This window comes from Chitinophaga sp. 180180018-3 (assembly GCF_037893185.1).
Classification (GTDB): Bacteria; Bacteroidota; Bacteroidia; order Chitinophagales; family Chitinophagaceae; genus Chitinophaga.
Genome location: NZ_CP140772.1, coordinates 6,400,596 through 6,631,281 on the forward strand (window position 1 = coordinate 6,400,596; position 230,686 = coordinate 6,631,281).

At 46.4% G+C, this 230,686-nt stretch carries 188 protein-coding genes, 2 tRNA genes and 1 pseudogene (2 of these 191 only partly in view); 80 read left to right on the forward strand and 111 right to left on the reverse strand.

The genetic code is table 11. From position 1 onward, the window contains the following. The 3 genes from UNH61_RS25055 to UNH61_RS25065 all read right to left on the reverse strand — a co-directional run. Nucleotides 1-231, reverse strand: the 5' end (the start) of a protein-coding gene (locus UNH61_RS25055; RefSeq protein WP_326994756.1) for a response regulator transcription factor. It extends 492 nt beyond the left edge of the window; 231 of the gene's 723 nt are visible here — the first part of the coding sequence; its start codon is at nt 229-231; its stop codon lies off the left edge, out of view. Between the two features lie 368 nt (nt 232-599). Beyond that, the gene (locus UNH61_RS25060; RefSeq protein WP_326994757.1) at nt 600-1,559 is read right to left on the reverse strand and encodes a D-2-hydroxyacid dehydrogenase; all 960 of its coding nucleotides are present in this window, start codon (nt 1,557-1,559) and stop codon (nt 600-602) included. A 335-nt stretch (nt 1,560-1,894) separates the two neighbouring features. Further along, nucleotides 1,895-4,273, reverse strand: coding sequence for a thiamine pyrophosphate-dependent enzyme (locus UNH61_RS25065; protein ID WP_326994758.1), 2,379 nt, complete (start codon nt 4,271-4,273; stop codon nt 1,895-1,897). Between the two features lie 224 nt (nt 4,274-4,497). On the opposite strand from UNH61_RS25065, the gene UNH61_RS25070 reads away from it, so the two are divergent. Continuing rightward, nucleotides 4,498-4,902, forward strand: a complete 405-nt coding sequence (locus UNH61_RS25070; RefSeq protein WP_326994759.1) for a DUF1573 domain-containing protein — start codon at nt 4,498-4,500, stop codon at nt 4,900-4,902. A gap of 105 nt (nt 4,903-5,007) precedes the next feature. Then, nucleotides 5,008-6,207: a pyridoxal phosphate-dependent aminotransferase gene (locus tag UNH61_RS25075; RefSeq protein WP_326994760.1), complete on the forward strand. Its 1,200-nt coding sequence runs from the start codon at nt 5,008-5,010 to the stop codon at nt 6,205-6,207. A gap of 727 nt (nt 6,208-6,934) precedes the next feature. On the opposite strand, the gene carA is transcribed toward UNH61_RS25075, so the two are convergent. The 36 genes and pseudogenes from carA to fusA form a co-directional block, all read right to left on the reverse strand. Continuing rightward, nucleotides 6,935-8,047: a glutamine-hydrolyzing carbamoyl-phosphate synthase small subunit gene (gene carA, locus UNH61_RS25080; RefSeq protein WP_326994761.1), complete on the reverse strand. Its 1,113-nt coding sequence runs from the start codon at nt 8,045-8,047 to the stop codon at nt 6,935-6,937. A 134-nt stretch (nt 8,048-8,181) separates the two neighbouring features. Beyond that, nucleotides 8,182-9,006 carry a hypothetical protein gene (locus UNH61_RS25085; RefSeq protein WP_326994762.1) on the reverse strand — a complete coding sequence of 275 codons (825 nt, stop codon included), beginning with the start codon at nt 9,004-9,006 and terminating at the stop codon, nt 8,182-8,184. A 249-nt stretch (nt 9,007-9,255) separates the two neighbouring features. Then, a pseudogene (gene rplQ / locus UNH61_RS25090) lies at nt 9,256-9,618 on the reverse strand (50S ribosomal protein L17); the annotation flags it as partial. A 140-nt stretch (nt 9,619-9,758) separates the two neighbouring features. Beyond that, a complete protein-coding gene (locus UNH61_RS25095; protein ID WP_326994763.1) occupies nt 9,759-10,754 on the reverse strand; it encodes a DNA-directed RNA polymerase subunit alpha in 996 nt (331 codons plus the stop codon). A gap of 68 nt (nt 10,755-10,822) precedes the next feature. Next, a complete protein-coding gene (gene rpsD / locus UNH61_RS25100) occupies nt 10,823-11,428 on the reverse strand; it encodes a 30S ribosomal protein S4 (protein ID WP_326994764.1) in 606 nt (201 codons plus the stop codon). A 152-nt stretch (nt 11,429-11,580) separates the two neighbouring features. Beyond that, nucleotides 11,581-11,982 (reverse strand): 30S ribosomal protein S11, encoded by a 402-nt coding sequence (gene rpsK, locus UNH61_RS25105; RefSeq protein ID WP_079470752.1) that lies wholly within the window; start codon nt 11,980-11,982, stop codon nt 11,581-11,583. A gap of 109 nt (nt 11,983-12,091) precedes the next feature. Further along, nucleotides 12,092-12,472: a 30S ribosomal protein S13 gene (gene rpsM / locus UNH61_RS25110; protein ID WP_326994765.1), complete on the reverse strand. Its 381-nt coding sequence runs from the start codon at nt 12,470-12,472 to the stop codon at nt 12,092-12,094. Nucleotides 12,473-12,530: 58 nt separating this feature from the next. Beyond that, a complete protein-coding gene (rpmJ, locus tag UNH61_RS25115; RefSeq protein ID WP_326994766.1) occupies nt 12,531-12,647 on the reverse strand; it encodes a 50S ribosomal protein L36 in 117 nt (38 codons plus the stop codon). A 68-nt stretch (nt 12,648-12,715) separates the two neighbouring features. Beyond that, the gene (gene infA, locus UNH61_RS25120; RefSeq protein ID WP_012789309.1) at nt 12,716-12,934 is read right to left on the reverse strand and encodes a translation initiation factor IF-1; all 219 of its coding nucleotides are present in this window, start codon (nt 12,932-12,934) and stop codon (nt 12,716-12,718) included. Between the two features lie 147 nt (nt 12,935-13,081). Further along, nucleotides 13,082-13,882: a type I methionyl aminopeptidase gene (gene map / locus UNH61_RS25125; protein ID WP_326994767.1), complete on the reverse strand. Its 801-nt coding sequence runs from the start codon at nt 13,880-13,882 to the stop codon at nt 13,082-13,084. A gap of 114 nt (nt 13,883-13,996) precedes the next feature. Further along, nucleotides 13,997-15,337 carry a preprotein translocase subunit SecY gene (gene secY, locus UNH61_RS25130; protein ID WP_326994768.1) on the reverse strand — a complete coding sequence of 447 codons (1,341 nt, stop codon included), beginning with the start codon at nt 15,335-15,337 and terminating at the stop codon, nt 13,997-13,999. Nucleotides 15,338-15,415: 78 nt separating this feature from the next. Next, nucleotides 15,416-15,862: a 50S ribosomal protein L15 gene (rplO, locus tag UNH61_RS25135; RefSeq protein WP_326994769.1), complete on the reverse strand. Its 447-nt coding sequence runs from the start codon at nt 15,860-15,862 to the stop codon at nt 15,416-15,418. Nucleotides 15,863-15,984: 122 nt separating this feature from the next. Continuing rightward, a complete protein-coding gene (gene rpmD / locus UNH61_RS25140) occupies nt 15,985-16,170 on the reverse strand; it encodes a 50S ribosomal protein L30 (RefSeq protein WP_326994770.1) in 186 nt (61 codons plus the stop codon). Nucleotides 16,171-16,263: 93 nt separating this feature from the next. After that, entirely contained in the window at nt 16,264-16,782 is a 519-nt protein-coding gene (gene rpsE / locus UNH61_RS25145) for a 30S ribosomal protein S5 (RefSeq protein WP_326994771.1), read from the reverse strand. A 51-nt stretch (nt 16,783-16,833) separates the two neighbouring features. Further along, the gene (gene rplR / locus UNH61_RS25150) at nt 16,834-17,187 is read right to left on the reverse strand and encodes a 50S ribosomal protein L18 (protein ID WP_326994772.1); all 354 of its coding nucleotides are present in this window, start codon (nt 17,185-17,187) and stop codon (nt 16,834-16,836) included. An 89-nt stretch (nt 17,188-17,276) separates the two neighbouring features. Further along, nucleotides 17,277-17,831, reverse strand: coding sequence for a 50S ribosomal protein L6 (rplF, locus tag UNH61_RS25155; RefSeq protein ID WP_326994773.1), 555 nt, complete (start codon nt 17,829-17,831; stop codon nt 17,277-17,279). Nucleotides 17,832-17,959: 128 nt separating this feature from the next. Then, nucleotides 17,960-18,358 (reverse strand): 30S ribosomal protein S8, encoded by a 399-nt coding sequence (rpsH, locus tag UNH61_RS25160; RefSeq protein ID WP_326994774.1) that lies wholly within the window; start codon nt 18,356-18,358, stop codon nt 17,960-17,962. A 99-nt stretch (nt 18,359-18,457) separates the two neighbouring features. After that, nucleotides 18,458-18,727 carry a 30S ribosomal protein S14 gene (rpsN, locus tag UNH61_RS25165; RefSeq protein ID WP_326994775.1) on the reverse strand — a complete coding sequence of 90 codons (270 nt, stop codon included), beginning with the start codon at nt 18,725-18,727 and terminating at the stop codon, nt 18,458-18,460. A gap of 20 nt (nt 18,728-18,747) precedes the next feature. Next, a complete protein-coding gene (gene rplE / locus UNH61_RS25170; protein WP_326994776.1) occupies nt 18,748-19,323 on the reverse strand; it encodes a 50S ribosomal protein L5 in 576 nt (191 codons plus the stop codon). Beyond that, entirely contained in the window at nt 19,323-19,661 is a 339-nt protein-coding gene (rplX, locus tag UNH61_RS25175) for a 50S ribosomal protein L24 (protein ID WP_326994777.1), read from the reverse strand. Before rplX ends, rplE begins: the two co-directional genes overlap by 1 nt. A 160-nt stretch (nt 19,662-19,821) precedes the next feature. Then, entirely contained in the window at nt 19,822-20,190 is a 369-nt protein-coding gene (rplN, locus tag UNH61_RS25180) for a 50S ribosomal protein L14 (RefSeq protein ID WP_326994778.1), read from the reverse strand. Nucleotides 20,191-20,265: 75 nt separating this feature from the next. Further along, a complete protein-coding gene (gene rpsQ, locus UNH61_RS25185; RefSeq protein ID WP_326994779.1) occupies nt 20,266-20,526 on the reverse strand; it encodes a 30S ribosomal protein S17 in 261 nt (86 codons plus the stop codon). Nucleotides 20,527-20,614: 88 nt separating this feature from the next. Beyond that, on the reverse strand, nt 20,615-20,815 hold the full coding sequence (gene rpmC / locus UNH61_RS25190) for a 50S ribosomal protein L29 (protein ID WP_326994780.1): 201 nt from the start codon (nt 20,813-20,815) through the stop codon (nt 20,615-20,617). Between the two features lie 65 nt (nt 20,816-20,880). Next, nucleotides 20,881-21,300, reverse strand: a complete 420-nt coding sequence (gene rplP, locus UNH61_RS25195) for a 50S ribosomal protein L16 (protein WP_142685977.1) — start codon at nt 21,298-21,300, stop codon at nt 20,881-20,883. A 55-nt stretch (nt 21,301-21,355) separates the two neighbouring features. Continuing rightward, the gene (gene rpsC / locus UNH61_RS25200; RefSeq protein WP_326994781.1) at nt 21,356-22,135 is read right to left on the reverse strand and encodes a 30S ribosomal protein S3; all 780 of its coding nucleotides are present in this window, start codon (nt 22,133-22,135) and stop codon (nt 21,356-21,358) included. 54 nt (nt 22,136-22,189) lie between these two features. Then, nucleotides 22,190-22,537, reverse strand: coding sequence for a 50S ribosomal protein L22 (rplV, locus tag UNH61_RS25205; protein ID WP_326994782.1), 348 nt, complete (start codon nt 22,535-22,537; stop codon nt 22,190-22,192). A gap of 90 nt (nt 22,538-22,627) precedes the next feature. Continuing rightward, nucleotides 22,628-22,894 (reverse strand): 30S ribosomal protein S19, encoded by a 267-nt coding sequence (gene rpsS, locus UNH61_RS25210; RefSeq protein ID WP_116976875.1) that lies wholly within the window; start codon nt 22,892-22,894, stop codon nt 22,628-22,630. Nucleotides 22,895-22,962: 68 nt separating this feature from the next. Further along, nucleotides 22,963-23,796, reverse strand: a complete 834-nt coding sequence (gene rplB / locus UNH61_RS25215; protein ID WP_326994783.1) for a 50S ribosomal protein L2 — start codon at nt 23,794-23,796, stop codon at nt 22,963-22,965. Between the two features lie 86 nt (nt 23,797-23,882). Next, the gene (rplW, locus tag UNH61_RS25220) at nt 23,883-24,182 is read right to left on the reverse strand and encodes a 50S ribosomal protein L23 (protein WP_326994784.1); all 300 of its coding nucleotides are present in this window, start codon (nt 24,180-24,182) and stop codon (nt 23,883-23,885) included. A 66-nt stretch (nt 24,183-24,248) separates the two neighbouring features. After that, a complete protein-coding gene (rplD, locus tag UNH61_RS25225; RefSeq protein WP_326994785.1) occupies nt 24,249-24,887 on the reverse strand; it encodes a 50S ribosomal protein L4 in 639 nt (212 codons plus the stop codon). Between the two features lies 1 nt (nt 24,888). Then, nucleotides 24,889-25,506 (reverse strand): 50S ribosomal protein L3, encoded by a 618-nt coding sequence (gene rplC, locus UNH61_RS25230; protein WP_326994786.1) that lies wholly within the window; start codon nt 25,504-25,506, stop codon nt 24,889-24,891. 192 nt (nt 25,507-25,698) lie between these two features. After that, complete coding sequence (gene rpsJ, locus UNH61_RS25235) at nt 25,699-26,004, reverse strand: 30S ribosomal protein S10 (RefSeq protein ID WP_012789286.1); 306 nt, start codon at nt 26,002-26,004, stop codon at nt 25,699-25,701. A gap of 2,848 nt (nt 26,005-28,852) precedes the next feature. Further along, nucleotides 28,853-29,452 (reverse strand): hypothetical protein, encoded by a 600-nt coding sequence (locus tag UNH61_RS25240; RefSeq protein ID WP_326994787.1) that lies wholly within the window; start codon nt 29,450-29,452, stop codon nt 28,853-28,855. Between the two features lie 373 nt (nt 29,453-29,825). Further along, complete coding sequence (locus UNH61_RS25245; protein ID WP_326994788.1) at nt 29,826-30,641, reverse strand: polysaccharide deacetylase family protein; 816 nt, start codon at nt 30,639-30,641, stop codon at nt 29,826-29,828. A 6-nt stretch (nt 30,642-30,647) separates the two neighbouring features. Beyond that, complete coding sequence (locus UNH61_RS25250) at nt 30,648-31,430, reverse strand: glycosyltransferase (RefSeq protein ID WP_326994789.1); 783 nt, start codon at nt 31,428-31,430, stop codon at nt 30,648-30,650. A 287-nt stretch (nt 31,431-31,717) separates the two neighbouring features. Continuing rightward, the gene (fusA, locus tag UNH61_RS25255) at nt 31,718-33,862 is read right to left on the reverse strand and encodes an elongation factor G (RefSeq protein WP_326994790.1); all 2,145 of its coding nucleotides are present in this window, start codon (nt 33,860-33,862) and stop codon (nt 31,718-31,720) included. Nucleotides 33,863-34,565: 703 nt separating this feature from the next. Between fusA and UNH61_RS25260 the strand changes: the two genes are divergently transcribed. Genes UNH61_RS25260 through UNH61_RS25275 form a run of 4 tightly spaced genes read left to right on the forward strand, consistent with a single transcriptional unit; the run spans nt 34,566 to nt 40,042 of the window. After that, nucleotides 34,566-35,075 (forward strand): T9SS type A sorting domain-containing protein, encoded by a 510-nt coding sequence (locus UNH61_RS25260; protein WP_326994792.1) that lies wholly within the window; start codon nt 34,566-34,568, stop codon nt 35,073-35,075. 25 nt (nt 35,076-35,100) lie between these two features. Then, nucleotides 35,101-36,276: a type IX secretion system outer membrane channel protein PorV gene (gene porV, locus UNH61_RS25265; protein ID WP_326994793.1), complete on the forward strand. Its 1,176-nt coding sequence runs from the start codon at nt 35,101-35,103 to the stop codon at nt 36,274-36,276. A gap of 50 nt (nt 36,277-36,326) precedes the next feature. Next, nucleotides 36,327-36,755, forward strand: coding sequence for a hypothetical protein (locus tag UNH61_RS25270; RefSeq protein WP_326994794.1), 429 nt, complete (start codon nt 36,327-36,329; stop codon nt 36,753-36,755). Between the two features lie 11 nt (nt 36,756-36,766). Further along, a complete protein-coding gene (locus UNH61_RS25275; protein WP_326994795.1) occupies nt 36,767-40,042 on the forward strand; it encodes a hypothetical protein in 3,276 nt (1,091 codons plus the stop codon). A gap of 191 nt (nt 40,043-40,233) precedes the next feature. On the opposite strand, the gene rpsG is transcribed toward UNH61_RS25275, so the two are convergent. The 3 genes from rpsG to UNH61_RS25290 all read right to left on the reverse strand — a co-directional run bounded on the left by rpsG (nt 40,234) and on the right by UNH61_RS25290 (nt 42,540). Beyond that, nucleotides 40,234-40,701: a 30S ribosomal protein S7 gene (rpsG, locus tag UNH61_RS25280; RefSeq protein WP_326994796.1), complete on the reverse strand. Its 468-nt coding sequence runs from the start codon at nt 40,699-40,701 to the stop codon at nt 40,234-40,236. A 30-nt stretch (nt 40,702-40,731) separates the two neighbouring features. Continuing rightward, nucleotides 40,732-41,112, reverse strand: a complete 381-nt coding sequence (gene rpsL / locus UNH61_RS25285) for a 30S ribosomal protein S12 (RefSeq protein ID WP_012789278.1) — start codon at nt 41,110-41,112, stop codon at nt 40,732-40,734. A 330-nt stretch (nt 41,113-41,442) separates the two neighbouring features. Next, nucleotides 41,443-42,540, reverse strand: coding sequence for a branched-chain amino acid aminotransferase (locus tag UNH61_RS25290; protein WP_326994797.1), 1,098 nt, complete (start codon nt 42,538-42,540; stop codon nt 41,443-41,445). A 132-nt stretch (nt 42,541-42,672) separates the two neighbouring features. Here UNH61_RS25290 and UNH61_RS25295 point away from each other — a divergent pair, with 132 nt between their 5' ends. The 4 genes from UNH61_RS25295 to UNH61_RS25310 are packed head-to-tail and all read left to right on the forward strand — an operon-like array spanning nt 42,673 to nt 44,847. Then, nucleotides 42,673-43,170, forward strand: a complete 498-nt coding sequence (locus UNH61_RS25295; RefSeq protein WP_326994798.1) for a hypothetical protein — start codon at nt 42,673-42,675, stop codon at nt 43,168-43,170. 31 nt (nt 43,171-43,201) lie between these two features. Further along, on the forward strand, nt 43,202-43,783 hold the full coding sequence (gene rdgB / locus UNH61_RS25300) for an RdgB/HAM1 family non-canonical purine NTP pyrophosphatase (RefSeq protein ID WP_326994799.1): 582 nt from the start codon (nt 43,202-43,204) through the stop codon (nt 43,781-43,783). A gap of 20 nt (nt 43,784-43,803) precedes the next feature. Then, nucleotides 43,804-44,244, forward strand: coding sequence for a thioesterase family protein (locus tag UNH61_RS25305; protein WP_326994800.1), 441 nt, complete (start codon nt 43,804-43,806; stop codon nt 44,242-44,244). A 12-nt stretch (nt 44,245-44,256) separates the two neighbouring features. Further along, nucleotides 44,257-44,847: a nitroreductase gene (locus UNH61_RS25310; RefSeq protein ID WP_326994801.1), complete on the forward strand. Its 591-nt coding sequence runs from the start codon at nt 44,257-44,259 to the stop codon at nt 44,845-44,847. 23 nt (nt 44,848-44,870) lie between these two features. Here the strand turns inward: UNH61_RS25310 and UNH61_RS25315 are convergent, their stop codons facing one another. After that, nucleotides 44,871-46,445, reverse strand: a complete 1,575-nt coding sequence (locus UNH61_RS25315; RefSeq protein ID WP_326994802.1) for a glycerol-3-phosphate dehydrogenase/oxidase — start codon at nt 46,443-46,445, stop codon at nt 44,871-44,873. 170 nt (nt 46,446-46,615) lie between these two features. Here UNH61_RS25315 and UNH61_RS25320 point away from each other — a divergent pair, with 170 nt between their 5' ends. Both UNH61_RS25320 and UNH61_RS25325 read left to right on the forward strand, forming a co-directional pair. Then, nucleotides 46,616-49,132 carry a mechanosensitive ion channel domain-containing protein gene (locus UNH61_RS25320; protein WP_326994803.1) on the forward strand — a complete coding sequence of 839 codons (2,517 nt, stop codon included), beginning with the start codon at nt 46,616-46,618 and terminating at the stop codon, nt 49,130-49,132. Nucleotides 49,133-49,208: 76 nt separating this feature from the next. Beyond that, nucleotides 49,209-49,282: transfer RNA gene (locus tag UNH61_RS25325), tRNA-Met, on the forward strand. A gap of 259 nt (nt 49,283-49,541) precedes the next feature. On the opposite strand, the gene UNH61_RS25330 is transcribed toward UNH61_RS25325, so the two are convergent. Next, the gene (locus UNH61_RS25330; protein ID WP_326994804.1) at nt 49,542-49,880 is read right to left on the reverse strand and encodes a hypothetical protein; all 339 of its coding nucleotides are present in this window, start codon (nt 49,878-49,880) and stop codon (nt 49,542-49,544) included. Between the two features lie 120 nt (nt 49,881-50,000). Next, complete coding sequence (locus UNH61_RS25335; RefSeq protein WP_326994805.1) at nt 50,001-51,254, reverse strand: WG repeat-containing protein; 1,254 nt, start codon at nt 51,252-51,254, stop codon at nt 50,001-50,003. Nucleotides 51,255-51,466: 212 nt separating this feature from the next. Between UNH61_RS25335 and UNH61_RS25340 the strand changes: the two genes are divergently transcribed. After that, nucleotides 51,467-51,997, forward strand: coding sequence for a hypothetical protein (locus tag UNH61_RS25340; protein WP_326994806.1), 531 nt, complete (start codon nt 51,467-51,469; stop codon nt 51,995-51,997). A 393-nt stretch (nt 51,998-52,390) separates the two neighbouring features. Then, nucleotides 52,391-53,290, forward strand: a complete 900-nt coding sequence (locus UNH61_RS25345; protein WP_326996171.1) for a hypothetical protein — start codon at nt 52,391-52,393, stop codon at nt 53,288-53,290. A gap of 247 nt (nt 53,291-53,537) precedes the next feature. On the opposite strand, the gene UNH61_RS25350 is transcribed toward UNH61_RS25345, so the two are convergent. The 5 genes from UNH61_RS25350 to UNH61_RS25370 form a co-directional block, all read right to left on the reverse strand. Further along, complete coding sequence (locus tag UNH61_RS25350) at nt 53,538-54,875, reverse strand: hypothetical protein (protein ID WP_326994807.1); 1,338 nt, start codon at nt 54,873-54,875, stop codon at nt 53,538-53,540. 7 nt (nt 54,876-54,882) lie between these two features. Further along, on the reverse strand, nt 54,883-56,091 hold the full coding sequence (locus UNH61_RS25355; RefSeq protein WP_326994808.1) for a DUF4998 domain-containing protein: 1,209 nt from the start codon (nt 56,089-56,091) through the stop codon (nt 54,883-54,885). Between the two features lie 28 nt (nt 56,092-56,119). Beyond that, on the reverse strand, nt 56,120-57,289 hold the full coding sequence (locus tag UNH61_RS25360; protein ID WP_326994809.1) for a DUF5000 domain-containing lipoprotein: 1,170 nt from the start codon (nt 57,287-57,289) through the stop codon (nt 56,120-56,122). A gap of 48 nt (nt 57,290-57,337) precedes the next feature. Next, entirely contained in the window at nt 57,338-59,239 is a 1,902-nt protein-coding gene (locus tag UNH61_RS25365; RefSeq protein WP_326994810.1) for a RagB/SusD family nutrient uptake outer membrane protein, read from the reverse strand. Between the two features lie 61 nt (nt 59,240-59,300). Then, nucleotides 59,301-62,444 carry a TonB-dependent receptor gene (locus tag UNH61_RS25370; RefSeq protein ID WP_326994811.1) on the reverse strand — a complete coding sequence of 1,048 codons (3,144 nt, stop codon included), beginning with the start codon at nt 62,442-62,444 and terminating at the stop codon, nt 59,301-59,303. A gap of 278 nt (nt 62,445-62,722) precedes the next feature. Here UNH61_RS25370 and UNH61_RS25375 point away from each other — a divergent pair, with 278 nt between their 5' ends. From UNH61_RS25375 to UNH61_RS25385, 3 genes are all read left to right on the forward strand, one after another. Further along, nucleotides 62,723-63,457, forward strand: a complete 735-nt coding sequence (locus UNH61_RS25375; RefSeq protein WP_326994812.1) for a GntR family transcriptional regulator — start codon at nt 62,723-62,725, stop codon at nt 63,455-63,457. A 98-nt stretch (nt 63,458-63,555) separates the two neighbouring features. Continuing rightward, on the forward strand, nt 63,556-65,352 hold the full coding sequence (locus UNH61_RS25380; protein ID WP_326994813.1) for a class I mannose-6-phosphate isomerase: 1,797 nt from the start codon (nt 63,556-63,558) through the stop codon (nt 65,350-65,352). Between the two features lie 41 nt (nt 65,353-65,393). Beyond that, nucleotides 65,394-66,776 (forward strand): sugar porter family MFS transporter, encoded by a 1,383-nt coding sequence (locus UNH61_RS25385; RefSeq protein WP_326994814.1) that lies wholly within the window; start codon nt 65,394-65,396, stop codon nt 66,774-66,776. A 13-nt stretch (nt 66,777-66,789) separates the two neighbouring features. On the opposite strand, the gene UNH61_RS25390 is transcribed toward UNH61_RS25385, so the two are convergent. The 3 genes from UNH61_RS25390 to UNH61_RS25400 form a co-directional block, all read right to left on the reverse strand. Further along, the gene (locus UNH61_RS25390) at nt 66,790-67,239 is read right to left on the reverse strand and encodes an SRPBCC family protein (RefSeq protein ID WP_326994815.1); all 450 of its coding nucleotides are present in this window, start codon (nt 67,237-67,239) and stop codon (nt 66,790-66,792) included. 167 nt (nt 67,240-67,406) lie between these two features. After that, complete coding sequence (locus tag UNH61_RS25395) at nt 67,407-67,775, reverse strand: DUF1304 domain-containing protein (RefSeq protein ID WP_326994816.1); 369 nt, start codon at nt 67,773-67,775, stop codon at nt 67,407-67,409. Between the two features lie 45 nt (nt 67,776-67,820). Then, the gene (locus UNH61_RS25400; RefSeq protein WP_326994817.1) at nt 67,821-71,864 is read right to left on the reverse strand and encodes a two-component regulator propeller domain-containing protein; all 4,044 of its coding nucleotides are present in this window, start codon (nt 71,862-71,864) and stop codon (nt 67,821-67,823) included. Between the two features lie 241 nt (nt 71,865-72,105). Between UNH61_RS25400 and UNH61_RS25405 the strand changes: the two genes are divergently transcribed. From UNH61_RS25405 to UNH61_RS25470, 14 genes are all read left to right on the forward strand, one after another. Continuing rightward, a complete protein-coding gene (locus UNH61_RS25405) occupies nt 72,106-72,516 on the forward strand; it encodes a carboxypeptidase-like regulatory domain-containing protein (RefSeq protein ID WP_326994818.1) in 411 nt (136 codons plus the stop codon). A gap of 3 nt (nt 72,517-72,519) precedes the next feature. Continuing rightward, on the forward strand, nt 72,520-75,114 hold the full coding sequence (locus tag UNH61_RS25410) for a SusC/RagA family TonB-linked outer membrane protein (RefSeq protein WP_326996172.1): 2,595 nt from the start codon (nt 72,520-72,522) through the stop codon (nt 75,112-75,114). 21 nt (nt 75,115-75,135) lie between these two features. Continuing rightward, complete coding sequence (locus UNH61_RS25415) at nt 75,136-76,596, forward strand: RagB/SusD family nutrient uptake outer membrane protein (protein WP_326994819.1); 1,461 nt, start codon at nt 75,136-75,138, stop codon at nt 76,594-76,596. A 48-nt stretch (nt 76,597-76,644) separates the two neighbouring features. Beyond that, complete coding sequence (locus UNH61_RS25420; RefSeq protein ID WP_326994820.1) at nt 76,645-78,720, forward strand: DNRLRE domain-containing protein; 2,076 nt, start codon at nt 76,645-76,647, stop codon at nt 78,718-78,720. Nucleotides 78,721-78,846: 126 nt separating this feature from the next. Beyond that, nucleotides 78,847-80,904 (forward strand): glycoside hydrolase family 2 TIM barrel-domain containing protein, encoded by a 2,058-nt coding sequence (locus tag UNH61_RS25425; RefSeq protein ID WP_326994821.1) that lies wholly within the window; start codon nt 78,847-78,849, stop codon nt 80,902-80,904. Between the two features lie 36 nt (nt 80,905-80,940). Then, entirely contained in the window at nt 80,941-81,759 is an 819-nt protein-coding gene (locus UNH61_RS25430) for a glycoside hydrolase family 16 protein (RefSeq protein ID WP_326994822.1), read from the forward strand. Nucleotides 81,760-81,868: 109 nt separating this feature from the next. Next, a complete protein-coding gene (locus UNH61_RS25435) occupies nt 81,869-82,492 on the forward strand; it encodes a Crp/Fnr family transcriptional regulator (protein WP_326994823.1) in 624 nt (207 codons plus the stop codon). A 60-nt stretch (nt 82,493-82,552) separates the two neighbouring features. Continuing rightward, a complete protein-coding gene (locus UNH61_RS25440) occupies nt 82,553-83,344 on the forward strand; it encodes a sulfite exporter TauE/SafE family protein (RefSeq protein ID WP_326994824.1) in 792 nt (263 codons plus the stop codon). A gap of 101 nt (nt 83,345-83,445) precedes the next feature. Next, nucleotides 83,446-84,852, forward strand: a complete 1,407-nt coding sequence (locus UNH61_RS25445; RefSeq protein WP_326994825.1) for an MBL fold metallo-hydrolase — start codon at nt 83,446-83,448, stop codon at nt 84,850-84,852. 164 nt (nt 84,853-85,016) lie between these two features. Then, complete coding sequence (locus UNH61_RS25450) at nt 85,017-85,580, forward strand: YeeE/YedE thiosulfate transporter family protein (RefSeq protein ID WP_326994826.1); 564 nt, start codon at nt 85,017-85,019, stop codon at nt 85,578-85,580. Nucleotides 85,581-85,591: 11 nt separating this feature from the next. Continuing rightward, nucleotides 85,592-86,080, forward strand: a complete 489-nt coding sequence (locus tag UNH61_RS25455; RefSeq protein WP_326994827.1) for a DUF6691 family protein — start codon at nt 85,592-85,594, stop codon at nt 86,078-86,080. 136 nt (nt 86,081-86,216) lie between these two features. Next, complete coding sequence (locus tag UNH61_RS25460) at nt 86,217-87,011, forward strand: helix-turn-helix domain-containing protein (RefSeq protein ID WP_326994828.1); 795 nt, start codon at nt 86,217-86,219, stop codon at nt 87,009-87,011. A 95-nt stretch (nt 87,012-87,106) separates the two neighbouring features. After that, nucleotides 87,107-87,964 carry a class I SAM-dependent methyltransferase gene (locus UNH61_RS25465; protein ID WP_326994829.1) on the forward strand — a complete coding sequence of 286 codons (858 nt, stop codon included), beginning with the start codon at nt 87,107-87,109 and terminating at the stop codon, nt 87,962-87,964. Between the two features lie 206 nt (nt 87,965-88,170). Then, nucleotides 88,171-90,552 carry an FtsX-like permease family protein gene (locus UNH61_RS25470; RefSeq protein ID WP_326994830.1) on the forward strand — a complete coding sequence of 794 codons (2,382 nt, stop codon included), beginning with the start codon at nt 88,171-88,173 and terminating at the stop codon, nt 90,550-90,552. A gap of 87 nt (nt 90,553-90,639) precedes the next feature. Here UNH61_RS25470 and UNH61_RS25475 read toward each other — a convergent pair whose 3' ends face one another. The 6 genes from UNH61_RS25475 to lpdA form a co-directional block, all read right to left on the reverse strand. After that, nucleotides 90,640-92,172, reverse strand: coding sequence for a TlpA disulfide reductase family protein (locus tag UNH61_RS25475; protein WP_326994831.1), 1,533 nt, complete (start codon nt 92,170-92,172; stop codon nt 90,640-90,642). Between the two features lie 10 nt (nt 92,173-92,182). Next, nucleotides 92,183-93,709: a RagB/SusD family nutrient uptake outer membrane protein gene (locus UNH61_RS25480; RefSeq protein WP_326994832.1), complete on the reverse strand. Its 1,527-nt coding sequence runs from the start codon at nt 93,707-93,709 to the stop codon at nt 92,183-92,185. Nucleotides 93,710-93,721: 12 nt separating this feature from the next. Beyond that, nucleotides 93,722-97,198: a SusC/RagA family TonB-linked outer membrane protein gene (locus UNH61_RS25485; protein WP_326994833.1), complete on the reverse strand. Its 3,477-nt coding sequence runs from the start codon at nt 97,196-97,198 to the stop codon at nt 93,722-93,724. A 343-nt stretch (nt 97,199-97,541) separates the two neighbouring features. Then, nucleotides 97,542-98,675, reverse strand: a complete 1,134-nt coding sequence (locus UNH61_RS25490; protein WP_326994834.1) for a FecR domain-containing protein — start codon at nt 98,673-98,675, stop codon at nt 97,542-97,544. Between the two features lie 61 nt (nt 98,676-98,736). Continuing rightward, entirely contained in the window at nt 98,737-99,315 is a 579-nt protein-coding gene (locus tag UNH61_RS25495; protein ID WP_326994835.1) for a sigma-70 family RNA polymerase sigma factor, read from the reverse strand. 56 nt (nt 99,316-99,371) lie between these two features. Further along, entirely contained in the window at nt 99,372-100,778 is a 1,407-nt protein-coding gene (gene lpdA / locus UNH61_RS25500; protein WP_326994836.1) for a dihydrolipoyl dehydrogenase, read from the reverse strand. Between the two features lie 219 nt (nt 100,779-100,997). Here lpdA and UNH61_RS25505 point away from each other — a divergent pair, with 219 nt between their 5' ends. The 6 genes from UNH61_RS25505 (at nt 100,998) to UNH61_RS25530 (ending at nt 107,437) form a co-directional block, all read left to right on the forward strand. Then, nucleotides 100,998-101,300 (forward strand): hypothetical protein, encoded by a 303-nt coding sequence (locus UNH61_RS25505; protein WP_326994837.1) that lies wholly within the window; start codon nt 100,998-101,000, stop codon nt 101,298-101,300. A gap of 39 nt (nt 101,301-101,339) precedes the next feature. Next, on the forward strand, nt 101,340-102,047 hold the full coding sequence (locus tag UNH61_RS25510) for an ABC transporter ATP-binding protein (RefSeq protein ID WP_326994838.1): 708 nt from the start codon (nt 101,340-101,342) through the stop codon (nt 102,045-102,047). Between the two features lie 3 nt (nt 102,048-102,050). Continuing rightward, complete coding sequence (locus UNH61_RS25515; RefSeq protein ID WP_326994839.1) at nt 102,051-103,472, forward strand: DUF3526 domain-containing protein; 1,422 nt, start codon at nt 102,051-102,053, stop codon at nt 103,470-103,472. Then, on the forward strand, nt 103,456-104,904 hold the full coding sequence (locus tag UNH61_RS25520) for a DUF3526 domain-containing protein (RefSeq protein WP_326994840.1): 1,449 nt from the start codon (nt 103,456-103,458) through the stop codon (nt 104,902-104,904). Before UNH61_RS25515 ends, UNH61_RS25520 begins: the two co-directional genes overlap by 17 nt. 15 nt (nt 104,905-104,919) lie before the next feature. Continuing rightward, nucleotides 104,920-107,019: a TonB-dependent siderophore receptor gene (locus tag UNH61_RS25525; RefSeq protein ID WP_326994841.1), complete on the forward strand. Its 2,100-nt coding sequence runs from the start codon at nt 104,920-104,922 to the stop codon at nt 107,017-107,019. 232 nt (nt 107,020-107,251) lie between these two features. Then, nucleotides 107,252-107,437, forward strand: a complete 186-nt coding sequence (locus tag UNH61_RS25530) for a pinensin family lanthipeptide (protein WP_326994842.1) — start codon at nt 107,252-107,254, stop codon at nt 107,435-107,437. A 78-nt stretch (nt 107,438-107,515) separates the two neighbouring features. On the opposite strand, the gene UNH61_RS25535 is transcribed toward UNH61_RS25530, so the two are convergent. From UNH61_RS25535 to UNH61_RS25555, 5 genes are all read right to left on the reverse strand, one after another. Continuing rightward, a complete protein-coding gene (locus UNH61_RS25535; protein ID WP_326994843.1) occupies nt 107,516-108,700 on the reverse strand; it encodes a peptide-N-glycosidase F-related protein in 1,185 nt (394 codons plus the stop codon). A gap of 408 nt (nt 108,701-109,108) precedes the next feature. After that, nucleotides 109,109-111,013, reverse strand: coding sequence for a lanthionine synthetase LanC family protein (locus UNH61_RS25540; protein WP_326994844.1), 1,905 nt, complete (start codon nt 111,011-111,013; stop codon nt 109,109-109,111). After that, on the reverse strand, nt 110,988-111,851 hold the full coding sequence (locus UNH61_RS25545; RefSeq protein ID WP_326994845.1) for a thiopeptide-type bacteriocin biosynthesis protein: 864 nt from the start codon (nt 111,849-111,851) through the stop codon (nt 110,988-110,990). Before UNH61_RS25545 ends, UNH61_RS25540 begins: the two co-directional genes overlap by 26 nt. A gap of 3 nt (nt 111,852-111,854) precedes the next feature. After that, nucleotides 111,855-114,509 (reverse strand): lantibiotic dehydratase, encoded by a 2,655-nt coding sequence (locus UNH61_RS25550; protein ID WP_326994846.1) that lies wholly within the window; start codon nt 114,507-114,509, stop codon nt 111,855-111,857. Nucleotides 114,510-114,533: 24 nt separating this feature from the next. Next, entirely contained in the window at nt 114,534-116,744 is a 2,211-nt protein-coding gene (locus UNH61_RS25555) for a peptidase domain-containing ABC transporter (RefSeq protein ID WP_326994848.1), read from the reverse strand. A gap of 266 nt (nt 116,745-117,010) precedes the next feature. Between UNH61_RS25555 and UNH61_RS25560 the strand changes: the two genes are divergently transcribed. From UNH61_RS25560 to UNH61_RS25580, 5 genes are all read left to right on the forward strand, one after another. Further along, entirely contained in the window at nt 117,011-117,574 is a 564-nt protein-coding gene (locus UNH61_RS25560; protein WP_326994849.1) for a sigma-70 family RNA polymerase sigma factor, read from the forward strand. 119 nt (nt 117,575-117,693) lie between these two features. Continuing rightward, the gene (locus tag UNH61_RS25565; RefSeq protein ID WP_326994850.1) at nt 117,694-118,899 is read left to right on the forward strand and encodes a FecR domain-containing protein; all 1,206 of its coding nucleotides are present in this window, start codon (nt 117,694-117,696) and stop codon (nt 118,897-118,899) included. Between the two features lie 277 nt (nt 118,900-119,176). Continuing rightward, entirely contained in the window at nt 119,177-122,506 is a 3,330-nt protein-coding gene (locus UNH61_RS25570) for a TonB-dependent receptor (protein ID WP_326994851.1), read from the forward strand. 18 nt (nt 122,507-122,524) lie between these two features. After that, the gene (locus UNH61_RS25575) at nt 122,525-124,102 is read left to right on the forward strand and encodes a RagB/SusD family nutrient uptake outer membrane protein (protein ID WP_326994852.1); all 1,578 of its coding nucleotides are present in this window, start codon (nt 122,525-122,527) and stop codon (nt 124,100-124,102) included. Nucleotides 124,103-124,285: 183 nt separating this feature from the next. Then, nucleotides 124,286-125,794 (forward strand): glycoside hydrolase 43 family protein, encoded by a 1,509-nt coding sequence (locus UNH61_RS25580; protein ID WP_326994853.1) that lies wholly within the window; start codon nt 124,286-124,288, stop codon nt 125,792-125,794. A gap of 9 nt (nt 125,795-125,803) precedes the next feature. On the opposite strand, the gene UNH61_RS25585 is transcribed toward UNH61_RS25580, so the two are convergent. Next, a complete protein-coding gene (locus tag UNH61_RS25585; protein WP_326994854.1) occupies nt 125,804-126,553 on the reverse strand; it encodes an AAA family ATPase in 750 nt (249 codons plus the stop codon). A 9-nt stretch (nt 126,554-126,562) separates the two neighbouring features. Between UNH61_RS25585 and UNH61_RS25590 the strand changes: the two genes are divergently transcribed. Both UNH61_RS25590 and UNH61_RS25595 read left to right on the forward strand, forming a co-directional pair. Then, nucleotides 126,563-126,823, forward strand: a complete 261-nt coding sequence (locus UNH61_RS25590) for a hypothetical protein (RefSeq protein WP_326994855.1) — start codon at nt 126,563-126,565, stop codon at nt 126,821-126,823. Nucleotides 126,824-127,004: 181 nt separating this feature from the next. Further along, nucleotides 127,005-129,467, forward strand: a complete 2,463-nt coding sequence (locus tag UNH61_RS25595; RefSeq protein ID WP_326994856.1) for a bifunctional YncE family protein/alkaline phosphatase family protein — start codon at nt 127,005-127,007, stop codon at nt 129,465-129,467. 111 nt (nt 129,468-129,578) lie between these two features. On the opposite strand, the gene UNH61_RS25600 is transcribed toward UNH61_RS25595, so the two are convergent. The 13 genes from UNH61_RS25600 to UNH61_RS25660 form a co-directional block, all read right to left on the reverse strand. Further along, nucleotides 129,579-131,006 (reverse strand): SusD/RagB family nutrient-binding outer membrane lipoprotein, encoded by a 1,428-nt coding sequence (locus UNH61_RS25600; protein WP_326994857.1) that lies wholly within the window; start codon nt 131,004-131,006, stop codon nt 129,579-129,581. A gap of 11 nt (nt 131,007-131,017) precedes the next feature. Next, nucleotides 131,018-131,956, reverse strand: a complete 939-nt coding sequence (locus tag UNH61_RS25605; RefSeq protein WP_326994858.1) for a hypothetical protein — start codon at nt 131,954-131,956, stop codon at nt 131,018-131,020. Between the two features lie 19 nt (nt 131,957-131,975). Next, nucleotides 131,976-134,213, reverse strand: coding sequence for a SusC/RagA family TonB-linked outer membrane protein (locus UNH61_RS25610; RefSeq protein WP_326994859.1), 2,238 nt, complete (start codon nt 134,211-134,213; stop codon nt 131,976-131,978). A 181-nt stretch (nt 134,214-134,394) separates the two neighbouring features. Beyond that, a complete protein-coding gene (locus UNH61_RS25615; RefSeq protein ID WP_326994860.1) occupies nt 134,395-136,071 on the reverse strand; it encodes a phospholipase D-like domain-containing protein in 1,677 nt (558 codons plus the stop codon). Between the two features lie 393 nt (nt 136,072-136,464). After that, entirely contained in the window at nt 136,465-137,040 is a 576-nt protein-coding gene (locus UNH61_RS25620; RefSeq protein WP_326994861.1) for a sigma-70 family RNA polymerase sigma factor, read from the reverse strand. A gap of 467 nt (nt 137,041-137,507) precedes the next feature. Next, nucleotides 137,508-138,464 carry a hypothetical protein gene (locus UNH61_RS25625; RefSeq protein ID WP_326994862.1) on the reverse strand — a complete coding sequence of 319 codons (957 nt, stop codon included), beginning with the start codon at nt 138,462-138,464 and terminating at the stop codon, nt 137,508-137,510. Further along, nucleotides 138,461-141,448, reverse strand: a complete 2,988-nt coding sequence (locus UNH61_RS25630; protein WP_326994863.1) for a hypothetical protein — start codon at nt 141,446-141,448, stop codon at nt 138,461-138,463. The genes UNH61_RS25625 and UNH61_RS25630 overlap by 4 nt, the downstream gene beginning before the upstream one ends. Before the next feature lie 12 nt (nt 141,449-141,460). Further along, a complete protein-coding gene (locus UNH61_RS25635; RefSeq protein ID WP_326994864.1) occupies nt 141,461-141,943 on the reverse strand; it encodes a DUF4280 domain-containing protein in 483 nt (160 codons plus the stop codon). Next, on the reverse strand, nt 141,936-142,904 hold the full coding sequence (locus UNH61_RS25640) for a hypothetical protein (protein ID WP_326994865.1): 969 nt from the start codon (nt 142,902-142,904) through the stop codon (nt 141,936-141,938). Before UNH61_RS25640 ends, UNH61_RS25635 begins: the two co-directional genes overlap by 8 nt. Before the next feature lie 6 nt (nt 142,905-142,910). Beyond that, nucleotides 142,911-143,390 carry a hypothetical protein gene (locus UNH61_RS25645; RefSeq protein WP_326994866.1) on the reverse strand — a complete coding sequence of 160 codons (480 nt, stop codon included), beginning with the start codon at nt 143,388-143,390 and terminating at the stop codon, nt 142,911-142,913. Between the two features lies 1 nt (nt 143,391). After that, nucleotides 143,392-144,876 (reverse strand): hypothetical protein, encoded by a 1,485-nt coding sequence (locus UNH61_RS25650; protein WP_326994867.1) that lies wholly within the window; start codon nt 144,874-144,876, stop codon nt 143,392-143,394. A gap of 22 nt (nt 144,877-144,898) precedes the next feature. Further along, nucleotides 144,899-146,677, reverse strand: a complete 1,779-nt coding sequence (vgrG, locus tag UNH61_RS25655) for a type VI secretion system tip protein VgrG (protein WP_326994868.1) — start codon at nt 146,675-146,677, stop codon at nt 144,899-144,901. Nucleotides 146,678-146,946: 269 nt separating this feature from the next. Further along, the gene (locus UNH61_RS25660; protein ID WP_326994869.1) at nt 146,947-149,412 is read right to left on the reverse strand and encodes a DUF2339 domain-containing protein; all 2,466 of its coding nucleotides are present in this window, start codon (nt 149,410-149,412) and stop codon (nt 146,947-146,949) included. A 187-nt stretch (nt 149,413-149,599) separates the two neighbouring features. Between UNH61_RS25660 and UNH61_RS25665 the strand changes: the two genes are divergently transcribed. Then, on the forward strand, nt 149,600-150,499 hold the full coding sequence (locus UNH61_RS25665; protein WP_326994870.1) for a glycerophosphodiester phosphodiesterase family protein: 900 nt from the start codon (nt 149,600-149,602) through the stop codon (nt 150,497-150,499). A gap of 55 nt (nt 150,500-150,554) precedes the next feature. On the opposite strand, the gene UNH61_RS25670 is transcribed toward UNH61_RS25665, so the two are convergent. Then, nucleotides 150,555-151,421 (reverse strand): TraB/GumN family protein, encoded by an 867-nt coding sequence (locus tag UNH61_RS25670; protein WP_326994871.1) that lies wholly within the window; start codon nt 151,419-151,421, stop codon nt 150,555-150,557. A gap of 24 nt (nt 151,422-151,445) precedes the next feature. Then, entirely contained in the window at nt 151,446-152,558 is a 1,113-nt protein-coding gene (locus tag UNH61_RS25675; protein WP_326994872.1) for a suppressor of fused domain protein, read from the reverse strand. 96 nt (nt 152,559-152,654) lie between these two features. On the opposite strand from UNH61_RS25675, the gene UNH61_RS25680 reads away from it, so the two are divergent. Beyond that, nucleotides 152,655-153,419 carry an NIPSNAP family protein gene (locus tag UNH61_RS25680; protein ID WP_326994873.1) on the forward strand — a complete coding sequence of 255 codons (765 nt, stop codon included), beginning with the start codon at nt 152,655-152,657 and terminating at the stop codon, nt 153,417-153,419. Nucleotides 153,420-153,422: 3 nt separating this feature from the next. Here UNH61_RS25680 and UNH61_RS25685 read toward each other — a convergent pair whose 3' ends face one another. Then, the gene (locus tag UNH61_RS25685; RefSeq protein ID WP_326994874.1) at nt 153,423-154,328 is read right to left on the reverse strand and encodes a LysR family transcriptional regulator; all 906 of its coding nucleotides are present in this window, start codon (nt 154,326-154,328) and stop codon (nt 153,423-153,425) included. A gap of 106 nt (nt 154,329-154,434) precedes the next feature. Between UNH61_RS25685 and UNH61_RS25690 the strand changes: the two genes are divergently transcribed. The 6 genes from UNH61_RS25690 (at nt 154,435) to UNH61_RS25715 (ending at nt 162,790) form a co-directional block, all read left to right on the forward strand. Continuing rightward, nucleotides 154,435-155,229, forward strand: coding sequence for an SDR family oxidoreductase (locus UNH61_RS25690; protein WP_326994875.1), 795 nt, complete (start codon nt 154,435-154,437; stop codon nt 155,227-155,229). A gap of 87 nt (nt 155,230-155,316) precedes the next feature. After that, nucleotides 155,317-156,597, forward strand: coding sequence for a serine hydrolase domain-containing protein (locus tag UNH61_RS25695; RefSeq protein WP_326994876.1), 1,281 nt, complete (start codon nt 155,317-155,319; stop codon nt 156,595-156,597). 292 nt (nt 156,598-156,889) lie between these two features. Beyond that, nucleotides 156,890-156,961 (forward strand) — tRNA-Met (locus UNH61_RS25700). 153 nt (nt 156,962-157,114) lie between these two features. Beyond that, nucleotides 157,115-157,534: an inner membrane protein YiaA gene (gene yiaA / locus UNH61_RS25705; protein ID WP_326994877.1), complete on the forward strand. Its 420-nt coding sequence runs from the start codon at nt 157,115-157,117 to the stop codon at nt 157,532-157,534. Between the two features lie 631 nt (nt 157,535-158,165). Further along, nucleotides 158,166-161,138: a TonB-dependent receptor gene (locus UNH61_RS25710; RefSeq protein WP_326994878.1), complete on the forward strand. Its 2,973-nt coding sequence runs from the start codon at nt 158,166-158,168 to the stop codon at nt 161,136-161,138. Between the two features lie 20 nt (nt 161,139-161,158). Continuing rightward, a complete protein-coding gene (locus UNH61_RS25715; protein WP_326994879.1) occupies nt 161,159-162,790 on the forward strand; it encodes a RagB/SusD family nutrient uptake outer membrane protein in 1,632 nt (543 codons plus the stop codon). 98 nt (nt 162,791-162,888) lie between these two features. On the opposite strand, the gene UNH61_RS25720 is transcribed toward UNH61_RS25715, so the two are convergent. Further along, on the reverse strand, nt 162,889-164,172 hold the full coding sequence (locus tag UNH61_RS25720; protein ID WP_326994880.1) for a hypothetical protein: 1,284 nt from the start codon (nt 164,170-164,172) through the stop codon (nt 162,889-162,891). A gap of 137 nt (nt 164,173-164,309) precedes the next feature. Beyond that, the gene (locus UNH61_RS25725; RefSeq protein ID WP_326994881.1) at nt 164,310-166,439 is read right to left on the reverse strand and encodes a thiamine pyrophosphate-dependent enzyme; all 2,130 of its coding nucleotides are present in this window, start codon (nt 166,437-166,439) and stop codon (nt 164,310-164,312) included. A gap of 79 nt (nt 166,440-166,518) precedes the next feature. On the opposite strand from UNH61_RS25725, the gene UNH61_RS25730 reads away from it, so the two are divergent. Then, nucleotides 166,519-166,953, forward strand: a complete 435-nt coding sequence (locus tag UNH61_RS25730) for a MarR family winged helix-turn-helix transcriptional regulator (RefSeq protein ID WP_326994882.1) — start codon at nt 166,519-166,521, stop codon at nt 166,951-166,953. A 41-nt stretch (nt 166,954-166,994) separates the two neighbouring features. Here the strand turns inward: UNH61_RS25730 and UNH61_RS25735 are convergent, their stop codons facing one another. The 4 genes from UNH61_RS25735 to UNH61_RS25750 form a co-directional block, all read right to left on the reverse strand. After that, nucleotides 166,995-167,606, reverse strand: a complete 612-nt coding sequence (locus UNH61_RS25735; RefSeq protein WP_326994883.1) for a fumarylacetoacetate hydrolase family protein — start codon at nt 167,604-167,606, stop codon at nt 166,995-166,997. 54 nt (nt 167,607-167,660) lie between these two features. Beyond that, complete coding sequence (gene pth / locus UNH61_RS25740) at nt 167,661-168,242, reverse strand: aminoacyl-tRNA hydrolase (RefSeq protein ID WP_326994884.1); 582 nt, start codon at nt 168,240-168,242, stop codon at nt 167,661-167,663. A gap of 83 nt (nt 168,243-168,325) precedes the next feature. After that, nucleotides 168,326-168,916: a 50S ribosomal protein L25 gene (locus UNH61_RS25745; protein ID WP_326994885.1), complete on the reverse strand. Its 591-nt coding sequence runs from the start codon at nt 168,914-168,916 to the stop codon at nt 168,326-168,328. 37 nt (nt 168,917-168,953) lie between these two features. After that, the gene (locus tag UNH61_RS25750) at nt 168,954-169,922 is read right to left on the reverse strand and encodes a ribose-phosphate pyrophosphokinase (protein ID WP_326994886.1); all 969 of its coding nucleotides are present in this window, start codon (nt 169,920-169,922) and stop codon (nt 168,954-168,956) included. A 263-nt stretch (nt 169,923-170,185) separates the two neighbouring features. On the opposite strand from UNH61_RS25750, the gene radC reads away from it, so the two are divergent. Both radC and UNH61_RS25760 read left to right on the forward strand, forming a co-directional pair. Continuing rightward, complete coding sequence (radC, locus tag UNH61_RS25755; RefSeq protein WP_326994887.1) at nt 170,186-170,893, forward strand: DNA repair protein RadC; 708 nt, start codon at nt 170,186-170,188, stop codon at nt 170,891-170,893. A gap of 46 nt (nt 170,894-170,939) precedes the next feature. Next, on the forward strand, nt 170,940-171,899 hold the full coding sequence (locus UNH61_RS25760) for a Gfo/Idh/MocA family oxidoreductase (protein ID WP_326994888.1): 960 nt from the start codon (nt 170,940-170,942) through the stop codon (nt 171,897-171,899). 90 nt (nt 171,900-171,989) lie between these two features. Here UNH61_RS25760 and UNH61_RS25765 read toward each other — a convergent pair whose 3' ends face one another. The 4 genes from UNH61_RS25765 to UNH61_RS25780 all read right to left on the reverse strand — a co-directional run bounded on the left by UNH61_RS25765 (nt 171,990) and on the right by UNH61_RS25780 (nt 176,482). After that, the gene (locus UNH61_RS25765; protein ID WP_326994889.1) at nt 171,990-172,670 is read right to left on the reverse strand and encodes a 2-C-methyl-D-erythritol 4-phosphate cytidylyltransferase; all 681 of its coding nucleotides are present in this window, start codon (nt 172,668-172,670) and stop codon (nt 171,990-171,992) included. 125 nt (nt 172,671-172,795) lie between these two features. Next, nucleotides 172,796-173,845, reverse strand: a complete 1,050-nt coding sequence (gene queA / locus UNH61_RS25770; RefSeq protein WP_326994890.1) for a tRNA preQ1(34) S-adenosylmethionine ribosyltransferase-isomerase QueA — start codon at nt 173,843-173,845, stop codon at nt 172,796-172,798. A gap of 100 nt (nt 173,846-173,945) precedes the next feature. Beyond that, on the reverse strand, nt 173,946-175,691 hold the full coding sequence (locus tag UNH61_RS25775) for an ABC transporter ATP-binding protein (protein ID WP_326994891.1): 1,746 nt from the start codon (nt 175,689-175,691) through the stop codon (nt 173,946-173,948). A 20-nt stretch (nt 175,692-175,711) separates the two neighbouring features. Beyond that, entirely contained in the window at nt 175,712-176,482 is a 771-nt protein-coding gene (locus tag UNH61_RS25780; protein WP_326994893.1) for an AMP nucleosidase, read from the reverse strand. Between the two features lie 92 nt (nt 176,483-176,574). Here UNH61_RS25780 and UNH61_RS25785 point away from each other — a divergent pair, with 92 nt between their 5' ends. Beyond that, a complete protein-coding gene (locus tag UNH61_RS25785) occupies nt 176,575-177,027 on the forward strand; it encodes a type I restriction enzyme HsdR N-terminal domain-containing protein (RefSeq protein ID WP_326994894.1) in 453 nt (150 codons plus the stop codon). A 95-nt stretch (nt 177,028-177,122) separates the two neighbouring features. Here UNH61_RS25785 and UNH61_RS25790 read toward each other — a convergent pair whose 3' ends face one another. The 4 genes from UNH61_RS25790 to UNH61_RS25805 all read right to left on the reverse strand — a co-directional run bounded on the left by UNH61_RS25790 (nt 177,123) and on the right by UNH61_RS25805 (nt 180,295). Then, nucleotides 177,123-178,541, reverse strand: a complete 1,419-nt coding sequence (locus tag UNH61_RS25790) for a Glu/Leu/Phe/Val dehydrogenase (RefSeq protein ID WP_326994895.1) — start codon at nt 178,539-178,541, stop codon at nt 177,123-177,125. 47 nt (nt 178,542-178,588) lie between these two features. Then, the gene (locus UNH61_RS25795) at nt 178,589-178,828 is read right to left on the reverse strand and encodes a CcmD family protein (RefSeq protein WP_326994896.1); all 240 of its coding nucleotides are present in this window, start codon (nt 178,826-178,828) and stop codon (nt 178,589-178,591) included. Next, nucleotides 178,825-179,487, reverse strand: coding sequence for a cytochrome c biogenesis protein CcsA (gene ccsA, locus UNH61_RS25800; RefSeq protein ID WP_326994897.1), 663 nt, complete (start codon nt 179,485-179,487; stop codon nt 178,825-178,827). Before ccsA ends, UNH61_RS25795 begins: the two co-directional genes overlap by 4 nt. Nucleotides 179,488-179,632: 145 nt before the next feature. Continuing rightward, on the reverse strand, nt 179,633-180,295 hold the full coding sequence (locus UNH61_RS25805; RefSeq protein ID WP_326994898.1) for a heme exporter protein CcmB: 663 nt from the start codon (nt 180,293-180,295) through the stop codon (nt 179,633-179,635). Nucleotides 180,296-180,414: 119 nt separating this feature from the next. Here UNH61_RS25805 and accC point away from each other — a divergent pair, with 119 nt between their 5' ends. Both accC and UNH61_RS25815 read left to right on the forward strand, forming a co-directional pair. Further along, nucleotides 180,415-181,905, forward strand: coding sequence for an acetyl-CoA carboxylase biotin carboxylase subunit (accC, locus tag UNH61_RS25810; protein ID WP_326994899.1), 1,491 nt, complete (start codon nt 180,415-180,417; stop codon nt 181,903-181,905). 77 nt (nt 181,906-181,982) lie between these two features. After that, the gene (locus tag UNH61_RS25815) at nt 181,983-182,465 is read left to right on the forward strand and encodes a GtrA family protein (RefSeq protein ID WP_326994900.1); all 483 of its coding nucleotides are present in this window, start codon (nt 181,983-181,985) and stop codon (nt 182,463-182,465) included. A gap of 21 nt (nt 182,466-182,486) precedes the next feature. Here the strand turns inward: UNH61_RS25815 and UNH61_RS25820 are convergent, their stop codons facing one another. Next, nucleotides 182,487-183,053 (reverse strand): thymidine kinase, encoded by a 567-nt coding sequence (locus tag UNH61_RS25820; protein ID WP_326994901.1) that lies wholly within the window; start codon nt 183,051-183,053, stop codon nt 182,487-182,489. A gap of 90 nt (nt 183,054-183,143) precedes the next feature. Between UNH61_RS25820 and UNH61_RS25825 the strand changes: the two genes are divergently transcribed. Further along, a complete protein-coding gene (locus tag UNH61_RS25825) occupies nt 183,144-184,067 on the forward strand; it encodes a hypothetical protein (protein WP_326994902.1) in 924 nt (307 codons plus the stop codon). Here UNH61_RS25825 and UNH61_RS25830 read toward each other — a convergent pair. Further along, the gene (locus UNH61_RS25830; protein ID WP_326994903.1) at nt 184,037-185,299 is read right to left on the reverse strand and encodes a glycosyltransferase N-terminal domain-containing protein; all 1,263 of its coding nucleotides are present in this window, start codon (nt 185,297-185,299) and stop codon (nt 184,037-184,039) included. The two genes, UNH61_RS25825 and UNH61_RS25830, sit on opposite strands and share 31 nt — an antisense overlap. A gap of 109 nt (nt 185,300-185,408) precedes the next feature. Between UNH61_RS25830 and UNH61_RS25835 the strand changes: the two genes are divergently transcribed. From UNH61_RS25835 to tyrS, 7 genes are all read left to right on the forward strand, one after another. Beyond that, nucleotides 185,409-186,548, forward strand: a complete 1,140-nt coding sequence (locus UNH61_RS25835; protein WP_326994904.1) for a DegT/DnrJ/EryC1/StrS family aminotransferase — start codon at nt 185,409-185,411, stop codon at nt 186,546-186,548. Next, on the forward strand, nt 186,545-187,858 hold the full coding sequence (locus UNH61_RS25840; protein WP_326994905.1) for a UDP-glucose/GDP-mannose dehydrogenase family protein: 1,314 nt from the start codon (nt 186,545-186,547) through the stop codon (nt 187,856-187,858). The genes UNH61_RS25835 and UNH61_RS25840 overlap by 4 nt, the downstream gene beginning before the upstream one ends. Nucleotides 187,859-187,877: 19 nt before the next feature. Next, nucleotides 187,878-188,822, forward strand: coding sequence for a UDP-glucuronic acid decarboxylase family protein (locus UNH61_RS25845; protein WP_326994906.1), 945 nt, complete (start codon nt 187,878-187,880; stop codon nt 188,820-188,822). A 15-nt stretch (nt 188,823-188,837) separates the two neighbouring features. Then, complete coding sequence (rfbB, locus tag UNH61_RS25850; protein ID WP_326994907.1) at nt 188,838-189,893, forward strand: dTDP-glucose 4,6-dehydratase; 1,056 nt, start codon at nt 188,838-188,840, stop codon at nt 189,891-189,893. A 47-nt stretch (nt 189,894-189,940) separates the two neighbouring features. Continuing rightward, nucleotides 189,941-190,501: a dTDP-4-dehydrorhamnose 3,5-epimerase gene (gene rfbC / locus UNH61_RS25855; RefSeq protein ID WP_326994908.1), complete on the forward strand. Its 561-nt coding sequence runs from the start codon at nt 189,941-189,943 to the stop codon at nt 190,499-190,501. Nucleotides 190,502-190,509: 8 nt separating this feature from the next. Continuing rightward, nucleotides 190,510-191,376, forward strand: a complete 867-nt coding sequence (gene rfbD, locus UNH61_RS25860; protein WP_326994909.1) for a dTDP-4-dehydrorhamnose reductase — start codon at nt 190,510-190,512, stop codon at nt 191,374-191,376. Nucleotides 191,377-191,574: 198 nt separating this feature from the next. After that, nucleotides 191,575-192,858, forward strand: coding sequence for a tyrosine--tRNA ligase (gene tyrS / locus UNH61_RS25865; protein WP_326994910.1), 1,284 nt, complete (start codon nt 191,575-191,577; stop codon nt 192,856-192,858). Nucleotides 192,859-192,978: 120 nt separating this feature from the next. On the opposite strand, the gene UNH61_RS25870 is transcribed toward tyrS, so the two are convergent. Then, nucleotides 192,979-194,250, reverse strand: coding sequence for an amidohydrolase family protein (locus UNH61_RS25870; RefSeq protein WP_326994911.1), 1,272 nt, complete (start codon nt 194,248-194,250; stop codon nt 192,979-192,981). A 21-nt stretch (nt 194,251-194,271) separates the two neighbouring features. After that, nucleotides 194,272-197,319 carry an amidohydrolase family protein gene (locus UNH61_RS25875; protein WP_326994912.1) on the reverse strand — a complete coding sequence of 1,016 codons (3,048 nt, stop codon included), beginning with the start codon at nt 197,317-197,319 and terminating at the stop codon, nt 194,272-194,274. Between the two features lie 204 nt (nt 197,320-197,523). On the opposite strand from UNH61_RS25875, the gene UNH61_RS25880 reads away from it, so the two are divergent. From UNH61_RS25880 to UNH61_RS25895, 4 genes are all read left to right on the forward strand, one after another. Beyond that, nucleotides 197,524-197,958, forward strand: a complete 435-nt coding sequence (locus UNH61_RS25880) for a hypothetical protein (RefSeq protein WP_326994913.1) — start codon at nt 197,524-197,526, stop codon at nt 197,956-197,958. 61 nt (nt 197,959-198,019) lie between these two features. Further along, entirely contained in the window at nt 198,020-199,351 is a 1,332-nt protein-coding gene (locus tag UNH61_RS25885) for a DUF4147 domain-containing protein (RefSeq protein WP_326994914.1), read from the forward strand. Nucleotides 199,352-199,434: 83 nt separating this feature from the next. After that, a complete protein-coding gene (gene uxuA, locus UNH61_RS25890) occupies nt 199,435-200,610 on the forward strand; it encodes a mannonate dehydratase (protein WP_326994915.1) in 1,176 nt (391 codons plus the stop codon). Between the two features lie 287 nt (nt 200,611-200,897). Then, on the forward strand, nt 200,898-201,371 hold the full coding sequence (locus UNH61_RS25895) for a MarR family transcriptional regulator (protein ID WP_326994916.1): 474 nt from the start codon (nt 200,898-200,900) through the stop codon (nt 201,369-201,371). On the opposite strand, the gene UNH61_RS25900 is transcribed toward UNH61_RS25895, so the two are convergent. Further along, the gene (locus tag UNH61_RS25900; RefSeq protein ID WP_326994917.1) at nt 201,372-202,319 is read right to left on the reverse strand and encodes a hypothetical protein; all 948 of its coding nucleotides are present in this window, start codon (nt 202,317-202,319) and stop codon (nt 201,372-201,374) included. It abuts the gene before it with no gap. Between the two features lie 162 nt (nt 202,320-202,481). On the opposite strand from UNH61_RS25900, the gene UNH61_RS25905 reads away from it, so the two are divergent. Further along, nucleotides 202,482-203,777: a hypothetical protein gene (locus tag UNH61_RS25905; RefSeq protein WP_326994918.1), complete on the forward strand. Its 1,296-nt coding sequence runs from the start codon at nt 202,482-202,484 to the stop codon at nt 203,775-203,777. On the opposite strand, the gene UNH61_RS25910 is transcribed toward UNH61_RS25905, so the two are convergent. Together UNH61_RS25910 and UNH61_RS25915 are read right to left on the reverse strand one after the other, a co-directional pair. Continuing rightward, nucleotides 203,778-204,014: a hypothetical protein gene (locus UNH61_RS25910; protein WP_326994919.1), complete on the reverse strand. Its 237-nt coding sequence runs from the start codon at nt 204,012-204,014 to the stop codon at nt 203,778-203,780. Nucleotides 204,015-204,117: 103 nt separating this feature from the next. After that, nucleotides 204,118-205,275 carry an alginate lyase family protein gene (locus UNH61_RS25915; protein WP_326994920.1) on the reverse strand — a complete coding sequence of 386 codons (1,158 nt, stop codon included), beginning with the start codon at nt 205,273-205,275 and terminating at the stop codon, nt 204,118-204,120. 261 nt (nt 205,276-205,536) lie between these two features. On the opposite strand from UNH61_RS25915, the gene UNH61_RS25920 reads away from it, so the two are divergent. Both UNH61_RS25920 and UNH61_RS25925 read left to right on the forward strand, forming a co-directional pair. After that, nucleotides 205,537-206,415 carry a helix-turn-helix transcriptional regulator gene (locus UNH61_RS25920; RefSeq protein WP_326994921.1) on the forward strand — a complete coding sequence of 293 codons (879 nt, stop codon included), beginning with the start codon at nt 205,537-205,539 and terminating at the stop codon, nt 206,413-206,415. A gap of 112 nt (nt 206,416-206,527) precedes the next feature. After that, a complete protein-coding gene (locus UNH61_RS25925) occupies nt 206,528-207,193 on the forward strand; it encodes a hypothetical protein (protein WP_326994922.1) in 666 nt (221 codons plus the stop codon). A gap of 11 nt (nt 207,194-207,204) precedes the next feature. Here UNH61_RS25925 and UNH61_RS25930 read toward each other — a convergent pair whose 3' ends face one another. From UNH61_RS25930 to UNH61_RS25945, 4 genes are all read right to left on the reverse strand, one after another. Beyond that, nucleotides 207,205-207,678, reverse strand: a complete 474-nt coding sequence (locus tag UNH61_RS25930; RefSeq protein ID WP_326994923.1) for a response regulator transcription factor — start codon at nt 207,676-207,678, stop codon at nt 207,205-207,207. An 808-nt stretch (nt 207,679-208,486) separates the two neighbouring features. Continuing rightward, nucleotides 208,487-209,830 (reverse strand): alpha-L-fucosidase, encoded by a 1,344-nt coding sequence (locus tag UNH61_RS25935; protein WP_326994924.1) that lies wholly within the window; start codon nt 209,828-209,830, stop codon nt 208,487-208,489. A 40-nt stretch (nt 209,831-209,870) separates the two neighbouring features. Further along, nucleotides 209,871-212,030: an alpha-galactosidase gene (locus UNH61_RS25940; RefSeq protein WP_326994925.1), complete on the reverse strand. Its 2,160-nt coding sequence runs from the start codon at nt 212,028-212,030 to the stop codon at nt 209,871-209,873. A gap of 22 nt (nt 212,031-212,052) precedes the next feature. After that, nucleotides 212,053-213,852 carry an alpha-L-fucosidase gene (locus tag UNH61_RS25945; protein ID WP_326994926.1) on the reverse strand — a complete coding sequence of 600 codons (1,800 nt, stop codon included), beginning with the start codon at nt 213,850-213,852 and terminating at the stop codon, nt 212,053-212,055. Nucleotides 213,853-214,580: 728 nt separating this feature from the next. Here UNH61_RS25945 and UNH61_RS25950 point away from each other — a divergent pair. The 7 genes from UNH61_RS25950 (at nt 214,581) to UNH61_RS25980 (ending at nt 223,515) form a co-directional block, all read left to right on the forward strand. Next, the gene (locus UNH61_RS25950) at nt 214,581-215,153 is read left to right on the forward strand and encodes a TetR/AcrR family transcriptional regulator (protein ID WP_326994927.1); all 573 of its coding nucleotides are present in this window, start codon (nt 214,581-214,583) and stop codon (nt 215,151-215,153) included. A 36-nt stretch (nt 215,154-215,189) separates the two neighbouring features. Next, nucleotides 215,190-215,636 carry a universal stress protein gene (locus UNH61_RS25955; protein ID WP_326994928.1) on the forward strand — a complete coding sequence of 149 codons (447 nt, stop codon included), beginning with the start codon at nt 215,190-215,192 and terminating at the stop codon, nt 215,634-215,636. A 213-nt stretch (nt 215,637-215,849) separates the two neighbouring features. Continuing rightward, complete coding sequence (locus UNH61_RS25960) at nt 215,850-217,496, forward strand: hypothetical protein (RefSeq protein WP_326994929.1); 1,647 nt, start codon at nt 215,850-215,852, stop codon at nt 217,494-217,496. Between the two features lie 33 nt (nt 217,497-217,529). After that, nucleotides 217,530-218,444: a hypothetical protein gene (locus tag UNH61_RS25965; protein ID WP_326994930.1), complete on the forward strand. Its 915-nt coding sequence runs from the start codon at nt 217,530-217,532 to the stop codon at nt 218,442-218,444. Next, entirely contained in the window at nt 218,434-220,068 is a 1,635-nt protein-coding gene (locus tag UNH61_RS25970) for a T9SS type A sorting domain-containing protein (RefSeq protein WP_326994931.1), read from the forward strand. The genes UNH61_RS25965 and UNH61_RS25970 overlap by 11 nt, the downstream gene beginning before the upstream one ends. Nucleotides 220,069-220,171: 103 nt before the next feature. Next, entirely contained in the window at nt 220,172-222,751 is a 2,580-nt protein-coding gene (locus UNH61_RS25975) for a phosphatidylglycerol lysyltransferase domain-containing protein (RefSeq protein WP_326994932.1), read from the forward strand. 122 nt (nt 222,752-222,873) lie between these two features. Beyond that, the gene (locus tag UNH61_RS25980; RefSeq protein WP_326994933.1) at nt 222,874-223,515 is read left to right on the forward strand and encodes an AcvB/VirJ family lysyl-phosphatidylglycerol hydrolase; all 642 of its coding nucleotides are present in this window, start codon (nt 222,874-222,876) and stop codon (nt 223,513-223,515) included. 8 nt (nt 223,516-223,523) lie between these two features. Here the strand turns inward: UNH61_RS25980 and UNH61_RS25985 are convergent, their stop codons facing one another. The 5 genes from UNH61_RS25985 to UNH61_RS26005 all read right to left on the reverse strand — a co-directional run. Next, the gene (locus tag UNH61_RS25985) at nt 223,524-224,207 is read right to left on the reverse strand and encodes a LytTR family DNA-binding domain-containing protein (RefSeq protein WP_326994934.1); all 684 of its coding nucleotides are present in this window, start codon (nt 224,205-224,207) and stop codon (nt 223,524-223,526) included. A 416-nt stretch (nt 224,208-224,623) separates the two neighbouring features. Then, a complete protein-coding gene (locus tag UNH61_RS25990; protein ID WP_326994935.1) occupies nt 224,624-224,899 on the reverse strand; it encodes an HTH domain-containing protein in 276 nt (91 codons plus the stop codon). A gap of 221 nt (nt 224,900-225,120) precedes the next feature. Next, nucleotides 225,121-226,479, reverse strand: a complete 1,359-nt coding sequence (locus UNH61_RS25995; protein ID WP_326994936.1) for a redoxin domain-containing protein — start codon at nt 226,477-226,479, stop codon at nt 225,121-225,123. A 201-nt stretch (nt 226,480-226,680) separates the two neighbouring features. After that, nucleotides 226,681-228,864, reverse strand: a complete 2,184-nt coding sequence (locus UNH61_RS26000; protein WP_326994937.1) for a DUF5916 domain-containing protein — start codon at nt 228,862-228,864, stop codon at nt 226,681-226,683. 203 nt (nt 228,865-229,067) lie between these two features. Further along, a protein-coding gene (locus UNH61_RS26005) for a family 20 glycosylhydrolase (RefSeq protein ID WP_326994938.1) crosses the window boundary here: on the reverse strand, nt 229,068-230,686 show its 3' portion. Its footprint extends 991 nt past the window's final position; only the last 1,619 of its 2,610 coding nucleotides appear in the window; the start codon falls outside the window, past its right edge; it ends in the stop codon at nt 229,068-229,070.

Below are 230,686 nucleotides of genomic sequence, written 5' to 3' on the forward strand. Positions count from 1 at the left end.
AATGGGTATATTAACATCCATTGACCTGATGTCCTCTGCTAACGCGAATCCATCCTTTTTAGGCATGACTACATCCAGCAGACAAAGATCAAAAACGTGTTTCTGGAATTTCTCCCAGCCCTCTTCCCCGTTCTCACAAAGGTGAACCATGTATCCAGCCCTTTCAAGCTGCCGTTTTACCACTTTAGCGAAAAAAATATCGTCCTCTACCAGAAGAATGCTTGATTGCATATGTGTTGGTTTTTAGCAACAAAATCAGATTTCAGTTGAAGTGTACCTTTTTTAAAAGCGTTCCGGGTACGTTTATCCAAATTTAAATAACATAACCATACTATAGCCATTCATCCTCATTCAGTTCCAGAGAGGCATTCATTTCAGCCATTCTATGTTGTGGTATACCCCTTAGATGGTTAATTTCTGTTTGGGTCCTTCGATATTAAAAACAGGAGATTTATTCGGGCGGGGGATAAGAAAGGGAGATTTCTTTTAAAAATTAATAATGAGGAATGAATAGTGAAGAATTAATGGGGAGATAGTAGCGAAAGGGATCTTTTCGTTTACCATCTCCCCATTAATTCTTCACTATTCATTCCTCATTATTAGTTAACCCTGTTCCTCGGCTTCCCTTCCAGGAATGCCGCTAAGTTTTCTACAGCTGCTTTCATCAGCCTTTTCCTGGCAGCTTGTGTAGCCCAGGCAATATGGGGTGTAATAATAGTATTGGGAGCATTGATCAACGGATTATCGGGGGCCGGAGGCTCTGTGGATAATACATCCAGCGCCGCTCCGGCAATCACTCCTTTTTGCAGGGCTGCTGCCAGATCGGCTTCTTTTATGAGTGGCCCGCGACTGGTATTGATCAGGAAAGCCGTTTTTTTCATGGTAGCGAGCAACGCACTATTTACGAATTCCCGGTTTTCGGCATTCAACGGGCAATGAAGCGATACTACGTCTGCTTCCCGGAAACAGGTGGCCAGGTCTACGAACGCCACACCTTCCATACGATCCCGCTCGGGATGTTTATGGCTGGCGATAACGTTCATACCAAAAGCCTGGGCAATACGCGCTACTGACCGTCCTATTTGTCCGAATCCTACTATGCCCATAGTACCTCCATCGAGTTCTGTTAATGTAGTTTTCCAGTAGCTAAAATCAGCTGAGGCGTTCCACTCTCCTGCTCTCACGCTCTCCGCATGTAAGCCGGTGTGATGGCAGAGTTCCAGGATCAGCGCAAAAGTCAGCTGAGCAACAGCGGCCGTACTGTAGGCAGGTACATTGGTAACCGGAATTTGTTTTTTCGCTGCTGCAGCAATATCCACCACATTATACCCTGTGGCAGTTACGCCAATATACTCCAGGTGTTGTAACTGTTCGATAGCTGCTGCATTCACCACAGCTTTGTTTGTGAGTATAATATGAGCATCTTTTGCACGTGCTGCTACATCCGCTTCCGGTGTACGTTCGTAAACAGTAACATTACCCAATGCCTGTAATGCGCTCCAGTCGAGGTCTCCGGGGTTGAGTGTATAACCGTCAAGTACTACGATATTTTTCTTCATAATTACTTACCTGTTTCAGTATTTTCAGATAATATGGAACCCGTCATTATTTTATCTCACAAAATATAAAATAAATCCACTTCCGGGTAGCTCTTCTATCTCATTATACTCACATGAAATAATCATTAACTCCGATACCTCGCCGTTGTTGATCAAAAAAAAGACTACACCTTTGCACCGCCATAATAGGAGCACAATACTGAGCCTTACAACTGCTTAACATTAACTAAGAAGCCATCACGCAGCAGATCTATGCTAGCATGATGGCTTCGCCAATTAATAACAACGCCGGTCCCCTGCTCAGGAACCGGCGTTTAATTTATTTCAGATAATGGTTATTCTTCCATCATCTCCATTACTTCACGTACAATATCTTCCGCATTGGGTTTGGAAAAATAATCGCCGTCAGAGCCATAAGCCGGGCGATGTGCCTGTGCGCTTAATGTTCTTGGTGTCACATCCAGCCAGCGGTAGCCTCCCTGTTCCTCTATCACCTGCTGGAACATGTAGGCTGTGCCCCCTCCCGGTACATCCTCGTCTACGAAAAGTATGCGGTTGGTTTTCTTCAGCGATTGTACAATGCTATGATGAATATCAAAAGGCAAAAGGGTTTGCACGTCTATCAGTTCGCAGGAAACGCCCACTTCCTGAAGTGTGGCAATTGCTTCTTCGGCAATGCGCGTAGTAGAACCATAGGTAACAATGGTTACATCGGTTCCTTCATGCAATACTTCCGGAATGCCCAATGGCACCGTATATGCTTCCAGGTTAGCCGGTAGTTTTTCCTTCAGGCGGTAACCATTCAGGGATTCAATAACGAGTGCCGGTTCATTGGCCAGTAAGAGCGTGTTATACATACCTGCTGCCTGCACCATGTTACGGGGCACGCATACATACATACCACGAAGCGCATTCACGATCATTCCCATCGGAGAACCACTGTGCCAGATACCTTCCAGCCGGTGTCCGCGGGTACGCACAATCAGCGGGCAATGCATGATGCCTTTTGTACGATACTGCAGGGAAGCCACATCGTCGCTCAGCGGCTGCAAACCGTAGAGGATATAATCAAGATACTGGATCTCGGCTATCGGGCGTAATCCGCGCAATGCCAGACCTATGCCCTGTCCCATGATAGTCAGTTCCCTTATACCGGTATCGCTTATACGATCTTTTCCGTGTTTCTGTTGTAATCCGGCAAAGCCCTGATTCACATCCCCAATCTTGCCCACATCTTCTCCAAAAGCAAATACACGGGGATTGTTGGTGAACAGCTGATCAAAATATTTATTAATGATTTCATAGCCGTTGACGGTAATACTGTCGGCCTCATAAATGGCCGGTACTACCGGTACATTCAGCGCAGAATTTACGCCAGTGGCGTAGAGATACGTATTGTAATTCTCTTTTTCTTCCTGCAAATAGCTATCGTAAAACTGTTGCAACGCCTGCACAGCAGCATCCTGACGCAACGCTCTGTGCTTCAGCAGGATGGTGGCAGCGGCTTTTAATATATCACGGCGAAGTGGTTCGCGATTGTTCTGTACATCACGAACAGCCATGTTGATCATATTGGTATCAGCACCTTCCAGCGCAGCAACCGGTGTAGCAACCGCAATAAAGCGTTGTACATGATCCCTGATGGGAGCAATGTACTTTTCCCAGGCAGTTTTCCGGGCTTCCTGTGCCTTTACTTTAGCAGCAGCCTCAATTGCTTTCAAAGTATCCTCATCACTTAATGCGTTTTCTATAATCCAGGAACGCATTTTAGTGTTACAGTCAAATTCCTTTTCCCAGGCCAGGCGCTCCTTACTTTTATAGCGTTCGTGAGAACCGCTGGTAGAGTGCCCCTGTGGCTGTGTAATCTCTTCCACATGGAAAAGCGCGGGGATATGCGTTTCACGCATCTTGCGGATAGCAGCTTCAAACACCTCACACATGCCGGCATAATCCCATCCTTTTACATTATAGATATCGAACCCGTTAGTGCCATCCGCTTTGCGGAAACCTTCCAGGGCAATGCTGATAGAGTTTTTAGTAGTCTGGTATTTACGGGGAACCGAGATACCATATCCATCATCCCATACAAATACAGCCAGTGGTACCTGCAGCACACCAGCAGCATTCATGGTTTCCCAGAAATGTCCTTCCGACGTAGAGGCGTCACCGATAGTAGCAAAACAGATCTCGTTACCATTGTTAGACAGTCCTTTATATGAATGTAAAGTTTCAACTTCACGAAATACTTTAGAGGCATACGCCAGTCCCAGCGCGCGAGGCATCTGGGCAGCAGTTGGCGCCATGTCGGCCGCCGAATTCTTCATTTCCACCAGGTTCAGCCAGTTGCCGTCTTTATCAAGATTAGGCGTAGCAAAATGCGAATTCATCTGACGCCCGCCGGAGAAAGGATCATTATTCTGATCCGGATCAGCATACAACTGCGAGAAGTATTGTTCTGCCGTGGCCATTCCTGTGGCAAAGGCTATGGTTTGGTCGCGATAGTAACCGGAACGAAAGTCCCCTGGCTGAAAGTATTTCGACATTGCAATCTGCGCCACTTCCTTACCATCTCCAAAAATGCCAAATTTTGCCTTACCTGTAAGCACTTCCCTACGGGCCAGCAGACTAACTTCCCTGCTTTCGCAGGCCAACCTGTAATCATTTAATACTTCCTTGCGGAATTCTTCGAATGATAACCGGCTTTCTAAATTCATAGCTAGTTCGTTATTTTCTATCATGCCTGGTTGTTAAAACACAAAAGTAAGGTTAATTATACAGTTCAAAAATGTTGTAAATCTACCATTTAAAATAATCTGATTTTTTTTAATAGGAATTTAATAAATTGTAAGTATTGTAATACTTTTTGGCCGTAAATTTGTTCTTGCCATAAAAGATATTAATTTTTTTTAACCGGTAGCTTTAAAACCATCATATGAAAATGAAAAAATTTATCTTATCCCTGTTTGCGAGCATGCTGTTGACAACAGCTTTGTGGGCTCAAAGTGCAGCAACTCAGAATGCAGCTGACACCAAAGTAAAATTTGCCAAAGAAACTATAGACTTCGGAAAAACTGAATTGAACAAACCTGTTAGTGTTGACTTCGAATTCACTAATATTTCCAAAGAGCCGGTGCTGATCGAAACTGCCCGTGCAAGTTGCGGTTGCACTACTCCCAAATGGACACAGGAACCAATTCTGCCTGGTAAGAAAGGTAAAGTAACCGCGAGCTACAGCGCTAACGGTTTGGGTCAGCAGAATAAAACCATCTGGGTTAAGTTCAGAGGAGTAGATCAGGATAAGGAACTGCACCTGACAGGTACAGTTAGTTCCAACAACAAGTAATAGTCTCCTTTAAACATAATTAAGACCTTACAGCCAATGGCTGTAAGGTTTTTTTGTTGCTCATACTATCCCCTATCTTTGCAAACCAAGAATCAAAACAATTTTATGCCTACCATTAGCCAGAGAGGTGAGCAGATGCCACCTTCTCCCATCAGAAAGCTTGTACCATTCGCTGAAGAGGCCAAGAAAAGAGGGGTGAAAGTATATCATCTCAACATTGGACAGCCGGATATAGAAACGCCCAAACCCGTACTGGACGCCGTGCGCCATTCAGAGTTCAAGATCCTGGAATACAGCCACAGCGCAGGAAACGAGAGCTATCGTCGTAAACTGGTTTCTTATTACGACCGGTTCAATATTTCCGTAAACCATAACCAGATCATTGTAACTACCGGGGGATCCGAAGCCATCATATTTGGGTTTATGGCCTGCCTGGATCCGGGAGATGAAGTAATTGTGCCGGAGCCCTTTTATGCCAATTACAATGGCTTTGCTGTGGAAGCAGAAATAAAGATCAAAACCATTACTTCCAGCATAGAAACGGGGTTTGCCCTGCCGGCGATGACCGATTTTGAAAAAGCGATCACTCCCCGTACTAAGGCGATACTGATCTGTAATCCCAATAACCCTACCGGCTATCTGTATAGTCAGGAAGAAATGGAAATATTAAAACAACTGTGTCTTAAATACAACCTTTTCCTGTTCTCTGACGAGGCCTACCGTGAATTCTGCTATACAGGGCAGCATTTTTCCGCGATGAACCTGGAGGGGCTGGAAAACAATGTGATCCTGATGGATACCATTTCCAAGAGATATAGTGCCTGTGGTGGTCGTATCGGAGCATTTGTTACCAAAAACCAACAGGTGCTGGATGCAGTGATGAAGTTCGCTCAGGCCCGTCTGAGCCCTCCCTCCTTCGCGCAGATCGCCGGAGAAGCGGCTATAGACCTTCCAATGAACTATTTCGATGGTATCAAGGCCGAGTATCTGAGCCGCCGTGATGTGCTGGTAGAGATGCTGAACAAGATTCCGGGCGTGTTTTGTCCGAATCCGGGAGGCGCTTTTTATGCAATGGCCCGGTTACCAATCGATGATGCCGACAAATTTTGTCAGTGGATATTGGAATCGTTCTCCCACGAGGGGCAAACTGTAATGATGGCGCCGGGAACCGGTTTTTATGCTACGCCGGGACTAGGCAAAAATGAAGTACGGTTCGCCTATGTGCTGAATACAACAAACATCCGTCATGCGATGGTCTGCCTCGAAAAAGCATTGGAAGCTTATCCGGGTAAAACTTCCAAATAATTTTTTTCCAATAGGGAAAATGAAAAAGGTTATATTTATATTATAAATAAATATATGTTTATATTTTCCATCAAAAACACAAAATTTTAACATTGGATACTTGCAAAAGTCAATTTATTTTTTGTACATTTGATGAAGAAACAACAAAACAAGAAATATAAATCAAATTATAAATTATTTACAAATGCGATAGTCGGCAAAATCTAAACTTGTTTAAGAAAAAATTAACCTGCTTTATTTCTTAATAAGTTTAATTGGTCCGAACTTTGACTTATCAATTACAGGAAGATTTATCAGTCTTCTGTAAAACTCAAAGATTTACTAAAACGTTTTAGCAAAATATCGTATTTTTGTATCAGTTTTTCATAACGTGGAATTTATAAAGGCAAACGGCTCTGATCACAGAGCCGTATTTTTTTGCCCTAATCTGTCCATTTCTTCCTATAAACAGTCAAATTTTCAGTTGGGGCATAAATATTCTTAAAATATTCGCGTTCCGGTTTACCTTTTTTCTATAATATTGTTATGTAATAAAACGGGCGGATTTACCTCCTTGGTAACATTCGTTTGTTTTCATAACGTGGAATTTTAAAATGCAACGGTCCTGATTCCTCAGGACCGTCTTTTTTGTACCAGACTACCAGCCATAAAAACGAATCACCGAAGCGATTTTAATATTATACGCTTCGGTGATTCGTTTTTATGGCTAATAGCTACAGGCTAACAGCTATTTTTTGTATTCTTTGATCATGGTGAAAAAGTCATCGAACAGATAACGGCTATCGAACGGACCAGGTGTCGATTCCGGGTGATATTGCACACTGAATGCTGGTTTATTCTTAATCCGGATACCTTCCACTGTATGATCGTTCAGGTTGACATGCGTTACCTCTATATGCTCACTGGCTGCGATGGCTTTAGCATCAACCGCAAAACCGTGGTTTTGAGTGGTGATCTCACAAAGACCGGTTCTCAGATTCTTAACCGGGTGATTCAATCCGCGGTGGCCGTGGTGCATTTTATAGGTAGGGATGCCATTGGCAAGAGCCAACAACTGATGTCCGAGGCAGATACCGAACATTGGTTTCTCTGCCGCCAGGATTTGTTTTACCGTTTCCACAGCATACGTCAGCGGAGCCGGATCGCCAGGGCCATTGGAGATGAAATACGCATGTGGTTTGAACTCCTCACATACTTCAAACTTAGTATCTGTCGGGAAAACCTGCAGGTAAGCGCCTTTTTCAGAGAGGCATTTCAGCATGTTTCTTTTCACCCCGTTATCCAATACCGCGATACGGATCTCTGCATTAGGATCCCCTATGTTGTATACTTCAGAAGTGGTCACTTCTTTGCACAGGGCAAGCCCTTCCATAGATGGCACCTTAGCTAATTCAGCTTTCAACTGATGAATATCCAGAATTTCGGAAGAAATGATACAATTCATTGCTCCTTTACTGCGGATATGAGAAACGAGTGCGCGAGTGTCGACATCATAGATAGCTACCAGGTTGTTGTCGGTCAGGAACTGCTCCAGTGACTCGTCCGCCATTTTCCTGGAGTAGTTGTAAGCGATATTCTTAGCAATCAAACCGTTGATTTTCACACTGCCACTTTCCACATCCGTTTTTCTGGTTCCATAGTTACCGATGTAGCAGTTGTTCATAATCAACACCTGACCTTTATAGGAAGGGTCTGTAAACACTTCCTGGTAACCCGTCATACCGGTATTGAACGCCAATTCGCCGGAGGCAGTGCCGATTTTTCCAAAAGCTTTTCCCTGAAAAACCGTACCGTCTTCTAATAGCAGTATGGCAGGTTGGATGGTTCTAGTCTGAGGCATTTCTGGTATCTGTCTTGTTTTATATTTCAAAAAAAACCTTCAAGGGTCTGCGCGCCCTGAAGGTTCGGATAAAAAACCGTGCAAAGGTATGAAATGCAACAGTTAATTACAGATTTTTTTTGCCAGAAGATATGTTACTTAATTTTTACAGATTTAAGTATCCGTTGGGCAACCTGATGCCCGACGGGGTCATCGTCCCGATAACTAATAAAGATTTGCCACCGGTGCCGTTCTTTGGTCATTACCAGATTGCAGAACGATAACTTTATACTCCCTCTGTACAGGTAATTGCCTTCCTCCAGCATCCCCTGGATTCCGGAAATCAACACTGGTACGGCTTTGCAATTGATATCGGCAGCCGTTTCCCGGAGCTGTAAATTAATATGTGCCGCTGCAATGGCTTCTTCCAGTGTATTAGCCACGTTCGGCTGAAAACTATGCATATTCACTGTAATCTGGATTCCGCTACCATCCTCATTCTTATAGGTTTTTGCATATTCTGTGACCTTTGCATCTTCCGGATCAAGGGGTTGATCGTGTATCCATAGTTTCACCGGCGTATTTATTTCCAATGCCTGCCGGCCAATGGTAACGTGTTGCCAGTTACGGTAGAGATAACTGGCGGGCACCCGGGGATACATTAGGGTATATACTGCTTTCTTCCCGAACAAGGTTCCGGTAACGGCGATCAGTACGGCGAAAACAGCCAGAAACCATATTACTTTCCGCCTGCTGGCAGGCCGGATTGACTTTTTCAGTCGCCCGGTGAATGTTTCCGGGATATTTTTTGGGGAGAATCCTACTTCCCGGATATACTCTTCAAAAGAGACCATAGGATGTAGTTTTCTCCATTCGGCAAAAGCCAGAGGCAACTTCTTTCCACAGGCATCACAAAAGGTCAGGTATTCAGATTTCATCGGGTTGGGATGCCCACAGGTATCACAGCGCAGGTATTTCATAAGTAAGGTGATTGCACTGTAATATTACGAAATTTATACATTTATAAACGCATAAAAAAGGACAAAGCCGGGCTTTGTCCTTTTTCTTGTATCGTTAATGAAGAATTACTCAGCAGATTTTTCTTCAGTGGCATCAGCTGCTTTAGTTTCAGTAGCGTCAGCTTTGGTTTCGGTAGCATCAGCTTTTTTCTTAGCACCACCAGCACGACGGGTTTTCTTAGCTGCAGCTTTTTCTGTTGTTTTACCGTAAACTTCGTTGAAGTCTACCAGTTCAATCAGTGCAACTTCAGCGTTATCGCCCACACGTTTGCCCAGTTTAATGATACGGGTGTAACCACCAGGACGGGTAGCAATTTTTTCGCTGATTGTACCAAACAGTTCCTTGATAGCTTCTTTGTCCTGCAGATAGCTGAACACGATCCTACGGTTGTGAGTAGAATCAGTTTTACCCCTGGTCAGCAGCGGCTCAACATACACGCGCAGGGATTTAGCCTTTGCCAGTGTAGTGGTGATACGTTTGTGGCTGATCAGTTCGCAAGCCAGATTAGACATCAGGGCTTTACGGTGGGAAGCAGTTCTGCTTAATTTGTTTAATTTAACTCCGTGACGCATGACATTTGTATTTTATCCCTTACACCGTGTCAGGAATTGTAAGGTACTTTTTAAAGAAAAATTAAGCGTTAAGAATCTGGAATCTGGGGCTGAAGCGTTGCTTAGCCAGTTCTCCACACTCAGTGCTCAATTCATTAATTCTATTCTTCTTCCAGTTTCAGCTTAGACAGATCCATACCGAAGTGCAGACCTCTTTCGCCTAATACCTGTTCAATTTCGCTCAGTGATTTCTGGCCGAAGTTTCTGAACTTCATCAGTTCTTCCTGTTCGTATTGTACCAGTTCGCTGAGTGAATTGATTTTTGCTGCTTTCAGACAGTTGAATGCACGTACACTCAGATCGAGATCTTCCAGCGGTGTTTTCAGTATCTTACGCAGCTGCAGTGTTTGTTCATCTACCACATCTTCTTTCTCAGCGTCTTTAGTATCAAAACTGATATTTTCATCAGTGATGATCATCAGGTGCTGAATGAGGATACGGGAAGCTTGCTTAACTGCTTCTTCCGGGTGGATAGTACCATCAGTGACAACCTCCATAACGAGTTTCTCATAGTCAGTTTTCTGTTCCACACGGGTGTTTTCTATACTGTACTTTACGTTTTTGATAGGCGTAAAGATAGAGTCGATAGCAATGTAGCCAAATACTGCATCTTTGGGTTTATTTTCCTCAGCCGGAACGTAACCACGGCCTTTACCGATGGTCAGTTCGATATCCAGCTTGGCAGAAGGATCCAGGGTACAGATCAACAGGTCTGGGTTCATGATCTGGAAAGCACTGGTGGCTTTTTCAATCATATCAGCACGGAACTCTGTTTTACCCTTGATGGACAGCGTAATCTTTTCGTTCGCTACATCATTTTCAGAGATCCTTTTGAAACGAACCTGTTTCAGGTTCAGGATGATCTCAGTAACGTCTTCAGTAACACCTTTCAGTGTAGCAAACTCGTGATCAGCTCCTTCAATTTTAATACCCACAATGGCATAGCCCTCCAAAGAAGACAACAGTACGCGACGTAACGCATTACCGACAGTCACAGCATAACCTGGTTCTAATGGACGGAATTCGAATTGAGCTTCAAAGTCAGTAGACTTCTGCAAAACGATCTTATCAGGTTTCTGGAAATTTAAAATTGCCATTGATATGATAGATTTATTTGTTAAATATGAAGTTAGTCCATGACCAACTGGCCATGGACTATTATTTATTACTTAGAGTACAATTCTACAATCAGTTGTTCCTTGATATTTTCAGGAACGCTCTCTCTCTCAGGATAAGCAATGAATACGCCTTTCATTTCTTTCTCGTTCCAGTCTAACCAGCTGAACTTAGGATTTTTTCCACGGATAACGCTGGTGAGGGCTGAATTGTTTGCAGCTTTATTTTTCAGGCTGATTACATCACCTGGTTTCAGCTGGAAAGAAGGAGTATTTACCACAATACCGTTAACGGTGATGTGTTTGTGAGAAACCAGCTGACGGGCAGCAGGACGGGAAGGAGCGATACCGAGACGGAAAACGGTGTTATCCAGGCGAGCTTCCAGCAATTTGATCAATACTTCACCGGCAACGCCTTTTCTACGGGTAGCTTCATCGAACAGGTTGCGGAACTGGCGCTCCAGCAGACCGTAAGTGTATTTAGCTTTTTGTTTTTCTCTCAGCTGCAGTGCGTATTCACCTAACTGTTTACGTTTACGGTTAGCACCGTGCTGACCCGGAGGGTTGCTGTTCTTGTTTAAATACTTTCCATTACCGAGAATGGGTTCGCCAAAAATTCTGGAAATTTTGGTTTTTGGTCCTGTGTACCTTGCCATGTTTTAAATATACTTTAGATTTTTTAGTTAATGATGCATGCTCTTCAAAAAATCTGAAAACCTGATCATGCACCCAATTATTGATAAACTACAACGTCCAGATACCAAATTTCATCTGAAATCTGGTACCTGGAAGCTGCAAATATATTATGCTATACTCTTCTTTTCTTAGGAGGACGGCAACCGTTGTGAGGTAAAGGCGTAACGTCTTTAATCATGTTCACTTCGATACCGGAATTAGCGATAGCACGGATAGCGCTTTCACGACCAGCTCCAGGGCCTTTTACAAAAACGTCTGCTCTTTTCAGACCTGAGTCCATAGCTACTTTAGCAGCATCTTGTGCAGCCAGCTGAGCTGCATACGGAGTGTTCTTTTTAGAACCTCTGAAGCCCATTTTACCAGCAGAAGACCAGGAAATAACCTGACCATGTTTGTTGGTAATGCTTACGATGATGTTGTTAAAGCTAGCGGAGATATGAACATCTCCGTAGTTATCTACTTTTACTACTCTTTTCTTATTAGCAGCAGTTTTTGTATTATTTGCTTTTGCCATAATGATTTAAATTCCAAATATGAAATTCCGCATCCCAAATTTACATGACTCACTTGCCATTGAAACCCCGCATATTCGGACTTGGGATTTCAACCTGGGATTTTATTTATTATTTCTTAGTTGCTTTTTTCTTACCAGCCACTGTCTTACGCTTACCTTTACGGGTACGGCTGTTAGTACGTGTACGCTGACCTCTTACCGGTAAGCCTTTCCTGTGACGCAGACCACGGTAGCAAGCGATATCCAGCAGACGCTTGATATTCATTTGTACTTCAGAACGCAGTTGACCCTCTACCTTAAACTCACCGTTAATAATGTTACGAATGGCGGCTTGTTCGTCGTCATTCCAATCGCGCACCTTTTTGTTTACATCAATTTCCGCCTTGTTCAGGATATATTGGGCGGTAGAACGGCCTATACCAAAGATATAGGTAAGACCAATTTCTCCTCTTTTATTTTTAGGAAGATCTATACCGGCTATACGTGCCATATTTCTATTTTAGATTTAATATGATTCTGATTTAAAATCAAATTCCACAAGGAATTGATTAACCCTGGCGCTGTTTATAACGAGGGTTCTTTTTGTTGATCACCAACAAAACGCCTTTCCTACGAACTATTTTACAATCCGCGCTTCTTTTTTTGATTGCAGCTCTTACCTTCATGATTATTACTTTATAAAAGGTTATGATATTTGTTAAATTGTTTTGCCGGTCCCTTCTGATTCTCCTGTCTATTTGTATCTGAAAATTATACGGCCCCTTGACAAATCGTACGGGCTCATTTCCACGCCTACCTTATCCCCTGGCAGAATGCGTATGTAGTGCATTCTCATTTTTCCAGAAATGGTGGCCAGGATCTCATGCCCGTTTTCCAGTTTTACACGGAACATAGCGTTCGACAAGGCTTCTAATATAATTCCATCCTGTTTAATGAGTGCCTGTTTTGCCATAAAAATTTTTAGGACTGCAAAGATAGCATTTATCTTTTGAAATAGAAAAATTTACCCCGATTATTATTAATATTGCCAGTTTTTACTCGAAAAACCATTTGATTATCTTTCAAAAGCCGTTTATATTAGATAAAACTAAAATTCCGATTAATAATTTGAATTCAATTCAGGGTTGTTTTTCTCTGCTTTTTCGATCTCTGTAAAACTAGACAACACATCAGCCTTTCCTTTACCAACCGCTACCGTATGTTCGAAGTGAACAGACGGACTACCATCGCGGGTAGCAACAGTCCACCCATCTTCCAGGTACTCTACATCCTTGGAGCGGAGATTGATCATGGGTTCGATGGCAATTACCAATCCTTCTTTCATGATCGGGCCACTGCCTCTCTTACCGTAGTTAGGAACCTGCGGATCTTCATGCAGGTGGCGGCCAAGGCCGTGCCCTACCAGTTCCCTTACTACACCATAACCACGTTCTTTCTCGGTATATTCCTGAATGGCGTAGGAGATATCTCCTACCCTGTTGCCTACAATAGCCTTTTCTATTCCTTTATACAGGGAAGCTTTAGTAGCCGTCATCAGTCGTAGCACATTTTCGGCCACATTACCGATGGCAAAGGTATAGGCGCTATCGGAGTGATAACCATTCATATAAACGCCTACATCCACTGTTACGATATCGCCATCCTTCAGTACGTATGTATTAGGGATACCATGTACTACCTGCTCATTTACGGAAATGCAGCAGGCATTGGGGAATCCTTTATAGTTTTTAAAAGAAGGGGTTCCACCATTTTCAACAATGAACTTATCCGCGATTGCATCCACATCCAGGGTGCTCATACCAGGTTTGATAGAGCGAGCTACTTCAGCCAGCGCAGCACTGAGGATGCTGGCGCTTTTGCGTATGAGTTCTATTTCTTCCTTCGTCTTATAGTGAATCATGTTAATAGCTTTTAGCTGTCGGCCTTTAACGCTTAGTAAAAATGCAGCGGAGAACACACCATATGTTATTCTCCGCTGTTTTCTTTTAAAGCCAAAGGCTTATGCTATATCTTATCACGCATTTGCAGGAGCAGTTCTGCCCTTAATGCGGCCTGTGCTCATCAGACCATCGTAATGGCGCATGAGCAGCTGGCTTTCAATTTGTTGCAGTGTATCCAGGATAACACCCACCATGATCAGCAGGGATGTACCACCAAAGAAGGTAGCAAAGTTGCTGTTCACTTTAAATGCGGCAGCTACACCTGGCAATATACCTACCAGTGCCAGGAAGAATGCTCCAGGCAGTGTGATACGGTCCATCACAGCTCCGATATAATCGGCCGTTGCTTTACCAGGCTTAACACCCGGAATGAATCCGTTATTACGTTTCATTTCATCCGCCATTTGAGTTGGATTGAAAATCAACGCAGTATAGAAGTAAGTAAATACGATAACGAGCACCGCATAAATCAGGTTGTACCAGCCATTAGTATGATCGCTAAAAATGCGGATAAAGCCGGAGGCATTGTCGGAAGTAGCAAAACCTATCGCAGTAGCGGGAATAAACATGATCGCCTGAGCGAAGATGATAGGCATAACACCTGCAGCATTCACTTTGAGGGGAATGAACTGGCGTACACCACCATATTGTTTATTACCAACGATACGTTTAGCATAATTCACCGGTATTTTCCTTGTACCCTGTACCAGGAGGATCAGACCTACTGTGATCAGGATGAAGATAGCGATTTCAATGAGGAACAGGATCGGTCCACCCGCTTCACCTGCAACCTTACTGGAGAACTCTGCGACGAGCGCCTGCGGCAGACGGGCAAGGATACCCATCATGATGATGATGGAAGTACCATTACCGATACCTTTATCTGTGATCTTTTCACCGAGCCACATTACAAACAGGGTACCTGCTGTAAGCACAACAGTGGTAGAGAGCCAGAAGAAAAAGGTGCCGTATTCAGCGATAATAGCGCCACCGGATTGATTACGCAGATAAGCTACATAAGCGCTTGCCTGGAAACCTGTTACTATTACTGTGAGATAACGGGTAAACTGGTTGATCTTTTTGCGGCCGCTTTCACCTTCTTTCTGCAGTTTCTGAAAATAAGGAACTGCTATGGTCAACAGCTGGATAGCGATTGAAGCAGAGATGTAAGGCATGATACCTAACGCGAATATGGACGCCCTTGAAAACGATCCACCGGCAAACATGTTAACTAAACCCAGGATACCTTGATTAGAATTTTTCTCAAAGTTGGTGAGCGCGTTTGCATCAATGCCAGGCAAAGCGATATAGGATCCTATGCGGTAGATGAGGACCAGGAGCAGGGTGGTCAGGATGCGGTTACGCAGATCCTCGATGCTCCAGATATTCTTAATCGTTTCGATAAATTTCTTCACAGGAAGATAAAGGTTTAATAGCGCTATTAAATATGAAAAGACGCACTACTCCGTAGGCGTCTCCTCAGTCGTAAAGTCTTATACCAGTTCTACTGATCCACCTGCTGTTTCGATGGCCTGTTTAGCTTTTTCGCTGATAGCGTTTACTTTAACAGTTACCTTGGTTTTGAGCTCACCGTTGGCGAGGATCTTAACTTTGGCAGTTCTGTTAACCAGACCGTTCATATACAGGCTTTCCAGATTGAATTCCTGGAGGCCGTATTTTTCAACTAAATGATCCAGCTGACCCAGGTTGAAGATGGTGTATTCTTCGCGGTTATTGTTTTTGAAACCACGTTTAGGCATACGGCGCTGGATTGGCATCTGACCTCCTTCGAAGCCTTTCTTGCTGGCATAACCGGCGCGTTGCTGAATACCTTTATTACCTTTTGTAGAGGTACCACCTTTACCGGAAGCCTCACCACGTCCGAGACGTTTTTCTTTATGTACAGAACCTTTAGCAGGCTGTAATGAATGCAGATTCATAATGTTAATTGTTTTTACTTACGCGGAAATTAACCGCTCGCTTTAATAAAATAAAAATGGTAAAGTTACAAATGTAAAGGTAAGATTATCAACAGACAATCCCACAGCAGTGTTACTTAAAATTAAGCGTTTACTGTTTCTACCGTTACGAGGTGATTTACTTTACGGACCATACCCAGGATCTGAGGAGTTGCTTCTACTTCAACAGCAGCGTGCATTTTAGTCAGGCCCAGTGCCTTCAAGGTCAGTTTCTGCCTTTCAGGACGGTCTATACCACTTTTCACTTGAGTGATCTTAATCTTTGCCATAAACCCCTATCCGCTAAAAGCGGAGTAATTTAATTGTTAATGTAATATTTTCAAAATTTTCAGGACAGCACCTGCTCAGAGAGCGGGTAATAATCATCCGTTGAAAACTTTCTTCAGGGCAACGCCTCTGGTTTTAGCGATACCGATTGGTTCGCGTAACAGGCCCAGCGCCTTAAAGGTAGCTTTTACCACGTTGTGTGGGTTAGCAGAACCTAAAGACTTTGCCAGTACGTCTGTTACACCAGCACTTTCCAGTACAGCACGCATAGAACCACCAGCGATCACACCAGTACCATGAGCAGCTGGCTTAATCAGTACCTTAGCGGCACCTTCTTTAGCAAACTGATCGTGAGGAATGGTACCGTGCATTACAGGAACCTTGATCAGGTTCTTTTTTGCATCGTCTATACCTTTGGTAATAGCCTGCTGCACTTCTTTAGCTTTACCGAGACCGTGACCTACAACGCCGTTTTCGTTACCTACAACTACCAGGGCAGAGAAACTGAATGTACGACCGCCTTTAGTGGTTTTAGTAACACGGTTGATCGCCACTACTTTCTCTTTCAGCTCCAGATCACCAGCCTTTACTTTATTGAATGAATTCTTTGCCATTTTATTTTATGAGAATTACTTGTTCAGAATTATAAAAATCCGGGCTCCTGATTAGAACTGAAGACCGCCTTCTCTTGCTCCGTCAGCTACGCTTTTCACGCGGCCATGATATAAATAACCACTTCTGTCGAAAACGCAGGTAGTCAGACCCAGTGCCAGTGCTTTTACAGCCAGCGCTTTACCTACCAGTGCGGATTTTTCAGATTTGGTACCTTTCTGGGCCTGGATATCCTTATCACGGGAAGAAGCCGCTGCCAGGGTAGTGCCATTGGTATCATCGATCAATTGCACATAGATATCGCTGTTACTGCGGAAAACAGACAATCTTGGCTGCGTTGCAGTACCGGAGATTTTCTTACGGATGCGGTAACGGATTTTCTGTCTCCTGTTAACTTTTGTGCTCATTTGAGTTTTATTTTATTACCCCGATGCTGCCGGGATATCTGTTAAAACCGGCTAACCAGCCCGGAAGGCTGATTAGCCAATTAAATATTTTATTTACCTGCTGATTTACCAGCTTTCTTACGTACCACTTCATCGCTGTAGCGAACACCTTTACCTTTGTAAGGCTCTGGTTTACGCAGGCTGCGGATTTTAGCAGCTACCTGACCCAGTAATTGATTATCAATACCTTCCAGCATGATCTTAGGGTTCTGACCTTTTTCAGTCAGGGTAGATACTTTCAGTTCTTTAGGAACTTCGAAGATGATATTGTGAGAATAACCTAATGCGAGATCCAGCAACTGACCGGAGTTAGCGGCTTTATAACCCACACCCACCAGCTCCAGCTGTTTCTTAAAGCCTTCAGTTACACCCAGCACCATATTAGCCAGCAATGCGCGGTATAAACCGTGCAGCGCTCTGTGGCGAATCTGGTCTGTTGGGCGGGTTACGTTAACCACGCCATCCTTTACTTCTACTTTAATATCCCTGTCGATGGCCTGTTTCAGTTCACCTTTAGGGCCTTTTACGGTTACTTCGTTAGCCGCAGATACGGTAACTGTAACGCCGCTTACCAATTTAATAGGACTTCTACCTATACGAGACATAACTTTAGTTTAAAGTTGTTTGATATTTAGATACCAGCTATCAGTGTTCAGCGCCGTATAGAGAGCTTAATTGTCAGATAGCCTGTGTGCGAATGACCGCCGGATAACCGTCGGTCATTCAAAATATATTAATATACGTAGCAAACAATTTCGCCACCTACGTTCTGAGCTTTAGCTTCCTTATCGGTCATTACACCTTTGGAAGTAGAGATGATAGCCACGCCCAAACCATTCTTCACACGCTTAAATTCCTCCGGTTTTGCGTACTGGCGCAGACCTGGACGGCTGATGCGTTGCAATTCCTTGATAGCGGGCTCTTTAGATACGGGATCATACTTCAGGGCGATCTTGATCACACCTTGTTTGGTATCATCCTCGAATTTGTACTTCAGGATATAACCTTTATCGTACAGAATTTCTGTAATACGTTTTTTCAGCTTGGAAGCCGGAATTTCCACAATCCTGTGGGTGGCCATTTGCGCGTTCCGGATACGGGTCAGGAAGTCTGCTATTGGATCAGTAACCATTGTTTAAATAGTTTGATAATGTTTACAATGCGATATCCAATCGTAATAAGATGGGAATCAAATAACTAATAGTGGAGGCGGTTAAGCACTCTGAAATTCTTACCAGCTGGCTTTTCTTACACCAGGGATTTTACCTGCGAGAGCCAGGTCGCGGAACATGTTCCTGCACAGGCCGAAATGACGCATATATCCTTTAGGACGGCCGGTCATCTGGCATCTGTTTTTCAGACGAACAGGAGAAGCGTTTTTAGGAAGCTGGTCGAGTGCAGCGTAGTCACCGGCAGCTTTCAGGGCAGCGCGTTTTTCAGCAAACTTAGCTACCATAGCTTCTCTTTTCCTTTGTCTGGCTTTTACGGATTCTTTTGCCATAATTATATTATCGTTTCGATTTACTGATTATCTTTTTTCATATTCCTGAACGGCATACCCATTTCTTTCAGCAGCTCGTAAGCTTCTTCGTTAGTTTGGGCAGTAGTAACGAAAGTGATATCCATACCGGATATTTTAGTTACTTTATCGATGTCGATCTCAGGGAAGATGATCTGCTCAGTTACGCCCATTGTGTAGTTACCACGGCCATCAAAAGCTTTTTCGTTGATACCTTTGAAGTCACGTACACGAGGAAGGGAAACAGAGATCAGACGATCCAGGAAGTCATACATATTAGTGCTGCGCAGCGTTACACGTGCACCGATAGGCATGTTCTTTCTGAGTTTGAAGTTAGAAATATCTTTCTTAGACAAGGTAGGGATGGCTTTTTGACCAGAGATACGGGTCATTTCGTCCACAGCAATGTCTACCAGCTTCTTATCACCTACTGCACCATTAATACCCTGGTTCAGGCAAATTTTAACCAGACGAGGTACCTGCATTACACTTTTGTAGTTGAATTTCTTCATCAGTGCAGCTTTCACCTCATCCTTGTATTTCTTCTGCAGTCTCGGAGTGTATTTTGTGTTTGACATTATTTAATTACCTCCCCTGATTTTTTAGCGATACGAATTAATTTACCATTTTCCCTCTGCCTGCTTACTTTGGTAGGTTTACCAGCTTTGGCATCCCACAGCATCACGTTAGAGATAGCAATAGGAGCTTCCTGCTTAACAATACCACCTTTGGTATTCTGAGCAGTAGGCTTGGTGTGTTTGGTAATAATGTTAACACCTTCTACAAGAATGCGGGCTTTGTCAGGCTGTACTTCCAGCACTTTGCGTGGCTTCGTCCTGTCCTTATCATCGCCGGCAATCACCGCAACCAGGTCGCCTTTCTTAATGTTGAATTTAGGCTTAAATCTAGTTTTCATTACTTTGATTTATTTATAAACGCCAAGCGAAACAATTGTTTCGCTTGATAAATGTTTTTCTCGTTCTTGCAAACGGGCTGCAAAGATAAGAAATATTTTGAGATTTCGGGATTTTGGCATTTTTTGATAAAAATCCCAAAATCCCGGTCTCGACAATATTTTATAATACCTCAGGAGCGAGGGATATAATTTTCATATAGCCCTTGTCTCTCAGCTCACGGGCAACCGGACCGAAAATACGGGTACCGCGAGGTTCGTCTGAGTTATTCAGCAGTACAACCGCGTTATCATCGAAACGGATATAAGAACCGTCTTTACGACGTAATTTATTCTTAGTTCTTACGATTACAGCTTTAGTAACCATACCTTTCTTCACACCGCCACCAGGGATAGCGTCTTTCACAGTTACCACGATCTTATCGCCTACTTTAGCGTAGTCCTGACCGGAGTTGCCCAATACGCGGATGCAGAGTACTTCTTTAGCACCGCTGTTATCAGCTACACTCAGTCTTGATTCTTGTTGTATCATCGAAATGAGATTTGATATTGTTTAGTCAGCGGCTGAACCCGGGTTTGCCGGAAGCAGCTTGAAACAAATAATGAATTATTTTACTTTAGCGATTACTTCTACCAGTCTCCAGCATTTATTTTTGCTCAGAGGGCGGGTTTCCGCGATTCTCACGGTATCGCCGATGCTGCACTCGTTTTTATCGTCGTGCGCCATGAACTTGGTAGTTTTTTTCACGAATTTACCATAGATCGGGTGCTTTACTTTACGCTCCACCTTAACGGTAATGGTTTTATCCATTTTGTTGCTGGACACCACACCAATCCTGGTTTTTCTTAATTTTCTTTCGGTCGTCATTGTTGAAAGTTATTTAACCCTCCCGGAGGAGGCTATAAATTGTTTATTATTGCTATTCAGCAGCCCCGGTATAACCGGGACTGAAGATTTAGAAGCCCAGTTGCCTTCTACGCAGTTCGGTATTGATCCTGGCGATATCGCGTCTTACGGCGCGGATGCTCATTGGATTTTCGATCGGTGTGATGGCGTGACCGAAGGTCATCTTTTTCAGACGGAGCTTTTCAGCAGAGAGTTTCTCGTTCAGCTCCTGATCATTCAGTCCTTTCAGATCCAGCTTTTCTTTTGCCATTTTATTGAATTTGAGCCGGGTAGCTTTTCAGCTTCACCGGAATTTTAGTAATTGTGTACCTGTAATTAAGCTACGTAGTCGCGGCTGGTTACAAATTTTACTTTAATGGGCAGTTTCTGAGCTGCGAGTTCCATTGCTTCTTTCGCTACCTGTAAGGGAACGCCGTCAGCTTCAAATAAAATTCTACCTGGTTTAACTACTGCTGCCCAATGGTCAGGAGCACCTTTACCTTTACCCATCCTCACTTCCAATGGTTTGGCAGTGATTGGTTTATCAGGGAATATACGGATCCAAACGTTACCTTCACGTTTCATATGCCTTGTCAGGGCCACACGTGCAGCTTCGATCTGCCTGTCGGTGATCCATTTAGGTTCTAATGCTTTAAGACCGAAAGTACCAAAGGAGAGGGTAGCGCCTCTTTTAGCGTTCCCTTTGATGCGGCCTTTGTGCATCTTCCTGTGTTTCGTTCTTTTTGGCTGTAACATCGTCTATGTTGTTAATGTTAATAGTTATTGTTAATGTCTGCTATACCGCAAGCGCTTATCTGCGACCACCGCCACGGTGTTCTCCACCTCTTCTGTCGCCACCACGGTGATCTCTGCGTTCGCCATGATGTTCTCTTCTATCACCACCAGTGCTACGGTTATCACCTTCTTTACCGGTTAATACGTTCGGGTTCAGATCGCGTTTGCCCAGTACTTCACCTTTACAGATCCACACTTTGATACCGATTTTACCGTATACGGTTAAAGCGAACAGGGAAGCGTAGTCGATATCCATACGGTAAGTATGTAAAGGCACGCGACCTTGTTTCATTTCTTCAGAACGAGCGATTTCAGCACCACCCAAACGACCACTGATCTTAATTTTGATACCTTCAGCACCCATTCTCAGTGCAGTAGCAATCGCCATTTTGATAGCGCGTTTATAGTTGATACGGCTTTCGATTTGTTTAGCGATTGTTTCAGCAACGATGTTAGCATCCATCTCAGGACGACGGATCTCCAGGATGTTGATCTGTACATCTTCTTTACCAGTCAGCTTCTTCAGCTCTTCTTTGATGCGATCAACTTCGTTACCACCTTTACCAATGATGATACCAGGCTTAGAAGTATGAACAGTGACGATTAATTTGCCTAAAGTTCTTTCGATCACAACTCTTGAAATCCCGCCTTTGTTGATACGGGCATTCAGGTAAGTTCTGATCTTGTTATCTTCGATCAGTTTGGTAGCAAAATCTTTCTTGCTGCCATACCAATTAGAGTCCCATCCTCTGATGATACCTAACCTGTTACCAATAGGATTTGTTTTCTGACCCATGTTCTGGTTATTTGTCTATTAGTTTAATAGTTTTGTTTCTGTTTCGAGCACAGATTATTGTGCTTTACTGTCCACTACGATCGTTACGTGGTTACTTCTCTTACGGACACGGTAACCTCTACCCTGCGGAGCCGGACGCATTCTTTTCAGGGTGCGGCCACCATCTACGAAGATAGTTTTAACGATCAGGTTAGCATCTTCTACCCTGGCACCTTCGTTCTTCACTTTCCAGTTTGCGATAGCGGATACCAGCAGTTTTTCTAAAGGTACGCTAGGGTGCTTCGGATGGAATTTCAAAATATTCAAAGCCTTTTCTACATCCAGACCACGGATTAAGTCTGCCAGCAAACGCATTTTGCGGGGAGATGTAGGATTATTATTCAGCTTAGCTACTGCTTCCATTGTTATTAATTTCTTTTATTATTTAGTGTCTGAGTCTGATGCCTGAACCGGTTTGAAACCAATTTCAAACCTCAAACCTCAGACTATAATTTACATTTTCTTGTTAACGTGTCCTCTGAAGTTACGTGTTGGTGCAAATTCGCCCAGTTTGTGGCCTACCATAAATTCTGTTACATAAACAGGAATGAATTTGTTGCCATTGTGAACTGCGAAAGTGTGACCTACGAAATCAGGAGTGATAGTAGAACGACGGCTCCAGGTTTTGATAACTGTACGCTTGGTGCCGGCATTCATTTTTTCAACTTTAGTCTCTAATTTCTGGTCTACGTAAGGACCTTTTTTTATGGAACGAGCCATGTCTTACTTATTTATGATTTTTCAAATCCGGGCTCTGATATTGCTACCGGAGCCCTGATTCAGAAATATTATAATTTTTTACCGTTTTTCCTGCTGATGATCAGTTTATCAGAACTCTTATGCGGTTTTCTGGTTTTCAGACCCTTAGCATATTTACCAGTTCTTGATCTTGGATGGCCGCCTGAAGATTTACCTTCACCACCACCCATTGGGTGATCTACAGGGTTCATAGCCACACCACGGTTGCGGGGGCGGATACCTCTCCAACGGTTAGCACCTGCTTTACCGATAGACTGCAGGGCGTGGTCGGAGTTGGAAACTGTACCTACGGTAGCTTTACAGGTATTCAATACTTTACGCAATTCGCCGGAAGGCATTTTCAGTACTGCGTATTTTTCTTCCTTGTTGGACAGCTGAGCGTAAGCGCCGGCGCTTCTTGCGATAGCACCGCCTTTACCAGGCTGCAGTTCGATATTGTGAACCACAGTACCCAGCGGCATATTTTTCAGCGGTAAAGCGTTACCTACTTCCGGAGCTACATCGGCGCCGCTGATAACGGTACCACCAACCTGTAAGCCCTGGGGAGCGATGATGTAACGTTTTTCACCATCTGCGTAAGAAACCAGTGCGATGAAAGCACTACGGTTCGGATCGTATTCGATGGTTTTAACAGTAGCAGGAATATTTTCCTTATCGCGTTTGAAATCGATGACGCGGTATTGTTTCTTGTGACCGCCACCGATATAGCGCATAGACATTCTACCCTGCGCATTCCTACCGCCAGATCTTTTTGCTGGTTCGAGCAGGCTTTTTTCGGGGGTATCAGCTGTCAGCTCAGCGTAAGCGTTGCCTATTTTCCAGCGGGTACCAGCCGTCATTGGTTTGAACTTCTTCAGTGCCATTACTTCCTAAAAAGTTAAATGTTATTAAAATATAAATCGTGATCTGTATATACATCCATCTTCCGGCTGTTCAGGCCGGAAAGGCACTACATGTTAGCATACAGATCTATAGTTTCACCTGCCGCGATGGTAACGATCGCCTTTTTGTAAGACGGTTTTTTACCTGAGATGAAACCGGCTTTAGTAAAGCGGAATTTAGCTTTACCAGGCATTACAGCAGTATTCACTTCTGCAACGGATACACCGTAGAATTCTTCCACTGCCTTTTTGATCTCCAGTTTGTTGGCTTTCTTGTCAACGATGAAGTAGTAGCGGTTGAATTTATCGGTTGCTTTATTCACCTTCTCAGAGATCACCGGTTTGATTAAAACGTCTGAAAGTTTCATCTTTTTATAGCATTTAGCTGTCGGCTATAAGCTGTCAGCTGCGTTATTTAATTGATTTTGAACATCCTACGCTTCTGCAGGCTCTTCAACGAAGATCTTTGCAGCGCTTTCAGTAAACACGATGTAGTTGCTGTTCATGATGTCATAAGTATTGATATCGCTCAGAACGGCACCATCAACAGTTGGGATGTTTCTTAAAGACAGATAAACATTGTCGATGTATTCAGGCGTGATGAACATAGTCTTTCTTCCTTCTACATTAATGTTCAGGTTCTTCAGTAAACCAACAAATTGTTTGGTTTTAGGCGCTTCGAGTTGCAGATCTTCAACGATGATGATGCTGTTTTCCTTAGCTTTAATAGACAAAGCGGAGATCTTAGCGAGATCTTTCACTTTTCTGTTCAGTTTAATGCCCCAACCATGAGGTTTAGGTCCGAAGATGGTACCACCACCTTTATAGAGCGGGTTACGGATGTTACCTTTACGGGCACCACCAGTACCTTTTTGTTTGTGCAGTTTGCGGGAAGCACCTTTTACTTCAGCTCTGGTTTTTACCTTGTGGGTACCCTGACGCTGAGCGGCGAGGTATTGCTTAACAGCCAGGTAGATTACGTGGTTGTTAGGCTCTACACCAAAGATCTCTTCAGGGAGCTCGATGGATCTTCCGGTTTTCTTACCTTCTTTATTTAAAATATCTACTTGCATGTTACTTCTGGATTAAAACGATTGAACCATTGTGGCCGGGAACGGAACCACTTACCAGGATATAATTCTTTTCAGGGAATATTTTCAGGATCTTCAGACCTTTCACTTTCACTCTTTCGTTACCTGTCTGGCCGGCCATACGCATACCCTTGAAAACGCGAGAAGGATAAGATGATCCACCAACAGAACCAGGAGCCCTGCTTCTATCGTGCTGACCGTGGGTAGCTTCACCCACACCACCGAATCCATGGCGTTTAACAACACCCTGGAAGCCTTTACCTTTGGAAGTGCCTACAACGTCAATTGTTTCGCCTTCTGCGAAGATGTCGCAGGTGATAGATTCACCGAGGGCTTTCTGTACATCCGGGTTACGGAATTCTTTTACAAAACGTTTGGGAGAGGTGCTTGCTTTCGCGAAGTGATTACTTTCTGCTTTTGTAGTGTGTTTTTCTTTCTTTTCACCGAAAGAAACCTGAATAGCGTTGTAACCATCTGATTCCAGGGATTTTACCTGTGTTACAACGTTGGGACCAGCTTCGATAATGGTGCAGGCAGTCTGCTTACCATTAGCTTCGAAGATACTGGTCATACCAATCTTTTTGCCAATAATACCTTTCATTTTTATATGATTTTACCCAGCGCCTGGGGGATTTCCAGCTATCCCCAGGATGGGCGGTTAAATACATTTATTGGGCGGCCGCCCAGAAGGCGCGACCTATATTTGTTTGTTAAAATTGTTATCTTACTGAAAATCAGTAAGATAACCATAAATCAATTAAAGGCCGGCCTTTTGCCCGCCTTGCTGTTGTCCTTATGCTTTAATTTCAACTTCAACTCCGGAAGGTAAATCGAGCTTGCTCAGCGCGTCTACAGTTCTGGAAGAAGAGGTATAAATATCCAGTAAACGTTTGTGGGTACACAGTTGGAACTGCTCGCGCGCTTTCTTGTTAACGTGCGGAGAACGTAATACTGTAAATATTTTCTTCTCTGTAGGTAAAGGAATTGGACCTGTTACCACGGCACCCGTGTTACGTACGGTTTTAACGATCTTCTCAGCAGACTTGTCTACCAGGTTATGATCGTAGGACTTCAGCTTGATTCTTATTCTCTGAGACATATGCAATGAACTACTTCTAATAAGTTTTTTCCCAATACAATTTGGGAGGGCAAAGGTAACCCGGTTTTTTCTATTTGGCAAATAATTCTCAGGAAAAATATAAAGATACCGGGCTATTGGGTGGTGCCGGTAACGCAGGAAGAAGATTAGAGGCTTGTCAGCAGGGCAATAAGGCTTCAGAAATCATTCATTGTGTGTACGTTAAGCCTTATGGTAACTTCACATGCTCGTTTTGACAAATATAGGAAAACAAATGTCAAAACCAAAAAAAGGAGAATTATCTGATAATTTTTTTTGAAGATCCGGGTAAAAATCAGTCGGTACCAGGTTATTTGTGGCACAGCAGAGGTTGCCATACTGTTGGCGGATGTTTATATAAAAGAAAGTAAGGTCTGGCGGGTTCAAAAAAAGGGTTGCTCCTGCTTACCTGGAGCAACCCCCTGGAGAATGATTAAAGTGGTTTGAGAGTACACCGTTGGTTAATCTACCATCGATTAAAGCGGTAAACCACCGCCTAAGCCACCTAATAATGATTTTACTAATCCTAAGATCAGGGCCAGCAGTTGAGATACTAAATCCATTGGAAAAGGTTTTATAAGATATTGCCTACTCTATTATCTGGTTTTCAGCGATTCCCAGTTGTTATTCGATTAACGGTCTCTAAATTAACAGCTTCCATTCAATAGGCAGGTGTTCATTTCTATTCATTTTAAAATAGAATTCTTATTCTGTTCAATCAGCTCCCATATTGGGTTTCGCGATGGATCATATAATAAAAAGGGGTTATTTTTCACAAATATCCTCTTCAACAGGAAATACCAAAGAAGAGATACAGCTTGTTAGATATCCTACTCATCAGCAGTTATCCGGGAAAGAAACCTGTGGGTTAATTTCAGGTTGTTGTTTCATTAACTGCACCTGCATGCAACGTCCGGGATATGTTGAGTGCCTGTCAGAGATACTATGTCGAATGCAATTGGACAAAACCGGCCGATTTCATGATTGCCGGGAGCGGCGACCAGCTTTTCAGGCATCCTGAACCATAGAATGCCAACCAGCCACCACAACGCGAAGCCTTTGATCGCGGCAGCACTCCTAAAAGAAAAAGGGTTGCTCCCGCTTACCTGGAGCAACCCTTTTTAATAACTCAATTTGGTTTGAGAAGTACACCGTTGGTCAGTCGACCATCGATTAAAGCGGTAAGCCAGTACCACCCAATAATGATTTTACTAATCCTAAGATCAGTGTCAGCAGTTGATTAATTAATGCCATGGGAAAGGTTTTTATAAGATACTGCCTACTCTATTGTCTGGTTTTCGGCAATTCCCAGTTGTTATTCAGTTAACAGTATCTAAATTAATGGCTCTTGGTCAATAAGCAGTCGTTCATTTTATTCATTCCAAAGGAACATTCATGTTTTGTTCATTTGGCTACCACAAAGCATTTCAGGGCATATTACATGATAAAAAAGAGGTTGTTCTTTTCATGAACAACCTCTTCAATAAAGTGTGTAAGGGTAAATAGTAACCTGACAGGAATACTCCCTTACTGCAGGAGCTCCTGATTACAGGCCACCCAGTAATGACTTCAGCAGGCCGATGATAGTTGCCAGCAGTTGATTCAGTAAATTCATAAGATAATGTTTACTACAGGTTACACCTACTCTTTTGATTTGGTTTTCGGCAATCCCATTACTTAGCGCATAAGCATGGACCGAAATTACAGGCTATTCTTCTAAAATCCTTCGTTCATTTTGTTCAGTTCGGCATCCTAATATAATATATCGTTCAATCTACCACTGTGCTACGTAATAACATTAATCATATATACCAGGGAAAAGAATATGTTGAATATATAATATACCACCACGAGATTTATCACCTACAGGAGATCTTATCACGAAAGCGATTTATCATAGAGCAAAAGAACAGGCATTAATACGACCAGGGTTCACATGATGGGCAGGCATTATTTGAGCATGCTTAAAAGAATAGCTGTACCCTGTGCAATAAGACTCTTTTCCTGCTGAAAATTTGCCTAAGTATAGAAGTTGAGTGCATACCTGCTACGGCAACAATTCTCTAAATATTCAATACGCTTCTGTAAAAATGCTGTCTATCAAATTTGCCAGCGTAAACGTTCTGTAGCGCCATTATAGCTTATACATATTGAAGCGGGGTATGTCAACGATGCGACATACCCCGCTTTAAAAGATAAGTTTGTTTTCAAGGGATGATGACAGCTACCAATTATCGACGTATTACGTCGGCAGGCGGGCATCATTACCCTGATTGCGGCTCAGCTCCTTTCAGCCGGCGTTCCTGATGCTATAGTCAGGCTATACAATCATATACCACTGAGAGCATTTTGTAGGATACCCAGCAGCCCATAAAGGAAAGTACCTAAAGAATCAAGGAGCATAAACCTGCCTTTTTGTTTTTCATGCCTACTCTGTTACATGGTTTTCGGCAATCCCATTAGAAAATACCCTTGAATAACGCGGGTAATTACAGGGCTGCGCCTAAAACGATGTTCACGAACTTTAAGATTGCAGCGAGGATGGTAGTAGCCATAAATGATTTTTTTAGGATACAGTGCTTACTATTTTCAGGGTCTTCAGCAATTCCCTATGCCCGCTCCCTTGCGGACATATTGCTAAAATAGTGGGTTTAGGCCAAAAGAGCCTGTTCAGTTAGTTCATTGCCCGAGGCTGTATTCATTTTATTCAGAGAAGCTTTTTTGCCCATAGCTGCCAGCTTTTAGCCTTTAGCAAAATGCAGCGAAGACTAACATTTCATCTGTGTTAATCTTCGCTGCATTTTTGCTAAAAGCCAGTAGTTGTTTCTTATTATTTCCCTCTTTCTTCCTTATAGATCTGCTTGGCTTTCGCAGAAGGCAGGAAGATCTGGAAACCAATACCCAAATTCAGTCTATTGGAAGTAGCTGCGCTACCAAAGCCAACAGTAAGGTCGTATTTCAGTAAGCCTTCCAAACCAATATTAGGAGTGATAAAATAGGAAATACCAGGACCAACGCCTATATCCCAACCATTTGTAGATGGTCCATTTGCCTGATTACGGCCAGCAAATCCTGTTGATCCTTCCAGAAAAAACCGAACTCTTTTCGAAAACTCCAGTTTTCTGACATTTTTATCTTCAACATAATAACGAGCCAGGGCACCTACGCCGTAGTTAACATCGGTACCTCCACCATTTGGGTGTGTGAGTACTCCCAGGTTCACGTATCCCCCCAATGCAAGACCATCCTTAATAAACCATGCTGCCTTTGGAGTAAGATCAAAGCTGAATTGGGTGCCATCCTGAAAATTCAACCCCAGATTTGCCAGGTTACCGCCAACCATAATGTTTCCTTTCTGGATCTGGGCGTTAACTGCAGTACCACACAATAGCGCCGCTACGGCAAGGGTTAATAGACGAAATCTTTTCATAGTTTGATTTTTAGTTTAACAAATAAATTTTCAATGAATAAAACCAATGAATAAGCACTTGCAAACAAAAGCGCTCTGCTTATTTTGCTCGCTTATAAATAGTTGTTAAAAAAATAAAAGGCAGGGGGATAATATGGAGTTAATCTTTTCTGACTGCGTCAAACAAACTACAGCACATGACAGCCAAAATGCTGTTATTGGTGCAAATGTACTGGAAATGAATCAAATAAACATTCCATCTTCTAAAAAAATCTCAAAAAAGCCTTTCTTTATAATTCTAATTTTCTCCCAACATGAATATTTATCCTTATTCATTATAAGTATAACATTTGAACAGCGATGTTGTTGAAAGGAATAATATTAAAGTAAAAATTTAGCGAATACCTGCGCCTGCCATTTGTTTTACACCAGATGCAACCATTTCATTGAGCATATCGATATGCGTACAAAATGTTCCCTGTTTCTGCAGGAAGCGCAAAAAACCTTCCAGCTTTTGCTGCATCTTCCGGCCTGATACATTGCGGATATAAGCAGGCAGGCCAAACCCTTTGAGATCGGTCAATTCCCAGGGATGGAAATAGAAGGAGAGGTATTCGTCTTTCCGGAGCACTCTTGTGGAAAAGTGCCGGGTAATCCATAAAGGCATATTCTTGACGCTTAGCCAGAATATAGGATATCGTATGAGAGGAGAAACGGAAGATGGAATAATCCAGGTATCTTCTTCTTTGAAGACAGTGCGTGGCAGATGCCAGTTATTGTACCGGCCCGGGAGCCAGGTAGGGTTTACGGATGCATCGTACAGATAGCCGGCTTCTTTCAGGGCGGCCAGGTTTACTTTACGCAGACGGGGCATACGGAAGCCATAAACGGTTTGTCCGCTGATTTCCTGGAGGGCCAAACGGGATCCTTCCAGGTCGGCATCTGAGAAGGAGCTGTGATAATAAGCATGAGAAGCTATTTCGTGCCGGGCAGCCATTTGCCTCACGAGTTCGGGGTAATGCTGCGCCCAATATGCGGTAATAAAGAATGTTGCGCGCACATCATATTTATCAAATAAAGCCAGCGTGGCCTGCAGGCCACTCCTGGAGATTTCGAGCTTTTCCTGGAGTGATACCTGCTGGCCAAATTCTTCCGGGATATCAAATTCCTCTACATCAACGCTGATCAGTATCCTTTTCGGTTTCTTCATAAAAATTTAAGCAGCTGATGAGCCGATGACGATCCTGCAATAATTCAGCACTTCTTTCATCAGCAATTTGAGACGGAAAGAAGAAAACTGAATACCCGGGCGGCAGACTACATCTACGGCTCCGATTTTAAGATGGGGGCGGCGACCTGCTTTATATAAGAATTCGCTATCGTACAGAAATCCGTTGACCTTGGTTTTCAACAATATATTTCTGCCATATGCATTAAATCCCTTGAGGCCGGCCTGGGCATCTTCCACCTTCAAATCCAGTACCACTCTGTTCAGGAAACGGCTGATCCTGGTAATATTACGGCGTTTGCGGGGAAGCTTTTCGAGATAAGCGGCCCCTCTTTCGCCGGCTACCACATCGAGCCCCTGTATCAGGCGGTCGTAGGTTTGCCTGATCACGTCCACGCCAAAAGGAAAATCCAGATCAGTATAGATCTGATAGGCATGCTGGGAACGTTTGACCCCTTCCCTTACCGCGTAACCTTTACCCCGGTTACGGGTATAACTCACAATAATAATCCCTGGTATAGCTGCCTCCAGCCAGGAAATGTGCTGTCGGGTAAAATTCCTCTGTGATCCATCATTTACCAGGATTAGCTGCACCGGCACTTTTCCCATTAAAGTCGTAACCTCATGGTAGTGCCTAATCAGTGATTCCACCCAGGGGCCCGAGGGGTTCCAGCAGGGCAGAATCAAATCCAGGCCGGGAGAAAGGGTGACCAATTCTCCCGATGTATGTACCACAGTTGTAGGAGGCGCTTGTAATAACTCTAACGACATAATTTCTAACGTGCTATCAGTAATAAATACAGGATGAGACGGTTTGTGTATATTAAGATGACGCCGGAAAATGAGGTTCCCCTCTATTCAGAGATGTAGAAAAATAAAAAGGCCCTGAAACTCAGGACCTGGCAGTTAGCAAAAAGTAAATTTCAGTTGTAGATCATATAACCGAAAATATCAAATATTCTTGTTATTGCAATAGCATGTTCATGTCAGTCATGTCATAAAAGCAGAAAGGTTGTTCCCTTTGCAGAGAACAACCTTTCTATATGAAAGAGCTACGATTAAGCGTTTACTTTACCTTTCACTTTAGCAATCACTTCTTCAGCTACGTTGTTAGGCGCAGGAGAGTAGTGAGAGAACTCCATGATAGAGGTAGCACGGCCGGAAGACAGGGAGCGCAGCTGAGTTACGTAACCGAACATTTCGCTCAGCGGAACTTTAGCTTTGATTACCTGTACACCATTCTTGGAATCCATACCTTCCAGCATACCTCGACGACGGTTGAGGTCACCTGTAACATCACCCATGTACTGGTCAGGAGTTTGTACTTCCACTTTCATGATAGGCTCCAGCAGCACTGGTTTAGCTTTGCGGGCAGCTTCACGGAAGGCTTGTCTGGCGCAGAGCTCGAAGGACATAGCGTCAGAGTCAACCGCGTGGAAGGAACCATCAAACAAACGTACTTTCAGGTTTACCAGCGGGAAGTTAGCCAGTACACCCTGGCCCATGGATTGTTCGAACCCTTTCTGAACAGCAGGGATGAACTCTTTCGGGATAGCACCACCAAAGATATCATTTACGAACTGGAAGGCTTTTCCGTCGTTTTCTTTCAGCCATTCTGCATCAGCAGGAGCGATTTCGATCTGGATATCAGCGAATTTACCGCGACCACCGGTTTGTTTCTTAAATACTTCACGGTGTTCAATCTTGGCAGTCAGGGCTTCTTTGTAAGCTACCTGAGGAGCACCCTGGTTAACTTCTACCTTGAATTCGCGACGCATACGGTCAACGATGATTTCCAGGTGAAGCTCCCCCATACCGCTCAGTACGGTTTGGCCGGTTTCTTCGTCAGTTTTAGCTTTCAGGGTAGGATCTTCCTCTACCAGCTTAGCGAGTGCCATACCCATTTTATCAACGTCTGCCTGAGTTTTAGGCTCGATAGCAATGCTGATAACCGGTTCAGGGAAGGTCATAGACTCCAGTACGATCGGGTGATTTTCGTCGCACAGTGTATCACCTGTTTTGATATCTTTAAAACCAACAGCAGCGCCGATATCACCAGCTTCGATGAAATCGATCGGGTTCTGCTTGTTAGCGTGCATCTGCATGATACGGCTGATACGTTCGTTTTTACCTGTACGGGTATTCAGTACATAAGAACCAGCATCCAGGTGGCCGGAATAAACCCGGAAGAATGCCAGACGACCTACGAACGGATCGGTAGCGATTTTAAATGCCAGTGCAGCGAGCGGTTCCTTAGCATCTGGTTTACGCTCAATTTCTTCACCATTATCCGGATTAGTACCTTTTACAGCTTCTACATCCTGTGGAGAAGGCAGGTAGCGGCAAACCGCATCCAGCATTTTCTGCACACCTTTGTTTTTGAAGGAAGAACCGCACATCATTGGGATGATAGCGATATCGATAGTAGCTTTACGGATAGCTTCGTGGATTTCGGCTTCGGAGATTGAGTTAGGATCTTCGAAGAATTTCTCCATCAGTTTATCATCGTATTCAGCAACGGCTTCTACCAGGTTAGCTCTCCATTGTTCTGCTTCTTCTTTCATGTCAGCAGGGATTTCAATTTCCTGGTAAGTAGCACCTTTACCTTCTTCGTCCCAGATGATACCTTTCATGGTGATCAGGTCAACCACGCCTTTGAAGGTATCTTCCGCGCCGATTGGCAGGGTCAGGGGAACGGGGTTAGCACCCAGCATCTCTTTTACCTGCTTAACAACATTCAGGAAGTCGGCACCGGAACGGTCCATTTTATTAACAAAACCGATACGTGGAACACGGTAACGGTTAGCCTGGCGCCAAACAGTTTCTGACTGAGGTTCAACACCGGAAACGGCGCAGAACAGAGCTACCAGACCGTCCAGAACACGCAGTGAACGCTCTACCTCAACGGTAAAGTCCACGTGGCCCGGAGTATCGATGATATTGAATTTATATTGCTTGGTATCAGGTAAGGCTTTTCCCTGTGCGGTTGGAAAATTCCAGAAACAGGTAGTTGCCGCAGATGTGATGGTAATACCTCTCTCCTGCTCCTGTGCCATCCAGTCCATTGTAGCAGCACCCTCGTGCACTTCTCCAATTTTGTGGGATTTACCTGTGTAATACAGGATACGTTCTGTGGTAGTGGTTTTACCCGCATCAATGTGCGCCGCAATACCAAAGTTCCTTTGAAATTTTAAGTCTGCCATAATATTAAAATGACTAAATAATGCAATTTGGGGGGCAAAGGTAATTTATTTTTAACAATAAATAAAACGACCTGTTTTTCCAAATTGTTATTTCTTCTCAACGGTCATTCGGGGTATTTATATTAAAAATAATTACAATTTCGATATTTCTAAAATACCACTTTTGGGGTAGTATCAACCATTTTTTCAGGAAATCCCACCAAAAGTTAAATCGGCATTTGACCATTGCCATAATTCTTTCATTTTTGTTTTGTGTTGTTGTTTTGGATACACTGAAATCACACAAGAGTCGAAAAACCGGAAAAGGTTCTGTTATTATTCCCCAATAAGCAAACAAACTATGGAGCAAATTATACTTACAACGTAATCATAACAGAAACATGATTGGTGAAATGCTGTGGCAAACAGTGTAGCCCCTATAAAGAGCGGCCCCAACGCGAGTAATTATTCTTATTCCATATGATCACATTAGTTAGCAGATGCGGTATTGCATGGCTGTTACTGTGTTGTTATTGCTTTACCTCAAAGGCGCAGGTTATACCTGACATGGTTCAGTATATCATAAGCGCGGCAACTGTAATACCCATTACAGGCGGCAAGACATTTATTTCCCAGGATCTCCGGCAGCCGGAGGCACTTCAGCAAGCACCTGAAAGGGATGCCTGCTGCTTTATTTTGGTATCAATGCTTTAATAAATACAATATGAAAAATCGTTTATCCAGGCGCCTTTTATTAGTGCTGTTGCTGACAGGCAGTATGCAGGCGTTGAAAGCCCAGCTGGTTCTGAACCGGCAGGTAGTAGCCGCTGGTGGTGGCAGTGGTACTGTTCTATCGCAAATACAGATGTCTTATACCATCGGAGAACCGGTTATAATGTCGATCGCTAATGGTCAGTTATTACTGACCCAGGGCTTTCAGCAACCGGAAGAATTCCCCAAACTTCCACCGGGGGTGAGTCCTGTTAAGAGTTATATCCTGTATCCCAACCCCGCTGTTACCACTACAAAGATCGTTTTCGACCTGCTGACCAACGTTAGTGTAACGCTGGAAGTAGTTAATACAGCCGGACAAACCATTTATCACCAGTTTCTTCAGCTTAGTGCAGGAAAGAGCACAACGATATTACCAGTAGATCATTTTGCATCTGGTATTTACACGGTGGTGCTTAACATCAACGGCAATGTTTATTTCGAAAAGCTGATTGTACAATAGTAAAGTCAACCCCAAAGCTCCCATTATGAAAAACAATTTTACCATTGCAATAATCACAGGCCTGCTAGCAGTCACCTGCTCCGCTTATGCACAGAAGGTTACCCAAAGAGCCCCCAATATCGGAGCCAGTTTTTTACTGGTCAACCCTGATGCCAGGAGCAGTGGTACGGGCGACGCCACTACCGGGTTACAACCCGACGCCAATTCTATCTTTTCCAATGCGGCCAAACTGGTTTTCGCCGGCGACTGGGGAGTTAGTGCCTGTTACTCCCCCTGGATGTGGGAATTGAATAATAATAAGTCGAACATGGCTTATGTATCCGGTTATAAAAACTGGAACAGCAACGAAGGTGTCGGCTTTTCCATGAAATACTTCAATTACGGGCAGGTCACTTTCCGGGATGAAAACGGTACAGTGATGCAGAACTACACACCAAAAGAGTTTGCCATAGATGGCGCCTATTCCCGCAAACTGGGGCAGCATATGTCGCTGGCACTAACTGTTCGCTACATACGCAGTCAACTTGGACAGGGCTCCTTTAATGGGTTGCAGCAAAAACCTGCATCTGCGGTTGCCGGAGATCTGAGCTATTATTATCAGAACAGCGCAGATAAGCTCGATTTTGGTAACCGTTATTGTTTCGGTATCAGCCTGACTAACATCGGATCAAAGCTGCAGTATACAGATGATAACGCCCGTAAGAGTTTTCTGCCAATGAGCCTGCGTATCGGGGGCGGCTATACGTTTGTGCATACACAGGATCATGAGTTCACGCTTTCCGTTGACATCAATAAACTGCTAGTTCCGACTCCGCCCATATATGCACTTGATTCAAATGGTATAGCCACCAACCAGATATTGAAAGGCAAAGATCCCAATCGTGGTGTTGTAGATGCCATTTTTTCATCGTTTGGAGATGCTCCGGGAGGGTTTCAGGAAGAACTGAGGGAGTTTACCATTGGATCGGGAATAGAGTATTCTTATCGGCAGGCCTTTTTTGTACGAACAGGATATTTCTATGAACATCCCACCAAAGGCTACCGGCAGCATTTTTCCGCAGGCCTGGGAGTGAGGGTATCCAACCTGGGACTGGACATTGCTTACCTGATACCGACAGGCGAGAGCCTTGTAGCGAAGAGGACACTCAAATTTTCGCTGGTATATAATATTGGCGGAAGCAATGATACAAAAGCGCCTTAACCGCTGGTATCTGATAATTACATTCTTTCAATCAATAAACAACACCCCATATGAAACCACTGATTATTTTATTGCTATTTATTGCGGCAGTACAGTTTCCCGGCCTGGTAAGTGCGCAGGATCAAAAAGTACCGATCAAAACATCGGATGGAGCGATAGCAAGACCGAAACAGGAAACCTTACCGATCAAACCTTCTTCAGGAGAATCTGCAGCGCCGGTACCACATACCTTTGCCGCCAGCCAGGCACTCCAGGGAGGTAAACCGGTATCCATGCTCCAGCCGGATAAGAGCCAGGCTGTGATAAATCCGGCTGCTACGGGGAAAATACCAGGTACTACTTCCACCCTTTCTATCCAGCAGTTATTCAAGCCGGTTGTCAATGATATCCGGCCACCGATAATAGAACAACAAGGTCCGCCCACCGCTCCGGCCAATTCCAGCAGACCATTCTTCACCCCAAAACCTGCTAAACAATAAAACAACCCCGTATGAAAAGGAAACTTTTACTTTATGCCCTGTTCCTGTTAGCGCTGTTACAACAGCGAGCCCAGGCCCAGAGTAGCCTGAGCGGTATCAATTACCAGGCGGTAGCACGGAATACAAATGGTACGATCCTTTCCAACCAGTCGTTGCAGGTAAGATTTACGGTCCTGAGCGGATCGCCTGCCGGCAATGTGCAATACCAGGAAACACAGGATGTCACTACCAACCAGCTGGGGCTGTTCACCTTACAGATCGGTAAGGGTTCGCCGGTGAGTGGCACTTTTGCGGCGATACCGTGGGCGCAAGCCAATCAATATCTGCGGGTAGAAGTATCTACCGGCGGCAGTAATTTTTCGGAGTTAGGTACCTCACAACTGATGAGTGTACCATTCGCCATGTTTGCTGCTAACAGTGGAACTCCAGGACCGGCGGGGCCTAAGGGAGACCAGGGACCGGTGGGGCCTGTAGGGGCAACCGGACCGGCAGGACCGAAAGGGGATCCTGGAATGACCGGGCCTGTAGGACCGGTAGGACCGATGGGGGTTACAGGGCCACAGGGAGTGGCAGGCCCAATCGGCCCCATTGGACCGACAGGTGCAACAGGAGCTACAGGACCGATAGGCGCCACAGGGCCGCAGGGAGCAGTAGGTCCAATTGGACCCATCGGACCAACCGGAGCAACAGGAGCCATGGGCGCTGTTGGACCAATGGGACCTACGGGGCCGATGGGTTTACCGGGGGCAGTTGGAGCAACCGGACCAGTAGGACCGGCAGGGCCTATCGGGGCAACCGGACCGATAGGACCACAGGGAGCCATAGGGATGACAGGACCGGCGGGACCGCAGGGGCCACAGGGACCGGCAGGACCAGCAGGGAGTATCTCTGCCAGTCCGGCCGGAGGAGACCTGAGCGGCAACTATCCCAATCCGACTGTTGCGAAACTTCAGGGGAATCCGGTTGCCACGACGGCGCCGACAGCAGGACAAATATTATCATTTGACGGTACCAACTGGGTTCCGGCTCCTAATACCGGAGGGATTACCATCCCTTATGCAGGTACCTTTAATCTTCCCGGAACGCTGTTCTCATTGACCAACAATGGAGATGGGACACAGCTGGAAGGCATTGCCAATTCTACTTCAGCCAGTATTGCTTCTATCCGGGGAACAATAGCCTCAACTACACCAGGCGGTTTTGCAACGGCAGTAAGAGGTATTAACAATGGTACAGGAGGGCTTGGAATTGGTGTATGGGGGTCACAGAACGGCTCCGGGTGGGGGGTATATGGCACTGCAGTGACAGGGCTCGGCGTGTATGGTAATTCAACCGGAGCGGGGACGGGTGTGTATGCTAACTCCATTGGAGGAACCGGTCTATATGCAACCAGCACTACAGGAATGCCGGCAAATTTTGCCATTTCTAATAATTCCAATACCAATAATGTACTCACCATTACTACGAGCGGAGGTGGTGCAGGCATACAGCTTAGCGCCAGCGGTGGCGGTAATGGAATAAATGCCACCAGCACCGGTGGCAGCGGAGTGAATGCCACCTCCAACATCCTGTCGGGTGCAGGAGTACTTGGGCATCATACGCTCGGAGGTGAAGCCGTGACCGGGCTTACGACCAGTACCAGCGGGAACCCTACCGGCGCAGTGGTAGGCCGCAACGACGGTCCAGGCTACGGTGTACAGGGTTTTGTGGCGACAGATGCCTCTGGTAATGGCGTAGGTGTATTAGGCCGTGTTGGAGTGGGTGGCAGTACCGGGATGGCGGGTAAGTTTGAGAATCTGAATACTACCAATAATGTTAGTACGGTAGTAGTTACTACTGCCGGAGGAGGAAATGGCGTAGACGCAACTGGCAATGGCGGGTTTGCTGTGCACGGCACCGCTAACAATATTTCCGGTGGGGGCGTTGTAGGAGACAATACAGCAGGTGGAGAAGCTGTAACCGGGCGCGGTAACAGCGCTAGTGGCATCGGCGCGGTTGTAGGTCGTAACGATGGCGGCGGTTATGGTGTGTACGGGTTTATTGCCTCCAATACAAGCGGTACTTCGGCAGCCGTAGCCGGCCGGGTTGGTATCAGCGGATCCAAGGGAAGGGCAGGATTTTTTGAGAATACGAACAACACCAACACCAATAACACGGTGGAAGTAGTAAATGTTGGCCCCGGAGTTATTGCAGACCACAGCCAGGGTAATGCCGGTAATTTCTTTATGAATAACACCAGTGGTGTTGGTGCGGGGGTACGTGGCGAAGTAAACAGTATATTCGGCAATAATGGAACAGCCGGTGTATATGGTGTTGCATCCGGTACAGGCGGATATGGTGGTTATTTTGAGCACACCAGTACTACCGGATTTGGCCGGGCCCTGTACGTGACAAGCCAGGGGCAGGGTACGGCAACAGAACTGAATCATAACGGCCCCAGCGGCAATGCTGTGAGTATTCAATCCTTTAATAGTACCAACACAGATAATGCTTTACAGGTACTCTGTTCCGGACCTGGTGTAATAGCCAATCACTCGTTGGGGAATGCTGGTAATTTCTTTATGAACAACACTACCGGTGTTGGCGCCGGTGTACGAGGTGAAGTGAACAGTATTTTTGGCAACAATGGAACAGCCGGGGTGTATGGAGTGGCGTCCGGCACGGGTGGATATGGCGGGTATTTTGAGCATAGTAATACAACCGGCTTCGGGATTGCATTGCAGGTTATCAACAATGGTCAGGGATCCGCATTTGTAGTGAATCATACCGGATCAAGCGGTGATCTGGCGATATATCAGACAGGAGGCTTTAATGTAGCGCGCATTGACCGCACTGGCAGAGGCTTTTTCAATGGTGGCACCCAAACCGGCGGAGCTGACGTAGCCGAAGCATTTGATGTGACCGGGGAAAGAGCAGCCTATGAACCCGGGGATGTGATGGTTATTGCGACCGACGCGGATCGCACTGTTGAAAAATCGACAGATGCTTACTCTCCTCTTGTAATAGGCGTATATGCTACCAAGCCAGGGGTACTAATGACAGAAGCTGCTGTGGATACTCTTGAAACAGCAAAGATCCCCCTTGGTGTAGTAGGCGTAATTCCTACGAAGGTATGTAATGAGAACGGAGCGATTCGCCGGGGTGATATGTTGGTTACTTCCCACAAGAAGGGCTATGCGATGAAAGCAGATGTGGATAAGGTGAAGCCAGGCCAGGTGATAGGCAAAGCATTGCAGGAGTTTGACGGGGAAGAAGGAAAGATCAAAGTATATGTAAATGTGAAATAGCTGTTAGCTTTAGCTATTAGTCTTTAGTAAAAATGCAGCGGAGATTACGTTGGTTTTAATGCCAGGTAATCTCCGCTGCATTTTTACTAAAGGCTAATAGTTAAAGACTAAAACAGTCTGAAGCTAAAAAAGCAAACAGCTCCGGAAGGAACTGTTTGCTAAATATATTGAGTTGCCTGTTAAGGCTATAACTAGATTCTGAAGTGAGAGAAAGCCTTGTTTGCTTCAGCCATGCGGTGAGTATCTTCTTTCTTCTTGAAAGCTGCACCTTCACCTTTGCTTGCTGCTACGATTTCGTTTGCCAGCTTATCAGCCATGCTCTTACCGTTTCTTTCACCTGCATAACGTACCAGCCATTTGATGCTCAGAGAGATCTTCCTGTCCGGACGAACTTCTGAAGGGATCTGGAAGGTAGCACCACCGATACGGCGGCTTCTAACTTCAACACCTGGTGTTACGTTGGATAATGCTTTCTTCCAAACCTCGTAACCGTTTTCACCGGTCATTTGGCTAACCTTATCCACAGCATCATAGAAAATTTTAAAGGCAATGCTCTTTTTTCCTTGTTCCATTACGTTGTTAACGAAGCGGGTAACCAGCTTATCGTTAAACCTTGGATCGGGAGCCAGAGGTAACTTTTTTGCAGCTTGCTTTCTCATTTATTGAAAATTACTACTATTTATAATTAATTATTTTTTAGCCTTTTCCTTCTTAGTACCATATTTGGAACGGCTCTGTTTTCTGTCTTTCACACCGGCAGTATCCAGGGAACCGCGAACGATGTGGTAACGAACACCTGGTAAATCTTTTACCCTACCACCACGGATCAGTACGATAGAGTGCTCCTGCAAGTTGTGACCTTCACCAGGGATATAGGCAATCACCTCAACTTTATTGGTTAAACGCACCTTCGCTACTTTACGCAGAGCGGAGTTTGGTTTCTTAGGCGTGGTAGTGTATACACGAGTACAAACGCCACGACGCTGAGGGCAGCTATCTAATGCCCTGGACTTAGACTTAGCCCGGATAATTTCTCTTCCTTTTCTTACTAATTGTTGTATAGTAGGCATTCTTTACCTAGTTTTTTATGTCGGTTTACAATGACATCCAAATTCCCGGACAGGGATTTTGGGACGGCAAAGGTAAAACTATCTATGTGAATAACAAAATTGTTTCGAAATATTTTTGCCGGAGTGCTCTCCTGTTTAGTCAGGGATCGTTCTCAAATTCTGGTAGCAACTCAGGATTACCAAAAATCCGGATTGCAAAGGTAGGGTTTTCTTCGAAAACAACAAAAGAGCTTTTTAGCCTCCAGCATACGGTTTCCAGCAAAAAATGCAGCGAAGACCCAATAGGTTCTTCGCTGCATTTTGCCAGAAGCTTTGTATATCTATTATATATTAATTATCAATGTGGTGATTCCAGTTCCGGGTATCAGCGGTGCGGCCGGTGCGGATGCCATCGAGGCGGCGGATGACTTCAGCTCCGATTTCATATTTGGTGGTATCCAGGCGGATCTGTGTGTCCTGATAGTCGAGGTGCTCCACATAAGCGACGCTGGAGGCGGTGCCGGTGCCAAATACTTCCCGGAGGGTACCATTTTTATAGGCGGCTACTACTTCGTCGATGGAAACGGGGCGTTCTTCCACTTTCAGGCCCATATCGGTCAGCAGGTCGATCACACTGGCGCGGGTAACCCCTTCGAGGATAGTGCCTTGTTCGAGGTCCGGAGTGATGGCGGTATTACCAATTATGACAAATACGTTCATGGTACCGCATTCCTGCAGGTATTTGTGCTCATATCCATCTACCCAAAGAATCTGGTCGTACCCATTTTTCCGGGCCTGCATAGTAGGATACATTGTACCGCCGTAGTTACCGGCAGCTTTGGCGTATCCCACACCACCCGGGAAGGCGCGTATATATTTGTCCTGTACCAGCAGATGGATCGGTTTATTGAAATAGGCTCCTGAAGGGGAATTAATAATGACAAATTTATAGGTGTCGGAAGGACGTACGCCGATGAACTCGTCCGCAGCGATCATAAACGGACGGAGATAAAGGGAGCAGCCCTCGCCGGTAGGCACCCAGTTGCGGTCCATATCAATCAGCAGGTCCATGCCACCGATGAACAGCCATTCAGGTATCTGTGGCATTCCCATTCTTTCAGCGGAGGTATTAAAACGCCTGAAGTTATCGTAGGGTCTGAAGATCATCGGGTGGTCCTGAGGATCTTTATATGCCTTAATACCTTCGAATATGGCCTGACCATAGTGCCAGGCGGCATTAGAAGGACTTACGGACAACTTCTGGAAAGGCAGGATCTCTGCATTTTTCCATTCTTTACCATCAAAATCAGCCACCAGCATATGGTCGGCATACATCTTACCGAATGCGAGGTTATTGAAATCGACTTCACTCAACCTGCTCTTAGTTGTTTTAGTAACTTTGATCTTCTGCAGGGCCTCTTCCTTAACTGTTGATTTGTCTACCATCATGGTTAATCAATTTTATCTCAATATTTTTACATTTTAATCGCTGTGCCACCAGGCCCCTTGCGGGACTGGAAGTGCAAATAAACTGATTTTTCCCCAGCCGGGGTTTTAATATTAAAATAAATAATAATAAACATGTCATCCGAGCAAACCCGTCTCGATCCGTACTTTCTGGCTAAGATCTTTACCCAGCCAATCATTCCCGGGAAATTTGCTCCGGTGGAGGTTGAGGAAAAAGCATTACCCAAAGTCAAATATTTAGGAGAAAATCAAAAAAACATTGCGCTCTTCATACAAAATGAAAATGAAGCGTATTTAAACGAAGAATTATTCAACCTCCTTACTAATATATTAAACGCCTGTAAACTGGGTATGCAGGATGTATGCCTTGTAAATACCAGCCATTACACGGGGTTGGGATTTGCGGGGTTGCAACAGGCCGTGAAGCCGGAACGATGTGTACTATTCGGGATTACCCCGGGGCAGCTTGGCCTCAGTGATATTCCGGCTTACCAGATAGTTACTGTTAACGGTACTACCCTGCTGCTTTCCGATGAATTATCGTTGATCGGAACCGATAAAATGCTGAAGGCAAAGCTCTGGGCGGGGTTGAAACAATTACTGGGCATCTGATACAATAAAAACATTTTTCGATCGACTTAATATGAAATTGATATTCGCTACCAACAATCAGAACAAGGTAAAAGAGTTCCGGTCGTTGCTGGGTGATCAGTTTGAGATCATCACGCTGCACGAGGCCGGTATTGATATTGATATACCGGAGCCACATGATACACTGGAGGCCAATGCCACGGAGAAATCATCGACTATTCACCGGATGACCGGTGAAAGCTGCTTTGCAGAAGATACCGGGCTTGAGATAGCAGCGCTTGACGGTGCGCCGGGTGTGTTATCGGCCAGGTATGCCGGAGAGCAGAAAGAAGCCGCCGATAATATTGTGAAGGTACTACAGGAGATGGCCGGGAAAAACGACAGGAGTGCACAATTCCGTACAGTTATTTCGCTGATACTGAATGGGCAGGAATATCAGTTTGAAGGCGTGAGCAAAGGTCATATTGCCACAGCTTCCAGGGGTAGTGACGGATTTGGTTATGACCCGATTTTTATCCCGGAGGGGTCGACCCGGGCATTTGCAGAAATGGATCTGGCAGAAAAAAATAATTACAGCCATCGGGCAAGAGCCTTCCGGAAGTTTGTGGATTTCCTGCAGCAAACCCACCTTTAACATCTACCTAAAAAATAATAATGGCAAGGATTAAGATAGATTTACCGGCAACATTTCCTTTCAGTATACAGATACCGGTGCGGATACAGGATGTTAATTATGGCGGACATGTGGGTAACGACTCCATACTTTCCATCATGCATGAGGCGAGGATAGCGTTCCTGAAAAGCCTGGGATATGTGGAGCTGGATCATGTCACCAACAAGGGGTTTATCATGGCAGATGTAGCCATTGCCTATAAGGGCGAAGGATTTCACGGAGATATTTTTGAGGTAGCCATTGCAGCGGGAGAGTTCAGTCCATTTGGGTTCGAGTTCTTTTACAGGATCACCGCGAAGCGGAATGACCAGGTTATATCCATTGCAGAAGGGAAGACCGGTATGATCTGGTTCGACTACCATCTCCGTAAAGTTGCGCGCCTGCCGGAAGAAATGAAACAGCGTCTGGAAACAGGAAAATAAAAAAGACATTACATGGAAACAACAACATCGGCAAATGCCATAGAGACAGTGATCAGGGCGCGCCGGACGGTAAAGCCCACCAGCATGAACGGCAGGAAAATCCCGGATGAAACCGTTCACCAGTTATTACAGCTGGCCGACTGGGCTCCCACCCATGGTTATACAGAGCCCTGGTATTTTATTGTTTATAGCGGAGATAAAGTACAGGAGTTCTGTGCAGACCATGCAGAACTATACAGGAAATTTACGCCAGCCGACAAGTACATCCCTGGTAATTATGACAAGCTGAAGAACCAGGGCAACCTGGCGTCTCATATACTGGCTATTTGTATGAAAAGGGGGAACAATCCGAAAATTCCCGTGATAGAAGAGACTGCGGCAGTAGCGTGCGCCGTGCAAAACATCTGGCTGGGAGCCACCTCGCTGAACCTGGCAGGATACTGGGGGTCGGGCGGAATGACCTACCATCCTGCCATGCAGGATTATCTGGGTTTGGGAGATGAGGACCAGGTAATGGGATTCTTTTATCTTGGTTATACAGATGAACCCATACCAGCAGGCCGGAGAACGAAACCGGCTGGGGAAAAGTTTATCTGGAAATAGGAACAGCTACTAGCAGCAAGCTGCTAGTAGCTGTTTATCAAATACAGTTTTGCTTCTTCTGAGAATGCACTGATCTGGGTGGCGACCCAGTGTTCATCGTGATGGAGTTCTTCCGCCATGATTCTGGCTACGGCCGGGGCTATACGTAAAGCTTCGCGGGCATCCAGGAATAGCAGGCGTGTACGGCGGGCCAGGAAATCTTCGACGTTGCGCGCCATTTCTTCTCTTACGGCCCATACCACCTGGGCTTTGAAAATCTGATATTCTTTACTTAATTCTTCCTGCAGATCGGGTTGAGCGGATATCATACGCCGGATATTTGCGGCGTCGGCACCGTAGAAATACCAGGGATCTTCCCAGTTGGCAGTTGGGGTAGCTCCGTGGATGCGGAGGTGGTGAGTAGCCGACACGGTGGGTTTCCAACCGAGCGCTTCTTCCAGTTTGCTGACCACATCTTCTGCCATGCGACGGTAGGTAGTCCACTTCCCTCCTATAATGGTGATTAATCCGGAACCAGCCACTATGATTTTGTGGCTACGGGAGATTTCTTTGGTTTTATGTCCTTCTGCTTTAGCAGCAGCGAGGGGGCGAAGACCGGCCCAAACGCTGCGCACATCCGTCCGTTGCGGGGGGCGTGACAGGTACTGACCGGCTGTTTTCAGGATAAAAGCGATCTCTTCTTCCAGGGCGTGAGGTTCCAGGCTAATATGATTTACCGGCGTATCGGTAGTGCCCACTACCACTTTATTATGCCAGGGAACCACGAACAGAACGCGGCCGTCGCTGGTGGAAGGGATCATGAGTGCATTATGGCCAGGCAGGAAGCTGCTGTCGAGCACCAGGTGAACACCCTGGCTGGCAGCTATAGATTTGGGTGCCTGTGGATTATCCATCTCCAGTATATCATCAGCAAATACACCGGTAGCATTAATTACCGCCCGGGTACTGAGTTGAATTTCAGCGCCGTTATTCAGGGTATCCTTTACCGTTAGACCGTTGATTTTTCCGGCAGCATCTTTACGCAGGCTGGTGACGCGCATATAATTGAGTGCAGTGCCGCCTTTATCGGAGATGGTTTGGGCAAGATTGACAGCCAGGCGGCTGTCGTCGAACTGTCCATCGTGATACAACACCCCACCAGCAAGCTTGTCCTGCTTCAGTGTAGCGAGTCGCTCCAGTGTTTCCTTCCGGGAAATATGCATAGATTTTCCCAAACTAAGGCGACCGGCGAGCCAATCGTACATTTTGAGGCCGATGGTGTATTTTATATTCTCCCAAAAGTTAAAAGTAGGTATGACAAAAGCCAGGTTGCGCACCAGGTGCGGAGCATTGGCGAGGAGCAATCCTCTTTCCACACTGGCTTCTCTTACCAGTGATACATTCCCCTGCGCGAGGTATCTAACACCTCCATGTACCAGTTTAGTACTTTTACTGGAAGTAGATTTTGCAAAATCCACCTGTTCCAGTAATAAAGTCCGGTAGCCCCGTGTCAGGGCTTCGAGGGCAGCGCCCAAACCAGTAGCACCACCGCCAACTACAATAATGTCCCATGGCGTCGGATCGTTTCTTAGAGCGGTAACGAGCTGTTCTCTGTTCATAAATGAATTTTCAAATCCGGCAATTGCTAACAAAATACAGCGGAAAAAGCTATCGAGCAACAGGCCGGTAAAGGATTACAGAAAACTTAACGGACAAGCGGGCTAAAAGTTTTAAATTCCGGAACATTTAGGCATAAAAAATGTTCCATCACAGGCATCCAGTTATAAATATGTTTATCAGGGTTAAAATCTTCCTGCAGCTGTTAATCGTTTCCATTATTATGACCGCCGGTATTCAGGTACAGGGGCAGCATAATACTAATATAAAACAGCCATCAGATACTGCCACTATTGACAGCGCTACCCTCAGCAAGCGCATTGCCGCGCTGGCAAAGGATAGTACAAAGCTGATAAAGTCAGACACTTCCGTTGCCATCCTTATCAGCCGCATCGAGAATTACACGTTATTGATGAATGAGCTGATGAGTTCATTACGCAAGGGCTTCGATACCACTACTATCGTGGCATCGCTGCCGCTGGCAGATACTTCGCTGGCATTGGTGAAATTCAATATTGCGAGTCTGGGACGCACGCCCAACATCAATGATATTTACACCAATAAAGTTATGCTCGGGCAGTTGCAACGTACACTGCACTCGATGCAGGGAATGCTGGTGGGATATTACGATAAGCTGATCAGCATTGAAGATACCATTCATTCTATCCGGCGCGATACGGCGATGAGGAATATACCGGCAGAGGGAGAACTATATGGCTTTTATATAGGTCAGATGACAAACCTGATCCGGAAATTCCGGGCAGTGGATAGTGCGAATAAAGTATACCTGGTTAAAATCGGGCTGTTGCAGAACAAGGTAGCCAACCGATATATAGAAGCATCGAATTTATATGAAGACATGGACTACCGGCTGGAGCAATATACCGCCAATATGTTTGCGAAAGATTACCGGTATTTATGGAATCCGCACCGAGACAGTATCAACCCGTTAGAGTTTTTTCCGGTGTTGAAAAATTCGTTGCATAAAAGCACCAAAGTGCTGGGCGTATTTTTTTCTATACAGTGGCCGGTATTCATTTTATGGCTGCTGGTGACGATATTGTTTTCGTGGTGGGTGTATAATAACATCCGCCGTATCCGGCAAAATTATGAAGAGCAGGAAGGCGAAAGTATACTTCAGCATGCACAATATCTTTACCGGCATCCGATAGCCTGTACGGTAGTGTTACTCACTACCCTTTCGGCCACGTTATCGGTGCATTACCCGATCCTGTATACAGAGATCACGTGGGGATTTGCGGTGACAGCACTGACTATTATATTCCGTACACATCTTCCAAAACCACTATTCAGGAGCTGGTTATTGCTGGCAGGATTACTTGTATTATATTCTCTGAACAATCTGTTGATAGAAGTAACCTATGCAGAACAATGGGGCCTGCTCATAGGCGCCGTGTTATCGATTTCGCTGGGCAGACGGTTGCTAAAAGAAACTGCGCTGGCGGCCTTTGCGTCGTCTAAATATACCCGTCCGGTTATCCGGCTGTTTATTTTTACGAGCGCTGTATCGTTGCTACTGGTAGTATTTGCGCGGGTAGGCACGGGCAAAATCATGGGATCGAGTGCCGTGGTGAGCACATTCATGGCAATAAGTTTGTATATCATGTTAAAAGTGATCCTGGAAGCAGTGTACCTGCAGGTGGAAGCCAACAAGGATTCGAGCGCATTTACATCGTTTATGGATTACCAGGATATACAACGAAAGATGAAGAATGTGCTTGGGATTCTGGCATTTGTAGGCTGGCTGATGGTGATAGCCCGTAATCTTTATTTGTATGATGCGATTTATGAAAACATATCTGATTTACTGGAATCGCCTCATCGCATCGGCAATTCAGATTTCACGTTCAGCAGTATTATAATATTCATACTCGTGATATGGATAGCCTCCATAGCATCGCAGCTGATAGCGTATATGTTTGGGAATACGGGGCATGACAGTTCCGCGAATAAGAAAATGAAGTTTGGCTCTGCGCTGTTGTTGTTGCGGCTGGCAGTGCTTACCTGCGGCATTTTGCTGGCATTTGCCGCATCGGGTATTCCGATGGATAAGCTGACGATAGTTATCGGAGCATTGAGTGTGGGTATTGGATTTGGGTTGCAGAATGTGGTGAACAACCTCGTATCCGGTATCATCCTGGCATTTGAGAAACCAATAGAAGTGGGAGATGCGATAGAGTTGGGAGCGCGTTCGGGGATTATCAAGGAAGTGGGCATCCGTTCGAGTAAGATCAGTGCCTATGATGGTTCGGAGGTGATTGTACCAAATGGTGATCTGATTTCCCAGCAGCTGATCAACTGGACCAGGAATAACCGTACCAAGCGTATTATGCTGACAATAGGAGTGGCATATGGCAGTGATGTAGATCAGGTGACCACGTTGCTGAAGTCGGCGTTTACGGACCGGAAAGAAGTGATGACTATACCGGCACCGTTTATCCAGTTGTATGAATTTGCCGATAATTCGGTGAATTTCAGGGTTTATTTCTGGGTGGCGAACCTTGATAATGCCGGCTCTGTGCAGAGTAATGTACTGGCATTTATATACGACTCGTTTAACAAGGCGGGGATAGAGTTACCGTTTCCGCAGCGGGATTTGCATATCAGATCGGTGGATGAGAGCGTGATAAAGCGGTGGGATAAACCGGCGCAGGGGGATGTTGGTTAAAAAAAGAAGAAAAACATTTTGAATTTTCATTTTTAAGCTGTTATCTTTGCACTCCCGTTTTGGCGGTGGAATAAGCGGCGAGGTAGCTCAGGTGGTTAGAGCGTTGGATTCATAACCCAAAGGTCTCGGGTTCAACTCCCGATCTCGCTACGAAGAAAAAGGCTTTTTAAGCAGATGCTTGAAAGCCTTTTTTGATTTAAATGCTTTTCTCCCCAATTCCGATGTGCTACCTATGATGCTATCCAAACATTGATGAAAGAATTTAGTTACCCTATCATCCAATTTACTACTGGTGTTATGCTCTTAGCGACGATATTGAAGACATGTTTGTTATAGCCCTTATATAAGGTCGTTATGGAGGGGGACCTGACAGGTAACGATTTCAAAAGTGCTTCCTGCATGGACATAATTAACATGGCAATTTAATTGGAGACAACAGCCAGGATATACCATCTTCTATTTGTTTAACATGCCAGATAGTAACTCCAACTGTAAATTCCGCTGTTTGCATATCAGGAAGCATAAAAGGAGGAATCCACATTAGTTCTATTTCTCCATCTCCCTCCCAACCCGCATTCAGAAACATTTCCTTTGCTATACTAATATATTCGTCCGCATTTTTCAAACAATCTTCCGGATTAATGGTGAAGTTTAGATTATCTATCCATTCATATGCTTCCACTATAAAGGTTCTTAAAGTCTCTGGTGGATAGGTTATTAATTTACTTTTATCTCTTTGACTATTCATGTATTTCCACTGTTGGCTGCCAGGTTTTAACTCTTTTAATATCGGGCAATCAGAAAGTTTAAAGATGGCAAATCAGATAACAACTGATTAGATAATTCCCCGATAAAAAGGGCGTCTTCTTTAAAACTCTGAAGGCACAATCTGAATAGCCCATTCGCCATCTTCCTTAAGAATGCCGAATTCATGTTTTGTAGAATTATTTACAAAACTTGACTGATGTGCAAACATTTTCCCATTATGGAAATCAGAAAGGTAAGCATACTTGCAATCAAGGATAACCTTTCCCTTTTTGTCGACCAGGCCATAACTTGTACCATATTGAAAAATACCCTTTCCTTCATCTACCAGTTGTTGCAAGGTTTCTGAAACATAAAATGGATATTCAGGTCGATCACCAGCAGAAATTCCCGGAGCAGGTTTTGAATTGTCGATATAGGAAAGGTTTTTAGGGAATGTTGTCACTACAATACCCATACTATCGATCAGACAAGCCGGCTTGTCATAATTTTCCCGGACAAGAGCATATCCCTTATAGAAGCAGGTCGCGTATTCATACCTGGGAGGGATAACCACCACATTATCTTTATTAATAAATCCCTTGAGGCCTTCCTTATTCTCTACCCTGGCCAAACCGGACATAAATCTTGAGGTTTCTCTTGAGTAAGTATAAGGTATAATAAGTTTCCCGCTTGTGTTAATAAATCCCCAGTTTCCATCTGCATTTTGTACAGCGGCTAACCCTTCTGAAAAAGGGCGGGCTTTTTTGAACCCAACAGGTATAATTAGTTGAAGTTTTTTATCGATATACCCATATTTTTCTGCCTGTCTGGATGCTATTGGAGTCAGCCCGTCACTAAATGGCAGAAAATCCGATAAGGAAACGAATGTAAAAGCTGCGTTTTTGTTAAGTGGTTGAACAATAGCGATGTATTTCTTAACGTCAAATCGTACAATTTCTTTGCCCGTTGTATCAATATACGCCACTATCCATGTACCCGGCGCACTGGGGACCCTGGCGACGGTGTTGTCTGTTGTAAATGGAAGGACTTCTTTGTATTTACCAGTTCCTAATGTCTGGCCTTTTACATTCTTCAATACAATATTTCCTGCTTCGTCAGTAAATATCGTCCCATGGGCAAAGGGAAGTTCTCTGAAGAATCCCATTACAGGCGCTTTTATGCCACTGGCAACAACTTTCCCTTCCATATCAATTATGGCATAGCCATCATTTCTTTCTACCGTAAAGTAATTACCTTTGAACTTTGTGATGTAATTGTTAGATGATCCTGCATATCCTTCTACCTTGAGGGATTGCGCAATGGCTGAGAAAAAGGGGAAAATGGATAAAACCACTACAATTATCAGGTTTCGCATACAAGGATTTTTTGTTTTGGGAAACAATCGTGTCTTAAATGGTGTCCAATAGTTGTATCTCAAAATACAAAATCATTTTGTAATATCCAGTTTCCGTTACAAAACCAGCAGATGGTTATATTCGATAATTGTATATTTTTTATCTAGTGGGAGTAAATCAAATTTTTTCCAGAGGCCTCTTAAACAAACTAATTAACCCAAAAGCATAACAATTGTACTTTCGACAACACGCTTTAAAAATCATATTAGGCATTGAAGATTTCCGATCCATACCCCATGCGGCTTTACAGGCGTTAAAAGATGGATTTGACACTCCTTCTCTCTATATTCTGGCAGGGCTTTCAAAATACGACGACACATTTGACATCCGGCATTATTACGACATTGCCTTACATGAATTAGGTATTGAATTACCCGATAAACGAACTGCAGCTATTGAGATAGCGCTATCTATTGCGGATGAAATATTTGATAATAAAAGAGATATTATTGAAGGCTCCTGGGATATAAAAAGGATAGCTATTGATGCCTATCCTTTTTATGAAGAAAGTAAACACTATTGTTATGATAGTATCCATTTCGAAAAAATATACGGTATTCTTGATCAAATCAATGAGCTGAGACATGCTCACCAGCAATGGCAGCCCGCTAAAACGAATGCGGAATTAGAACAGGAATATAGTGTACCCTTAATGAATGAACTTAGAAAATGGTATACTTTGATGAAAGTTACTATTAAATAAAATCTACCATTCCGCATGCAAACGCCATCTATTCTTTTAACTAGTTCGATTTATTTCACTCCACAATTTATTCATATACCATGATTTAAAGTTGTATCCTCTTTTTTATTTAAATCCTTTTTTGTAAGTTAAAATTCCAGAACAGAAATCAAAAATCAGAAATTCTAAAACTATCCTATAAAAAACAAGTCGTTTGCCCATCCGCAACGAGTGAACTTTGAGGTCATGGCATTTATGCCACCTGCCGTTATATTTCTTGGAATCTGTCATAATTTTTACAGAAATATGGAAAAACAAACTATGGAAACCCAACTGAATGCGCTACGCATACCCGTTTTTGAACTCCCCTGGCCTGAAGCCTGCTCACCGGATGTTGAGTTAATCGAAGCGCAGATGATCACATGGGCCCGTTCGCAAGGCCTGTTCGTCAACGATGCCTATTGCGAGCGTGTTGCACGTACCCGCTACGCCTGGCTGGCAGCGCGCTGTTATCCGAACGCAAGACGGGAGTTGCTGCAGGCGATTGCTGACTATTTCGTCTGGTTCTTCCTTGTCGATGATCTGTTTGTAGATCGTGTGGAGACAGTGACGGCTGACACGCTTACCAATCTGACCGCTATGATCGACGTCCTCGACTTTGATCGCGCAAGCCCTCAACCTGTATACGGTGAATTGGCGTGGCTCGATGTATGTCAACGATTGCGTCGGTTACTGTCTCCGGAGCATTTCGAGCGATTTGCGCAAGGAATGCGATTGTGGGCCACCACCGCCGGTTTGCAGATCCTCAACCATCTGCAGCCGAAATCGGTCGGCATTCGTCAATATGAAACCATCCGCCGCCATACGAGCGGTATGAATCCCTGTCTGGCACTATCAGACGCCGGGAACAATGGGGCAGTTGATCCCAACGAATTCTATCGCCCGGATGTACAAACCTTGTACCGCCACGCAAATAATATCGTATGCTGGAGCAACGATATCCAGAGTACCGGCATAGAAGCCCGCCAGCCAGGTCAGTTCAGGAACATGCCATTGATATACGCCGCGCAAGGCCATACGTTGCAGGAGGGTATCGACTACGCGGCTGAGCGTGTACGTGAAGAAATTGAGCAGTTTGTGCAACTCTCAGATGCGCTCATGTTACAGGCCGGTGAACGGCTGGGAGGGCTCATTAATGGGTTCAAATACTGGATACGCGGGTATATGGACTGGGTAGCGAAGGATACGCTTCGATATGCAACTGAGTTTGCTGCCGATGACGCTGATGACCGGGGATTGATAAGCATTGAATGATGTGAAATAGCTAAGATGTAATCCGACAGTCAGGGCTAATGAACAAGTGTGGTTACTGAACATTAACCCCGACTGCCAGATTACATCGCAACTACTCCAGACTATTTGAGCTGCACCATCACCACCGTTCTCCAAAGTTTTTTTGTATATCAATTTTCAACTCAAGCGTAGCCATATTCGCTTCATTTTCGCCAGGCGCAGTTTTATCAGTCGACATTCTTTGCTTACTGTACAGGTTGCCTTTTATTTATTTCACCTTCCTCGCCCAATCCCTGAGCGAATTAATCGCATCATACAACACCCCTGCTTCTCCTCTGAAATCGCCGGAGCCGGATGCTTTGCCGGTGCGTACATCGTACCACTCATTAAATCCTTTGTTCGCAATCACCCGGTCCAGCATCGGGCTCATTTCTGCATAGGCCTGCAACGGCATACCATTGCTGATTAATACAGAGATCATACGTCCGCCGAACCAGGTCCAGTCACCTGCATTCTGATAAAAATAAGCCGGCATATTCGGAAATACCTCCACCGGGTAAGGAGGATAAACGGTCATCCCTATGGTGGCAAACGGCTCTTTTTCAGCGGCAGCCAGGAACTGTTGATTGATCTGCCGGATCTCTTTCTGATCATGTAATCCGGCCAGGATCGCACAGGCTGTACCACCGGTATAAAGTATACGGCGCTCGTCGAAGTCGGGCGCAAACGGACTTCCATTCAAATAGATATGCGGGATGTATTTGCCGGATGCAGCATCCCACAAATGTTTCCGGATGTTCTTTCTGAGAGAAGCAGCTATATTTTTCCAATTGTACTGTGTAGTATAAGATGCCGGCCTGATCGCCAGAAAATCATTGATAGCCAGGAGGAACATGGCGTTATCGTAGATATCGATAGCCCATTTGGTTTTTTCATTCAACGCCACGCCCCATCCGTTCTCCGGCTGTACATCCCCCCAATCGATGGTAGTAGCACCTTTAACAAGACCGTATTCTTTGGACCATCGGTCTGTTGACACAAAATGCAGCGCTGCTTCCATCCTTTGCATTACTGTTTGGGATCCTATCTTCTCCTCAAGAATACTCCTGTCACCTGTCACTTCAATATATTGTTTCACCGCCTGTATCAGCGATGATTCCTGGTCTGTTTCCACAGTGTTCTTGTGGCTGGCCCATCCGGGAGCCAGCTCAGAGTAAGCATATTTATAGCCGATGTTCGCCTGCTTTTCGTTAATAGCTCCATCAGGAATATTACCATCAGCGCCCTGTAGCTTAAAAAAAAGTAACAACGCTTCTTTTACGTCCTGTCTGTTGCGCACTTTTAAAGAACCTTTGATAAAGGTATTGAAGTCCCGGATCCATATCTCGCCATAACCTGTGCCGGCATTGAATCCGGTCAGTATCTTTAACGCCCACGCCTGTACGGTATCCAGGCGGTGGTCGGCCAATACTTGTTTAGCCAACGCAGCGTTGCTGATTCCTGTTGTTTCTACGCGGCCCGGATAGGACAGCAACTTCAATGCTCCCGTTTGTGCCTGTGCTGCCATAGCCATGATAAAGCATGGCAGTATAAATAATCTCTTCATTTCTCGCTTACTTATCGTGTGTATAAAATGTAAATTCTTCCATCGTCATAAAGTTGCTATTTCCCCAATTGGTTAATAGTTTAAACCGGTAATACCGGAATGGTGCTATTCCCTGTGGCACGCTGAATTCCTCTCCTGCTTCTGCATAAGCCACATCATCGTCTGAAGTTTGTCCGGCAGGCAAACCGGATGGCTTGATGGATTCATAAGCGCCTATTTTCGTCCAGCTATCCCAGGTGCCATCGGCTGCAGGCTGATTGCTGCCATACAACTCAAAGGTTTTCACGCTTTCTTTTTCGTATAGCCGGTCGTTGGCCTGCCATACTTTAAAGCGGCTGAGCGCTGCTGCTTTGCCGCAATCGATCGTGAACCAGCAGGGAACAATTGACTGTGTCGCAAAACCGGGTGGGTTGTAATTATCATCCCACAAATAGTTGATCAGCCAGCCATAACCTCCGTCTTTTACATCGGTTGGTAATTCAAGTGCTTTAAAGTTTGCTTTGGGTAATTCTCTCTCAAAGGCCGGCAAAGTGACACTGCCGGCTTTGGGATAAAAATACTCAAATGCATTGGAATCCGGCTTGTATCTTGAATTGTAGGTCAGTAATGAGCGCTCTTTATAATCCGGAAGCACAGTACGTATTTCTGTGGCTGGCACAGTAATTTTACGGTCTGTTCCATCGGCGCCTGTATAGCTCACGTCAATACCCTGTTCTCCCGCAGCCGCTGCTCCCCAGCTAAGTATTATCTGATTCCCGTCAGCAGACTGTGTAACAGATTGTAAAGTCCGGTTCGTGAGTGTGCCAACATAATTCTGACCTATAGCCACCCCGAAGGCGTTCACCATTACTGAACGATGACTATCCTTGTCGTACGTGTAAATGGTAAAATTATAATCTCCTTCGTTCAGTTTAGGCACCAGTACATTCACCGTGTCGATCCCGGTGGTTCGTTTTACAGGGAGTTCCAGGGAGTCGGTGTTGTTGTTCCAGAAAACTTTCAGCCGTGTCACGAGCGGATCGTTGCCCAGTATAACAGACAACAGGATCCGGTTGAGGCCTGAATGTACGAGTACTGTATCGGCTCTTCCGGGATAAGTGATCTCGCCTCCTTCCATGTACTTTCTGTAGGCATCGCCCCGGGTTTTGGTACAGGATACAATGAAGCCGGAGAGGACCAGTATCCATAGAAATGTAAGAAATCCAATATTTTTCATGTTGTTTATTGCTTGGTTGATAAATGATTTATTTTGTGTCTCCCCACATCATTATTTCATAAAAATTCACATAGGTACCATTAGACCAGTTCTTCAGTGTCTTAAACCGGATATAGCGCACTTTCGGAGTATTTAGCGGGAAGGTGACTGTCCAGCCGGCTAACGCAGCGTCAGTATCAGCCTGAGAAAGCTCTCCTTCCGGCAATCCGGACGGTTTCACCTGTGTGGTAGTTGCCAGTAATATCCAGCTATCGTCAAAACTTCCGTTGGGATTAGGCTTATTGGAGCCCCATATTTCCACTACTTTGGGATTATGCAGTGAATAGTAATAATCCGGCCTCATGAACCACACCAATCGACTTAATTTGGCAGTTACGCCCATATCGTAGGTAAACCACTGAGGCATTCTGGCGGCATCTCCTGAATGATAAAAGCCGCTGGTGGTGCTGCCGTCAAAAAGACCAGCCACATTACCGCCGTAGCCCAATGGTGCATCTCCGGGTAATACCACTTCTTTCATTTTCGTACGATCCAGCAGTTCTTCAAATAAGGGCGTCAGTTTCATCTGTAGGGTATCTGACAAATTCCCCCATCGGTCTCTTACATATACGCCGAATTGCGTTTGTACATCCTTCATGTTCCGGGTGGAGAAATTACCTTCTTTCAGATTAGTATACTGAGTAGTTACCGGAGAGAATTGCCCTAAAGAATCGTTAGCCAATACAACCAGCGCCAGGTCGTCTTCTCCCGCATTGGTATATTTAACATTTACACCGCCAAAATCAGGCACTACAGACAACGACCTTCTCACTGCCCAAATGGGTGGCTCCAGCGGATGTACGGTCACTTCCACGGCAGGAGAAACGTTTTCGCTTTTATCCACCACATACAACGATACTTTATAAGTGCTGGTATCTCCAAAACCTTCTACCAATAAGCTGCTATTGTAACGGCTTACCTTGGTTTCCTGTTTTGCCCCTTTCGTTGTCTGATACAGGGCTTTTACGCATAGCAGATCGGGATCGCCAGGCAGGGTATAATTGATCCTGGCTGCACCATGGAGATTCGTTACTGTTACATTGGTGACAATGCCCGGAGTTGTGCTGTTTTGTTTAACAGGCCGGGGTTCCTCTCTTTTGCAGGAGCAGATGACCAGCAGGGATATTAATATACTCTTGTAATAAATTCGTTTGTTCATATCAGTGCTTTTACGCAGGTACAAATATTTTGAAAGAATGATCAGCCGTCACCAGCCGGGATTTTGCAGCAGATTCGGGTTGACCTGGAGATTATCTTCCTTAATCGGCCAGAAATAATCGCGGGGCGCCACAAACTGCATGTTATACAGAAACACCTTCCGATTATAATCTTCGTAAGTCGATTGCAGGATATCCCAACCGTAAATGGGGCTGTTCAACACTTGTGGCGCTGTTTTCCACCTCCTCAGATCCCAGAAGCGGCTACCTTCAAATGCCATTTCTATACTACGCTCCTGCCTGATAATATCCCGAAGACCTTCTACAGACGCATATTTCGATGGTTTGGTAGAATAGGTACTCCATGAAGTTTCTACGGACTGCAATCCGGCTCTTTCGCGGATCTGATTCAGATAGGTCAATGCCTCCGCAGATCCTCCTGTTTCATTCAGTGCTTCCGCATACAGCAGATAGAGGTCCGACAGGCGCATAACGGGCCAGGGGTATGATTCTGTTTGTAATGAAGAGGTAGTAAAGACCAGGTTCCAGCTTACAATCTTTTTAGTGTAATAGCCGGTGATAGAATACAATCTGCTTTGTTTTTTCCCGGAAAACTGTTCCAGCTTACTTTGAATATTGTAGTTATCATTTTTCATGAACCATTTGGAGCCATCAAATGCTATATCAGCATAGAACCGCGGTTCTCTTTCAAAATGCAGTCCCACGGTTTTGTATCCTTCCTGCATCCCGGTATCCTTTGCAGTAACGGTGCGCAGCTTGAAACGGTTAGTATAGTCCCAGGTTTTGTCTTCATCGATTGGAACGCCATGCTGTGTGTAAAACATCTCTGCTATTTTCAGTGGTGGCGCCAGTTTTCCTTTCAGGTTAATATTGAATGTATTGGGATCCAGTTGCGGGCAGGCAAATGTTTGCAGCCAGTAGGTAGGGTCACCGTCTGATGTTAATCCCCATATCAGTTCGCTGTTCCATTTCTCGCACACTGCATTGCGAATATTCATTTCTATACGGGTAGCGTGATCTACTTCGAAGATGGAGGGATTGAAGTGGTATAGTCTCAGTCCGGCTGCCAGCGCGAGATCTATAGCTTTTTTACAGGCTTCTCTTGCCCGTTGCCATTTGGATGCATCGTATTGAGGATTAAAAAGCAGCTGCCCGTTTTTATTTTTCATACCGGCAAAATCGTTATTACCATTGAACAAGGGGCTGGCAGCTGTTACCAGCACCCGGGCCTTGATGGCCAGTGCAGCTACTTTTGTAATACGTCCGAGTTCTGTGGTAGCGCTGGTGATAGACAATGGCAATCCGGTATTGTCGCCTGCGGCGGCTTCATCCAACAGACCGGATATATAATTCACCACAGAATCGACCGGTTGGCGAAACACCCGCACTTCGTCCGGCGGCGCAGTAATGGGCAGGTTTTTATCCACGACCGGAATGGGGCCGTACATTCTGAATAAATACCAGTGAAAATAGGCCTTCAGAAATTTCACTTCCGCGATCCACCGGTCTCTTTCATAAGGTTGCAGATCTCTTACTTTACCGACATTCTCCAGAAAAATATTACAGGCTCTGATACCCTGCCATAGCGACTTCCCATCATAACCATCCCAATAGTTCATATACGGATTGGCGCTGTTCTGATTACCGCGGGCAATGTTATAAGGGTCGAGGTAAAAATAATCCTCACTCATAGGCCAATAGGTCCATGCCTCGTCGCAACCGCTGAAGGCGGGGTTCTTATCCGGATGGCCTTCTTTTGGCAGATAGGCATAGCAGGTAAATAAATACTTTTCTGCTTCTACCCGATTGGCAAATGCATGATCGATCGTAGGCACATTATCGGGCACGATATCCAGGTAGCCTTTTTTACAGGAGGCAAAAAGTATGGCGGCGGAACATAGCAACCACGCGGCAAAACGCTGTCTGCCCATACATTTCATTGATGTTAAACAAGTATATAATAATTGCATAAAAGTAGATTTTGGCTGGATACTATAACTGAACGTTGATGCCTATATTAAATACGCGTTGAACGGGATATCCCAATGCGTTGCCGCCCTGCTCCGGATCCCACAGTTTAAATGCGCTGATCAGGAACAGATTGGTACCGTTGGCATAAATCCTCAACCCGGATATATGATATCTTTTCAATCCTTTTTCGCCGATGTTATAGCCGATCTCCGCGCTCTTCATCCGCAGGAAAGCGCCGTTGCGCATCCACCAGTTGGAAGGCTGGTTGTTATTGTCGTTTTGTGTAAGGCCGAGCCTGGGCCAGAAAGCGTACAGGTTGCGATTATTCTCTGACCAGTGATCGCGGGCAACAACGTTGAGCAGACCATGCTGATTAGCGCCGTCTACTACAAAAGGAGAAATGGCAGCGGGGTCTATAAAAAAGGAGGATCTGGCAGAACCCTGAAAAAAGGTACTGATGTCAAAATTTTTGTAACCGAAGGAAAATCCGAAACCATAAATAATCTCTGGTGTAACAGGATACCCCAATGCGTTCACCATATCCAGTTTGGTGATTTGTCCGTCACCATTCAGATCACGGTATTTGATATCGCCACCTTTCACTTCTCCGAAATTCTGCCGGGGGGAGTTCTTTACATCTTCCTCATCTACAAACAATCTTTCTGCAATCAATCCGAATATCTGACCGAGGGAATGGCCTACGCGGGAAAGATATTGCATATTAGCAGGATACTGCGGCTCTTCATTCACCAACAGTTTGCTGGCGGCGTAGGTAAATGTTCCGCGCATCTGCAGCCAGGTTTTTCCGAAGTTCTTATTGTAATCCATAGATACGTCGATACCACGGCCTTCTGCTACGCCTACATTGGCACTGATCGGCACTGTGAGTCCCATGGTGGTGGGAATATAAGCCCGCGGCATGAGGATGCTGCTACGACGTTCTTTGTAGGCATCTACCGTAATCGTTAATGCATTCCACAGACCGAGGTCCAGGCCGATATTGATCTTTTTGGATTTCTCCCAGGTAATGTCATTATTCGGGTAGCGGGAAACAGAAACACCAGGTCTTGAATAACCATAGTTCTCTCCGAAAGAAGAGCCGAGTTTATTGTCGTTCAGATTTACATTAGACAGGTAGAAGAAGCGATCACCGGCAGCCCCTATCTGATCGTTCCCCACAAGACCATAGGTAGCACGGAGTTTCAGCTGTGATATAACATCGGTTAAGTCTGCAAAGAATTTTTCGCTAGCTGCATTCCAGGCCACGCCTACAGATGGAAAAAAGCCGTAGCGATTATTTCTTGCAAAACGTTCCGATCCGTTATAGCCAAAATTTCCTTCCAACAAATAACGGTTATCGTAGCCATAGGTGAATCGTCCTGAAACGCCCTGGTTACGGAAGGGAAGAGATAGTTGCAGGTCGCCGGCATTTCCGTTCAGGTAGTTACGCCGGATGCCGATCAATAAGGCGCCGATGTTGTGTACCCGGTTGAAGGTACGGTTGTAGTTAACTGCTGCCTCCAGATAGGTAGTGGTATTCACGATTTTATCGCCGGGTGTATAGTTGAGATATTCAGTAGCTGTTTTTTCATTTAACAGCGACAGCGTGTATTTATCAGGATCCTTTACAGTAGGGTTAGCAGTATAGAAGAACGGATTATACTGCCGGCTCAGGTTAAAATAGGAATAGCGCTTGGTATATGCCATGGCCCTGGCAGAAAGGCCCGGTGTAATGAAGCTCAGATCCTGCTTTACTTCCAGCTGTACGTTCAATGTAGACGTGCTGTATTGCTGGAAGCCTGACACCATAGATGCGTAAGGATTGTTATACACCTCTCCATCGGAGCCGCGGGCAGCATTTCCGAACAAAGGATGTTTTACATCAGGCAGATCACTGGCGGGGAAGATAGCCGGGAACAGCACGGGGTTGGCATTCAATGCACTTTTGAAGATGGCTGCGCCGCCACCAACAGGACCGTTATAATCATCGAAATTACCGGTGGTTCTGATGATGGCTTCAGTGGTGGAAGTGAGCTTCAGGTTCACGTTGGAACGGATCTCATAACTCCTCAACCGGATATTATTATTGAAGTTGTTGCTGCTTTGTGTTTTCAGGATGCCGTTATCCTGGTTCATAGTAGCCCCTACATAATATTGCGCCTTCTGGCCGCCGCCGGAGAGGTTGAGATTCAGGCGCTGGTTATTCGTAAATTTTTTGATCAGTGTTCCCAGCCAGTCGTTATTGGGATACAGATAGGGGTTGTCGCCGGCTTTGGTATGATCGATCTTGTTCTGGCTGTAAGGCAGCGGGGCGAGGCGGTTCCGGGTGATTGCTGCTTCGTTGGCCAGTTGCATGTAGGAGATATTATCGGCCAGCTCAATGTTCCGGGTGTTGGAAGAAAAAGAATTCTCAAAACGTATATTCATTTTCGTTACCCCTGCTTTACCAGATTTGGTGGTGACCAGTATTACGCCGTTGGCGCCGCGTGCGCCGTACAACGATGAGGCAGCGGCATCTTTCAATACGGAAAACCCGGCGATATCATCCGGCTGCAGGCGGGCCAGTTCGGTGGAAGTAGATTCCATTCCGTCGATCAATATCAGGGGATCCAGTTTTCCTGAACCGAATGAGGTAATACCGCGGATAAAGAAGGAAGCGTTATCGGCTCCCGGCTCTCCGCTTCGCTGGTAGGATACCAATCCGGATATACGCCCTGCGAGCATGGTAGTCAGGTTACTGGTAGGTCCTTTGATTTCTTTCGGATTCACGGTAGTGATAGAGCTGACCATGCTTTGTTTCTTTTGCTGGCCGTAGGCGACTACCACCACATCGTTCAGGTCGTTCCGGTTATCGAGCAGTGTTACCAGGATGGTGTGCCTTCCGTTTACCGGGATTTCCTGTGGCTGATACCCGAGGAAAGAGAAGACCAGGGTATCGGAGGCCGTTGTTAGTTTGATGGTATAGTCGCCGCTGGAAGTGGTAACTGTACCATTGGGCTGGTGTTTCACCTTTACGGTCACGCCTGGCATGGCTTGTCCTTTGGCGTCCAGCACTTTACCTGTTACTGTGAATACCGTCTGGCTAAAGACAGCATTCCCTGCAAGCAACAGTAAAAGGAAGTACAGATATTTCTGTACCAGGAAGGTTGGGATTCGTTTTTTCATAACAGTGCAGACAAATGTTTAGAGCGATTTAGTTTTGTACATACATAAGTACATATTAAAACGGTAATGTCAAACTATTTTGAAAGAAAAATTTCCAATACTATCTGTTATCATTAATAATAAGTTATTTAGATATTATTCATACAATCCATGTAATTGGATCTTTTTTTCTACACACCGCCGTTAACTCGGCAATGCATTGCAGACGGGCAGCAAAAAGTCGGCAAAAATGGCTGCTATTTGTTAACTTGCAGACAGCTCACTATGTTACTACATATATGAATTTAGCAATTGACCATCAAAGTGCCACTCCCCTGCATATACAGGTAGAAAACCTTTTACGGGAGCTGATTAAGCAGCCCGAGTATCAGGCGGGAAAGCTGTTACCCAATGAAATGGAACTGGCCAGGAAGCTGGCTATTTCACGAACTACCTTACGCCAGGCGATCAATAAACTGGTGTACGAAGAGTTGCTGGTGCGGAAGAAAAGACTGGGCACCAAAGTAGCCCAGCAGAAAATGAGCTCAAAATCCATGAACTGGCTGAGCTTTACACAGGAAATGCAGGCCAGGGGGATTGCCATTAAGAATTACGAATTGCATATCAGCTGGGTGTTTCCTGATGAACAGGTGGCCAATTTCTTCGATATTAAACCCGATAAAAAAGTAATGAAACTGGAGCGTCTGCGGGGCAATCCGCAGGAGCCGTTTGTTTATTTTGTTTCCTATTTCCACCCCAGAATTGGCCTTACCGGTGAAGAAGATTTTAAGCGGCCGCTGTATGAAATGCTGGAGCAGGAGCATTATGTGGTAGCTACTTTATCGAAGGAGGAAATCAGCGCCAGAACTGCTGATAAATTCGTTGCTGCCAAGCTGGAAATTAATGCAGACAGTGCTATTTTGTTCCGGAAGCGGTACGTTTTTGATCAGGCCGACCGCCCCATTGAATACAACCTGGGGTATTATAAAGCGGAGAGCTTTGTATACACTGTGGAGAGCAGGCGCACGCCCTGATCTTTCCTTATTTTCATCATGATTCAAAAACAAAACTTGTATTTTTTAGATACTTGTAATATGTTTGTACATTATAACATAAAATATAAATCGCAAGCATGTTATCACCCATTCGAGAACAACAGATGACAGCGTCGCGGGCTACGGAACAGCACCTGATCCCATTGACGAAAGACAGACAGGATATAACCGGGTACAACATTTACCCCAGCTTTCCCGCCACAGGCCCTATTTATACGGGTTTTGAGGCATTAGCCAGCTGGATCATTCAACAGTCGGCCAATGTGGTGATTGATGGTTACAGTGGTGTATTTTGGGAAGCATTTATCGGGAAGTTGCAGGAGCAGCTGGTCTTGCAAAATATTGCAGCGAATTATATAGCTGTTGCAGACGCCTTGCAGCCAAATTCAGCGATCGCCGATCTTATCGCATCCAGTATCGGAGGCGATGATCCATTATTCGGAAAGCGCTTCACCGGGGAGCTTCGGGATTTTTTTTCAGCAGATAAACTGCAACAATTACAACCTGTTCCGGGGAAACTGAATATCATTTATGGCAGCGGAGCGTCGTTAGCTGATTGGCCTGGAACGGTGTTGTATATTGATGTACCGAAGAATGAGATCCAGTTCAGGTCGAGAGCCGGCAAGACCTGTAACCTGGGGCAATCCACACCGGGCAGTGATCCGAGGCAACAATACAAGCAGTTTTATTTTGTAGACTGGCCGGTACTCAACCGGCATAAAAAACAATTGCTGCCACAGATCGATGTTATTATTGATGAACAACGAATTGATGATATCACCTGGTGCACAGGCGAAACGCTGCGCCAGACGCTTCGTCGCATGTCGCAGCATATGTTCAGAGCGCGACCCTGGTTCGAACCGGGCGTATGGGGCGGGCAATGGATGAAAGAGCAGATTCCTTCTCTCAATAAAGCCGTCGTGAACTATGCGTGGTCTTTCGAGTTGATTGCTCCGGAAAACGGTATCCTGCTGGAATCGGGCGGAGCGTTGCTGGAGGTATCCTTTGATACTGTGCAGATGCTGGATAATAAAGCCCTGCTGGGTAAAGCAGCAGAGCGGTTCGGAGATGCATTTCCGATCAGGTTCGATTTCCTGGATACATTTGATGGTGGTAATCTTTCCGTACAATGTCATCCTACAGTGGCCTATACAAAGGAACATTTCGGTGAGGATTTTACGCAGGATGAAACTTATTACATACTGGATACGAAGCCCGGCGCCAGTGTTTACCTTGGTTTCCAGGAAAATATCAATGCTGTGGAATTTAAGCAGGTATTGCAGAACAGTTTCAGTGATCATAAGCCCGTGGATGTTGAAAAATATGTACAGGTTTTTCCATCTCACAAACATGATCTGTTTCTCATACCAAACGGTACAGTACACAGTTCCGGGAAAAATAACCTGGTGTTGGAGATCAGCGCTACGCCTTATATTTTTACTTTCAAGATGTACGATTGGTTGCGGGCGGATCTGAGCGGGCAGCCCCGTACACTGAACATCGACCGGGCATTTGCCAACCTGAATTTTGAGAGAAAGGGAGATGTGGTACAGGACACGTTGCTGTCGCAACCAGTAACAATGCGGGAAGGGCGCGACTGGAAAATAGTACACCTGCCTACACATCCGCAACATTTTTATCGTATTGAACGACTGGAATTCAATACCCTTATTGAGTTGGATACCGCCGGGCAATGTCATATCTTAAGCCTGGTAGAAGGTAGCGTTATCAAAGTAATCACCAATGGATTAACACAAACCGTGCATTACGCCGAGACGTTTGTCATACCAGCTGCCACCGGTACATATACACTTGTAAGCGATGGTGCGGCGGTGAAAGTAGTCAGGGCTTTTGTAAAAGAGGAATGTTGTTAAAACCTATTATCAACTGAAATAAAAACAAACTCATCACAAGCATGAACCGTGCATCTTCATCTTTGTTGCTCATTACGTTCATTGCCACATTGGGCGGCCTGCTCTTTGGTTTCGATATGGCTGTTATTTCCGGGGCATTACCATTCGTAACAGACCAGTTTCACCTATCGGATTCCGCGCAGGGCTGGTTTGTATCTTCCGCATTAATGGGCTGCATGGTTGGCGTAGCATTCTCCGGCGATTTAAGCGACCGGTCGGGCAGGAAGAAGCTGCTGATGGCAGCGGCGTTATTATTCCTTTTATCGGCAGTGGGGTCGGCCCTATCACCGGGATTTACCGTGCTGGTGCTGGCACGTGTATCGGGAGGGATTGGAGTAGGTGTAGCCTCCATTGTAGCGCCGTTATATATTTCAGAGATAGCACCTGCACATATCCGCGGGCGTCTGGTGACCTTTTATCAGCTGGCAATCACTGCGGGGATTCTCATTGCTTACTTTACCAATTTTCTGCTGCTGCAATTTTCGTTGGGTCATAACAGTGATACACTGCCATTGATCCTGCACCTGGTTTTTGTGAAAGAAATCTGGCGCGGGATGATTGGTGTTGGCGCTATTCCATCGATATTGTTTCTTGCTGGTCTTTTCTTTGTGCCTGAAAGTCCACGCTGGCTTATACAAAACAACAGGCGTGAGGAGGGGCTGGCTATACTGCAGCGAATAACGGGAACGGCTATAGGTGCAGATAACGTGTTACCTGCACCTGCTGCCGCTGGTTCCGCCAAAGGATTCTACCGGGAGCTATTATCGCCCGCCATGCGCAAGCCTTTGCTGATCGGAATATTATTGCCAGTGTTTTCACAATTCAGTGGTATCAATGCCGTCATTTACTACGGCCCGAGGATACTGCATGATGCAGGTATCAATATTTCCAATGCCTTTCTCAGTCAGGTGATTTTTGGTGTGGCCAATTTCATTTTCACGCTGATTGCCATCTGGAAAGTGGATACCATGGGCCGTCGTCCGTTATACATTGCCGGGTCTATAGGTGGTACCCTGAGCCTGCTTTTCACAGGCATCTGTTTTTATAACGGGGCTACCAGTAACATCGCTCTTGTGATCTCAATTATCCTGTTTCTCGCGTGTTTTGCATTTTCACTCGGCCCGCTGAAATTTGTGATTGCAGCAGAGATATTTCCCACGCAGATCAGGGGAAGGGCCATGGCCTTGAGTATTATGGCGATGTGGTTGTCGGATACTATTGTAGGCCAGTTAACGCCGGTGCTGTTGGGTCGTGCAGGCGCTGCCGTTACCTTCTGGTTTTTTGCTACCTGTTGTTTGCTGGCGTTCCTGACAGTACTTAAAATGGTACCGGAAACGAAGGGCAGAACACTGGAGGAAGTGGAAGGTATGTGGCAGGGGCATTGAGCCGGCTGCTTTATCATGCATCCGGAATTTCGGGCTCTACCAGTTTAGTTAGTTTATCCAGAGAATCCTGCCAGCCCAGATAGCACATTTCCACGGGTATCATCGCAGGTATTCCTTCCTGCACAATCTTTACATCTGTGCCCGCTATCGTTTTCTTCAGCCAAACGGAGGTGGTCATTACGCCCGGCATATTGGGATCATCGAACTTATCGGTGTACTTCAGGAATTCACCGGGTTTGAGTTCCTGATATTCTCCGCCGAATGAATGACCATTTCCGGTTGTAAAATTCTGAAACGACATTTTGAACTTTCCTCCCACTTTTACATTCATTTCATGTACGGTGCAAAGAAAGCCATATGGTGGCAGCCAGGAGGCGATTGCCAGGGCTTCGGTAAAGGCACGATATACTTTTTCAGGAGATGCCTTCATTACTCTGTGTAAAGAAACTTTGTTGTCTGACATAAGAATATTTTTTTGTTGTATCCTACTCGTCTGGCTTTTCGGATCCGCCCGTTTTTAGGTGGTTACTGCTCCACTGGTTGTTCTTAACAAAGGTGGTTGTAAAAGCTGATTTTGAGCGAGGTGGTATGCGACAATTTATGGGGCGGATTACGACGAGGGGTAGTGAGTTATTTTGCCAGATACACAAAAATGATGGCAACAATGGCTGGCAGTGCCTGCACATAGAATATCTTCCTGGAAGCAGTAAGTGCGCCGTAAATACCCGCTATGGCCACGCATGCAAGAAAAAACAACCGGATATTTGTGGCCCAGGTGGTATCTGAGATCAGAAACGACCAGATCAATCCCGCAGCCAGGAATCCATTATACAGTCCCTGGTTGGCTGCAAGTTTTTTTGTTGGTTTAAACAACTCGCCGGGTAAAGCACCGCCAAAAGCCTTTTTGCCGGCAGTTTCCCAGGCAAACATTTCCATCCAGAGTATGTACAGATGTTCGATGGCTACTAAGGCAGTGAGTATGGTTGCTATCAGTTTCATAGTTTAACAATTTAATATTTTCTGTTAACATTTGCGGCTTGTTTTTCACCCTTTCTGCTTCCACTCTCTCGGCGATTTCCCAAAATGCTTCTTAAACTCCCGGCTGAAATACTTAGGATCACTATATCCCACTTTATACGCCACTTCACTGATATTATATTCCGCATTATCCAGGTAAACCGTAGCCCGCTTCATTCGTATCGCTTTAATAAAATCATTCACCGTAAGCCCTGTAAGCATGTTCAGCTTTTTGTACAACACCGGCCGGCTCATCGCCAGCTTCCGGGAGATCGTATCCACATTGAATGCCGGTTCATCCATATTTTCTTCAATGATTTCAATCACTTTCGTAAGAAAGGGATCTTCAATGATATCAGTTGCTTCTTCCTGCGGTACCGTATGATGATCGGAAGGAAGTGCCAGTTGTTTCGCCAGCCGCTGATGAATTTTTTCACGCAGGCTCAACAGGTTGCCAATATGCAGCGTGAGTATGTGAATACTGAATGGTTTGGTAAGATAGATATCCGCACCTTTCTGCAGCCCGCTTAATTGCTGGGACGAGGACGACATGGCTGTTAGCAGGATCACCGGAATATGATTGGTTCGTTCATCGCTTTTCAGCCTGCTGCATAATGTATAACCATCCATGCCTGGCATCATTACATCACTGACAATGATATCAGGAATCAGTTCTATGGCCGCTTCCCAGCCTGCAGAACCATTGGTGCTGGTTACTACATTGTAATGCTTCTCCAGTACTTCCCGGTTAAGCGCCAGAATTTCTTCATTGTCTTCTATCAGCAGGATGGTATATTTATTTTTATCAGGGCCGGGTGCTACATTTTCCGGTACCACCAGTGGCCGCTCCGGCTGCACGGTATCAACCGGCACAGTCTTTTTATCACTGCTGTATTTATCCAGTTTAACTGCATGATTCAAATGCGTATTACCTTTCCGCAGTGTTACGGTAAACACCGTTGTATTGCCGCTATCCGTGCGGATGCTGTCTACCGTAATACTACCTCCATGTAATTCAATAATACTTTTTGCCAATGCCAGGCCAATACCGTATCCTTTGTTATCACTGCCCTGGTCATCTTCCTGGAAATAGTTGGTAAACAATTTGGGCAGATTCTCGGGTGCCACTCCCCTGCCATTGTCTTTTATGGTAATGTCTACCGTCTTTTCCTTTTCTTCTATTGCGGTAATGATACAGCCACCTGATGGCGTAAATTTATAAGCGTTATAAAAGAGGTTATAGAATACCTTTTCCAGCTGAATCCTGTCGAAGTACAGGCTGATTTCCGGTGCCGGGCTTTTAAACTCATATTGAATATTCATGGATAAAGCCCGGTCTTCAAACGTGAAGAAAACATCCCGCAGAAAAGATACAAGATCCTGCTCCGCTATCTGTAATGGCAAACCGCCCGATTCTGCCTTTCTGAAATCCATCAGTTCCGTTAGCAAATGTAGCAGGCTTTCTGAGTTTTTCCGGATGATCTGCAATTGCCTGGAATTTTCATAGTCTTCCTTGTTGATCAGCAACAACCGTTCTGCAGGCCCGATGATCAGCGAGAGGCGGGATCGCATCTCATGGGAAATATTGGTAAAGAAGTCAAGCTTCAGGCGCGTTAATTCATGATCGCGCCGGATCAATGATCTCAACACAAAAAAGCGCACGACAAAAAACACCACGGCTGCTGCAAAAAGAACATATAAAATATATGCCCAGACTGTTTTCCAGATGGGCGGCAATACGGTAATGTACAGCTGTGTTGGGTTTCCCCAGATACCATCATTATTGGTTCCTTTTACAAAAAATGTATAGTTACCCGGAGGCAGGTTCATATAGGTGGCAGCAGGAGTGGCCGTGTAGTTCCAGTTCCTGTCGAACCCTGCTAATTTATAAGCATAGGTATTCTTTTCGGGTTGTACGTAATTGAGCGCAGCAAATTCAAGTGTGAACACATTTTGCAGGTGTGTAAAACAAATATCCCTAGTCTGGCTGATCTCTTTTTCCAGCAAGCGGTCTGGCTGCCCGATGACCACTGCATGATCAAACAATTTCAGTCCCGTTAGTATGGTACGCGGAGCAAAAGGATTCTCTTTGATTTCATCCGGGCGAAAAAAGGTGAGCCCATTGTAACCACCAAACAACATTTCCCCGGAACTGCTTTTATAACCGGAGTTGATATTGAAAATGTTGCCGGCCAGTCCATCGCTTTTATTATAATTTTTAAATACCCTGGTGTTTTCATCCAGCTTAGACAACCCGTTTCCGGTACTTATCCAGAGATTGTTATGCTCGTCTTCCAGTATTGCCATGATATTATCGTCCGGCAATCCGTTTGCCTTTGTGTAGATGGTGAATTTTTTTGTTTCACCTGTTGGCGTATACAACGCCAGGCCGCCGAACGCACAGCCTATCCAGATCCTTCCATTACTGTCTTCATGGATACAGTTGATATTGTTTTTGGGCAGGTTATCTTTCGTTGTGAAACGGTAAACGGTATCAGTTCCCTGCCGCATGAGCAGGAGGTCGCCCGAGGTACCTACCCAGGTATCTCCGTTTGCTGACTGGAGGATCGTTTTTACAGATTTTGTGCCGACAGCCCTGGTAAGGCTGTTTTCCGGCAGCACATCTAAAGACGTTCCTGTTCTTTTAAATGCCAGCAGGCCTGTTTGTGTGCCAATCCAAAATATACCTTCCCGGCTTTCCAGCACAGAGAGTATTTCAGAAGTACGTACTACGGGATCATTTTCTTTATAAAAAAAGCGGGTAAAATTACGGGAGACAGGATTAAACAGGTTAAGCCCTCCACCATGCGTTCCTATCCAGAAATGCCCGTCTTTGTCTTTGTATATGACCTTTACCAGGTCGGAACCCAGCGATGCCTCGTTTGCCGGATTATGGCGGAATAATGTGATTTGCTGCGTTGTTCTGTTGATATAATTCAGGCCGCCACCTTCTGTGCCTACCCACAAATTATTGGCTGCATCTTCCGACAGCGCACTCACCACGCTATTGTTAATGCCTTGCCGGTATGCGCTGGTTTTATACACATGAAAAGGAGTATTATCTACTGAAACGCTGTTCACTCCGCCCCAGTAGGTACCGATCCATACGGTGGCATGATCGTCCGTAAAAATGCTGTACACGGAATTATGGCTCAGGGTCTGTATATTATCAGGGTCTGAATTGTAGTTCTGGAATCGTCCGGTTTCCGGATCATAAATGCTGATACCTCCCTGTGTGCCAATCCACAATCTGCCATGGGCGTCTGTTCTTATATCCCTGATATTATTGTTCACCAATCCATTGGGAGAACCAGCCTGGTAGCGTTTAAAGGATTTTTGACGGGGATCATAGAGATTTATACCACCCTGTTGTGTACCTATCCACAGGCGATTGGCCGGATCTTCGAAGATGACGGTGATGTAGCTGTCGCTCAGGCTCGACTCCTGGCTGTCGTGCCTGAAGCGGCGGAAACTCATCTTTCCATTTTCGTCGGTCATTTGTGTAAGTCCCAGCGACGATCCAATCCAGTATGTACCCTGGTGATCCTGATAAATGGTGCGGATATTATTATTAACCGACAGGCCGGCAACAGAATCCGGAATGGCCACCTGTTTGAACTGATTGGTTTCCCTGTTATCAAGCCGGAACAGGCCTGCGGACGACCATACCCAGATCCTGTTTTGTTTGTCTTCGTAAACGCAGCTGATACTTAGGTTACTTTTCCCCCGGTTTTTTGTAAGCAACACGGAATCGAGCCGGTCTGTTGCCGGATTATATTTATTCAGCCCATTGCGGGTACCCACCCAAAGTATTTTGTGTGAATCGAACAATAAACGGGTAATATAGTTTTCGGGAACATCATTATAGGTACTGATCGGGCTTTTGTAGATTTTAAAGCGGCGGGTATCAAATCGGTTTAACCCGTTTTGTGTTCCGAACCACATAAATCCGTTTCCATCCTGCGCAATACACAACACGGCGCCCGGAGCCAGGCCTTCTTCCGAAGTAAGCCGGTTAAACAGTAATTCCTGTCCGCGCAGGTGCAGGCAGCAAAGCAATAAAATTATCAAGGTGCTGCTTTTCAGCATAGTTCTGACAAACATTCTTTATTAAATCAGTGCCCTCAGCGTTGTATGAAAGATTTTGGATATTGTCATCGTGCTTGCAGGATAGCGAAAAAATCCTGATTTTCACCTGTTTCTACCCGGAATTTACAATTTCACCCCATCTTTTTTCTGATTTTACCCCATATCGCTATAAGGCAGAAGATATCTTGCTGATTATAAATTCCAACCTCCAAACACATACGTTATGTTTCCACGATTAGTTTTGCTAGGTATCTTACTATTCCCTCTATGGACATGGGCACAAAACAAAAAGGTAACCGGCACCGTACTGGATGAAAATGGTGCTCCGGTTCAGAGTATCAGTGTACAGGTAAAGGGAAAGCCTGGCGGCGCCCTCACCAACAAGTCCGGTAATTTTGAAATTGAAACAGGCGCTGCCGAAACGCTTGTTTTTACTGCCGTGAACTACATTACACAGGAAGTATCGCTGAGCAATGCGAGCCTGCCGTTAACGGTTGTATTGAAATCCAAGGTCACCTCCATCGGAGATGTAGTGGTGGTGGGCTACGGCACCCAGAAAAAACGGGACCTGACCGGCTCCATTTCCTCCGTTTCAACAAAAGACTTTAAAGAGCAGCCGGTTGTAAACGTGTAACAGATTCTTCAGGGCCGCACTGCCGGAGTACAGGTAGTATCCAACGCCGGCGCGCCGGGAGGCGCTGTATCGGTGCGGATAAGGGGAAATAACTCCATTAAGGGCGACAACAATCCCTTGTATGTGATCGATGGTTTTGTAGGAGCTGATCCGTCAACAGTGAATCCTAATGATATAGAAACGATGGACGTGCTTAAAGACGCTTCCTCCACCGCTATATATGGCAGCCGGGGCGCCAATGGGGTCATTGTCATCACCACTAAAAGAGGGAAAGCCGGCAAAACCAGCATTGAACTGATGAGCCAGTTTTCCAGTGCCCAGGTACTGAAGAAGATGAACTTATTGAATGCAGCTGATTTTGCCACTACTGCCAATGAAAATGCCCTCGCCAATGGCGGGTCTGCCATTTTTACGCCGCAACAGATCGATGGCTTCAGGGCCAACGGAGGAACAAACTGGCAGAACCAGATCTTCAGAACCGCTCCCACCCAGGAGTATCAGCTGAGCATTTCCGGCGGAAGCGATAAAACGAAATACTATACCAGCGGGAATTTTCTAAACCAGCAGGGCATCATTATTAATTCCTCTCTAAAGAGGTATTCGGTGAGAGCAGGTCTTAATTCACAACTGTATAAAAAACTTTCCCTTCATGTAAATGCCTATGCGGTAAGAAATGAAACGCGCAATACCGGGATTACAGGCAGAGATGCACCGGTTACCCAGGCCATCGCCTGGGCGCCCACCGTGCCTGTAAGAGACAGCACCGGCAAATTTACGCTAAACGATCCTGTGGGTTCCATTTCATTCAACCCGGTAGCCATAGCAACAGATCAGAACAATATTACTCACAATTCCACCTTCGCCACCATAGCCGGACTTAAATACGAATTTGTTCCCGGCCTTACACTGGATGTAACCGGCGCGGTTAATTACAGTAATATTCAAACACTGGGCTATACCGGGCCTTCCGTTACATCATCGCGGCAGGCCAATGCCACCCGGAGCTCCGGTGAAAACATCGGTATACAAAGCACCAATAACCTTACCTATAGCCATCTGTTTAATAACGCGCACCAGCTTACCGTTACAGGGGTAATTGAGTATCAGACATTCAGTACCAGTGGTTTCAACGCCAATGCCAACAGCTTAACTTTTCCTAACCTGGGGTTCTATAACCTGTCGCTTGCACAGACGTATGGCCTGGGAACAAATTACTCAGACTATAAACTGCTCTCCTACCTTGGAAGGGTGAACTACGATTATAAGGGCCGGTATTATATTACAGCCGGCGTAAGACGGGATGGCTCCTCCAAATTTCAGGGCGGACATCAGTACAGTACGTTCCCTTCAGTAGGTGTTGCATGGAAGTTGTCGGAAATGGATTTTATGAAGACAGCCACTTTCGTCAATAACCTCAAAATAAGAACCGGATATGGTGTAACCGGTAACCAGGCCATCAATCCTTATCAAACCCTTACAGCCTATCAAAATGTTACCACTACGCTGACTCCCGGTAGTGTAACACCGGGCATTATTCTGGGTAATCCGGGAAATCCGGATCTGAAATGGGAAACCACCAAACAATGGGATATCGGACTGGATGCAGATATGTTCGACAACCGGTTATCTTTTACAGCAGACTATTACAATAAAAACACGAGCAATCTCCTGCTTCCCGTGCCCATTCCCAATTACCTGGGCGGTGGCAGTGTATTATCGAACGTAGGCAAGGTAAACAACAAGGGGATTGAGCTTTCCATATCAGGAGATATCATCCGCCATACCGGCATGACCTGGAACAGTGCCTTCAATTTATCGTTCCTCCGTAACAAGGTAATATCCCTTTACTCCGATAAGAACATCCCATCCGGTACCAATGTGGGGGCAGGACTTTCACCACAGCCGGAATTCATGATTATTCCCGGACAGCCACTGGGTACTTATTGGGGGCTTACCTACCTCGGTACCTGGAAGCCTGACGAAGCCGCAGCTGCAGCAGCATACGGAAATGTTCCAGGCGACTCGAAGTACCAGGATCTTGATGGGAATAAAGTCATCGATGGCAGCGACTATCACATCATCGGGCACGGGCTCCCCAGGTATTCGTGGGGCTGGAACAATACATTTACCTGGAAAGGTTTTACACTGAATGTTTTCGTACAGTCGCTGGGCGGATACGACAAACTGGATTACACCTATGCAGCTGGTATTACCGCCAATTCAGATATGCGGCAGGCAACTATTTCCGATATCAAAAACAGGTATATCCCCGGAAAGAACGAAACATCCGATATTCCGGCGTTCAGTAAAACCAATAAGAATTATATGCTCAGTACCCGTTTCCTGGAAGACGGCACATTTATCAGGTTTAAAAACATCAGCCTTAGCTATCAATTACCTGAGTCATTGGTAAAACAGGCAAAGATCACGGTATATGTGCGGGCTGCCAATCTCTTTACTATTACCAGGTATAAAGGACTGGATCCTGAAACTAACAGCGTAGCCACCGGCGCAGGAAGCGATGTAAACCAAAGCATCGACTATGGCTCCTATCCCAATGCGAAAACGATTACCGGGGGCGTAAAAATTGGTTTCTAAAACAACCCAAAACACATTCAAATGAAAAAGATCATATATCTGCTATTGTTGGTATCGCTTAGCTCAGCGTGTAACAAAGAACTTACTGAAAACCCCAATGGCCAGCTGGTGGGCGATGATGCCCTGCGTACCATCGAGGGATTACAAACAGCGTTGACAGGCGCCTATCAACCTTTAAAAAACGGCTATACGTCGGGCTTTGCCACCGCTGCGCTGGATGCCGTATTGATGGGGTCCGATGATCTGACCACGCATCCAGCCAGTAATAAACAGGAGTTAAGGGAGATGGATCAATTCGCAGTTAATTCCACCAACGGCCGTATCAACGTTATCTGGCTGGGCTGCTATAAGTCTATCCAGAACGCCAATAATATCATCGCTAATTATGAAAAGGCAGGTACTTCCGATAACATCAAACAGATTGGCGGGGAAGCCTATTTTTTGAGAGCATTCTCTTATTTCTGGCTGGTGCGGCTATGGGGCAACATTCCATTGATTACCACATCGAAGTATAGTCCCGATTTGCTGACAGTGAAAAAGAGCAGCCCGGCGCAGGTGTATGCATTGATTGAAGCAGACCTGAAAAAAGCAGAAACGCTTATGGGTAACAGCAAGCCGGCAGCCGGAAGAGCAAGTGCAGGTACAGCCAAAGCATTGCTGGCAGAAGTATACCTGACCGAAGCAGGGTATCCGCTTAAAGATGCTTCCAAATATGCGCTGGCGGCGGCTAAAGCCAAAGAAGTGATCGATAACAAAGCTGCTTATGGCTTTGATCTTGTTCCTGATTTCGGCAGCTTATGGACAGGTACCCCTGCCAGTAATAATACACCGGAAGATGTATTTGCGCTGCAGTTCTGCAATAGCTGCGGTAACCCGAGCACCCTGTATGGAAAATCAAGTATGCCGGGAGATGAAGCCGGATGGGACGATTATTTCTGTGAAATTACTTTCTTCAATAATTTTCCTGCAGGAAAAAGAAAAGATGTAACTTTTTATACCGTCTTTAAAACCAGCGCCGGAAATATCAACTGGCAAAATGGCCAGACAAAACATCCTTATTATAATAAGTTCAGGGTAAACACGCCTACGCCCGGTTTCCTTACCTCCGCCAGCGATCTTTCTGTAAAACTGTTGCGTTATGCACAGGTATTACTTACTTATGCGGAAGCCCAGGCACGCTCTACCGGCGCTCCTTCAGTGGATGCATACAATGCAGTAAACAAGATACGGGAACGCGCAGGGCTCAGCGATCTGCCGGCAGGGTTATCAGGCGATGTATTTGCCACTGCTGTCGTGAATGAACGTGGTTGGGAATTTGCCGGAGAGTACACCCGGTGGTTCGACCTCCAACGACTGGAACTCGTGGAATCCGCCAATTCCAACAAAGCGCCGGACGATTTGAAACCACTGAATGCCATTACCAAAGACCGGTACTGGTTACCCATCCCTTACAACGACCAACAGATCAATACTGGCTTATAGCAAAGAAAACGGCCTGACATCCATTTTTTACCTTATAAAACCTTCAACATGAAAAAGAGCACATCCCTGTTTTTAATGGCATGCACTTGCTTGGCTTCCTGTGCAAAACAAACGGACCTGGAAAAGCTGAACCGGGGGAAATCCGCGGTAGCTGGGGCGGTGGGTACCGTCTACTATGTAGATCCCAATGGCAGCGATAGCAACTCCGGTACCAGCACCAGCACTGCCTGGCAAACCCTGGCGAAAGTTAACGCTGTAACATTTGCTCCCGGCGATCAGATCCTGTTGCTGAGTGGTGGTGTATGGAACGATACTTTACATCCCAAAGGATCAGGAAGTGCGGGCGCCCCTATCATTATTGATACATATGGCGGCACTGCCCGTCCTGTTATCAATGGCGGAGGAAAAGTGAATGGCTCCAATACCCTGTTGTTAGACAGAGTATCATACTGGACAGTGAACAACCTGGAAATAACGAATACGGTGCCCACCAGCGTGACCTATGCTGCCACGGGGATACGCGTGAACGGCGGCAGTGCTGCTACAGATCCTTTCAATTCCAATATTACCATTACCAATTGCTATGTGCATGACGTAAATGCAGCAACGGTTAAACAAACCAACTACGCCAAAGGAACAGGTGGTATTATCGTTAACGGAAAACTAACTGATGTACTCGTACAAAGCTGCCATATAGCCAATTGCTCCGTAGAAGGCATGCGTACTACAGGTGCTACCGACATGGCGAACAGGCTAAAAAATATTGTATTCGACAATAACCTTATTGAAAATATCTACGGCGATGGGATTGTCATGTCGTCAGTCAGCAGCGGCAGTAAAGTTACCAACAACACTGTTTACAATGCCTGTATGACTATGGATGCAAATTTTGCCGGTATATGGACAGTGGCCAGTAACAATACGCTTGTTGCTCACAACGAAGTATATGGAATGAAAGGTGGCGGCGCCAACGATGGGGAAGCGTTCGATGCAGATGGCTGGACAACTCCTACTGCAGCGGATGGTGATATTTTTGAGTATAACTATTCTCACGACAACAATGGTGGATTTATGTTGTTTATGGGATACTCCAATAACATCACAGTAAGATATAACGTGAGTGTTAACGATGTTGGAACATTAGGAGGATACACCAAGAAATTGTTCTGGATTGAAAATACAGCTAACAACAACCGGCAGATATACAACAATGTATTTTACATAAAAAATCCGGCGAACGAGCTGTTTAATGTTAGTGGTGGCTCCGGCCAGCCTGTTGCCACTTTCTCCAACAATATCTTTTATACTACATCAACAGTGAGCAATGCGTCAAATATAACACCCGTGGCCAGTATGAAGTTTTATAACAACTGTTTATATCCGTCTGCCACCTTCTCTTCACTGAACTGGGGAGCCGCTGTTCGCAGCAACAACTTCTATGCGAATCCATACTTTATAAATCCGGCATCCGGAACCGGCGTCGGCGTGGCGAATGGATATAATATTGCCGACACTTCCCGTTGCCGTAATGCCGGTATAGTTATGAGCAACAATGGCGGCATTGATTTCTCGGGAAATACGTTACCTGCCAGCAGTCCGGATGTGGGCGCCTTTCAACACGCCGTTATATCACAGGCCGGCAGCACACTTGCCGATGCCTATGTGCGTGATGGGAGCTATGCCGGCATAAATTATGGCACCGACACCCTGTTGATAGTTAAATCGGATGCAGTTTCCTATGCGCGTAAATCTTACCTGAAGTTTAATTTCACACAGGTAGGGTCGCCGAATGTAAGTGCAGCAAACCTTAGCATGTATTGCATTGGCGCCGGCACAACCAATACCATCAATATTTACAGCACCACTACCAAAAGCTGGGTCGAGAACGCTATTACCTGGAACAACGCCCCAATGGACACAACACTCGTTGGACAGGTAACCGTAACCGGTGCGGGATGGTATAACATGGATGTAACCAGCGCAGTAAACAGGGAGCTACAGGCTGGCAGCAAAGTGGTATCGCTGTTGCTCATGAATACAGGGCCTTTTAACTCAAACGGATATACGTCGTTTTACAGCAGGGAAACTGCTGTAAATAAGCCTGTTCTACAGCTCCAATATTGACTTGTTATTAATAATAACTTTCATCAAAAAGTTGTTTGTCTGCCTGTTAACAGGCAGACAAACAACCACACGCCCCGGTATAGCTCAACACCACTATCAATAGCTTTGGATCAGTAAATACATACAATGAAAAGAAAGTACTTCATCACCCTCGCCGCCTGTTTTATTACGCTATTCAGCTACGCTGGCGACGCTCCGAGGTTATATCTAAATCTGAACAGCGACTGGAGCTTCCATTTTGCATACGATATCCGGAAAAACGCACCACTAGAGCAGGTTACACTGCCGCATACCTGGAACACCAAAGATATTTTCAACGGACAGTTACATTACTATCGCGGCACAGGAATTTACAACCGCAAGCTGGCTTATCATCCTGAATGGAAAGACAAAAGAGTATTCCTTTATTTTGAAGGCGCCAATTCGGTAGCAGATGTACTCGTGAACAACAAATTTGTCACAGAACATAAAGGTGGCTATACCGCATTTTGTGCAGAGATTACTTCCTATCTTACAAGCGGAACAAACAATTCGATCACCGTGCAAGTCAGCAATGCAGCACGAATGGATGTACTCCCGCTCTCCGGCGATTTCAACGTATTCGGTGGATTGCATCGTCCTGTATGGTTGATTGTTACCAATAAAAACTGCATCACCCCACTCGATTACGCATCGCCGGGGGTGTATATCAGTCAACATAAATCAACTGCTGCCGAGGCTTCGGTGAATATACTCACTAAACTGTCGCTGAGCGCTCCTGCTCAGCAGCTGGAAGCACGTACCATTGTAAAAGATGCAGCACAACATGAAGTAGCAAGAGAACAAACCGCCATTACAGCCGGTGATTCGCTCGTACAGCAAGCACTCACTATCAGCAGGCCACATCTGTGGAATGGGAGAGCCGATCCCTATCTTTACCAGGTAACGGTGCAGTTATTCCAAAACAACCAGCTGATTGATGAAATCACACAACCATTGGGATTACGTTCCTTTGAGGTAAATGCCAATACCGGATTTATGCTCAACGGCCGCCACTTCGACCTGTATGGTTTTGGATTACATGAAGATGTAGATGGGCGGGGTTCCGCACTGCTGAAAAGCGATCATGAAAAAGATATGGCACTGATCGTAGAATCAGGAGCTACAGCGATGCGACTGACCCATTATCCGCATTTAAATTATTTCTACGAACTGGCAGACAAGAACGGTATTATTCTGTGGACAGAAATTCCTCTGGTGGGCCCCGGTGGCTATACAGGCACTGGTTTTGTTGACGATCCGGAATTAAAAGCCCATGCCCGGCAGCTACTCACAGAAATGATACGGCAACAATACAATCATCCATCCATTGTTTTCTGGGGTTTGTTCAATGAACTGAAACTGGATTACGATGATCCGATTCCATTCTTAACGGAGCTCCGGCAAATTGCAAAAAAGGAAGATCCTTCAAGAATCATTACCTGCGCTACTTTCATTGACTCAGATCATTTCAATACCGTCAGCGATGCTATCGCCTGGAATAAATACTATGGATGGTACGGAGGTACCTTTAAAGACATGGGCACCTGGGCAGACGACATGCACAGGAAGTTTCCGGAAAAACCCATCGGCGTGAGCGAATATGGCGCCGGCGCTAATATTCATCAACATCAGGAGATACAGAAAGCTCCCATCGCCGACGGCGATTTCCATCCGGAAGAATGGCAGACAGCCTATCATGAGGCAACCTGGGCAGCATTGGCAGCGCGGCCTTTTATCTGGGGGAAATTTGCCTGGGCACTGGCCGATTTCAGTTCATCTATCCGGAATGAAGGCGGAATCGGCGGGCTCAATGATAAAGGCCTCGTTACCTACGACCGGCGTGTAAAAAAAGATGCTTATTATTTTTATAAAGCAAACTGGAGCCAGGAACCCATGCTTTATTTAACAGAAAAGCGTTCGGTTAACAGAAAGCAGGTGGCAACAGCTGTTAAAGCCTATACCAACCTGCGTAATGCATCTCTCTATATCAACAACAAAAACATGGGAACAGCCAACCGTGATTCTATTGGCCGGGTCATCTGGGAACATGTTACGCTGCAGCCAGGTAAAAATATTATTACGGTAAAGGCTACACGCAATGGAAAAGTATTACAGGACAGCTGCGTATGGAATGTTGAAAATACCACGCCCGACGGGCACTGACGATAATATTCTCTGATTACTCTAAAACAATGATTTATGAAAACTGCAAAAATCTTATTGTTTTCCGCTGCCGCCATCACTGCGGTGATGGCCTGTCAGAAAAACACCGTGCTGGATAAGCCCTCGGGTAAATCGACCGCTGTAGTTGATTCTACCGATGTCGACAAATTACTGGCTAACTACAAACTGGTATGGAACGATGAGTTCAACGGTACCATAATGGATACCAGTAAATGGAGCTACCGGGCAAACGGAACAGTAAGAGGATATGCCACCGTGGATGGCGCCAGAACTATTTCGCTGGATGGAAAAGGTAACATGGTTATACAGGTAACAAAAGAAGGCAGCACTTACTATGTAGGACAGGCAAGCACCGACGGGCACTTCAATCCTAAATATGGATATTATGAATGCAGGGCGAGAATGAATAAATATATCGGTCCTCATATCGGATTCTGGCTGCAATCTCCCACGATGGGCAATGCTCCCTACAATAATCCGGCAGTGAATGGCGCAGAAGTGGATATCTTCGAATACCACCGCAAAACGCCGGGGCAGGTGTGGCAAACCATTCATATCAATGGCTACGGCACCTATCACCAATCTCAGGGCGTTCAAATCCCCTATCCTGCCGTGGATACAGGGTTCCATACTTTTGGATTGTTATGGACCGATTCTACCTATAAGTTTTACGTAGACGGTAACAAAACCTGGGAAACCACTTTTGGATTATCAAAACGTACTGAGTATATCATTTTAAGTACAGAGCTCACTGGCTTCGGGGGCACTCCTTCGCTGGGTACTTACCCCGACAGTGTGATCTACGACTACGTGCGCGTGTATCAGCCGAAGTAATATGGATTTAAAGGGATCTTACACTTCAGCAGGCACTGGTTTTACCAGTGCTTTTTTTATGCCCGGCAGGCAGCTGCTACCGGTTCCGGAAAAAGCGTAATTTTACATTATGGAAAATCTGGACGAAATAATAGAATTCAAATCCTCACCAGCGCTGGTAGAAGCCATGTATAAGTATGGAACAACAAAGCGCTATAAAACCGGTGAGATCATTTTCAATGAAAAGTCCTGTATCCGGTCTATTCCCATCATTACCAAAGGAATTCTGAAAGTTATCCGGACGGAAGAAGACGGCAGGGAAATTCTGCTCTACTATATAAAAGCCGGTGAGAGCTGCATCATGTCCTTTATGGGAGGGTTACTCAATGAAACCAGCAAAGTAAAAGCTGAGGTGGAAGAAGATGCGGAAATCCTGTTCCTGCCTATCGAAAAAGCCGCATTATTCAACAAGGAATACCCCGAATGGCTGACCTATATTTTTCGCTTGTATCACAAACGTTTTGAAGAGTTACTGGATATGGTCAATTCCACTGCCTTCAAAAAAGTAGATGAGCGGCTGTTGGCCCTGCTTAAAAAGAAAAGCGAACTTATACAATCAACTACTATCTCCATTACGCATGAGCAACTGGCAAATGAGCTGGGAACAGCGCGGGTAGTGGTTTCCAGGCTTTTAAAACAACTGGAGGAAGACGGTATGGTGCAACTCGGCAGAAACAAGATCGTGCTTCTGTAACTAAAGTAGCTGTAAAACTGTTTTCCCCGCTGCAATTTTGCTGTATTATTTACAGCAGCTATGGAAATTGCAGGATATCTTTCTTCTATTCTTATAGGAGTGGCTTTAGGACTTATTGGCGGAGGTGGCAGTATTCTGACCGTTCCTGTGCTGGTATATCTTTTCAGTATCGATGCGGTGTCAGCTACCGCGTATTCATTATTTGTGGTAGGTACCACCAGTGCCGCCGGGTCAATTGCATATTTCAGGAATGGCCTGGTCAGCCTGCGAACAGCCATCATTTTTGGCATTCCGTCCGTTGTGGCGGTTTTCCTGACCCGTACTTTTATTGTACCTGCTATACCGCACAACATTTTCCAGTTGGGTAATTTTATTGTCACAAGAGATCTCCTGCTGATGATCCTCTTTGCCGTGCTCATGATCGTTGCATCCTACAACATGATCAGCAGGCCATCTCCCGGGATAAATAAAGCAGTCAATTCTTCCGGCCATCTCCGCATATTGCTGCAAGGCATATTTGTAGGCGCTATCACCGGTCTGATTGGCGCAGGTGGCGGTTTTCTGATTATACCGGCGCTGGTTGGCGGGTTAAAGATGCCGATGAAACAAGCCATCGGAACATCCCTGGTGATCATTGCCATCAATTCAGCATTCGGATTTTTGTCATCACTCGCTAATAACGCCGTCGACTGGCAACTACTGCTGCGTATCACCCTCATTGCGATGGTGGGAGTGTTTATAGGTACTCAGATTTCCCAAAAGCTCGACGGAGGGAAATTAAAGCCTGTTTTTGGCTGGTTCGTGCTGGTCATGGGCATTTACATCATCATAAAAGAAACCTGGCTTAAATAGGCTTTATACACGCAAATTTCCGTTGTGTAACCAAAGTAACTGTAGGCGCAAAAATAAAGCGGGATCTTTGATTCATCATCATTCAAAATAAAAACAGTATCATGTTTTTTCAACACGTTTACGATAAAAGCCTGGCGCAGGCCAGTTATGTAATAGGCTGTCAGGCTAAGGGAATCGCCCTGGTTATTGATCCCCAAAGGGATATTGATATATATCTGGAGATAGCCAGGCAGCAAAACCTCCGGATTACGCACATCACTGAAACCCATATCCATGCGGATTTTCTCAGTGGCTCGCGTGAGCTGGCCGCGGCTACCGGAGCAGCGCTCTGGCTCTCTGATGAAGGGGATGAGAACTGGCAATACGAGTTTGTACATCATGGATTGAAACACGGCGACAAGATCACGGTTGGCAACCTGACACTGGAAGTATTGCATACACCGGGGCATACGCCGGAGAGTATCAGCTTTCTGCTGACTGATCATCCGGCGAGCGATAAGCCGGTAATGGTATTTACGGGAGATTTTGTTTTTGTGGGAGATATCGGTCGCCCTGACCTGCTGGAGAAAGCAGCCGGTATTATGGGTACCCGCGTAAAAGGCGCCAGGCAGATGTACGAATCCATCAGACGATTTACCGCACTTCCGGCATACGTACAGGTGTGGCCGGGCCACGGAGCAGGATCAGCCTGCGGGAAGGCCCTGGGAGCCGTTCCCAGCTCCACGGTGGGTTATGAGCTGATACGCAACTGGGCATTTCAATATGAAGCCGACGAACAGGGCTTTGTGGATTTCCTGCTGGAAGGACAACCCGAGCCGCCTAAATACTTCGCCATGATGAAGCACCTGAACAAGGTGAAACGGCCCTTACTGATAGAGGTGCCGAAACATCCGAAGCTCAGTAAAGATCAGTTCCTTTCCGCTTACCATAACGGTTTGAAGGTAATCGACACCCGCAACAAAGCAGCATTTGCCGAAGGGTTTATCCCCGGAAGCCTGAATATCCAGGGCAACAATTCCTTCTCCACCTGGATGGGCTGGCATGTTAACTATCAGGAACAATTCATATTAGTAGCTGATGATGAGCAGATCAATGACCTTACCCGGAAACTCATGCGGATCGGAATGGATAATATGTACGGATACATTTCGGATGTAGCGGCAACAGGGCTTACACTGCAAACCGCGGGCATTATCGATATCGCAGAATTCAGCACTTATGTTGGACGGGAAGACGTGCAGATCGTGGATGTACGTGGAGAAAACGAATACAACACCGCGCATATCGACGGAGCTGAGCATGTATTCACAGGCACGCTGGAAGACAACCTGCACCAGATCAGCCAGGATAAGCAGGTGGTGATCCATTGCCAGGCGGGCGATCGGGCAACTATTGCCTACTCAATTCTGAGAAAGAACGGATGGGATAACGTAAAGAATTATTCCGGAGGAATGAAAGAATGGAATGAGAAAGGAAATGTATATAAACATCTGACAGAGAAAGTATAAAAAAGCAGGAAGATGAAAAAGTATTTAAGGAACTGGAATTTGATGCGGGCACTACGACTCGTTATGGGAATCATCATTGCCGTTCAGGGTTTTCAGTCCGGGCAATGGATGGTGGCGGGATTAGGAAAATAAAATCATCACCAATTAAACATTAAGACAATTACATGCTTGAAACGCTGAAACAACCCTGGCCCTGGTATGTTGCCGGGCCGCTCATAGGGCTTACGGTGCCGGCGCTGCTGATACTGGGTAATAAATCTTTTGGGATCAGTGCATCGCTGCGCCACATCTGTGCGTCGTGTATGCCGGCCAATATTCCCTTCTTCAAATATGACTGGAAGAAAGAGGCGTGGAACTTATTCTTTGTTTTCGGGATATTGCTGGGAGGCCTGATAGCGGCGCATTTACCGGGCAATCCGGCGCCGGTGAATATAAACCCTATGCTGGCAAAGGAATTGGCTGGTTATGGCATCACCAATTACAATAACCTGGTTCCGGCAGATATCATGAACTGGCCATCTCTGTTCACCATAAAAGGCTTACTGCTGATGGTAGCCGGTGGTTTCCTGGTAGGCTTCGGCGCCCGTTATGCGGGAGGATGTACCAGTGGGCATGCTATTATGGGCTTGTCGAATCTGCAATGGCCGTCTTTAGTGGCCACCATCTGCTTTATGGCCGGCGGCTTTATCATGGCCAATCTTATACTGCCTTTTATATTAACGCTCTAAGTACGGAACCGATGAAACAGCATACAGATTTTGAAGTAAGATCACAGGATACTATATGTATCAATGAAAGCACACTGCAGCACAAATGGTATCATAACATAAAATACCTGATTGTTGGAATACTCTTCGGAATAGTATTCGTGAAATCAGAAGTTATCAGTTGGTTCCGCATACAGGAAATGTTCCGCCTGCAATCCTTTCATATGTATGGTATTATCGGAAGCGCCATAGTGGTGGGAATGATTTCGGTGTGGCTGATTAAGAAATTCAATGTAAAAACCATTTACGGTGAACCCATTACTATTTCACCGAAGAAATTCAACAAAGGGCAGATCTATGGCGGGCTTATCTTTGGTTTAGGCTGGGCGCTTACCGGCGCCTGCCCCGGACCGTTGTTTGCGCAGATTGGTACCGGAGCTGGCGTTGTTGCTGTTACACTGCTGAGCGCCGTAGCAGGTACCTGGGTGTATGGATGGCTCAGGGAAAGGTTGCCGCACTGAGTAGAATTACGAATAGGGAGTGAAGAATGAAGAAACAGCGCGGAGATTTTAGCGAATAATGCTACTGCGCTGTTTCTTCATTCTTCACTCCCCATTCGTAATTCCTATCGTATCTTTGTTCCAGAAATAACGACGCATGAATTTTCAGGTAATTGCACCGCCTGCGGCCCTCAGAAATTATGTACGCCACTTCTGGATACTGGAGAACCGGACAGATGATCTGTCTGAAAAGGCATTCACGGTGATGTGTAATGGAGCGCCAGGGATTATCTTCCAGGAAGATCCCAGGGCGTTCACAGGTTTTGAAGGCGAACAGTTACCACAATTATTTGTTTTCGGCCAGGCAAAAAAATACGGGCAATTGCGTTGCAGTGGCAGCTTTCGTACCATTGGCGTAAATTTTCAGCCTACTGCACTTAAAGCAGTATTTGGCCTGGATGCCAATGAGCTGACGCAGCAGAATACCTGTATTACTCAGCTGACCAGTACGCTGCTAACCGAGCAATTAATGGATTGCAGCACCGTGCAGCAGCAGATTGCCTGTTTCTCCTCCTTTCTGCTCGGGCTGGCACACCGTGGGGAAGGCGACGATAAGAAGGTGGAATATGCTGTTTCAGCCATACAACGGGGCGAGCAGTTATCCCGCGTGCTACGTGATCTCAACCTGTCGGAACGCTCGCTCGAACGGCTCTTTCACACACATGTCGGCATTACTCCCATCCTGTTTGCCCGAATCGCCCGTTTCCAGCACTCATTATCGCTTTTACGCCAGAACGGCTCTCTTTCACTCACTGATATCGCCCATTCGACTGGTTATTACGACCAATCGCATTTTATCCGCGACTTTAAACTATTCTCCGGAGCGAGTCCGGGTATTTACCAACGCAATACCATAGAGCGGATGCCCGGTTTCCCCGAATGGCAGTCTTAAAAAAAGAGGCTGTCGGTTTTTTACAATTTAAATGCAATCACTGCTGGTAACTTTGCTTCAAATAAGTTATTTTCTATCATACAAACAGTTAGAATATGCAGCAGCATGTAAAAACGATACCGGATAATACCGCCATACGTACGGCTTTATGGAGAGCGTTACATCTGCAGGTAGATGCTCCGCCTCACCTGCTGGAAGATGAAGTAGGCCTGCAATTGATAGCCCCGGAAGCAAACTGGCAGCAACGGCCCGACATGCACCCGGAAGGTACCAAACAGGCGCGTATCTCCATCGTTACGCGGGCGCGGTTCGCTGAAGATCTGGTGACAGCAGCCATGGACCGGGGCGTGCAGCAATATGTGATCCTGGGCGCTGGCCTGGATACATTTGCTCTCAGGAGAAAGGATCTCATTGATAAAGTAACCGTATATGAGATTGATGAACCCGCCACGCAGGCATGGAAACAACAACGCCTGACCACGCTCGGAATACCGGTACCAGAACGGTTACACTTCGTGCCGGTTGATTTTGAAAAGACCGCCAACTGGCTTTCTTCATTAACAGCCGCAGGTTTCGATACCAGCCGCCCGGCTGTGGTGGCCTGTACCGGCGTAAGTATGTACCTCACACACGAGGCCATCCTGGGATTGCTTCAACAAGTGGCTACATTGGCGCCGGGTTCTACACTGGCCATGTCGTTCCTGTTACCGAAAGAACTGGCGAGCCCGGAAGAACAACGCCTGCTGGAAATGGCCATGAAAGGAGCTCAGGCAGCAGGAACTCCCTTTCTCAGCTTCTTCACACCAACAGAAATGCTGACACTTGCTGCAAAAGCAGGTCTGCACAATGGGGAAATCGTGTCTGCCGGCGATCTTACCAACCGGTATTTCGCAGACAGAAAAGACGGACTCGGTCCCTCCACCGGCGAACCAATACTGGTTGCCACTACCTAACGGATACGGATAAACGTTATAGCGAAAGCCGGAGATCATCTGATTTCCGGCTTTTTCAGTTGTTCCTGCCGGCTCTTTTCCAAGTCCGGAAGTGGCCGTACACTGTGCAAAAGCGGACACTCATCCAATAGCAGATTACTGATTATCAAACTCTTAACTAACGGCATTATCTTAGTGCCGTGGAATGAGCCAGCAAAAAATATGATATGTTCAAGAACTACCTGAAAATAGCATTCCGAAACATGGTGAAGAACAAGATACATTCCTTCATCAACATAGCAGGCCTTTCGGCAGGCATGGCAGTTGCCATCCTGATTGGCTTGTGGATATGGAATGAATTGTCGTTCGATAAACAGAACAGGCATTATGAACGCATCGCACAGGTATACCAGAACCAGACCTTCAACGGAAAAATCGATACCTGGTTTGCGATGCCCTTCCCGCTGTCGGAAGTTCTTCGTCATGACTACGGCGGCAATTTTAAATATGTAGTGATGTCGTCGTGGACACAGGCTCATATCCTTGCTACCGCCGATCGAAAACTGACCAGGGAAGGCAATTTCATGGAGGAACACGGCCCGGATATCATGGACCTTCAGATGGAGGCCGGCAGTTCCAGTCTGAAGGATCCAAATACGATTCTGCTTTCAAAATCTACAGCCCGGGCAATTTTTGGTGATGCAGATCCAATGAATAAGCTCATCAGGGTAGATAATCAGCTGGATGTGAAAGTAGGTGGTATTTACCAGGATCCTCCGGATAATTCTTCGTTTGCGCGTGTTGGTTATGTAATCCCCTGGGCGGTGATGCCGGTTATAGAAACCTGGATAAAAAAAATGGACTATCTCTGGGGAAACAATATCTGCCAGGTTTTCGTGGAACTGGGCGATCATGTGAACATCGATCAGGCAGCTGCGAGTATCCGGAATGCAAAGCTGAATAATATCCGCGCGGATGAAAAGAAATTCCAACCGCTGTTGTATTTGCAGCCGATGAAAAAGTGGCACCTGTATGGAGAATTTAAAAATGGAGTAAATACAGGTGGCGATATTCGTTTTATATGGCTCTTCGGTGTTATAGGCGCATTTGTATTGCTGTTAGCCTGCATTAATTTCATGAACCTCAGCACAGCACGATCAGAGAAAAGGGCTAAGGAAGTAGGCATCCGTAAATCGATAGGTTCGCAACGAAGCCAGCTGATACTTCAGTTTTTTAGCGAGTCATTGTCATTGTCGTTTTTGTCTTTGGTAATGGCGCTGCTGCTCGTACAGCTTTTACTTCCTGCTTTTAATAGTGTGGCAGATAAAAAAACAGGCATTCTCTGGACCAATCCATTCTTCTGGCTGTTGTGTATTGTTTTTTGCATCATCACAGGATTGATTGCCGGCAGCTACCCTGCATTATATCTCTCCTCTTTCCGCCCCGTAAAAGTATTGAAAGGCACCTTCAGAGCCGGCCGCAATGCAGCTATTCCCCGCAAGGTGCTCGTAGTAACACAGTTTTGCGTTTCCATTATATTGATCATTGGTACGACAGTAATATTTCGCGAGATACAATTCGCAAGAAACCGTCCGGTAGGATACTCCCGCGAAGGACTTGTCGCTATACGATTATATACCCTCGACATTCACAATCATTTTGATGTTGTCAGAAATGAATTAAAAAATACAAACGCTATTGTAGAGATGGCTGAATCTGCCAGTGCCCTTACCAATGTAGCATCTACTTCCGGCGGTTTCGAATGGACAGGCAAAGATCCTTCCCTCGCAGTTGATTTCCCTAATAACGGTGTATCATACGACTATGGGCAGACGGTAGGCTGGCAATTTAAGGCCGGAAGAGATTTCTCGCGCGACTTTGCTTCTGATACCGCAGCATTTGTCGTAAACGAAAGTGCCGTAAAATTTATGGGATTAAAAGATCCGATAGGTGAAGTGGTGAAATGGGGTGATCGTCCCTTCCGGATTATCGGGGTAATCCATGATATGATTGTAGAAAATCCATATCAGGCGGTGAGACCATCTTTCTACTACATGACAAAGATGGATGGAAATTTCGCGGTAATCAGAATGAATCCTGCACGGAGTGCCAATGATGCCATTGCACAAATAAAAACAATATTTGAGAAATTTAGTCCGGCCCAGCCTTTCGACTACCAGTTTGTTAACCTGGAATACGCGCGCAAGTTCAGCAGCGAAGAGCGGGATGGTAAGCTGGCCGGTTTTTTCGCAGGTCTGGCTATCCTCATCAGTTGCCTGGGACTATTTGGTATGGCCTCTTTTATGGCGGAGCAACGTACCAAGGAAATAGGTATACGTAAGATACTGGGGGCATCAGTACTTAGTTTATGGCATTTATTGTCGAGAGACTTTGTAATACTGGTAGTTATTGCTATGATCATAGCGACTCCACTCTCTTATCAGCTCATGCATAACTGGCTCTCGCGATATGATTACCAGGCGGGTATTCCGTGGTGGATATTTGTATTAACAGGAAGCGGTGCATTGCTCATCACCCTGCTGACAGTCAGTTACCAGGCTGTGAGAGCAGCGCTGAGGAATCCGGCGAAGACGTTGAAGACGGAGTAAAGAAAGAATTAGGAATATAGAATGAATAATTAAGAAGGCCAGCGAAGATGATCTTCGCTGGCCTTCTTAATTATTCATTCTATATTCCTAATTCTTTCCCTTGCTCAGCAATGATCCGATCATCAGTTCAAGTGTCTGTTCATTACTTCCATCGGTACGGAAATCGGCAAATACCAGCTGCCCATGTTGATCGATCAGAAAGTTACTGGGTTCTCCCCGTACTTTGTATGCTTTCTGCGCTTCTTCTTTTTCATCACGTAAAGGGATAAACGAATATCCGGTTCCTTTCATAAAGGGCCGTACATACGGATCCTGATCCATTGCTACATTTATGCCTACATAAACTACCTCATCCTTACTGAACTTATTAATGACATTCTGGAAATGCGGGAATTCGCCGCGGCAGGGCCCGCAGCCCGGGAACCAGAATGTGAGTAATACTACTTTTCCTTTGAAGTGTTCGAGGCTGGCATTACCGGATTGCAAATACTGAGGCAGGTTAAATCCGGGTGCAGGTTTGGTGGTTTGCGCACGAATGGCCCATACATCCTTGCTGACATCATTTTCATTTTTACCCAACAGTTTACTGTAATTGTCCAGTGCTGCTTTTATTGCATCCGTGGGTTCTTTGGCATATAGTTCTGTCAGGCCACGATATGCTTCAGCCGTATTGCCGGCTCCATGAGCTGCCTGAGCAGTTAGCAGTACCAAGGCATTTTTCAGGCTGCTGTATCTCGGAAGGCGTATACCACGCAATATTTCGCCTGCCTGCTGATATTGGTGATTGTCCAGTGCCTGGTGAACTGATATGAATTTGCGTGCCAGGGTATCTTTTGCTTTCCAGCCCTCCAGGTTACTGAGAGAAGTAGCTAATTCAAGTGCTTTCCCTGGCGTAGTATTCATGTAGATATTATACAGGCCATCCATTCCACCGGAAGACCAACTGAACTTTTCCGGGGGATAGGCTGCTTTCAGCTGTTCAAATACTTTTACTTTTTCAGTAGTATCATTTGAACGGGCGCCCAGCCAGTAGAGGCCCTGTGCCCCTCTTTCACTCTGAGGAAAACGTTTAGCCAGGTCGTATATCATGTTACGCCATTTTCCGGGATCTACGTGTTCGAAATCCATCGCATGATAAAAAGCATAGGAAGGGTCGTCTGGCGCTGCTGCAGCGGCTTTCCCCATGTACTCCCGTGACATGGATTCATTCCCCCAGCGTTCGGCATCAAAAGCAAGATCCCTCCAGGCTTTGGCCAGCTGAGGATTTATTTTCACCGCCTGCAGCAGATATGTCTTTGCCTTAGGGCTTTCAGCATCTGCATAAGCTTCGCCAATAGCGAAAGCTACATTAGCTGCTTTGGGATATTTTTTCATCCAGGCAGCATACTGACCGGCAAGCAGGGATGTTACAGAATCAGCATTGCGGAAAGAAGCGCCAGGTATGCTTTTCCGGAAGGCCTCGATAAAACGCTGATGTGCCTCCAGACTATCCGGATGGCTGGCCACCACTGCTTTGAGTTGCTGCAGATCGCTATTTTCATTTTTCGTTTGTGCATTTACGTTAGTAACTGCCATTAGTCCCAGTGCCAGACCGGCACCTAATATATTTCGTTTCTTCATATAATAAAATTTAATACTTATTCTGTTCTATTATACCGTTACTGGAAATAATTTCTGTACGTGGTATCGGCGCTGCAAAGCGGAGCGAATTTGCGGGCAGCGTATATACCTTCGTTGGCTGCGTTGTCAGTACCTGGGCATTGTTATAAGGGTAAAAAGTCCGACTCAGCACCACATCATCGGAAGGATCTTCATTATTATTAAAACGCCTGATATCAAACCAGCGCTGAGAAAACGGCATCTCCCGGCGGCGCTCCTGCAGGATCAGCTTCACTGCCTCATTTTTATCTGCAGCTGTCAGGTTCACCCAGGAGCCGGGTTTCATGCGGGCAGCACGTAACGTGTTTACAGCCGTCATACTCCCTGCTACGTCGCCTGTTCTGGCAAGGCATTCCGCCTTGATCAACAGCATCTCTGCCACAGTAGGTCCGGAGGGGATCCTGTCTTTGAAAAAGAAAACATACCCCGGATAGCTATAGGCTGGTTTAATCAGCCCTCTGTCGTACGAATAATTCTGCACCATATGATAGGTATATCGCAGGTCATGATCCTGATCGTAGAGATTCAGCAATGCCCGGGAAGGGATATACCACCAGGATTCATGATTCAACATACGGAAATAAAGAAACTCCTTCCAGCCGATCATATCCGTCATATCCGTCTGATTATTGTGGGTATAAGGATATTTGATAGTCACGGTCTGTGCCTGTGGTGTGCCGGGATTGATCGTTATACTCCCGTCTCTGCCATATTTCATGGCGGTATTGTAATCTACCAGCTGGCTGTATTCAGCCAATGCAGCGTTGGCATATTTGAGTGCTTCGGTGTAGTTATTCCGGTTGAGGTAGTACCTGGCTGCAAAACCATTTACCCCTGCTTTGCTGGCTCTCCAGTGATGTGGCACACCGTTCTGCACCAACGTCACCGTTGTTTTCAGTGCTTCGGCCAGATCGGCTTCTATTTGTGCATACACTTTTTCCAGCGGCTGCCGGGCCACCGGTTCAGTAAAATCAGTAGTTAGTTTCAATGGCAACCCGGCTGCCTGCTTATTGGCCGCGGTGTAGGGCAGGCAATAGGTATTGGCGAGTACCCAGTAGCTATAAGCCCTGATAAAATGAGCATCTGCTTTGATAATATCTTTTTCATCACTGGTGCCGCTTACTTTATCCGCATATGCGAGGGCCATATTGGCATTGAAGATCTTCTTATATTCCCCACTCCAGAAAGATTCTCTTCCATCGTCCGGCAGGTTATCGATATCCCAGAGTGTAAATTCTACCTGTGCCATGGAAAAGGTAGAAGGCCGGGCATTAAACAATTCTACCGGCAGGTCAGCATCATCAGTACTATAAATGGCAGTTCTGTTACCCTCCTGATAAAATGTACTGTAGTTGTTCAGCAAAGCCGATAGCTGAGCAGTAGTAGTTACTACCAGAGAACTGGTTTTTGACGGAGGAGCATCCAGGTAATTGTTACAGGAGCCAGCCATTATCCACAGTGCCGCCCCAATAAGCCAATAAGTATTTTTTACAAACATATAATGGTTGGTTTAGAGTGATAGTTTAAGGCCAAAAGTGAATTTCGGCTGAGGCTTCATTCCCCCCATTGGATATTCCGGATCTTCTCCTGCATGATTAGCCAGTATGGTGAACAAATTGTTGCCCTGTGCATATAGTTGCAGGCCGCCAACATGGAGCGCTTTCGCCAGACTGCGTTTCAGGTTGTAGGTGATATTTACTTCCTGCATGCGTATATGTGAAGCATTTTCTACCAGGTAGCTCATGTAAGGATAGAAGCGATCCCAGAAATAAAATTTAGGCTCATTGTCATTCATCGGCAGTGGCACTATTTTCATGGGATCGCCATTCATCACCTCATTCAGTTTTTTGTTAGGGAGTACCCGGCTACTCCATAATGTGGGGTAGTTGAAAGACATCCTGTTGAAGACATGCCCGAATTTGCCCGTTATAATAAAGGACAGATCAAAGTCATAGATTTTGAATGAGTTCATTATTCCCAGTGTATAGGGCGCTACCTGTGGTCCCATGGCCAACATATAATCCCTGCCATCTCCGGGTGTCCAACCTGTGAAATTATACTTGTCGCCTTTAGCACCTTTAACATAGGGTTGTTTATCGTATACGCCTGCATACTGGAAGCTCCAGAGTGTGCTCGCATCCTTTCCTTCCACATAAGCACCGGATCCGCCACTAAATAACGTATAGGCGGGGTAGTTAGCCACAAATAAACTCGTTATACGGTTACGGTTATACGAAAAATTAATATCCCCGCTCCAAACGATATCATTTTTCCTGATTGGCAGAGATGTACCTATTGTCAGCTCAATACCGCGGTTATTCATGGAAGCGTTGTTCAGCCGCTGGGAAGTAGTACCGTTCACCGCTGGTATCGACAGTACGGCTATAAGATCGCGGCCGTTTTTGTTATACATATCGATTTTCCCTCTCAGCTTTCCGTTAAACAGCATGTAATCGGCGCCCAGATTCCAGGTGCCGGTTTTCTCCCAGCGTAATGTAGGATTGCCATAGCTGGAGATAGATGCCTTGAAGTCCTGCGTATAAACATCAGGAGTGGCCGTGGTAGCGATAAGCGGACGAAATGCGGTAGACTTGTCCACGTTACCATTATACCCATAGGTCAGGCGCAGCGTGAGCCGGTCTATCCAGGTAAGCCTGGTCATAAAAGGCTCCTGTTGCAAACGCCAGGCTCCACCTATAGACCAAAAGGGTGCAAACCGGTATTTCGGATCATCAGTGATCAGGTTAGAGGCATCTGTGCGGTAACTGCCCGAGAGGGTATATCTGTTGTTGAAAGTATAGGCTGCATTAGCATACAGGGAGAAATATCTCTCTGTTCTGTAGGAAAAAGTATTGGTATAGGCAAAAGTCTGATTATTGCCCATCCAGTTTTTAATAGGATTAAACGTACCTCCGGGGCCATTGGGAAACGTTCCCAGGGTCAGTGTCTGATCGTTATAGCCGTAGGCATCCGGATTGCCGAAAGTTTGTGTAACCAGATTATTGACCTCCGAGCCGGCGATCATATTTACCTCATGCTTACGGCCAAATGAGCGATTAAAGTTCACCTGGTTACGGAAGTTATAAGCTTCTGCCCTGGTACGGTTCTGTGTAAGGATACCGCCTTTAGGCAGGTTCAGGGTAATGGCATTGGTTGTCTGATCCCAGGCAGCTGCCGTGTTTACTTTATTTCTTACGTAAAACGACTGATCGCTATACAGCCCGCGATTAAACGTGTTAAACAGCTCATACTGAATCCTGCTATCAAAAGAAATACCTTTTGCCAGCCTGAAGGTGAGCCCTGCCTGCATACGGGCGTTAAGTTGCTGGGCGGTAATATCCCTGCCGGCTATTTCCTGGATGGGATTGTAGGTCCAGTCGGAGTACGGGAATTTACTCGTAGGTACCTTTCTTTGCAGGATGGGCCAGTAGTATTGACTGATATTGGTGTACGAGCCATCCGGATTCACCAGCATATCATAAGGCGACAGCCCCTGTATATCTGCCAGGGAAACACCGTTATTATGTTGTTCGTTATACTGCAACATGGCAGAGGCGTTGAAGTCGAGCCATTTAAACACATTGGCACTGCCGCGGTAGTTGAACATATAATTTTTGTCGTAGGTTCCTTTGAAGTTGGACTGGTTTTTCCCGAACAGCAGGGAAACCACGTTGCTCATGCGTGTGCTGCCACCATAGAGCGTCAGGTTATACTGCTGATTTACGGGGTTCGACAGGAGATAGCGGGATATCTGTGAGCGGTTATCCTGTGTTTTTAGCTTGTTCAGGACAGCATCGCGTTGCGCATCCGGCAGGAAGCCCAGATAATTTTCGCTGAGTGCCACGGAGGCCTGAGACCATTGGAATCCGACATTTGAGGCAAAGTCGCCTGAGTTGGTAAGTGCTCCCCAGCGGTTGAAAGTGAGTTTTTCGTATTCCACAGTTTCCGCAGAAGAAGCCAGGGGATTGACATAGCCCAGATCAAACTTGCTGCCGACACGGGTAAATGCAGAAAGCTCCACGCGCAGTGGCACTCCTCTTGCTGATTTTTTGGTAGTCACCACTATCACTCCATTAGCGGAACGTGCGCCCCAGATGGAGGCTGCAGCAGCATCTTTCAGGATAGTAATGCTTTCCACATCGTTAGGATTGATAGAGTTAAAATCGCCCTGTACAGCGAATCCATCTACTACTACCAGTGGGCTGGCATTGGCATATAAGCTGGTTTTACCCCTGATTTCGAAGGTAGGGTTTCCGTCTACATCCAATTTTGCCTGCATACCTGCCGTAGTACCAATAAGCCGTTGTGCAATATTGATGGCCGGTTTATCGAGCTGCTGCCTGCTAATAGCATCATAAGAGCCGGTAGCGCGCTCCCGGGAAATGGTCTGATAGCCGGTCGACACTACGACTACCTTGTCCAACAGCGCGGTCTTTACCTTCAGGACGATCGTCAGGAAGGTTTTCCCCTCTGGTTTTATTCTAACTGTTTCGTACCCAACACTGCCTATAAACAGGGTCGTATGATCATCTACCTCATTCAACGAAAATTCACCTTTATCGTTGGTTACCGTACCCATCGCTTTTCCCTCCACGCGTATGCTCACGCCTACGAGGGGTTCGCCACTGACATCAGTAACGCGGCCCCGCAGGGGATATGTTTCTAAGATCGGTGTGGTGAAATCAGGCAACAGCATTCCCCTGCGCTTTATCACGATCAGGTGATCGGCGATACTGTAAGAGTACGGCAATCCCTGCAGGCATGCTTCAAGCGCCTGTTGCAGCGTTGCATTGTTCAGCCTGAGGTGATGTAATACGGTATTGTCAATCAGCCTGTTATCAGCAATGAAAGAATAGCCCGTCTGTTTTTTGATTTCGTTCAGAGCGTGGTGAATGCTCAGTTTTTCTTCAATAATAGTTACACGTTGTGAATAGATCTTAGCGCTCAGATGTAAGCTGATTATGAGTAACAAGGATGTCAGCCGCATAATCTTCCAAATTAAAAATGGCAATAAAAAGCCGTTGCCCCGGGGGGCTTTTACATTAACATTGAAATACATAATTTTGGATTGTTCGGGTAGACTTTGAAAAAGCGATAAAATTCTTAGGCGCCCGGATATTTGGCCGGGAGTGAGTAGTGATCACTTCCGGCTTTCCATTAGGACATACCGGTTAGTTAGCAGGAATTTTGAATCATGCGAAACAATTTTTTGGTTGAATAAATAATCTCCGGGGGTGGTGAGGCGCCGGTTGGTTCTATTTAAGGACGTACAAATTTTCCAACAGCTATCTTGTTGTAATACTATCGTTATGGTTGGTTAATGACTCCTGTTATCTGGCAGAAACGATTAATGTCTGATGTTCCAGACGCGCATCGATCCCATAAACAGCCAGGGCCTTTATTACGCTGGACAGATAAACATCTTTATCGATGATCCCTACAAATCCAGTACCTGGCAAAGTGCCATTCACTTTTATTTTCACATCATACCAGCGTGCGATTTTGCGTAACAACGTGGCAACGTCCCCACTTTCCAGGGAAAGCTGCCCATTGGTCCAAACTATAGCATCTCCGGCATTTTCGGGCTGGCTCAGGATTACCTGCGTTTGTCCCTTGTTCACTTGTGCCAGCTGGCCGGGTCGCAACATGGTTCCGTTCACTTTTGCCAGGCCTTCCAGTAAGGTCGTTTTCATGACAGGCTCATCTTCATATGCATTTACATTGAAGGCAGTACCGAGGTCTTCGATCACATGCCTGCCAACCCGCACTTTAAATGGCTGAGCTGCATTATGTACTACCTTGAAGTATACTTCGCCGGTAATGTCTACCACCCTTTCTTTTCCTGCAAAACTCAGCGGGTAACGAATAGAGCTGGCAGCATTCAGCCATACTTCTGTACCGTCCGGCAACAACATCTTCCATTGCCTGCTGTTATCGGTAGTAATGGTATTGTATACTGGCTGATCCGATGTTCCTTCATAGCGTATAGCGCCATTTTCTTTCACCACCTTTACCTTCCCCTGCATAGCCACTGTACCATTCGTGATGCTGTCTAACACAATCGAGCTGCCATCAGACAATTGAAGAACCGCACCATTATGGCCGGGCGCCTTGTCGTGAGCAGCCAGCAGCACAGGTGCTGTTGGCTGATGACGCTGGTACATTCCTATCCCGATGAGCAGCAAAACTGCTGCAGCCACAGTACTCCATAATAATATACGCCGCGGTCGTACCGTTCTCATCCGCTGCCCCTGCTCTGCCCGTACCCGCTGCAGTAACCGGGCTTTCATCCGTTCCTGCAAATCATTCCTCTCGTTCAACGATACATCAGCATCGCTGTTTAATTCATCCAGGCGATCCAGATAGCTCTCCACCAGCCGGATTTCCGCCGGAGTGGCCTGTCCCGCTTCGTACTTCTTCAGTATGGATAATAAATGCTTCCGATGCCAGTCGGAAAAATACATAGAACCACTTTTTAGTATAGTCACAGAAAAAATGCTTGTTTCCCGGAAAAGTGAAAAAAAATTAAAAAATTTCTGAGAAAAGGAGATAGCATATTGCCAACAGGGCAGCCAGACGGGTACGCAGGTGGCGTAGCGACAGGCTCAGGTTATTTTGTATAGTTTTGGGAGACAGGTCCATGGAAACAGCTATCTCCTTAACAGACAACTCTTTAATATAGTGCTGAATAAAAATATGTCGTTGGGTTTCCGGTAGCGTCCCTATCCAGGCTTCTATCAGGCTAATGAGATCTTTCTGCTTCAACAGCACATCTGCCTCATAGGGAGAATAAAGCAATGTTTCAAACAGATCAAAGAAAGCAGGTATTTTCTGACGGGTAACAAAATTAATGAGCCTGAAACGAACGGCCTGCTCAAGATATGCCGGTAAATGCCGGACATGTAGCTCTTTTCGTCGTTTCCAGATATCCATAAATATATCCTGTATAATTTCTTCGGCCTGCCCGGAGTCGGCCAGCTTGCGACAGGCAGATCTGTAAAGTTGTTGCCAGTAGCGATCATAGATTTCCGCAAAAGCCGTTTCATTACTGCTTTTAAGCAGGTCAATCAGTTGCTCATCGGTATATTCCACATACGGACGCATAGAAGAAATGAAATATGGTTGGCGGCATAAAAATATAATTTTTTCTATTCAGATGCTTAAATATTCACCGCTTTCCCTCCCGCTCCGATGAGGAAGGCATCTTTCAATGCCTCTGAGTAGGTAGGATGTGCATAGCAGATCCTGAACATTTCATCAGCGGTTGTTTCATGTGCCATCCCTACTGCAGCCTGCCCAATGACGTCCGCGGCCCTCGGGCCTATGATATGAACGCCCAGCACTTCATTATAGGCTTCGGCTATCAGTACTTTTACAAAGCCATCGGTGTCCATAGAGGCTCTTGCGCGGGCACTGGCCATATAAGGGAACTTCCCGGAACGGTAAGCAATGCCCGCTGCTTTCAGTTGTTCCTCAGTAGCCCCTACTGAAGCCACTTCCGGCCAGGTATAAACTACGTTGGGAACAAGATTATAATCGATATGCGGCTTTAATCCGGCAATCACCTCTGCCACCAGGGTTCCTTCTTCTTCAGCTTTATGTGCCAGCATGGGCCCTTCAATCACATCTCCGATAGCGTAAATATTCGGAACCGTAGTTTGCAAAACGCTGTTAACAGGGATCTTTCCGTTCTTCGCAGGTACAATGCCCACTGCTTTCAGATTCAAACCATTAGTGTAGGCTCTTCTGCCTACCGCCACCATGCAGTAGTCGGCGCTCAGCTCCGTTTGTTTGCCATCCTGACCGAGGAAGCCCACCACTGCTGCAGTACCGGAATTGGTGGCAGATTGCACCTTGCTGTTCAGCCGGATGTCAATTCCTAATGCAGTCAGCGATTTCTGCAGCGCTTTTCCGAGCTCCCTGTCCATCGTAGGAATGAGCGAATCAGCATATTCGATGATAGTAACATGGGTACCAATGCGGGCATATACAGAGGCCATCTCCACTCCGATCACACCTCCGCCGATAATGATCACAGCCGCGGGTTGTGCTGAAAGCGACAAGCCTTCTGTGGAAGTAATAATTCTTTCTTTATCGATAGTGATACCTGGAAGTGTAGCAGGTTTTGAACCGGTTGCGATCACAAAATAACGCGCGTTAAGGAGTATATCGCCGCCAGATGTGCTAACCTTTAACCGGTGTGCATCCACAAAACTGCCGGTGCCGTGATGTACATCTATCTTATTCTTCTTCATCAGATATACCAGCCCGGATATATTCTGCTTAACTACCTCCTGCTTCCGCTGAATAAACCGGCTGAAGTTGAGCTTCAGCTCATTGATGTCAATTCCATGAGTACCGAACTGTGTTTCCGCTTTATGATAGTGCTCAGAGCTGTCCAGTAAAGCCTTGGCAGGTATGCAGCCAACATTGGTACATGTTCCGCCCAATGTATCATACTTCTCTACAAGTGCCACCTTAAAACCCAGCTGTGCAGCCCGGATGGCACCAACATAACCACCGGGGCCGGATCCGATGACAACCACATCGTAATTAGTAGTTTCCATGATAAGTGATCATTTTTAAGTAGCTGACAGCTACTTCGGAGTAAAGGTAGGGAAATTAATTAAAATATACCGTTCGGTATATTTTAACCATGGATAAAAATCAGTAATTAAAATTTGCAACAACGTATCATTTTTAACAAATTGGACTATATTTGTTGAATGGGGCAGCCAGCATATTCTACTGTACATAAATTGCTATCTTACTTTTTACTCGCCGTCATGTTATTCGTGCAGGCAGTGAAAGTCGGCCATACGCACGCAACAGCAGGATATCATGTCATTTCCGTAAAACCCGCTACCACAACCGGCGATATAATTCCGGTATTGACAGATGGTAATGCCCATCATTGTAATATCTGTGATTATGAACTTACGAAAGATGCTGTGCCGATGCATAGTCTTTCTTTTCTTCCGTTACAGCAGCAGATTGCTGTAAGATATAAATTCCTTCACACCCGGTTTCTTGCCGTTATTCACCAGGCGCAGACTAACAAAGGCCCGCCCGGTGCCCGACCTGTCTAATCTTTCTTCTCTTATTTATTGACCAGCAATTGAAAAATTATGTTGCAGGCTATTGAGCTGACCTGTCGGTTTAGTCAGCATACGGCATTACATGCCTTAAACCTCGAAGTGGGCCGCGGGGAAGTGTTCTGTTTACTGGGGCCTAATGGCGCCGGAAAAACAACTACCATCAACTGTTTCCTGGGCTTCATAACGCCAACCCGCGGAGAAGCACGTGTAAATGATATACCAGTACAGCAACATCATGGGGAAACGAGGCGACATATTGCTTATATCCCTGAAACGGTAATGCTGTATCCTTATCTCAGCGGGCTGGAGAACCTGGAATTCTTTCATGCACTGACCGGCATCGCGTATTCAAAAGACGAGCTGGTGCAAATCCTGCAGGATGCAGGCCTGGCGCCGTCGGCTATTCACCGGCGCGTGCATACTTATTCGAAAGGGATGCGTCAGAAAGTAGGTATTGCTATAGCTGTGGCTAAGAACGCCGGTGCCTTGTTGCTTGATGAGCCAACATCAGGACTGGATCCGGCTGCGAGCAACGAATTTTCTGCGCTGCTACAGCGCTTCAGCCGGGAGGGCAGAGCCGTGCTGATGGCTACGCACGACCTTTACCGCGCCAGAGAAGTAGCTACCCGCATCGGTATCATGAAAGAAGGTCGCCTGCTCAAAGTAATGAATGCAGAAGAAGTAGATCATTACGCGTTGGAGAATATTTACATGGAACATATGACCACAGCTGAATAATCTATGCTTAAAATAATTGTTGCCCGGGAGTGGCAAACCATCTGGCGCAGTAAAACCCTGACCGCCGGATGGCTGTTCCTCCTTATCATGCTTGGAATCGCATTTGCCGGAACACAGCAACAGGTAACCCGGTTAGCGCAGCAGCGAGCCATGGCCGATTCGCTATTCCGTTATCAGTGGACACAACTGAAAGCGGAAAACCCGCACTCCGCTGCACATTTCGGCACTTATATTTACAAGCCGGTAAGTACATTGAGTGTATTTGATAATGGCATTCATCACTTCAGCGGCTATACGCTGCGTGTGGAGGCACATGTGCAACACATGCTGGCTGCAGCCCCTGCCACACCAGCCGATAACTATCTGCGCTTCGGGGAATTCAGCATGGCCACTGTATTGCAGCTGTTCTTTCCATTGCTGATTATCTTTTTCTGCTATAACAGCTATGTGCAGGAAAGAGAACAAGGTACATTAAAAATACTGCTACTACAGGGAGCAGGCAACAGGCTGTTGCTTACCGGTAAAGCACTGTCTGGGTTATTGATCAGCAACGCTATGCTATTGGTATCTCTCGTCATATTCTTCTCTATACTATTCCTGTTCAATAAATTCCATAGCAACACAGATGTAACCGCTGCCTGCCTCCTGATGCTGGCTTACGCAGTGTATGCCAGTATCCTGGTACTTTGCTGCATTATTATTTCCTTTCTTTCCAAAACCGGCAGACAGGCGTTGATTATACTGCTGGGGGCCTGGCTGGCTGGCGCAGTACTCATTCCCCGGATGGCTGCCACAGCCGGCAATATCCTGTATCCGCTTCCCTCCTGGTATGAATTGCAGGAAAGTATCAGCCGTGCAGAAAAATTCGGTATCGATGGCAAGGAACCAAGAGAGCAGCGACAGGAAAAACTAACGGCAGCATGGTTGAAAAAATATCATGTAAAAACGGTAAACGAACTGCCTGTCAACTTTGACGCCATACAGATGCAGGCAGCAGAAGAATATATGCAACAGATCTACGACAGGCATATTGCAGCTATCGATAGCATTATCAGGCATCAGAACAATATCATCGGTTACGCAGCTATACTCAATCCATATCTTGCCATACAACATGTATCCATGGGTCTATCGGGCAGCGATTATCAGCATCATGCACATTTTTTTGCAGCTGCACGCCTGTATCGAAACAATTTCATACGACGGTTGAATGAGCAACTGGCTTATGGTGGCAGTAAAACCGGTGATCACAACTGGAAGGCTGATGCTGCTTTTTTCCGGAAGATGCCGGTTTTCAAATACCGGCCCCCATCCCTGCAAGCGGTGCTGCTGCAGCAATTACCTTACATAGCACTACTCATCGCATGGTTACTGGCCGGTTACCTTTTACTTATAAGACTATCCAGCAATGAATCAGTTATTTAAGCATATACAAACTACCCGCCAACTGTTCTGGTTTGAGTGGCGGTGGCTGACACGCACCGCTATGTTACCGGCGCTGGTAGCCGTTTTCATGGTGATTGGTATCTATGCGGTCATCTGTAGTAAAGGAGCGCTTCAGCAACGCATATCTGCCATCGACAGCCTCCGGCAGGGCCATCATCAGGCCTATACAAAGATGTATGCGCAGCTGATTGCTGATACTGCTACAACGAAGGCCAAAACGGACTATACGCTGGCTGTTGATCCGGCCATTGTGGAATATCGCCTGTACAGTACCGCTTATCATCCGCCGGCAGTGTTCTCGCTGTTCTCCACAGGCATGAGCGATAATATCAGAAATTATTATCCCGTCAGGATCAATGCCGGTTACCTTGCTACTGAAGAGAGGGTGGCCAATCCTTTACTCCTGATGACCGGGAATTTCGATCTCGCATTTATACTGATATACCTGATACCACTGGCCGCTATTGGTTTGTGCTATAATCTGCTATCGCAGGAAAGGGAACAGGGTACGCTGCCGCTGATGATGATACAACGCGGAGATATTACCAGCGCTATGCTGATCAAATTGTTTGTGAGACATGGCCTGTTGTTATCGCTTATTGCATTGGTGACGCTGGCAGGATTATTCCTGGCGCCTGCCGGCATCAGCTGGACATGGAAAGAACTGGCTGCCTGGATATTCATCTGTATTGCCTATACTGCTTTCTGGATGGGGCTCATCTGGTTTATCATTTCCTGGAAACAATCGTCTGCAGGCAATCTTATCACATTGATAGGCATGTGGCTGTTACTACTGATCGTTATTCCGGCGTTACTTCGTTTTACCGGCAACGACTATACGAATATTGATACAGCCGCCGTTAACGCTTCCAGGCAGCGTGAAATTGCCTGGGATACCTGGGATCTTCCGCAGCAACAGCTGCTGGATAGTTTCTACCTCCGCTATCCACAATACCGGAACGAGCAGGCCTACGACACCAGTGAGCGCAGCCTTCGGAGGGTAATGGCTTATTATCATCTTACAGATGTACGGATGGATCGGGAACTGGAACCACAGGAAAAAGCATATCGTCAACAGGTACGGCATGTAGCTGCTGGTTACCTGGTTAACCCTGTCGTATATACGCAGACACTACTCAACAAAATTGCCCGTACTGATGTGACAGACTATGACTATTTCCATCAGCGCATGACCGATTTCCGGCAGCGCTGGAAAACATATTTCTACGATTTCAATTTTAACGACAGGAATTTCGACACCGCGGCCTATGCTACTATTCCTGCGTATTCGCCGGCGTTTGACACCGCGGCAACAGTGATGGTGCGTAATGGTATTGTTTATCTGCTATTGCTCAGCTTTTGCGGACTTACTGCCGGAATAATTGTATTCAGAAAAAAAGTACATCTATAAAATAGTAACGATAATATGAAGAAAAGTTTCCTTATACTCATCTTATTAAATACCCTGTCTGTGGCGAGTATGGCGCAACACCAGGCGGACAGCCTTCGTAAAGCGCATCTCCGGGAAATAGAAATACAGGAGAAGAAAAAGAAACTCAAAGCAGACAGTATTTCTCCCACACTGAGAATAACAGCCCGATCACTGGAAATGCCGCAAAACATTACCGGTGTTAGCCAGGAGCTGATACAGCAACAGGGCGGGCTGGTGATGAAGGATATTGTCAGGAACGCTGCTGGCGTTCACATGGGCTATAATTCATCTCTGTTCGACGCTTCCAATCTTGTTTTCATGCGGGGCTTTCCGGCACCCACCTACGTAAACGGGTTACTTCAGCGTACTACAATCGATGATGCTGCAATTATCGAAAGTGTAGAATTTATCAAAGGGCCGGCTGGCTTCCTCGCTTCCGCAGGGGAGCCGGGCGGCGCGATGAATCTGAATACCAAAGTACCGGCTGCGCGTATTCGCAATATAGAAATAGCCGGTGGCAGCTTTAACTTATGGCGCGGTGCAGCAGATCTGGGCAGTGCCATAAAATCCAAAGGGTTCTCTTACCGGCTGAACGCTGCATACCAGACTGGCGGATCTTTCCTCGACTTTCAGCAAACAAGGAAGTATGTAATCGCACCTGTGGTACAATACAACTTCAGTCCGCGGAGCATGATACTTACCGAATATAATCTCATTCGCATGACCTCCGATGGCGGGAGCGGCGTCACCAAAGTAGGCACAGATGAGGAAATACGAACTGCACGCGTACGGGACAACTATGGCGGAGATCCCGGATTGCCATTATCATACGGAGAAACCCAGTCGATACGGCTGTTATTCAATCATTCCTTTAACGATCGGTGGAAACTGGTGTTACAATCAAAATATACTTCCACTCCTGTAGATAGCTGGTACCTGTTATCCGACAATCAATCTCCCGTAAATTTTAATGCAGGAGATACCACCCGGCGGCAACCGGTGAGAAGCTACTCCAAAGGAGAAGTAGTGGCAGCTCAGGCATATGTAAAGGGGATATTCAATACCGGTAAGCAATTGACGCACTATCTGCTCACAGGGGTAGATTATAATTACGCCAAAGACGTTTACAGTTACGCCACCGGCCGCTATAGCTTTTTCTTCGACCGCCGTCATCCCCGGTATGGACTGAATACAGACAGTGCCAGAGTGCTGGACGAATACCCCGCCTCCAGGGACGAAAATAACTGGTGGTCCGTTTTTGCATACGACATGATACATCTGGGCCCACGGTGGCGCCTAAACGCCGGCGGCCGGTATACGATCAATACACGCACCGGCAAGGATCAACAGAATGCTTTTTCCCCACGCCTGGGCATTACATGGCTGCTGCGCGATAACATCTCCATATATGCCTTATATGACCAGTCTTTTATTCCTCAGAACGGGCAAGACTTTTACAAGAATAATTTCAAGCCGCTGAAAGGTAATGATATTGAAATAGGTGCCAAGGGAGAATGGTGGAACAGGCGTCTTTCTACCAACGTAACTGTTTACCGGATCATCAAAAATAACCTGTTGGTATCGGACATGGAGCATAGCCGTTACAGGCGACAGGTTGGGCAGGCCACCAGTACCGGCATAGAGGCAGATGTAATCGGGCAGGTAAGTAATCGTATATCCGTATCCGTTAATTATGCATACACCCATGCCGTAATCAGTAAGGATACTAAAAAAGAAAATGAAGGCACGGCGTTACCATTCATGCCACAGCAACTGATAAATGCCTGGGTACAATACAGCATCCCGGTAAGCGAAACAGGAAGGATCAGGCTGAGCGCCGGTGAAACTACAGTCGTTAAACCTGGTACCTATACTCCAGGCACTTACCTTCCCGGTTATACGAAGTTTGACGCAGGAGCAGCATACGATGCGGGAAAATGGTATATACGGGTAGTAGCAGATAATATTACGAACAAGCAATACTTTACCAGTGGCGATATTCTTGTTGGTTCCATCTTTCCGGATGTAAAAACCACCTATTATGTAGATGGCGCTCCGGCAAATTTCAAAATATTCCTGGGGATAAAACTATAGCAATGATAAATTAGAGAAAGGCTACATACTGCATTTGTTCACATGCTTTGTTAACTATTAACAGACACGGAAAACCTTTGTCTATGCCAGATTACAGATTGCTTTTTCTCTCAAAAAAACTGCATTATTTTTTTGCAACATTGTTTCATTTTTGTATTTTTATAAGGATTGCAATCCGGGGAAAGCCGAAGCCCTATTCAACTGTAGGCGATCATTTTTTAAATACTATTTTATGAAAGAGAACAATTCAGACAAAATCAAACTGAGTCTCGACGATCTGAAGATCGAAAGTTTTGTTACCAGTATCGACAGTGAGATGAACATGCGCCTGGCAGGTGGTCTGGCCGGTCAGTCACATCCTACGCATACACAGCGTACAGATGATGAGCATCATTTCTGCACTACAGCAATTTGCTGATAACAGTAAGCCATGTGAAAGAAAGGGTGTCTTCCAAAATGGGAGGCACCCTCTTCTTTTACAACAATTGCTCACTGCTTAATTAGAAGTGCCAGTCAGATAAGCGGCGTAATTCACGCTGCCGCTTATTGGCTGTACAGAGTTCGACAAAACAGGGCTTATGCCTGACACCTGGTATTCAAGTTTGCTCAGATCAAATTTGAAAGTGTGTGCACCCGCAGAAAGATTTCCAACGTTTACCATAATAGGGCTAAGAGCACCACCCTGGCACCAGTTCCTCACAGGGTACCTCCAGGTGGAGTAAGGCCCTTTAGCACCATTGGGATTGATACCATCGTAATAAGAAGCCGGCGTGCAAAATATCCGGGTGCTTACACTTGTCTTCTGTACATTGTCAACTGACACTACATTGATACGTGACCTGCCTTCTTCGTTACCGTGGCCGGTAGTAAAAATAGTCAGCATCCCATTGGTTACAGCTTTAGGAAGTGTCACCGTTGCTGTGAATATACCATTGGTAGTGTTGGAAGCGTTGATCACACTTCTTGCAAATTGTGTGGGATTATCAGCAGTACTTCCGGAAGTCACTAATGAAGCATCCAGCTGGAAACCAATGTTATCGCAGAAACTTAAGCCTGCAGCGGTTGGTTCGCCATAATCAACGTTGGCTCCTATCGTAACATATACCCAGGTGTCCTGGTCTGTGCGTCTTAATTGCTGAGCGAGCGCACTGAGATCGTAACTGTTATAGTTAATAGTATTAGGCGTTTGTGATTTCAGGAAATACGGCGTCATGATCCATCCAACCTTTGCCCGCTGATCCAGCAGCGAAGGCAGGCTGTCTTTCGATGTATTTAAAGGTGTATTGAGCACCGCTACTTCAAAGGTTCTGTCCCATCCATCATATTGCGCATACAGTTTTAAATTCAGCGTAACTGTGGAGCCAATTTGTGTTTTCTCTGTAGCTGTTAGTTTTCGTAAATACGTAAAACCATTGAGTTTAACAGCAGCACCAACAGGCGCAACATTTGGATCAGTACAGGAGGTCCATTGGCCGGTGCTGCTACCGGATGAATAAACCCCATAGAATCTGGCGCCATTTAACAAACTAATGGTACCTGCTAGCTCTGTCTGGGGCTTGTCTTTACCTTTTACTACAGGTTCGTTGCTGGTTTGATTTTTACTACAAGAGCTAAGTACAAACAAGGCTATAGTTGCAGCCTGAATTTGCCGGATAAACGGCGCTTTGATGTTCTGGATCATACAAACGGGTTTTTATGGAGTGATAAATATTCACTTACCTACTATGCAAAAGCATTTCCTTCACGGTAAGAGGCATTACCGTACCTGCAGCTACAAGCTGCCAATAACCATAGATATTGGATACTTATCTGTAGTTAAAAACAGGGCATGACTTATCAATAATCATACTCATGGAAACATCAGTTTAATGTAATGAAAATGCGCTCTCTCGTTGTTGTTAAAGTTTGCTTTGCTTATTGCATTCAGAACGTGCACGGATTGGGCTAACGGTTAACGTTAATCGGATTGCTCTCATCTATTAATGCTCATGGCAGGTTCTGTTATGAAGATAATTAAAATAAGAAATGAAGCCAGATAGTTATTTCACAATTATCAATGCTTTTTTACCAGGCCAGATAAACTAAGATATCAGTTGTTCCATATATCCGGAGCCTCCTTTCGCACGATAGTAACCCATCCGCTTTTCAGTAATTCCTTTACCTGGGCCGCTACAAGAGGAAAGATATCAGCTGCTGATTGATCCGGGAAGTGCTTCCTGAGAAGATGTGCGGCTAATTCATTCAGGGTATATGGCTGCTCCGGCAGCAGGAGTATCAGCGCTGTGAGTTTTCCCACCGGCTGACTACTGATACCCGTTTCATGGCTATACCAGAGTGTATGAACAGGATAATCACATAATCGTACATGCGTGCTGGTTATAAATGCATATTGCTGTTGATCGTTACCGGCAGCCAGGAATGCTTCCATTGCTTCATGCATCAGCTCTCTGCGCACCTGGTGGTACAACCAGCCTTTATGCTGCATCCAAAGTGATACGACCTGCTTTTCATTGCTGAAGTGGCTCGTTTCCCCGCTGATTGCGGGGTCTAGTTGTTGTTCTAATTGTTGTTGCAGGGAGATGATATCCGCCGCCCGGAGTATATCAGTCTCCGTAACTGCGCCGCGCTGCATCAGGGCTGGTAATGTATGAGGGTAGTAGCGGTTAAAGATTCTTCTTTTTACGTCGACAATCGTATACGACTGCATAGCAGGTACTCCTCCCTCATAAGATAGAGAAGGGCACAATATAGATACATCTGCCGGCTGGCTAATAGTCCGCAGCATAAAGTACCCCACCCCCGCCAGCCCGGAGAGCAATCCGTAATCGGGATAACTGGTGGTAATACGGCTGTTATAGGTGCCATGTTTTTCGTTATAGCGTATGCCGGCCAGGGCAGTTTGTTGTGCGGCTGTTTGCAATTCAGGAATTTCCAAAGCAAATGCTGCTTCCAAAAAAAACATAGCTATTCCACCCCGGCCACTGCACAGTGTGTAATCCATGCTTTCCGCACTGTTCAGGTCGGCCCTGCATCGGTCAACAGCCTGCCATACATGCTGCAGGTAAGATACATTACCGGTAGCACGGTATGCATACAAACGTGAAATACCTGATCCCGCAGCTCCATGTGCCCAGGCATTTACATTGCTCATCGTTGAGTAGAAACATGGCAATGGCCAATCCATCAGCTGCCAGCCATATTGCTCTTTCAACCGCTGCATTCGTTGTACTCCCACCCGCAAATCCATCCAGTTATTCCTCCGGGCATCATGGTACAACATTTCATATCGCAATGCTTCTTCCCCCAGCCAGATCAGGCCTTCGCTATGAAAACAGCGCCCCACCTGCATGAGTGCGAACCCAATACCAGCGCTTCCATGGGAAAAACAGGTAAGACTATCACACGCATGTTTAACGGGATCCCATTTCAAACCCTGCGGAGCAATACGCGCATTGTCTATGATTTGGTCGGATAAACGTTTCACAAGCGACAAATAGTATTCATTTTTCGTGTATACGTATAAGTGAGACAACAGCAACAGATTACCTGCATGGCCACTCAGCAGATCGTGTTGTATCACGCTTTCGAGAATACCGCTTTCGTAGCTGCGGGTCAGCTCCAGCGCATGTTGCAAATACCACTCCTCCCCCGTCGCCTCATGTAAGCGCATACACAGCCACAATACAGAGGTAGCTCCAGTATAAAACGGATAAAAAACAGGCTGTTGCACGTCGGCATGCTTCAGGAGCCGTGATGCCGCGCGCAACGCAAACGTAAGTATATCAGCTGCCGGTTTATATTGATGTATCTCCAGCAGCAAAAGAATAATGCCGGCATTTCCGTTGAAGAGATCTGTACTCTCCTGAGGCATACCGTCGGCGTCTTCCAGCGGAGTAACCCAATATGGGCCATGTACATCCTCTTTCGCCTGCTGCATCAGCGTTTCAGCAATACCGAATACGGTTGTTTCAATGCGTGCGTTGTCTGTGTTCATAAATATGTTGCATACATTTCAGTGTAAAGCATACCAGGTAAGATTCTTCCGGGTTAGGAATACCAAGCCGGTTATGGGTCATGTGAAGCATGCTGCCTATTACTCCCTGCATTTCATCAGACGTCAATGCGGCAAGCCGGTATTTCTGAAACACACGCTGCTGGCCAGCTGCAAATAATTGTAGCTGCCGCTCCGCCATTCCCGACGTTAGCGCCACCCAAAGCGCTGCTATACCGGGCTCCAGTATCAATGCATACTGACGGTACATGTTTTCCATATGCTTAAACATTGTATTGATATCATTTCCACTTTGCATCCGCGGTAACCACCGGCGGATGAATTGTTCGCAGATATGCTCGACAGTGGCCCTATCTTCCTGCAAAGCATGGAACAGACATACGTGCATATAAACAGCCTGCATAAAAGCCCGGGTATATCCCCATTCTGTTTGTTCGCAGAGCTGCTGCAGTACGCATTGCGACGACAAAAAGAACTGCTCTTCTGCCAGCATAATGGTTTGCTGGTTACCATATCTTTCTGTTTCCGGAACATAGGGTATATAGCGTATCGGCTCCTGCGCGTTACCCGCAGGATGTTGAATAAAAAAATCACTACCGGCCGATTCCAGCCTGGCATGTATTTCCCTATGCTGCTCAACATCAGCCAGCATCCGCAACCGAATATGTGGTCCGCCTTCTCCATATCTTATAAAAAAATAAGGCGAGATGGTATCCAGCAGGCTACTGCTCTGCTGCAAAAAAGGAGCTATCCATTCGCGAAGCAACTGCTCGGGTGAACCGTGGTAAAAAATATAGGCCGACAACCATGTCTTCTTCATACATCAGCATTTATACCAATGCAGCAAATGCTCTGTCACCGGCCTGTTATCCCCTGCGTGCTGCAGATGGGTTATATGAGGAAGCATTTCTTCCATATACACCTGCTTTCCTGCCCGGGAAAGCAGCTTTTTCAGCACCCCAGCCATCAGTGGACTTTCGAAATGGATATACTGTGGCTTATAGTCGTCGCGTTGCAATGTCGTACTTTTCTCCTCCGGCATTGTTTTGTAATGGGTGCGTACAAAGAGATAGATATGTTCCGGGATCCCATGCTCCCTGCGCCAGTACTGCAACCGCAGGAACCATGCTGCATCACTTTCCCCGGGTTGCTGTATGGGCATATCGCCGACGGTTACCAGCCAGCCCATACGCCGCAGCACCAGCCGCTCGTCGCAGGTAATCCGTGGCTTTATGATTACCGGTCCGTTTCTCTGATCAAAGCCAGCCTCATGTTGTTTGTCAATAGCATTCACAAACGATTTTATGGAAACATGTGGCTCCGGGTTGAAGTGAGCCAGGAGCTGGTAGAAATCCGACCGCAGGTAAAACGATTCCAGGCAGAGGTCATATGCATAAATGCGGCGTTTGCCCGGCAGATGCTCCAGGTAGAGTGTTCCGGCCGCTGCATCATACTTTACCACAACGTCTTTCAGCGCTATCTGTTTGTGCGGTGGAAAATTGTTATGCCCGCCGGGCATACAAACTTCATAGCTGAGCAAAGGCGGATGTGTGTTAGCATTGAAGCTGGAGCCGTCGCTTAACTCCATCAGCATATGTGAGAGATGCAGCTTCGCGTTCCATTCATTGAATAATTGCGTAGCAGCAGGATCAAATAAATCCAGAAAACGGCCGGCCACTTTTCCCATCCCCGGCAGCAGGCTATTTAACACCCCGCAGGTAACGGTTGTTCCCTGTTCCTGCATGGTAAAAAGCTGTACAAACATCCCCAGTGAATAACTGTGCTTCGCCGCTGGAGATGGATGATCTTTTATACTCACCGAAACATGATGAAGATCAGAGCAATGGATATCCAGTTTATCGGCAGGTATCATGTATGTCACCTGATCCTGGCTGCTTCCCGGTTGTTCTTTCAGGCGTTTTTTTTCTTTCAGATAATAATGATGATAGAATGCAGTAATTGCTACTTCATTCGCAGGCTGATAATGTTTTAAAAAAAACTGCCGCATGCGCGTTCGTTCCAACTGCATGGTGTCGAGCGGCAAGAGTACGTTCACCAGCCTGTCTGCTGCAACAACAATGGGCTGTACAACGGATTCCGGCAAATCAGGTACCTCAGCAGTACTGGTATCTTCATAAAAAATACCGGCAGGCGAAAACACCCGGTGAACGAAATGCCTTGCTTCAAAAGCACCGGATGCTTTTAGTTTTGCGATCACCTGTTGCGCCTGCTCTTCCGATTGCATGGGCGCATCCTGGATACCAGCTTCCTTCCCCAGCGTTAACAATGTTTCATTTAGTTTCACTGCTGCATCCTGCAACAGCTGATATCTTTTGGAGGGTTCAGCCGCTACATAAACGGATCTTACCTCATGTAAATGTTGGAGCAGTCCGATCAGTGATAGTACCGCCGGCCCGGCCTCCCTATATGGTATCAGCAGCTGCAGCAAATCGGTATCCCAGTCAGGATGAATGCCCGAACAACCCGTTCCGGCTTCAAGAAATCCGGCATCGATCAGTTTCAACAGATAAGCCTTCACCGCAGATCTGTTGGTACCTTCTACCATCGGATGCAATTGGCTGATCAATTCATGTAATGGAACAGGTGAAGGCTGCCCCTGTAAAAATTCGTATAGCCATGCCGTTATACTGCCGGCATCCATCAGCTGGAACGATTCGATGTTAAAACAATTCACAAGGAAGGAAATGCGTTTTTCATGGAGCGTTGTAGTAGGGTTCAGGCTTATCTGCAGCAGCTCGTTCAGGCCAGGATGCTTCAGCATAAGTGATTCCAGGTGAACAAACAGGGAATTATTCAGCCGTACACTGGTTCGTATGTGCGATGGCGTTACTAACTGATACGTATCTACGGTTTTTGCAACCAGGGTAATACCGGTATGGGTAAACGTACTGAACGGCGATGTCTTAAATGCCATGCGCGACAGGTAACGCAGCAGGCTGTGCTCATTTTTTAATTCTTTATGCCTGAAAGCAGCCGGGTGTTGGGCTGTAAAAGCAGGCAACTGTTCGTACAGCACTGAACTCGAAAGCAGCAGTCCGTTGCGAAGTGTTTCGAGGCTACACCATTGCTGTAGTTGTTGACGGTGAACATTTTGTTTGCGTGTAAAATAGTCTTCCCAGGAGGCTATCAGGAAGTTGAGCCTGTTGATCAAACTGATATGATGTTGCAACAACCGGGCGGTTGTCTCATCCGTTAGCCTGATATTGGAAGGATATTTATCATTGAATACATCCCGCTTCAGTTTGATTAGTATCCGCCGGGCCTGATCATCTTCTTCCTGAGAGATGACATCATAAAGCCGCTCACACAGCGCATCTTTACTGGCAGCAATCGCCTGTTGCAACATTTGCCGGAGATAAAGTTGCCGGGCAACGCCGGGCAAACGGATAGCATCAAATTCGCGGTGATGCATGGCGGCATACCGGGTAAATACATATGGGAAAACCTTCAAGTCCATACTTCTTAGTTTAACAGGGTGATCTTATTTACCCAACTCCAGCTGGTTCTTAATAAGATGATAATAAGCGCCACTGGCGGCGGTGAGCTCGTGATGCGTGCCACATTCTGCAACACGGCCGTGATCCATTACAACGATCTGATCGGCATGCTTAACAGTACTGAGCCGGTGTGCTACAATAATCACCGTCTTACCGGGAAAAAATTCATTCAGGTTATCTATGATTGCTCTTTCGTTGTGGGCATCCAGTGAATTAGTTGCTTCATCCAGCAGAATAACAGATGGATTACGATAAATAAGCCGGGCGATGAGCAGCCGCTGTGTTTGTCCTTCGCTCAGGCCATAGCCATCTTTTCCTACTACCGTTTCATAGCCGAATGGCATGGAGAGAAAAAAATCGTGGATACAGGCCATACGGGCGGCTTCATAGAGTCGGCTATAGTTTTTTTCTGCATCTCCCGCGAAGATGTTATTGGCGATGGTATCCATAAAAATATATCCATCTTGCATAACAACACCACAGTGCTGCCGCCATGCGCTGGCTGGCAGATCCTGCAGGGAAGTGTTACCAATCATGATCCGCCCGGATACCGGTGCATAAAAGCGCAGCAACAATTTCAGCAGGGTTGTTTTACCACTGCCGCTCATTCCTACTATGGCGGTGATCTTCCCTGCGGGAATCACCAGCGCCACGTCTTTGAGTACCATCGGGGAATGGCGATGCCCATATTGAAAACTTATATTTTCCAGCCGGATATCCTGTCCGGCCATGGCAGGCAACAGTGGCAGTCTTTCCATGGGTGGGTCTTCATCCGCTTCATTTTGCACTTCAGCCATTCGTTGCAAACTAAACCGCGCATTCTGGGAAACGCGTATAAAATCCGCCAGTTGCAGCACCGGGGCATTCAGCTGGCCGCAGATGAAGGTAATCGCCAGCATAACGCCGAGCGTAATATTTCCGTTTATCACCAGCGTGGCGGCAACACCGGTAATCAATACATTTTTCACTTCGTTAATCAGCGAGCCGGTTCCCTGCATCAATTGGTCCATTCGCAAACTTTCCAGCTTCACGTCAATGGATCGTTCCTGCAGCGATTCCCATTGTGCGCTCTTTATTTGTTCGCTGCCGGTGAGCTTTATTTCCTGCATCGCGGAAAATATCTCCAGCAGCAAATGCTGATTGGCAGCCAGTATTTTAAACCGCTTCTGGTCGAGCGTATGGCGTTTGTCGCGGAAAGAATTTGCCCAGAGGATACTGGCAATAGCGCCGGCCAGGAACAGCAAAAATATCCAGGCGTTATAGTACAATAAAGCTGCGCCCAGTACCAGTATGGTCAATATCGATAATACAAAGCCCACCAGCGATGAGGTAAGGAAATCCTCTATCCGCTGGTTGTCTGTCACCCGTTGCATGTTATCACCGGCATGGCGGTTGTCGAAGAAGCCCATAGGCAACCTCATCAGCTTATGCAGGAATGTTTTCAGCATGCCTATGCTAATGCGTGCTCCTGCTTTATAAAGTAATCTGGCGCGTACAAAGTCCATCACCATACGGCCCAGGAACAACGTCAGTAAGCCTGCACACATCAGCAATACCAGTGGGATGCTTCTTCCGGCAATAGCATTATCCACGATCTTCTGGGTAAGCACGGGCGTCAGCAGCGAACAGGCACTGGCCAGCAGCAGTGTAGTAACAGCAGCGGGTAATGCATGGCGGTGTTGTTTCACGTGAGGGAATAGTGACCACAGCGAAGTGTCATTATCCGGTACATCGGCCTGCTCAAAGAACGTGGCCGTTGGCTCCAGGAAAAGTGCCCTGCCTGTTCCTGATCCGGGCTCCAGCTCCCATGCCGCCACAAAGTCTTTCAGCGGCAGCCTGACCGGCTTATTCAGCGCCGGATCGGCAACATCGGCATATTTCCCATTGATGCCGACGAGTACCACAAAATGCTGTTTCTCCCAGTGCAGAATACAGGGCAACGGGGCTTTTTCTATCAGCACTGTTGCCGGCAGCTCGGCCGACAGGGTCCTGAGCCCCAGCGTTTCCGCTGTGGCAATCAGATCAGCAAAGGTGACACCCTGCCTCGTGAGTTTGCTGATATTACGGAGATATTGTAACGGAAAATCCCTGCCGTGGCTGGCAGCAATCATCTTCAGGCAGGTAGGGCCACAGTCCATGGCATCAGACTGTTTGTAGAAAGGAAAGCGTGTATGCGTGAAATATTTTTGAAACATTGTTGCAATTTTATAATTTCTATTTTGAATTGCCAACAATTTTTTCTGTCAGGCTATTGGGGAGGTGGGAAGGAAGGAAGACGGGCTAATTCGCTTACTTATCCTGATTTTGTTGTATTTTACAGCCATCGGTTTTTACCGGCGCCCTATATTTATAAGGGCATCTGGCAGTAAAATATTAACGGGAAAAATAATAATACAATATTTGATATACGGCGCATAGGATTCAGAAGATAATGCAGAATAACTCAGGATATTTAATTGATTTGTTTAATCAGATTGCAGTGGGGGATGAATCCGCATTTGAGGAATTGTTTCATTTATATGTTCCACAGATACAGCCGGTCATTTCGCGCATTATTAAAGCAGAAGGACCGGAGAAAGATATTATCCAGGAGATATTCCTGGGGATCTGGCTGGGGCGGGAAAAACTTCCTGAAGTTGAGTTGCCGCACAACTGGATCTTTAAGATCGTTTACCACCGCTGTTACACCTGGTTACAACGTCAGGGGGTAAGGAGCAAAGCTGGCCCCGAAGTACTTTCCACTGGCTATTCCAATCTTACTGAAGAAAGTGTTTCTTTTTCTGAAACGACCCTTTTAATAAAAAACGCGATCAGGCAGCTACCTCCGCAGGCCAAGAAGATTTACCTGCTTAGCCGGGAAACCGGATTAAAGATCCCGGAGATTGCCGCTAATCTCGATTTATCGCCCCAAACCGTAAAAAACTCTCTCGTACGCTCGCTGAAGGCCATCCGGGAATATCTGACCAGGCATGGCATTGTGCTTCCCGTGATACTATTATTGGGGGCTACCGTTTTAAATTTTTAACTTTTTTTTTGACGAATAGGTACCATTTGCCAACTGGCGATACGTACCTATAGGCGGCCTGCTTTTCAGCCGGGCTATGCCAGCCAATCACTGAATCTAAAACGCGTAAAACCACGGAATTGCCAGATACTGAAAGACTGAAATACCTGTTAACACAAGCTCATGAACTACGTGCCAGCCAGGAGGAGTACGAGGAGTTGCTTGCTATGATCAATGGAGATCAGGCAGGGGAAGTTATTGACCAGATCAACGCCTTTCACTCCGGGGAATCTGCTGAAGGGTACGACAGGGTTTACTGGCAGGCAGCAGTAAGGGAAATACTGGACTCGGACAGGATGCGGCAACGCGAAGCAGACCCGATATTCATGGAAAAACCGGTATACCGGATTAAACCGTGGAAATGGAGCATAGCGGCAGCCAGCGTGATATTGATTGTAACAACAGGAATCTGGCTACTGAAGCCGCGGCATGCCAACCGGGTTGCACCTGCCGTCGTAGCAACGACTCCGGCGAACGCTGATGTAAAACCAGGCGGGAACAAGGCAATGCTCATACTGGGCGACGGATCGGAGATTTCACTGGACAGTGCCGGCAATGGAACGCTGGCGCAACAGGGCAATACCCGGATCACCAAATCGGCCAATGGGCAACTGTTATATAACAATACTGGTAAACCCTCCGCCGCCGCGACATTAAACACACTGAAAACCCCGCTGGGCGGACAGTATAAGCTAACATTATCCGACGGAACATTGGTTTGGCTGAATGCCGGATCTTCTATCACCTACCCCACCTCATTTAGCGGTGGCACAAGGCAGGTAAGTGTAACAGGAGAAAGTTACTTCGAAGTGGCACCGGATGCCAACACCCCATTCCGCGTAAAAGTAAATAATATACACGTGGAGGTATTGGGTACACATTTCAATATCAATGCGTATGAAGATGAAAGCTCAGTCAAAACCACGCTGCTGGAGGGAGCAGTAAGAGTAGCCGCCGGCGGCCACGAACGCTTACTCGCCCCGGGGCAGCAGGCAAGAATTGCTCCGGGTACCGCCATACAGGTAGTTGACAACGTCAACATCTCCGAGAGCGTAGCCTGGAAGGAAGGATATTTCTCCTTCGACAATGCAGATATTCAAACCGTCATGCGCCAGCTATCGCGTTGGTATAACATAGAAGTAAAATATGAAGGCGCCATTCCTCAGCGCGTTTTCACAGGGGAAATAGGAAGAAGTCTAACACTTACACAGGTACTGAAAGGCCTGTCTAAAACGAGAATAAAATACAGAATCGAAAGTGGCAACAGGATTGTAATCCAGCCATAGTTATGAACACTGAAAAATAAATGAACAATGAGTAAAAAAGGTCCGGCTGGGTAAACGCCGGCAGTCCAACTTGCTTGTTATTAAAACGAAAAACCGGGGTCAAAGATTGGCGTCCTTCCCCGGCTTCCATTCGGTTTAATCAGGAAAAACATGTCCGTAAACATTCTTTAACAATTCAACCAAACATTGCAAAAGTATGCAACAAAAGGCTATTTGTAATTCCGGTACCCTTAAATATTGGAAACTACTAAGGGTGCCCGCCAAAATCCTGTTAGTTATGAAACTAACCTCTATCATTCTACTTGTTATGGCGGTTCAGGTAAGTGCGAAAAGCAACGCCCAAACCGTGACTTATGCTGCGAAATCTGTCAGCCTGAATAAAGTACTGAATGTCATCAAGGCGCAGACAGGTTATGTTTTCTTTTATGACAAAGAAGACGTTAAAAACGGGCATTCACTATCGGTGGATTTCCGGAACACCTCCCTAAAAACCGCTATGGAAACGATATTACGTGATCAGGGGTTGAGCTTTGACATCCAGGGCAACACCATTTTCATCACGAAGAACGATAAGCCGGAAGCAGCAAAAGCAGCAGATGTACCTCCTCCTGTCAGTATTAGTGGTAAGGTAACTGACGAGAGTGGTGCGGCTATTCCGGGGGCTTCGGTAGTGATCAAAGGTACCCAGAAAGGCGCCATCACTGGTCCGGATGGTAACTTTCAGCTGAATAATGTGGATGAAAATGCCACCCTGATGATTACCAGCCTCGGTTACGAAACCGTTGAAATAAAAGTTTCCGGTCAGGCCCGGATCAATGTTAAGCTGAAAGCAGACGTTAGCTCGCTGAAGCAACTGGTAGTAGTAGGTTATGGTACACAGAAAAAAGCGAACCTGACAGGAGCTGTATCCAGCATTGGTTCGAAGGAACTGACCAACAGGCCCGCTACCAGCCTGGGTAATGCCCTGCAGGGTACCATGCCTGGTGTAACCGTTACCGCGGCCGTGAGCGGCCAGCCTGGTTCTGATGCCGCCAAAATCCGCATCCGGGGTATTGGTACGCTCAACAACGCTGATCCGGTTATAGTAATAGACGGCGTGATTACTACGGTCGACAACCTGAATAATATCAACCCGGACGATGTGGCCTCCATGTCTGTCCTGAAAGATGCAGCGTCTGCTTCTATCTATGGATCCCGCGCTGCTAATGGCGTCATCCTGGTAACTACTAAACAAGGGAAAAAGGGCGGTGTACAGGTAACTTATAATGCGTATGTAGGTAAACAAAAAGCTACCGGATTACCTGAGTTCCTCCCTTCCTGGCAGGCAGCCTCCCTGTACAACCAGGCCAGGATTAACGAAGGAAAGACTGCCCGCTATACTGATGCTGAAATACAAAAATTCAAGGATGGATCAGATCCATTCAACTACCCAAACACCGACTGGCTGGGTTTATTCTATAAAGGAAGCGGCATACAGCAAAACCATTACCTCGGATTATCCGGAGGTAATGAAAAAACACAGTATAACCTCTCACTGGGATTATTCGATGAAAATGGCCTGGTAAAGAAAACCAATGCCAAACGTTATACTGCCCGTTTGAACCTTACTACCGAAGTAAGAAGCAATATCCACGTGAATGCCAACATCGGGTTTACATCAACCGGTAAGAGAGAGCCCAGCAATCCTTATACCGGCGATTTTGACCAGCTGGTACGCCAGATAAACCGCATCTCTCCAACGGTACCTTATAAATATGCCAATGGTTACTATGGCGCAACAGGCGACGGGAACCCAATGGCATGGCTGGAAGGAGCAAGTCTTAATCAATATGCATATTACGATCTCGTTGGTAACGTAGGCATCGACTGGGAAATCATCAAAGATCTTCATATCAAACCTTCGCTTGCCTATATCATGAAGATCAATCATAACAAGAAATTCAGGGCCGATCAGCAATATTATGCAGCCGACGGAACCCCGTCTTTCTACCAGGGGCCCTCTTCCATTACTGATGAGAACATATTCGCCAATACGCTGACACCTCAGTTGCTGCTGGATTATACCAAATCTTTCAACAGGCATAACTTTAAAATCCTGGGAGGATATTCACAGGAACAAACCAAAGGAACTTTCGACAATGGCTACCGTAAAGGGTTCCTTAACAACCTGCTGACTGATGTAAACCTGGGTTATACAGATGGACAAACTACCAGCGGTTACACCTATGAAATGGCCCTGCAGTCTGTCTTTGGACGTATTAACTATGATTATGATGGTAAATACCTGTTCGAAGCCAATCTCAGGTACGATGGCGCCAGCCGGTTCGCGGCAGGAAACAGATGGGGGGCATTCCCATCCTTCTCCGCAGGTTGGAATATCGACAGGGAGAATTTCTTTGCTGATGCGAAACAATACGTTTCCAATCTGAAATTACGTGCATCATGGGGGCAATTGGGGAATCAGTATGTTAAAACATACGATGCTACTAAATTCCCAACATTCCCGTATTATCCCACCATTCCAAACATAACTCCCGGACAGAACTATGTATTTGGCGGCACCAGTCCGATAATTGCTTCCGGATTAGCTCCTGTAAATGGCGCTAACGCAAAATTGCAATGGGAAAGTACTACAGAAACAGGCGTAGGTATCGATGCAGGCTTCCTGAATGGAAAACTTAACCTGACCGCTGATTATTTCTATAAAAAAACCTCTGGCATCTTGATCACTGTTCCTGCTTCTGCCACCTATGGCTTAAATGCACCTGTGCAAAATGCGGGGGCTTCAGTGAACAAAGGATGGGAGTTTGCGCTCGGGTATAGTGATACCAAAGGTGATTTTTCTTACAGCGCCAACTTCAATACAGCCATCATCACCTCAAAAGTAACAGATCTGCACGGAACCGGTCCTATCATTACCGGATATACAGTTCTGCAGGAAGGATATCCGATTAATTCCCTGTACGGCTATGTCGCAGATGGTATTTTCAAAACAAAAGACGAGATTGCCAAAGCGCCCTACCAGGGATCTAACATCGCTCCTGGTGATCTGAAATACAAGGATATCGACGGTAATGATACCATTACTGCTGCCGACAAACAATACCTGGGTAGCTACTTCCCTAAAGTTACCTTCGGTCTCAACCTCAGCGCCAGCTGGAAGAACTTCGACTTAAGTGCTTTCTTCCAGGGAGCTACCGGTGTAAAAACATATATCGATGCCGGTAAATTAGGCGCCGTAGGAGGTTCTGTAGGTAAGCCTACTTCCGCACTACTGAACACCTGGACACCTGAAAATCCAAATGCTGCTTTACCGCGCATCTGGTATAGCAATAACCAACACGATCCTTCCGGCACCCCTTCTTCCTTCTGGGTGAAAGATGGTTCTTATCTGCGCCTGAAAAATCTGCAGGTTGGATACTCATTACCGGAAAAACTGATCAGCAGAATCGGTCTGAAAAAAGTGCGCTTCTATTATAGTGGTCAGAATATTCTCACATTCGATCACCTCTACAAATGGATTGATCCGGAAGCGTCTATTAGCAGCAGTATTTACTACTACCCTCAGGTTAAGGTTAACACGCTGGGTGTGAATGTTACTTTTTAAACGATAAGCTATTACATCATGGAAAAGAAAATATTATATACACTACTCGTCGCTTCCCTTCTGGGAACCGCCTGTCAGAAAGATTTCCTGGATAAAACACCTACAGACACTTACAGTAACGGCTCGCTCTGGTCGTCACAAAGCGATGCCAGTGCAGCATTGAATGGTGTTTATGCGGGATGGGAGAATGACTATAACATCCTGTATATGGATGCCGTGAGCGATAACAGTTACAGCCAGTGGTACTGGGATAACCTCCAGCACCTCGGTAATGGTAGCGCTTCACCCGCAGACCCCAACGTTCTTAACAGATGGGATTATAAAACCGTTCAGAAATGTAACTGGTTCCTGGAAAACATCGATAAGGTACCAATGGATGATCAGCTGAAAAAACGTTACAAAGGTGAGGCCCGCTTCCTGAGAGCATATCAGTATTTCATTATGTCGCAGTTATATGGCGATGTACCGCTGGTTACCAAATCCCTTACTACTGCTGAAGCACAGGTGCTTAGCCGGAATCCGGCGGCGGATGTACGGAAGTTCGTTGTCGACGAACTGACTGCCATCCAGGCCGATCTGCCGGTAAAATACAGCGGTAACGATGTTGGCCGTATCACCAAAGGTGCGGCACTTGCCTTAAAAGCCAGGATAGAATTGTATGATAAGAAATATGCCGATTGTATTGCAGATTGTAAAACAATTATGTCACTGGGTTACCAGCTCTTCGCCAATTATACAGACCTGTTCCGCATCACCAATAAAAACAACAGTGAAGTAATCCTGGATGTACAATACAAAGCCAACGATGTACCTAACGGAGATATCGGTATCATGCCTTCATCCGGCTATGGTGGCTGGGCTTCACTCAGCCCTACCCAGTCGCTCGTGGATGCCTACGAGATGACCAACGGTAAAACCATCGATGATCCGGCATCAGGATACAATCCGGATGATCCTTACAAAAACAGGGATCCCCGCCTGACGGCTACGGTCGTTTATCCCGGCCAGATGTATGGAGGCAGATATTATAACTCCATTGATGGTAAAAGCCCGGATTATTACAACAATAATAACAACTCTCCTACCGGTTATATTGAGAAGAAATTCACAGCATTTCTTTCCGATTATCCGGATATGTGGAATACAGGTTTGAACATGATCGTTATCCGCTACGCGGAAGTGCTGCTTTCTTATGCAGAAGCCCAGGTTGAAACCGGAATAATAGATAACACCGTATACGATGCGCTGGATGCGATCCGGCAGCGTGCCGGTATGCCTGCGGTAGACAGAACCGTTTACAACTCACAGGATAAACTCCGCACCCTGATCCGTCGCGAACGCCGTGTAGAACTGGCACTGGAAGGACTCCGCTGGTTCGACGTACAACGCTGGCAGATCGGCCCTGCAGTAAGAGCAGGCGTGGTATACGGTACCCGCCTCGGTACTGTTGATGCTGCTACCGGAAAACTGACACTTACCGGCGACCATGTGAAAGTGGAAACCAGAACATTCAACGCCGGCAGAGATTATCTGTGGCCTGTTCCTCAGAAGGAAAGAGACCTCGATAAGAGCCTGTCGCAGAATCCAGGATACTAGAAACTGGCAGCTAACTGCCGGTATAAGTCCCGCGAGTTTTTTAACTTCAGCGGGACTTATTTTTTCAGCATATATTAAGTGAACAATTTCTGTTTATACATCTTCATGATCAATCACAGCTATCGGATGAATTATACCACTATAAAGCAATCTTTCCTATTACCAGTTTTACTGTTAGCCAGTATGACTGTTGCAGGTCAGACAAACAAGCACCCCCCTAAAAGCCGGACTCCGGATAATGGCAACGGCTATTTTACCAATCCGCTGATGTGGGGCGACTGGCCGGATCCTGATGTTATCAGGGTAGATGATAAGTTCTATTTCATTTCAACCAGTATGCATTATGTACCCGGTTGTCCGATTGCGGTTTCAAAGGACCTGGTAAACTGGGAAATGGCGGGCTATGCTGTGCCGGAGTATAAGGAGGATCCCCGATATGATATGAAGGGGGGAGACATGTATCTCAATGGTTCCTGGGCTGCAACGATCCGTTACCACGACAGCACCTTTTATGTGGGTTTCTGCACTCCTGACATGGAAGGACGGAAAGGACATTTTTCGATGTGTACGGCCAAAACCATAGCAGGCCCGTGGACGCGGACCATCTTTAAAGAATATCTCTATGATCCCGGTTTGTTCTTCGATGACGATGGTGAAATTTACGTTGTACACGGGCAACAGCGGTTGTTCATTACGGCGCTGAACAGCGATGCCCTGTCCGTAAAAATTCCGCAGAAGGAGATTTATGAGAATAAGTCGTTCCCATATCTGGAGGGCTCGCACATGTATAAGATCAACAATAAATACTATATCCTGGGATCAACCGGCGGCACCCGGGGCAGGGAGGTCTGCCTGCGGTCCGATAGCGTTTACGGTCCGTACGAAGCCAGGGTAGTGATCAACGACGATCATACCTATCCTGGCAACGGCCTGCATCAGGGAGGTATGGTGCAATTAAAGGATGGCTCCTGGTGGTTCATCATCATGCAGGATCGTGGTCCGATAGGACGCGTGCCCAATCTGGAACCGGTTACCTGGGTAGATGGATGGCCGATGATAGGAGAAAACGGGAAAGGTGTAATCACGTTTAAAAAGCCGGTGGCAGGCGATATGCCTATTACCGTACCTGCCAGCTCAGATGAATTCAACAGTCCTGTGCTGGGCTTGCAATGGCAATGGAACCATAATCCTGATAACAACAGGTGGTCGCTTACAGAACGGCCTGGTTATCTCCGGCTGAAAGCCGGTTATGCAGATAAACTGCGCAATGCGCGCAATACGCTCACACAGCGCGTAGAAGGGCCTTATTCGGAAGGTGTCGCTGAAATAGATATAAGCGGAATGAAAGATGGAGATGTAGCGGGATTGGGAGTATTCCAGTTTCCATATGCCTACCTGGCCATTCAGCAAACAGGGAATGCCCGGAAAATTATCATGGTGAACAATGATAGCACCATCACTGCTACCCCTTTTAAAGGTAGTAAGATCTGGTTCAAAGCCTGTGTAAAGGAAGAAGGATTTATCGCCACATTTGCATACAGCACCGATGGCAAGATCTTTCATCCCCTGGGCAATCAGCTGAAAATGGCACTGGGACTGGATTGGACGGCCAACCGGTTTGCGTTGTTCCATTTCAATACACATACAGGCCGTGATGGTGGTTATGCAGACATCAACTGGTTCAGACGATAGGTATCCCGGCTATTCATTCCCCAGCAGAATCTTCAGCATATTCTTATAGTTATTGAGGAACTGCTGTGATACTTTGTAGTTCTCTGTTTCGGTATAACTGGTTTTCCGGATGCCGCTTTCTGTCAGTTCATAGATGGTGGCATCCGGATAAGCCATTATTATCGGAGAATGTGTGGCGATAATGAATTGAGAATCTTTACCGATCAGCTCATGCATCCGGGTGAGCATCGCCATCTGGCGGGCTGGTGAAAGCGCTGCTTCCGGCTCATCCAGTATATACAAACCGTTGCCGTTAAACCGGTTCATAAATAGCGCCCAGAACGATTCGCCGTGAGATTGCTCGTGCAATGATACTCCGCCATAACTGTCTATCACGCGTCGCCCCATACCTTCTGCATCCAGCTTTTCAATATTGGTAGCCACATTAAAAAAGCTCTCGCTTCTCAGGAAGTATCCGTCTTTCGGCTTCACCGGGCCACGGGCCACCGTCAGGTACTCATGCAATACCGAGTGAGACCCACGGGTGGTGAAACTGAAATTCTTCGATCCTCCTTCAGGATTAAATCCACAGGCAACCGCAATCGCTTCTATCAATGTCGACTTTCCCATCCCATTTTCTCCCGACAGGTAAGTTACCTTGGGATGAAATTTCAGCGAGCTGAAATTCCGGAGCGCTGGAACGCTAAACGGGTAAGCATGCGCCGATGGTACCTTGTCTTTTTTCAGCGATATTTCTATCAACCCTTTCTTCTGGAGCATTGCCGATGGATGTTTAATGAAACGAATATCACAGCCGATCATCTGCTGTTATACGACAGTACAGCCGATAGGATCAGTAATATAAATATACTACAGGAAGAGTTATTTCCTGATGGCAACTGTCCTAACAGCAATACCAGCGCTGATGAACACCAGTTAGATGGTCTGTCATATTACCATTACCGGCTGTACGCGGCCTCTCATTGCTCCCTGGCCAGTGAGCCTGACTGCAGCTTCTCCGGAAATCAGTTAGCTATCATCTCCCAATAGCTAACCTGATATCAGTTTCTTTCCAACAAATTTCATGGTTCACTACGCTTTGAATTTGCGCACTGCATTTTTTTTCCGGATATTAGGAAAGAACGAGGCAGGAGCAACACTTAACAATTTATTGACTTTCATCCCTGGTTTGGTACGCCTATTTTTGTTGGTCACGATCAAAAGTACCCGTATGAACCGTTTCTTTTGTTTACTTACCTTTCTTTGCTGTACCATGCTGCTGTCGCTACACGCACAGCTAAAGCAGGTAAAACTGCCTAACGGCTGGATGCTGACGCCCATAGGCAGGCAACTGCAGCTGGGCGACCTGCCACTCAACCTGGCACTGACGGCCGACAAGAAATTACTTGCTGTCACCAATAATGGCCAGAGCGTGCAATCTATTCAACTGATTGATGCCGTGAATGACCGGCAGCTTGACAGTGTTATAGTTCCCAAAAGCTGGTATGGGCTTACTTTTTCCCGCAATGGAAAATTCCTTTATGCTTCCGGTGGCAACGACAACCGGATTCTTAAATATGCGGTAAATAACAACAAACTACAGCTGGCCGACAGTCTGCTGCTGGGCGAGAAATGGCCGGTGAATATTTCTCCCGCCGGTATCGACCTCGACGAGGCCAATAAACTGTTGTATGTTGTCACTAAGGGAGACAAAGCCTTATATATCATTCACCTCGATACCAAACAAACGGAAAAATTCCCCCTCGGATCAGAAGCTTATACCTGCAAACTGAGTCCTGATGGCAAAGAGCTGTATATTTCGTTGTGGGGAGCCGACAGGCTGCTGATCTGGAGTACCCTTGAAAAGAAAGAAATAACGCGGCTCGCAGTTGGCGATAATCCCAATGAACTGCTGCTTACCAAAGATGGCCAATACCTGTTTGTAGCCAACGCTAACAACAATACGGTGGCACTGGTGAATACCCGGAAGAAAAATATCCTGGAGATCTTCAATACAGCCCTCTATCCGGATGCGCCCAATGGCTCTACTCCCAACGGTATTGCACTGAGTGAAGATGAGAAAACACTTTATGTAGCAAATGCCGATAATAACTGCCTTGCTGTATTCGATGTGAGCAAAAAAGGAGAAAGTCGGGGTAAAGGATTCATTCCTACCGGATGGTATCCCACCAATGTAAAAGTATCCGGCAAGAAAATTTTTGTATCCAATGGCAAAGGGCTGACTTCCATGGCCAACCCACACGGTCCTAATCCGTTCGAAGGCCGTAATGCAGCTGCCCGCCATTCGGGTAATTCCGAGAAACCCAGAGAAGTACAATATATCGGCGGATTGTTCAAAGGCACCTTGTCAGTAATCCCTGTGCCAACACCAGCACAACAGGAAATGTACACCCGTCAGGTATATGCCAACACGCCCTATACCAAGGAAAAAGAATTGATGGCTGCAGGTGAAAAAGGAAATCCAATTCCCATGAATGTGGGTGACAGCTCCCCTATTAAATATGTGTTCTACATTATCAAGGAAAACCGTACCTACGACCAGATATTAGGCGATATGCCAAAAGGAAACGGCGACACCTCACTGGTACTCTTTGGTCATAAATATACCCCCAATCAGCATACACTGGCAGATCAGTTCGTATTGCTCGATAATTTCTATGTAGATGCCGAGGTAAGCGCTGATGGTCATAACTGGAGCATGGCAGCTTACGCCAACGACTATACGGAAAAGAACTGGCCCACCAGCTATGGCGGCAGAGGTGGTACCTATGATTTCGAAGGGCAGAAAAAAATTGCTTATCCCCGCGGTGGTTTCATCTGGGATCATTGTCTGCGTGCAGGCGTCAGCTATCGCAGCTACGGCGAATTTGCCGACGACAGTAAAGCCAACATCCCCGCACTGGAAGGTAAATATTGCACTTCCTACAAAGGATTCGACGGACGGGTGAAAGATACCTCCAGGTTCTATCAGTGGCGCCGCGATTTTGATTCTCTTGTAGCAGCCAATGCATTACCACGTTTCAACACGGTCCGCTTCGGGAACGATCATACCGAAGGCCTTCGTCTTGGCCGTCCGACGCCATTTGCACACGTAGCCGACAACGATTATGCGGTTGGATTATTTATAGAACATCTCAGCCATAGCCCTGTATGGAAATCATCTGTAGTGTTTATATTGGAAGATGATGCACAAAACGGTGCTGACCATGTAGACGCCCACCGTTCCATTGCTTTCGTAGTTGGACCATATGTAAAACGTCAACAAACTGTTAGCGCTATGTACTCAACTTCGGGCATGCTGCGCACCATGGAACTGATACTGGGTATCCCGCCCATGAGCCAGTACGATGCCGCCGCCACCCCAATGTGGCAATGCTTTACCGCTACGCCCGATTTCACGCCATACACTGTTATACGCCCGGATGTAGATATGGATCAACGGAATGTAAAAGAAACTGCCTTATCCAAACTGAGCGAAACATTTGATTTTACCAAAGAAGATGCTGCGCCGGATATGGCCTTCAATGAAATCATATGGAAAGCGGTGAAAGGAGAACACAGCGTAATGCCTGCTCCACGCAGGAGTGCATTTGTAACTGCAGGTGATGAAGATGAAGAGAAGGAAAAAGATGGGGATAAGAAAGAACGGAAACGGAAAAGAATTACGAATTAGGAATTAGGAATTAGGAATTACGAAATACATAGGAGATATAAGCGAATCATATACTTATTCGCTTATATCTCCTATGTATTTCGTAATTCCTAATTCGTAATTCTTCTCTTCTTACCTTTCCAAATCCCACCACACCCTTCCGGTAAGATCATCCTTCCCATGAAGGCCAGGCTGGGCTGCTATTGCCGCTTCTACATTCTTTGTATTCACGTTATGTTCGGAAAGCGGATATCCCTGTCTCCGCGGAATTTGCACATTGCCATTATTAGGAGCCGGTGTCAGTAAAGGGTAACCGGTTCTTCTCCATTCTGCCCACGCTTCATATCCATTCATGTACAGATGTACCCACCGCTGATATCCGATCTGTTTTAGTGCATTAGCCGGATCATATATTACCTGCGGGTTTGCCAGGTAAGCATCAATTCCGTCTGAAGAGCCGGTCCATTGTTGAATGGAGGCCGTTATGGCGGCAGTATAATCTGCTGCGGCAGCTCCGTCTCCTCCCTGTATCCAGCCAAGTTTTTCTGCTTCCGCCTTTGCCAGTAATGCCTGGGCATAGGTCACGATATAGGAAGTAGCATCCTGTTTGCGGATCGCTGTTCCCTGGAATGATACTGAACTGGCAGGGATGTTTTGCGCATCCTTTCCTTCCAGCCCATAAGGCAGCCCAACGTAATTTCCACTGCCATTAGCAGCCGCATAAACTTTCAGCCTGGGATCTTTCAATGGCAACATGAAATCCACCAGTGGCTTACTCACACAGTACCAGCGACGCCCCTGTACACTGTATACATAGTACCAGTAATTCTGATAGGCTGTTTCTCCCAGATGGCGGAAAATAGCATTGTCGCTGTTACTGGCAAAAATGCCGGTTTGAAGCGCTGCTGTAAACTCGCGGCTACCCCACGCCGGATCTACTTTGGAAAGACGCAGTGCTATCAATGCATGCAACGTGCCAGCAAAGCGTTTCCATTTACCGGTATCTCCGTAATACAGGATATCACCCGTTGCCGGATTGTTTGATTCCAGCTGCGCTCCCGCTTCTGTCAGCTCTTTGAACAGATCTGTGTATATATCTTTCTGGCTGTCGTAAGCAGGATCTACTTTGCTCCTGCCCTGCAACGCTTCCCTGTAAGGGATATCTCCCCAACGGTCTGTCATATACCAGAAAAAATAAGCCCGGAGAATACGCGCCACCGCTTTCTGATTATTAGCTGATCCCTCATCTGCATTGAATCTGGTGGTTTTAAGGATCAGATTAAGGTTCATCAGCGCGTTTGAATAAACATTCGCAAACTCAAAAGAGATATTAATATACCGGGAAGCATCTGTATATACTTTTTCAGAGAGCAGCTGGGTATAGAGCAGGCCATACGGTGTTGCGGTAGTGGTATCCAGCCGCTGGATGGCGTATGTCAGCAGTTTCGGATTAGAGAATGTATCCGGGAGATTGGGATCCCGGTTGATGCTGTCGGAGAACCTGGTGCAGGAACCTAACCCCAACGCCAGTACGATAATTATATTGATAATTCTTTTCATAATAACCGGGTTTACAGGGAGATGCTGAGATTAATACCAAATGAACGGGTAGTGGCCAGCTGACCGGTTTCCAGCCAGCTGATGGAAGAAGCGCCGGTGGAGAGTTCGGATGGATCGAGCCCTTTAGGCGCCCGCTGATAAATCATGAACGGATTACGCGCAATCAGGGCCACATTGATACTGCTGAACGGCATCCGGCCATACTTCGCTTTCGTAAACGTATATCCCAGGCGCATCTCCCGCATCTTGATATAAGAAGCATCATACAACCATTCTTCATAAACAGAAGTGCCCAACACCGTGCGGAAATAGGATTTTGCATCCACATAGGTGGTCACTTCCTGTCCGGTTACACTGGAAATCCCATTCACTTTTACGCCGCCACCATCTGCTACCGGATCCCGCACGTTCTTGCCCCTGTCGTTCATTGCAGCTGTTTCTACGGCCTGCCCTGATTTCACACTCAGCATTTTCGTCCAGCTGAAGAAACGGCCACCCGATTGAAAATCGATCATTGCCGACAAGTCGAAGTTCCCAAGCCTGAAAGTATTCTGCCAGCCGCCGGTGAAATTGGGCAACACACTGCCAAAATCGTGGTTCTCACTAAACATGGGCAAATTAGACGCATCCAACAGGATCTTACCGGTTTTAGGATCGCGTTGATAAGCATTTCCTACCAGGGTACCAAATGCCGCATTGACGTTGGCATTCAGATAAACGCTGACGCGGGAATAGGTGTTAGCATCCAGCTGCAGTGTATTGATGCCGGGGTACAACGCTTTTACCAAACTGCGGTTGCGATTGAGATTCAGGATGGATGTCCAGTTGAAACGCTTTGTTTGTACCGGTACTGCATTCAGACTCAATTCCACGCCCTGGTTCTGGATGTTACCTGCATTGATCACCGTGTTGGTATACCCGATTGCGCCGGATACATCTATATTGAGCACCTGGTTCTTGTTCTGCTGGTTATAATAAGTAAACCCTACCCCTTAAACGGTCTTTCAATATCTTCAGATCTATCCCCGTTTCAAAGGAATTGCCGAGTGAAGGTTTTATATTAGGATTATTAAGGGTAGATGGCAGATGCATGGGCAGATAAGGATTATTATCCGATCCTTTATAAGGACTTTCCAACAGGTAAGATTCATATATCTGATATGGATCCAGGTCGGAGCCGGCTTTCGCAAAGCTGATGCGGAACTTACCGTACGACAGTGGCTCCCACTTCAGCAGCTCACTGAATACCATGCTGAAAGATACAGAAGGATACCAGTAAGAATTGTTATTCGGCGGCAATGCGGAAGAAATATCGTTGCGGATGGTAGCATCTACATAATAAATATTATCATAGCCTAATGATACTGCTGCATATTCACTCCGCACTTCCTTGCGGCGAAGATAGTTCGTTACTATGGGCCGGTCTATGGAAGCGGAGAGGTTGTAAAAGTTAACGACAGATAAACCTCCCTGGGTTCTGCCAGACAGGAATGAATAGCGTTGCGTCAGCAGGTTCGCTCCCAGGTTGGCACTCAGGCTCATCTTACCGAACGATTTGTTATACTGTGCCAGCACTTCGTAGTTCATTTCCTTGTTCTCGAACTTTCCTTCGTAATATTCGTTGAGATCTCGTCCGCCATAGGCTTTGCGCTGATCAATATTCTGCGTAAACATATCGGCCCTGATAGCGCCGCTTACTTTCAATCCGGGCAATACGTCGTACACCAGTCCTACGTTGCCGAAGAAGCGATCACGTGAATCATGACCCGGATTTTCATAGGCTTCGAAATAAGGATTATTCCAGTCGCTCCCCGGTTTCTTGAGGAAATCAGGATCATTCACATCTTCATGATTCCAATGATAAAAAGTGCCATCCGGATATTTATACTGTCGTAATTTCTTCATATCGAGCGAGCGCTCGAACCACTGATAGAAATTGCGGCTTCCCTGATAATAGCCCTGAGATGGCCGCTGGCCTTTATTATTAGCGTAATTAAAATTGGTGGATACAGTCACGGAAGGGCCCAGATTAAGCGATCCGTTAAACCCTACGTTGTTCCGTTTCAGGTAAGTATTAGGTTCAATCCCTTTAATATCGGTATGGTTGATCGACAAGCGGAAACTGCTGTTTTCTCCACCTCCCGATACGCTGGCGTTGTTATTGAAAGTAGTACCGGTAACAAAGTATTCTTTGATGTTATTGGGATGTGGACTGAAAGGCGTCATCTTCCCATAGTCCGGATCTGCCGGGTAAAAGCTGTACATCTGTCTTACAGGAGTACCATCCATTTTCGGGCCCCAGCTTTCATCTGTACCGGAAGCAAGCAACTGCGTTTGCCCGTTAACGTTAATCCTGCTGAACTGCTGGCTGCTGCCGGCACCATAGATATTTTGCAATGGCATAAAGTTTCCCGCTTTTTCAATAGAGAAAGCGGAATTGACATTTACGTTCATGTTTTTGCTTCCCTTGCGGCCGCCTTTACGTGTGGTAATGAGGATCACGCCGTACTGTCCGCGCAAACCATATAAAGCAGAGGCAGCCGGTCCTTTCAGTACATTCACACTTTCAATATCTTCCGGGTTAACGTCCTGCGCCAGGTTGCCCATATCCGGTCCGTTACGGCCGGCGAAGTTCATATTCGATATCGGCGTACCATCCAGTACCATCAGCGGCTGTTCCTGCCCGTTAATGGAGTTAATACCTCTTATCTTAATCTTCTGCGTACCACCCATACTGGCACCGGATGAGCCCACCACCTGTACGCCGGCGATCTTACCCGACAGGGAACCGAGTACATTCTGTTCGTTGGTAAGTGTCAGGTTATCCCCTTTTACTTCCTGGATAGAATACCCAACGGCTCTTTCCTTGCGGGAAATGCCCAGTGCAGTGACCACCACCTGATCCAGGTTACGGGTATCCGGTTTCAGTACGGTGTTGATGTTGGCTTGTCCGCTGGTATTTACTTCCACGGTAAGATAGCCCACATAGCGAAAAACGAGTGTAACATCGGCCCCGCCTGCATCCAGGCGGTAGGTTCCGTTTACATCAGTGGAGGTTCCTTTGTTAGTGTTCTTAATCTGCACGCTGACGCCTGGCAGGGGTTCTCCTTTGTCGCCTGTTACCTTACCGGTAATGACGCGCGACTGTCCGGTTAACTGCATGGCAATAGCACAGTACACTAATAGGATAGCAATGATCTTGTTCATAAGCTAACTGTTAGATTCTGGTTAAACTGTATGCTACTAAAAATAAAATAATAAAAAATGAATGTCAATAGAGAGAAGGATGGATGGCAGGAGATCGATACAACGAGCCTGATAAAACTATCAACGGGTTTTCGGGGTTAAAAGGCAACAGGCAGACTGTAATAGTCTGCCTGCGCTTATATCAGGAGGGTAACCAGAAATTTATTTCCTTGGCTTTGTCGCCGGTCTTATACCAATCCTGCCACTGATCGTTTTTCACATTACCTTCCCAACTCGGTGAGCCGTCTGTCCGGGAGCGGAAAAAGCGCCAGCGGTAGTGATGGTACACGCCCATGATATTGATGGCGTATGCCTGTGTCAGTGCAGTATTGCCGATAATGATATTGAGATTATCATCGTTCGAAGCACTGGCTTTTCCGCCCATATTGTGGGAACCTGTCATCAGCACCGGATTGGCAGAAAACGGATCTATCACAATTATCTTGCTGTGAATAGTTACATTCTGTATACCTATTTCCTTCATCCACGACTCAAAGGCCGCACCAATGCTTGCCGGCAGTACCACATCCAGGTTGCCCTGCTGTTGCTGATTTTTATGCATGAAAGTGATGGTAGGATGCTGCGCTGTTCCCGGATCACCATTCAGTACACCATTGATCAGCAGCTGCTTGTTTTTACTCATCTCCATAATAGTATCATACAACATACGGCTTTTTCCTTCCACACCCGGCTTAAACATCAGAAAAAGGATGCCCTGCTTCGCAGCGCGGATATGCGAATCCGCTTCATCCAGGTCGATCTCTTTCTGCACCGGCGTAAAGAAAGTTTTGATCTGCGGCGCAGTTCTCACACTATTGTTAAAGTCCTCGTATTTCTTGGAGTACAGTCCTTTCCCGTTTTGATCACAATCGGCTTTAATGGCATCCCATTCGGCTTTGTAATAGGCCGCTACTTTGGGATCGTGCAATATTACCGCGTTATTCACCTGGGTGAAAACGCCGTTGGTAGTCCAGTTGGTGGAACCGGTCAGCACTTTGACGGCAGTTTCTTTGGTACCGGATTTATCGGTTACGATCATGAATTTATTGTGGGCAAAATGAGGGGTTGATACAATTCTCCGGGTAAGGTCCACGTGGGTAAGCAATTTCGCATTCACTGCCTGAGGGTCAGGATCTTTTGCACCAAACGCGCCATTTGCCAATATGATATGCGCCCGTTTGCCCAGGGCATTCAGGCGGCGAATCAGTTCCGGCTCATTCAGTTCATACAAAGCTCCGTAGAGTTGCAGGTTCTTATTGTCTGTCACTTCTTTCAGTAAATTATAGAGAGCTTGTAACAGGTCGCCTCCCATAAAATTCCTGATCTTTGAATTTACATCATTGAGATTGGTAAGCAGGGTCTTTTTCTTTTCAGCATCGGGCACAGTGCTGAGCCTTTTGGCAAGAAACTGCGAGGAAACCAGTCCACGGTTAAAATAGGCTTCCACGCCGGGAGGATTCCCAACCGTTACCCAGTCGCTCCAGTCTGTAGCCTTATCATCTGCCTCCTGCAGCTGCGTTCCCGAATGAATCATAGGCACTACACGGTAGCTCACTACGTCGCCGGTCTGAACATAGTAATCGATCCAGATATACTTCTGAATGGGCCAGATGGTACTGGGTTGCGTTTCGCCATCGGTATGCGGATCACCCTGAAAGCCAACGCCTGTATGCAGGGCTTCTGCCTGCGAATCGGGCTGACCTTTATGCTTCCGGTAGATGGCGAATCCCCAGCAGTCTTTAATGTTGCCGGAATACTTCCATACAATAGTGGCTTCATCACTATTGGCGTACACCTTAATGACAGATGGTGCTTTCATAGTCTGAGATTTTGAGGTTAGCATTTATTTGGGAATTAACATAAATGATAGATGGTATTGCGTGCAGTCTGCCTCTTTATTCAGTGTTGCAACAATTAACAAAGGCCGGCGTATTATATTGCCAGCCACAGTGCTCTTACGGTATTGTTGTGTGCTGTTTTTTCCGGATACCGGTATTAAAAACAGCTTATAACCACAGATTGAATTTACGCTAATTTTCAGGAAGAAAAACCGGATATTTTACCAACCTCTGCAAAATAACGATCACCCACTCGCCCGGGCCATTAACAGGCCCGGAGAGCAGGTTGATGATCGATAAAAAATGGGTAAAGCAGTTCCACTACCCTGCCAGCGGGTAAAATGGGGAAACAAATACCATAACTGTGATTGAAATTATCTTAATAGTACTTCCACGTGGGCTGGACGAAAATAACCACGGAGGATCTTTACGGCGGTGCCGATCTGGTTCTTAACGGTCTGGATGCTGATATTCATTTCCTGTGCAATCTCCTTATGGCTCATCTGATCATAATGCCTGAAACGAAAGGCTGCTGAGGATTTAGGTGGTACTTTTTCCTGCAAAGCATTATCTACCTGAACATAGATTTCTTTGCTTTCCAGCAGATCCTCCGGCAGAAAAGGTTCATCCGGGATCGTGTTCACGAACTTCTTTTCGCGCGCTATCTTATTAAGACAACGGTTACGTACGGCAACAAATAAATAACTCCTGATTACGGTGCCGCTATCCCGGTTCTGATAATGGGCATCTATCTTCATAAATAGCTTCCTTTGCCAGAAATCCAGGAAGAATTCCTGCAGGAGATCTTTAGCCAGTTCTTCATCCTTTAGCATTTCCATCGCTAATGTCAGCAGGCACCGATGAAATTTGTTGTAAAAAGCGGTAAAGGCGGCGGAGTTACCTTCTTTTAATTGGTCCAGAAGGACGGCATCTTGGTTTTTTGGTTGCATTCTCATTCCTTTTTTAACAAGACTTCTTAGGAAAAATTTTACCTGACTACCCGGTATTAGAAAATTAAATTTCTAATGGTTTAACATGATGGTTGAAAGTGGTTATTACGCATTTCCATCTCTAGAACTTAACTTAAAAGTAATGTTATAAAGCGCTTAGATTGGTTAACGCATTGTTAAGCAGCTACATTTCACAAATGGTACGATTCAGTACAGTGGCGGATCTCATGGGAATTAACAAATTGAAAATCCAGGCACAAAAAGTAACCTGCCGGTTACATTTTAAGACATAATTATACCTGCCGGAACAAATGTTCCGGCAGGTATAATTATTAATACTGTCAGATATCTAACGTAAACGTATATACGCTTTTATAATTTCATGATTTACATGCAGGCTGTCGATTTTTTCGATGCCTCGTTGTATGAGCGTATCGTGTTCGAGGGTAAGCGTGAAAAGAGAATTCTTACCGTATTACCTGCAGCTGGTTACTGCCAGCCGGCTTATGTAGTATCAGATTATAAATCCTGTATTTACCATCGGCAGAAGTACCTACCATAGCCGATTCACCTCTCAGCTCATCGTCGGTACGCACCAGCCCTACTGCTTTTCCATCTCCATAAAACCTGAGCTCATAATGTTCCAGGGGCTCCATCTCCAGGTGATAATTCCGGATTTCATCAAACCGTTTCCAGGTATCTTCTGCGTCGGCCGGCTTATTGAAAAAGAACGCCTGCTCTACTTCAACCTCACGGGGGTAAAGCAGGGCTGCTATTGCATCCATATCGCCTTTTGCCAGCAGCTCGCGGTAACGCTGATAAAATGCCACTACTTCTTTGGCCAGCTGTTCCTTGTTCTCCTTTCTCAGATCCTGACTCTGGCTCCAGCCTTTCAGCTGGTAGGGCACATTGGCCTCAAAGCTGCCTTTGAATTCAACATAGGGGATATTACCAATTTGCACTTCCGGCATTTTATATTGGAAAAGCTGCTTGTACTCCTGCTGCTTTTCCTTCTCATAATCTCCCACTTTTATTTTAACATTCAGACCGCTGTTATGAGCCAGCAGGAAGGTGTCCATTTTGTCGTTATCATCCACCCGCGGATACACCCGGATAGTAATATCCTGTTTGCCACTTTTAAGTATATTGGAAGAAACAGGCACAATAGCTCCTCCCTGGTTTCCGCTCGTAAAACTTACCAGCGCAGGCATATCATTCACCAGTATTTCGTATGTGCAGTTATAACTCTCAAAATCCAGCAGGAAACGTGGATTGTAGTCATATTTCTTTATCAGCTTATAACTGTTCAGGTATTTTTCCTTGATATTCTGATTCATGCTTTCTTTTTTGGCATTTGATCCCTGACCACAACTTTGCAGCGCAGCCATCAAAATAAAAACAACGGCTATTATTGATTTTCTCATCCGTCCGATTCTTTTTTGGTTAAATATAACTTGGGCAATGATAATCTTTTCTCATCAATTGCAATTTCAAAAGAAGCTTTCGGATTATAGTCGAATATTGAATTATACTTCGCTGGTTTTTCCGCTGCTTCCGGTGTTGGAGCAGCGCCCTTCTTTTTCTTCTCCCTTGCTTTTTCCGAAATGCTTATTTTGCCCTCCACCATTCCCTCAATTTTTATGCCTTCAAAAACAAGGTCCAATCCGAGGTAAAGCCCTTTTTCATCGGAGCCAAAGATCCCCTGCAGCCCCAATCCCGAAGAGCCTTCCAGTCCCATTCCAAACGACACTACCACTTTGGTTTTCAGGAAGGTGGTTGTTTTAGCCAGGTTCAGTTTACATTCCACTTTCACTGAAATAAATGCCCCTCCTTTAATCAACTCTTCCTTTTTATCGGAGTGGCCGGCTTCTCTCGTGAAAACATTGCCTCCTACGGTATTATGCTTGAAGGTGGCCTCCATATCTATCTTACCGGTAATAGACACATTCAGCACCACCTTACTTTCATCGTCAGCCAACAGGTACAATAAAGCATCCACTGTTTTCAGGATGGCATAGGCAAGTGGATGACGGCGGCAAAGCAGTTCCAGGAAATCCCATTTAACTTCGAGTCCTATCAGCGGTTTGGCCTCCAGCTTTATCAGTACTGTTTTTCCGGCTCCCCACAGCTCCGAAGATTTATCTACCGGCGGCATGGTTTCATAATACCAGGATGCTGCCAGCCCCACTTTCGGGAATTGCAATTCATAATCCACCGGCTTACGTTGCATCTTACTGATCAGCCCCTGTATATTCTTATCAGCACTACCCTTATTTTTATTAATGAAAGCATCCGGATCTTTTCCATCTCCTTCCACATCCGCTTTCGTAGTATATTTCCCCTCCAGTATATCCTTAGCTCCCTGGGCCAGCTCCCATACTTTCTTAATCATGCCGCAGTACTTCTGCACCAGCTCCTGAATGGGTTCTATACTCTCCTTATCGTTATTCCATTCCACTTTGATGGAAAACTGGAACTTCCGGAGCACTTCCAGTAATTCAGTAAATTTCCCTTTTGTTTTTACTTCCGCAGCCGGCGCATCTTTACTTTCCGGTAACGCCAGCATCTGTCCTATTTCGCGGGCATTGGTTTCGTTATAGTGATCCAGTACAGGAGTTGGCTTGCTGTATTTATCTTTCACCTTATCTTCTATCTTTTCCACACTCTCCATTCTGTTCAGCACAAAGCGCTGCATCTTGCCGGTAATCCCTTTCCCTTTGTTATCGTTGGCAAACTTTTCTTTCAATTGCTTGAAATCCTCTTCCTTCATGTTGAACGCCAGCGCTGCCGTCCATTTAATATCCGGATAGATAGCAAAGTTGATGATGTGTTTCCAGCGGCATGTTTGTATAGTAACCGGGAAATGGTCTATCTGCGCTGCCGGGATCCACAGGTAACCCAATATGCGCTTCACGTCCGGAAGCCCGCGTTCATCACTGAAGGCATATTTGTATTGCGCATCCAGTTCAAAGCCACCGTCGGAATGCGCTATTACGCCACTAAAGGAGCTGCTGGTTTCTCTCTTTATTTTATAGTTGTTGAATTTCTGTTCCGACTTACCTTTCACCACACTCTCTTCCGGCTTTTCTCTTTTTACACCGGCCTTTTTATCCTCCAGCTTATACCCTTTGCCGACAAAGCTCGCGAGGTCTATCACATGATTTTTATGCTTGGGAGTTGCCACACATTCCGAATCATTCGTGACCACTGCTTCCACGGTCACCTTGATGTTCTGGGCTGCCGCTTCACTTCCTGCCACAACGTTATAGGTGAGATGCTCCGGAGGCTGGAAACCAAGCACATTCTCATCGAATATCGCCTGCTTCCCGTCCTTGCTTTCCACCATGATGGCGCTGTATTTACATGGCTGAAAACGACGCGGGTTAGTGGGAATATCTCCTACTACCACCGGCTTGTTTCCATTCATCATCAACGGGGAATCATCTGTTTTAGGGCCTTTCACGTTCAGAATGGAACTTTTAAACGTTTTGGAAAGCTTCCCTGTTTTATTGTTTACCGTAGCATAGATCTCCAGTTCCTTGCCGGCATCAGGTATCCAGAGCTCGTCGAGATATACATCCACTACGGCTTTCTGCACAAAATTCTTTGCGGGGATACCCGGGCCGCTTTCTTTTTTCTCCTGTGCCGTCCGGAATTTCACTACCACATCAGTGATTTGCAGCGCACCCCTTGCCCGCTCATCTTCCAGTATACCCACCATATTTACCTGGCGGGTAAATGTTTTGATAGATCCTTCCGGTGTTTCTTTCCCTTTCGGAATATCAGCTTGCTTGTTTTCCCGCTCCCACACCGGCAATTCATTATCTTTCAGCACCATGTTATGGTTCATCAGGTGGATGTAAATATCTTCTCCGTATAATGCACGTGTGTAAATATGCAGCTGCACGCTTTCTCCGAAGCGTTTGGTGCCTTTGGTAATAATCTTCCCATCGGAATTGGGAGTATACTCCCTCCATTCTACGGAAAGGATCTCCGGCTTGCCTTTGGCTACCACAAAATATCCATTGGCCGCAGAGTTAGTGGGCTCATTTCCTGCCAGCACAGGCTCCAGCCAGGCCAGGCCTCCTCCTTCCGCTACCTTGGGGAAATTAGGATATACCAAAGGCCCTTTCAGGGTTTCGTTTACATCTGTTTTCCTGAATGTCAGCGTGCGCAGCATAGCCCAAACCCAGTTATAGGGGGCATTGTCAACAGCCGGGGCCGGGGCTTTCATGGGTATCGTTACTTTCTTCTCCTGCGTTGCCGGTTTTTTCTCTACCAGCGTAGCTACCTTCTTCATCTCCGCGGTAACCCATCCGGCCTCTTTCAGCGTTACCAGCGATCCTTTGGTGTCAACAGTTCCCTTTGAAGCAGGGACAAATATTTCCAGTTTTCTGTTCTCAGACATGGCGAATATTTTTTAAGACGGCTGCCCTTCCAGCAACTCAATCATATACAGATCTTCTTCCACTTTCTTCACATCCATCATCGGGTTAAGATGCGATTGTACCTCCTTATCGGCCTTTTCTGCATCCTTTTTTGTCATATCAGCAGTTTGCCCGTGGAAGGTAATGCGGATACAGTCCGTACTACCGGTAGGACAGGTAGCTTTACTGTCTTCCAATAAAATATGTGCTCCTCCGGGAAGCTCCACCTTATCGTAAGAACCGCTCCAAGCCGTCACCGACGGGGTACATGGATTGTTGTTTTTCTTGGAGCAACTGCCGAACGAATTATTCTCGAACGGTTGCCCTATATCTTTTGTAGTAGCCAGTGGTTTCTCGGCTCCATCCTTATCATTGATATAATGGACCTGCTGACTCTTTACTTTCAGTTTATCGGGGGTAGTACCAAACTGGCACATACAAACAGCACCCTGACATACCAGATGTTTCTCACTCATAGCTGTTGTTTTTATTGCGTTGAAATAGGGATGAAAAGAATCCTTTCTTTTTCTCTTTTTCTGTTGCAGTTTCCTGTCCCACTACTATGGCCGGCGTTGTTGACACCGGTGCCTGATCTTTTTCCCGCAAATGATATAGGGCGATATCAACGCGCCTGGTCTGCTCCTCCTCCAACGGTAGTATGCAGAAGCCTGTAATGGCATTCAGCGACCAATCACTGTGATATAGCTTATACGTCAGTTCTGCCGTCGCTTTCAATGGTGTATGTATGCCGTACAGTTGCTGCGATAAAGGGATTTCCTTTTCTCCCAGCAAATCTTCCAGGCTGCGCGGATCTGTACACTGCGCTTTCTGTTGCAATACAAGGCAACCACTGTCCGTATGATGTTGTACCGGCTTCTGTGTTACGGCAAATTGCACGGGTACAGTATAGGGTACTATCGGCAGGGCAGTTGTAAACTGCCGTTCCATGATATCACCACCTGGTTGATAGATATCAGCGAAACAAAGAGCCATAAACCAATCCCGGCAAAGCGACTGATATATATGTGCTTCGCTGGCCACTGCCAGATCCATATAGGCCAGCATATCAGCTGTTATGCTGCCGGTATAATATTGCTGCAATCCGGGCCTGGCAGCCTCCCAGGCCGCTGCAATCCGGGCCTGATTAGCAACACCCTTAAACAGGCCAGCCTCATTTACGGTAACCTGTAATGGGTACAGAACTTTACCACAGGCATCCGACAACCGGTCTATCAGCTGATCAGGTGCATGATCATTGATGTACACCTGGCCTTTATTGATCTCCAGCAGAAAAAGCTGTCCGGGTAATTTCCCCAGGCATTTTACGCTGATCTCGTAACTGATGGTTTGTTGTGCACCATTGTTCCCGAATGTATAGGTTGCGCCAAAAGTCCGGTTAAACTGTAAGGGATTAAAACGAAATGCCGACTGACTCATACCCTGCTATTTCTTTATTTTACGATCGTTTTGCAATAGCCGGTTAACCAGCGCATATACGTTGTCTATATATTGCCGGATAGGCTCGGGTATGCGGTCAGTATCTGAATCAATGGTATATATCATTTCCTGGCTTTTGTCTTTAAAACTGATTTCTATGCGGATGGACGGCTGGTCGTGACAATTCAGACATCCCCAGCTATGGGTGGTAGCGCCCGCAGTAAGCAACAACGCCGGAACAGAGTCGATTACAAAACGACTTTCCTTCCATTGTGCAGCGGTCATATTCACTACAGCGGTATCGGGCTTACGGCTGCTTTCTTTATCGAGCCAGTAACGCTGTAATCCCAGCGGCGTAATACGGTACATCACCCGTAACAGCATTCCCTGCATCCCGAACCTCACCTGTGCCACTTCTTTTGTCTGCGCACTGATATTCCATGCAGCCGCCAGCAGAAAAAGACAAATAAAAATGCCTCTTCGCATGCTAATAGTTTAAGATTAAGCTTCTGTCTTTCCTCATGACATCCCACTGGAATTTGAAGAAAGCATACATATGTTCCTTAAATGGATTATCGCTGCCTCCCTCTTGCCAGGTATAATCCATGATATTATCGGTATAACCCTTATAAAGGGTATATGGAGGAGGTGTTAGCCCTTCCAGCGGAGCCCCGGTACTGAAGGTATGTTGCAGGCCTAATGAGTGCCCGGCTTCATGTATCAATGTCCGGCGGCTACTCAGGCCACTGAGGAATATCATGTAGGAATTTCCCCATTGGAATTCGTTCACGATATCTCCTGCATGGGTAGAGGTTAATCCTGCCAGCGCAGATGCTTCCAGATCTGTAAGGAACATATAGGTGCGTTTGTTGGCGTCTCCATCGATACTGCCACCCACCGGTTTATGTTTTCCGTATTTTTCGTAAAGCCTGATGATAGACTGCAGCAGCTGATCCTGGTATTTCTCTGCTACGCTGGCCATCAGTGTCCGGTCCCAGAAATAAGTTACCTCCGGATCCTTTTCCGGCAGGTCATACACATTAAAGTCCGTATCTGTTTTTACTTCCGCGCGGATAAGTGCCTGATTAAAAGATGCGTGCTTAAACTGGTATTCGGCATCTTTCACTAACTGTTTTTTAATATTGCCGGAAGTCTCCTTTTTCGTATTCACTCTCACCAGTACGATCTCCAGTTTCGGGATCACGTGGTTGTTATATACCATCAATTTGCCCACTTCTTCCTTTTTATCCCCCAGTTTGGCGAATATTTTAATTTCTTCGTGCTGTTTCAACGGTGCACCGTTATTCACGATGTTCACTGCACCTTTCAGGGTATAGTAGCCAATCTTTTGCCCGTCGAAATATTTCTTCTTTTTGCCTGCTCCTATCAGGGCGCCTATATTGATCTGCGCAGGGGAAACTTTCAGATGCGGATTTTTAGATTCCAGGATGATCTGGGTACCATCACTGATTACTTCTTCTATCTCCTCCAGTTCCAGATCGAGCTGCACCCCGTTTTTGTTCATATCCGAACCATACTTAAACTGCTGGGCAGTGGTATGGGGAAAAAGAGACAGCCAGGCGGGGTAATAATCCTTGCCATATGGCTTGATGGGGTTCTTTACGTCTTTCAGGTATTCTTTTTTGGTGGCTTCCACATCGTTGCTGAGCGGCTTCATGGCACCACTGTTGCCTTGCATCACGAGGTATATAGAATGTATGTATTCGTCTCTGAGCCAATCGAACCCGTACTCTCCCTTATATGAAGCCGGGCGCCGGAAGTGGATCATGAACTTTTTCAGTTCCTTTTGTTTTTTCTCGGGGGCCTGATACTTATCATAGACCACTTTATCGGTACTACGCAGTTTCACCTGGTTGGCCGCATTCAGGCTGATATCTCCATTGGTGGCATAGGTGGTGGAATGTTCGGAGCTTTCCACAATATTCTTTGCCCTTGAAATCATGTTTCCCATCTCTTCCGCGAATTAACAGGTATTAAAACAGTTTTGCCTTATCGCCGCTTTTATTCACGATCTGTTTGGCGCTATGCATTTCTATATTTTCTTTCGTGCTGTTCATGCTCACTTTCTCGGCTGTTTTCTCAATGGTTTTAGCCGTGCGTTGCAGCGTATCATCTGCTACTTCCCGGATATTAGCCGCCATGAGGCTGAAGTCTTTCACAGCTGCCTGTGTAAGGTTCTTTCCTGCATTTACCTGTATATTCTCCGCAGCGGTGAAACTGATATTCCTGGCATTGATGGTTACATTTTCCGGAGCGGATATGTTGATATTTTTGCCATTGGTATCCAGGGTAACGATATTCCCTGATTTATCGGTGATGGTGATGCTTTCCGCGCCATCCGTATCATCAAGACGTATAATGTGGCCACTGCGCGTTTTGATAACTTTATGATTATTCTGTGCGTCGCCGAAACTGGTTTTAGCACTGCCGTTATATACGGTTCCCATCACCAGCGGGGCTTCGGCATTACCTCCCTCGAAGTCTACCCATACTTCCTCTCCATTTTCAGGAATGAAATAAAAGCCCTTTTCAGGACCGCCATGTGGCGATACAATCCTCACCCAGGGTGTAGTGCCTTGTTCCTGCCACTGAAACCTCACACGTACGCGCCCTAATCCTTCGGGATCGTTATTATCCGTCACCACGGCACTCTGCGGTTCGCAAACCGGTATCCGGTGCAGGTCTACTTCCGGCATCGCTGCAGCAGCGGGTATTGCTTCAAACGTATTCCTGTATAATCCGTTCTCGGTACAATGATGCACCAGGCTGGTCACCACAAATTCTCCGTGATGTTCGCTGGACAATACAGACTCGTTCACAGTAATAATGTCCCCGATGCGTAATCCTGTCTGCTGACTGGCACCTTTCAGCAATGCCATCCGGGCCAGACGGCCTTTCTTTTGCACCGTTGTATACTTATCCAGTTGCGCTTTAGCTGCGTTATCCATCCATTGATTGATCCTGTTGGCGGAAGTTTTCTTGTACAGCTTTTCGCTCACTTCCTTCAAATGGTTCGTATATACGTCGAGGTTACCGGCGGCTACTGCAGCAGTTTCGTGGTTCACCGTCTGGTATTGGCGGTAGTCGAATCCGTACAAACGGCTGTTATTTGATTTAACCGTAAGATCAATATGGAAATCCACCAGATCTACCTGGTGAGTGAGCGATATTTTCTGGGGCCGGTAATTTCCGAACACCACTTTTTCCCCATCAAAGAAAAACCATTCCCCGAAACGGGCCGCCAGGCGGGATATAAACTGATAGGTAGTTTCCTTGTACTGTACAATATATTTCAGGGATTCGGTATACGAAGGATCCACAGCGGGCGACTTCCCATATGGCCCGCATCCTTTCAGCGCTTCGCTGATGATAGCCGACAGGTTTTTATCTTCAAATGTGGCAATATTCTCGTCATCTTCCAGTAATATCGTCACACTGTGACCTTTGATCACACAAAACCCGTGGGTGCCATCACTTTCTTTGCCCACACTGATACCGTCCACAATTCCGTTAAAGATAAGTGGCTTGTATACCGCATGTGTTTCCACCGGATTAACAGAGATGGAAATTTCTTTCCCCAGGAATTCCTTTCCTGCATTGAACAGACCCTTTCCCAGCCGGGTCAGCCAGTCATAACCAATCATGATCTCAAACTCATGATGCCCGCTGATGGTCTGGTTTAAGGTGAGAGAATGGAAAGAGGTGAACTGATGCTCACCAATTGAAAATGAGGTGTGCGTATACAATGACATTTCGCAACTTTTACTGGTTCTAAATATGGTTAAATACCTTCCATTCTGGCAGTTATTCTGCTGAAATATCGGGTAACAACACTAAATAATATAAATATCTGTCTGTTGTGCAAAAACGGGTTTAACAAGCAACAGGGATAGATATGGCACTACAATGAATTTGAACGCTAATATACAACAAGTGTCTCAATTCCAGGATGATGTAATCAAAAATAATCGAAGCTGATAATTTGAACCAAAAGAGCTCTGCCGTATCAACTCTTTCTGCCTCAGCTTTTATCTTCGTTGTGACTGCCCGGCTGATCGTCTGCAAAAAATATTTTCTTCAAACGTTGATACATAAACGAAATAACGAGCAATATCACCCCCAGGGATATGAAGGCAGCGATTTTTCCTCCGGCGCCCAGCCCGGAAAAATCGTAGAGGAATAACTTCCCTATCGTCAATCCGAATACTGCAATGGAAATAATACGCACCAGCTTCGACTTACGGCGTAATCCCAGGAAGATCAGCACAAAGGCGTAGGTGCTCCAGAGAATAGCATATCCTACCCGATGCGAGTCGTAAAGTATAGCCGGTGTGGATGCAGGATGATGCGCTATGAATACCAGCAAATGATCCAGCTCCGCACTGATGATAAACAATACCAATATAGCCGCACTCCATTGAAACACTGGTTTCAGCCCGGGCTGCTTCAACTGCTGTAATAACCTCCATGTCTGCCATACCATCACGCATAATGCCGCCATCAACAGGTAATGCAAATAAAAGTAAACAACAGGATGCTGATTGTCTACCACATCATTGCGCACGTCTGCCATATCCGGATTATAGAAAAACAGGTACGCCAATGCGCCGATCACCGGTAACAGCAACAAGGCAGGAGACGTCCATTTCCTGCGCCGGCCGGTCAGCAACAAGGCTATCAGGAAAAGATAATTATAGATCCCGCTGAGCGTTATGGTAAGTGCTTCGAAGTAGTAGTTACTCTGGTACAACAGCTCCAGTATTCCCACTGCGTATACCATCAGGCATACTAACACCAGCAGGAAAGTACGGTAAGCCGGCATAGGGATATCTATCAGGAACAAGGCTTCCGGCTTTTCCCTTTTACTCAGCATCAACAACAGTCCCACAGCCGCTACGGCCACCACACCCGTTACAAACCCCTTGTTGGCAAATGGAATGATATGCGGATGCTGCGTGTAATAAAGCTGTTGCCAGTCCATCAGCAAACTGAAGAACATCAGTATAAGCACCAGTATAGCTGCATATTGCATCATTCTTATACCGGATTTTTGCCATAGCCACATCAGTAAAACGGTTTCTGTAGCCCAGAACAGGGTAATGTAGTTGCCGTGTAACTGCACCGGCGCCGTCAGGCTTACAAAGGTAATGGTCAGTCCTGTCAGCAGGTAAATAAGTAACCTGTCGGCCTTTTTATTACGGTAAAGCACCAACGCAAAAAGCCCGTTAAACACCGCCATCATTGCGGTAAATAATCCATGCCAGGTATTTCCGCTCGTTTGCTGCAGTATAACGATCCCTGCTACATAGTACAGGAAGGTATTGCTGAGCAGAATGATAATATCCCCGAAGCCGAATGGTTTGTTGTTTCTCACATTATTCAACACATTCATCGCGAAGAAAATGAGATAGTACAATGTGCCATAAACCAGCGCTACGCCGTAGGGAGCTTTGCTGTTGTTTTCCAGATGATAGCTCAGCCATCCGCCATACAGGATAACTGTGGCGATATAGCTGATAATATTAACGATGTTCCACTTTTTAAAATAAGCCAGCACCAGCATCCCCATATTCAAAATGGCGATATAGGTGAACAACACTACCGCATTCCCCTCACCGGTACTTACCATAAATGGTGCACCGAAACCACCCAGTATGGCGATGACTGCCAGTTCCCGCCTGTCGTAGCTGAGCGATAACCACACCGTTAATGCTGTGATCAGGATGGTTAGTGCAAATGCGAGCGACTGGCTGAACAGATGATATTGCTGGAATGCAATGGTCACCGTAAAATAAAGTACCGATACTCCGCCTCCTACCAGCACAGAACTAAACGCAGCAAAGGTTTTTCGCAGGCGGTAAGATAAGCCCAGCAGTATAGCCCCGCATATAAAGCCAATCAGCGTACGCCCGGCTTCATTGATCCAGTTTTTGTCTATCGCATATTTCAGGAAGAAACCGATTCCCAGTACCAGCACACCAATCCCGATCTTATTAAACAGGTTCTCGCCGATAAACTTTTCGATGTCAGGGTTTCTTTCCCAAAACCCTGGCTTCGGCTGAGGTGTTGCACGAGGTGGTATTACCTGCGTTCCTGAAGTGGCCGCCATTGGCGGAATGGTTACTTCAGCCGCCCCGGCAATAACCTGCTCAGCGGGAACATCCCTTAACACAGGCCCTGTTTCCTGCAGCGGCTCTTTGGGGGTTTCCGGCACTACAGGTATTCCCATCTGCGGCTGAATGATCCGTTCCCTCTCCGGCTGCGCGGGCGGCGGATCGCGGCGGGGTACGGTTACAATAGGTGGTATGGCCGGCGCCGGTGCATCTGCCGGTTTAGTATTATCCTCTTTCCGGAGTGCATCCAGCTTCTTTTCTATATCGGAAAGCTGAAACTGCAACAGCTGCAGTGTTTTCGTTGTATCGCCCTTGAAGATCAGCAACATTACAAACACAACGATCAGTAACAGGAATATAATAGTTTCAACCATATCAGTAACGGGTAATTGGTTTAACAAAACGCGGCATCATCGTAACAGATACTTAAATTATACTATTCCGCGCAGAAAAAGACAGGTATTCTTAACTTTAAAATAACCTTGCCGGTTATCTATTTATATTTCACTTTGCAATTCCTTATATAACTTATTGAGATAACGGTAAAACACATCTCCTGATATGAAACAAATACTGATGGTTGCCTTTTGCGGTGCACTGCTTGGCAGTAGTGCCACTGCCCAGCAAAAAACCGATGTACAGGCCCACCGCGGCGGAATGGCACTCATGCCCGAAAATACCATCCCGGCCATGATCAATGCTGTCAGGCTGGGAGCCAGAACCCTGGAACTGGACTGTATCATTACTGCAGATAACAAAGTGACAGTATCGCACGATGCTTATATGTCTGCCGAATTCATGCGCAAGCCCGATGGCTCCGATATTACAAAGGCGGAAGAAAAAGGACTGGCTTTGTATAAAATGAGTTACGACAGCATCCGGAAATACGATGCAGGTACTAAACCACATCCCCGTTTCCCGCTGCAGCAGAAAATGCTGGTGCGTAAACCATTGCTGACTGATCTCATCGACAGCGTGGAAGCCTATGTAAAAACACATCACCTGAAACCGGTGTATTACAACATGGAAACCAAAAGTTCTCCCGATGGAGATGGTACCTACAACCCATCGCCCGATGAATTTGTAAAACTGGTAATGGAAGTAGTTAACAAGAAGAAAATAGCCAGCCGGGTGATCATCCAGTCGTTCGATGTGCGCACCCTGCAGGTATTACATAAAACCTTCCCTAAACAAAAAACAGCGCTGCTGATAGGCAATAAAGACAGCTTCGCTGCCAACCTGGAAAAACTGGGGTTCACACCGGATATCTATAGTCCGAATTTTCAATTGGTCAATGCTGAACTGGTAAAGGAAGCGCACGCAAAAAAAGTAGCAGTACTTCCGTGGACGGTCGATGATGAAGAAGATTTCAAGCGACTGCTTTCTTACGGTGTGGATGGGATTATTACTAACGCACCTGATAAACTAATTAACCTGGCGGGGAGCTACCAGCAACGCTAAATAGGATACAGCAGGCTATGCACTTTACAGTCATAGCCTGCTGAAATACCGGTGCTTACTGCATGACCGGCTTCACCGTATATCCTTTGTGCTGTAATAGTTTAATGATGCCGGTAGGACCTACCAGGTGCCCCGCTCCTACGGCAAAGAAAACAATTCCGTTCTTCATCATTTCCGGCATCTTCTCTGCCCAATCGGCGTTGCGCACATCCAACAGCCAATGTTTGGCGTTACTGTCCATCTGATCAGAAGTCGTCATCAGCTGATAAAGCCCGTTCAGATCTTCTTTCTTATAGTCCATCACCATCTCATCCATCTTCACTTTAATACTATCATAAGCTCTGAACTGCTCAATGATCTGCTTATTCGTATATGCCCTCACCAGCATATCCAGCTGCACATCCAGCCCTTCAAGGTAACCGAGGTGCTGTTTTGTACTATCCAGCATGCCCAGGAAAGCTTCCTCGTACGACCTGGGCTTCGCACAGTCAAATGCTTTCTGGGCAAGTAATGGCACCGTAATCACCAGCTGATAATTTTCAAAAGCCTGCAATGGGAAACCACATTTTTTCATCAGCACAGAATCGGCAAGATGATAGTCTTCCGGCGATAACTGTTTGCTGAGCGGAGTATCCGATTGCAGTTTCTTCATTACTATCTGGTTTATTGCCGGATCTTTAATATTGGTTTCCAGCACCAGCATACCGGCAGTGCCGAACGCCCGTTTTACCTTATCGGATATACCGAAGTCCTTATCACAGATCATATGGATGGTACCATAAATGTAGGATGGCTTACTTAAACCATTTCCACTTACTTCCCAAAGTAAGGACTGGGGTAACCGGGATTGCTGGGCACGGGTGTTACAACTCAGCAGCACCGCTGCCATGAGGGCTACAACCATTATTACAGGCTTTTTCATATATGTTTTCAAGGGTTTAACATTTTAATCAGATGGCAATTGCTCACGATGACTAAATACATGATTCAGTCCATGCTGAATCATCTTCTCCAGTAAATCATATCCACCATTAGGCTTGCGGTGAGCAAATTCCCGTTCCAGCTTCGTTACAGGGGCCAGCCAGTAGAGATTCACTTTATCACCGTATACTTCGGGCAGCGCTATCGTTGGTCCGTTATACAGTGCAGACGAGAAGATGATACTTTCAAACGGAGCAGGCAATTCATCATTCGCTACGGTATGGCCTTCTCCCAGCCAGGTTACCTGTTTCCAGGGCCTGTCGGCCAGCCCGGCCATCACACCGCCCAGGCTGATGATCTGCTTGTCAGTAAACTCCGATTTCTTAAACGCCATTCCCATTTCCATACGCCTGAACCCGGGGGCACGATCGTTATACAGCAGTTCCACCCAGGGCATGGGCCGTATGGCTACGCCCAGGGTAAGCAGGTATACCATCCCTTCATGCTCGAATTTTCCGATGGCCATTGGAGGCCATTGTCCTCCGTCGATAGCAAAGTATTGTATCAACGGCCCGAAAACGGCTTCATATGCCTTGATGTATTTGTCCTGCAATACACTCCAGGTCTGGCTGGCCTCTCCCCAGTCGTCCCAGAAAGCGATCGCCTGATCCACCCTCTCATACATGGCATTTGTTCCCCGCGCTCCCAGCGGCATTTGCTGATCTTTCTCTCCTGCACCGATGCAATCTGCGGCATAAGACACAGCGTATTCCTTCTCATACATGCTCCATCCCGGAATAACTCCCAGGATTTCTCCATCGTATAAAACCGCAGCACCATCTCCTTCCTCCATCCACACAATGCTGAGCCTTTCCTTCTCCAATGGCTCTTTCCCTTCCGGATGATTACAATATGCCGCTTCCAGCATAGGCGCCATTCCTTCCTGCATAGCTGCATGATCTTTCCCTGCAGGAGCCGGCTTCAGATTCCTCAGCCAGCAGGGCCGGGGGGAATATTTACTGGCAAGCAATTCAGATGGGTACAGGTAAAAATAAACGACCCTGTCGTCTTGTTCTACTATCGCATATAAGGTTCCCCTGTCATTGGGCTGTTCTATCAGTACTTCCGGTTCCGTCATATTATTCGTTTATGGCTCAAATATAAAGCATTCAGTAACGTACTATAAATCCTTGTTTATTTGCCGTATTTTGTACGTTATACAATTTAGTCATTTATGAAACATTCCACACTGCTATTGGCACTCACACTGTTCACCTTTACCCTCTTTGCAAAAGAGCGGCAATATTATCAGATCAAAATCTATCACCTGAAAACACCTGCACAGGAAACGTTGGTCGACGAATACCTGCAGAAAGCATTTTTACCGGCATTGCATAAAGCCGGCATCCGGCAGGCAGGCGTATTTAAGCCGGTAACGCCCGATACCGCAGATATACGCATATACGTGCTGATCCCGTTTCAGTCGCTGGAGCAGTTCGTCAATCTCGACAAAACGCTGCAGGCCGACAAAGCTTATCAAACTAACAGTGAAGCATATACGAATGCTGCCTGGAACAATATTCCCTACACCCGCATAGAATCTATTCTGCTGCAGGCTTTTCCTGGCATGCCCATGCTTCAGGCGCCATCCCTGCAGGCACCCAAACAGGAACGGGTATACGAACTACGCAGCTACGAAAGCCCCTCCGAAAAATATCATGTCAACAAAGTAAAAATGTTCAATACCGGCGATGAAATCGGCATATTCAAAAGCCTTGGTTTCAACGCAGTATTCTATGCTTCCGTACTCTCCGGCTCCCGTATGCCCAACCTGATGTATATGACCACTTTCAACAATAAAGACGACCGCGACGCACATTGGAAATCATTCAGCGCAGATCCCCGCTGGAAACAACTTTCCGCACTCGAAGAATATGCGCATAATGTATCAAAGTCTGAAATTTTGTTCCTGCGGCCAACAGAATATTCCGATTTGTAGGCATCAAGCATTCTTCATACTCCGCACCATGGTCCGAACCGCCTCCAGATTCTCTTTCGTGGCTTTCGTCTTGTCATAAGCCAGGTAAATGGTATTGGTAGTCGGTTCGTTCCCTTCCCAGATCAGTTTTATCTTTTTCTGTTGCACCAGGTCTTTTACCAGGTAATCTGAAGCTACCGTAATACCTTCCACCTGCTGCATGGATTGCAGGATCGAATTGAAATCCGGTATGATATAACGTGGCCTGAGCCCGGGACGCTTTTTGAAATTATGAAACCAGAACCGGCGGATAGCCAGCAGATCGCTGCTATAGGCGAACCACTCCTGCAACTGCAGCCAGTTTTCTATACTTTCCGGATCATTATTCCGGATGTATTTTTTAACCGGGGTATAGTCTATATCCCGATTGCCCACCAACACAAACTTTTCAAAAAGTATCGGTTCATTCACCATATTCTTTTCCTCTACCATACTGGTAGATATCACGAAGTCGAGCTCCCCTTTCAATAACCGCTGTACCAGCTCTTTTGTCAGCCCAAATTCTACTACCAGGTTGGCCTCGCCGATATTGCCGACCTCGCTGAGCATACATGCATCAAAAAATTCCTTCGGCGCTCCCAAATGTACTACCGCCATGCAACGGGCGATACAGCTCCGGCGGAAATCGCCCTCCACTTTTTCCAGCTTCTCCACCGCTTCTATGATCTGTGTATAGAACAGCTTTCCATAGCTGGTAGGCACCATCTGCCGGGGCTTACGCTCAAAAAGCGTATGGCCGATATAACTCTCCAATGCCGATAAATGCTGACTTACATTAGGCTGGGAAATCAACAGCTCCTGGGCCGCGCCGGTTAAGGTACCCGACTGGTAAATGGCCTTAAAAGTTCTATACCATTCAAAATTCACCATACCGTAAAAATATAAATTTATTTATACTAACAAATAAATTACATTATTAATTTTATAGACAATCAGGCAGTAAATTTGCTGCATCAAATCTGAAAATTAAAAGTATATGGACTTACAGTTAAAAGGTAAAAAAGCGCTGGTAAGCGGTTCCACCCAGGGGATCGGGTACGCCATTGCCTTACAGCTTTTAAAAGAAGGCGCTACTGTTGTTATTAACGGCAGAAGTAACGAACGTATAAAAGAAGCTATCAGTAAGCTGAAGCAACAGGTACCGGATGCAAATGTAAGCGGCGTTGCTGCCGATTTTGCTAAGGCAGCTGAAGTCCAGCAGCTGCTGGACGAAGTGCAGGATGTGGATATCCTGATCAATAATGCCGGTATCTTCGAACCCAGGCCCTTCGAGGAGATTACCGACGCTGAATGGTTTCGGTTCTTCGAAGTGAACGTATTGAGCGGCGTACGCCTTTCCCGCTACTTCTTCCCGAAAATGCTGGCTAAAAATGAGGGCAGAATTATTTTTATCGCCAGTGAAAGCGCCGTGATGATTCCGGAAGAAATGATTCATTATGGTACCACCAAAACAGCGCAACTTTCCATCAGCCGCGGACTGGCAGAACTGACCAAAGGCACAAAGGTAACCGTAAACACCGTGATGCCTGGCCCTACCAAGTCCGAAGGGGTAGATGAATTCATTAAAAAACTCGCCGAAGCAGATCAGATAAGCCCCGCCGAAGCAGAAGCCAATTTCTTCAAAAGCAAACGCCCCAGCTCCCTGCTCCAACGTTTTGCCAATGTTGCTGAAATTGCCAATCTCGTTACTTACCTTTCCAGCCCTCTTTCCGCCGCTACTAATGGCGCCTCATTACGCGCCGACGGAGGATTACTGAGAAGTATTTACTAAAAGTGCTTGTTGTGCTTTCATCTCCCGTTATAATAATAACGGGAGATGGAAGACAGCGCACACTCCTCTCTCAAAAAACAATAACATATGAACTTATATAGTAAAGCAGGCATCTATGCCCTGCTGGTGCTCCTTATTGCCTTTAGTGATGCGAAAGCCCAACCGGGCTTCGATACGCAGCGCCTGTCGAGAATCGACGAATTTATTACCCATCAGATAAAGGAACAACATATCCCTGGCGCTGTGGCATTGATTATCCGCGACAACAACATTATTTACAATAAAGCCTTTGGCTACGCAGATATCGCCTCCGGGAAAAAAATGCAGGTGAACAATATTTTCCGGATCGCGTCGCAGTCGAAGGCCATTACCAGCCTGGCTGCGATGATGCTGTGGGAAGAAAACAAATTCCTGCTCGACGATCCTGTATCGAAATATATTCCTGCTTTTAAAGATCCGCAGGTACTCGTTCATTTCAATGCATCAGACAGTACCTGGACTACCCGGCCCGCCAGTCGTGATATCACTATCCGTGATCTGTTGCGCCACACCTCTGGTATTGCCTATGCAGCCGTTTTCTCCGATCCGGTTATGCAGGCCATATATCAGAAAGCAGGCATTCCCAGTGGAATCGGTACCACCGCTTCTACATTGAAAGAAAAGATCAACCTGCTGGCAAAATTACCACTGCAACATGATCCGGGTGAAAAGTTTACCTATGGCCTGAATACAGATGTATTGGGCTATCTCGTGGAAATCTGGAGCGGCCGGCCGCTCGATGAATTCCTCCGCAAAAGGATCTTTGAGCCACTTGAAATGAACGATACCTGGTTTCACCTGCCGGCGGATAAACAACAACAACTCACTACTCTTTATGAAAATGTGGGACAGGAACTGAAACCTGTTACACATCCTATTTATGAAGGAGTAAATCCGGATTTTCCCAAATTGAATGGCACCTATCTGTCCGGCGGAGCAGGGCTTAGTTCTACCACCGGCGACTACGCCAAATTTCTGTCACTCTTCCTGAATAAAGGTGTGTATAAAACCAAACGGCTTGTTAGCCGTAAAACCATTGAGCTCATGCTCACCAACCAGTTACCGGATGGAACCGGCATTTCTCCTCTCCCACCGCAGCCGGAAAATTTCCGCTTCGGACTTGGGTTCGGACTCGAAACACCTGCCAACGACTATCTTTCTCCAATGACTGTTGGCTCCTTCCGTTGGGATGGTGCCTTCACCACCTTCGGCTGGGCCGATCCTCAGGAACATATTATCGGTCTTCTCTTCACCCAGGAATACCTTTCTCCCTGGTGGCGTATGGGTGATGAGTTCAAGACGTTGACATATCAGGCGATTAACTATTAGCTGCCGGTAAATGCAACGAAGCTTATCATATTATAACAATATGCCATCTTCGTTGCATTTATTAACAACTATTTGTAATCCACAACGATATGTGGAAAAGTTTTTCACTCCTTTCGTATATCAATGATCACAGCTTTTCAAAATCCTTCCAAACGCTTTACCAATAAGCCTTTCAAGCATCAGTAATGATACGATACAATGCTCCCGCATTCCTCCTTATTCGCTGAAATATAAGCCTGTACGAGAGTTAAATTTTGTAGTTTGATTTATTTAGCTACATTTGCAACCACATTGCGAGGTAGAGCAGAGGTAGCTCGTCGGGCTCATAACCCGAAGGTCAGTGGTTCGAATCCGCTCCTCGCTACAAACGAAAATCCTGAACTATTCTATTGGTTCAGGTTTTTTTTTATCTGCCAAAAAGCAAAATACTAGCATTATTACCAACGGCCATCAAGATGCTGATTGCAATTTGTTAGCCACCATCTAATTAATCCCGTAAAACTAAAATTATCCTCCCATGAAACAAAAACCATCAATGGCATTTATCGCCGCCTCCTGGGTGGCAGTACTGACTGGCATGCTTGGCTTTGTGATCGGACTCTGGAATGCAACCATGCAGCTGAATGAAAAAGGATATTACTTCACCGTACTTATGTATGGACTCTTTTCCGCGGTTTCTGTGCAGAAATGTGTGCGCGACAGGCTGGAAAATATTCCGGTGACTGATATTTACTACGGACTTAGCTGGGTGTCTATGTTACTCACCCTGCTGCTGCTCATCGTTGGTTTATGGAATGCCACCCTGGCGCCCAGCGAAAAAGGCTTCTATGCTTTTGCTTTCCTGCTGAGCGTTTTCGGCGCTATCGCTGTACAGAAAAATACACGCGATACACAGGCCGCAAAATCCCCCGGCGAAACACCCCGGGCCGACAATTAGTTTTCTTATGGAACCATAGAACAAGCCCCTGGTACCAATATCGCCGGGGGCTTTGTTATATACACCCACTCAGGCTATTCTTCCTGTAAACTACCGCTTTGTTATGCCTGCCAAAAAAATTACCTGAAATGATTTCTTTTAACACAAATAAATACTACTTTTATTCCGACGTTAGAGAAAAAGTGCCGCGTTTATCGACTTGTTATTCACCAGGATTCGCTATGAATCTTTTTTTTGGAACCATTGCTAAATCGATTTTCTAATACAGGCACAGCCTGATTGGAAAATCAATGCAGGAAAAGACCCGCGTATGAACGAAGTAAACAAAATAGTACTCTGCCAACTCAGGTAACAGCTGCTTGTTATTCTTTATTGTTAGCTAAATCGATATTGTACTGAACATTGTAAATTGTATTGTATCGCAATTTTGCTTATGATACCTGATGCGGAAACCAGGTAATAATGAAACGGAAAACCAGACACACTCCTTTGTAAAGGAGTATTTCATCATTTTTTAAAACTGCTTAAAACCGATAAGGAAACTTTAAATATTGCCCTGTAGCATTATTGCTAAATCGATTTTTTTAAAATCGATCGGGAAAACTTTATTAACCAATTTCAATTAATGTATATGCACAAACGATCCACGTTTTGGGCTCAGGCCTTCTTTGCCGTTACGGTACTGATGCTCTTTTCGCTGTTTGCCTTTTCACAAGCGAAAACAATAACCGGGAAAGTAACGGACGCCAACGACCACACACCTATACCCGGCGTATCCGTACAGGTAAAAAACACCAGCACCGGCACCATTACCAAAGCCGATGGTTCTTTCAGCCTGCAGGCTCCCGAAAATGCCGTACTGGTATTCTCCTTTGTCGGATACCAGCAGCAGGAAACACCCGCGTCCGGCGCCCCTATGCAGATTAAACTCAGCGCCGGTGTAAAAGCACTGCAGGATGTAGTGGTAATCGGTTATGGTACTCAGAAAAGAAATGAAGTAACCACTTCCGTTGCCACCGTAAAGGCTGAAAACTTCAATCAGGGCGGCTCCCGCTCTCCCATGGATCTTATCCAGGGTAAAGTGGCCGGTCTTTCTGTTACCAGAACACAGGGCAACAACCCTAACAGCGGCGCCTCCATTCAAATCAGAGGTATCAGCTCCATTGCTGGCGATATGAAACCTCTGATTGTGATCGACGGTATACCAGGCGGTAACCTCGATCTGCTCCAGCAGGATGATATCGCTACATTCGACGTACTGAAAGACGGTTCCGCTGCAGCTATCTATGGTACCAGGGGTAATAACGGGGTTATCCTTATCACTACCAAAAAAGGTAAAGCCGGCGATCCCCAGTACACTTATTCCACCTATCTTCAGCGGGAAGCGGTAGCAAAACGCCCCAGCGTTTTGAGTGCTGCCGAATATACGAAACTGGCAGGAGCCAGCAACAACCTCGGTGGTAATACCGATTGGTATGATGCGCTGCTCGATAAACAAAACCTCAGCCACTATCACAATTTTGCTGCTTCAGGTGGTACCGCCAACAGTAACTACCGCGCTTCCATTTACTACAACGATGCCAATGGTATCGCACTGGAAAATGGCCGTAAACAATATGGTGGCAGGGTGAACGTAAACCAGACCGGCTTCCAGGGATTGCTAACTATGCAATTCAATCTCGCCGGCAACTTCAACAACGCCAACCTGAACGGAGGTAACAGCGGCGACGGCAGTAAGTTTAACGGTGCCGGCGCCGATTTTGAACAGGCCGTACAACGCAACCCTACCATGCCGCTATACGACGCTAACGGCAATTTCATTGAAACCAACGGGTACAACGATTATAACCCGCTAGCCCGTTTGCGCCAGGAAAAATATGTGCGCGACCAGAAAACATGGTCCGGCGATGCACGCCTCACCCTAGAACCTATAAAAGACCTGAAGTTATCAGCCTTCGGTGCTATTGTGAGAGATGATATGAACGACCGCTACTACCGTAGCAAAAAATCCAAAGTATCCGTACAGAATTACCTGGGCGGTGGATATGCCTATAAAGCTAACTCCTCTGCCATGGATAAAACATTTGAAGCTACCGCAGACTATACCCGTCTTATTCACAATGATCACTCTCTGAATTTGATGGCCGGCTACAGTTATCAATACAGCACACTCGAAACATACAGTATGGATAACAACGGCTTCCTAACCGATGTTTTCGAAGACTGGAATATATCTGCTGGTAATGCGCTCAATAATCCGAAACTTCCCAGGCCTTCTATGAACAGCCGTAAAGAGGACAATACCCTGGTGGCTTTCTTCGGCAGGATCAACTACAACTATAAACAGAAATATCTCCTGCAGGCCATTCTGCGCCATGAGGGATCATCCCGCTTCGGCGCCAATAACAAGTGGGGTAACTTCCCGGCAATATCCGCGGGATGGGTTATCTCAAAAGAACCATTTATGCAGGATTTTCCGGTTATTAATAACCTGAAACTCCGTGCAGGCTATGGCGTTACCGGTAATCAGGGCATTCCTAACTACCAGTCGCTCATTACGCTGAGCACCGGTGGTACCTACCTGCAATACGGCCAGTGGATCCAGACTTACGGTCCGAATAAAAACCCGAATCCGGATCTGAAATGGGAGGTGAAAAAAGAATTCAATGCAGGGCTCGACTTCTCCTTACTCAAAAATCGACTCAGCGGTTCTGTGGATGTATACAGTCGTAAAACTCAAGACCTGTTATTCAGCTACGATGCACAGTTACCATCTAATATACTGGACAAGATCTTTACAAACGTAGGCGCCATCTCCAATAATGGTGTGGAAATAGTTCTCAGTGGTATTCCTGTTCAAACACACGACTTCACCTGGAATAGTAATCTGACCTTCAGCACTCAAAAGAACAAGCTGACGTCTTTCTCCAACAGCATTTACAAATCAACAGAACAGTGGTATGGTGGCCTTCCTTCTCCCGGTAACCTTGGCTCCGCCATTCGGGTAGTAGAAGGTGGCCCGCTGGGAACCTTCTATGGCCACCGTTTTGCCGGTCTTACTGACGATGGAAAATGGCTGTTCTATAAAAAAGATGGCTCCAAAGCCACCGCAGCTGAAATGAATGAAGATGATAAAACAGAACTTGGCAATGGTATTCCGAAATATATGGCCTCTTGGGGAAATACCTTCCGTTATAAAAACTTCGACCTGAGCATCTTCTTCCGGGGTAAATTTGGTTTCAAGATCCTCAATCTGCAAGACCTTTATTTCGGTAACAAAAAATGGATGCCCAACAACGTGCTGAGTTCTGCGATTGGCAAAAACGCAAAGCTAAACGACGATCCCCATTACTCCGATTACTACCTGGAAAAAGGTGATTTCGTAAAACTGGACAATATCACACTGGGCTACAATTTCAAGCTCCATACCAAATATATCCGCAATCTACGCGTATACGCCAGCGGCCGGAACATTGCTACCATCACCAAATACACCGGGCTCGATCCGGAACTGCAGGATACAGCCCTCGATTCCGGTATCGACGGAAGAGGATTCTATCCCCGCACACGTTCGTATACAATCGGCCTTAATCTCGGATTTTAATTGCAGTAAAATTGAAACGTATGAAAAAAACAAACGCATATATCAGTGCAGCCCTGCTGGCCCTCGGAATGAGCGCCTGCACCAAGCTGGACGAAAAACCATACAGCGAAATAATAGGGAAACAATTTTATAATACCCGGGAAGAAGTAATGTCCGCAGTACTCCGTCCTTTTACTCACGCCAATGCCTGGGCAGCGCCCACCGGCCAAACCGGCTACTGGCGTCTGCAGGAGCTTTCGGCCGACCAGCTGGCATGGCCCCAGAAAGGCCGCCACGGCTACGATGGTGGTAACTGGATCCGCCTGCACCGGCATCAATGGATCGCTAACGACGATAACGCCTGGAACCCCTGGCGCCTGATGTTCTGGGGCATGGGCTTCTGTAACAATACTATCCACGATCTGGCCGATGTTGACTTCAAAAAACTGGGCATGACAGATGCAGATAAAGCCTCTATCATCGCTGAAACCAAAGTGCTGCGCGCCTGGCACTACCTGAAACTGATGGACCTGTACGGCAATATCCCAATCGTAACAGAAGTAGGTACACCGGCCAGTCCCGCCACCAAACCGCGGAAAGAAGTATTCGCCTTCATCGAAAAAGAGCTGAAGGAAAATGTGGAAAACTTACAACCGCTTTCCCCCGCTATGCTCGGCCGCGTGAGCAAAGCCGCCGGATACTGTATGCTGGCAGAACTGTACCTCAACGCACAGGAATGGTCCGGCACTGCACGCTGGGACGATTGTATCACCTATTGCAATAAAATCATCGCCGGCGATGGCGGTTCCCTCAGTGGCAGCATCCCTGCCCTGGAACCAGATATCCAGCGCGCTTTCGCAAATACCAATAGCACTTCTCCGGAAGTCCTCTTCCAGATCGCCTACGATTTCCGGAATGGTAACTTCCGCTTTGGATGGGAAGGCGATTTCTGGCACTACCGCGAACGCCAGATCTATAACGCTGATCGCGATGGTAACAACGGTATCGTTGTCATCCCAACCGCCTACGATGCGTTCAAAGACAACGACCTGCGCAAACAGAAATGGATGCTGATCGGACCTCAGAAAAAAGATCCCGCACTGCGCCAGAATGTTGGCGACAGCCTCGTACTCGGCACAGAAGAATATAACAACAAACCGCTCGTTTTTGTAAAAGAAATCCGCAGAAACTCAGAAGGCGAAACAGGTCCGGGTGGAATGACCCGTGGCGAAGAAAACAGCGGCGCCCGTTTTGCCAAATATCTCCCGGGCGCACAAAGCGATCCGAACTACTGGGGCAACGACTTTGTATTATACCGCCTTACAGAGATATATTTCAACAAAGCAGAAGCTATTATGCGGAAAAGTGGCGGTGTGGCGTCCCAGGAAGCAGTAGATCTGATCAACACCTGCAAAAGACGCGCTTTCCTGCCGGCAGACTGGCAACTGGAGGCCTACACAACTACCAGCCTCACCATGGACGAGTTACTGGCTGAAAGAGGCCGCGAATTCATCTTTGAAGGGAAACGCCGTACTGATCTGATCCGCTTTGGCAAATTCGCCACTGCTACCTGGTGGGATCACCAACCCTCCGGAGATAAGTATAAACTGTTCCCGATCCCATTCAAACAAACCAGTATCAATCCGAATCTGGTTCAGAATCCGGGATACTAAGGAAAATTAAGAATAGAGAATGAAGAATTAAGAAACAGCGCGAAGACCTTAGCGATTGATGATTATCTGCTAAGATCTTCGCACTGTTTCTTAATTCTTCATTCTCTATTCTTAATTCTTAACAATCCCGGTAGCCCCTCTCTCTCGAAAATAATACGCCCAATCTTCAGGTCCGACCATCCTTCCCGCAGCTTATAAAGAAAATGTGGCTCCTGTTCTTCTAACCGGCAATCTATAAACCAGGCATTTACATCTTTCAATAACGGTTGTAATTGGTAAAGATGTGTAGAGACAACAAAAAAACAGCCATCAAAACTATTCAGTCCACTGATAGTCTGTTGCGAAATGTCAAGTGCATCATCTACATTGGTTCCCCGGAACAGCTCATCAAATACGGCAAAACATCTTTTTCCTTCCCTGGCATCCCGGACTACATTCTTCAAATGCTGTACTTCCATCATAAAATGGCTGTAGCCATGCTTCAGATCATCCGAAAGATTAATAATCACGGTTATACAATCGAAATAAGGCAGGCGGCAAAAATCAGCAGGTACGCCCAATCCCGCATGGGCAAAATAGACGCATATTCCCAGTGCCTTCAGCAAAGTTGATTTCCCCGACATATTCGGCCCCGTCAGCAACATAACATTCCCCTCCGTCCGGAGATCATTTTTCACCGGGTTCTTCAATGCCGGATGGTAAAAACCGCGGAGACCGACTTCCTTCTCCGAAAATTCCGGGAATACGAAATGATGTTTTACCATTCCCTTTGCAATCGACCACCAGGCCTCATACGTAAAAAATGTTTCCCAGTGCATCGCTGCTTCCTTCTCAACTATCTTGCGGTTCAGCAGATCCAGCAAAAACAACTGGTCCCCTATGCGGAATTGATCCTTACGAATACGATTGGCAATTTCCTTTGCATTGAATAATGCCAGGAATTTCTTCAAGGCTGCTACGCGCTCCGCGAAAACCTCCGGGAATACCGATGCCTCCACGCTGCTGAAATAATCCTCTAACTGCTCCATGAAAAACAATAGCTGTATCAACCGGCTCTTCATTTCGTGACGGTAACGCCGGCGCCACAACAGCTGTACTGCCGCAATCACCCGGCTGCTGTCGTAATAGTATACCTGCTCATTTAATTTTGAGAATGTCCGGAATATTTCCCCGAAATCCTGCTGATGATAAGAAAAATTCGTGTGTACATAACCGTTATCTATAAAGCATTGTATAAGCCGCTGACGCTTATATACCTCCTCTACACTCCCGGGCAACTGCAACAGCAGATCACTCAGCACCTGTCTTGAACGATCATTGCCTGTAAAATCAAATAGCGGTAATAGCTGTCTTTCTATATCCAGATCCGCAACATTAGCCATAAAAAGAAATTTAGCCTTTGGTAAATGCAGTAAAGATGAATATAGGAATTTTAGCCTTTAGTAAAATGCAATGAAGGTCACAAGGTATTCTACCATGTGACCTTCATTGCATTTTACTAAAGGCTAAAAGCTAAGGACTAATATCCAAGCACTTCCCGCAACAGTGCTTCCACCTTATCCCGATTAGGCAGCATGGCGGCCTCCAATTCTGTATTCAGCGGAACTGCCGGCAGATCAAGGGCTCCCAGGGTAAACACTGGTCCGTCGAGCCAGCGAAAACAAGCCTGTTGTATGCGCCCGGCTAATGCCTGTGCAAAAGAATTACTCAATTGTTCCTCCGTCAGCACCAAACATTTTCCATGCTTTTTTATCATGTCAAAAATCAGCGCTTCATCCAACGGGTATAATGTTCGCAGGTCTACGATACTCACCTGTCCCGGAAAGGCTTTTGCAGCGGCCTTTGCCCAATAAACGCCCATTCCGTAGGTGATAATGCAAACGGTATCGCCCTGCGCCACCTCACGCGGGTGGGCATGTTGTACAACTGCTGCTTTACCAAGTGGTAATATATAGTCCGCCGCAGGTTCCACTGTCATTGCCTCCTGCGTACCTGGTACTTTGCTCCAGTACAATCCTTTATGTTCCAGCATCACCACCGGGTTTGGATCAAGGAAAGCAGCCTTCATCAGTCCCTTCATATCAGCCGCATTGGAAGGATATACCACCTTTATTCCTTTAATGCTCAGCAGCGTGGATTCTACACTGCCGGAGTGATACGGCCCGCCCCCACCGTAAGCGCCAATGGGAATACGTATCAGCGTCTGTACCGGATATTTTCCGTTACTCAGATAACACGATTTGGAAATCTCCGTGACCAGCTGGTTAAATCCAGGGTATATATAATCTGCAAACTGGATCTCCACAATAGGTTTCACCCCTACTGCAGAAAGCCCTGCGGTAGAACCCACGATATACGCTTCCTGTATGGCAGTGTTATAAACGCGGTGAGCACCAAATTTATCTCCCAGGGTAGCTGCCTCCCGGAAAACGCCCCCCAACCGGCGTCCTACATCCTGTCCGAATAGGATTGCTTCCGGGTATTGCTGCATGATTTCCTCTATGGCATGCAAGGCTGCATCTACCATCACCACCTTCCCTTTTCCTTCAGGGCTGCGTTCTCCCCGTTCTGTGGTTACCGGTGTGGACGCAAAAACATGGGTCATTACTGTTTCCGGCGCCGGATTCGCCGCCCGTAAGGCCTTATCAAAAGCAGCCTGCACATCTGCATCGGCCGTCTGCCGGATTTCCTCCAGTTCCGCCGTACCTACTCCATGCTTTTCGAGCAACGCCTGGAGCTTAGGCAGGGGATCTTCCTTCATATGCCTTGCCAGATCTTCGTTTGTCCGGTACCATTCCTTCCTTACTCCGGAAGTATGATGCCCCAGCAACGGCACATCTGCCTGCACCAGTATGGGTTTACGCTCCTGCCGCACATAAGCAATGGCTGCTTCCATGGCGGCATAACTCGCCGTAAAATCGCTGCCATCCACCCGCATTCTCTCCAGTCCCTTAAATCCTGCTGCATACTCATAGGCGTCCGTCGTGCGTACTTCTTCCGCCGTAGCAGAGATCCCCCACTGATTATCCTGCACCAGGTAAATAACCGGCAGCTGTTTCAAGGCTGCAAATTGCCAGGCTTCACTTACCTCTCCTTCCGTTACACTACCATCCCCAAGAGAACAAATCACAACCGGCAGTTCCCCCGCCGGGCCTGTTTTCAGTAACCGGGATCGTATCTGTTCAAGGTATTGTAATCCCTGGGCAATGCCAGTAGCAGGTATCACCTGCATACCAGTAGCACTGCTCTGATGAGGTATCTGAGGTTTGTCAGGTTCCCGGTTGTTTGGGTGACTGTAATACGAACGGCCGGCAGAAAAGGGATCGTCTGCTTTGGCCAGCAATTGCAGCATCAGCTCATATGGAGTAAACCCCATGGCCAATAGCATACTGTCGTCCCGGTAATACGGACTTACAAAGTCCCAGGGCCGTAATTGCAGTCCTGTGGCTATTTGTATGGCTTCATGTCCCCGGGAGGTGGAGTGAACATATGTGCAGATCGCCCGATTGGCTTCGTATACTGCAGCCATACTATATGCCTCGCACATCAGGCGCCAGGCATGGAGCAGCTCGGGCAATTCTCCTGTGTGAGCACTCCATTGGGAATTTGGCGTTTTTAAAGTTGAAACGCTTGTGCTATCTTTAAACACAGTTAGACTGTTTTGGTGATGATGGTAGTTTAAAAACAATAGTTGCCATAGCAACAGTTGCTAAAGCAAATTAAATAATATGACTGATACTTTCGTCAGTAATCCATCTTTTTTTAAGCTGGATGCTACGCTCAAAAAACTGCGTAACTATTGGCAAAAAACCTTCGATGCCCAACAGAAGGACATTACAGTGGATCAATGGCTGCTTGTAGAAAATCTTTACAAGCATAAAAAAACCACTCATAACGAGCTCGCCCGTAATACCTCCAAGGACATTACTACCATTTCCCGTATTATAGAATTACTGGTAAAGAAGCAATTGGTGAAGCGTGAGGCGGATGTACACGACCGCCGGAAAGTATACCTGCAGCTGACGCCTGCCGGAGTGGAAAAATATAAAGATGTGAAAGCCTTAGTATATGAAATGCGAAAGATCGGATGGAAATCTCTTACTGAGGCGGATTATGCTGAACTAACAAGGATACTGGATACTATTTATGCTAATATCCCCTAAGCGAACAGCTACTAGCAGCAGGCTGCTAGTAGCTGACAGTGCTATTTCACCGTGAACTCCAGCAAACTGTCGTTCTCAATAAAAGCTTCAAAACTGTCGCCTATATTCGCTGGTCCCACTCCTGCAGGAGTACCCGTAAAAATGAGATCGCCTATATTCAGTGTAAAGAACCGGGAGATATAGGATACGAGAAAATCGAAAGAAAACAGCAAATCCTGTGTATTTCCCGATTGGGCCAATGCTTTGTTTTTATAAAGACAGAAATTGATATCCTTTTTGTCCATTTCGGGGGTAATAGGAATAAAATTGCCTGCCAGCGCAGAATTGTCGAATGCTTTCGCAATTTCCCAGGGTAACCCTTTGGCCTTCTGCTGATCCTGCAGATCACGGGCCGTAAAGTCGATACCCACAGAGATCTGATCGTAGTACCTGTCGGCAAATTTCTCTTGTATATGCTTACCGTTTTTACTGACCTTCAGTACCAGTTCACATTCATAATGGAGGTTATTGGTAAATTCAGGATAATAAAAGGGGTGACCGTTCTGTAACAGGGCGCTCTTGGGTTTCATAAACAATACGGGCTCCGTAGGTACTTCGTTCTTCAACTCTTTAGCATGATCGGCATAGTTCCTGCCTACGCAAATGATTTTCATAATGCCATTTGTTTTAAAGATCAAAAAAACTAAACAGGTAACTGCAACAACGCCTTACTTCACAGCCGGGAAGGTCAACTTGTTACAGTCGTTCATAGTACGTGCAATGCCAATGCTGGCAAAGCTTTCAATAATTTCAGCGCTTTTTTCAATCTTCTCCTGCACAACCGGTTCCTCTGTATTTTTCCATTTTCCCAGCACAAACTCAACCTGCCGTCCTTTAGGATAGCTGTTGCCAATACCGAAACGCAACCGGGGATACTGATTGGTGGCTAAGGATTCCTGAATACTTTTCAGTCCATTATGCCCCGCATCACTGCCCCCCGGGCGTACCCGCATCACATCCAGTGGAAGTGCCAGATCGTCTACGATCACCAGCATATTTTCTACTGGTATCTTTTCCTTATCCAGCCAGTATTTAACAGCCCGGCCACTCAGATTCATATAAGTAGTAGGCTTGATAACAATGAAACTCTTCCCTTTCCATTTACACTCCGCCACATCCGCCAACCGGTCGTTATTAAAAACAGCCTTATGCCTGGCAGCAAAAGCATCCGCCACATCAAAACCTATATTATGACGGGTATGCCGGTATTCCTCTCCAATGTTACCAAGACCAACGATTAAATACTTCATTGTGATAGCTGTTTTGTTGGAATGAAGAATTAAAAAGCCTCTCTAAAAGTAGAGAGGCTTTCTGGAAAAATATATCTAAAAGATTATTTCTTCTTAGCGTCTTTTTCAGCAGTAGCTTCTTCCTGACGCAGCTGACGGGTCATTACCACAGAAGCGATAGGAATACGTGGAGAGTTAGTGATTTCAACACCTTCAATTTTCACGTCTTCTACGCGGATGTTAGCATTCAGTTCCAGGTTGTCGATGTTAACTTCGATAGTTTCAACCAGATCTTTAGGCAAAGCTTTTACTTTCAGTGCTTTCAGTTTGCTAACCAGCTTACCACCAGCTTTAACACCTACAGACTGACCAACCAGTTTGATAGGCAGTGTAACGGTTACTTTCTTGTCATCTACCAGTTCCAGGAAATCGAGATGAGCCAGTTCGTCAGTCACTACATCAAACTGTAGATCCTTCAATACACATTTGTAAGTTTTGTCGCCCAGTTTGATCTCTGCCAGCTGGAAAGCGTCAGTGTATACCAGGTTCTTAAATGCTTTTGCAGGAGCTGAAAAATTTACAGTTTCCGCACCCCCGTAAATAACACAAGGCACTTGTTCCTCAGAACGGATCTGGCGGGTGGCTTTTTTGCCGAATTCGCTCCTGAGTTGTCCTTCTACGGTTATTGTTTTCATTGTTTAGACAATTTATTTTGATGAATAAAATACGTTATCAATCGCCTCTGCGATGGCTGTGAATGAACAGGCTGGTGATAGACTTGTTTTCGTGCATATTGCGGATAGCTACCGCGAAAAGCTCTGCAACAGAGATCACCTTGATCTTGGAACCCGGAGCCTGTGGTTTAATGGGAATAGTATCACATACTACCATTTCCTCCAGTACGGATTTTTCGATGTTTTCGTAGGCATTTCCGCTGAAAACGGGATGCGTACAAAATGCGCGCACACTTCTGGCGCCTTTTTCCATGAGGAGATTAGCGGCCTTCGACAGCGTACCGGCTGTATCACAAATATCGTCAATGAGCACGATGTCCCGGTTAGTTACATCTCCGATCACTACCATCGATGCAATCTCGTTGGCACGCTTACGATGTTTATCACAGATAACCATCTCTGCATTAAAGTAGCTGGCTACTTCACGTACCCTATTGGTACTACCTACGTCAGGGGACGCAAAGGTAAGATTTTCCAGCTTTAAATTCTCTATATAAGGAATAAAAATCGCAGAACTATCCAGGTGATCTACCGGGATATCGAAGAATCCCTGTATCTGCGGAGCATGCAAATCCATGGTAATCACCCTGTTAGCACCTGCAGAAGTCAGCAGGTTGGCTACCAGTTTCGATCCGATCGCTACACGGGGTTTATCTTTCCTGTCCTGGCGCGCATAGCCGAAATAAGGGATCACAGCGGTGATATAACCGGCGGAAGCCCTTTTGGCGGCGTCTATCATCAGCAGCAGTTCCAGCAGGTTATCCGAAGGAGCGCTGGTACCCTGAATGAGAAAAACATAGTCACCACGGATACTCTCCAGGAAAACGGGCTGTATTTCGCCGTCACTGAATTTCTGGATCTTTACTTTACCAAGACCGCCATTAAGACCTTTGCCATATTTTTTGGCAATTTTTTCGGCTAATGCCGGATTACTGTTACCTGTGAAGATTTTTACTGAAGGTTGCATACTGGATACAAGTGGAAAAGAGGTTGCAAAACTAGGATTTTTGGGAGTACCAGCCTGATTTTTTTTCGTCAGTCATTCATATAATTATTTTTAAATAATTATACATTCATCATTTTTATACTTTTAAAAAAGGTAAAAGGCCCCGAAAATCCCTATGACGATCGGAACCGAAAATAATAATTTTATAATGATTGGTAATGGAAAAGGAATAAAAATCCGGGGATGAGTTCGTATATTTGTTTACCTCGAATAACAGATGAGTTATGTTTGTTAATGTTAACCCGGCTCCTCACCTGGCTATATGTCGCTGGCCAGAAAATGAACAGCCCAGAGAAAAATTAATGACTAATGGCGCCAATGCACTGAGCGATGCAGAATTGTTGGCCATACTCCTGAACACCGGGCATAAAAGTAAATCGGCTGTGGAGCTGGCAACGGAAATATTGCGCCTGGTACACAACAACCTTTCTGAATTAGGGAAAGTCAACCTCCGGCAATTGAAAAAACTGCGCGGAATGGGCTGTGCCAAAGCTGTTACCGTGCTTGCGGCCATGGAACTGGCCCGCAGGAAGCAGGCAGGGCAGGTTCACCGGAAAACCATTATCCGATGTGGTGCAGATGCCGCTCTTTTTTTTAAGCCCCTGCTTGCCGACCAGCCACATGAGTCGTTTCATGTGATGTACCTGAGCCACGCCAACAAAGTACTCAAAAGCCATTGCCTCAGTGTTGGAGGGATGACCAGCACTATCGTGGATCCGCGGATTGTCTTCCGCGAAGCCCTGGAAGTAAATGCCACCAAGCTGTTGCTGTGCCATAATCATCCCTCTGGCAGTCTTCATCCCAGCGATGCAGATATCAGGATCACCAAAAAGATACGCGAAGGAAGCCGCCTTCTCGACATGGAGGTAATAGACCATATTATCGTTTCAGAAACAGGGTATTACAGCCTTGCAGAAGAAGGGATGATATAAATCCGCAAATGTGTTTTACTTTCGCACATATTTATTCATTTTTCATATGCTCAAAATAGGACTCTTTGGAGTAGGACATTTAGGTAAGATACACCTCTCTCAACTGGCCACCATGAAAGACGTAGAAGTGATCGGCTTCTATGATCCCAGCAACAACAACGCTGCCAGCATTTCCGAGCAATATAATGTTCCGCGCTTTGCTTCCGCAGAAGAGCTGATACAGGCCTCCGATGCCATCGATATCGTGGCGCCCACCACCATGCACTTCAAACTATGTGAACTTGCCATCCGCAATGGCAAACACATATTTGTGGAAAAACCCATGACCAATACCATGGAGGAAGCCAAAACCCTGGTAAAACTGGTGGATGAAGCCAATATCAAATTCCAGGTAGGACATGTGGAGCGATTCAATCCCGCTTACCTGGCCCTCAAAGGATATGACCTGAAACCCATGTTCATAGAGGTGCACCGCCTGGCCGAATTCAACCCGCGAGGTACCGATGTCAGCGTGATCCTCGATCTGATGATTCACGACATCGACATTGTGCTGAGCATCGTAAAATCAACGGTAAGCCGCATTTCTGCCAGTGGCGTTGCCGTAATGAGCGATACCCCGGATATTGCCAACGTAAGAATCGAATTCCATAACGGCTGCGTCGCTAATCTGACCTCCAGCCGCATCTCCCTGAAGAAAATGCGTAAAATGCGCCTTTTCCAGAAAGATGCCTATATCGGAATCGATTTCCTCGACAAGAAAACCGAGATCATTAAACTCAAAACACCGGAAGACGAAGGACTTTTCACACTGGACATCGAAACCAACAGCGGGAAGAAAACCATCGCCATCGATAATCCGGAAATCAAACAGTCGAACGCGATACGAATGGAACTGGAAATGTTCCGCGACAGCATCCTGCAAAACAAACCAGTGGCGGTAAACGCCATCGACGGCTTGCAGGCGATGGATGTAGCGCATCAGATTTTAGCGAAGATGAAAAATTAAGAATTAGGAGTTACGAAATAACCCGAAGACCTTAGCGAGTAACAGAATAATATCATTACTCGCTAAGGTCTTCGGGTTATTTCGTAATTCCTAATTCTTAATTTCTCTCACCAGCGTTTCCGCAATGATAAAATCCACCGGCTTTGTAATCTTGATATTTGCTTCTTCACCCGGTATCAGATGTACAGGATGTCCCAGCCGTTCCACCACAGTTGCCTCATCAGTAAACAGCGGGTCGTAAGGCAGTTCAAATGCAGGCAGGATCAGGTCGGAAAGGAATGTCTGCGGAGTTTGGATGATGCGGTAATGATCCCGGTTCACCGCAATATTCCCGGCGTTAGTTATCTCCCTTATACTATCTTTCATTTCTATCACCGGAATAGCACTTCCGTGATGTATTGCACCCTCATAACAGGAACGCACCAACGCAGGAGACACCAGCGGCCGTACACCGTCATGTACAAACACTACAGCCGGGCCTTTCACTTCCTGCAATCCATTTTTCACTGAATGAAAACGCGTTTCTCCACCCTTCACAAAAGTCAGGGCTGGTGGCTGCTCAAAGTAAGTCAACAACTGATTCGCAAATGTAAAATGGGCTTCAGGAAGCACCAGCACAATCTCCATATCAGGAAATGATGCCGCAAAAGCTGCGATAGTATGGTATAGGACCGGTTTACCGGCCAAAGGCATAAATTGCTTGGGTACAGCACTTTGCATACGGGTGCCGGAACCTCCGGCAACGATGATGGCAACTTTTCGGTATTCCATGTTGATGGAATTACGAATTAAGAATTACCAATTACAAATAAAGCGAAGATCATAGCGAATGAATATTAACAATCTTTCCGCTAAGGTCTTCGCTTTATTTGTAATTGGTAATTCTTAATTCTTAATTAGATAATCAGCATCGCGTCTCCATAGCTGAAGAAACGATATTTCTCCTTAATGGCCTGTTGATACGCTTCCATGATCAGATCATAACCGGCAAAAGCACAGGTCATGATCAGCAAACTGGTTTTAGGCAGATGGAAGTTGGTCACCAATGCATTAGGAATAGCAAAATCGTAAGGTGGGTGAATGAAGGTATTAGTCCATCCCTCTGCTGCTTTCAGATGATTCTGCGCAGTCACAGACGATTCTACCGCTCTTACGGAAGTAGTACCGATTGCACAGATCTTGCGGTTCTCTTCTTTCGCCTTGTTCACTACCTTTACTGCATGTTCTTCGATGTGGAAATATTCCGCATCCATTTTATGCTTGCTCAGGTCTTCCACCTCAATCGGGCGGAAAGTACCCAAACCTGTATGCAGGGTTACCTCTGCAAACTTAACACCCTTGATCTCCAAACGCTTGATTAACTCGCGGCTGAAGTGCAAACCTGCTGTAGGTGCTGCTACCGCACCTTCGTATTTGGCATATACGGTCTGATAACGCTCTTTATCCTCTTCTTCAGGCTTACGTTTAATATACTTGGGCAACGGGGTTTCTCCCAGCTGGTCCAGTACCTGCTTAAACTCATCATCGTTACCTTCAAATAAGAAACGGATAGTACGGCCACGGGAAGTAGTATTGTCTATTACTTCCGCCACCAGCGTTTCATCGTCACCAAAATACAGCTTATTGCCCACACGGATCTTACGGGCAGGATCAACAATAACATCCCACAAACGGTTTTGCTTGTTCAACTCACGCAGCAGGAATACCTCAATTTTTGCCCCTGTTTTCTCCTTACGGCCATACAACCTCGCCGGAAATACCTTGGTATTGTTCACAATCATAACATCCTTGTCGTTGAAATAACCCAGGATATCCTTGAAAACCTTGTGCTCAATTTTTCCGGTATTACGGTGAACCACCATTAAACGGGACTCATCTCTTGTCTTGCTTGGGTGCTGTGCGATCAGATTTAAGGGAAGATCGAATTTGAACTGTGATAGTTTCATATTACGGTATGAATAAATTTTTTTAGAGGTGCAAAGTTATCGATTATTATCAATATCTTCAAAATATGAATATTATTAATAATAATCAATTATTTACATATTACATTCCTTTAGGTATGGCAGAAATCAGCTGTTGGGTATAGGCATTCTGCGGATGATGATATATTTCATCGGCCGGGCCCTGTTCCACGATGCGCCCCTTTTGCATCACCATCATCCGGTCACTGATAAAACGCACTACTGAAAGGTCGTGCGAGATAAAGATGCTGGTAAATCCCAGCTCCTCCCTCAGACGTATCAGCAAATTCAGCACCTGTGCCTGTACACTCACATCCAAAGCGGCTACCGATTCATCACAGATGATGAAAGACGGCTCCACTGCCAGTGCACGGGCGATCACCACCCTTTGCCGCTGCCCTCCGGAAAACTCGTGGGGATAACGGTGATAATGACTGGGCTGCAGGTTCACTTTTTCCAGCAATTCCAGCACTTTTTGCTGCTGCATCCGCTCGGTTCCATGCAACCCATGCACCTGCATCGGCTCCAATATTGCTGCGCCGATCGTTTTCCTCGGATTCAGCGAAGCATACGGATCCTGGAAGATCAGCTGCATGTCTTTCCTCAACTCACGCATGCCGGATGCTGACAAACTTCTTATATCCTGCCCTTTATAAACAATACTTCCGCCTGTTGGTTCTATCAACCGCAATAAAGATCTTCCCAGGGTGGTTTTACCACATCCCGATTCCCCTACCAAGCCAAGTGTTTCCCCTGAGCGTACCGAAAAACTCACATCATCTACAGCTTTGGCCCATTTTATTACTTTGCCGGTAATACTCCTTTTCACCGGAAACCAGGTGCGGAGTCCTTCTACTTCCAGTAGTGGCGGAGCCGCCAGCAATTGCTGTCTTCGTTGCTCCAGGCCTGCATCCGGAATGATCAGGGATTGGAGTACCTCACTGATAGCACCGGCTTTTTCGTATATCTGTCCATGTGAGTCTGTTTCCATGAAGTCGCCGATCACCGGTAATCTTACCAAACGCTTATTCAATGGAGGGCGACAGGCCAGCAGGCCTTTCGTGTAAGGATGTTGCGGATTTCGAAACACCTCTCCTACCTGTCCTTCTTCCACAATATTCCCCTTATACATTACCACTACCCTGTCGGCCACTTCTGCTACCACTCCCAGGTCGTGCGTAATAAAGATCACGCTCATATTCATCTGTTGCTGCAGCTCCCTTAACAGCTCTAATATTGCCTTCTGAACAGTTACATCCAATGCGGTAGTAGGTTCATCTGCAATGAGCAGGTGCGGGCGGCAGGAGATGGCCATCGCAATCATTACCCGTTGTTTCTGACCACCGGAAAGTTCATGCGGATAGCGGCCCATGATAGTTGCAGGGTCCGGGAGTTTCACCTGTTCAAACAAATCCCTGACCTGTTCCCTGGCGGTTGACCGGGGAACCCGCTGATGCAGGCAAATAGCCTCCATCACCTGATCTCCGCAGGTGTGCAGCGGATTCAGGGCAGTCATGGGTTCCTGAAAAATCATTGCTATTTCATTGCCGCGGTAGCTACGCATCGTAGCATCCGACAGCTGCAGAAGGTTAACGGGCTGGTCTGCCGCTTCATAAAGTATGCGGCCGCCGGAAATGATGCCAGGCAGTTCAATTAGCCGCATCAGGGACAGTGCGGTTACTGACTTACCGGATCCTGATTCCCCTACTACGCCCACCACTTCTCCCTTGCTAATGGCAAGGGAAATATGGTTTACAGCCGTTGTTGATGTTTCACCGGACTGGAAAGTAACCTCCAGGTCCTGTATCTCTACCCGCGTGGAATGCATAACGGGAAGATACAACAATTCTAAAAACGCAGATGCTTTACCGTCTGGTGGCTTTCAATCAATTTCTGAAGCGAATCTATCCCTACCTTGAGGTGGCGTTCAACAAACTTATTGGTCACCTTTTTGTCGCTTTCTTCCGTTTTTACCCCTTCCGGCACCATTGGCTGATCAGACACCAGCAGTAACGCTCCGGTGGGTATCTTGTTATAAAAACCTACGGAAAAAATGGTGGCTGTTTCCATATCCACGGCCATCGCCCTTACTTTCTCCAGATATTGTTTAAAGTCGGCATCATGTTCCCAAACCCGGCGGTTGGTGGTATAACAGGTACCTGTCCAGTAATCAAACCCGGAATCGCGGATGGTGGTGGAAATCGCTTTTTGCAGGGCAAACGCGGGCAACGCAGGTACCTCGGGGGGGAAATAGTCGTTACTGGTACCTTCTCCCCGTATCGCGGCAATAGGCAGTATCAGGTCACCAATGTTGTTCTTCTTTTTAAGTCCACCGCATTTCCCGAGAAACAGTACCGCTTTTGGAGAAACCGCCGATAAAAGATCCATTACTGTTGCGGCTCCCGGGCTTCCCATACCAAAATTAATGATGGTGATGTCTCCGGCCGTAGCGCACTGCATTGGTCTTCCGGCACCAACAATATCAACGCCGTTCCATTCGGCAAACATAGTCACATAGTTACTGAAATTGGTGAGGAGAATGTGGGAACCAAAATTTTCGAGTTTCTCACCAGTGTAGCGGGGCAGCCAATTAGCTACAATTTCTTCTTTTGTCTTCATAGCCTTTTGACACGCAAATATAAGGTTTTGTTCGCTAACGACAATATTATGCTATTGTGACTATCTTCGTGCCGTACTAATTACAGTAACGCTTGATTACTATCAGCTTCCCCCCACCCGATTTTAGAATTACCCGTGATGGTGATAAAGAACTCATCTTCGACCGGTACCGGAAGAAGTATGTGGTCCTGACACCGGAAGAATGGGTCAGACAAAATTTCCTGAACTACCTGGTGAAGATCAGGGAGTACCCTGCATCTCTGATAGGGATTGAAAAGGAGATTTACCTGGGGGAGATGAAAAAAAGATATGACATCGTCATTTACAACCGCACCATGCATCCCTGGATGCTGATAGAATGCAAAGAAATGAACGTTCCACTCACCGAGCAAACCATGCAACAGGTGATCCGCTACAATATGGTTATTCCGGCTACTTATCTGGTCATCACAAACGGCACCAACACCTTTTGTGGCAGGTATATAGCTGAAGAAAAGAAATGGTTGTTTCTACGGGAAATACCCCTCTTTGGAATGAAGAATTAGGAATTGAGAATGAAGAAATAGCAGGAAGACCTTAGCGGATATAGTATCAATCGCTAAGGTCTTCCTGCTATTTTTTCATTCTCAATTCCTGATTATCATGGGAAGATACCCAACTGTTCGTACGCAGCGCCCACTTTATCGATAGCCACTACATATGCTGCAGTACGCATATCATGAATCAGTGGGTTGGCCATCATAACGTCGCGTACTTCGTGGAGGGCAGCGTGCATGGTTTCTTCCAGACCAGAGTACACCAGATCTACTTCATCGGCTCCGTGAGCAATGAATTTCCTTTCCTGATCGGATACTTTCTTACCAGTCAGCTCTTCGATGGTTTGCAGGATATGAATGTTCATATTCTCATCGAAACGTTTACCCAGACGACCGTAACGCACGTGGCTGAGATTCTTCAGCCATTCGAAGTAGGAAACGGTAACACCACCTGCATTGAGGAACATATCAGGCACTACGATCACGCCTTTTTTATTCAGGATCTCATCTGCTTCAGGTGTCAGCGGACCATTGGCGGCTTCACCAATGATTTTAGCCTTGATATTGGGTGCATTATGTTTATGGATCACATTTTCCAGGGCAGCAGGTATCAGAATTTCGCAATCCAGCTCCAGCCCGTCTGTATTCTTGTTCAGGTTGCTGGCACCCGGGAAGTTCACAATAGAACCGGTAGCTTTTTTGTGCATCAGCACCTCGTCGGGGTTCAGGCCATTTTCATTGTAGATAGCGCCGTCCCATTCGATCAGGCAGGTCACTTTGGCACCTGCTTCATGGAAATATTTCGCAGCATGATAGCCCACATTACCCATACCCTGCACAATCACACGTTTACCTTCGATACCTGTGGTCAGGCCCAGGCGGTCCATATCTTCCTTGATATTGCACAGTTCACGCAGGCCATAGAATACACCTAACCCCGTAGCTTCCGTGCGGCCGCGTACACCACCCTGCGAAACAGGTTTGCCGGTTACACAACCGTAACCATCTATTTCTCCCGGACGCAGACTCATGTATGTATCCAGGATCCAGCTCATTTCCCGTTCACCGGTTCCGTAATCAGGGGCAGGAACATCAGTACCAGGGCCAATAAAGTTTTTCTTTACCAGTTCAGCGGTATAACGGCGGGTAATGGCTTCCAGCTGGAATGGAGTATAATTGCGGGGATTGATTCTAATACCACCTTTTGCTCCGCCAAAGGGAACATTCACAATAGCACATTTGTAGGTCATCAGCGACGCCAGTGCCATCACTTCGTCCTGATTCACCTCATCGCTGAAGCGAATACCTCCCTTACAGGGAAGTTTATGATGGGAATGCTGTACACGGTAAGCCTCAATTACCTGTACTGAATCGCCTATTCTTACCGGGAACTTGATCTGGTAAACTGCATTGCAGGCTTTGATCTGCTCCAGGATACCCTTGTCCCATTTAGTGAATGCAGCTGCTTTGTCGAAGCTCTTTTCCACACTTTGGAAAAAGCTATAATGCTGATCTTGCGACATAAATTATTGTTTTGGTATAACGATTAGATTTTAAATAGCTACTGCTGTCATTGGTGCTTCTCGCGCTCCTCCAGCTTGCTGATCTTCCTGTCGAGGCGGATAAGAAACAACACAATTCCGGTAAATATGATCACTAAAACGCCAACTATTACATAGATTTTATCATTACTGCGGAAGAATTCATTAACCGGTCCCTTCTCCGTATTCTGCTGCTGTTGTGCATTGGCCAGCACTGATATCAATAGCAGGGCCAGGCTGAGGCAGAATGAAAACGCTTTGTTGATCATTTAAAAATATTTTTAAGCTGTAATTTTCTGTAACGTACCACCAGTGAAAATATCCAGATACTCAGCAGGGTCCAGCCTATGAAGGCAGGGTATAACACCGTTTTCATGGTGCCATCCGTATCTTTCGATGCAAACCCGGGAGTGGTGGCGCTTCCCGGATGGAGAGAATCAACCATGCGCGGGATGATATAGGTCAGCGGTATAAGTAATGCAAAAGCGAAGATGTTGAAAACTGCGGATATCCTTGCCCGTTTGTCGAGGTCATGAATAGACATGCGCAACACGAGGTAAGCCATATAAATCAGGATGGCAATGGCAGTACAGATCTGCTTTGGATCATCCGTCAGCGTTCCGCCCCAGGTATAAGTTGCCCAAAGAGAGCCTGTAGCAAATCCCAATACACCAAAAAAAGTTCCTACCCCTGCAGCGCTGGAGGCAATGATATCTTTCTTTAAATCGTATTTGGATAAGTAAAGGAGAGAGTTAACTACTGATATGGTAAACAACGTATACATGCATATCCACATCGGTACATGAAAGAACAATCCGCGTGATGATTGTCCGTTGGTTCCTATTATAGGTATTTTAATAGTGAACCCGGCGATAATTACATATGTAAGCAGCACTACCGCTAATGCTTTCCACCAATGTCTGGCCATCTTTAATAGCTATATTCCGGGGGCAAACCTACAGGTTTTAACGCTAATCACAAAGATTTTCGGGGATTTTAAGTTTATCCAACAGCAGTAAATGACCGTTAAATATCCTTCACAGAACCAAGCCATTTATTTGACAAATCTTATGTTAGTCTTTCCACAGGAAGGGGAAAAGTACCATAGTCAGGGATACTACGAGAATATCCATCCCGCCGAGGAGCAGGAACATTTTGGGCAATTCGGGCTGGTATACCGTTACGAAAGCCGACAGGGAAATGTTCGCCAGCAGCATCAGGGCCGGCATGATCAACGGGAATCCCATTACTGCCATCAGTGCGGCATTATGATTAGCCTGGGCTGCAATAGCGGCCAGCATGGTAAAGAGCAGCGACAGGCTGGTACCGCCCAATAGCACCATCCCGATAAAATAAGCAGGATGCAAAACCGGATTCCCTAGAAACGCGATGGCACATACCATAGCGATAAGGCTCATGAGGGTCATCAGGATAACATTGTAGATCAGTTTGGCAGCAATGAAACAACGCGGACTGACCAGCGAATAGAAATACAGCAGCCGCCCCCGGCTCTCCTGCATAAAGCTCTTTGCCACCGCATTAACGGCCACAAACAGCTGAATTACCCAGAATAGCGCGTTCCATGTCTTATCTTCCGGCTTCCCCATCATCAGGTTAATAACAAAAACCGTAGATATGATATAAAGCAATACCCCATAAAATGCGTATTGCTGACGCAATTCAAGCGTAAGATCCTTTTTCACAAGGGTATAAACCTGGTGGAGTGTTCGTTTCATCGGCTGCAAAGATAAAAGGAAAGAATTAAGAATAGGGAATGAGAATGATGGGCAAGACTCCTTAATTCCATGTTCCTAATTCTTAATTCTTTATATTAGCTGTTTCATAAAAAGAAACGATGAATAAAATTCTGGTTGCCAATAGAGGAGAGATTGCGTTGCGTATCATGCGTTCTGCGCGTGAAATGGGGATCAAAACCGTTGCGGTTTATTCTGAAGCGGATCGTGCCATGCCTTTTGTTCAATATGCTGATGAGGCGGTATGTATAGGGGCGCCCCCCTCCAGCCAGTCGTACCTACGGGGAGATCATATCATTGCTGTGGCACAGGAGCTGGGCGTTGACGGGATTCACCCCGGATACGGTTTTTTAAGTGAGAATGCAGGATTTGCCAAACAGGTAACAGCTGCCGGAATCACATTCATCGGACCGTCCGCGTCATCCATAGAAATCATGGGCAGCAAGCTGGCCGCCAAACAGGCGGCCCAGAAATTTGGTGTGCCCATGGTGCCGGGAACAGAAACTCCGCTGCGCAGTGTGGAAGAAGCCAGGGAAGTAGTGAAGCGCACCGGTTTCCCTATCCTGATCAAAGCATCTGCAGGTGGCGGTGGTAAAGGGATGCGGGTAGTGAACAATGCAGAAGAACTCGACGAGCAGATCAGAATGGCCAAAAGCGAAGCACTCAACGCGTTCGGAGATGATGCGGTGTTTATTGAAAAATATGTGGGCTCACCAAGGCACATTGAGATACAGATACTGGGCGACCAGCACGGGAACTGTGTATACCTCTTTGAGCGGGAATGCTCTATACAACGCAGGCACCAGAAACTGATAGAGGAAGCCCCCTCCTCCTGCCTGACTCCGGCCATCAGGGCCGCTATGGGTCAATGTGCTGTGGATGTGGCCAGAGCCTGCAATTATTACGGCGCAGGTACGGTTGAATTCCTGGTAGACGAAAACCTGAATTTCTATTTCCTGGAAATGAATACCCGGTTACAGGTAGAGCACCCGGTAACCGAACTGATCACCGGGCTGGACCTCGTAAAAGAGCAGATCCGTATTGCCCGTGGAGAAAAGCTGTCGTTTACCCAGGAAGATCTGAAAATAAATGGCCATGCCATTGAATTGCGTATCTGTGCAGAAGATCCATCCAATAACTTTCTCCCCGATACCGGCAAGCTGGAAACCTACATCCGTCCACAGGGCTACGGTATCCGGGTCGATGACGGCTATGAACAGGGAATGGATATCCCGATTTACTATGACCCCATGATTGCAAAGCTGATCGCCTGGGGGAGTGACCGGGAAGAGGCCAGGTTCCGCCTGCTCAGGGCAATTGAGGAATACCAGGTAAGAGGCATTAAAACTACCCTGCCTTTCGGGCACTGGGCCTTGCAGCAGCCTGCCTTTATTGAAGGAAAATTCGACACCAACTTTATCGGCAGATATTTTACACCACAATCACTGCTGACAGCATCAGATGAGTTGGATAAAGTAGCCGCTATCCTGGCTGCGTACGTGTGGCAGCAACATGATATAACTTTACAGGAAAGGGCCCTCAACAATAACCCAGCCAGCACAGCCTGGAAAAAGCGGAGTACGTTAAGATAAGCCCCCCAAAAATTAACTATCGTTAAAATGTTTCCGGTGAGACCGGAAAACGTATAACTTTGCGCCCAATTAAATTTATGATACGTAACACCATATTGCGAATACTGAGTTTCTTCTATCAGCCTTTTTCAAAGTTGATGCCCTGGCAGACGTTCCGTTATCTTGCCTGTGGCGGCGGCAATACGGCGCTGGATATTTTACTGTATTTCGTGTGTTACAACTTTGTCCTGCATAAGGAAATGGTACACCTCGGTTTTTTTAACATGAGCCCGCATATTGCCGCCCTGTTTATGTCGATGGCTGTAACCTTTCCCACCGGCTTTCTGCTGAGTAAATATGTGGTTTTCTCAGATTCCAACCTCCGCGGCCGGGTACAATTGTTCCGCTATTTTGTGCTTGTTGGTGTATGCATAGTTCTTAACTACCTGTTAATGAAGTTGTTTGTAGAGCAACTCCATTTCTACCCAACTATAGGTAAAATCTGTACAACCGCTCTGGTAGTTATCTTCAGCTATCTGACCCAGAAAAAATTCACCTTTAAAGTAAAAAATAGCCTTTAGTTTCCAGCTAAAGGCCAGCCACTAGTGCTCAAAATAACATTTCCGGCAACGAGGCTCGTAAAGGTCTTTCTCCCCCAGTAACAGGGTCTCTTTGGAAGCAGATTTACGGTAAGAATAATTGGCAATATTTCCGCATTTCACGCAGATAGCGTGCAACTTTGTGATATAATCTGCTTTGGCCAGCAGAAAAGGCATCTGACCAAAAGGTTTACCGGTATAATCCATATCCAATCCGGCCACAATTACCCTCATCCCCTTTAAGGCAAGCTGATCGCAAACTTCCGGCAAACCTCCGTCAAAAAACTGTGCTTCATCAATGCCCACTACGTCCGCTTCCTGGGCTAATAATAATATCTGCTGAGAGTTGTCAATTGGCGTCGACAACACCCTGTTTTCGTCATGCGAGGTGATGTTGTTTTCATCATACCTCGTGTCTACAGCCGGTTTAAAGATCTCCACTTTCAGGTTGGCAATTTGTACCCGCTTAAGTCTGCGGATCAGCTCTTCGGTTTTCCCGGAAAACATTGAGCCGCATATCACTTCAATCCAGCCTCTTCGTCCCCCTGCAAGAGAAGGTTCAATAAACATATTATACTAATTTGATTATTAATTAATTAAAAAACTCTAATTTTATGAAAATAAAATAATTTCCAACATTAACCCGTTAACAATTAAGGCATGGAAAAAATTAATGCATTAATTGAAAAACTGCAGGAATTGAAAAATTCCGGGGCTGACCTGACAACCATTTCGTATTACACGCAATTGTTGCAGGCCGAAGTGCTGCATGAACGGAGCAGACAGCATCAGCAAAAGGCACAGTCTGTTCAGGGTAATATAGCGGTGATCATGCCGGTGCAGCAACCGGCGGCTATAGCTGTAGCTGAACCCGCAGCAACTGCGGCGCAAACTACAACTTTAACACCAAATAATCCGCTGCCTGTTACAACGGTCGCGGATACGAAACGGGAAGAGGAAGATATCAATACACGGGCGGCACGGCTGAACAATCAACCCGAGGTTAATACCGTTATTGTGCCTGAAGATATTAATTCAAGAGCAGCTAAAGCGGCAGCACAACCTGCGCCTGTTGCACCTCCAAGGCCGGAACCTGTGGTTACTTCGCAGCCGGTTCCGGTACCTGTAACAACAGCACCTCCACCGCCTGTTGAAAAGCCCATGCCTGCACCCGCTGCAACCCTGTTTGATTCATTGCCGGTAGCCAAACAAACACCGGCTTCTGCCAGACAGGAACCTGCCCCGATCAGGAAAGAACTCAATGAGCTGGTGGAAAACAGCAGCATATCTCTGAACGACCGACTGCGTCAGCAACAGATGGAAGTTGCCCAGAAACTGGGCGATATGCCCGTTAAGGATCTCCGGCAGGCTATCGGCATTAACGACAAATACCAGTTCATTCAGGAGCTTTTCCGTGGAGATACCGACCTCTATGAACGTTCTATCAAAACGATCAATGAATTTGGCAGTTTACAGGAAGCTGATTACTGGATACAACGGGAAATAAAGATCATCCAGGGCTGGCAGGACGACCATCATCTGGTACAGCAATTCTATTTATTACTCAGGAAACGTTTTTCCTGAACATAAGCGATCACTTTACCGGTGGCCCCGGTATTGGCAGCCACATAATTACCGGCAACAAGCGCTGTTGCTGTGTACTGCTGCCCGTCTGTCAGCAGCAGTTCCAGGCACTGGTGTAAACTGGCCTGGTCGGTTATTACCAGCGCGCCTCCTTTTTCTACCAATTCTACTGCTTCAAAATACTTCCGGAACTCAGGTCCTATTACCACCGGTTTGCTATAAACTGCCGGTTCCAGAATATTGTGGATGCCCCCTTTATCGAGGCCGCCGCCAACATAGGCTATAAAAGCATAACGGTACAATGCTGTCAGCAGTCCGATGTTATCAATAATCAGTACATCAGCAGCCGGGGCCAGGCGTTGCTTCCATTCCGAAAAACGTTGTGCACCGGGAAACTGGGCCATAATAGCGGCAATATGTCCTTCGCTGATTTCATGAGGGGCTATTACCAGCTTTACATCTTCCGAACCTTTCTCCTTCCACCATCCGCTCAATACTTTTTCGTCGGAAGGCCAGGTACTTCCTGCTACAATGAGCCGCCGCCCTGCCGCGAATTTTTCGATTTCCGGTAACACCCTTTTTTCTGTGAGTAATGCCGATACCCTGTCGAAGCGGGTATCGCCTCCTACCGAGCAGTGCTGCAAACCTATGCCCTGCAATAGCTGCAGCGATTCATTGTTCTGCACGAATATATGGGTCAGCTGTTTTAATAGTTGCCTGAACATGCCTCCATAGGGCTTGAAAAATGCCTGATCGGCCCGGAAGATACCGGATATCAACAGGGTAGGTACTTTTCGTTTATACAACTCCGTGAGGTAATGATACCAGAATTCATATTTTATGAAGATAGCTAACGCCGGCTGTGCTATTTCCAGGAACTTGCGGGCATTACCGCGGGTATCAAGAGGCAGGTAACAGATATAGTCGGCACCCGGGTAGTCTTTCCTTACCTCATACCCCGAGGGCGAGAAAAAAGTCAGCAATATCTTATACTCCGGCCATTGTTCCCTGATGGCTTCCAGCACAGGCCTCCCCTGTTCAAATTCACCCAGGGATGCAGCATGTATCCATACAACCGGAGCCGTACCCACACCCATGGTCCTCATTTTCTCCTGCCAATGCTGTCGGCCGGCCAGCCATTTTTTCGCCTTGGTTTTGCCGGCCAGCGCTGCCAGATGCACGCCTGCCTTATATAACCGGAGGGCTGTATTATAAATTCCTGCTGCTATCATTGATCTGGATACTTTTACTTAATTTTTGGCTGAATGCAAAGATAATCCCCAACCAATCCCAAAATTTGTAAATTTGCACACTTTAAACAAAATAAAAATATACGATCATATGGTTCCTATTCAGATGGTAGATTTGAAACGCCAGTATAAGAAGATCAAAGCAGCTGTGGACACTGCAATCGGAGACGTACTGGAAAGCGCCGCTTTTATCAATGGGCCTGCGGTACAGCAGTTTACGGCGGAGTTACAATCATATCTGGGAGCCAGGCATGTCATTCCCTGCGCCAACGGTACTGATGCCCTTCAGATTGCCATGATGGCAGCAGGTCTGAAACCAGGTGATGAAGTGATCACCCCTTCTTTCACTTTTATTGCTACTGCTGAAGTGATCGCTTTACTCAACCTGAAGCCTGTTTTTGTGGATATTGATCCTCAAACCTACTGCCTCGATGTGAAAGCAGTGGAAAAAGCGATTACCCCTAAAACCAAAGCAATTGTTCCTGTACATCTGTACGGACATGTAGCTGACATGGAACCGCTGATGGAAGTTGCCAACAAACATCAACTCCTGGTAATCGAAGACAATGCGCAGGCTATCGGTGCTGATTATACGTTCAAAGATGGTACCCGCAAAAAAGCCGGCACTATCGGGCATATTGGCTGTACTTCCTTTTTCCCGTCGAAGAATCTCGGATGCTACGGCGATGGTGGCGCCATATTTACCAACGACGATCAGCTGGCAGATAAGATTCGCATGGTAGCCAACCATGGCCAGTCTGCCCGCTATTACCACGATGTGGTAGGTGTCAACTCCCGCCTCGATTCTACACAGGCAGCAGTACTGCGTATCAAATTACCGCTGCTGGATGAATATATTGCTGCACGCCAGGCGGTGGCAGATGCCTATGATGCTGCATTTGCCGGCATACCGCAGATCACCACACCATTCCGTGCTGCGCATAGCACCCATGTATTTCATCAATATACGCTGCAACTGAATGGGGCCGACAGAAATGAACTGCAGAAATACCTGGCGACCAGGGATGTACCATCAATGATTTATTACCCTGTTCCTGCACACCGCCAGAAGATGTTCGAGCAATTCGGCAGTGCAGCATTTGATCTTCCTGTAACAGATAGTCTCACCACCAAGGTGATTTCCTTACCGATACACACTGAAATGGATCCCGATCAGCTGGAGCATATTATCCAGTCAGTTAAATCATTCTTAAACAATCCCCAAACATGAAGATCGCAGTTGTAGGTACCGGTTACGTAGGTCTCGTAACCGGCACCTGTTTCGCCGAAACAGGAAATGATGTCACCTGTATCGACATCGATGCCAACAAAGTAAAAAAACTATCCGCCGGGCAGGTTACGATTTATGAACCCGGGCTGGAGAAACTATTTGAACGAAACTTAAAAGAGGGGCGTCTTTTTTTTACTACCAGTCTCCAGGATGGTATTAAAGACGCAGAAGTGATTTTCCTCGCGCTGCCTACACCACCGGGAGCAGATGGATCGGCAGATCTTTCATTCGTATTGAATGTAGCTACGGAGCTGGGCCGGATAATGACCAGCTACAAAGTAATTGTGGACAAGAGTACTGTGCCGGTAGGCACAGCAGAAAAAGTAATTGCAGCCATTGCGCAAAACTGTAAAACTCCATTCGATGTGGTTTCCAATCCGGAATTCCTGCGTGAAGGAGTGGCAGTAGACGATTTTATGAAGCCCGACAGGGTGGTGATTGGCACCAATTCCGAAAGGGCCCGCAAAGTAATGGGTGAACTTTATGCGCCTTTTGTAAGACAAGGGAACCCTATCCTCTTCATGGATGAAAAATCAGCTGAGCTGACCAAGTATGCTGCCAATTCATTCCTGGCAACGAAGATCTCTTTCATGAATGAAATTGCCATACTCTGCGAAAAACTGGGCGCAGATGTGGATATGGTACGCAGAGGCATAGGCAGCGACGATCGCATAGGCAAGCGTTTCCTTTTCCCTGGCATTGGATACGGCGGCAGCTGTTTTCCCAAAGATGTGCAGGCGCTCGTAAAATCATCTGAAAATGTGAAATACGACTTCAGGATTCTGAATGCAGTGATGGATGTCAATGAAGATCAGCGCTTATTCCTTCTTCCTAAAATAAAAGCTTACTTCAGCAATAGCCTGAAAGGCAAGCACTTTGCGCTCTGGGGGCTCGCATTCAAGCCCAATACAGACGATATCAGGGAAGCTCCGGCATTATATATTATCGAGGCTTTGCTGAACGAAGGGGCTACTGTAAGTGTTTTCGATCCGGAGGCGATGAACAATGTAAAACAGGTGATAGGCGATAAAGTGATTTACGCTGACCATCAATATAACTGCCTCGAAAATGCAGATGCCCTGATTATAGCCACAGAGTGGAGTGTATTCAGAACTCCTGATTTTAACAGGATTTCCGGCAGCCTTAATAACAAAGCCATCTTCGATGGCCGAAACCTCTTTGAAGTATCCCGGATGAAGGAACTGGGCTACCATTACGAAAGTGTGGGACGTATCCCTTCTACCCTGTAACCTTTATACCCGACATCATATGGAAAAGAAAAGAGTACTTATCGCAGGCGCCGCCGGATTTCTGGGTTCTCACCTGTGCGACCGGTTTATAAAGGAAGGATTCCATGTAATAGCAATGGATAACCTGCTCACTGGTAATATTAAAAACATAGAACACCTTTTCCCTTTATCCGATTTTGAATATTATCATCACGACGTTACCAAGTTTATCCATGTACCGGGTAAACTGGATTATATATTGAACTTCGCCTCACCTGCCAGTCCGATTGATTATCTGAAAATGCCCATCCAGACGTTGAAAGTAGGTTCATTGGGCACACATAACCTGTTGGGACTGGCAAAAGAAAAAAAGGCACGTATATTAGTAGCATCTACCTCCGAAGTTTATGGCGATCCAAACGTACACCCTCAAACTGAGGAGTACTGGGGTAACGTAAACCCGGTGGGACCGAGAGGAGTTTATGATGAGGCCAAACGTTTCCTCGAATCGATCACCATGGCTTATCATAATTTTCACGGGGTAGATACAAGGATAATACGTATATTCAACACCTACGGGCCACGTATGCGTCTTAACGACGGTCGCGCGCTGCCTGCATTCATGAGCCAGGCGTTGAATGGGCAGGATCTTACCGTATTCGGCGATGGCACACAAACCCGTTCTTTTTGCTATGTGGATGACCTGGTAGAAGGGATATACCGCCTGTTGCTGAGTGATTATCATTTGCCGGTGAACATTGGCAATCCGCAGGAAATAACACTCAACCAGTTTGCTGAAGAGATTATTGCGCTGACCGGTGGCAAACAAAAAATTGTTTACCATCCTTTGCCTCAGGACGATCCTAAACAACGGCAACCGGATATTACCAAAGCCCGAACACTATTGGGATGGGAGCCTAAAGTCAGCAGACAGGATGGGTTAAGGATCACTTACGAATATTTTAAAGAAGCCTTACTAAAATAAACTTATTCGCAGGAAATGAAGCGGAAATTATTAATTACGGGAGGAGCTGGTTTCATCGGTTCTCATGTAGTCAGGTTGTTTGTGAACAAATATCCTGACTACCAGATTGTTAACCTGGATGCACTCACCTATGCAGGGAATCTCGAAAATCTGACAGATGTAAAAGATCTGCCGAACTATGTTTTTGAGAAGGGAGACATCACTGACGACGCTTTCATTGATGCACTTTTTGGGAAATATCAGTTTGACGGGGTGATACATTTAGCAGCAGAAAGTCATGTAGACCGTTCCATTATGGATCCGCTGGCATTCATTAAAACGAATGTACTCGGAACCGCAGTATTACTGAATAATGCGAGGAAGCACTGGAAAGATAATATGGAAGGCAAATTGTTCTACCATGTCTCTACCGACGAAGTATACGGGTCATTGGGAGAAGAAGGATTTTTCCTGGAAACAACCGCATATGATCCCCGTTCTCCTTATTCCGCGTCCAAGGCCAGCTCAGATCACTTCGTGATGGCCTACCATCACACCTATCATTTACCTGCTATTATTTCCAATTGTTCCAATAACTACGGATCTCATCACTTTCCGGAGAAATTGATACCACTGGCCATCCATAACATCAGGAATAACAAACCTGTACCTGTTTATGGCAAAGGTGAAAACATACGCGACTGGCTGTATGTGAATGATCATGCCAGGGCTATTGATACCATCTTCCATAACGGAAGGGTTGGAGAAACCTACAACATCGGAGGTTTTAACGAGTGGAAAAACATAGATCTTATCCGTCTTCTTTGCAAGATCATGGATCAGAAACTCGACCGGCCGGAAGGTACTTCCGCACAGTTGATCACTTTTGTTAAAGACCGTGCAGGACATGACCTTCGCTATGCTATTGATGCTACCAAGCTGAATAAGGAACTGGGCTGGTCGCCATCTCTGCAATTTGAAGAAGGCCTGGAAAAAACGGTGGAATGGTACCTGGAAAATGAGACCTGGCTGAACCATGTTACGAGTGGAGCTTATCAACAATATTATAACGAACAATACCAAAAAAGATAGTCGTCAGCCGCCAGCAACCGGCGGCTGACAGCTAACAGCTATTTCTTATGCCCTTTCAACAAACCGGAATACCGGATCTGTTAATTTTTGAGCCGAAGATATTTGGCGATAACCGCGGTTATTTCTTTGAAAGCTATAACGCCAATACATTCGAGGCTGAGGGGATCAACTATCATTTTGTACAGGACAACCAGGCTCGCTCCAACTATGGCGTATTGAGGGGATTACATTACCAGCTGGAGCCTTATGCTCAAACAAAACTGATACGGGTGCTCGAAGGCCGGATTATCGACGCTGTAGTAGACCTGCGCAAAGGATCTCCAACTTATGGTAAATCCTTTGTGATTGAGCTGAATGCGGAAAACAAGTTGCAATTACTGGTCCCTAAAGGATTTGCACACGGTTATGCCGTTATCAGTGAAGCCGCTGAAGTAATGTATAAATGCGATAACTTCTATCACAAACCCAGCGAAGGAGGCATCATTTTCAACGATCCTTCACTCGATATCAACTGGGGCATTGATATGAACGATGTTATCGTTTCCGAAAAAGATATGATCCTTCCCAGGCTGGCGGATATTCAACATAATTTCATTTTTAACAGCTGATATTTGCTATGAAAAAAATTCTTGTCACTGGCGGCAATGGACAACTGGGCCAATCCCTGCAAAAAATTGCCGGAGCATACCCGCAGTTCAGCATAGTGTTTACAGATTACGCTGAGCTGGATATTACTAATGCTCAGGCCCTGACCGATTTTTTCGCTGACCAGCAGATCGATGCCTGTATCAATTGTGCTGCTTACACTGCCGTGGATAAAGCAGAGTCTGACGAAGACAAGGCATTTCTGTTGAATTTCCAGGCTGTATTGAATCTGGCAGAGATCTGCGCACAACATAAAGCTCAGCTGGTACATATCTCCACTGATTATGTATTCAACGGTAAACAAAATGTGCCATATGTGGAAACTGATGATACCGATCCACAAGGCATATACGGTGCTTCCAAAGTACGTGGAGAAGCTGCAGCAACAGGTTACAACTCCGAAACAATCGTCATCCGCACTTCCTGGCTCTATTCAGAGTATGCCGTAAATTTTGTGAAACGCATGAAAGAGCTGATGCAGGAAAAACAGGAGCTGAATGTAGTATTCGACCAGGCGGGAACGCCCACCTATGCAGGGGATCTGGCCAAAGCTATATTGGACGTTCTGCAATACAAAGCAACGAATCCTGATGCAGCCGTGGGTGGAATATACCACTACAGTAATGAAGGCGTAACCAGCTGGTTCGATTTTGCCGTTACTATCAAAGAGATGACCGGCGCTACTACCAGTATTCAGCCAGTTACATCCGATAAATATCAGACAGCCGCTAAACGCCCCGCCTACAGCGTACTGAATAAGGAAAAAATCAAAGGTACATTCGGTTTGGCTATTCCCTATTGGAGAGACAGCCTGGCCCAATGTCTGAAAAATATGTAATATCTCCCGGCCCGCGGCAGCGCAAACTGCGGGCTCTTTTTCTTTCTTCTTGTCCGCCTGCATTTCCACCTGTACCGCTTTTAAAAACAACTACCTGGCACCACCCGGTATTTCTCCGGAGGAGCCACTATTCCTCTCATCTTAAGAACAGCAGTTCAGACAATTTTATGTAGGTTTGCAAAAATTATTATAAAAATCATGAATCTGATAGAAGAACTGCGCTGGCGGGGTATGCTACAGGATATGATGCCTGGCACGGAAGAGCAACTGCAAAAGGAAATGACCACAGCATATATTGGTTTTGATCCTACCGCAGAATCATTGCATATCGGTAGCCTGGTACCTATTCTGCTGCTGGTGCACCTGCAAAAGGCAGGACATAAGCCCCTGGCGTTGGTGGGCGGCGCTACCGGAATGGTGGGCGACCCCTCATTTAAAGCGGAAGAAAGAAAAATGCTGGACCTGGATACGCTGCAAAAAAATGTAACTGGTATCCGGAAACAGCTGGAGCGTTTCCTCGACTTTGATCCGGCCAAACCCAATGCAGCAGAAATGGTGAATAACTTCGACTGGTTCCAGCATATCTCGTTCCTCGATTTTATCCGCGATACCGGCAAGCATATTACCGTTAACTACATGATGGCCAAGGATTCCGTGAAGAAAAGACTGGAAGGCGACAATGGCATGTCATTCACCGAATTTACCTATCAGCTGATACAGGGATACGATTTTTATCATTTATATACTGCTAAGAACTGTAAACTGCAAATGGGCGGCTCCGATCAGTGGGGCAATATCGTTACCGGCACTGAATTAGTACGGCGCAAAGCCGGAGGCGAAGCGTTTGCCTTTACCTGCCCGCTTATCAAGAAAGCTGATGGTACGAAATTCGGAAAAACAGAAGCCGGCACCGTTTGGCTGGATGCAAAACGTACGTCGCCATATCAATTTTATCAGTTTTGGCGGAATACCTCCGATGCAGATGCTGAAAGCTATATAAAAATATTCACGTTCCTTGAACATGCAGAAATAGATGCTTTAATCGCGGAGCATCAACAAGATCCAGGTAAAGCCGTTCTACAGAAACGTCTGGGACAGGAAGTGACTGTTTTCATCCACGGTCAGGAGGCATACGACAATGCAATGGAGGCTTCGGCTATATTGTTTGGCAATAACACAGCTGATGCACTCAGCACCATGTCTGAAGAAATTTTGCTGGATGTAATTTCAGGTCTTCCCCAGCATTATATACCCAAAACTGATCTGGCAACAGGTAAAGATGTTGTTTCTTTACTTGCGGAAACCGGCATATTCCCTAGTAAAAGTGAAGCCCGTAAAATGGTTCAGGGTGGTGGAGTAAGCATGAATAAACGAAAGATAGAAGGAATAGACACTATCATTGATTCCTCTTTCTTACTAAGGGATAAATACCTCCTTATTCAGAAAGGAAAAAAGCACTACCATTTTGTTACTGTGGTTTAACAATAAAAAGGCCGACCTTATATAGGATTTAGAATAATAAAATTAGCTTTTAGCAACATGCAGCGAAGATTACATGGTACTAACACCACCAGCTTCGCTGCATTTACTAAAAACCAGCAGCTAAAGGCTATACTTCTTCTTATACTTCTCAAACAACTGCTTTTGCTTATTATCCAGGTTAATATCCCTCCCCTGAATATACTCCTCGGTCACCACTGCAGAACTCATATCCAATACATCTCCGTTACTTACAACAATATTCGCATCCTTCCCTACTTCAAGTGATCCGGTAGTTTTATCGATACCCAGTATCTTAGCTGCATTCAGCGTTACGGCCGACAATGCTTCTTCCTGGCTCAGTCCATATGCGCTTGCTGTTCCGGCCTCATAGGTGAGGTTACGCTGCTGCCAGAAACCTTCATTGCTGATACAAAACAGCACGCCAGCCTTCTGTAACAGGGCCGGTGTTTTAAACGGCTGATCTATATCATCGTCCTGCATAATCGGCAAACTATGTGGCTGTGCCAGCACCACCGGCACCTGCTGCTGCTTCAGCAAATCCGCTATACGCCAGGATTCCGCACCTCCCACAATTACTGCATCCAGGTTAAACTCCTTCGCAAAATCAAGCGCCAGCAACATTTCATTCACCAGTTCACAATGAATGAACAACTTTTGCTCCCGGGAAAACAACTTCCGCATAGCTTCAAACTTCAGATTGGTAGCACTATGCTTAGCCTCCTGCGAATAAGCCCTGGCTTCTCTGAAAAATGTCCTGACATTTTCTATCTGATCCTGCGCGGCTTTCAGCCGGTCTGCCCCTTTGTTGCCTCCTGGCAATAAACGGGGCATAAAAAAATGCATGGCATTATCTGCACGATAGGTGGCATCTTCCCAATTCCACGCATCCAGCTGTACTACCGAAGAAGAACCGCTGATCATGCCGCCTCCCGGCATGATCTCCGCCAGCAATATACCATTGGAGCGCAATGTATTGATCACTTTTGAATCCGTATTATATGCAACAATGGAACGCACGGAAGGATTTATTTCTCCTGTTTCGCGGGCATCTATTGTAGCTCTCACACTTTCAAATTCCACCAGGCCTAATGACGTCTCCGGAGCTATAATCCCCGGATATACATGACGCCCCTTCAGATCCTTCACCTGAGCATCATTTCCAGACGCCGGTACCTGCGTACCTACCGCTGTAATTTTGCCTTTATCAAATACAATGGTGCCGTTCTCAATCACCTGCCCGTTACCCACATGAATAGTGGCATGAGTCAGGTAAACCGGCTGCCGCTGAGATGGCGCCGGTAATATTGTTTCCTGTGCCTGGGCCATATATCCCATCAGCACCAAACCGGATAATATAATATGTTTAGTCATCGTGTTTCGTTTTAAGCGCCACTAATAGCCAATAGCTGTTTCATGTCCTCCCTGCAGATCTTCGCAATGATACATTTCGTCGGGTGTAAATGTTGCTTTCTGCGTGGGCGTACCTTTCTTTTTCTCTGATAGCAACAATCGCGTAAGCCTGTTCCGTTCTGCCGCTATGCGCTCCCGCAGCTTCAGGTCATTATTGCGGTCAAATTCCACAACACCGTCTACGATGGTGATGTCTGCCTTCGCATAAATACTCAGCGGATGATTGCTCCATAACACCACGTCCGCATCTTTTCCCACTTTGATGCTCCCCATATGACTATCTACATGCAATAGTTTCGCCGAATTGATGGTGACCATTTTCAAGGCATCCTGCTCCTCCATGCCGCCATACCTGATACTTTTCGCGGCTTCCTGATTCAGGCGGCGCGCCATTTCGGCATCATCCGAGTTAATGGCGGTTACCACCCCAACCCGTTGCATGATGGTGGCATTATAAGGTATGGCATCCTGTACTTCCATCTTATATGCCCACCAATCAGCAAACGTACCGGCGCCGGCGCCATGTGCTTTCATCTTGTCAGCCATTTTATATCCTTCCAGTATATGCGTGAAGGTATTAACATGGAAATGGAAACTATCGGCTACATGCATAAGCATATTGATCTCACTCTGCACATAAGAATGACAGGTTATAAACCGCTTCTGATGCAGGATTTCCACGAGCGCGTCCAGTTCCAGGTCGCGGCGTTTGCCAGCTCCCTGTTTTTCATAATCACGGGCACGGGTAAACGCATCTGTGTAAATCTGCTCCACTCCCATCCTGGTTTGCGGGAAACGGGTGGTATTGCGCTCTCCCCAGTTCGACTGCTTCACGTTTTCGCCCAGGGCAAACTTGATGAAAGGATCACAGTTTGCTACCTTCAATCCTTCTGCATCCTGTCCCCAGCGTAATTTGATCAGCTGTGACTGACCACCTATTGCATTGGCACTACCATGCAGCAAATGCGAAGCGGTTACGCCCCCACTCAATTGCCGGTAAATATTCACATCATCAGGATTCAGTACATCTGCTATTCTTACTTCTGCAGTCACTGATTGCGACGACTCATTTACTCCCTTGCTGATGGCGATATGCGAATGTTCATCGATGATGCCGGCAGATAAATGTTTACCGGTACCGTCGATCACCCGGGCATTTCCTGCCGCCAGGTTGCGGCCTATCTGAGCAATCTTTCCATTGCGTATTAAAACGTCCGTATTTTCCAGATTCCCTTCTTTTTCACTGGTCCATACCGTTACATTTTTGATTAGCAGATCTTCCTGCTGCGGTATTTTCTCCCAGCCATATCCGTTAAACGGATAGTAAAGCGGTCCCGTTGCTATCTCTGCGCGTTTGGGCGTATCTGTTTTTTCAGGTACAGGTTTCACAAAAACTGCCGTCCATTTCACGGTATTACCGCTCGTATCAATACCGGTACCAGCCCAGCTATTGCCATCGGCAATGCCGCTCAGGCGGATATTGTTGCGCACATTCTTTGCCTGCGGTAATGAGAGCGATAACAGCTTTCCATTTGTTTCAATGCGGCCCTGCAGGGTGTCTTTTTGCAATACCGCCAGCGACGGAGCAGCCGGAGCACCCTTTATCTCTATTGTCATATTTCCGCCAGGCGTAAGGCTCAGGGTATAAACACCGCGGATATCATTCCAGCTGCCAGCTTTGATCTCATAACGGTTGCCCTGCACCCAGTTTTGCAGTATTTGCGTTTTCTCATTAAACAGTGGTCCGTTGGTGATAAGAAAATTGGCCAGTTTACCGGCTTCCAAACTGCCTACTTTATCATATGCTTTGATAAGCGTGGCCGGCGTCCGGGTCAGGGCATCCAGTGCTTTCTCTTCGCTGAGTCCATAGCTGATCGCTTTACGCAGGTTAGCCATGAATTGTTTAACCTCTTTCAGGTCGGCAGCAGTCAGGCAGAAGGTAATGCCTGCTTTTTCAAATGCTGCAGGTTCGCCGGGAGCCATTTCCCAATGCTTCATGTCGGCAAGTGATACAAACCGCGCGTCGTTCGGATCTTCCACATCCGGCGCTGCCGGAAAATTAAGCGGCAGTATAAATGCCGCTTTGGTAGCAGCCATTTCTTTAATACGCTGGTATTCATTACCGCTGCCTTTAATGATATACCGGACCCCAAACTCGTTACCGATCTTATTGGCGCGAAGTACATCCCATTTATCGCCGGCTTCAAACAACTGCGGCAATTGCTGGTTGGCGTTCCAGGATTGCAGACTAAGATTAACGCCTTCTTTACCGGCGGCTGGCGTTTTATACCACTGCGCATCGAGGTAAGTTTGCCGTAGCAATGCAATGCATCCCATCAGCGAATTAGGGTAGTTCTGCGTTGAACTGCCTTTATCGAAAGAATAAGCAGCAGCAGCCTTCTCACGGATGATTACTTTGTTTTCCCTGGCGGTGGCGAGGCTCACCAATGCAGCTGTTCCTCTGGCGATGCCATCCTGTTGCTGGGTAAGTACTGTGCCGAAGCCAGCTTCGCGCAAAGGAGAGGCTTTCTCGTCGCTAACACTGAACAGGTCTACGGCATTGATCTCGCTCCTGATGGCCTGATTCCAGCCATATGCCCCTTTGGTGTTAGACAGGAACTGAGGTGGAGCATTCCAGGCCGAGCCTCCTTTTTTGGGTTCCGCAAGGCCATAGTTGCTGAAGATATCCACGAAAGAAGGGTAGATATACTTCCCTTTACAATCTATCACTACAGCGTCTTTAGGTATAACAGCCGATGGGCCGGCTTCTGTAATTCTGCCATCCCGTATCACCAGGGTAGCGTTAGACAGCGTGGTTTGCGCGTCTTTAATAAGGGTGGCATGGGTAAAGGCAAAACAGCTTTCGCGGGGATCTGCCAGCCCATTCACCGGAAAAGTTTCCTGCGCACTGGCAGAAGAAACACCCGCCAGCAGGGCCGCCAGCAACAGTTTACTGCTGTGCCGGTTCAGGGCATAGACAATACGCTGTGATAGCATGGCTATCACGGTTTTCTCAAAAGCTTTTCTCATGTAAATCGTTATTTATCGGTCCGGATTCAGTTGATTGGCTAAATGTAATAAATCATCGAAGCTATTACTTAATAAACCGGCATATTTTTTATGAATGGTAATAAGACTGGCTGCCTTCAAAATTTTGGATTCACACGAAAAAGGGATAATTTGAAAAAGCTTTCGGCTTAAGTTTGTTTAAATTCATTTAATACGTTACTGAATATGAAATTTATTTCCATGCTTTCGTTTGCATTACTCACCTGCATGTTGGCTGTATGCACCGCTAACGCCCAGGTAAGAGATACTGCCGCCCTGAACAGTGGCCGCTGGACAGTGGAAGGAAGAGCCGATAAAATTACCGATAAGATCTCTCATAAGCTGGGTCTGAGCAAAGACCAGTCATCGAAAATATACGATATCAATGAGGATATCATACGCCGTAAAGACGAAGTAAAAAAGAACGCTTCTCTTACCAAGAAAGATCGTATGGCACAGATCAAAGCGCTGGATTCAGAGCGCAGCCAGCGTTTCAAAACCGTATTAACTGCCGGCCAGTACAAGAAATGGAATGATTGGGAGATGAATAAAAAAGAACACCTCGAACAGAAAATGGATAAGAAAAAACTAAGAAAGGAAATTAAAAATTCACAACGATAGTTACCTGATTTTATGCAAGTGGGCAGTGGGACATCCCCGCTGCCTTTTTATTTTCCCGAAGATGGAATACACCAACGATATCAGATCAATTTTTTTGCACGCAGTAAAAGCGGTACATCCACAGGAACTGATCCGTAAAAATGTACAGGTAAACCCTGTTACCCGTAGTATTATTATTTCGGGAGATGAATACCTGCTCCCGGAGCATGCGCGGATATGGGTGCTGGGCGCAGGTAAAGCGGCAGCCGCAATGGCCCGGGAACTGGAAACGGTGTTATTGCCTCATTTTCCGCTACAGGGGTTGATAGTCACCAAATACGATCATGCCCTGCCTTTGCAACAGCTGCCATTAATGGAAGCAGGTCACCCCGTTCCTGATCAGCAGAGTGTAACCGCTACCGTTAAGGTGCAACACCTGGCAGCACAGGTACAGCCATCCGACCTGGTGATACTCCTGCTTTCAGGCGGCGCTTCTTCCCTCCTGGCCGATGTGCCGCCCGGAAGTTCCCTGGAAGAGGTACAGCAACTGTTTGAAGCATTGCTACGGAGTGGCGCTGATATCCACGAAATGAACACTGTAAGGAAACACCTGTCGGCGGTTAAAGGTGGACAACTGGCCAGGAGCCTGTCTGCTGCAACCCTGTGCGTACTTGTACTCAGCGATGTGGTGGGCGACGACCTGAGTGTTATCGGCTCCGGGCCTGCCATGCCGGACCCGTCAACATTTGCTGACACGATGAACATCCTTGAAAAATATCATCTTCCGGAAAAAATACCCGCTTCTCTGCTTCATTATATCCGCGAAGGAGTGGCCGGCAGGATCCCTGATACTCCCAAACCGGGCAGTGATGGCTTCAGGCATGTACACCATTACCTGGCGGGCACCAACCGGGTTGCCCTGGAAGCTGCCGCAGTAAAGGCAGAAGAATTCGGCTATTATCCATTGATCTTATCGGATATGATTACGGGAGATGTCAATGACGTAGCTAACTGGCTGGTACAACAAACGCTGAATTACACCGGCCCACGCCCTGCCTGCCTGCTCGCAGGAGGTGAGCCCACCGTAAATGTTACCGGCAACGGTCTTGGTGGCCGTAACCAGCAGCTGGCGCTGGCAACAGGGATAGCCCTCGCCGCATACCCTGAAGTAACTTTCCTCAGCGGAGGCACCGATGGCAGCGATGGTCCCACCAATGCAGCGGGTGCTATCGTTAACGCCCATACGATTGCCGCAGCAGAAAGCAGCGGCCTTAACCCGGCGTCATTTCTGCAACATCATGATGCCTGGCATTTCTTCTCAAAGGCAGGCGGGTTGCTGATCACAGGCCCTACACAAACTAACGTGATGGATCTCATGATCGTACTGATAGCGGAAAACAGCGGGGGAATTTAAAATCAAAGTTTGTATATCTCTGGATAGATTTTAATTTTGGGGATTCGAACTAGATATTCTGGATTAATAAACGTATTTGCATTATGCTGAGAATGGAACAGACATGGCGATGGTACGGCCCGAACGACCCGGTTAGTCTGCCTGATATTAAGCAGGCCGGCGCTACCGGAATCGTCACAGCATTACACCATGTGCCCAACGGAGTGGTGTGGACGAAGGAAGAGATTTTAAAACGAAAAACCCTTATTGAAGCTGCCGGCCTTACCTGGTCTGTTGTAGAGAGTGTACCTGTACATGAGGACATTAAAACGCAAAGCGGCAACTTCAGGGAGTATATCACCAATTACCAGCAGACCCTGCGTAACCTGGCGGATTGTGGTATCCGTACTGTCACTTATAATTTCATGCCGGTACTCGACTGGACCCGTACCGATCTGGCGTATACAGTGGAAGACGGCTCCAAAGCACTGCGCTTCGAAATGGCTGCCTATGTGGCGTTCGACCTGTTCATTCTGCAAAGACCAGGCGCAGAAAACGACTATACCGACGACCAGATTGCCCGGGCCAAGGAGCGGTTCGACAGCATGACACAGGAGGAAAGAGCCCTGCTGCAAAAAAATATTATTGCCGGTTTGCCTGGCTCCGAGGAAAGCTTTACCCTGGCTCAATTCCAGGCGGCCCTCGACAAATACAAAGGTATTGATGCTACCCAGCTGAAACTGCACCTGTTTTACTTCCTGCAGCAAATTGCACCCGTTGCTGAAGAAGCAGGCGTTAAGCTGGCTATCCACCCGGATGATCCTCCTTACCCGATCTTCGGACTACCCCGTGTAGTAAGCACAGAACAGGATGCCAAGGAACTGCTGATCGCAGCTCCCTACAGCGCCAACGGCCTGTGTTTCTGCACCGGTTCCTACGGCGTAAGAGCCGACAACGATCTTCCCGGTATGGTAGAACGTTTGGGAAATCATATCCACTTTATCCACCTGCGCAGCACACAACGCGATGCTGTTGGCAACTTTCATGAAGCCAACCATCTCGAAGGAGATGTGGATATGTTCGCCGTCGTGAAAAATATCCTGCTCGTAATGAAACGCCGCAACGTTTCCATTCCAATGCGGCCCGATCATGGCCACCAGATGCTGGATGATTTACATAAAAAAACCAATCCCGGCTACAGTGCCATAGGCCGCCTGCGCGGCCTGGCAGAACTGAGAGGCCTGGAAATGGGTATTGCGGGGGCTTTAGGCTCTGATTGACTGACATCTACCAGTATCAGGTCCGTACAAAGAGTTAAGGTGGGGATAAGCAATACCATCGTCGGACTGAGATGCTACACCAGGGCAGAAAGCGTATTTGAGCATATACCTTAATGGCTGATTAAGGTACAAATCGCACTCCCTTATTTAAAATAGTGAAGGCCTTCCTATGTGGAGGCCTTCTTTTTTTTGTACTTTATTCCTGGTAGCAACACAAAAACCAACGCTTTTTTGTAGCATTGCACAAAGGATAACTGTTCAACTGTTACATTTACCAAACCTACAATATGATGAGCGCAACAATTGATGCGAAATACGAGGCGTGCCTGTCTAAAAGGCCCGACAGCCTCGCTCGCCTTATCAACCTTTTCAAAAAAGATGTCGACATTCGTATCACACAAAAAATCATCAACCGGGGATATTCCAACTTCAAACTCGGTGATATGGTACTACTGGTTCACATAGATGCTCATGGTACCATTAACAACGATCTGGCAAGAAAAGCACGTATCAGCAAACAGGCGATGAGCAAAGTGGTAAAAAACCTCGAAGCAGAAAGCTATATCAGCTCCCGCAAGCATGAAACAGATAACCGGGCCAGCATTATTTTTCTGACAGAAAAGGGAAAGGAATTACTGATTAATGTATACGAAGTGGTCGACGAAATACAGGATTTCTATACCAACATTGTTGGCACCGACGAGCTGCTCCAACTGAAGAACATACTTAGGAAACTGAATACAGGACTTAATCTGAGCTGATCACTTCATTGTCATGTAATATCTGCGGGCACTGTCTTTCACCACTGGAACATTCAACATGTTACGCAACAGAGCAATCACTTCTTCTTCTGATTTACGACCAAAATCAGCTGTAATCCGGCGCTTGTATAAAGCAACTGCAGAAGGGGGTACCATTATCTCGAGTCCATAATAGCCATTCACGGCTTCCAACACCTCTTCCAGAGGGATATTCCTGAACCGTAACTGACCTGTCAGCCAGGCCAGCGGGGCGGCGCTTTTCAATTGCCGGCGTTCCCAGCTCCGGTGCGGCTCCTTTATTGCTTCCGTACCGCTTGCCAGCTGCATAGGCTGGTCATATCTTCGCCTTAAAGTAGCATTTCCTTTAGCCACAAAAACTTTTGAAACTTCGCCGGTTTTGCGAACATTACAGATCATCCGGCTGGCATCTAAAACTGTATGATCGTCTAACTGTACATGTACTTCCGAAGAACGGTCTATTTCGAGGCAGGCATCTCCGCTGATTACCCTGATATCAGGCGTTTCGCCAAACCCTGCGGCATAGCTTATCACTGCCTGCCGGGCCGCTATCAGCCGGCTGCCACCACCCAGTTGCAGGGTATCATTATGCCCGGTATTATTACTATACAGCACCATTTTTTCTACCGGCCGGCTACGACGACCAGCAAAAAAAAGTACAACAACCAGCAACACTGCGGCCGCCGCTGTCAGCCATTTCCAGGGAGCTACACGAGGTTGCACAACAGGCCGCACGGCAACTGCCGGCGCAGACGTTCTATTGTCCGGTATTTCCTGGTTCAGCCAGGCTGTAAGTCTGCTCTCAAGCCATGCCGCCTGCTCCGGGCCGGTGGCACAATAATTTGCTATCTGCTGCTGCAAATGCGGATCCTGCGGTGATTGGATGAAGCCTGATACCAGATCTGTGATATCCTGTTCCGGTTGATACATATCGATACTATCCCCTATAGCTGTATAAATGCAAGATACTCAACTTCTGTACAAGTTTAATGTAACAGGCATCCCATTTGTATTGAACAACATAAATATTAATTAGGTCACTTCGGCCAGGTTTAATATTTTTAATAGCGACGAACAAGCAAAACGATATGTATGTCACCTGAACCATCTACCAACGACCAGGAATATATTGAGGGATTGCTTCATCAGAAACCAGCTGTAATAGAGGTTATCTACCAGCGGTTTGCCACAAAAGAAAGACGGTTTATCCTGCAAAAAAGCGGCACTGTAAAAGATGCCGCCCACGTTTTTGAAGAAGCCCTGATGGATATCTATTATTTCTCCCGCCATCATCCGCTGAAAGTAACTGAATTTGAGCCCTTCCTCCAGGTGCTGTGCAAACGGATCTGGGAACAGGAACTGGAAAGGCGTGGACAGCGGATTCCCGGCCTGGAAGCCGAGGAGCTCTCTACTATGAGCAGAGACGATATCCAGGATGTGGAAGATGTATTGAAAGAGGGAGAGAAAAGACGGATGGCTTATCACTATTACCTCGCACTGTCGGACGAATGCAGGGAAATACTCCGCTGGTCGCTTACCAATGGTTGTTTACAGGAAGACATAGCCGCCGAAACGCATATACCGGTTGCGGAGCTCCCGGAGAAAAGAACCGCCTGCTATCGCAGCCTGTTCAGGGATATAGACAGTAAACTGAAAGCAGGCGGACTGTCAGAAAAAGACCTGATGGAAGCGGATCGCTTTCTCAACGGGCAAATGAATGAAAACGACCGGAAAGTCTTTTCTACACGCCTCCAAACGGATCCGCTGCTGGCCCAACAGGTAAAACGCTTTGATACCGTTCGCCAGCTGCTTGCCCAGAGAATATGTGGCGATCCTCAAAGAGATGAACTCCAACATTTGCTGTTCGGCCACCGTAATGCATGGTACACACTCAAAGACACTTCCATCATTCCGATCAGGAACTATGTAATCCTCACAGCATTGATAGCTGCCGGCATGGCCATCTTGCTATATATCAGCCCATGGCGCAAAAATATTTACCGGCAGTTTGCCGATACCGAAATGCAAATACCGGACATCGACAGTCTCCGGTTGCCGGAGCAGGCCATCGAGCAGTTTAACCGCGGCCACTTCAGCGAAGCCATCGGCATCCTCAATAAAGTACTGAATGATAATCCGGGTAATGCCTATGCGCGTTATTACAGAGGCGTGGCGTTGATCGACCGTGACCAGCCCCCGAGAGCAAGAGAAGACCTCCTCGCTGTATTTAACAGTAGCAGCGATATCCGCTATGATGCGGCATTTTATATTGCACTGAGTTACCTGAAAGAAGGACGTAAGCAGCAATGCCTGGAATGGTTGTTAAAGATCCCTTCCGAAGCAGCTAATTACCGCAAAGCGCAGAAACTGATAGAAGAATTAAAATAATTAATTCAGGTATTGTCCTTTACTGTAGTGGATAATATTTTCTACTTCCCCCTTGATCAACTCATAAACAGGTGTCTTACCTGCTTTGATCCGCACCAGCTGCTGTAACACAAGAAAATAAATTTCTCCACGGTTACAACCATCAATCTGGGCTTTAAGAATGCTGTGCTTTACGTCTTCACAGCCGGTTGCATCTAATTTCTGATAGATCACATACAGATCATCCATCCAACTCATAACCTCTAAAGTTTAAAACATAGTGTATAGTATGCTAAAGTTAACTATTTATATTAAGAAAATAAACTATCTGAATCTTAAAAAATTGTAAATTCTATCCTATTCAGAACCAAATAACAGGGTTCCGTACCGGGAGGTTGCGGAGCACTTCTTCCACTTCCGGATCCTGGTTAAGTGCGAGCCACAGCTGATAATATTCCGGGCGCTGATATGCTGCCGCACCAAAAACCAGGAAAGGCTGTGCCACCGGCCAGTTATCCCAGTACATCACATCTTTTGCGTAAGGCCAGCTTTGTTTGTTCTTCACGTAGGGATAAAGAAAATCCATGCCGTTGCCTATATTCCTGCTGCTATCTGTGCTAAACTGCCACAGGTTGTTGCCGGGAGTGCTCAAAACCTGGCATACCGTACTCATGGCATCCAGGTTAAACAACGAGTAGCCGTAAGGTTTAGTGCGCTTAAGTTCCCTCGGGAAACTTCCGTCGACCGCCATCTGCGATGGCAGTAATACTGTTTTATAACGATCGATGCAAAATGCCGTCAGTTTTGCGTTGCCGGTGAAGCGGGCAAATACCGCCACCTGCATCACCCAGCAGGTGCCGTGGTTGTTGGCCGCATTCATTTCATCCCGGCCATACGGATGTGTTGTCAGCCAATCCAGGTATGCACTGAACCAGGCCTTGAATGCCTTCAGATCTTTTGCCGGAACGGCCCCTGCTTTTTCCATCATACGCAATGCCTGCACCACTTCCATCAGGTGGATCGTGTCTATGATCCCTATCCCCCTTCCGGTAGCCCTCCCTTTTATAGCCTGTGCATAAAGCAGCGACGGATTCATCCTCGTGGCAGGATCCTCAAACCAGGCCCGCGCGTGCTGCAGGGCATGCTGTAAATAGGTATTATCCTTAGTGGCCACATATGCCGCCGCCAGCGCGCCCATTACGCGGCTGAAACGAATCATCACTTCCCGGTGTGCGGTAAAATTATCCGGATTCGACTGCCCGTCGCGCTGTATATAAGGACTGTCGGCGCTCACCGGATTGGGCCACCAATAATCGCCTTCAGAATAAAAGTCGTGCAGGCCACCGGCGCTGCGCTCACAACGGAATGCGGTGATCGTTTGCGGCGCCTGCTGCATGGCCCATTTTGCCCTTGCAAGTATTACTGCCCGGGTATCTTTAATGAGCTGCGTGGTAAACGCCCGTTGTGCATTTGCTTTTACTGTACAAACCAACAACAACATTAAATAAAAGATGCGCATGTTAAACAGATTGCGGTGTTCATTCAAATAACTTCATCGATGTCTTCCTATAACGTAAACGGTTATACTAATAACAACTATTTTATCACGAATTATGAATACAAACTAAAATATGCAATCGGTTGCATATTTGTTAATAAAATTTTAGCGATTCCAGGTATCTTTTAAAAAAACGGAAAAAAATGGCTGATACAATAATTGTTTTGCTGGTTCGTCTGATATTTAGGTTACCATAGAAGGATGACACATTGTACTGTTACTATGAAAAAAGACAAGCAAACAGATATTGCCTCCTATAAGCTGGAACACCTGATGGAAGTACCGGGGTTGAGGATAAATGTCCATTACAGACAGGCCGGAGAGATAGTACATGAAAGGCATGCTCATCTTACCGAAGCGCACCGCCATGAATTTTATTCACTGGCTGTTTCAGGTAGCGGAAGCAGCATGCAAATGATAGATTTCCGCTTCGTGGATCTTCCCCCTAAAAGCCTGTTCCTGCTGGCTCCATGGCAAATACATCTGGCGTCAGATACTGATCATCTGACCGATATATATTTTATTTCATTCACAGCTGATTTCCTGCCTCCCGGCTTTTCCAAACTGCCGGTTTGCATGGAAGCTGCGATTACGCCCTCAGCAGATGAATTCCGGGAGATCTGGCATATCTGTGCGCAATTGTTGCACGAGTTCAGAAACCGCAGAGCTTTACAGCAACAGGTGTTACAACATTACCTGGCAGTACTACTAACCATGTTCATGCATTATCTGCCGGAACAGGACAATAGTCAATTACAGCCGGAGCTGCTGATGCGTTACCAGCAGTTACTGGAGCAGCATTTCATGTGCTGGAACAGTGTGGGGGATTATGCGAGGGCATTGCATGTAACCGCTAATCATCTGAATGATGTGGTGAAACAGGCAACCGGACAAACAGCTTCCGCCTTACTGGCCGCGCGGCGCATACTGGAAGCCAGGCGGATGTTACTCCATTCCACTCACAGCATCAAGGAAATTGCCTGGTGTCTGCAATTCAACGAAGTAACCTACTTTAACCGCTTCTTCAAACAACATACCGGACAAACGCCGCTGGCTTTCCGGATCGGCAGCCGGGAAAAGTATAACTATAACCCGGAATAGTATAATAATTCACAGTGTTAAGCCCGGTAGTTTTGCACAGATCAGAATATACAATTACACCGCATCTCAGCTGAACATACAGCACTGACCTGCATTTATAAAATCATTATTCATGCCTACACTTAAAGAAAGGGCGACCAGTCTGCTGATGTCGCGCATAGGGAAAACTGCGTCTGTACTTAATGTAACCCGTATCGGTAATTTCCTCCTGCAGGTAGAGCTCCAGCTGCCACAGGCATTGCCGGCCCGCAGCACGCAACACCTGAAAATAGAAGTAGCCCCTTATACTTACCGCGATTATACCGTAGCCCACTGGGAACCTGCTACAGGAACAGCCACCCTGCTTATCGACTGTGCCCATGAAGGCACAGGTAGTTTCTGGGCGTTGACCCTCGCACCAGGCAGCAGCGTTGTGTACGCCGGCCCTGGCGGAGGTATGCACCAGCCGGGCAATGCAAGCTGCCTTGTGTGCATCGGCGATGCCTCCGCAACCGGGCACTTTTATTCCCTCTATCAATATAAAGCCCCCGCTCAACAGTTTCATTGCTTCCTTCAGCTGGAGGATCCCACCACCCGGCAACTACTGGAAATGCCGGTACAGGCCCTCTCCAATAACGGGCATTATTTTACCGATCTGCATGAATGGCTATATCATTACGATTTCCCCGTTGCAGATACAACATTTTATGTGGCAGGGAATCATCGGATGGTAGTACAGGTACGTAAATCGCTACGGCAGCAAGGCGGACTGGTAAAAGCGCAGGGCTTCTGGGGCTAATGCAAAGAGCGTCAGACCAGCTGTTCTTTCATGGCCTTTACAATGGCATTCGAACGGGAGTTCACATCAAGCTTACGGTAGATATTCATGATGTGGGAACGAACTGTTCCCACACTTATATGACATCCGTCAGCTACTTGTTTATACGTGTCGCCATTCACCAGGCAACGCAAAATTTCCCGTTCGCGGGGCGATAATCCGTACGGATCCTCCGGAGCTTGTTTCTCCTTCCGGAAAAAGGCCAGGACTTTGTTTACCGCCACCAGATTAGACTGTAATGCAGTTTCATATACCTGTGCAATAAATTCAGACAAAGTAACCGGTGGAATATGATCCAGATCATATTCACTCTTTGCTGCCGGCACCTGCGTTATACCCTGTTCCTTCTCATTCAGGGTCAGTAATAGCACATTTATATCAGGATAAGCTGCTTTTACAATACTGGCGGCTTCTATCGCAGTCATTCCAGGTATCTCTATATCCATAAAAACCAGATTGCAGATATCTTTTGCTAATTGTTGTAACACTTCTGATGATTCGCTGCGCAATCCCGAGACGTCCAGAACACGCGTGTCTCCCAAGTTACCAGGACTTATAGGCCGCACTTTTTTCATAATTTTCCTTTTGGGTCATGTGTATTCAAATGAAATCTTCCATTGATAACTGTAAGTTCCCGGAAGCTGGTATGGTTGATAAATTAAAAATGGAAAGATTACACGGTCTCCATACCCGAAACAAATTTGAAACAAATACATGCAGCAGTCAATCGGATACGTATATGGTTTTTCAACAAATATTAATATACAATTTGTTTTATATTAGTTAATTGGAATAAATATAACGTGGTAAAATGCAGTCTTTTAATGGATTAACGGGAATACAATGCTCTATTTATCAACCATTTAAAGTTGGCGTTTAAGTCATTCAAAAAAACAAATTATATTTAAATACATATCAACATTTTTTCCGCTCGCCTGTAATCTGCCCTGATCATTTTATCCAGTGCAACAATTGGTACTTTTATGCTATCCAGAGTTAAGATAGCATTAATTCCTCAAATTCCTAAGCTAAATCATATAAATACTTCTTTACACTTGCTGTAAAAGAAAAGCTGGCAATTAGTGCTGACAGGAACCCCTTAATTCCTGATTTTTAATTGTTAATTCAATAAGAAAATGGTTAGTATAAAAATAGGCATCTTCCGGAAATTTTTATAAAAAAAATAACCGTTAGCTTCGGCCCAGGGCAGAGAACGCCTTGTATTCCCAAGCTAACGGTCAACGGCCAACTGCGCTACTGCAGTATCAGCTCTACTACCGGAATTTCTACATCCGGCTTGCGAACCGGCAGGTCGAGTGCGATATCTCCCTTATCGTTATCATGCATTTTTACTTCAGACCCGTCGTTCAGCAACTGTGCATACTTCACCTTTCCTTTCATACCAGGCAGCTCAAAGCGCTGCAGCGGATAATCGAGCAGATGCACATACAAACGCTTAGTGGTTGGATTATAGGTAAGCAGGCTGTTATCCGGACGCTTAAATTCCGCAGGCGCTTCCGTACAACCGTAAATAGCCCTTCCATTCAGCCGCATCCACTCTCCCATTCCTTTAAGCCGGTCCTGGGCGCGGGAATCGAAAATGCCCCGGGAAGTAGGGCCTACATTCAGCAAAAGATTACCACCCTTACTCACAGTTTCGATTAGCAGTACTAACAATTGCTTATTGTCTTTCCACGATGTTTCATCACGATAGTACCCCCACGAGCCGGAGAAAGTCTGACAGGTTTCCCAGGGGATCCGTTTGCCGTGAAGCGTTGGCCATTCTGCCACCTTATACTGCTCCGGTGTAGTAAAATCTCCCCCATCTTCATATTCTTCAAGATCCATGCGGTTGTTGATGATAATACCAGGCTGAAGCCTGCGGATCATTTTGATCAACTCCAGGGAGTTCCAGTCGTTATGATCCTTTCCGTGCTCACCCGGGAACGAAAAATCAGTCCACAGGATATCTATCTTTCCATACTTAGTCATCAGTTCTTCCAGCTGATTCTTCAGGTAAGTACGGTATTTTGCCATATCCCTGCCCTTATTCAACCGGTCATAATCTTTGGAATCATTGGGACGCTGCGGATGTACCCGGTCTATTGTATAATCAGGATGATGCCAGTCGATCAATGAATAGTAGAAACCCACTTTTAATCCTTCGGCCCGGAAAGCCTCGACCCATTCTTTGATCAGGTCTTTCCCGGCCTGCGTTTTAGTGGCCTTGTAATCCGTATACTTCGAATCAAACAAACAGAAGCCTTCATGATGCTTGGTAGTGATCACCGCATACTTCATACCAGCAGCTTTCGCCTGACGGGCCCATTCCCTGGGATTGTAGAGGTCAGGATTAAACAGGTCAAAGTATTTCTGGTAAGCACTGTCGGTGATCCGCTCGTTACTCTTTACCCATTCATGACGGGCAGGAAGGGCATATAATCCCCAGTGGATGAACATCCCGAAGCGGTCGTTTACCCACCAGGCCAGACGCTGCTCTTTCTGTGCATCTGTTTCATTGAAAATCTTTTTTTCCTGTGCATTTACCTGCGACAGAAAAAGCAGAAAAGCAATCGCATACAATGATAGTTTCTTCATAAAGGAAATATTGATAGAATTTTGGTTTGATATCTCATGATTATTCTGCTATCAGCCAGGTATACCCGGCTGCGGGTATATCTACTTTTACATGTGCATTGTAATTACGGTCAAGCATATACGTTTTTTTAGCGCCTTCTTTTTCCCGGATGCTTACCTGTTTGGTGAGTCCTGTATAATACAGTGGCAGTGCTACTTCCCGGGTGATGGGTTTGTTTGTCGGGTTGTAAAGCATCACCAGCGCTTTCTGTGGAAGTGCAGCACTCACATGCATAATGCCATCCCAGTCGCGGCCATCAGCCCTGCGCAGATGAATAACATCAGCATTCAGAATATCGCGGTACTTCCTGTACCAGCTGATCATATTTTTCACGACCGTTTTGGTGGCATCAGTATCATACAAACGTGGTCCGCGGTAACAAGCCTGTACACCTGCTCCATAGTATTGCGCCATCAGCTGTTCATATGCATCCAGGTGATCATTCAAAGGCTCCAGGGTGGCTGCGGCGCCTCCTCCCTGGTACTCGCTCAGCGGTACAAAACCCCAGCTCATGGAGGGCGTTTTTTCCCAGGTTCCGTCAAAAATATTCTGCCGGTTCAGGATCAGCTGCTCTGCCCGTGGCAACGAGAAATTCACTTCTCTATAGCCCAGAGCGATCTTATTGGTACCATCCAGGAAATACCAGTCAGGTGCATTCACGTATACGCCTCTTTCGTTCAGCCAGTGATACAGGCCTTTCTGCAACTGCATCTGTTTCCACTGTGAGTCGTCGAGACTGGTATGGCCAGGGTGATTCGTGGAGGCGCATACATCTCCCGGATAAGGGCCGTCATTTTCGAAAATATCGAAGCCGGCAGCACTGATGAAGTGTTTTATTTTAGCGAGATAACCAAGTCCCCATTTGCTGCCCAGGCAGGGAGCATTGCCGAAGAATGCGCCACCAGGCTTGCCTGTAGCCGGGTTGATGACATCATCCTCATCGCTGATACGCCTGCTTGAGAACAGGGAATAACCACCCAGCATTACCTGCCGGCTATGGGCGTAATCTGCCAGGGCCCTGAACTTTGCGATATTGGCGGCGCTGGTATCTTCCATATTCAACCCGCTGCCGAAGCTGAGAATAACCCCTTCATAACCCGTAGCAGCGCACTGATCAATGATTGCTTTCACTTTTACAGGATCTGTGCTCACCAGGTGCATAAAGATGGGATTCTCTGTTGTCCAGGGGGCAATGGTACGATAGAACCTGCGCCGGGCAATGCCATTGCGTTCGCGGTCGTATCCGTCGAGTAGCAATTCGTATGTACGAACAGACTCAAAGCGTTCTCCATCTGCCATGATAATCCCCACGGGTACTGTAGGATACACCTCCAGCACGCAGGGTGTTTGCAGATCATAATTTACCTGCGAGGTATAAGTACTGTCGGTCTTCCAATGAGTGGTCTGATCACTTAAACTGGCTTTCATGGAGTTGTTGAAAGCATAATTGCTTTCTATATAGATGCCATGTGGCACCTGCATTTTCGTCACACTGCCCACCACTGCGGATTCTTCCTCCGGCGTTGCCAGGATCTCATTTGCCACCTGTTGTAGTTTCAGCGGCTGCCCGCTCTGATTAAAGAGCTCCAGCCATTTGGATATCAGCGGTATTCCGTCATAAACTTCATAATGCACCTTCACGGTAATGCCCTTCAACTCCGGCGCCTGTGCTTTGTAAGAAAAAATGACCGCTTTTCCGGAGGGCTGTTTGGAATTATAGTTCCAGCTCTTTGATTTCCAATGAAGATAAGGTTGCACGGCCGCCATTTCATGGCCAGTATATATAAAATCCGCAGCGCCCGCCTGCAGCTGCTCCAGCCACGACGGCAGCAAATAAGCCTGTTGCCGCTGCCCCTGTGCGCCTCCGATCATATAATCGTGCCCGTTAACCCTGATCCTGGCCTCTGGTTTCACCGCACGTAACAGCTGCTCTCCGCTGACGAGATTGCGGAAATCAGTACAGATAACGTTAGGGGTTATACGAAAACTACGGCTCAGCAGGTTATTGCTGAGGGTAATCTCGTTGGCTTTTGAGGTAATATGAGCGGTGTACGGCCGGTTATCGATCAACCAGTCTCTGGCCGGCTCTTTTACCTGCGCCTGTGTGACAGCGCTATGCAGACTGAGCATCAGTACTGCCGACATTGTTAGTTTTTTCATGTTCTTGTTCTTCCGTCAATATTTATTTCACAGGTTGCAGTATTACTTTCCGCAACCAGCATAATTCTTTCTTATTGCCTGCAGCAGGCTTTACAGCCAGGTTGTATTTACCGGCCTTATCGATATGAATGATTCCTACTGCATGTTGTATGAATTGCATGGGTGTATGACTGCTGTAGGTACCGGTTTGCAATGTGAGAAAAGGCAGCTGCTGACCACTGAGTGTTACAAGTCCCTGCTGACCAGCATTTCCCGGCTCACAGGCATAATCGAGTATTACTTTATAGTCGCCGGCATCCTGTACATCCAGTGGAAAAACCACTACGTCGTCCGGTGTATTCATACCAGTAATGCAGTTATCATGTTTCCAATCGCCGAAATAATGGGAATACGTAAACAGTTTACTTTTTGCAGTACCGTTAAATATGGCCCAGACAGCGGGTATATCGATCTGCGGATATTCGCTGCTCACTGTTTGGGTACGCAACTGCGACAGATCGGCCTGCCTGCCGTTGTACTCTACCAACAACACTGTACTACGTGTATCCGGTAACGTTACAGGAAGATGGATAACGGTTTCTTCCGGTAATTGTTTCCATTTAAGGGCAGTGCCGGCGCCTAATATGCTAACGGATTTAACGGATGCGGTCAGCCCGGGCACACGCAGTTCCCTGTTCGCCGGCACCTGCCATACATGCAGGTATAACCTGCCTGGCCTGGAAGTAGTTACTCCCCAGGGCTGGGCGGGGATGAGCCCCCAGGTGGTTCCATAGATACTTTCTCCATAAATGTGTAACCATTTCCCGGTAGCTTTCAGGTATTCGATGGAGTAAACAGGCCATTTTCCTTCTCCATCCGGCCCCACATTCAGCATCAGGTTTCCGCCTTTGGAGGCTACATTGCCCAGCAGACGGATGATTTCGGTGGGTGATTTAAAGTTGAGATCATGTTGGATATATCCCCAGGAGTCGTTATGGGTATAGATAGATTCCCAGGCTCCTGCAATCGGAACCGGTGGTACTTCTGAATCGCCAAAATCCCTGTAATCGCCCAGGTCGTGTCCTATGCGGCTGCTAAAAAGACAACCAGGCTGCAGTGCCCTGAGAGAATCGATCATGCTCCGGGTCTGCTCCACGGTGAGTCCGCCTGGCATATCGAACCATACCAATCCGAGTGGCCCGTAGTTGGTAAGCAGTTCTTTCAGTTGCGGAATGGATTTAGTGCGGTAGTATTGCTGATAATCCTTTTCTTTTTCCCTGAAGTCCCAGCTATTTCCGCCCCCATTCGGTTCATGCCAGTCGAGGAACTGGGAATAATAGAACCCAAACCGGATGCCCCGTTTACTACAGGCGGCATAGAGGGCTTTCATGGGATCTTTTTTATATGGAGTGGCATCCACAATATCGAAATCAGTGACTTTGGAGTCGAACATGCTGAACCCTTCATGGTGTTTGGCAGTGATGACGAGGTAGCGAATGCCCGCTTCTTTAGCAGTTTCAGCCCATTCCTCCGCATTGAAGCCAATGGGGTTAAAAGAGGCCGCTACTTTAGCATATGCCGCAGCCGGGGCTTTCGCCCGGTTCATGATCCATTCCCCGCTGCCATAGTAGCTGCTGTCGTTCCAGCGCCCGGCCAGCCTGGAATAGAGGCCCCAGTGAATAAACAGTCCGAATTTAGCGTCCTGAAACCATTTCAATCCGGGATGAGTAGTAGTGCCGGAAGCAGCTTTGTTCCACATATCGGGCATGTCTTGTGCTACGGCGCCAAAACGCATGCACAGGCATAGCAATAGCATTGAAAAACATGGAATTTTGCGGAACATATAGCTAAATTTGTCAGTAACGATTCAGAAAAAATATACATATCCGCGCTGATAAACAAGCTGGTGGAAAATGGTATCAGGGAAAGGGAAAATGCTATGACAAGCATCCAGCAGCTGAAATGAAAAATTAAGGATCAAAAGAGAATACCGCCTCTCGTTAACCAATGCTTAACGAATATTCCCACAGGGATTAATTAATTTAGTTACAGAAATTACAGAGATCCGTAGTTTCCCGCGAGTATCAACCTAATTAGTTTATTAACAGGCTATAATGTGTTATGAGCGTTTGACGCAATGACGCAGACGCCATGTGAATGTTTTAGAGAGCCTCTGCTGTATATTCTCAGCGGAGGCTTCTTTTTTATGGCCATCTTCCGTTATTATACCTTCTATTAAGATCTGATTAACATCCCCGGAGTAAGTTCCTTTTAATATTGTCTTGTCGCACTCATTTGTACCTGTGCTTCCCAACAACATGAAAATGCATACAACTAACAAATATCTCGAGGGAAACCTGTTGATTTTCGGGATCGACGGGGTTTAAATTTTCGGTTACTAAAAATTTTTCAGGTGTTTCAGGCATAAAACATCCATTAAAACCCATTGTGCTGCTATCTGTTTAATAGGTTTTAATTTAATCATCATCTAGCTATAAAGCCTCTATAGTTTCTACTGTGGGGGTATTTTTTTTAGTTTTTAATGAATATTTATTCACTTATATTTGTGTAGTGAAACTGAAAGATGACAAGAAAGTAGACCAGATATTCCAGGCGGCGCTCAAGCTGGTGGCCAGGAATGGCTTATCGGGGATTACTATGGGCGACCTTTCAAAAGAAGCTGGTATTGCCACCGGAACTTTATATGTATACTTCAAGGGGAAGGATGAGTTGATCAATGCACTTTTCGCTACCTGCAGGGAAAACTCCGTACAGGCATCCTTTAAAGGCTACGATCCTCAACTCCCATACAAGCCCGGATTCCGGAGCATATGGATGAATATCCTCCGCTATAAGCTGCAGCATTTCGAGGAAGTGATCTTCATGGAACAATGCTACCACTCCCCCTTTATTACTGCAGATACGCGTGAAAAAGCGCAGTTATCATCTGCTCCTTTCTATGCCCTGATAGAACGGGGCAAAAAAGAGCAGCTGATAAAAGAGGTGGATATGGACCTGATCCTGACGCTCATCATCGGAGCAATGAATGAACTGGTAAAACAAACGCATTACAGTGCAGTACCATTGAACAAACGTCGGATTAACACCGCTTTTGAGCTTTGCTGGGATGCGCTGAAGGCATAAAAAATGAATAAATATTCACAATAAAATACCCTGTATATGTCAGACGTAATGATTGCAACAGACCTGAGCAGTTTCGCTGAAACGGTGATCAGGACAGGGCTGGAACTAGCCGATAAGATGAACGCTTCTGTCACCCTTTTTTCCGTAGTGGAACTGGGCATTGGTATCGGGCTGCCTGAAGGCGGACCTGTTTTTACTGATGATATTCCTTCGCGTATAAAGGAGGTGGAAGAACGACTGGAAGCTTACAAACAACTATTCCCGGACAAGCAGCATCTCAACATCAATATATTGGTGGCTGCCGGGAATCCAAAAAATGAAACACTGGCAGTGGCGCATCAGAACAATGCGACGGTACTGGTGGTGGGTACACACGGGCGCACCGGGCTGGATCATATGCTGTTGGGCAGTACCGCCGAATATATTATACGGCATTCCCGTATACCCGTACTAGTAGTTCCATATAATAAAAGCGAGCACTAAAAGCTTAACACTCAACGACTCTCAACATTAGCAGGTATCCCTGTATAAGTCCCGGTATAATTACCGGGACTTTTTTTATGATCTCTCCGAACATTCATATAATCTGATGGGTTATACAAGGTGAGTACACTACGGTATAAGCCCATCCTTCCGACTTGCCTCCGGTCGCAGACCTTCTATGTGCACTGAAAAATCCTCATACAAACATCCACTATGAAAAAAAACTACCTACTGCGCAGCTTATCGGTATTGCTACTTATGCTGACAACAAGAGCAACTTTTGCTCAGCTGAAAATCGGCGACAATCCCGCCACTATCAACAAGGCCTCCGTGCTGGAACTGGAAAGTCTCAGGCAGGGCCTGTTGCTGCCCCGGATTGTGGATACCACACTGGCGCCACTGAGTACCGCGCCGGATGGTATGATTATTTATCACACCCTCTCTAAAAGCCTGCTGGTAAGACGAGGCGGCTACTGGTCGAAACTGGTCGACAGCCTTAATGTGGCTGCCGGGAGCTGGCAGCTGAAAGGCAATTCCGGTACTACTACAGCCAATTACATCGGAACGTCCGACAATCAGGCACTGTCTGTCCGTACCAATGGTACAGAAGCCATCAATATCAGCAACAGCCAGACAGTTGCCTTGAAACAAGTGCCCACTTCTGCGAGCCTTATCAGCGCATTGTTGATTGATCCGGCTACTGGTACTATTAACCAGCGGAATCTTTCTGCTGCCGCATTTACAGATGCAATACGGACATTAAACGGCGTCGCCAAACAAGGCTTTACGATCCGCGCCGATACGCTTGCCGCGAATTATGGCGTTACCGCTAATGCTACCGACAGTAGCATTACGATGAACATACCTATTACGGGCAGTGCCAGTCAGCGAACAGGGTTGCTGACCTACAACGACTGGCTGAATTTCAGTGCCAAGCAACAAGCGATCACCATTGGTGCGTTTGTGCTTACACCTGGTAGCCCCAATGGCCTTATATTAAACAACACTACCGGTACGCTGCAGCTGGTAGCCGCCAATGCCACCAATCCCGGCGGTGTGTCCATCGGGGCTCAAACCTTTGCCGGGGTGAAAACATTCCACGATAGTGTTAGCCTGGCCAACAACCTGGGCGTAACGGGATCCGCCTCTGTTGGCAATGGACTCAATGTCACCGGCAGTGTTGTATTGAACACGCTGCCGCCGGGAGTCAGCACACCGGTAACTACCGTATTATTCCGTAACCCGAATACGGGGGCTATTGAAAGAAGAGATGTGGATTCAGCCGTTTTCTCCACTGGTATTAAGCGCATCAACAGCCAAACCGGCCCTTATATCTACATAAAAACCGGAAAAACCGGTACCGATATAGGTATCGACAGTACCAGCACTGCCAATGTACTTACGCTGAATATTCCGGATGCCAGCACAACTGCCAGAGGCGTAGTTAATGATTCCACGCAGATCTTTGCAGGTTTCAAAACCATCCGGGATACATTGGCTGTAGGTCAGAATGCCATTGTTGGCGCCAGCACTCAGCCAAACTCGACACTGCAGGTAAGCGGCTCCATGTCGCTGAACATCCGGACAGCCACAGGAAACGACGCACTGTCTGCAACGGACAATACCCTGCTGGTGAATGCATCTTCCGGCAGTATTACGATTAATTTGCCGGCTGCCGGCAGCATTGCGGGCCGCATATACACCGTTAAAAAAATAGGCGGCACCATTGATAACGCGGTTACACTGCAACCTCAGGGAGCAGCACAAATCGAGGGCGCCAGCAGCTATATCATCTATAACAATTACACTTATGTAACAATACAAACAGATGGTTCGAACTGGTATGTAATCAGAAAATAAAACCCATTTTATTGTTACTGTAAATTGTTATTCATGCCACAAGCTGGAATTAAGCACTGCATTGCTTTATTTGCCTTCATGAGCTGGTGTAGTCTGCTATACGCACAACAGCTGAAGTTAGGTGATCCAACCTCCTCGCCGATCAAAGCTGCACTGCTGGAACTGAATACCACCAATCAGGGGCTGTTACTCCCCAGGGTAACTGATACCACTGTTTCTCCCCTGAATGTTTCGCCTGATGGTATGATCATATACTATAAACCGGCCAGTAGTTTACTGGTGCGGCGGAATGGCTCCTGGTCGAAGCTGGCCGACAGTACCGCTGTAAGCAACAACCAGTGGTTACTGTCGGGGAACCCGCTACCTGATAGTACCTCAAAAGTACTGGGCTCTACTACTGCACAACCACTGAACATCATTACCAATAATACCAACCGGATGATTGTTTCTTCCGGCGGGAATGTTGGCATAGGTACCACTTCCCCATCCACGCTGTTGCATCTCAAAACCGGTGTGGCAAATACTTCCGGACTCCGGCTGGAAAATCTGAACAGCAGTTCCACGGTAACATCGGGTGCCGGAGGACTGGGAGTGGACGCAAACGGCAATGTAGTAAGGGCAGCCACACCAGCCGCCGTTTATAATACCGCCGGGATCGTATCGCAGAATATAAAGATCTGGGCCGATTCGGTTTCAAACACCAGCAGCGGTGTGGCTACCGCCAACCTGACCTCTGCCGGGTTCACCAAAATACTCAGCATCACCGCAGTAGGTAAAGGTGGTACGGGGCCAGGCGATTCGCCCATACCAGTATTATCCAGCTACACGCTGACAAGCGCCGTTTTTAATGTTTTCAAAGGAAATTCGGCACTCATCGCCATTCTGAGCGGGATGGCGGTTGATGGCGACAATACCCATAAGGTTTATGTCACGGTAATTGGTTATTAAAATTTATTTTATCAGACAGCTACTTTTCATATTAGTCTTTTTCAGTTCTGCTGTCCGGGCCCAGATCACCACCACCGCGTGGCTGCACCCCGGTAGCAGGATAGGCATCTTCAGCACTGATACCATTGCCATTTTTGGAGATATAGTAAACGAAGGCCGTATCATAGCTACCAGCGGATCGGTGGTAAATTTTTACGGTGCGCGCTGGCGTAATACCCACCAGGCATCCATCGTTGATGAAAGCGGCGATGGTTTCAGTGCCAGAGGAGGCTTGTTCCGTTTTATGCAGATACAACCAGCCCAATACCAATATGTAAGCGGAGGGTTTAATGCAGCTGCCGGAGAAGGCACCTCCTTTCCCAACCTTAGTATAGAAAACACCTCGGGGCTTTTCCTGGATGATCTCAGTGATCTGAAAGTGGTGAATGTGCTGGACCTCAGAAAAGGTTATCTGTTGCTAAACGGCTGGAACCTGGTGATGGGGCAGCATACCCCCGGCGACATACAGCATTATTCCCCGCAACATTTTATCATCACTGGCAGCAACTTCGGCAGCGGAGGAGTTTACCGGAATCATATTTCCCCGGCCGATCAAACGGTGGTATTTCCCATCGGCACTCACCCCGATAGTTACACGCCAGTGGCAGTTGAAAGTCCGGGTACAGTAGTTACCATACGTGTAGGCGTTTCCGATAGTGTACGACAGCAACTTACTGCTGGCGATAACCTGTTGCTGACCAGCGTAAATAAAACCTGGGAGGTGAGCAGTTCCGTGGCTGATGCACCACTTAACCTGCATCTGGCATTTGATAAAACAGACGAAGGGCCTGTTTATGAGGCCAATCGCAACACGGCTTACCTGGCGCAGTTTGCCGGTTCGGCATGGGACACTGCAAGTATACGGCAGGCGCCCGGTTTGAGTAATTATACAACCGGTCCAACGGATAACAGCAAAGTAGCGGTATCCCGCAACTTCCAACACCTGGGTGGCACAAATTACTTCACCAGCCTGGTTGCGGAAACAGTAAACAGCCCTGAGAAAACAGTACTGGATTTCTTTTCTGTTGCCCGTAGCAATACCAATGAAGACAGTGTATTATTACAATGGATCACCGGACGCGAGTATTTCTGCAGGGGGTTTGTTATAGAAAGGCGATTCGCTGTCCGGCAGCAATTTGATTCCATCAGATTTGTAGCCAGTAATTCGCCGGGAGGCATCAGTTTCTTTCCGGTGGGATACAGTAGCGCAGACCTCCCTCTTAATGATGGGTTCATTTTTTACCGGCTGAAAGTTATCATGACTGATGGCACCTTCTTTTACGGACCGGTGCGGGTAGTACGTGCCAAAAATACAAGGGGCGATATAGTAGTATGGCCCAATCCGGTACGTGGTAGCTCAGTACATATCTATTACAATGGCGCGCTGCATGTAAAGGCTATTTCACTGATTGATGTTCCCGGCCACCGGCTCATTTATCAGAAATTCCAGCAACCCTTGCAGCAGCGGAATTACTACGAACTGAATATACCTTCAGGGATAGCTAAAGGAACTTATTTCCTACAGTTTATCGGAGAGGATGACAGCCTGCTCCATACGGAGAAAGTAGTGATCACATCGGATTAAAAAAGCCTTAAACTACACCAGTGGTCAGTTTCAGTCTAAAAGTTAACATAACTTTGTGGACTGGTAGCAACAAGCAACAGATTTAAACGAAACCTATTCATCTTTGGGAAAGAAATTTTTCACTGCCGCATTCGTGCGTAAACTTCATTTGAAGGAGCTTCTGGCAGTCTTATTTATATTGCTGGCAATTTATTTTTTCCGTTCACAACGCCATGAGCTTCGCTCGCTGATTCCCGCCATTGAGCAGTCGGACAGGGGCTGGGTTATTTTTGGAGTGGTGATAACTGCGGCCTACATCCTGTTACAGGCTGGCATGTATGTATTTAGTTTCAGGGCGGTAGGTGGCAGACTTGATATCTTTAAGAGTACGGAGCTATTTCTGAAACGCAACCTTTTATCTGTATTTCTGCCAGCCGGAGGGATCAGTTCCCTGGCTTATCTGCCGCAAAGCCTGCGTAAGGCGCAGGTACATAAACAGCAGGTACATCAGGCATCAGGCATTTACGGCTTTGTCGGGATATTATCTGTTTTTCTTGTGGGCATTCCGGTGGTTGGCTACGCCATGATGCATGCAGGTACCATGCGGGATGCGGCCTGGGGCCTGGCAGCCATCTGTGTGCTGCTGCTGGCGGTAGTGTGGCTGGTGCGTTCCATGCAGCTTAAAGGGAAAGCATATCAGTTACTGGTAAGATATTTCCCGGGCGCTGCCCACCAGGTAGATGAGATCTTCACCTTTCACCTGTCTGTTCCCGCTTTTATGTATACGGTGCTGGCTTCCGTATTGATTGAAGTAGCAGGAGTGGCACATCTTTACATCAGTATGCTGGCCACAGGAGTGGCGCCTTCGCTGGAAGCTGCCTGTGTAGGATATATTGTGGCTACTATCTTCCTGATCATCTCTCCTTTTCTCCGCGGACTGGGCGCAATAGAATTATCGCTTGCATACATACTCAGTAATTACGGCTACAGCACACTGGAAGCGCTGGAGATTACTTTATTATTCCGCCTGTTCGAATTCTGGCTACCACTGGTAGCCGGCATGTTTGCCTTTGCGCTGAAAGGCCGGGAACTGGTACTTCGTTTATTGCCGCCTATCCTGATATTCCTGTTGGGCATGGTGAATATATTTTCAGTGCTCACGCCTCCGTTGGCGAACCGTATGCATATGCTGAAGGCATATATACCGGGTACCTCTATACATGCTACCAACCTGTTAGTAGTGTTTCTCGGGTTGATATTACTTGTTACGGCTACTTTCCTCATCAGGGGCCTTCGCAGTGCGTGGATCGTTGCATTGTCGGTGTCACTGCTGTCGGCATTTGGTCATATCGGGAAAGCGCTGGATTATGAAGAAGCCTCACTGGCATTGGTCACCAGTGTTATTCTACTGATCACTTCCCGGCAATACCGGGTAAAGAGTAATCCCCAGCTTGTAAACATAGGTGTGGTAACGGCATTGGCTACACTGTTTGTGGTGTTGGTATTTGGCACCGTCGGTTTTTATTTCCTCGATATACGCCATTTCGGCATCGACTTTAGCTGGCAGCAATCCATCCGTCATGCTTTCCACTGCTTTATGCTGTTGGAAGATGATGGGTTATCGCCGGTAACCCGATTCGGAAAAGAGTTTATGTCGGCCATCAGGGTGCTGGGAGTGAGCTCCTGGGCGTTCCTGTTCTATACTATCATCCGGCCTTACCTGCATGTTACACAACAGTCGAATTCGGCGCTTGAAAAAGCAAGGTTTTACCTGAGCCAGTATGGCGATTCTCCAATGGATTACTTCAAAATAGGTCAGGATAAATTATTGTTTATCTCCGATAAATATGAAGGATTCATTGCTTACCGGGTAGCAGGCAGCTTTGCTATTGTACTGGAAGAACCCGTATGCAGTGAAGATAACAAGTTATCAATGCTCGAAGAGTTTGAACAACAATGCAAAAAAATGGGACTGCGAGCGGCATTTTATCGTGTAGATGAAGACAGCACCTATTATTTCAGCTCTCTTAAAAAGAAAAAGATGCTGATTGGCCAGGAAGCGATCATGGATATCAGAAATTTCAGCCTGAGTGGGAAAGATAAGAAGTCGCTCCGCAATGGTTTAAACAGTCTTGCCAACAAAGGATATGTCACTGCTTTCCATCCGGCTCCGCAAACGCCGAATATGCTGAAGGAGCTGAGAGCTGTCAGTGATGAATGGCTGGATCAATACGAAGTAAAAGAGCTTACTTTTTCACAGGGCTTATTTGAAGAAGATGCCATACGCGGACAGGACATTTTCACCGTAACAGATGCGGAAGGCCGCATATCGGCATTCCTGAATATTATCCCGGATTATGCGCCGGGTGAATGTACCTATGATCTGATCCGGAAACGTTCCGACGCGCCGGGAGGCGTGATGGACGCACTCATCATCGCCCTGATCCAGGATGCTCAGCAGAAAGGACTTCATTACCTGAACCTGGGAATGGTGCCTATGTCGGGTATCAGTCAACCTGAAAACACGGCTGAGAAAATGGTCAAATATGCCTATGAAAAACTGCGTTTCTTCCGGCATTACCAGGGGCTCCGCGAGTTCAAGGAGAAATATGCCACTGAGTGGACGAATAAGTATCTTGTGTATGAACATGATTTCGATCTGGTGCAATTACCATCAGCACTGAGTAAGGTAATGCAACCCTGACGGCCCGAACAATCACGGAATGGATTTTGTTTTTTAGAAAGGTATCAAATCAGTATATGTCAATATCAAATCAGTTGTTCAGGACCGGCAAACTACTCATTTGTTTATTCTTACTCACCGTTATGCGAACAAATGCCCAGAACCTGCCCGGCAACCTCCCTATCGTTACGAAAGTACCGGCTGCCGGCACCACGGCTCCGCTGATACTATATATTACCGGCGATGGTGGTATGAAAAAGTTCTCGGTGAATGTGATAGAATCTTTCCATCAGAAAAGCTACCCCGTAGTGGCGCTCAATGCATTGAAATATTTCTGGAGTAAGAAAACACCTCAACAGGCGGCGAGTGATGTCACCTTCCTGATCAAATACCACCAGGCCCAATGGGGCAGCAGCCATGGTGTGATACTGGTGGGTTATTCTCTCGGAGCGGATGTATTACCGTTTATTTACAACAGTTTGCCTGCGGATATTACGAACCAGGTGAAGCAACTGGTATTCCTGTCGCCCTCCCTGCGTACCGACCTGGAAGTGCATGTTTCCGACATGCTGGGCAGGTCCAGCAACAGGGGCATGAGTGTGCCTGCAGAGATCAACAAAATCACTGATAAGCCTATGCTCCTGGTGTTTGGAGCGGAGGAAAAAGATTTCAATTTCGGGGCGCTGACGGTCAGGTACCAGAAACTAATACTTCCAGGCGGACATGCATACGACGAGGATGCGGGTGGCGTGGCAGGAAAGATACTGGAGTCTATGCGGCAGTAATCCCGCTGTTATATTGGCAATTTCGTCCTGATCGTTAGCTCTTTTCTCATCGAAGCCGTCAGAGAGATACGCGCTGTACCAACAGTAACGTGACTTTCTTCCAGCCGGCTAATATGCCGCAATCCAATCACAAACCATCGGTGTACCCGCATAAAAGCACTGGCAGGCAGCTGGGATATAACCCAGTCCAGCGTTTCAGCAGTAACTAATTGCTGTTCCTTTAAATGTAGCATGATGTGGTCGTCCATTACTTCCACATACATCAGGTCATCGTAATAAATCTTTTCAAAACGATGTGGTGTTCTCACCATAAAGTAACCTGTTTCATATTTTGATGGGGTTATAGCTCCTTCCATTTCTATAGTATGATATATTTTGTTAATCAGGTCTTCCAGTTCCGATAGATTAAACGGTTCGCTCAATATCCCTGCAGGCAGGAAATCGAATCCCTCACCGGGGTAGGTCATCATAATAACGGGCAGTACATTCCGGGGATGGGTTGGCGGAAACTGCTCATCTGCCGGCTGTCCGAGTAACAGGATGTGAATGGTCTGTGTTCCCAGCCAGAAACAGGCCTCTTCGAGGGAGTGACAGCGACGGGCAACATAAATAAATGGTATGGTTGCCAAACAATTTTCCAACTCTCCGAATCCTTCAGGGTCATTGCCCAGGATTATACAATTAAGTATCATAGTGTTGATTCAGGTTAAAATGGACCAAAAAAACAATGTCAGTTGTACGCAGTAAAAGATATAAGAGTGCAGGTGACTGAAGAGAAACCCGCGTGCTATCTAAAATCTAATCTAAACCGCGTTATGAAAAAAATATTATTTAAAAGCTGACATTTCTCTCAGGATAAAATTGGAGGTATTTAAAAAGCAAACCGTTAATCCAATGTTAAGTATTATAGATAAAGAAGGTGGGCAGGAACGGCCACTACCGGAAGGTAATGTCCATTCCTGTCCACCTGTTAAAGAGAATTTCACAAAAGATCTTTCAGAGACGGAACAATGCCCGGAGTGTCAGATCTAAGGCCCGTAACGGGCGGCTGATGCGCAATAAGAAGCTAAACGGAAGTCCGGTTAACTGGTCAATGCGCGGACCATGTTTACCCGACAAAGAGGAACAGAAGTAACATAGCACTCACTGCGATCAGGTTCTTGGAGAATCTGACATTAAATCCGCCTTTTTCTGAGTAGTAGTAACTTTCCTTGTACCGGTCGTACTCAATGGGAGCACCTAACTCCTTCATCATTTTGAGGAATTCATAGAGTGTTCTTTCGGAAATACGAAGCCGCTTGGCTAACTGAGCGGGTTTACCGGTCCCCTTGATCCTGATAAGGTAATCAATGGTTTGTAGTCTGTCAAAATAACGCTTTGGCATGTGGCATAGAGGGGTTTTCTTAACGGTTATTTAATTGAATTTACGAATTGTGTCTTTATTAAACCAGGATTCTCATATATATATTTTAATGTAAATATTAACAATCTGGTTTAAACGGGTTTTCAAATTTTAACTGCGAAACCTTTGCACTGGTGCGTTTTAGCTACTGACTAATACAAAACGTAAGTATACTGATTTTATTGGTCAGCTGCTTAAAAAACCTACTGCAGTAATGCGTCATAAATGATATTAGTCAATGCCGTACCGTGATCTGTGGCGGGGTCCGGGGGTCTGACAGCATAAATCTTTCCATTCTTTCCAATCACTATCAGGGAAGGGTATTTGTTGATGTTGTATTGAGATAATAGCTCGCGGTGCTGGTCATTCATGTTTAGCAGCCATCCAGGCAGTTCTTTCCGGGGAGTTCCATTGCAGCAGATATTTACAAATGTGACCCTTGTTTCATCAAAGCATCCTTTGATCTCTGAAAGAGCCTGCAGTAAAGGATCTGCGCCGTTATAAAAATGCAGCAGCACTACTTTTCCATTCAATTGGTCCAGGCTCACCGTCCGGCCCTGTATATCCGTCAGGGAGAATGCAGGAGCTGTATTCCCTTTGCTGAGGCCTTTTCTGGCCTTTCCGTATAATCCGGCAATGGCTTCCTTACAGGTGTTATTCTGTACGATGGTAAGATAATCCCGAACGCACCATTCCTGATCTTCCGGAGGATTGCCGGCAGAAAAATCCTGCATGAGTTTCTGCGCTAGCAGGCGGTCCCTCAACCGGCCGCTGTAGTGGGTTTTCAGCCATTCGTAAACAGCCTTCACATTACATTCGTAACGATGTTGTACATAGTAATCTGCCTCTGCTTTCTGCAACAGATAATTTAAATAACGTATAGCCGTTAGCGTTGTATCTGTTGTTGAAAAGGAAGGTAATGCAGGCAGGATTTTTTCTTTATAAAAACTAACCTGCCGTTCTTCCAATGTACTATCCGGTGCAGGTGGCAATTTCCATAAAGTAGCCACCAGCTTACCTGCGGCTTCTCCTAACACATGTGCCCTTGCCAGATTCCAGACAGGCGCTTCGAGGCTATCGCGATAAATAGCCAGTACCGAATTTCCGGCCAGCAGCTGCCGTTGATAACCATCGGCCAGCGCCCGGGCATCCCGCTGTAAAGGAGATGGCGCCACACGTTCCTGTTCTCTCCGGGCATTATACAAAGCCCTGCTCAGCACCGCACCGCGGCCACTAAACCGGAGACTGTCGCCCTCCATGATCATCCGCACACTATCGCCCGCCCGGATCAATCCATAAAACTCATATCCGTTACCCGCATCAGTATAAAAGAATACCGGCCTGCCAGCCGGGAGCGGGATCCTGAAATAAAATGAATCGCGCTGTAACAGCGTATCCAGCGTAAATGCCGGCGTAATCCCGGGATCATACCAGTAGGTAAGTGATACTTTTCTTACAGGCCGGTCGGTTATCCGTCCAGTAATAACAGCAGTAGTTTGCGCAGCTGTTGTCAGTATCAGCCACAACAACACACCACTTGTGCACAATAGTCGTTTCATCATAGAGGGTTCATTAAAACAGTTAAAATGGTGAATCCCCATGGTAAAAACCACGGGGGGCTATATTCACAACGATAGTAAATGAAATTTTTTTCTTTTCATAACGGATATGATCGTCCTTCCGGATTCACATCTTGTATGCAATTATAATCTGAATAAAAATCCAAAGTGTTAATAGATTCCAAACAGTTAATACAGCTTTCCTCAGATATTGAACCAATACACCAGTTTAAGCACCAGGGCCCTGTTTTTCACATAAAATGGTTCGGGCAGGTAATTGTCTGTATAAACAATAAACAGGTCGGAAGCAGGCCTGTAACGCCACTGAAACCGGGTATTTACGTTCATGTTCTTCTGCTGTCCGTTGTATTGTACAAACCCGGTGAAAAACAGGGTATTGGTCATGGTAACATCCAGGCGCGGGCCTACCAGCCAGAAATCCGTATTTCCCCAGGGCCTGGGTAAAGTAATATAATTGTAATTGGCGCTGAGCGCTATACTCACGTAGGGCTGAAAGCGATACCCCAGTTCCGTATTGGCCATGAACCTGGTACCATCGGTATAATATCCGCCATAACGGGCCGAAAGCGCGTAGGTAAACAAACTCTGCGGCTTGGATACATAATCTGCTCCCACGGTATTCCAGTTATGCTGCGAGCCGGCCGCCAGACTGTCTTTTTTAAGATTGGTGGGATCAAACGGCTGCAACAGCCTGATATAGGTATTAGACGCCCATATATTCAGGGTATTCCGCTTGCGGAACACAATACCGTAGTTGAGCGTCGTTTCATTATCGGTACGTTTAAACCCGTTTTCATCGAAGAACCAGCTGCTGGTTACCTGCGGGCCATGGCTCAGCACCGGCCCCGACAGCGGAAAGAAAAGACGGGTGACCTGTGGGGCAATCCTGATATAACCCTGGCGTGGCACGTAGCCAACTTCCGCATTATAGTTGCGGCCCACGTACTCGTGTTGCCAGCTGATGTTCCATACCCTGCTTGTGTATTGCAGATTGGCGGCATGGGTAATATCGTGCCCCGACTTACCCGGACTGTAAGACTTCAGGAACATGGCCTTGCCGGTCCAGAAATTATTGGAAGAAGCAAGGTTATATTCCAGTCCCATGTTGCGGTTATATCTGTTGTATACCGGATGATCCGTTTCCTTAGATGGATCGTAATTGATGGATTCCTTGTTGATAAAGATGAATCCTACGTTTGAACGGGAAAATACCCGTCGCTGTATCGCGGCCACCGTGAAGTTTTGTGCCGGCAGTCCTGTTTCTTCCTGCTTGCCTGTCTGCATATTCATGATACCCAGGCGCCAGTCTTTATTCAGTTTTCCGCTCAGGCGTGCACCAAACCTGATAGGTACTCCCCCCAACCCTATCCTGCGGGAGAAAAAAGGCCGGATGGTAGAATAGCCGAAGTTGGACAACTGGTCGCCATTTTCGAGGAAGAACTGTCGTTTTTCCGGGTAGAACAATTCAAATCTGTCGAGGTTAGTCACCTGCTTATCCACATCTACCTGCGAAAAATCAGGATTTACCGTGAGGTCGAGATTGAGGGAAGATGTTACAGCTACCTTGGCATCCAGGCCTGCATCCCTGCGCCATTTTTCGCTGGTACCCTTTTGATAGTCCTTCGCCACGCCTCCGAGTATATATGGGATCAATGATACATTGGCGCCTGCTTCCGGGGGCGCAGCGTCCCAGACCAGGTTGCCGGTGTAGGCCAGTGAGGCGGTAGGGAACTGCCTTGGTACCGGCGCCCAGGCCGACTTTTCCGTTGTTTTCAGGTCATTGCGGCTGAAATTGATTCCCCATCGTGTAATCCCTTTTTTGTAACGGATTGTTTTAAACGGAATGGCTGCTTCAAACACCCATCTATCCGGATAGTTCTTCACAACAGACACCCATTTGTTATCCCAGCTTAGATCCACTTTTCCTCCTTCATACATCAGCCCGTCCCACTGTGCGCCGGCTGCATTTGCGCCGAAAGTAAACCCGTTCGTCTGATCATCGAACGGATCCATGAACACGAGGAAATTGTCGTTCTTGAGGAAAGCAAAGTCTCTGCGCAGCGATTCTACCATATATGGCCCCTCTCCTACGGTATAGTTTTCCACAACCATATACAGGTTCTTATCATCGTAAGTCATCCTTACATCTGTGCGCAGGCGTGCAGCACTGGTATCCATCGGCAATACCATATGAAAGCTGGTAGCCACATCGGCATCCTGCCATGCAGCTTCATCTATGACTCCGTCTATTTTAACCGGCGATATTGCCTTCTTTATCTTTAATTGAAAAGCGTCGTTTTTCTTTTGTGCTGACAACGATACATATAAAAAGCAACAACAAAATAACAGTGGAATGATACGATACATCAGGTTATCATGGGTTTGATGAACAAAATAATAAAATCAACACCAGGAGTATCAAAAAAAGGATGAACGGACATAGTGATCCATAAAAACATAAAGCAGGAGCCAACACTACAACAGGAAGTAAGTAGCTTAATTCCCTGCTGTTGTGTTGTTTCCTGCTCTAAAGTGACGCGGCGCCTCCCGGGCGCCGGTTATACTACTTACTACAATTTATTATTCTTCAGCTGCGTATCCGCTACCGGTACCTTCACAGTGGTGGTTCTGCTGCTACGTCCCTTTGGACTAAATACTTTCAGCTTCACTACTTTACCACCTGCTTTCACCGGTGTTGTATATACGGGGCTTTTTATCGTAGGTTCTTCCCCGTTAGTTGTGTACCTGATTACCAGTCCGGGCATTTGTATATTAGCCTGCAGCTCCCCATTATCTGCCTGTGCGCCGGCAGTTGGTATACGCCAGTTAAAGCCGCTTTTGTAATAATCCAGACGGGGCATCTCACGTTTTCCCATTACGTTACTGAAAACACTCCAGGCCTGTGCATACATGGATGCTGCTTTCGCCGGGTCTTTTTCAGTAGCCCACGCCGGATCCTGCGCCCAGGCTCTTTCCGCCAGCCCCAGCAATTTGGGTAACATCATATACTCCATCCTGTCGGAGCTGGTAACGGTTTCACTCCAGAGTAATCCCTGGATACCGGGAATGTTGGAGGCACCGAAGCCTGTTAAGCGGTCCTTTCCAACAAACATATCCTGGGTAACAGGATTGCCTCTGCCATCTACTTTTGAATTCTTGTAATAGTCGAAAGGTATAAAGTAGAAGGGCTTATCCACATCTACGAATCCACCCCAGTAAAATCCCGGTTCTTCGAAGGATTTCATGTAAGCCATGTCAAAATAAAAATTGCTTACACCAGACAGCACCACTTTATAACCGGCGTTAGCCAGCCGATACGACAAATCTTCCTGTCCGCCACCAATCACATTATTCCATACATTCAGCTGGAAATTATCATTTACGAAATCGGGGTTAGGTATACTGGATTGCTCACCGTTGATAGAGGTCTTGCGCATGCCTGCCTCTTCCCATCCGGCCACAGCAAGGCCGCGGACTTTCAGCAGATTATTTACTTTACGGTAATAATAATACCACAGGTCATTTACATGTTGCAATGATTTATCCTGCTGCATCAAAGCCTGGCAGGCCGGAGATTTTTCAAAAACGCCTCCCGGCACCTCGTCGCCTCCCATATGCACCGCAGCAAGCGGGGCGCCTGCTTCTTTATACATCGCCTGCAGTTCCTCCACTACTTTATCGAGGAAACGATAGGTAGATGGTAAAGCCACATTCATCACATTATCATTCCATGCCTGCACGGAACGGTATTCGGATTTATCCTGCAGATCGGTGAGCAGGTATTCACCTGCTTCCTGTTCCTTACCTGCTGCTTTCAGGCGATAGTAGCGGGCTTCCATGGATTTCACAGCAGCGCGCGCGTGGCCCGGGCTTTCTATTTCCGGCAAAACACGTATATGCCTTGCCGTTGCATAGCGGAGTATCTCAATAAAATCGTTGCGGGTGAAATAACCGGAACCGGCAGCATTGGTGGTATCCGGCCCGGAACCATAAGAAGGAGGCAGCATATTTTTCCAGTCGGTGCTATGTCCGCGCCTACCCCCTACTGCCGTTAACTCAGGCAGGGAAGGGATTTCCAGACGCCAGCCTTCATCGTCGCTGAAATGGAAATGGAGCACGTTGAGTTTGTACAAAGCCATCAGATCGATGATGCGTAGCATATCCCGTTTGTTATGGAAGTTGCGGGCCA

Bases quoted from the DNA above. Each gene is read 5' to 3' on its own strand.
- rplD (WP_326994785.1), bottom strand. From the start codon at position 24,887: ATGCAAGTAGATATTTTAAATAAAGAAGGTAAGAAAACCGGAAGATCC.
- rplO (WP_326994769.1), bottom strand. From the start codon at position 15,862: ATGAATCTGCATTCATTACAGCCTGCTAAAGGTTCTGTACATAAAGAA.
- rplW (WP_326994784.1), bottom strand. From the start codon at position 24,182: ATGAAACTTTCAGACGTTTTAATCAAACCGGTGATCTCTGAGAAGGTG.
- UNH61_RS25290 (WP_326994797.1), bottom strand. From the start codon at position 42,540: ATGATGGTAGACAAATCAACAGTTAAGGAAGAGGCCCTGCAGAAGATC.
- UNH61_RS25275 (WP_326994795.1), top strand. From the start codon at position 36,767: ATGAAAAGGAAACTTTTACTTTATGCCCTGTTCCTGTTAGCGCTGTTA.
- UNH61_RS25355 (WP_326994808.1), bottom strand. From the start codon at position 56,091: ATGAAAAATATTGGATTTCTTACATTTCTATGGATACTGGTCCTCTCC.
- UNH61_RS25960 (WP_326994929.1), top strand. From the start codon at position 215,850: ATGAAAAAAAACTACCTACTGCGCAGCTTATCGGTATTGCTACTTATG.
- rpsM (WP_326994765.1), bottom strand. From the start codon at position 12,472: ATGGCACGTATAGCCGGTATAGATCTTCCTAAAAATAAAAGAGGAGAA.
- UNH61_RS25060 (WP_326994757.1), bottom strand. From the start codon at position 1,559: ATGAAGAAAAATATCGTAGTACTTGACGGTTATACACTCAACCCCGGA.
- UNH61_RS25260 (WP_326994792.1), top strand. From the start codon at position 34,566: ATGAAAAATCGTTTATCCAGGCGCCTTTTATTAGTGCTGTTGCTGACA.
- UNH61_RS25595 (WP_326994856.1), top strand. From the start codon at position 127,005: ATGAACCGTTTCTTTTGTTTACTTACCTTTCTTTGCTGTACCATGCTG.
- UNH61_RS25065 (WP_326994758.1), bottom strand. From the start codon at position 4,273: ATGAATTTAGAAAGCCGGTTATCATTCGAAGAATTCCGCAAGGAAGTA.
- UNH61_RS25820 (WP_326994901.1), bottom strand. From the start codon at position 183,053: ATGTTTATTGAACCTTCTCTTGCAGGGGGACGAAGAGGCTGGATTGAA.
- porV (WP_326994793.1), top strand. From the start codon at position 35,101: ATGAAAAACAATTTTACCATTGCAATAATCACAGGCCTGCTAGCAGTC.
- queA (WP_326994890.1), bottom strand. From the start codon at position 173,845: ATGAAACTATCACAGTTCAAATTCGATCTTCCCTTAAATCTGATCGCA.
- UNH61_RS25460 (WP_326994828.1), top strand. From the start codon at position 86,217: ATGAATTTTCAGGTAATTGCACCGCCTGCGGCCCTCAGAAATTATGTA.
- UNH61_RS25765 (WP_326994889.1), bottom strand. From the start codon at position 172,670: ATGGAATACCGAAAAGTTGCCATCATCGTTGCCGGAGGTTCCGGCACC.
- UNH61_RS25420 (WP_326994820.1), top strand. From the start codon at position 76,645: ATGAAAAAGAGCACATCCCTGTTTTTAATGGCATGCACTTGCTTGGCT.
- UNH61_RS25545 (WP_326994845.1), bottom strand. From the start codon at position 111,851: ATGAAGAAGACATGGTTGTCGGCCTATATTTTTTACCACGGTTCACCC.
- UNH61_RS25575 (WP_326994852.1), top strand. From the start codon at position 122,525: ATGGAAAAGAAAATATTATATACACTACTCGTCGCTTCCCTTCTGGGA.
- UNH61_RS25570 (WP_326994851.1), top strand. From the start codon at position 119,177: ATGAAACTAACCTCTATCATTCTACTTGTTATGGCGGTTCAGGTAAGT.
- UNH61_RS25585 (WP_326994854.1), bottom strand. From the start codon at position 126,553: ATGCTCCAGAAGAAAGGGTTGATAGAAATATCGCTGAAAAAAGACAAG.
- rfbB (WP_326994907.1), top strand. From the start codon at position 188,838: ATGAAGCGGAAATTATTAATTACGGGAGGAGCTGGTTTCATCGGTTCT.
- UNH61_RS25330 (WP_326994804.1), bottom strand. From the start codon at position 49,880: ATGAATAGTCAAAGAGATAAAAGTAAATTAATAACCTATCCACCAGAG.
- UNH61_RS25590 (WP_326994855.1), top strand. From the start codon at position 126,563: ATGTTTAATGAAACGAATATCACAGCCGATCATCTGCTGTTATACGAC.
- UNH61_RS25980 (WP_326994933.1), top strand. From the start codon at position 222,874: ATGCGAACAAATGCCCAGAACCTGCCCGGCAACCTCCCTATCGTTACG.
- UNH61_RS25690 (WP_326994875.1), top strand. From the start codon at position 154,435: ATGGACTTACAGTTAAAAGGTAAAAAAGCGCTGGTAAGCGGTTCCACC.
- rpsG (WP_326994796.1), bottom strand. From the start codon at position 40,701: ATGAGAAAGCAAGCTGCAAAAAAGTTACCTCTGGCTCCCGATCCAAGG.
- UNH61_RS25900 (WP_326994917.1), bottom strand. From the start codon at position 202,319: ATGTATCAACCGGAACAGGATATCACAGATCTGGTATCAGGCTTCATC.
- rplE (WP_326994776.1), bottom strand. From the start codon at position 19,323: ATGTCAAACACAAAATACACTCCGAGACTGCAGAAGAAATACAAGGAT.
- rpmC (WP_326994780.1), bottom strand. From the start codon at position 20,815: ATGGCAAAAGAAAAGCTGGATCTGAAAGGACTGAATGATCAGGAGCTG.
- UNH61_RS25395 (WP_326994816.1), bottom strand. From the start codon at position 67,775: ATGAAACTGATAGCAACCATACTCACTGCCTTAGTAGCCATCGAACAT.
- UNH61_RS25085 (WP_326994762.1), bottom strand. From the start codon at position 9,006: ATGAAATACCTGCGCTGTGATACCTGTGGGCATCCCAACCCGATGAAA.
- UNH61_RS25715 (WP_326994879.1), top strand. From the start codon at position 161,159: ATGAAAAAAACAAACGCATATATCAGTGCAGCCCTGCTGGCCCTCGGA.
- UNH61_RS25245 (WP_326994788.1), bottom strand. From the start codon at position 30,641: ATGAAGAAACCGAAAAGGATACTGATCAGCGTTGATGTAGAGGAATTT.
- UNH61_RS25835 (WP_326994904.1), top strand. From the start codon at position 185,409: ATGGTTCCTATTCAGATGGTAGATTTGAAACGCCAGTATAAGAAGATC.
- rpsE (WP_326994771.1), bottom strand. From the start codon at position 16,782: ATGGCAAAGAATTCATTCAATAAAGTAAAGGCTGGTGATCTGGAGCTG.
- UNH61_RS25750 (WP_326994886.1), bottom strand. From the start codon at position 169,922: ATGCAACCTTCAGTAAAAATCTTCACAGGTAACAGTAATCCGGCATTA.
- UNH61_RS25350 (WP_326994807.1), bottom strand. From the start codon at position 54,875: ATGAAGAGATTATTTATACTGCCATGCTTTATCATGGCTATGGCAGCA.
- rpsL (WP_012789278.1), bottom strand. From the start codon at position 41,112: ATGCCTACTATACAACAATTAGTAAGAAAAGGAAGAGAAATTATCCGG.
- fusA (WP_326994790.1), bottom strand. From the start codon at position 33,862: ATGGCAGACTTAAAATTTCAAAGGAACTTTGGTATTGCGGCGCACATT.
- rplR (WP_326994772.1), bottom strand. From the start codon at position 17,187: ATGAGCACAAAAGTTAACAGGAGACAGAAAATCCGTTACCGCATCCGT.
- UNH61_RS25630 (WP_326994863.1), bottom strand. From the start codon at position 141,448: ATGTCTGAGAACAGAAAACTGGAAATATTTGTCCCTGCTTCAAAGGGA.
- UNH61_RS25685 (WP_326994874.1), bottom strand. From the start codon at position 154,328: ATGGTGAATTTTGAATGGTATAGAACTTTTAAGGCCATTTACCAGTCG.
- UNH61_RS25480 (WP_326994832.1), bottom strand. From the start codon at position 93,709: ATGTTTGTAAAAAATACTTATTGGCTTATTGGGGCGGCACTGTGGATA.
- UNH61_RS25735 (WP_326994883.1), bottom strand. From the start codon at position 167,606: ATGAAAATCATTTGCGTAGGCAGGAACTATGCCGATCATGCTAAAGAG.
- UNH61_RS25940 (WP_326994925.1), bottom strand. From the start codon at position 212,030: ATGAAAAAACTAACAATGTCGGCAGTACTGATGCTCAGTCTGCATAGC.
- UNH61_RS25075 (WP_326994760.1), top strand. From the start codon at position 5,008: ATGCCTACCATTAGCCAGAGAGGTGAGCAGATGCCACCTTCTCCCATC.
- UNH61_RS25370 (WP_326994811.1), bottom strand. From the start codon at position 62,444: ATGAAAAAACGAATCCCAACCTTCCTGGTACAGAAATATCTGTACTTC.
- map (WP_326994767.1), bottom strand. From the start codon at position 13,882: ATGATTCACTATAAGACGAAGGAAGAAATAGAACTCATACGCAAAAGC.
- UNH61_RS25645 (WP_326994866.1), bottom strand. From the start codon at position 143,390: ATGCGAAGAGGCATTTTTATTTGTCTTTTTCTGCTGGCGGCTGCATGG.
- UNH61_RS25540 (WP_326994844.1), bottom strand. From the start codon at position 111,013: ATGAACACAGACAACGCACGCATTGAAACAACCGTATTCGGTATTGCT.
- UNH61_RS25600 (WP_326994857.1), bottom strand. From the start codon at position 131,006: ATGAAAAGAATTATCAATATAATTATCGTACTGGCGTTGGGGTTAGGT.
- rpsK (WP_079470752.1), bottom strand. From the start codon at position 11,982: ATGGCAAAAGCAAATAATACAAAAACTGCTGCTAATAAGAAAAGAGTA.
- UNH61_RS25675 (WP_326994872.1), bottom strand. From the start codon at position 152,558: ATGACGGAACCGGAAGTACTGATAGAACAGCCCAATGACAGGGGAACC.
- UNH61_RS25495 (WP_326994835.1), bottom strand. From the start codon at position 99,315: ATGCGTCCGTATGTGGAATATACCGATGAGCAACTGATTGACCTGCTT.
- UNH61_RS25660 (WP_326994869.1), bottom strand. From the start codon at position 149,412: ATGGTTGAAACTATTATATTCCTGTTACTGATCGTTGTGTTTGTAATG.
- UNH61_RS25815 (WP_326994900.1), top strand. From the start codon at position 181,983: ATGATACGTAACACCATATTGCGAATACTGAGTTTCTTCTATCAGCCT.
- UNH61_RS25905 (WP_326994918.1), top strand. From the start codon at position 202,482: ATGTCACCTGAACCATCTACCAACGACCAGGAATATATTGAGGGATTG.
- UNH61_RS25695 (WP_326994876.1), top strand. From the start codon at position 155,317: ATGAACTTATATAGTAAAGCAGGCATCTATGCCCTGCTGGTGCTCCTT.
- UNH61_RS25485 (WP_326994833.1), bottom strand. From the start codon at position 97,198: ATGCGGCTGACATCCTTGTTACTCATAATCAGCTTACATCTGAGCGCT.
- accC (WP_326994899.1), top strand. From the start codon at position 180,415: ATGAATAAAATTCTGGTTGCCAATAGAGGAGAGATTGCGTTGCGTATC.
- rplP (WP_142685977.1), bottom strand. From the start codon at position 21,300: ATGTTACAGCCAAAAAGAACGAAACACAGGAAGATGCACAAAGGCCGC.
- UNH61_RS25505 (WP_326994837.1), top strand. From the start codon at position 100,998: ATGTTATTCGTGCAGGCAGTGAAAGTCGGCCATACGCACGCAACAGCA.
- UNH61_RS25405 (WP_326994818.1), top strand. From the start codon at position 72,106: ATGTTTCCACGATTAGTTTTGCTAGGTATCTTACTATTCCCTCTATGG.
- UNH61_RS25270 (WP_326994794.1), top strand. From the start codon at position 36,327: ATGAAACCACTGATTATTTTATTGCTATTTATTGCGGCAGTACAGTTT.
- UNH61_RS25365 (WP_326994810.1), bottom strand. From the start codon at position 59,239: ATGGGCAGACAGCGTTTTGCCGCGTGGTTGCTATGTTCCGCCGCCATA.
- UNH61_RS25070 (WP_326994759.1), top strand. From the start codon at position 4,498: ATGAAAAAATTTATCTTATCCCTGTTTGCGAGCATGCTGTTGACAACA.
- UNH61_RS25295 (WP_326994798.1), top strand. From the start codon at position 42,673: ATGTCATCCGAGCAAACCCGTCTCGATCCGTACTTTCTGGCTAAGATC.
- rdgB (WP_326994799.1), top strand. From the start codon at position 43,202: ATGAAATTGATATTCGCTACCAACAATCAGAACAAGGTAAAAGAGTTC.
- UNH61_RS25910 (WP_326994919.1), bottom strand. From the start codon at position 204,014: ATGAGTTGGATGGATGATCTGTATGTGATCTATCAGAAATTAGATGCA.
- UNH61_RS25610 (WP_326994859.1), bottom strand. From the start codon at position 134,213: ATGAACAAGATCATTGCTATCCTATTAGTGTACTGTGCTATTGCCATG.
- vgrG (WP_326994868.1), bottom strand. From the start codon at position 146,677: ATGTCATTGTATACGCACACCTCATTTTCAATTGGTGAGCATCAGTTC.
- carA (WP_326994761.1), bottom strand. From the start codon at position 8,047: ATGCCTCAGACTAGAACCATCCAACCTGCCATACTGCTATTAGAAGAC.
- UNH61_RS25985 (WP_326994934.1), bottom strand. From the start codon at position 224,207: ATGATACTTAATTGTATAATCCTGGGCAATGACCCTGAAGGATTCGGA.
- UNH61_RS25530 (WP_326994842.1), top strand. From the start codon at position 107,252: ATGAAAGAGAACAATTCAGACAAAATCAAACTGAGTCTCGACGATCTG.
- rplX (WP_326994777.1), bottom strand. From the start codon at position 19,661: ATGAAAACTAGATTTAAGCCTAAATTCAACATTAAGAAAGGCGACCTG.
- UNH61_RS25670 (WP_326994871.1), bottom strand. From the start codon at position 151,421: ATGAAAAAGCCTGTAATAATGGTTGTAGCCCTCATGGCAGCGGTGCTG.
- rplN (WP_326994778.1), bottom strand. From the start codon at position 20,190: ATGATACAACAAGAATCAAGACTGAGTGTAGCTGATAACAGCGGTGCT.
- UNH61_RS25490 (WP_326994834.1), bottom strand. From the start codon at position 98,675: ATGTATTTTTCCGACTGGCATCGGAAGCATTTATTATCCATACTGAAG.
- UNH61_RS25475 (WP_326994831.1), bottom strand. From the start codon at position 92,172: ATGAAGAAACGAAATATATTAGGTGCCGGTCTGGCACTGGGACTAATG.
- UNH61_RS25310 (WP_326994801.1), top strand. From the start codon at position 44,257: ATGGAAACAACAACATCGGCAAATGCCATAGAGACAGTGATCAGGGCG.
- UNH61_RS25425 (WP_326994821.1), top strand. From the start codon at position 78,847: ATGAAAAGAAAGTACTTCATCACCCTCGCCGCCTGTTTTATTACGCTA.
- UNH61_RS25465 (WP_326994829.1), top strand. From the start codon at position 87,107: ATGCAGCAGCATGTAAAAACGATACCGGATAATACCGCCATACGTACG.
- rplC (WP_326994786.1), bottom strand. From the start codon at position 25,506: ATGAAAGGTATTATTGGCAAAAAGATTGGTATGACCAGTATCTTCGAA.
- UNH61_RS25380 (WP_326994813.1), top strand. From the start codon at position 63,556: ATGTTATCACCCATTCGAGAACAACAGATGACAGCGTCGCGGGCTACG.
- UNH61_RS25665 (WP_326994870.1), top strand. From the start codon at position 149,600: ATGAAACAAATACTGATGGTTGCCTTTTGCGGTGCACTGCTTGGCAGT.
- UNH61_RS25360 (WP_326994809.1), bottom strand. From the start codon at position 57,289: ATGAACAAACGAATTTATTACAAGAGTATATTAATATCCCTGCTGGTC.
- UNH61_RS25995 (WP_326994936.1), bottom strand. From the start codon at position 226,479: ATGATGAAACGACTATTGTGCACAAGTGGTGTGTTGTTGTGGCTGATA.
- UNH61_RS25790 (WP_326994895.1), bottom strand. From the start codon at position 178,541: ATGTCGCAAGATCAGCATTATAGCTTTTTCCAAAGTGTGGAAAAGAGC.
- UNH61_RS25345 (WP_326996171.1), top strand. From the start codon at position 52,391: ATGATCACATGGGCCCGTTCGCAAGGCCTGTTCGTCAACGATGCCTAT.
- UNH61_RS25795 (WP_326994896.1), bottom strand. From the start codon at position 178,828: ATGATCAACAAAGCGTTTTCATTCTGCCTCAGCCTGGCCCTGCTATTG.
- UNH61_RS25385 (WP_326994814.1), top strand. From the start codon at position 65,394: ATGAACCGTGCATCTTCATCTTTGTTGCTCATTACGTTCATTGCCACA.
- UNH61_RS25760 (WP_326994888.1), top strand. From the start codon at position 170,940: ATGCTCAAAATAGGACTCTTTGGAGTAGGACATTTAGGTAAGATACAC.
- rfbC (WP_326994908.1), top strand. From the start codon at position 189,941: ATGCCCTTTCAACAAACCGGAATACCGGATCTGTTAATTTTTGAGCCG.
- UNH61_RS25680 (WP_326994873.1), top strand. From the start codon at position 152,655: ATGAAACATTCCACACTGCTATTGGCACTCACACTGTTCACCTTTACC.
- UNH61_RS25870 (WP_326994911.1), bottom strand. From the start codon at position 194,250: ATGACTAAACATATTATATTATCCGGTTTGGTGCTGATGGGATATATG.
- infA (WP_012789309.1), bottom strand. From the start codon at position 12,934: ATGGCAAAACAGGCACTCATTAAACAGGATGGAATTATATTAGAAGCC.
- radC (WP_326994887.1), top strand. From the start codon at position 170,186: ATGTTTGTTAATGTTAACCCGGCTCCTCACCTGGCTATATGTCGCTGG.
- UNH61_RS25745 (WP_326994885.1), bottom strand. From the start codon at position 168,916: ATGAAAACAATAACCGTAGAAGGACAACTCAGGAGCGAATTCGGCAAA.
- rpsC (WP_326994781.1), bottom strand. From the start codon at position 22,135: ATGGGTCAGAAAACAAATCCTATTGGTAACAGGTTAGGTATCATCAGA.
- rpsH (WP_326994774.1), bottom strand. From the start codon at position 18,358: ATGGTTACTGATCCAATAGCAGACTTCCTGACCCGTATCCGGAACGCG.
- rpmJ (WP_326994766.1), bottom strand. From the start codon at position 12,647: ATGAAGGTAAGAGCTGCAATCAAAAAAAGAAGCGCGGATTGTAAAATA.
- rpsD (WP_326994764.1), bottom strand. From the start codon at position 11,428: ATGGCAAGGTACACAGGACCAAAAACCAAAATTTCCAGAATTTTTGGC.
- UNH61_RS25945 (WP_326994926.1), bottom strand. From the start codon at position 213,852: ATGTTCCGCAAAATTCCATGTTTTTCAATGCTATTGCTATGCCTGTGC.
- UNH61_RS25375 (WP_326994812.1), top strand. From the start codon at position 62,723: ATGAATTTAGCAATTGACCATCAAAGTGCCACTCCCCTGCATATACAG.
- UNH61_RS25840 (WP_326994905.1), top strand. From the start codon at position 186,545: ATGAAGATCGCAGTTGTAGGTACCGGTTACGTAGGTCTCGTAACCGGC.
- rplF (WP_326994773.1), bottom strand. From the start codon at position 17,831: ATGTCTCGTATAGGTAGAAGTCCTATTAAATTGGTAAGCGGCGTTACA.
- UNH61_RS25440 (WP_326994824.1), top strand. From the start codon at position 82,553: ATGGAAATTGCAGGATATCTTTCTTCTATTCTTATAGGAGTGGCTTTA.
- yiaA (WP_326994877.1), top strand. From the start codon at position 157,115: ATGAAACAAAAACCATCAATGGCATTTATCGCCGCCTCCTGGGTGGCA.
- UNH61_RS25895 (WP_326994916.1), top strand. From the start codon at position 200,898: ATGATGAGCGCAACAATTGATGCGAAATACGAGGCGTGCCTGTCTAAA.
- UNH61_RS25335 (WP_326994805.1), bottom strand. From the start codon at position 51,254: ATGCGAAACCTGATAATTGTAGTGGTTTTATCCATTTTCCCCTTTTTC.
- UNH61_RS25805 (WP_326994898.1), bottom strand. From the start codon at position 180,295: ATGAAACGAACACTCCACCAGGTTTATACCCTTGTGAAAAAGGATCTT.
- UNH61_RS25930 (WP_326994923.1), bottom strand. From the start codon at position 207,678: ATGGATATAGAGATACCTGGAATGACTGCGATAGAAGCCGCCAGTATT.
- UNH61_RS25320 (WP_326994803.1), top strand. From the start codon at position 46,616: ATGTTTATCAGGGTTAAAATCTTCCTGCAGCTGTTAATCGTTTCCATT.
- rpsS (WP_116976875.1), bottom strand. From the start codon at position 22,894: ATGGCTCGTTCCATAAAAAAAGGTCCTTACGTAGACCAGAAATTAGAG.
- UNH61_RS25635 (WP_326994864.1), bottom strand. From the start codon at position 141,943: ATGAGTGAGAAACATCTGGTATGTCAGGGTGCTGTTTGTATGTGCCAG.
- UNH61_RS25315 (WP_326994802.1), bottom strand. From the start codon at position 46,445: ATGAACAGAGAACAGCTCGTTACCGCTCTAAGAAACGATCCGACGCCA.
- UNH61_RS25775 (WP_326994891.1), bottom strand. From the start codon at position 175,691: ATGCATTCCACGCGGGTAGAGATACAGGACCTGGAGGTTACTTTCCAG.
- UNH61_RS25510 (WP_326994838.1), top strand. From the start codon at position 101,340: ATGTTGCAGGCTATTGAGCTGACCTGTCGGTTTAGTCAGCATACGGCA.
- UNH61_RS26000 (WP_326994937.1), bottom strand. From the start codon at position 228,864: ATGTATCGTATCATTCCACTGTTATTTTGTTGTTGCTTTTTATATGTA.
- rpmD (WP_326994770.1), bottom strand. From the start codon at position 16,170: ATGGCAAAGATTAAGATCACTCAAGTGAAAAGTGGTATAGACCGTCCT.
- UNH61_RS25390 (WP_326994815.1), bottom strand. From the start codon at position 67,239: ATGTCAGACAACAAAGTTTCTTTACACAGAGTAATGAAGGCATCTCCT.
- UNH61_RS25710 (WP_326994878.1), top strand. From the start codon at position 158,166: ATGCACAAACGATCCACGTTTTGGGCTCAGGCCTTCTTTGCCGTTACG.
- UNH61_RS25580 (WP_326994853.1), top strand. From the start codon at position 124,286: ATGACTGTTGCAGGTCAGACAAACAAGCACCCCCCTAAAAGCCGGACT.
- UNH61_RS25925 (WP_326994922.1), top strand. From the start codon at position 206,528: ATGCCTACACTTAAAGAAAGGGCGACCAGTCTGCTGATGTCGCGCATA.
- UNH61_RS25305 (WP_326994800.1), top strand. From the start codon at position 43,804: ATGGCAAGGATTAAGATAGATTTACCGGCAACATTTCCTTTCAGTATA.
- UNH61_RS25615 (WP_326994860.1), bottom strand. From the start codon at position 136,071: ATGAAAGCACCATCTGTCATTAAGGTGTACGCCAATAGTGATGAAGCC.
- uxuA (WP_326994915.1), top strand. From the start codon at position 199,435: ATGCTGAGAATGGAACAGACATGGCGATGGTACGGCCCGAACGACCCG.
- tyrS (WP_326994910.1), top strand. From the start codon at position 191,575: ATGAATCTGATAGAAGAACTGCGCTGGCGGGGTATGCTACAGGATATG.
- UNH61_RS25415 (WP_326994819.1), top strand. From the start codon at position 75,136: ATGAAAAAGATCATATATCTGCTATTGTTGGTATCGCTTAGCTCAGCG.
- UNH61_RS25095 (WP_326994763.1), bottom strand. From the start codon at position 10,754: ATGGCAATTTTAAATTTCCAGAAACCTGATAAGATCGTTTTGCAGAAG.
- UNH61_RS25965 (WP_326994930.1), top strand. From the start codon at position 217,530: ATGCCACAAGCTGGAATTAAGCACTGCATTGCTTTATTTGCCTTCATG.
- UNH61_RS25240 (WP_326994787.1), bottom strand. From the start codon at position 29,452: ATGAAAAGATTTCGTCTATTAACCCTTGCCGTAGCGGCGCTATTGTGT.
- UNH61_RS25885 (WP_326994914.1), top strand. From the start codon at position 198,020: ATGGAATACACCAACGATATCAGATCAATTTTTTTGCACGCAGTAAAA.
- UNH61_RS25515 (WP_326994839.1), top strand. From the start codon at position 102,051: ATGCTTAAAATAATTGTTGCCCGGGAGTGGCAAACCATCTGGCGCAGT.
- UNH61_RS25470 (WP_326994830.1), top strand. From the start codon at position 88,171: ATGTTCAAGAACTACCTGAAAATAGCATTCCGAAACATGGTGAAGAAC.
- ccsA (WP_326994897.1), bottom strand. From the start codon at position 179,487: ATGGCCAGACATTGGTGGAAAGCATTAGCGGTAGTGCTGCTTACATAT.
- UNH61_RS25830 (WP_326994903.1), bottom strand. From the start codon at position 185,299: ATGATAGCAGCAGGAATTTATAATACAGCCCTCCGGTTATATAAGGCA.
- UNH61_RS25845 (WP_326994906.1), top strand. From the start codon at position 187,878: ATGGAAAAGAAAAGAGTACTTATCGCAGGCGCCGCCGGATTTCTGGGT.
- UNH61_RS25620 (WP_326994861.1), bottom strand. From the start codon at position 137,040: ATGCAACCAAAAAACCAAGATGCCGTCCTTCTGGACCAATTAAAAGAA.
- pth (WP_326994884.1), bottom strand. From the start codon at position 168,242: ATGAAGTATTTAATCGTTGGTCTTGGTAACATTGGAGAGGAATACCGG.
- UNH61_RS25550 (WP_326994846.1), bottom strand. From the start codon at position 114,509: ATGGACTTGAAGGTTTTCCCATATGTATTTACCCGGTATGCCGCCATG.
- UNH61_RS25555 (WP_326994848.1), bottom strand. From the start codon at position 116,744: ATGTTTCAAAAATATTTCACGCATACACGCTTTCCTTTCTACAAACAG.
- lpdA (WP_326994836.1), bottom strand. From the start codon at position 100,778: ATGGAAACTACTAATTACGATGTGGTTGTCATCGGATCCGGCCCCGGT.
- UNH61_RS25455 (WP_326994827.1), top strand. From the start codon at position 85,592: ATGAAACAGCATACAGATTTTGAAGTAAGATCACAGGATACTATATGT.
- UNH61_RS25720 (WP_326994880.1), bottom strand. From the start codon at position 164,172: ATGGCTAATGTTGCGGATCTGGATATAGAAAGACAGCTATTACCGCTA.
- rpsQ (WP_326994779.1), bottom strand. From the start codon at position 20,526: ATGACGACCGAAAGAAAATTAAGAAAAACCAGGATTGGTGTGGTGTCC.
- UNH61_RS25435 (WP_326994823.1), top strand. From the start codon at position 81,869: ATGGAAAATCTGGACGAAATAATAGAATTCAAATCCTCACCAGCGCTG.
- UNH61_RS25250 (WP_326994789.1), bottom strand. From the start codon at position 31,430: ATGTCGTTAGAGTTATTACAAGCGCCTCCTACAACTGTGGTACATACA.
- UNH61_RS25520 (WP_326994840.1), top strand. From the start codon at position 103,456: ATGAATCAGTTATTTAAGCATATACAAACTACCCGCCAACTGTTCTGG.
- UNH61_RS25445 (WP_326994825.1), top strand. From the start codon at position 83,446: ATGTTTTTTCAACACGTTTACGATAAAAGCCTGGCGCAGGCCAGTTAT.
- rplV (WP_326994782.1), bottom strand. From the start codon at position 22,537: ATGGAAGCAGTAGCTAAGCTGAATAATAATCCTACATCTCCCCGCAAA.
- UNH61_RS25875 (WP_326994912.1), bottom strand. From the start codon at position 197,319: ATGAGAAAAGCTTTTGAGAAAACCGTGATAGCCATGCTATCACAGCGT.
- UNH61_RS25780 (WP_326994893.1), bottom strand. From the start codon at position 176,482: ATGAAGACAAAAGAAGAAATTGTAGCTAATTGGCTGCCCCGCTACACT.
- UNH61_RS25625 (WP_326994862.1), bottom strand. From the start codon at position 138,464: ATGAGAAAATCAATAATAGCCGTTGTTTTTATTTTGATGGCTGCGCTG.
- UNH61_RS25525 (WP_326994841.1), top strand. From the start codon at position 104,920: ATGAAGAAAAGTTTCCTTATACTCATCTTATTAAATACCCTGTCTGTG.
- UNH61_RS25920 (WP_326994921.1), top strand. From the start codon at position 205,537: ATGAAAAAAGACAAGCAAACAGATATTGCCTCCTATAAGCTGGAACAC.
- UNH61_RS25935 (WP_326994924.1), bottom strand. From the start codon at position 209,830: ATGAAGAAACTATCATTGTATGCGATTGCTTTTCTGCTTTTTCTGTCG.
- UNH61_RS25990 (WP_326994935.1), bottom strand. From the start codon at position 224,899: ATGCCAAAGCGTTATTTTGACAGACTACAAACCATTGATTACCTTATC.
- UNH61_RS25450 (WP_326994826.1), top strand. From the start codon at position 85,017: ATGCTTGAAACGCTGAAACAACCCTGGCCCTGGTATGTTGCCGGGCCG.
- UNH61_RS25640 (WP_326994865.1), bottom strand. From the start codon at position 142,904: ATGAGTCAGTCGGCATTTCGTTTTAATCCCTTACAGTTTAACCGGACT.
- UNH61_RS25535 (WP_326994843.1), bottom strand. From the start codon at position 108,700: ATGATCCAGAACATCAAAGCGCCGTTTATCCGGCAAATTCAGGCTGCA.
- UNH61_RS25430 (WP_326994822.1), top strand. From the start codon at position 80,941: ATGAAAACTGCAAAAATCTTATTGTTTTCCGCTGCCGCCATCACTGCG.
- rpsN (WP_326994775.1), bottom strand. From the start codon at position 18,727: ATGGCAAAAGAATCCGTAAAAGCCAGACAAAGGAAAAGAGAAGCTATG.
- rpsJ (WP_012789286.1), bottom strand. From the start codon at position 26,004: ATGTCTCAGAGAATAAGAATCAAGCTGAAGTCCTACGATCATAACCTG.
- UNH61_RS25880 (WP_326994913.1), top strand. From the start codon at position 197,524: ATGAAATTTATTTCCATGCTTTCGTTTGCATTACTCACCTGCATGTTG.
- UNH61_RS25915 (WP_326994920.1), bottom strand. From the start codon at position 205,275: ATGCGCATCTTTTATTTAATGTTGTTGTTGGTTTGTACAGTAAAAGCA.
- rfbD (WP_326994909.1), top strand. From the start codon at position 190,510: ATGAAAAAAATTCTTGTCACTGGCGGCAATGGACAACTGGGCCAATCC.
- UNH61_RS25955 (WP_326994928.1), top strand. From the start codon at position 215,190: ATGTCAGACGTAATGATTGCAACAGACCTGAGCAGTTTCGCTGAAACG.
- rplB (WP_326994783.1), bottom strand. From the start codon at position 23,796: ATGGCACTGAAGAAGTTCAAACCAATGACGGCTGGTACCCGCTGGAAA.
- UNH61_RS25730 (WP_326994882.1), top strand. From the start codon at position 166,519: ATGACTGATACTTTCGTCAGTAATCCATCTTTTTTTAAGCTGGATGCT.
- UNH61_RS25825 (WP_326994902.1), top strand. From the start codon at position 183,144: ATGGAAAAAATTAATGCATTAATTGAAAAACTGCAGGAATTGAAAAAT.
- UNH61_RS25650 (WP_326994867.1), bottom strand. From the start codon at position 144,876: ATGGGAAACATGATTTCAAGGGCAAAGAATATTGTGGAAAGCTCCGAA.